Origin of the sequence: Croceitalea sp. MTPC5, assembly GCF_036985505.1 — a bacterium.
Lineage (GTDB): Bacteria > Bacteroidota > Bacteroidia > Flavobacteriales > Flavobacteriaceae > Croceitalea.
In genome coordinates this window covers 1-230,686 of the sequence record NZ_BTGQ01000004.1, presented here as the reverse complement: position 1 = coordinate 230,686, position 230,686 = coordinate 1, and the positions used below count along the sequence as shown (strand labels likewise).

Sequence of the window (230,686 nt, the reverse complement as noted above, 5' to 3'; positions counted from 1 at the left end):
TGATATTGAATTGTGATGACTTAAAATCACCGAGCCCCATAGGTTATTCCCAATAAGTCGTTCACCTGGATAACCGTACTCATTTAAAATTTGCTCCAGTTTCTCAAGTTGTTGTTCGCTATGAGGAGCAAACTTTTTTTGAGAATACCTCCTTTTGGCCTTTTGTCCAATTCTAAGTAATGCCCCAAATGCTTTTTTCTGGTCTTTTTTGAACATTTCATGGACTTGTTCTTTTACCTGAAAGTTTATTTTGGATAGGTAGGTTTTGTGAAGGGAATCATATGCTGACATAAGTTTAGCCCATTCCGGTTGTTCCCTTAAAGATTGCAAATTTTTATTCTTGTTGATGCTTTCCAATGACCAACCAGCCTTGATTCCCAGCCTTACAAAATTCAACCCTGATTTATAATCGTTATCATATGCGCTGAGTTCAGTAGCAACTTTGATATCTCTTAGAAATAAGAAATTAAATTGATTGAAAAGAGAATCAAATTTATTAATTGCAGAAGTGTATTTTCCTTCAACAATTAGCTCTTCACATTCAATTACTTTCGAATGGTAGTTCATGTAGTTTTCTTGGGCATTACTCTTAGTGGAAACTAAAAAATGGCCTATTAGAACAAGGGTTAGGGAAAATTTTTTCATCAAACAGGAGATTGTATTTTTTGGTTAAATGGTTGTCAACGGTTTCGGCTATGGGTGTTGCGTGGTTTAGTGGTTAACTCAGCAACTTCTTCACTTATTCCCCACCATATTTTACAGGTATTCCGGCACTTTTGGATTCTATGGTCCATAAGAGACTGACTATCCACCATCGATCGCCATAATATGTTAATTGATAGCTGTTTATTCCTTTTTCTTCAGCTCCCTCAGAGTCCTTGCCATAAAAAGTCTGGAATACTTGGGCAATTCCATTGTATTGATCAACAACTTTATGAATTTCTTTTTCAAGATATCCTTGTTCATAGTAAGGATCTTTCAAGAGGATGAGGAAATCATTAAGTGATACGGTTTCAGCATTTGTAACATCAGCAACTGTAAATATGGCCGATGGATGAAATAAGTTCCTAATTGCTATAGTATCCATTTTCTCGCCCTTTTCGATGGTTATTTGATCAAGTAGTTCATCGATAATTCCGTTAATGGATTTAACGGTAACATCAGTTTTTTCTTGAGCTATGGAACTAATTGAAGCGGTCAAGAAAATTATTGTGCAAAGAAAATGTTTCATATTGTGTTTATTTATTGTTGCTAACTTGATTATATGGGTATAAAATACATCTATATACACCAAAAAAAGGAATGTAATCAATCAATTTAATCTTGGTTTTATTATTTTCGGTTATAACAAGTAGGCAACCGACCTTATTACTTAAGTCTCTCTATTATCATTGATGTAAAGTAGTTGATTCCCGTTTTTATACAACTTTCATCAACAGCAAAATTTGGTGAATGAGGCATGGAAACTATTCCTTTTTCAAAATTTGATGCACCCAATAAAAAATAGACTCCCGGAATTTCACGTTGAAACAGTGCAAAATCATCCCCACGTCCGTCAGGTATAGCTCCATAAAGGGGGAGAACGTGTTCATTTCCGTAAATCTTACTTATTGTAGGTATGGTCAATGAAGTTAATCGTTCATCATTAAGCACTAGCGCTGTCTCATAATAAAATGAACTATTTAAAAATTGATCTGAATAGTCCGATCCTTTAAATTTCTTTTTTATTTGACTTAAAAGAAAGTCTAATTGAGTTTCCTTTTCAGCACTTAGATAGGCCCTAATTGTAATCTTCTTATCACTTTCTTTAACAGCAATATTTGAATCAACGGTAATATAATCCTTAAATATGGTATTTGGATTTCCCAATCCTATATTGGGGTCCAATAGATTTTTATTGTCCCAGAATTCACTTTCAGGTGAAACATTTTGAAGATGTAAAAAAAGCTCTTTCGTAAACTGAATAAGAGCCGTTTTCTCCTTTGTGTTTTTTAAGGTAATTTGAATTCCCTTATAGTCTGCATAAGGGTTTCTTGCTTTGGTAGTAACAATCCCCTCAGACATAGGTGCAATGTGTAATGCATAAATTTCTTCTGGGTCTATACTATTGAGCAGGCCATGATCAAGCATGGCTTTTGCCCCCGCCAAATTTTCTTCTGATGGTTGAAAGATGAAGTAAATAGTTCCTGTAAGGCTTTCTTTTAAACTTGTTAAAACATTAGCTATCCCAAGTGCAATAGTTGTATGTACATCGTGTCCACAAATATGTCTTACACCTTTAATTTTTGATGAAAAATCGACAACATCGGGATGGTCGGAAGCAAGGGCATCAATATCTGCTCTCCAAGCAATATGCTTTCCTTTCTTACCAGTTTTTAAGATTCCAAGGACTCCATGACCACCTATTCCAGTTTTAACTTCAAGGCCCAAGGATAAAAGGTATTCAGCAATCTTTTTGGAAGTTCTTTTCTCTTGCCCTGACACTTCGGGATTGGTATGAAAGTCCCTGCGAATTTTTACAAAGCTATCGAAAATTTTGTCGGTTCGCTCTTGGACTTTCAAATGTGTGGATGGTTCAACAGTTGTATTTTGGCCACTGGAAACAAGTCCAAAAAAGAGGAATTGAGTAATTAAGGCTGTTTTGGTTATTTTATTATTTGAAGTCATTTTTACAATATTATGGAACTAACTATTGCAAAAATGAAACATCATCGGCTTTTCTACCTGACACATTTGTGACAAAATCATTTTTTGGCGATCTTACTCCGTATTCTGCTCAATGATTGCCGTTCTATACCCAAGTACGTTGCTAAATGCGTTAAACTAATTCTGTTTACAAGGTCTGGGTTTCGGTCTATAAAATTCAAGTAACGCTCTTCAGCTGTCTCAAACAAAAGACTTTCTACCCTGTCGGTTTGCACGGTCAAAACATATTCGGCTATCAACCTACCATACCTTTCACTTGTTTTAAATTTACCGTACCCTTCTTGAATTTTATCATATGGCAATTTTATGATTACCGATGGCTCAAGACATTCGATAAAATACTTTGATGGTTTTTGCCTTATGAATGCGGGATAATCTGTGGCATAGTTATTTTCAATTATAAAACCCGTTGTTATTTTGTTTCCTTTTTCATTGACGTAGTATCTTCTCAAAAGTCCCTTGCAAACAAATCCCACTTCCTTTTGAACCTCCCCGCTTTTAAATAAAAATTCTTTTTTGCCATACTTTTCTATAATAAGATATGAGGAAATGAAAGTTAGTTCCTCCGAGCTCAAATCAGGAAATTGTTCTAGGTAAGATTTGATATAAACCTTAAACTCTTGCTCCATTCGGGATGTTTCTTTAGCTTATTACCAATGTATGGCTGAACAAAGTTACGTTCAGTCCGTAGCGTATTTATAATTTAATTATTTAAGACAATTATATACTCAAGAGTAACACACAAGATACTTCCATACAATTTACAATTAATACGTTCGATTAATGTAATTTAAAGAATTACACTTAATATATAAGCAAACAAATATAATATATCGCTCTGTATAAGAGAAAAGACAAACTGTTCCTGATGTTCTCAATTTTTGTACTTGTCTTTTTTTAATTGGCTACACCAATTTCCGTAATTTATCGTTCAGTATGGCTTCCATGGTCTTGGAGTATCTACTTGCCATTTAAGATAAAGATATCATTGAAGTTTTGTTCCTATTTTTCGATGTAATGGATATGAATCGTTCCATTGATTTTGTCATGGGATCGGCACCCTTACGGGTGCTTTTTGTGGAAAGGGGGAAAAGAGGGGATTTCCAAAGATACTTTTTCCCTTCAGGATACAGACAATCCCATTGGTTCGAGATGGGCAATGAATGAATACCTGCTAAGCCCGTCTTTTCCTTAAATGATATTTTGATCATGCCGGGCACATCTTAAGAAGCCTTTCGAATAATCTCCAAACTCATTTATCCATACAAATGATTAAATATGCAATTGTATGTATATACAATTGTACATGTGTACAATTATATAATTATACGAATGAAGAGTTGTTTTAATATTTGAACAAATCTGATGAGCACTTAATTAATGTAATGGTACGAAGGGGTATATTGAGCAATGTTGATTTTCACGTTCCCTTACCTGGATGCCATACTCCTTTTGTTTTTTTCTCCCTTTCCACTTTTCATTCCTACAAAGGTTAGAATAGATCAAGGAAAAACGTATCGGCGTAAACTTTCAAAAATGGGAACTGTCAACTATAAGATGGATTTTTTAAAGACCGATCCCTTTGTTTTTCCACCTCCTTTTTCTGGAAGGAGGAGTAAAACGCAAGCCTTTCGACTTTGCATATGCCTCGACGATCCCTGCCCATCTTAGGCCAAGTTCGGGCCAAGAACCCGGGATAATGGAATTTTCCGTTAAGATAAGACGGTTGCTTTCACTTTTTCGGTCCGTTGCCCTGTTGAAATTGCCCAGGGCGGACAGGTCACCGGCCAAACCGCTGGGAAGTCCCTCAACGTTGAAGATGGTGCCAAACTCTTTACCGATGAACATACTTTCCCTTTTCATAAGCTCGGTATGCAGTCTTTCAAGGGAATACAGTCCACAGAGCAACAAAAGGTCCCCAAAATCCTTTTGGGTCCCGCGATTTACGGCCGACACCAATTTCAATGCCCCGATGTCGAGTTCATTGATCAATCTAATGTTGTCAAATGTTTCTATGGGATGGAGCAATGGAATATTTTGGATGATGTCTATTTTGATCGGGACCCCGTTCCTTTGTACGTTCACCCTGAGAAAGGCCATTTGATTGTCCCCGAAGTTTTCCTCCAAGAGGCCTAAAAGCCCGTCTTTGAAGGTCGATCTGAAATAGGCACTTATTGCCCTCAATCTTTCGACCCCGACCACACCTTGGGAAAAGAGGTCGATGTCCGTGGAGACCCTATGATTGTGCCGGATAGCGAGGTTGGTGCCACCTCCAAGGTTAAAGTCCCTTAAATAATCTGCTTGCATCAATTGGACGATGACGCTTTTCAGCTCGTCCGAAACGGCTTGGTCGACGGCCATTATCCAAAGGAAGGATTGTAGTTCTTCATATGGTCCGGTCTGATGCCATAACGTTCGGCCACGGCCCTGATACTGCTGTTCCCCCGAATCTGTTCGCTCCTTTTCGCGCACCGGACAATGTCACTTATCGGATACAGTCTTTCGAGAAGCTCAAAATATTGTGGGTCCCCCATATTGCGGGACAGTACCCTTTCGATGATAAAGATCTTGTCCTTTTCCACATCAAGCACGCTGGGGTCGACATCCCAAAATACAGGTCCGGGAAAGTAACCCTTTAGGTTCTTTCCTTTGGACGGTGCTATGTTGTGCGACTTTTTCATGGCTCTTTCTATATCAAATATACGAAATATCCCGGTGTCCGGCCCATGGCCCCGTGTTCAATATGACTTGGGACGAAAATCGGACCATTGATCTAATATGGAAAATTCCGTCCAAAGGAACGTATTGACCGGTTTCCCTCTTTCCATGGAAATCCTTGGTTCAAGTTCAGTACATTTTTTTATTTCTCTTCTGAAAAGACCCTTCAACGATTTGCCGTACAAAAGTCCATGTACGGCAAAACCCCTGCAAACAATCCATAGATTATAGGTTTGCCATATAGTTGATCGGAGGTCACGAAGCAAGTTGTGTTTTTGCTAACAAAAACCCTACGCACTTCGTTTGCAGATTATCTGAAATACAAGCTAAATCCATTGAAATGGGAAGACCGAAAAAAGAATTTACGGCACGAAAGACAATACAGGTCAATGTAAGAATGACCGTTGATGATTATTCCAAAGTTTCCAATAATGCGGAAACTATCGGGTTATCCATTGCGGAATTTATCCGAAGAAGGATTACGAAAAAGTCGCTACCAAAGAAAAAGGTAAGTCCATCGGACCGGAAACTTTTCGTTGAACTTAGTCGAGTGGGAAACAATCTGAACCAAATCGCCAAGGTCGTGAACTCGGGCATTCGCGACCCGTTCAGTATTCATAGGCAATTGGAAGAAGTAAAAACACTATTGCAATACCTTAAATCAAATATCAAGAAAAATGATAGGTAAGATAGTGATAGGAAAGGATTTTTATGGAGTACTGGCCTACAATGAAAAAAAAGTACGTGAAGGGGTCGGGTATGTCATCGATTCCAATATCGAACATTCCACTTCCGTTGAAATGACGCAGGAATTCAATTTGATAAGGGAGCTACGCCCAAACCTCGGGAAAGCGGTACTTCATGTCTCCCTGAACCTGCCGCACTCGGATTATTTGGATGATAAAACGTTCGTATCGGTAGGGTGTGATTATTTGATGAAGATGGGTTTTGACAACAATCAATTTATCATGTACCGTCATACCGATACGGAACATGAGCATATCCATATCATAGCCAATCGGGTAAGGTATTCGGGGAGATTAACAAGTGACAGTAATATTAAAAGAAGAAACCGTAAAATACTCGATGATCTGGAAAAGAAATACGGACTGACCCAAATAGTAGGTAACACAAATACCCAAAAATCACTTACCCAAAAAGAAATAGAGAAGACCCTAAGAACTGGTAATGTACCGATAAAACTTGTTCTTCAGGACAAAATCGGTTCAGTAGTTTCAAGGGCAGCGGATACAGCGCAATTCATCACATTACTACAAAAACAAAATATATCGCCAAGATTTAACGTGAGCAAAACCACGGGAAGAGTTTCGGGCATATCTTTCAAATACCAAGGAGTTGTATATAAAGGCAGTACGCTCGGTAAAAAATTTTCATGGAACAGCATCGTAAAACATATCGCTTATGAGCAAACAAGAGACCGTTCGGTTATACTATCGGCTAATGAAAAAGAACGAGGAACTCATCTTACTGGCGAAGGAAACAATGGAACGACAATCAGGCATGAACAAAGAAATAATAGAACTGCGCAAGGCACTCAAGATTCTTCTGGGCAATCAAAAGGTCATCTGGGAAAAATTGAAGGAGATGGAGTAGTCCAACCTCTGGTAGATGAAACGGAATGGAATCCGTTTAAACTTGAACTTATGGATGACGGTATTAAGAAAAAGCGCAAAAGAAAGAAGAAAAAGAAAGGACTGAACCTATAGAAGATATTATGAAAGAGAACAATAAGTTACGATCTTCGGAATTAACTCCATCTGAAATTCAGGTGTTGGAGATGATACGGAACAAAAGGTTCCTATCCATTAAGTTGATAATCAAAAATGGGGAGGTCGATACAATCGAGGGTTTGGAGCGACTGCATACAGGAGAGCGTATTATCGATATGTTGAAACAACATGATTTTCAAAATCTGGAAATCAAGCAAAGTAATGGTAAGATCGTCTGTGTAAACAGAATTTACAGGAAAAAAGTCATCCCTCCCGTCAAATCTAAAAGTTGTTAACCAACTACTTATAATTAGGGGATAAAATAACCATTCCATAATGGATTTAATAAGTTAAAAAAGGTAAATTAAAGCCTGCTTTTACAAATACGGTAACGACCTTCACGACAAAGGAGCTGCCGATTTTCAGGAAAGATGTCAAACTCAATACTTGAGCCAAAGCAGAAAAACAAAAAATTCAACAGCGTATGGCTGAAAACTTATGAAGGTTTTGAGGATTACTCGGAAGAAGATGCGGAGCGAATCGTAGAACAACTTCTAGCACTTGCCAACATAGTCTGTGACCATGTCCAAAAGGTAAGTAAAGACGAAGATTAAATTTAAAAAACAGCAACTAAATAATAGTTGCATTTTAGTATCTTTGATAGAGGGTGGATTTAGGATCATGTTCGTGAACGAACTAAACAATAGGGAATAAAGCGGATTAGGAAAATAGAAGCAATGGCGGATAATTTGGAACATGAAGGGTATTTCGGTTCTGTGGAGTATAGTTCTCGGGACGGGCTGCTACACGGAAAAGTTATCGGAATAAACGACTTGGTCAGCTATGAGGGTACTTCGGTCAAAGAGCTGAAGGAGGCTTTTGAAGGGTCCGTCGACCATTATCTTGAAACCTGCAAGGAGCTTGGTAAAGAACCGAACAGGTTTTATAGGGGAGGGTTCAATATCCGTACATCCAGTGAAATCCACAGGGAGCTTTCGATAATGGCCGAAAGGAAAAAAATGAAACTGAACGAACTGGTCAACAAGGCCTTTGATTATCTGGTAAAGAACGAGGACAAGGTCCTGAACCAAAATAAGGTCGAACAATGAGAAGGGGAACCAAAAGAATGTTGACCGCAAGTGGGGAACGGGCCAAACATTTGAGGCCATTTCGAAAAAGAGTGTTCTGGAAAGCCGAAAGACAGGCCCAAAAGAAAATAGAAATCGATTCAAAATTCAAATAGCCCATGGGAGGAAAGGATCCGTTCGTCGCAACCAGAAAAAAATACGATTCCCTAAAGGAGAAATACGATAAATTGATCGTATCGGCCTTTGATGCCGATGATTTCAGGAGATACAATGAAATCCTGTTCTCCGCCCACAGTTGTGGTATAGAGGGCAATAGCTTCAGCGTGGACGACACGAGGGAGCTTAAGGAAAAGGGGTATGCCGTTAATCTTGTCAACAAGACCTTACTGGAAGCGTTCGAAATAATGGACCATTTCAATGCCTACGATTATATCCTGAAAAACAAGGGTTCCGATTTCAACGAATCCTTCGTAAGAACGGTACATAAAATATTGACCAAAAATACATTGCCCTATAAAGGCCACAAACCCGGGGAATATGCCAAGACCCAAATGGCGGCCGGTGATACGGTATTCCGTGACACCAAAAAGGCCATAGCGAACATGCCAAGGCTTCTGGCCAGTTTCGACGATGCCATCAAAAACAAAAAAACGCACCCTTTGGAGTTGAGTGCCATATTCCACAAGATGTTCATTTACAGCCATCCCTTTCCGGATGGTAACGGAAGGTTAGGCCGGTTGCTGTCCAATTTTATTCTGGAGAAGTTCAAACATCCACATATCATTATTTTAAAGGAGGATAGGCAGGAATATATCGATGCACTCAAAGCTTCCGAGAAGCACAACAATATGTTGGCGATAGTCAACTTTTTCTATGATACATCGATCAAGAGAATGCAAAAGGAAATTGGTCAAAAAAAAAACCTTTCGAAGAATTTCAACTTGGGTTTTGAGGACGGGAATAAAAGAAAAAAGGGTTTTACAGGACCAAAAAGATAGCATATGAACTTAGAGGTGTTCGAACAATTCGCGAAAAAGGAAAAAGGAAGGATTATCGGCAAAAGTGATACGGCCGTTATCTATACCCGTGTTTCCAGTAAGGAACAGTTCGACAACAATGCCAGTCTGACCACCCAGCTTAAGTATTGCCAAGAGTATGCCATCAGAAAAAAGCTCGAGGTAATCGAATATTTCGGGGGAACCTATGAATCGGCAAAGAGCGACGAACGTAGGGAATTCCAAAAGATGCTAAGCTATGTCAAGCGACGAAAGAACATCGGTTATATCATTGTCTATTCCTACGATAGGTTTTCAAGAACTGGCGCGAACGGTGCATATATCAGTGGGCAACTAAAGAAACAGGGAATAGCGGTCGTTTCGGCCACCCAGGAAATCGATGTTACAACAAGCGCAGGTACGTTCCAGGAAAATCTTTTCCACATGTTTTCCCACTTCGACAACCAAATCCGCAGGGACAAATCCATTACGGGCATGCAGGAAAAGTTACGAAAGGGATACTGGACGGGAGCTTATCCCTTTGGTTACACCAACACCAATCCTGGAAAAGGGAAGATTCCGAATTTTGTAATTTCTGAACAAGGAAGATTGCTTAAGCACGCTTTTTTATGGAAGGCGAACGCAAATATGTCCCATGTCGAGATTGCAAAACGCTTGGAAGAAAAGGGCCTGAGCATTAAAGCAAAAAAGCTGACGGACCTTTTTAGAAACCCTTTCTATTGTGGGCTTATTGTCAATAGTCTGATTCCGGGAGAGGTAATTCCGGGAAAACATGAAGCTTTAATACCAAAGAAAGTATTTCTTAAAATCCATGATTTGCTTCACGCAGGGGATTCACCGAAGAAATATTCGTTCGATGATGAAAACCTGCCATTGAAAAAGTTCGTCAGATCCTCGGTTTGTGGAACGCCTTATACGGGATTCATCGTAAAGAAAAAGGGCCTTTACTATTACAAGAACAGGCGTAAGGGCAGTAAGGAAAACAGAAGTGCCAAAAAGCTTCATGACGAATTTTTAAATGTGTTAGGGAGGTTTACAATAGCCGATAGAAAGTATATCGAACCCTTGACCGAGATAATTCACGACACCCTGATCGATAAGAACCAAGAGGCAGTTGACGACCAAAAGAGATTGACCAAAGAACTCGGCCAGCTCGAAGAAAGGATTGATACATTGGAAAGAAGGTTCGTTGTACTGAACGAGATTACGAAGTCGCAGTACGACCTTTTTATGCCGGAACTAAAAGCCAAACAAAGGGAACTGGAGGTAAAACTGGAAAATGGGGGAATCAATAGTTCAAACCTCAAAAAGTCGGTAAAGATGGCACTTAACTATGCCTGTAACCTGCCTAAATTGTGGGAGTTAGGCGATTTGGAAACTAAAAGAGCCGTACAATATATGGTGTTCCCTGACGGGATTAGGTATGACTTCAAAAACAAGCTAGTTCAAACTTTTCGAGTCAATGAAATTTTTGGTGCAATCTCCTCGTTTTCAGATAATTGTAAGGAAATAGAAAAGGGGACTTTCCACTCGATTTGCAGAAAATCCCCTTTAGTGACCTCGGCAGGATTCAAACCTGCAACCTTCTGAGCCGTAATCAGATGCGCTATTCAGTTGCGCCACGAGGCCTATTTGGAATTTTCACGCATTCCAGAGCGTTTTGTTTTTGTCCTCGGCAGCCACGAAACTTCGGGGAAACCTGCAACCTTCTGAGCCGTAATCAGATGCGCTATTCTCCCGATACTTCGGGAGCGCCACGAGGCCTATTTGGAATTTATACGCATTCCAGGGCGTTTTATTTTTTGTCCTCGGCAGCCCCGAAACTTCGAGGAAACCTGCAACCTTCTGAGCCGTAATCAGATGCGCTATTGTCCCAGTACTTCTGGAGCGCCACAAAGCCCTTTATTTTCCGTTTAAAGGGTTGCAAATATATTTCTTTTTACATTTAACCACAAACTTAAGTGCAATCTATAGCTATGGATTTTAATAACTATGTCAGGGATATTGCCAATTTTCCGACTGCTGGTGTCGGTTTTAAGGATATTACCCCACTTTTAAAAGATAAAACCGCCTTTAAAGCGGCCGCCAAAGCGTTGCTTCATATGGTCGATGGACAAAAAGTGGATAAGGTGGTGGGTATGGAAAGTCGTGGGTTCTTCTTTGGGCCGGTCTTGGCGGTTGAATTGGAAGCTGGGTTTATCCCCGTTCGCAAGGTAGGGAAACTCCCAGCTGATAAAATTTCACAAACATATGATTTAGAGTACGGTACCGATACCCTGGAAATACATAAGGATAGTATCCAAAAAGGGGATAAGGTCTTAATTCATGACGATGTGCTGGCTACAGGCGGAACAGCAGCTGCCGTTTGTACGTTGGTGGAGGCGTTGGGAGGCGAGATCGTACAATGCAATTTTTTGATTGAACTTGGTTTTTTAAATGGAAAGGAAAAATTGAAGGGCCACGAAGTACATTCTTTGTTACGATATTAGCCCAGTGCCTTTGTAGTTACGTAATAGCGCCAACCTACAATGGCCAACTGAAATTTTGTAGCCTTTGATAAGTCCAATTGTCTTTTAGTATAAGAGGGAAGTAGCAGTTTGTTGCATTTTGCAAGTACTTTAAAAAACGCGTGGCTCATCGATTGTTTTTGACCAAAATACAAAAATAAAAGCTCGGCACGGGGCCGAGCTTCTATTCCAATTTCGTTTTTTGATTGCTATTGGGTTGATGAGACCCTTTTTGATTGATTTCAGGGTTGATGAGGCCCTCTTTGTTTTTTGATTGTGATAACAAAAGATTAAATCGCGATAGCTATAAGACTTAATACTAAGGTTACAATAAACTTTACTAGTGCGATCATTTTTGATTTTTTTAGGTTATTAATAGTTGTTTTATGAATTGATTTTTTGAAGATATGTTGATAACTATCATGTTTCCAAATATCTAGCATCGATTTAATGCAATTGCATACATAATTGTAAGTAAATAAATGAATTCAAATTTAAAAATGATGTGACTTGCTTAATTAAAGTTTTATATTGAAATATAAAAATGTATTTTATATTATAAAATGAAATAACTATAGCGTCATTTTTTATCAATTTTTGACCAACAAGGGCCTTTTCGTTTCCGAAAGTTGGATTTTCATGGGTTTCATTTTTTTTGGGCAAATGAAAAAGCCGACCAAATCCAGGTCGGCTAAAGATTGCTAAATGCTATGTGGTCGAACCTACTTTTTATTTTTTGTCGTTATTTCCACAACCCCATTTTTTGCCTTTTTACCGTATTTGGCAATGGATTTTTTTCCTTTGTAGACATTTACGGTTTCAACGTCTTTTGGTAACAGTTTTTTTACTTGTTTTTCAGAAGCCTCTTTTCCATCAACTATGAACAGGGGTTTCTCTTTGCCATTGGTATCAATGAAAAAAAACCCTCCATCTTCACCGATAACTTCAATATCCTCATGGTCGTCTGAATCTTTCATTATGAAGACATGACCGTCCTTTTTATCACTTTTTGAATTTTTTAGTTTTATTTTTTTTCGCAATACCCTTTTTTTGTCACCATCACTATTGACGATTACGTGTACCCCTTCTTCGTCTGGGTCTTCATCAAAGTGAATATCAAGATCATGCTCGTGTATTTCGTCTTCGTCGATTTCAACACCGTTAAGATAGAATTTGTTAGACCCGTCTTCCTTTTTGATTATGACTTCAGTATGATCGTCATCCCCTGAGCTGATCCAAACATTTTTGCGAGCTGTATGTATCTTTGTGACACCCGAACCCGCAGAACCCTTACCGCCTATAGAGACTAAATTGTTTTTAGGATCTATTAAAATCACCAAGGGAGAAATACCACTGTCATTATCGGATGATTTAAAGGAATTCGAGAACTTACCCCCATTTTCCCCTATACCTGAAACGTTGAGGCTAATGTCGGTGATCTCATCATTCTCGTTATGAACAACGGTATATGAAAAATCGATATCGTCTTTTGCCAAATCGGCCTTGATCTCTTCCAACTCTTCATTAGTGGTGTTCTTACCAATTAAGATTTCTATGGACTTACCTTCACTAACAACAATACTACTATTCGATTTAAAGGTATAAACTTTAGTGGTGTTGAAAGCCATTAAGAAAAGTGTTAACAATGGCATGATGAGCAATAACTTTAAAGTGTTCATTTTTTGGGACTGATTTTGGTTTAACATGACTATTCGATTTTTGATTAATGAATTATAAAATGGATTTGCTATCGGAAGCTTGACTGTTCCAATCGCTTGTTTGAGCATTACATATTGATATGACTTTTTACATAGGGTATTTTGACAAGCCTCCGAATCGGCTAGATATTCAAGATTTTGCTTTAGAAGGTTTTTATAGACCCAGATAAAAGGATTGAACCATTGAAATATCAAAACGAGTTCCAAAAAAAGAATATCGATGGAATGTAATTGTTTTGCATGACCCTCTTCATGGGCAATAATCGCCTCGAGCTCATTTTTACCGAATTGACCGGGGTGGTAAAAAATATAATTAAAGAACGAAAAGGGTGAAAGTTCTTTGTCGGTTTCAACATGGATAAAAGCATCACGTTTCAAAATTTTCCCACCTTTAATGCGGGTTCGTATGGCATTGAATTGCAGCACCAACCGGGTCAGAAAAAAGAGAACGCCAAGCGTGTATATAAATAGTAACAAGCTATTCCAGTTTAAGAGGGAAAACAAATCGTTGGTCGTAATCACCTTGAAGGAATCGTCACCTGCCTGTAAACCGTTCAATGTGTCAAACGCTATGGTGACTTCTCTTTTAATGGTAACAAGGGGAAGTAGAATCGAGGCAATAAGTCCTGTCAACAAAAACCATCGATTTTTCACAAAATAAGTTTCCCGTTTAAGAAACAAAATATAGGTCAATCCAAAAAGAAATAGGACCCCTGAAGCCTTTAGTAGATAAATTAAGAATACTTCCATTACTTTTTGTTTTCAATGAGTTCAATGATTTCTTTCAATTCTTCGATGGAAATTTTTTCCTCTTTGGCAAAAAAAGAAACCAAGCTTTTGTATGAATTATCATAGTAATCTGCAATGGTGTTGTTGATGAATGTTTTGCGATAGGCCTCTTTGGTCACCATGGGGAAGTACCTATGGGTATTACCAAAGGCTTCATGGCCTACATAACCCTTTTCCTCTAAATTTCGCACAATCGTCGAAAGTGTGTTGTAATGCGGTTTGTCACCCGCTATTTCATGCAGTACTTCTTTGACGAAGGCTTTTTTAAGCTTCCAGAGTATTTTCATGACCTGTTCTTCTTTATTGGTAAGTCTTTGCATTTTTCTTTTTTCTGGATTCAAACATAATACGGGATTTTTAGTTAAACAACTATTTTTATAGTTATTTAACTATTTATTTAGTTTTCTCTTTTATTTTCTAAAGCACTTTTAGAACAAATCTTCATTTATCTTTATGCTTTTAAAATAGCTATGCTAGATTTTATATTGATAATCGTAGGATTGGTTTTATTGATCGTTGGTGGTAACTGGTTGTTAAAGGCTGCGGTGGCATTATCTTTAAAATTGGAAATACCCAAGATCATCATTGGTATGACCGTGGTCTCTTTTGCGACTTCAGCACCTGAACTTATCGTGAGTATAAAAGCCGCCCTCGATGGTTTTCCCGATTTGGCATTGGGTAATGTGGTAGGGTCTAATATTGCAAACCTAGGTTTGGTACTTGCCATTACCGTTCTAATGGGCAGTATGGATGTGCGTAAAAGCTTCTATACAACCGACTGGCCCGTTATGATGATTGCCTCACTGTTGTTTGTCGGGTTTGTTTATTTTGACGGCACCCTACAACAATACGAGGGAATCATAATGGTTTCTTTGTTATTTGCCTTTTTGGTTTACCTATTACGTTTTCAAAAAACTGCGGTCGTAGACGAGTTGCCAGATGATGATGAACCACTACCGCTTTATAAGACGGCACTTTTTCTCGGGCTAGGGGGTACCGCACTTTGGGGAGGCTCTGAATTACTGATCAATGGCGCGGTCGGGCTAGCTTCCTCTTTTGGCGTTAGCGACCGAATTATCGGTATTACCATAGTTTCGGTGGGCACCAGCATTCCTGAATTGGCAGCCTCCATTATTGCCGTTTTGAAAAAAGAGAAGGCCATTTCATTAGGCAACCTTATCGGCTCCAATATCTTTAACCTGCTTGCGGTATTGGGTATTACTGCAATCATTACCCCGATTAACGTAGTCGATCAAGGGCTATTGACCAATGATATTTTCTGGATGCTCGGTATATCTTTTCTGATCCTGCCCTTGGTCTTTATTCCGAAAGGGCTTCGTTTGGGATGGCGAGATGGGTTGGTTCTGATTGCGATATATTGCACTTTTATCTATCTTACCGTTAATTAGATAGCAAAATGAAACGGGTTTTAAGAAATTTTCTAGTTGTTGGGGTCCTTTTGTTTGGTTTAACACTTTTTGGACAAGATAATGACTTCTTTTTCGGAAAATTGATTGATGCCAATACAGGGGAACCTGTTGTTTTTGCGACAATTCGTTTAAAAGATAAGGCCCTTGGGGTCATTTCGAATAATGATGGGGGATTTAAAATACCATTGGATTTTCAATATAAAGCGGATACCTTATTGATATCCAGCATGGGCTACGAAACGAAACAGCTTGACTTTGGTGTATTGAGAAAAAGTGCAATCAACAAAATATTCATGAAACCATCTGTTTTTGAATTAACGGAAACGGTGGTGACTGCCAAAAAGAGAAAAACTTTGGCTGGAGTAAAGGGAAGCCTGACAGCGGAACAAATCATAAAATACGCTATTGAACGTATACCCGATAATTACGATAATGATCCATTTGAATTGGTAGGCTACTATAGGGATTATCAGTCGAAGGATAAAGAGTATACGAATCTAAATGAAGGCCTGATCAAGGTTATTGATAAGGGTTTCAATGTAAAAGACCATACAAGTTTGCAGTTCGGTCTTTATGGTTATGAGGCCAATTTAGATTTTGAGGTGGATTCTTTTGCGGCCAAACCCTATGATTACCAATCTAACGACAAATACATACCAGATGCGGTGTTTAGACAACGTAAAATTCCTAACGAATTAACCCTCTTGTTCAATCATGATGCCATAAGAAATAATAATGAACGCACGTATTCTTATATCAACACTTTTGTCAAAGACTTTATAAATGAACATGATTTCGTCACCTATTTCCTTACGAATTATGGCGATCAGAAAGTTTACAAAATTAAGTTCAAAAAGAACCACACCCCTTTTCAAGTTCGAGGTGACATTTATATTGATACTGATACTTATGCGATTCGAAAATTGGAGTATGCCGTATATCGGCAAGTCCTAGAAGAGGCTTCTTCTACAAACTATAGTGAATCTGATATGGATTTACTTTATGAGATTTTGGTTGAATATCAAGATTATGAAGACCATATGTACCTAAACTACATTTCTTTCCATAATCAATTCAAGTTAGTTCGCCCCCCAAAGTTCTTTATTGAAGATGTCATCATCGATAAAGATTCAAGAAACATGATATTGACTTTAAACAGACCTTCTGTAAATTGGTTAAAATTGAAGACTAGGGATTTTAGGGTCTACTATCAAGGAAGCCGATTAAAGGTAAAGAAAGTGGTACGGGTGGGAGACCTTGGTGATACCTATGAGATATCCTTTCTGAAAAAAAGTAAGCCTCAACGCAAGCGTCTTAGACTTCTTATTTCTGAGGAAAAGGATAGGCAAAAGACTACATTGGCGATTGCTGTGAAAAAAATGATGGATGCCGATGGCAACCTATTGGCAGAAAGAAAGTCAGAATTGCTTGATCAATTCCGTGAATTCTTTACCCAAAAGATAATTTCTGGACGGAACAAAGAAGTTGCCAATACTTCATATGTAGACAAAACGGTTTCATTGGGCCAACAAGAACAATCCAATATCAAAGTTGAAATGGATGAAGGATTCTGGATGAATACGCCCTTAAAAGATATGACAAAAGAAAACCAATAAGGTGTATTCACTCTACCCCATATGATAGTTATTTATAATCTTACTATGGTATGGATTTTAGTTTAAAAAAATACTTGTTCTTTCTTTTGTTCTTGTCGTTGAATATTGTTTTTTCACAATTTAAAGACGAATTTATCAATGGTGTTTTATTGGATTCAAAAACCAATGAACCGGTCGTCTTCGCTACGATTAGGGTAGAAGACAAAGCCCTGGGCGTCATTTCAAACCAAGATGGTGGTTTCAGGGTACCTACGACTTTTCAACTTGAAGGCACAATTTTGGAAATTTCCAGCATGGGGTACGAAACCAAGCGTATTCCGTTTTCCGTATTAACTACAGGTGGTATCAATACTATTTTAATGACCGCTGCGGTTTTCGAATTGAACGAAACTACGGTAACGGCAAAAGCCAAACGATTGACCGCTCGTAAAATTATCAAATATGCCTTAGAACGAATACCCGACAATTATCCGCAAGATCCATTTAGCATCATAGGGTACTATCGCGATTATCAACTAAAGCAACGTGAATATGTCAATTTGAATGAAGCCATTGTTCAGGTGTACGATGTGGGTTTTCAATCAGACGACTATCAGCAAATCTCCTATGGGCTGTTCTCCTATACCAAGAATAAAAAATTTGAGATAGATTCTTTTGCCGCGAAACCCTATGATTACATAAGCCAAGATAAGTTTATTCCCGATGCGGCATTAATAAGTGATTATGGTGGTAACGAACTCGTGATATTGCATATTCATGATGCCATAAGAAACCACAATGTGCCGGCGTATTCCTTTGTTGGTAAAATGACAGAGGACTTTATTGGCCAGCACCGTTTTTCAAAAGTGGAAACCACCGCTTATAATGGGGAAGAAGTGTACAAAATAGGAATACGGAAAAGTCCTTTTCCATTTCAGGTAAGGGGCTTTATTTACATCGATAAAAATGATTATGCCATTAGAAGGCTTGACTATGCGGTTTACAAGAAACACGTTGGTACCGAAGGGAATTTCAGTGAAAAAATTCGGGACCGGAAAGTATTGCTATATGAAATATCGGTCGAATATGCCGATATCGAACAAAAGATGTATCTCAACTACATCTCATTCCACAATAAGTTTGTCATTAGGCGCCCCGCAAAATTCAAGATCGAAAAGCTGATTTTAGATAAGGTGAATGGCCTACTTGAGGTGCAATTGAACAAACCCGCTAAAAATTATGATGAATTGAAACTGAAGGACATTGAGCTTAGGTTCAAGGGACAGCAGATACAATTTCGGCGTATCGTTTCTGCCGCTGGTAAGAGTTTGACCCTAAAGCTGAGTGACGGAGCCAGTCAAGTAGCGTTGAGGAATCAACTATTCTCAAACACTGAAAAAGGGGTAAGGGAAAAACCGTTTCTTCAAATAAGTACTTTAATCGATGAGGAAAACAATCTGTTGGATGAAAGGAAATTGGAACGTCTAGATCAATTTAGGGAATTTTTCACCCAGCAAGTGGCAAATGAGGGGATTGCGTTCAAAGACAGTCTAATGCTTAAAACACGACCGCTCTATGATACAAGGCAGCCGATGTATCCAAAAAAGAAAAGGTTCGATTTTTGGATGAATACGCCACTTAAAAATGTGGACCAATAAAAAACCGCCCTTCAATAATTGCATCGAGACGGGCGGTTTTTTTAGTAATCAACAACTAATTAGTATCTATACGTCAGCTGATTTGACGGTTTCTATAATTCTTCCTGCAATTTTATAAGGATCTCCGTTAGATGCCGGTCTTCGATCTTCCAACCATCCCTTCCAGCCACTTTCTACCGTGGCGATTGGAATACGGATTGATGCCCCCCTATCGGATATGCCGAAGCTGAATTCGTCAATGGATTGGGTTTCGTGATCACCGGTCAAACGCTGGTCATTGAATTCACCATATACGGCAATGTGTTCTTTCACCACAGGTCTGAAAGCCTCACATATTTTTTCATAGGTCGCCTGATCGCCACAGGTTCTTAATGTGGTATTAGAGAAATTGGCGTGCATACCTGAACCATTCCAATCCATGTCTTTACCTAGTGGTTTTGGGTGGTATTCGATATAATATCCGTATTGCTCCGTCAAACGATCCAATAAATAACGGGCGACCCAAATTTCATCCCCCGCCTTTTTGGCCCCTTTGGCAAATAATTGAAATTCCCACTGACCAGAAGCTACCTCTTGATTGATACCTTCAAAATTAAGTCCGGCTGCAATACAATAATCGGCATGTTCCTCTACCAAGTCCCTTCCGTGCGTGTTTTTGCCACCTACTGAGCAGTAATACATTCCCTGCGGGGCAGGATATCCACCGATAGGGAAACCTAGGGGAAGTTGGGTCTGGGTGTCCATAATAAAATACTCTTGTTCGAAACCGAACCAGAAATCATTATCATCATCATCAATAGTGGCCCTACCATTTGAGGTGTGTGGGGTACCATCGGCGTTTAAAACTTCCGTCATGACCAACCATCCGTTCTTTCTGGCGGGATCGGGGTAAATTGCTACAGGCTTCAACAAACAATCAGAAGAATCACCTGTCGCTTGGCGCGTTGAGCTTCCATCAAAAGACCACATTGGACAGTCTTCCAATTTACCGCTAAAATCAGTTACTACTTTAGTTTTGCTACGCATGTTCTGCGTTGGAAAATAACCATCTAACCAGATGTATTCTAATTTCGATTTGCTCATAGTGTGTTGTTTACGTGTAACGTTTCAAATTTAAGGCGTAAAAATAATTTTTTTTGGTACAATCTTAAATTTTTAGGGGGTGAATTCTTAAGAAGTTATTAATATTTTTTTACACCCTATTTTTCAGGGGGTAGATTAATAAAAAATCATTTTTTAGAGGGTCTTATTGCTAATTTGTTAATTTTGTATGTCGAAATTGAGGAAAACAGATTATGAAGAGATTTGAAGCATTATCGCAAAGCGATAATAGGGCAGTTATCAACATGGAAGAGTCTGAAAAACGCTCACATTTGTTTGCCAAAAACGTTTTTAATGATGAGAAAATGTTGCAGTTTCTTACGACTGAAGCCTATAAAAAAGTGCAGGCCGCTATTTTTTCAGGAAACAAGATCGACCGAAAAATCGCAGATCAGGTTGCCGAGGGAATGAAAGCATGGGCACTTGCTATGGGGGCTACCCACTACACCCATTGGTTTCAACCCTTGACAGGGGCAACGGCCGAGAAGCATGATGCTTTTTTTGACCTTATGGAAGATGGTAGGGCCCTTGAAAAATTCGGGGGACGACAATTGGTACAACAAGAACCTGATGCCTCGAGCTTCCCTAGTGGGGGAATACGAAATACTTTTGAAGCACGTGGCTATACGGCATGGGATCCGACTTCGCCTGCTTTTGTATATAAGACCACATTATGTATTCCAACTATTTTCGTGTCATATACGGGCGAGGCCCTAGATAATAAGGCACCGCTATTGCGGGCCTTGCATGCCGTCGATCAAGCGGCCACCGATGTGGCCCAATATTTTGATAAAACGGTCAGAAAGGTTCATGCGACCTTAGGTTGGGAACAGGAATATTTTTTGATTGACAAGGCACTGGCGGAATCACGACCTGATATTTTGATGACAGGGCGTACTTTGGTCGGTAATGCAGCGGCCAAGGGGCAGCAGTTGGACGATCACTATTTTGGAGTGATTCCCAGTCGGGTACTTAGTTTCATGAGCGCCTTAGAGAAGCAATGTATGGTACTGGGCATACCGGTCAAAACACGGCATAATGAGGTTGCCCCCAACCAATTTGAACTTGCTCCCGTATTTGAAGAAGCGAACCTTTCCGTAGACCATAACCTTTTGTTGATGGATGTAATGGACGAAATTGCCGATAAGCATGGGTTCAAAGTGTTGTTCCACGAAAAACCATTCGCTGGGATCAATGGATCGGGTAAGCACAATAATTGGTCTTTGGCTACGGATACCGGCGTGAATTTGCTGAGTCCGGGTTCAACCCCAATGAAAAACCTACAGTTTTTGACATTTTTCATTAATACCATAAAAGGGGTCGATACCTATGAGGAGTTATTGCGTTCATCAATTGCATCTGCCAGTAATGACCACCGCCTGGGGGCAAATGAAGCCCCACCGGCGATATTATCGATTTTTGTAGGGAAGCAATTGAGTGACGTCTTGGATGAATTGGAAGGGGTGTCTAAAGGAAAACTATCCCCAGAGGAAAAAACGGAATTGAAGTTGAACGTGGTCGGTAAGATACCTGAAATCCTTTTAGACAATACCGATAGAAACAGAACCTCCCCTTTTGCATTCACGGGAAATAAGTTCGAAATGCGTGGTGTCGGGTCTAAAATGAATTGTGCTAAACCCATGACGGTGCTCAATACCATCGTTGCCAAGCAATTGACCGATTTTAAAAAAGAGGTCGATGCCCTTATCGATAAAAAAAGCTTGAAGAAAGATGAGGCGGTTTTTAATGTGCTGAGGGAGTATATCAAAACCTCAAAACGAATTCGCTTTGATGGTGATGGTTACAGTAAAGATTGGGAGAATGAGGCGAAGAAACGAAAACTGAGTAATAATAAGAATACCCCTGACGCCCTCAAGGTATTGACTTCAAAAGACAGTCTGGCCCTGTTTGCCACAACCAATGTGATGAATGGGAAAGAATTGGTGGCCCACCAAGAGGTGGAACTCGATAATTATGTGTTCCATATTCAAATTGAAGGTAGAATTTTAAAAGAGTTGGTCTACAATTATATCATTCCGGCAGCGATAAAATATCAAAACCTATTACTTGAAAATGTGGCCGGACTTAAGGAGGTATACGGTGCGGCACATAAAAAGATTACCGAACCGCAGTTGAATATCCTTGAAAAGATAGGGGAGCACCTGGTGGCCATAAAAAAGTTGGCTGACCGCATGAACGAAGCAAGGGAGAAAGCCGATAGGTTGGTCGATATCGACAAAAAGGCCAAGGAGTATTGTGATACCATACAACCTTATTTTGAAGATATTCGAGGGAATGCCGATGTATTGGAGCAATTGGTCTCAGATGAACTGTGGCCCTTGGCAAAATATCGAGAACTGCTATTTGTAAAATAAGCCGGTCCCTTTATTCATGAAAGTGGAGGAATGGCTATTTTTAAACCATGGCACTGAAACTTGAGGACATTGAAAAGGCAAAAGAACGGATAACGCCTTATATTACGAAAACCCCGATATTGACGTCTTCGCTATTGAACGAATGGCTTGGACATGAAATTTATTTTAAGGCCGAAAATTTTCAAAAGATAGGTGCCTTTAAGGCTAGGGGCGGGGTCAACACGCTATCGTGGCTATTGGAACAAGGATTTCGCCCGAAACACATTGTAGCAAATAGTTCGGGCAACCATGCCCAGGCGGTAGCTTTTGCGGCAAAACAATTCGACATTCCTGCTACGATTTTTATGGCGGCCTATTCTTCAAAGGTCAAAATACAGGCTACCAAGGCCTATGGGGCCAGGGTGGTTTTAAGTGAAACCAGAAATATTACGGATACTTTGGTCGCCAAGGCTGCCCAAGAAGAAGACACGTTTTGGATTCCCCCCTTTAACCATGAACAGGTGATTTGTGGCCAGGGTACCGCAGCATATGAAGCGTTGCAAGAGCTTGGTCATATTGATGCTGTTTTCACGCCATGTGGGGGTGGCGGACTCACCTCAGGAACTTTGATAGCGGCTCGCGGACTTTCACCACAAACCAAAGTCTTTGGTGTAGAGCCCCTTAATGCCAATGATGCCGCAGAGTCGCTTCGAAAGGGTAGTATACAGCGTTTGCCCGCTGTACCAAACACCTTGGCAGACGGGGCGATGACCATGGCAATTGGCGATATTACATTTGAATACCTAAAGAGACTAGATGGTTTTTACGAGATAGAAGAGGAATATTTGGTGTATTGGACGCAATGGTTGACCCATTTATTAAAATGTCGAATAGAACCCACTTGCGCGATGCCCATGGAAGCGATTCGAAGGTGGTTAAAGACCCAAAAGACAAAGCAACGGGTGTTGTTGATTATCTCAGGTGGAAACATAGATCAACCTACTACCCAAAAAATCTGGGAAAAAGATTACTTGGGTCAACTTCCGCAACTTACCTGATAAAAAAATAGTGTGTACTTATCGGTTTTTATGAACATAGGAAAAGACGAGGAATTGAGAACTTTAAAATAAGATTAAGATCAATTCAATTATACGATACTCTAGTATTGACAAAACACACCAATAATAAGGGGATTTGGCATAAGTAAAGAAATTACAGCGGAAGTTGTTGTATTGACCTACTACTGCCTAGATGGCATTCGGGTCGGGGATTTACAGGTTGGCTCCCGGTAGTTAACAGTAATCACACCTTACTTCGAGGCCCTAGATGCTAATTTAATATTTACGAATTCAAACATCTCAATACGGTTTTCTTATTTTTGCGCAAATACCTAATCCATGTCTTCAGATACCAGTAAAAGATATGCACAACGTGGAGTTTCGGCTTCAAAAGAAGATGTGCACAATGCCATTAAAAATATTGACAAAGGTCTTTTTCCCAAGGCATTCTGCAAAATCGTGCCAGATTACTTAACCGGTAGTGATGAACACTGTTTGGTGATGCATGCCGATGGGGCAGGTACCAAATCGTCTTTGGCCTATACGTATTGGAAAGAAACCGGTGATATATCGGTATGGAAAGGTATCGCCCAAGACGCCCTGATTATGAATATCGATGATTTGATATGCGTGGGTGCAGTCGATAATATTATGCTTTCTTCCACGATTGGGCGCAATAAGAATTTGATTCCCGGTGAAGTTATTTCCGCAATTATCAACGGAACGGAAGAACTGATTTCCGATTTAAAAAGCCATGGAATGACCATTCATTCCACCGGGGGTGAGACCGCTGATGTGGGTGATCTTGTGCGCACGATAATAGTTGATTCCACGGTTACCGCTAGAATGAAACGGAGTTCGGTTATTGATAATGCCAATATCAAAGCTGGCGATGTTATCGTCGGCTTGGCTTCTTTTGGTCAGGCCAGCTATGAAAAAGCGTACAATGGGGGTATGGGTAGTAATGGGTTGACCTCGGCCCGGCACGATGTATTCTCAAAATACCTGGCCGAAAAATACCCAGAGAGTTTTGATGCCTCCGTGCCAGAAGAATTGGTGTATTCTGGCAGCACAAAATTAACCGATACCGTAGAAGGCGCTCCTTTAGATGCTGGAAAATTGGTCTTATCGCCCACTCGAACCTATGCTCCGATCGTGAAAAAAATCCTTGAAGAATATACCTCAAAAGAGATTCACGGTATGGTACACTGCAGCGGTGGGGCACAAACCAAAATATTACATTTCATTGATGGTCTTCATGTTGTAAAAGACAACCTTTTTGAAATTCCGCCCTTATTCAGATTGATTCAAGAACAGTCCGATACCGACTGGAAAGAGATGTACCAGGTTTTCAATTGCGGCCATCGCCTAGAATTATATGTAGATGAACGGATAGCTGCTGATTTAATGGCCCTCTCGAAGAGCTTTGATGTGGCTGCCCAAATTATCGGTAGGGTAGAAGCTTCTGAACAAAAAAGGCTTACGATCAAAAGCGAATTCGGAACATTCGAATATTAGCATACGATTTTTTTGAAAATAACGTTTTCTCTATAAACCCCAATACTGCTATGGAAAGAAAAAAATTTTTAAAAACGCTGGGTGCTGGTGCTGCCTTTGCGGTAGCCTTCCCTTGTTTACACGGTTGTTCTTCTGATTCTGATGAAGAGCTTGATACATTTCCTGTTCCAACGGGAGTGGACTTCACAGTGGATTTAACCTCTTCTGAGGCTGCTCCACTGGCAAATAATGGAGGTTTTATTCTAAAAAACTTTGTTGTGATTGCCCGTAATCTTGAAGGGGAATTGGTCGCTGCAAGCCAAGTTTGTAGCCATCAGCAGACCGAAGAGGTACGTTTTATTACCGAAGATGGTGGAATTTTTAGGTGTAGTACCCATGGTTCGCGGTTTTCACAAACAGGAACACCATTGAACACCATTACCAACAATCCGCTTAAAATATTCAATGTCGAACTTATGGGAGACACTTTAAGGATTTTTGAGTAGTAAACACGACGAATAAAATGAAAATGAAACTAGGCTTGGTTACCATGCTGTTTCCATTGGTGCTGATGGCGCAAAATTGGGAGCCCAATTATCAGAATGCCCTAACAAAGGCGAAAACTGAAAACAAACCACTTTTGGTTGTCTTTAGTGGTTCTGATTGGTGCGCCCCTTGCATAAAAATGGATAAAAAGATTTGGCAGTCGGCAGATTTTAAAAAACATGCCGAAATCAACTATGTGCTTTACAAAGCTGATTTTCCGAAAAGGAAATCAAATCAACTTTCGAATGATTTGATGGATGCCAATAAGACATTGGCGAAAAAATTCAATCCGAAAGGGCATTTTCCGCTTGTAGTGCTTTTAGACGGAAATGAGAACGTACTGGGCGAAACAGGGTACAAGAGGGTATCTGCCAGCAATTATATTGCCCATTTGAACGCTTTTGTCCCTCAATGAAGCCCTACGCTGTCATATTCTTACTATTGACATGCACCTTGCTGTCTGCCCAAGAGGATCTTGTCACGGTCAGCAAGGCCTTAAAACTCATGGGTACGCGGTTTGAGATTACGCTCGTGGCCCAAAACGAGGATATCGGTTATATCGCCATAAATGAGGCTATAAATGAAATTACCAGAATAGAGAAATTGATTTCTTCTTGGGATCCAGAATCGGAGACTTCTTTAATCAATAGAAATGCGGGCAGACAACCTGTAAAGGTTAGCAAAGAACTCTTTTCACTTATAGAAAGGGCCAAGAAAATTTCAGAAATTACCGATGGGGCCTTTGACATTTCTTATGCTTCCATGGATAATATTTGGAAGTTCAACGGTCAAATGAAAAAATTGCCCACAAAAAACGAGATTACCGCATCGGTAGCCAAGATAGGATACCAAAATATTATTTTAGATGCTGACAAGGGCACGGTTTTTTTAAAGGAACCGGGCATGCGATTGGCTTTCGGAGCGATAGGTAAAGGTTATGCCGCAGATAAAACAAAAGCTTTATTGATTTCAAAAGGGGTAATAGGCGGAATTATAAATGCTTCCGGCGATTTGACCACTTGGGGTACCAAGCATAGTGGGGAGAAATGGATGGTAGGTCTTACCAATCCTTTGGATAAGTCAAAGGTTTTTTCGTGGTTACCGATTATAGAATCATCGGTTGCCACTTCAGGTAATTATGAAAAATATATTGTTTTCAACGACGAAAAGTACTCGCATATTATCGACCCTAGAACAGGTTATCCCACTAAAGGAGTACAAAGTGTGTCGGTGTTCGCCAAAAACGCGGAACTCTGTGATGCCTTGGCCACGGCAGTATTCATTATGGGGCGTGACAGCGGTATTCATCTCATCAATCAATTGGAAGGCGTTGAGGTGGTCGTAGTTGATGATGCGAATGATATTCATAAAAGTTCGGGCATCTTATTGGATACCTCAAAATAATCTTGAAATGAAAAAATTGACTCTCTTAATTCTTATAGTAGTTGCAAACAGCTCATGTGTGGTCGTCAGGGAATATGAAAAAGTATACTTGAACGATGGCGAAATGCAATTGAGTTTAAAAGGTATGGAACGCTTTGAAACAAATTTCCAAATCTATCGTGAAGCCGCTTCCGGGGCCAATGGAGGAAAATCCGGTGGTGGATGTGGTTGTAATTAAGTGAAACCCAAAAGTTCGCTTGCGAACTTTGATGGTTGAACTTACCCTGAGCGAAGTCGAAGGGTCTTTTAAAATTAAGTTTGTTGATGGAAGTTGGAATGGTTTAAAAAATTTAAAGTTTATTTTGAGGCAGTCTTTTTCAATTTTAATTTGTTTTCTTGCACATCTCTGTTGCTCAGCCCAACAAACCACTACTTCTTATAAAAAGAGGGTGCTGGAAGCCGGTGAATTGGACATGCTTTTTAGTTACTACGGTCAAGATGGGCAAAATGCCGCAGTCAATGGAGGTGAAGGTACAGAAGAGTTGACCGATGCCACATCCACCCTGGTTTTGAGGATGCCCTTGAATAAAGACGATGTTTTGACCATTGATGTTGGTATTTCGGCCTATACCTCGGCGTCGTCGAGTAATGTAAACCCTTTTGATAGTCAAGGGCGAGCTTCGCCTTTTGATGCTTCCTCGGGCGAATCGCGCACTGATGAGTTGGTCTACTTCAATCCTTCGTATTCACATTCCTCAGATGACCGTAACAAGATATGGTCCGCAAAGGGGTATGTGTCCAATGAGTACGATTACTTTTCAGTTGGGTTTGGTGGTTCGTACGCGTATTTGTTCAATGAGAAGAATACCGAAATATCGATTTCGGGTCAAGTATTTTTAGATAGTTGGAATCCTCAGTATCCCGTGGAACTGCGTGGTGGTTTCGCTGAAAACATTGCGGGGTATGACCCCATATTTGAACGTTTTGAAAATGAGAATCGCAATTCGTATTCTTTATCGTTTGGTTTTTCCCAGATTCTTACCAAACGCATACAAGGTTCGCTTTCCGTTGATTTGGTTGCTCAGAACGGATTGCTGAGCACTCCTTTTCAGCGGGTTTATTTTGGCGATGTACAAGACTTTTTTATTGAGGATTTTCAATTGGCCGATGACGTGGAACGTCTGCCGGACACCCGCTTTAAAGTACCTATAGGGGGGCGATTGAACTATTATTTAAATGATATTATAGTATTGCGCAGTTATTACCGCTATTACTTCGATGATTGGGGCATTCAATCACATACGGCGAGCTTAGAGGTGCCTGTAAGGCTTAGCGATAAGTTCACTATCTATCCTACATACCGTTATTATCAACAGACCGCAGCTGATTATTTTTTTCAAAAAGAGATTGCACAGTCAACTTTTGATTTCTACACTTCTGATTTTGACCTTTCTGAATACACCGCCAATCAATACGGGTTTGGGGTACAGTACAAAGATATTCTTACCAAGACGCGACTTTTCCTTTTTGGTTTAAAAACTATTGACCTAAGGTTCAATTATTACGATAGAAGTGATGGGCTGACGGCATCCATCTTGACCCTAGGTACCACGTTTATTGTGGATTAACGGGTAGATACCCTTCCCTTATCAGACTTTCTTGATTTGTAACAAATTTTGAAGAACCGTCTTTTAAAAGATAGATACTGTCCCCCACGCTTAAGATATCTTGGTAGTAGTGATCGGTAATTATGATGGTTTTTTCTTTTTTCAATTCGAGCAACCGTTCTTTTAGTTGTTCGATATAAACTGGTGCAATGAAAGAGAAAGGCTCATCCAACAAGATAATGTCGCAATCTTTGCTTAGAATGAGATAGGTTTCTACAAGACGCATTTCCCCACTTGAAAGTTCGGCAATAGGTATGTTTTTATAAATGGAGAAATTTTGAAAACGCGAAATGAATTCCTGCCAGTCGACTTGAAACAAATTAAAGGCCGTTACCAATTTAATCGTTTTCGGGAGTAATGCGTGTTGGGGCAAATAGGCAACGTTCCTAGCAGCAAACAAGGGTTTGGTTCTGTTTTTTCCATCAATTCTTATCGAGGCATATTTTGGCTTTAAACTTCCAAAAATAATGTTCAGTAATGAGGTTTTACCAGATCCATTGCGTCCAAGTAATGCCGTGATTTTTCCTTGCTCAGCTTTGAGGTAGATACCATGTAAGATTTGTTTTGAACCGAAGCTCAGTTCTATGTTATCTATTTCAAGAACCAATACAAAATGAGGTTTAAGCCTATTGTTAAAAGTAAATCATAGAGAAAAGCGACGTAAAATAGAACTTTCTTGGATAGCCCTAAGTTGTAATAAAAAATCAATCGTTGCTTTAGCCGTTGCTCCGTCCAAACAAAATACAAAAAGACCCAAAAAAGCAATTTAATGGGCAATACCAGTGATAGTGGTAGTTTTATGATGAAAAGGAAAAGCCCGAAGATTGTTGAAACCAATAGTAAGGCCCTACAAAAAAGGAAAGCAGCAAAATAGGTAGCGCGATACAGAAGGGCGGTCATAGCGAATTAAATGTACAAATTAATCGTAAATTCGCTTAATTATACGACGAATGAACTATGCTTGAAAAATTGAACATTGTTAAGCAACGCTTTGACGAAGTTGCCGATCTTATCATTCAACCAGATATTATTGCCGACCAGAAGCGTTACGTAAAGCTCAACAAAGAATATAAGGATCTAAAAAACCTTTGTGATAAGCGGGAGACCTATATTACCCTAACCAATAATTTAGCTGAGGCAGAAGAGATTATTGCAGATGGTAGTGATCCAGAAATGGTTGAAATGGCCAAAATGCAATATGACGAGGCCAAAGAGGCACTGCCAAAGTTGGAAGAAGAGATAAAACTCATGCTTATTCCCAAAGACCCGGAAGATTCCAAAGACGTGGTCATGGAAGTTCGGGCAGGTACGGGTGGTGATGAGGCCAGTATCTTTGCAGGGGATCTCTACCGCATGTATACCAAATATTGTGAATCAAAGGGATGGAAAACCAATATTATTGATTTAAGCGAAGGTACCAGTGGGGGGTATAAAGAAATCCATTTTGAGGTAACCGGTGAAGATGTTTATGGTACGCTCAAGTTTGAGGCTGGGGTTCATCGGGTACAGCGCGTGCCCCAGACAGAAACCCAGGGAAGGGTGCATACAAGCGCGGCGACGGTAATGGTAATTCCTGAAGCCGAAGAATTTGACGTCCAAATAGATCCCAAAGATGTTCGAATTGATTTTTTCTGCTCTTCCGGCCCAGGGGGCCAATCGGTGAATACCACTTATTCAGCCGTGCGTTTAACACACGTTCCGACAGGTTTGGTGGCACAATGTCAAGATCAAAAATCACAACACAAAAACAAGGAAAAAGCGTTTAAAGTGCTACGTTCACGTCTGTATGATCTAGAATTGGCAAAAAAACAAGAGGCAGACGCAGCCAAACGTAACTCACAGGTCAGTAGTGGTGACCGTTCCGCAAAAATCAGGACTTATAATTATCCGCAGGGTAGGGTCACCGACCACAGAATTGGTTTGACCCTTTATGATTTGCAGAATATTATCAATGGTGATGTTCAAAAAATAATCGATGAATTGATGTTGGTAGAGAATACCGAAAAGTTAAAGGAAGCTTCAGAGATTTTTTAATTAAGGTTTTGGGTTATAGGTTTTGGCACTTTTTATTTTTAAATAATGAGGAATTTTAGAGATTTAGAAATATGGAAGAGTGGAATTCTTTTAGTCAAAAAAGTTTATTTACTTGTAAATACATTTCCAAGTGCGGAGAAGTATGGTCTTTCTTCTCAAATGTCTCGTTCTGCAATTTCAATTCCATCCAATATTGCTGAGGGTTGCTCAAGGGAATCCCAAAAAGATTTTAGTCGGTTTCTTCAAATTGCATTAGGATCTTCATTTGAGTTGGAGACACAACTGCTTATTTCATTGGAAGTCGGATTTATTTCTCAATCTAAGTATTCAGAGATTATAGAGAGCCTAAATCAACTTCAAAAGAGCATCAACTCATTGAAAAAATACGCGGAAAAGCAAACCCTAAACCGATAACCTAACACCTCATAATGAAGATACAAGAATTAGTAGCCCAAATAAGAAGAAAAAAATCTTTTTTATGTGTCGGCTTGGATACGGATCTGGATAAGATTCCGAAACATCTTTTACAAGAGGAAGATCCCATCTTTAGTTTTAACAAAGCTATCATTGATGCCACACAAGAATTCTGTGTGGCCTACAAACCCAATATTGCATTTTATGAAGCATATGGTCTGAAAGGGTGGAAGTCGTTGGAAAAGACCATCGACTATCTTAACGAAAACTACCCGGAACAGTTTACTATTGCCGATGCCAAGAGAGGTGATATTGGAAATACCTCGACCCGATATGCGAAGGCATTTTTTGAAGCGTTGAATTTTGATTCGTTGACCATAGCACCCTATATGGGTAAAGACTCTGTAGAGCCTTTTTTAGCTTTTGAAGATAAACATACCATTCTTCTGGCCTTGACCTCAAATCAAGGGGCTTTCGATTTTCAAACCCAAAAAGTGAATGAAAACGAGTTGTACAAAGAAGTGCTGAAGGTATCAAAGACCTATGATCATTCTGAAAGGTTAATGTATGTGGTGGGGGCTACTAAAGCTGAATACTTAAAGGAGGTTCGCGAAATAGTGCCTAATAGCTTTTTATTGGTTCCAGGTGTGGGCGCCCAAGGGGGCAATTTACAAGATGTCTGCAAATACGGTATGACCAACGAAGTCGGTTTATTGATAAACTCCAGCAGAGGTATTATCTATGCGTCGACCGCACCTGATTTTGCTATCGCGGCAGGGGAAAAAGCAATGGCAATTCAAAATGAAATGCAATTGGAACTTAATAAAATAGGTTTTATTTAAATCAGGTTTTCCAAGGTTCTTTTGATACTTTGGGCCTTTGATTCAAAAAAATCGGCAAGACGGGAATCAATGTTACCCATATTGGAAGCTTTTTCTAAAAAATGTTGGTAGCGGTACTCTAAAACGGCTATGGCCTGATTTCCACTTGTGATTGGTTTGACCGAACCAACCCTACAATATTGATTTTCCATAACGAATAAGATTTGTTATACCAAAGATACGTTCCAAATCCGTTTTTAGACTATAGGTTTCAAGTGTATACACCTATAAATCAGGTAGTTTGTCTAATTTTAACTTCAAATTGGCAATTGTCACCTTATGTCGCTGTGTTTGTTAGTTAAAATTTAACGTATTTTAGCCCAAATTTTATTTTTGCTGCATTACACCAAATATCAACACAAAACTTCTAAAGAATGGGTAACCTTTGTACATGGTGCCGGAGGAAGTTCTACAATATGGTACAAGCAGTTAAGGGATTTTAAACAACATTTCAACATACTGCTTTTAGATTTAAGGGGGCACGGAAACTCAAAACCAAATCTGAAAGATGCTTTTAGTGATAAGTATACCTTTGATAGTATTACTGAGGATATCGTTAAGGTAATCGATCACGAAAAAATCGAGAAATCGCATTTTGTTGGTATTTCACTAGGTACCATACTTATTCGAAACCTTGCAGAGAACTACCCAGACCGAGTGGCCAGTATGGTCATGGGTGGTGCAATTATGAAATTGAATTTTCGTTCGCAGGTCTTGATGCGATTAGGGGTGATCTTCAAATCAATCGTACCCTATTTATGGCTGTACAAGTTCTTTGCATTTGTAATCATGCCTAATAAAAACCATAGGGAATCTCGTCTTCTATTTGTTCGTGAGGCCAAAAAATTGTACCAAAAAGAATTTATAAGGTGGTTTAAACTCACCTCAGAGATTAACCCACTGTTACGGTTCTTTAGAACGGTCGATATCAAAATACCCACGCTTTATGTCATGGGCGCCGAAGATTATCTTTTTTTACCGACAATTCAAAAGATTGTTAAAAGTCACCGCGTATCTGAACTATTTGTAGTAGAAAACTGCGGCCATGTGGTCAATGTAGAACAGCCTTTGGTCTTTAATGACAAGGTGATCGGCTATTTGTCAAAGTTGACAACTTAGTGGTACTTGCATGAACCTTCTGTGCCGGTCAATCATAACTTCCTTGATCATATGTAAAGACAGCCCTGGCCTTTGTATAGCTAATTCAAATATGTAATCTAAAAATGAGATAAATTTTTTAGATGATACCAGAGCTGTCATACATAGTTAAGCCTAGGTAATTAACGCATTATCACATTGATTTTAGGTAAGTCTTATCAACTTTTACCTAAGCCGATAAATAATTACTTGATGCTTGGTCGAATTAATCTTAATTGCTTAAACTCAATTTGTATTAAAGTAATATTCTAATGTCTTTAGCACATCTTTTTCGATATTGGGATTAATGCCATTTTTTTTCACGAATGTTTTTATAGCGGCTTGTCGAGGAGCGAAAAATGCATAAAATGGCTTCTTTTTTCTCGGTATCTCAATGAGGTAATCCGTAGATTTTAGTGGATTATTCAAGTAATAGGCATCTTCAAGTCGCGTGAATTTTGCCTCGACCTTTTTTTCATAACTACTTTTTGCCGGCTTTTCCGGCTCATATTTAATACGGTATCTTTTGTAAAGAATGTATTTCTCCGTATCAAATCTTTTTTCAAAGAAGGTAGTCTCAATTTTCTTATTTGGTTTAAGAAACTTGTGGATTTCAAATATTCGCTTAAGAGTATCACCAATGAATTCAATGACATAGGGTTGATTCTTAGAAAGAAAAAGAATGCTTCCATCATTATTTTTGAATTCAATACTATTGTCAACAACATCAAAACGAACCTCATGGACTCCTTTAAATCCTTTTATTTTGGCAGGTTTGAAGTCATCGAAGATATATTTTGAACCCGTTACGTCTTCATAATTTCTAGTATTGGTGTTTACATAAAATGACAGTTCATTCAGGGAACCCGATTGATTGGGTTGAATTTGCCCAAAACTTGCGATGCCAAGGAACAGTAAAAAATAAAAACCGACTTTTTTCATAAAATGGATTTGAGAAGTCAAAAAACCACTATTCAAAATAGTTGAATAGTGGTTTTCATTTGATTGATGAAGTATTTTAAAAACTACTCGGATTTTGTGTGATGTTTGGGTTATTCGTGATTTCATCTTCTACAATGGGGAAAATTACCTTATTTGCCCCCGGGGCAGAGTCGGCACCGCCATCTGGTCTAAGGTTTTGATTGTTTCTCAAAAGATCCATTCTACGATGACCTTCAAAGCAAAGTTCTTTTCTGCGTTCTAAAAGAATAGCATCTAATTCCACACTTGCTAAATTGGCTAAACCTGCACGATTTCGAAGTCTATTGATATCGTTTAATGGGGAACCGGTACATACGGTTTTCGATGACCTTTATCGTCCTAAAAATAACTATATGGAGGCAGCTCTGAAGATGTTGATAGCTAATTCAAATAAAACAATCTAAAAATGAAACCGATGTGTCTTTTTAGAAGTATATCAGAGCCGCCTTATATAGTTAGGTTGGTGGTAAATTAACGGTATGCGTTTCATGTTTCCGGTAAACCCTAACAACTCTTACCTTGACCGAATAAAACTTATGGTTATTTTACTAATGCAATCTAATCTGGGGTTGGTTTCGGAATCCAGGATATTGTCCAAACAATTTTAGAGGTGGCATTTATGGGATAAGGTTTATTCTGTAGTAAGTTCTGGCAATGAGATCGATGAAGGTATCATGGTGTATGTCAAGATGCAGAATTTAGAACGTGAATATGGTGATTTACGGAGAAAATAATCTTTATTTAGTTGGTCTACAGTCGATATTAAGTCTTTCTCCTTTTAGGTGATAGTCGTTCAATCCATATTTAAGGTCTTGCAACGCTTTGAAATCCAGCGAGACCTTTGCATAGAGGCTTAAAAAGTGCTACGCTATCCAAATTATGTGGAATTTCTTCTTTTTCAAGAATTCTATCAGATGTCGAACTTTCTACATATTTTGAATTTTTCAAAAATCCCCTAGGATTGACTATCATTCTTTTTAGGAGACCAAAAAAACCCTTGCTTGTAAAATACAGCAAGGGTTCCAATAATTTAGTCTATAATACTATCCTATCTTAGGATAGTATAAAATGAGTTAATACCCTGGATTCTGCATAAAATTTGGGTTGTTGTTGATTTCTGCTATTGGGAACGGGATTTGGAACCTAAAATCGCCAGATGGTAAAGTAGACACACTGGCGGGTGTTCCGGTACCATCAGACAGATCGCCGAAATTGGATCGTTGTACGGATTCCCCTCTTCGCTTAATATCAAAAAATCTGTGCGATTCGAAAGCCAGTTCTACCCTTCTTTCAAATTGGATAGCTGTTTCCAATGCTGCCCCTACCTCGCCATCTGGTGCATTGGCACTATAACGCACCGCACGCAACTGGTTCAATGTAGCCAAAGCTGCGGCTTCGTTGTTCAGTTCAAATTGGGCCTCGGCCCTATTCAAGAATACCTCGGCTGTTCTAAAGAGTTTAACATCTACCACACCGTTCCTGTCAATCCCCACTTTGTTGATGGCATTGTGCATCTCGTCATTATTGGTACCAATAATCGATAAGACTCCCTTTCTAACATCATCATCTGAAATGGCACTGAAAAACTCAAAGTCCAGAGCATATTCCGAAATTACGTTCCCACTGGCCGTTTGGCTCCAAAGGACGCCAACAGTAACATTGTCCAGTGCTGGGTCTTGATCTGCCAGCATAATTACCCCATCGGTACTGTCGTCAGTGAACACAGCGGGGTAGCTATCAATGGAAGCCAGAGAACTTGTCACTAAGTTTCCTGCATCGATGGAATTCTGCCATTGACCCATATATAGATATACCCTTGATAAAAAAGCGTTTACAGCATTTCTATTGAACCTTCCCGAACCATTATCCTCCGCGATAAGATCGCGCGCTTCCAACAAGTCTGCTATGATATCGTCATAATTCTCACCAACGGTATCTCTGGCAGGTGTAGCGAAGGGGTCACCAGTATCTCCATCTTCGAATTTTATATAAGGCACCCCTAGAGTTCCGTTGGCTCCTGGGTCTTGGGTAGGTATTTGGGCATAGAGCCGGGCCATATCAAAATGTGCAAATGCACGCATGGCCAATGCTTGTCCTAAAATATCGTCCCTATCCGCCCCTGCTTGTAGATTATCTATCCTTTCTATAATAATATTGGCCAGGTTAATAATCTCATAAGCTTCATTAAATGGGCCTATATTGTTCAAAGCGGTATAGTTGAACTCAAAATTGTTCCTATTGGATTGCCGTCCGGACTGGACCAAGATTACATTATCTGATAGGATATCCGGTAGTCCTGACAAAGAAACGGAACCGTAATAGGTATCACCGATACCTGCAACATCGTCATCGGTCAAAAGCTGGGCGTACATTCCATCAAGACCGAGCCTGAAATCTGCAACTGTATTAAAAAAATTATCAGTGGTCAAGGAGTTTTCAGGGGATTGATCCAGTTCATCCTCACAAGATACCATAGCAGCCATGGCAAGGATCGTTATTAAAAATAAATTATTAAGCTTTTTCATTTTACTTTTAGATTTAGATATGATTAAAAGTTGACCTCAATTCCAAAACTATAGGTCTGTACGTTGGGGTAGTTGAACAGGTTCTGTGATCCAGAGGTTTGAAAACCACCCTGTTCTGTTGAACCACTTCCAATTTCAGGATCTCCATCAAAATTGGGCCTAAAAGTCCAAAGGTTCTGTCCTTGTAAGAATACCCTAAGCCCTTGAATTGGAAGTTTGTCCACAAATTTTCCTGGCAAGGAATATCCTAAGGTCAGGTTCCTAAGGCGTATAAAATCCCCCTTTTGAAGAAATCTATCCGAAATCTGATTTGCTTCGTTTCTAAAAAGTGGACTAGGCAAAACATTAGTATCCCCGGGATTTCTCCAAAAATTCAAGGCATCGGTCCGTTGTTGTTGGTTCACACCATTACCATCTTGAAGAAGGGCTTGTGCAGCACTGTTGTAGATATAGTTGCCAAATCTAAAACTAAAATTAGTGCCCAAGCTAAATCCCTTATAGCTAAAATTGGAAAAGAACCCTCCTTCTATATTGGCGTTTGGAGACTTTCCAGAAAGTACTACGGCATCACTTGCACGGAAGGTTTCTGTAATATTTCCATCTGCATCTAAATATTGAGGAGCTCCGGTTTGGCTATTGACTCCCGCGTACCTTACCAAGTTATAGGTATTTACTTCTTCCCCTTCTCTTAGGGCTAATCTGTTGGTTCCCCCAGTTCCCCTGAATTGATCGATACCGTTAACCAATTCGATTACTTCATTATCAATGAACAAAACATTTCCACCCAAAGTCCATCGCACGTTTTGGTTTTGTATAGCATCAACGCTCAATTCAAATTCAAGACCGTTATTTCGTATTTCCCCGATATTCGCTGTTACCTGATTGTTCTCGTCCCCAACGGTGCCGGAAAGGTTGAATGGGGATAACAGGTCGTTAGAAGTTCTTTGAAAGTAGTCAACTACCCCACGAACACGATTTTTCCAAAAAGCATATTCCAATCCGATGTCCAATACTTCTTGAGCCTCCCATTTGATTTCTGGATTCGCAGCTCCGGCTGGAGATACGTTTGACCTTCCATTTCCAGCCCCAAAATCCAATAACTCTAAAAAGGTAAAACTGTTGAAACTGTTAGCTACAATGCCCCCAAAATTTTGGTTTCCAGAAGTACCATAAGAAGCTCTGAGTTTTAAGGCATCAAAAAAACTATCTTTCAAGAATCCTTCGTTATGGATGTTCCATGCGACCGCACCACTACCAAAATATCCAAACCTATTGCTCGGTCCAAATCTTGAAGACCCGTCACGTCTTACGGAAGCCGAAAAGATATAGCGGTCGTCATAGTTGTAATCTGCAAAAAGCCCTTGTGAAAAGAGGGTGTTCCTCACCCTATCGGAACTAACGTCCGTGGGCAGGGAGGTAATCGATATGACATCTAGTTGATCTGTAGGGAACCCTTCTCCGGTCAGGGAAAACAAATCAAGTACGTTTTCATTGTACTCAAAAAGCAAACTCGCGTTGACCTTGCTCTTCCCAAAAGATTTATCAAAGGAAAAGACATTTGAGATGTTGTATTCAAAGTCATTACTGCCATTTCTAGTAGATTGTCCCGGAGCTCCTGGTGTTCTAATAAAAGCGTCCAATCTAGAAAAAGGACGGATTATTACCTGTCTGTTGAATCTATCGTTACTAATACCTATTTGAAATTTATTGGAAAAGTTTTCTGAAAACTTAATATCAGCATATCCTGTAGCAATAGACTGTAGATTTGTCCTTAAATCCAAGTTGTTGATAATGGCCTCAGCAACGTTGAATGCTAGAGGAAAACTTTGGCTAAATATCCGCTCTCCTTCTTCATCTAGAAGAAAGTCCCCGTTATCGTCCAAAACAAAGATCGTATTATAAGGATTGTATTGGAAAGGGGCAACAAATGGATTCTGTACGTTGTTCCTGCCCTCCCTTAAGCGTTGTTCTGAAGATCTTGCAAAATTGGCGTTAACCCCAATGGTTAACCAGTCCTTGGCTTGATATGTGGTGTTCAACCTTGCCGTATAACGTCTAAAAGGTTGCGCCCTTTGTACAATACCGGTATCCTCGCTATATCCGGCTGAGAAGAAATAGCTCAATTTCTCTGTTCCGCCTGATACGGAAAGATTTGTTGTTTGTATAAAACCTTTTCTTAGTAGTTCTTCTTCATGGTCTACTGCATTGTCAATTAGGAATTGCCGTTCTTCCGCAGTTGCTGTGGCTCCTGGTAAAGTTAATGCGGGAGCCACCCCCAACTCTGCCAGTTGTCTTTCATACTCCAATTTTCCTTCGATATCGAAAATATCGAAGTTGTCTTGGATGCGTTGCGTAAAACCTACGGTTTGTGTAAGCGTGACCTGTGCATCCCCTTTTCTACCTTGTTTGGTCGTAATCAACACTACACCGTTGGCCGCCCTTGAACCATACCTGGAAGCAGTGGCAGCGTCCTTGAGTATTGATACGTTTTGGATATCATTTGGATTGATTTGGTTTACGTTTGTAGGGTCTACTGGAACGCCATCAACAACATACAATGGGGTAGAATTTTGATTAAAAGTACCTACACCACGTACCCGTACAAAACCTGTATTCCCAGGTCTTCCATTAGTAGCGGTTACTTGTACACCGGCTGCCTGTCCTTGCAATATATTGTCGATACTAGTGGTAGCTACAAAGGATGCAATATCCTCCGCTTGCACAGTAGATACCGCAGATGTCAGTTCGTCCCTTGTTTTTGTGCCATAACCAATGACCACAACTTCTTCAAGGGCCTGCGCATCCTGTTCCATGGTAATGTTTAAAGTATTTGATGTACCAACAGCTATTTCAACTGTTTTTTGACCCAAATAAGAAAATACCAGGATATCACCAGAATTTGCTTCAATAACATAGTTGCCATCAAAATCTGATTGTGTTCCTGTAATTGTTCCCTTGACCAGAATATTAACCCCTGGTAATGGAACACCTTCAAAATCGGTTACAATACCCGATACCGTGTTCTGTTGTGCTGCTGCGGAAAAAAATCCAATCAAAAAAAGCATGCACAACCAATGTGTTCTGTTTTTCATACTTAACTATTGTTTTGAGAAAAATGTAGTGGCAGCCCTGAATTTTTGCTGACTAATTCAAATAATACGCTTGAGGAAAATGAGACCGAAAACCCAGTCTTTCATTTAAAGTGTATGTACAACAGGGCTGCTTACATTTTTAGTTATTAACTCAAATTAACAGTGTGCATGGGCCTTTTCAGGTAATTCCTATAAACGTTTACCTACCCGAAGAATCTTTACCAATAATTTACGCCCGAAGTGGTGGCATAAGTTTTAGAAACTGGCTTGGGGTCAATTGTGTGTCTTTCTTGAAGGCCTTATTGAAGGTAACTTTATTATTGTAACCAACTTCATAGGCAATATCGATGATGTTCAAATTTCTTTGTTGGTCATCGCATAATATTTCTTTTGCCTCTTGAATACGATATTTATTGACCAACTCGTGAAAACTTAAATTGAAATGTTCATTGATGATTTGCGAAGTATTATGCCTGGTGGTATTGAGCCTTTCGGCAACCATTTCAAGATTGATGGTGTTCTCTTTATATATCTTATCAACCTCGAATAAATGTTCAAGGTTGTTCTTGAGTTCTAGGGAGAGACTGAAGGTGAGTCCTGATTTTTCATATTTAGGAAACAATTGATTCGTATAGCGAAGAACGCCATTGAAAACAATAGGCTGAATATTGGCTGAATATCCTAAATACAGCACCATTAAGGCCATACTCAAAACCTGAAAATGATAGAGGACCCCTGAGGCTATGGTATTACTGATCAATATGCCGTAAGCACCATACGAACATACGTAAAGCATATGTATGGCATATAGGTTTCGCTGCCAAACATTATTGCCATTCTGCGCAGCGACTTTTTTTGAGTTTATGAAATACAATTTTCGTATAAAATAGCCATAGACTATCAACGAGGTGAGTTTCAATAATACAAGGAGTACCAGAAGTTCAGAATCGGAAGGATTGAGACCTTGTCTGACCCTTTGCAACATCAGACTTAGTTTTTCGGTATGTGATAGTGTATATATGGGAATGATGTAAACCAAGAAAACAAGGGTAGGGATCAAATGGAGCAAATCGGCGTACCCAAACTTCTTATTCAATACTACTTTTCGAAAATAGAGGTATAGTAGTGGCCCATACAAAAAAGAAAACCCGGTGGACATTAAATAAGAATGCGGATATTCATATTGATAATTGGAAACGGCAATACTGATGTGAAAAATAAAAACGGAATGGATGAAAATAAAAGCACTGATCAAGAGTCTTGCGGATACTTCGATTTTCTTGTTAAAGTTGATTAAAATGGCCGTGTAGAAACCGATTGCCGCAATAAATAGGTAAACAAAGGACCAAATATTATGCTTTGGGATATATTTTTCATCAAGGGACTTGAATTCTGAAGTTGACCTTATTTTATCAAAACCTTCATGATTGATAAAATCAACATCGAAATCAGTGATGAGAAGTTGTTCTAAATACGCTGTGGATTTTTTTGAATTTCCTAAGCCCGCTTCGCAAAGCGCCAATTTTTTTAGGTATTTCCCCTTGTTTTTTACATCGAAATCAACCCCTTTTTGATATAACGGAATTGCTTTTTGGTATTGTTGTAGGTTATAATGGTAATCGGCCAATTTTATGGAGTCCTTTAAAAAAACTTGATGATACCCAACATCTTTAACGACTGTAGGCAAAGGAATCCCCATACCAAATGTAACATTTGATACCCAGAGGAACAGCAGAAAAAAGGAGGTTTTCAGGGGCCCCATTTGATGATTGATGAATTAGCACTCCCTACAAGTTATAAAATTTTAACAAACAAAGCCCTCAAAAATCAACTGAAAATGTAAGTCCCGATAAGATTTTACCTTTATAAAATGCTAAATGGCACCAGTTATATGTTTCATTTTTAAATAAAAAAAAACCGATGCGAACATCGGTTTCCTAAACTAACTAACTCAAAAAAATGCTAACTCAAATAACTCGTACAAAATTCAATCAATACCTCAAAAGTGAGGTTAATTAAACTTTAGCAATTTGTTATAATTGCCTTATTCTGTTAAAGTTATAACGGGGGATAAAAACCTTTATTGTAATGTGGCCATATTAAATAAAAGTTAATCACGATCCTGTAGGGCAAACACGCGTTTGAGTAATGCTGTCGTTCTAGATGATGTTTTTGTTCGTATTTCCTTCTCTTCGATTGCAATCATGGTATATACACCCTTAAGGGATTCCGTAGTCACATAATCTGTTAAATCGGGATTTACGTTGGTCGTAAGTGGTAAGTTGTTGTATTTGGTGATAAGGTTTGACCAAATTTGATCAGCACCTACTTTTTTAAACGATTTATCGATTATGGGATTGAACTTTGTGTATAGTGCGTTTTCGGTCTGTTGTTTCAGAAAAGAAGTAGCTGCATCGTCATTGCCCAGTAAAATGTTTTTGGCATCATTGAAGGTAATGTTCTTTACGGCATCAACAAAAATTGGTGTGGCCTCACCTACGGCATCTTCAGCTGCACGATTTAAAACCTTTAGTCCTTCATCAGCGAGCTTTCCAAGCCCGATACTACGCAATGTCTTGTCTACCTTTTTCAGTTCATCGGGTAATAAGATCTTGACTAGTTCGTTTTTGAAAAAACCATTTTCACCACTTAGTTTGGTGACCTGTTTTTCAATGCCAAAATTTAAAGCCTGTTTTAGGCCATTTGCAATTTCATCGTTACCTAAGGTCCCACTTTGTGGTAGCTGATTGACCACTTGTTGTAATTCATTACAACTTGAAATGAGTTGAAGGGTGACCAGGCATATTATTATTTTTTTCATTTTTTTGATTTAGGGATTAGACTAGGGCGTTATGTGACGACCACTACTTGATTATGTAAAAATAACGGTCTTATTGTTATAAACCATGGTCTTTCACGCTACATGCAGTCGTACCGCATTTGAAAGTACTATTTTTTCTAGGTCGCGCCCTTTGGCAATAAAGTCTTTAATACTATGGGCATGGGAAACAGGTGTTACGTCTTGGGCTATTATCGGCCCGGCATCAAGCTCTTCGGTAACATAATGGCTTGTGGCACCAATAATCTTTACCCCTCGTTTAAAAGCGGCATGATAGGGTTTTGCGCCTGCAAATGCCGGTAGAAAAGAGTGGTGTATATTGATGATCTTGTTTGTATATGCCTTGATCAATGGGGTGTTGATAATTTGCATATACCTTGCAAGTACGATAAAATCGACATGATGTGCTTTTAATAACCTAATTTGGGTTTGTTCCGCTTCGGTTTTGATGGCTTTGGAAACAGGAACGTGATGGAACGGTATCTTGAATTGCTGGGCTACACGTGATAAATCATTATGATTACTTAAGATGAACGGAATCTCAACCTGTAATTCCCCTGAATTATAGCGTCCTAAAAGGTCATAAAGGCAATGATCGTATTTTGAAACAAAAATGGCCATTTTGGGTTTGTTGCCATGCTCATAAAAACGCCACTGCATTTGAAATGGCATGACCAGGTCAGACTCAAAATCAGTACGCAACTCCGATAGCTTAGGGGCGTTTTGAAACTCACTTTCGAGCCTCATAAAGAATATACCTGTTTCTTTATCGACGTGCTGATCTAAGTACACGATATTTCCACCTTTTACGTAGAGAAAGTTGGTGACTGCGTTAATGATACCCTTTTGATCGGGACAATAAATTAAGATAGTTAGTTTCACAAGAAGTCTTTAGAATAGTAAAATTATACTATTCTAAAAAAGCAAACCTTTAAGTGATATTTTTTTGTAAAATTATGATTAAAAGTTAGTTTTTTTTACATTTTTCGTAAATTGCAATACAATTTTTGACCTATTTTGAATGATGGAGCAAGTAAGGCCCTACGTACCTAAAAACAAGATTCGCATCGTAACCGCAGCATCGCTTTTTGATGGCCATGATGCAGCAATAAATATCATGCGAAGAATTATACAATCAACTGGGGTTGAAGTAATTCATTTAGGCCATGATAGAAGTGTTGCCGAGGTGGTGGATTGTGCCATACAAGAAGACGCCAATGCCATTGCCATGACCTCATATCAGGGAGGTCATAATGAATACTTCAAATATATGTTTGATTTGCTCCAAGAAAGGAATGCAGGGCATATTAAGATTTTCGGTGGTGGCGGCGGTGTAATCCTTCCGAAGGAAATCAAAGCATTGATGGATTACGGTATCACTCGAATCTATTCGCCGGATGATGGCAGGGAAATGGGATTACAGGGCATGATCAATGATTTGGTCAAAACCTGCGATAACCATGTTCCTAAACTTGAGATTGAACAAAATAGTACTATCGAAGGTTTACTGGCCACCAAAGATGTGAATACTATTGCGCGATTGATTTCATTAGCTGAAAATAGGCATGGGGAGTTCGAAAAGCACTTCTCGAAAATTACGGTAAATGAAAAAATTCCCGTTCTGGGTATTACCGGTACCGGTGGAGCCGGAAAGTCAAGTTTGGTCGATGAGTTGATCCGCAGGTTTTTACTGGATTTTGAGGATAAGGATATAGGTATCATTTCAGTTGACCCTTCAAAACGTAAAACTGGCGGAGCGCTTTTGGGGGATCGTATCAGAATGAATGCGATAAAGAACAACCGTGTTTATATGCGGTCTTTGGCCACCAGACAATCAAATTTAGCTTTGTCAAAATATGTTAGTGAGGCGGTGCAAATATTGAAAGCGGCGCAATTTGATTTGATAATACTGGAGACTTCTGGTATTGGGCAATCAGATACTGAAATTCTCGAACATAGCGATGTGTCCTTATATGTGATGACACCAGAGTTTGGGGCGGCAACGCAACTTGAGAAAATTGACATGCTTGATTTTGCCGATATCGTAGCCATTAATAAGTTTGACAAACGTGGTGCTTTAGATGCCCTTAGGGATGTTAAAAAGCAGTATGTGCGCAATCATAACCTGTGGGACGTCGCTCAAGAAAGCCTTCCCATTTTTGGTACCATCGCCTCTCAGTTCAATGATCCCGGTATGAACCGCTTGTATAAAAAAGTGATGGATACCTTGTGTGACAAAGCAGATGCAAGTTTGGTATCCCATCTTGCGATAGGCGATGAAAATTCTGAAAAGACTTTTGTGATACCTCCCGCACGTACAAGATACCTTTCTGAAATTTCGGAAACCAATAGGGCCTATGATGATAGTGTGGTCAAACAGACCCATATTGCCCAAAAACTTTACGGCATCTTTACTACAATTTGCTCGGTCATTAATAAAAACCATACAGCGAATGATTACGGATATCTAAAGAGGTCCGGTTTGGATGAAGAACGCATTTTTAAAGATGGCGAGGCCTTGAACAAAGACCTACTTTCTTTACTTATTAAGGAATTTGACAAGGTCAAAATGGATTTGAACCCGCATAACTGGGAGATGATCTTTAACTGGAATAGCCTTGTAAAACGTTATAACGAACCAATCTATTCCTTTAAGGTAAGGGAAAAGGAAATTCAGATTGAAACACATAGTAAATCGCTTTCCCATTCTGATATTCCCAAAGTGGCTTTGCCGAAATTCAAAGCTTGGGGGGATCTGTTGCAATGGATGCTGCAAGAGAATGTTCCAGGCGAATTTCCATACACCGCGGGTATCTATCCTTTTAAAAGAACGGGTGAGGATCCCACTAGGATGTTCGCGGGAGAAGGCGGGCCAGAACGTACCAATCGTAGATTCCATTATGTAAGTCTAGGGATGCCGGCCAAACGCTTGTCTACCGCTTTTGATTCTGTTACCTTATACGGTAACGACCCCGATTATCGCCCGGATATTTACGGTAAGATTGGAAATGCAGGGGTTTCCATTTGTTGTTTAGACGATGCCAAAAAACTATACTCCGGGTTTGATTTGAGTGATTCCATGACCTCGGTGAGTATGACCATAAATGGTCCTGCACCGATGTTGCTTGCTTTTTTTATGAATGCCGCGATTGATCAAAACTGCGAAAAATACATACTTGAAAATGGATTACAAAAAGAGATAACCCAAAAAATTACGGCGCTATACAAAGACAAGGGGGTCGACAGGCCTCAATATGCTGGGGAGTTGCCAGAAGGAAATAACGGTCTGGGGCTGCTATTATTGGGGGTAACGGGTGATGAGGTACTTCCATTAGAGGTCTATAATGATATTAAAAGAAGAACGCTACATCAAGTGAGGGGTACGGTACAGGCTGATATCCTAAAAGAAGACCAAGCCCAGAACACCTGCATTTTTTCTACGGAGTTTGCTTTACGCCTTATGGGTGATGTGCAGGCCTATTTTATCGATCATAACATTCGTAACTTTTATTCGGTATCCATTTCTGGGTACCATATCGCTGAAGCTGGGGCCAACCCAATATCCCAATTGGCCTTTACCCTATCCAATGGTTTTACGTATGTGGAGTATTACCTAAGCCGTGGGATGGATATTGACAAGTTCGGTCCTAATCTATCGTTCTTCTTTTCAAATGGCATAGACCCCGAGTATGCGGTTATTGGGCGAGTTGCCAGACGAATCTGGGCCAAGGCAATGCGTGAAAAGTACGGGGCTGGCCCACGTGCCCAGATGTTAAAGTACCATATTCAAACCTCAGGTCGTAGTCTACATGCCCAAGAAATAGATTTTAATGATATTCGTACGACGTTGCAGGCCCTTTACGCAATTTATGATAATTGCAATTCGCTGCATACGAATGCCTATGATGAAGCCATCACAACACCAACGGAAGAGTCAGTGCGCCGGGCAATGGCCATTCAATTGATTATCAACAAAGAACTCGGACTGGCCAAAAATGAGAACCCACTTCAAGGTTCGTTCATTATTGAAGAACTTACCAATCTAGTTGAAGAGGCCGTGCTTTTAGAGTTTGACAGAATTACGGAACGTGGGGGAGTACTCGGTGCTATGGAGACCATGTACCAACGTTCAAAAATACAAGAAGAAAGTTTGCATTATGAAACCTTAAAGCACACCGGCGAATTTCCTATTATCGGGGTGAACACTTTTTTAAGCTCAAAAGGGTCCCCCACCATTTTACCTGCTGAGGTTATAAGGGCAACTAAAACGGAGAAGGAAAATCAAATCACTACACTTAAAAATTTACAACAGGGCAATCAGGGCAAGTCCAAAAAACTTCTGGCCGAATTGCAAGAAACAGCAATCGCCAACCAAAATATCTTCGAAAAACTTATGGAAGTGGCCAAATATTGCTCGTTGGGCGAGATTACCAATGCCCTATTCGCAGTTGGTGGCCAGTATCGACGAAATATGTAATGATACTAATACTTTGATAAGGCTTAGGTTGATATAAAAGGTGGCCTAAAAAACATACTTGCGGACATCAATCATCACTGATAATAAGTGACTTTCTCCACTGTTTGAAAGATTTTCTGAACACCTTTATTTCCCTTCTGAGAAGGTTGATGTATTCTTTTTCCTTTACGCCATCTTTTTCTAAGCCATTGCAGTACGAAAGAATATTACGGGTCATAACATTGACAAAAGTAAGATTCTTGTTCCGTAAGGTTTTAGATGAGGATTTCGTTGCTTGTTCGACGGTAACCGCAATCAATGAGGCATCTATCAACAGCGCATATGCGATGTCATTTCGAAGCCCCAATTTCTGATCATAAGAAAAAAAATTGCCGTCATATGAAAAGTAATTCGCAATAGCGTTACTAAGGTCTTTAAGGGCTAAAGACTTTTGATAAACCAATTGTGCACTTGTATTACTACTCCTCATTTTTCTTTAAAATGTACCATAAAGATACATCGTATAAGGATTATTTAACTTATTGATAACAAGTTAAAATCCTATATGTATTTATATTTAAAATATTTTACGAAGTTTTACTATGGATATTAAAGTAGACGAGCTAAATAAGAAGATTTTAAAGTGTCTTCAAAAGAACGCAAGGGCTACTTTTGCCGAAATAGGGCGTGAAGTTGGCCTCACCTCACCCGCAGTAGCTGAACGGGTAAAAAAAATGGAAGACTTGGGGATAATCGATGGGTATAAGACCATCATCTCACATGTGCATTTGGGTCGTCAACTCAGGGCCGTAATTACTTTAAGGGCTTTTGCCGGTAAGCTAAAACCGTTTCTTGATGTGGTGAAGACCTTTGAAGAGGTGCTAAATTGTTATCGCATCACCGGAAATGAAAATATAATCATGGAAGTGGTTCTTAAAGACCAGTTTCACCTTGAAAAGTTTATTGACAAATTGATTACATACGGTGAAACAAGAACGCATATTGTGTTGTCTGATGTAATTTCAAATGCTTTCACCATCAAGTGACCAAAATATTTATTTTGTGAAAGGTTTGGCTAGATTTTTGATATCTTCAGGAATATGAAAAAGAAATACCTGGTATTGTTTTTACTCGCAATGAGCATGCAATTCAGCCATTCACAAGAATTGCGATTGCAAAAAGGACAGCTTATTGACTCCATCATTAGTAATGACTCCTTGAAGGAGAGTTTTGCACTTTATTTGCCAAAAAAGTTCGACCTCAAACGAAAATGGCCTTTGATAGTTGTTTTTGAAATGGGTGGTAGGGCAAAACAGGCCTTAAGCGTTTTTAAGGATGCAGCTGAAAAGAAGGGCTTTATTTTAGCCGCTCCAAATTCAATTCACGACTCTATTTCCCTAGCTAAAAATATGGCGATCTCGCAACGTGCCATCGAAAAACTCATTACTCTTTTGCCGATTCATAAGGGCAGGACCTATACTGCCGGTTTTGAAAACGGTGGCCGGTTCGCAAACTTGGTTCCCGTGTTTATCAAAGAGATTGAAGGAACTGTTTCTGTCGGGGCCGCGGTAGCAAATCTAGAACTCTTGGCGCCAAAAAACCAATTTTATTTTATAGGTATCGTTGGTGTGAACGATTTCAATTATACTACCCTTTTAGAGGATAAAAAAGCGCTGAACAAGTTAAAATTCAAGAATACCATTCTCGTATATGAGGGAGTTGGCAAATACCCTGCGAGTGGTTATTTGGAAGAAGCCCTAGACTTATTCAATTTAAGTGCAATGACCAAAGGGAATCTCGCCAAAGACTCAGTTTTGATCCAAAAGCTTTTTCAAGAAAAACTAAGTGATATAAGACTGCTGCAACAAGAGAAAAAACTTTTATTGGCGCACCACGCCATGACCGAAACCCTCTCTGCATTTAGGACCTATGTAGATGTTGACTCATTGAGAACAGCGCAGCGTAACCTTAAAAAGGATAAATTATACCGCAGTTTAAAACGAAATGAAAGTGCTGCTTTTTTCAAGGAAAGTTTAAAAAGGGAAGATTTCAATTACTTTCTTCAAGAAGATGTTTTAACCTACAACTACAAAAACCTTGGTTGGTGGAATTATCAAATGACACAACTCAATGGTTTCATTTTTGGGGATAGTAAGGTGGAACAAGAGATGGGAACGCGTCTAAAAGCCTATCTCAATGCATTAATAGAAGATAATATCGTCTTACTCAAACTTGAGGAGACCGTAGATGAGGCGGCATTGATTTTTTTATATATGTTGAAAACGATTACACAACCGGATATTTATGATAATTATCTGGAAGTTATCTCAATAAGTGCTAAAAACGATGATTACGGAACGGCGCTCTTTTATCTGGAAGAAGTATTGAAAAAGGGTTTTAAGGATACGGAAAAGCTATATTCGATAGAACATACCACACTTTTTAGAATAACACCCGAGTTCAATGAAATAGTAGAAAAATACCTTAAAGGTGCGCGCTACGAAATCAAGGACGAATAAAGTGCGGAATTGCTTCCAATTGCCAATCAATGACCAGTCCGCCAGCTAAGGATCGTGCAATTTGTTTGCCATACAAGTGTTCGCATAAATACAATGCCGCTTCAAAACTCTTTGCGCCTCCGGCAGAGGTAATGTACTTGCCATCATGCACAAAAAGCACGTCTTTTTTTACTTCCAAATCAGGGAACATATTCTCATAGGTTTTAATGTCGCTGGGAAATGTCGTAGAAGCAACACTATCTAACAGACCAGCCTTGGCAAGCACAAATGCCCCATCGCAATGTGAGGTCATGAATAGGGCCCGTTGGTCTACTTTTTTAACGAAATCAAGCATAACCGTATCTTTCAAATCGGTATCTAAATGATGTTCGGCACTCGGTATCACAAGAATATCTATTTTCGGAAGTTGGTCTTTCGTATAATCAAAATCAGGTAAAATTCGAACCCCCTCGAAAGAGGTAATGGGATCAAGGGTGTTCGCAACCGTAAAGGTATTCATCGCTTTAATCCCTTTTCTAAACTGGGTGTGCTGAAAAATATCAAATGGGGCCGTAAATTCAGTGTTGTATACACCGTTCATTATTAGAAAAGCGACATTATAGCGTCCAGGTTCGATTTTAGGCACTGTGCGTTGTTGCTTATCAATTTTATCCATGGGTTTTTTAGATGCCTCATGATTGCAAGAGGTCAATAAGATTACGGTAAATACAATAAGGTGAAATTGTTTCATGCAGACGGATAGGTTTGACGTGCAAAGTACGACACGTGTTCAAAGAATAAAACAGTTTCGTTGTATTTTTGGCCCATGCGACAGATTTTGTTTTTATTGGTTTTGGTATTGATTTCGTGTGAAGGTGGAAAAAAATACCATAAGAAATCGGTTTTGAAACCCGCTTCAGAGGCAGTGCGGTCCATTATAGCATTTCAAAATAAGTTAAACGAAGAATATAAAGACCCTGAGACCTCACCCTTGCCCGACAGGTATCGAAAGAATTTTGAGGGGTTGGATTTTTTTAAACCCAATGAGGCCTATATCGTCAAAGCACGATTTGAGCGCACTGCTGATGCAAAACCCTTTTTACTGCCAAATACTGGGGGTGACAATACTACGGAAGTCGTTTACGGTATTGCACATTTTGAATTGAACGGAAAACAGCATCGATTGGAAATCTACCAAAGTCCTGAATTGATCAAACAGGAAAAGTACCGTGATTATCTGTTTTTACCCTTTTTAGATGAAACCAATGGCGAAGAGACTTATGGCGGTGGTAGGTATATTGACTTGAGCATACCAAATTCAGATACCTTGATCATTGATTTCAACAAGGCCTATAATCCGTATTGTGTTTACAATAAAAAGTACTCCTGCCCCCTGGTTCCGAGGCAAAATTATTTGAATACCAAGGTTTTGGCAGGAGTACGGGATTTTATAAAAAAATAATCCCTTGGTACAATACCAAGGGATCAGTGCTATCGATTATCAGGTGCTATTAATTGAATGTGTAGATTGCCGCAACTAAGAAAGACGAAAGGTTGTTGGTAGCGAGACCATCGCTATCTAAAAAAGGTTCATTGTCATTTCCGAAGCTATCCAAACGGATTTCAGGTTTGATAATCAAATTATCTTTGGTGAAACTACCAGTAAGGGTTAACCCGAGTACTGGCACATCATCAAAATCATCTTGGGTAAAAGCAAAATACTCTCCTCTCAAGCCAATGGAAAAACTTTCAGATGTAGCGTATTGAGGGTAAAGGGCAGCCCCATAAAATCCTGTCGTTGTGGTTCCCCCACCTTCAATTTCTGTATTGGAATTAGTATTGTAGGCAGCATTGATACCGAGAAAAAAGTCTTCCGTGACATCAAATCCCCCAGTATAGTCGATTTCGAACCCTAAACCACCATTACTACCACTATCGTAGTAAAGGTTAAGGTATTGACCATATGCACCCAACTGACCGCCTAATGCATACTCACCAGTGCCACTTATATCGTTGGTATCCCAAGGATTGGTTACAGCTAACATCAAACTTACATCATCTGATAATTCAAAATCAGCTTTAACTCCTAAATGGGAAAAAGGTCCGTTAGAGAACAGGTAAGAAACACTGTAATTAAAATTTGCGGCTGGGGCAATTACCTCATAACCTACCCAAGTATTGAAACGACCAATAGTAAGCGTTGTCTTGTCAGTAACGTTCCAGTAAGCGTATGCCTGATTGATAATACCATTTAAAACATCATTTTCAAAAGTGGCTTCAGTTCCCCTGGGGCCAAAAACCAAGTCGACTACCAATCCGGTCGAACCAGTTTCGTAAGCACCTATTAAGTTTGCCATTCCCAAGGCAAAACCTGTTTGGTTCGCAAATGATGTTGGTGTCGCCGTCGTGGCTTCACCTGCATCATTAAAGGTGGTTCTGAAATAAGTATCAATGCTGCCGGATAAAGAAAATGGGCTTGTGGATTCTTCGGTTTCTTGCGCGACAATAGCCGTTGAAACCAATGCAAAACCTGCTAGGAAAATTTTTTTTGCGAACTTTGTATTTATAATCGTTTTCATAAGAATAATAGTTATTGTCCCATATATTATGGGGTTAATAATTGAATGATGAAATTCTGAATTGAAAGGGTTATTGTACGGAGCGTTCTGCAAAACGCTCCGTTTTTTTATGATATTTATTAATGTTGGTTCATTCTAAAATCTGCATAGGCGTCCATTCCATGCTCATGAATATCAAGGCCTTCGACTTCTTCCTTTTCAGAAACCCGGAGTCCTGAAGTTTTCTTGATCGCAATTAAAATGATGAATGCCGTTAGCGAACAGAATGTTGCCGCCGCACCTACGCCTGCCAATTGTATCAAGAATTGGTCAAAACTTGCCATGGCCCCGAAAATACCAACGGCAAGGGTACCCCAAATACCACAGATTAGGTGCACCGCTACCGCACCTACTGGATCGTCCAGCTTTAGTTTATCTATCAGTGCTACACCGAATACAATGATGATGCCTGCGAGTAGCCCAATAGTGACGGCTTCGTTGGGTGACATTTGATCTGCACCTGCAGTAATACCAACTAGACCGCCCAAAATACCATTTAAGAACATGGTCAAATCGTAATTCTTATACATTACGGTTGACGTAACGAATGCCGAAACACCACCGGCTGCTGCGGCAAGACATGTGGTTACCAAGACCAATGAAGTAAGTTCAGGATCGGCTGAGAGTACCGAACCCCCATTAAAGCCAAACCAACCCAACCATAATATCAACACTCCGGCAGCTGCCAAAGGAAGGTTGTGACCTGGTATCGCCTTCGGTTTTCCTTCCGCATCGAATTTGCCTTTTCTAGCACCTAAAAGGTAAATGGCAATCAATGCCGCCCAGCCACCAACGGAGTGGACTAAAGTCGATCCGGCAAAATCATAAAAGCCTAGGTTGTCCAACCATCCGCCGCCCCATTTCCAGGCACCTACGATAGGATATACCAAGCCTACATAAAGCACGGTGAATATCATGAAACCACCCAGTTTTACGCGTTCTGCTACCGCACCGGATACAATGGTCGCTGCTGTGGCGGCGAACATGCCCTGAAACAAAAAGTCCGTCCACCATGTATAACCTCCATCGGCATAATCAGGGGTCATGCCATTTTCAGGTGCCGCAATACCGAAACCCGCGAATTTGAAAATACCCAAGTCGCCATCTTCAAAACCTGGGTACATTAAATTGAATCCACCTATGTAATAGAGTAATAGCCCTACACATATGATGAACACGTTTTTAAATAAAATATTGACAGTGTTTTTCTGCCTTGTTAATCCTATTTCCAAAAAAGAAAATCCTAAATGCATAAAGAAGACCAGTGCGGTACACACCATCATCCAAACGTTGTTTGCTGTAAATAATCCTGCTTCCATAAAAAAAATATTAATAGTTGGTTGGTTTTAGTTGATACCAGCGCTTCCGCTTTCCCCGGTTCGTATTCTATAAGCTTCTGAAACTTCAGAAACAAAAATCTTTCCATCACCTACATTACCTGTAGAAGCGGTTTTGATCAAAGTATCTACCGTGGGTTGTAAGAATTCATCAGAAACTACAATCACTAAATACCTTCTTTGTATATCCGTGGTACTATACGTTATGCCGCGATATACATGTCCTTGTTTTTCATTGCCAACCCCAGTAACATCCCAGTAACTAAAGAAATTGACCTCAATCTCATGAAGTGCCTTTTTAACTTCATCAAATTTTGATTTTCGAATAATTGCCTCGATTTTTTTCATAATTGATTTTGTTAGTTCAGCGTCAAATATATATGAATATGTAACTAACCCATTCTAAAATAGGGGGCTGGCTATCATTTTTACGAAATTTGAAAATTGAACCCTTAAAAATTAAGGGTATGTTAATTTAATATTAATAAATTGAGAAAATGGATATTTTAAACAAATGCAGCGATAGGGTTCGCGTGTCATAGAATTAAATAAAAGGTGTAGTGAAAAGGGTGTCAGAGCAGTTTTGCGACCCAAATACCGGCCAGTACCGCCAGTATGCCCAATAAAATACTGGCAAGCGTGTAAAACGAAAAATTATACAGATCACCGGTCTTGATAAGGGTGTACTTTTCAAATGCAAATGCTGAAAACGTCGTAAAACCGCCGCAAAAGCCGGTCACCAATAATAAAAGCTGGTTTTCGCCCAACCATTTACTTTTTAAGGACATACCCATTAAAAAGCCGATTAGCAAACAACCAACAACATTCACCAAAAAAGTACCTAGAAAAAAACCCTGAAAGAGGGGATTTAAGTTTTTTGCGATAAGATAGCGTAAGGCACTACCCAAGCCACCGCCTAGAAATACAAGTAAGGCCTGTTTCATGCCTTAAATGTACAAACTAAACTGCTTTTTTGTATTCAGCCTCGTCGTACTCTGAGGGTAGCAACTTGGTAACACCAAGGGTGGAGATTTTTCGGACAGGCTTTTTAAATCTGTCCATCGCCCCATTAACGCTGAAAATCAGTAGCAATGCATTGACAATAAGTAACCCGAATAATATGCCAAAAAAAGTTATCATCGTATTGATTAAGGTTTGTTTAACAAAAGTACACCTTTTCTTATGTTGTACGAGGGAAATGCCCAGAATGTTGTAAATGATTTGATTTTTGTGGTGTAAGCAAGAATAGTGTTAATTTTTCAGGAAGTGTTTGATCAGAAAAAGAAAAACTATAAAAATGATAAAGGAAAAAAGCACCCATTTAACACCACTGTAATTTTTGGCGTGTAAATTTCTATCCTTTTTGTAAAGGATTACCATTGTTGCTACAAAGCCAACAATAAACAGTATGGCAAAAACAAGCTGTCCTGTCGTGAACGACATAGTTTCTTTATTTTTACGCAAAGCTAATGCAATAAATAACCAATGAAAAACAAAATAGAAGCAGTAGAGTTATTTCACCGTTCTTTTGGTTTGGGAGTATCCAATTCCCCAAAAGCCGATCTTGGGAAAGCGAAGAACGAACTGAGATTTAATTTAATGGACGAGGAAAATAAGGAATATCTCGAAGCGGCCAATGATAATGATATGTTGGAAGTCGCCGATGCGTTGGGTGATATGCTCTATATCTTGTGCGGTACTATTCTCGAACACGGAATGCAGTATAAAATAGACGAGGTCTTTGAAGAGATTCAACGAAGCAATATGAGCAAGCTTGATAGCGATGGAAAACCGATTTACCGAGAAGACGGTAAGGTCTTAAAAGGACCAAACTACTTTAAGCCTAACATAAAAAAGGTTTTAGACCAACAGTAAAAGCGCCCTCGGGTGTTTTTATTTAAACCTTATGGCGCCAACCAAATTTATCTTCCGATTTGTTGTATTGAATATCGGTAATGCTCTTTTTCAATTGAGATGCGTAACTATCCGGAAGTTCAGGTAAATCGTAATCCGTGCCTTGGTAACCAAAGGTGGCTATCGGCGAAATTACCGCAGCGGTTCCCGCCCCGAACATTTCCTTAAGGGTACCTGATTTGGCGGCCTCCACAACTTCCGAAACACTTATTTTACGTACCTCTGTTTTGATTCCCTGAACATTCGCCAGTTCTAAAATGCTTTTACGCGTAATTCCGTCAAGTATTCTATCACTGGTCGGGCCCGTTAGCAAAGTATCCCCAATGCGAATGAAGATGTTCATTGCGCCAGCTTCCTCAATATATTCATGGGTGTTATCATCGGTCCAAATAACTTGGTTATATCCTTTTTCAATGGCCAGCTGCGTTGGATAGAACTGTCCGGCATAATTACCGCCCGCTTTTGCATAACCTACACCACCATTGGCGGATCTCGAATACTTTTCTTCTATCAAAACACTTACTTTTCCTGAGAAATAAGGGCCTGACGGAGCAAAACAAATGATGAACTTGTACTCATCGGCCGGTGAGGCATGAAAACCCTCACCAGAGGCAAATATGAACGGGCGAATATATAAAGAGCTTCCGGGGGTGGTCGGAATCCAGTCTTTCTCTAAATTCAACAATGCGGTCAATCCTTCCATGAAGTGTTCTTGGGGAATTTCGGGTATTGCCAATCTGCGCGCCGAGATATTCAATCGTTTGTGGTTGTCCAAAGGCCTGAAAAGCCATGCTTCCCCATTAGCGTCTTTATACGCTTTCATTCCTTCAAAGATGGATTGCCCGTAATGGAAGATTTTTGAAGCGGGATTTAAACTTATTGGTTGATAGGGTGTAATTTTTGGGTTTTCCCATCTCCCATTTTTATAATCACAAACCAACATATGATCTGTATAAACGCTACCAAACTTTAAATTGTCAAAATCAACATCATTGATTTTGGTGGTTTTTGATTTTTCAACGTTTATTTTTCTTGACGCTACCTCCATGATCGTAAATTATGAACAATAAAATTAGCTATTTCTCGTAAGTTTTATTTGTTTTCTTAATTTTAAATCGAATTTAGAGTGGTAACAATTTCGATTTTTTTGCGATATGAAAATATTTAACAATTTACTTGTCATATTCTTATTGGTATTCGGGCACAATCTATCCGCACAGGCCGATTCGGGAGCGACGGTGCATGGTAATTCTTTTAGTGAGGTCACGGATGCCAGTCAGAATTGGAAGGTATATGAAGACTTGGCCGTTATGGATACGGTAGACATTCAACTGGCAGGTGAAATAAAAGAGGTGTGTCAAGCCAAGGGATGTTGGATGAAAGTGACATTGGACAATAAGCAAGAGGTTTTCGTGAAATTCAAGGATTACGGTTTCTTCGTGCCCACCAATGTTTCCACCAGAAAGGTTGCCATGAATGGTTTGGCCTTTGTAGAAGAGATGTCAGTTGAAGAGCAAAGGCATTATGCCGAAGATGAAGGGGCGAGTAAAGAGGCAATAATGAAAATTACAAAGCCAAAGAAAACCTTGCGTTTTGAAGCTGATGGGGTCATCATAAAAAAGTGATTTGAAAAGAAGGATCATCACTACTGCCGATGGTTCTAAGACCATACACCTCGAAGATTGGAATGAACAGTACCACTCAAAGCATGGTGCGGTGCAAGAAGCCTACCATGTATTCATAAAGCATGGACTCCAATCTTTCTCGAACCAAAGGATAGCCATTTTAGAAGTGGGTTTTGGTACAGGGTTGAACGCGCTGATCACCCTAAAAGAGGCACCAAGGCTAGGGCTTGATATTCTATATACGGGTGTTGAGGCTTTTCCCATTAACAATGCGGAATTGGAGGGATTGAATTATACCGAGGTGCTGGATGCCAAAGGGCTGGAGGAAAGTTTTCTTTCAATGCACTCCGCTCCATGGGAAGAACACGTTGCCTTGACACCAAACTTCAGTCTCATTAAAATGCAAAAACGTTTTCAAGAAATCAACGCGGTCGGTTTGTTCGATCTTATCTATTTTGATGCATTCGGTGCTAGGGTACAACCTGAGTTATGGACGGTAGCCATTTTTCAAAAAATGTATAATGCCCTGTCTGACGAGGGCGTTTTGGTTACCTATTCGGCCAAAGGTAGCGTGCGCAGAGCATTACAAGAGGTTGGTTTTAGGGTTGAACGACTTCCCGGTCCCCCCGGTAAACGCGAAATGCTCAGGGCGCTAAAAACAATTTCCGTTTCTTGATGAGATCTTAATGTCCCCTTATGCGATTTTTTAATTGCCATAAACTTTAGACAGAACTGTTAAACCTTATTTAATGCCTCGTTTACAGCACTTTGAATGCTTTACATTTGTAAAAAAGAAGGTAAATGAAGGTATTGATTACGGGTGCGACGGGTTTGGTCGGTAAGGCCATTGTAAAAGAGTTGCATTCTAAAGGAGTTCAAATCAACTATCTTACAACAAGTAGGGAAAAAATAGCGCATAGCGAAGATTACCAAGGGTTCTATTGGAATCCCGCTAAGCGTGAAATTGACGAAAATTGTTTTACGGATGTCTCTGTAATCATAAATCTAGCAGGGGCAAGTATATCCAAAAAATGGACGGAGTCGTATAAGAAGATTGTGCTCAATAGTCGTATAGACAGTCTTAAAACCTTGAAAATAGGCCTTGAAAAAGTGGGCTCTGAAGAAATCGATTCGTTTGTATCCGCATCGGCAATAGGGATTTATCCGAACTCGTTGAGTACCTATTACACCAATGACGTCAATGAAGTTGATGATAGTTTTTTAGGTGAGGTCGTCAAGGCATGGGAAGATGAGATCGCAACCTTTGAAGTATTTGACTTCAAGGTAGCCAAAATACGGATTGGATTAGTGCTTTCAACCGAAGGAGGGGCATTGCCCAAAATGGCCCAACCTATCAAATATTACGTGGGAGCCGCCTTTGGCTCCGGTGAGCAATGGCAGTCATGGATCCATATTGAGGATCTGGCCCGAATGTTCGTTTTCATCGCTTCCAACAACCTATCGGGAACTTATAATGGCGTGGCACCAAATCCTGTCACCAATAACAAGTTGACGATGGAATTGGCCAAAGTACTTGGTAAACCACTTATATTGCCTAATGTGCCCGAATTCATGATGAAGATGATTTTAGGTGAAATGGCTTATTTGTTGTTTGCTAGTCAGCGAGTAAGTAGTAAAGGTATAGAAGAACAGGGTTTCACCTTTAAGTACTTAAACATCTGTAAGTCGTTGGAGGCGCTTTATCAAAAAGGTTCTGATGAAGAAAACTCCATTTCGACCTACACCAAAGAATATGTCTGAATTATACATAACCCTATAAATTAAAAAAATCCGCAAACAGCGGATTTTTTAATGTTTCTTGATGACATTTTGACATTTTTAGACAAATGGCAGTACTTTTGCCATCTTAAAATCGATTACAAATCTTAAATATTCATGAGCAAAAAAAGTAAGGTTCAAGAAATTGATGAAGAGTTGGCACAACAAACCGCTGAAACTTCTGAGAAAGATACTGATACAGAGGCCGAGAAAGTAGAGGAAGTCGAGGTTTCCGCCGAAGATGTGCTTAGGGAAGAACTTGCCAAGGAGAAAGATAAGTTTTTAAGGCTTTTTGCTGAATTTGAAAACTTTAAAAAGCGTACTTCAAAAGAGCGTATGGATTTATTCAAGACGGCAGGCCAAGACGTTATCGTTTCCCTACTTCCCGTTATGGATGATTTTGATAGGGCATTGAGGGAAATCGCGAAATCGGAGGACAAAGAAATGTTCAAGGGGGTAGAGCTTATCAATAATAAGTTTCGCGAAACCTTGAAAAACAAAGGTTTGGAAGAGTTGGAAGTAGGTCAGGGTGATACTTTTGATGCAGAAATACATGACGCTGTAACACAAATACCGGCACCTGATAAAAAGTTGAAGGGGAAAATTATCGATGTCATTGAAAAGGGCTTTAAGCTCGGTGACAGGATCATTCGTCACCCGAAAGTCGTGGTAGGCAATTAATAGCATCTTATGAAACAAGATTTTTACGAAATACTTGGCGTTTCCAAAAGCGCATCCGCTGCCGAAATAAAGAAGGCGTATCGCAAAAAGGCCATTGAATACCATCCTGATAAGAATCCTGGGGATTCCAAGGCCGAAGAAATGTTCAAAAAAGCCGCAGAAGCCTATGAGGTACTCGGTGATGCTGACAAGCGGGCAAAATATGATCAATTCGGTCATGCTGCCTTTGAAGGTGGTGGTTTTGGTGGCGGTGGCATGAATATGGATGACATATTCAGTCAATTCGGTGACATCTTCGGAAGTGCATTCGGAGGTGGTGGTTTCGGAGGGTTTGGTGGTTTTGGTGGAGGTCAGCGCCGCGTGAAGGGGAGCAACCTGAGAATTAGGGTAAAGCTTAGCCTTGATGAAATTGCCAATGGTGTTGAGAAGAAAGTAAAAGTACGTCGAAAAGTACAAGCCGATGGGGTTACTTACAAAACCTGTCCTACCTGTAATGGTAGCGGTCAAGTAACGAAAATCACCAATACCATTTTGGGTCGTATGCAAACGGCAACTACCTGTAACACATGTGGTGGTGCTGGGCAATCCATCGATAAGCGCCCAAATGATGCCGATGCACAGGGTTTGAAGGTAGTCGAAGAGACCGTTTCGATTAAAATACCCGCTGGTGTTGAAGAAGGTATGCAGTTGAAGGTCAGTGGTAAAGGTAATGGCGCCCCGGGTAACGGTGTGCCTGGTGACCTCTTGGTGGCTATAGAGACTGAAGAACATTCCACATTGAAACGTGAGGGTGATAACCTGCACTATGATCTCTATATCAGTTTCTCTGAAGCGGTTTTAGGCAGCTCAAAAGAAATTGATTCCATTGGGGGCAAAGTGCGTATAAAGTTAGAACCGGGCATACAGTCTGGTAAGATTTTGAGGTTGCGGGGCAAGGGTATTTCAAGTTTGAATGGTTACGGTAGCGGTGATTTATTGGTACATGTGAACGTCTGGACACCTAAAGAACTGAATCGAGAACAACGTGAGTTCTTTGAAAGAATGCAAAACGACGATAATTTCGTACCCAAACCAGAGAAGTCTGACAAATCATTCTTTGAAAAAGTAAAAGATATGTTCTCTTAAAAGTTTTACTGTTACCAATTAAATAAAAAACGTATATTTGACATTGATACTGTTCAACAGTATCTAATTTTCTTTTTCATAGCAATTTTTTTCCCATCCTTAATCCTTTTAAGGGTGGGTTTTGTTTTTAAGCCTGTTTCAGATATCGTTATCTTTGATAAAAACAAGTGCATGAACCATATTCTTGTTGCCGAAAACGTCTCTAAAAATTTTGGGGGACATACCGCTTTGAGCAACATTTCACTTAAAATACCGGAAAACTGTATCTACGGTCTTTTAGGCCCCAACGGGGCCGGTAAAACCACACTTATCCGTATCATAAACCAGATTACCCATCCCGATTCCGGACGGGTTTTTTTAAATGGGGAACCCTTGGCCCCCCATCATATCGCGACTATAGGATATTTGCCGGAAGAACGAGGTCTTTACAAAAGCATGAAAGTTGGGGAACAGGCACTTTACCTGGCACAATTAAAGGGACTTTCTAAAACCGAGGCCAAGAAGCGCTTATATTATTGGTTCGATCGTTTGGAGATAGGCAATTGGTGGAATAAAAAAATTCAAGAACTCTCAAAGGGTATGGCCCAGAAAATACAATTTATCGTGACGGTACTCCATGAGCCCAAGTTGTTGATTTTTGATGAGCCTTTTAGTGGGTTCGATCCCATAAATGCGAATAAGATAAAAGATGAAATTCTTGAATTAAAGAAAAAGGGAACCTCCATCATATTTTCAACACACCGAATGGAGTCGGTTGAAGAACTTTGTGAATACATTGCATTGTTGCACAAATCTGAAAAGATCTTGGACGGAAAACTTTCTGAAATTAAAAACGCATATAAGAACCACACCTATGCGGTGGGCCTACAACTGAATGAAAACGGAGCGTCTTTATTGGAGGATTTAAAAGCGAAGTTTGCCATTAATGAGAGTACTTTCAATGATGATGAAAAACAACTTGACCTTACTTTAAGGTTACCGAACGAAGATACTTCGGCAGTTTTAAATTACCTATCTTCTAAAGCGAATGTCAATCATTTTCAAGAAATGATACCGTCAGCGAACGATATCTTTATTCAAACCGTCAATTCCAAAAATCAATGAGCAAGCTTAAATTGATTATCATAAGGGAGTATCTGGCAAAAGTCCGTAATAAATCTTTTGTGGTAATGACTTTTTTAAGTCCGATTTTAATGGTGGGCATGATTGTATTGATAGCCTATCTTACAAAACTCAATGATAATGAAAAACGCATCATCACGGTATTGAATGAAAGTGATTACTTTTCGAATTCGTTCTATGCTTCAGAAAGTCTTTCTTATATCGAATTCAAAAATTTAAGCTTTGAAGAAGCTAAAGACTCCACCTTGACAATGGGTACTTATGGTTTGTTGTATATACCGAAAAGGGATGATTTGGAAGCTACGGCAAATTCAACATTTTTATATACTAAAGAGAGTCCCGTAAGTTTGGTACTGCAGCGACTTGACAATATCTTTCAAAATCGATTGCGTCAAAGTAGGTTGCAACAATTAGGGGTGACGGCCAAAGACTTCGCTGATATAGAACAAGACTTTGAATTAAGCACGGCGACATTTGAAGGCCAAAAGAATATTAAAGGTATCAATGAAATCAAGGCCGGTATCGGTGGTGCTTTCGGATATTTGATCATGATGTTCATAATTATCTATGGCGGTTTTGTCATGCGCAGTGTTATTGAAGAAAAGACAAGTCGTATTATTGAGGTGATCATTTCATCAGTGAAACCCTTTCAATTGATGCTCGGTAAAATTATAGGTACTTCTTTGGCGGGCATCACCCAATTTGCCATTTGGATACTTTCGGCGTCTATTTTACTTTTTGTATCGTTATGGATTTTAGATATGGAAATCGACACGATACCTACCAATTCGATGTTGACCACAACTACGTTTACGAATATGGCCACTGCGCAGCCCGAAGTAAGCGATTTAGAATTGTATACCGCAGAGTTTCTTAAGATTCCGTGGGTCTTACTAGTTTGTTCGTTTCTGGTATATTTTGTTTTAGGATACCTTATTTACAGTTCCATTTATGCCGCAATAGGTGCCGCAGTGGATAATGAAACAGATACGCAACAATTTATTTTTCCGATAATCTTACCACTGATGCTTGCTATTTATGTCGGGTTCTTTTCGGTTTTCAGCAATCCCCACGGGCCAATAGCAGTTGGTTTTTCGCTCTTTCCATTGACCTCACCTATAGTGATGTTAATGCGTCTACCGGGTGGCTTGGGTGAAGGTGGTGTACCCATTTGGCAGTTATTGGTCAGTATCACGTTGCTTATCATTACTTTTTTAGGTATTGTGTGGTTTGCGGCGAAGATCTATCGAGTGGGTATTTTGATGTACGGTAAAAAACCGACGTATAGGGAATTATATAAATGGCTTAATTATTAAAATGCAAGATCAAAACCAAGATAACGGACTCGAAGAAATTCTAAAAGAAGATATTTGGGGGTCTGTAAAAGAGTTTCTGGATGCCGGTTTTCATTATGGGGAAGGAGAGCATTCCATTCACATTACAGTAGGCCTACTTTTACTGCTTACATTGGCTTTGGTATTAACGAGTTTCTTTCTGAAATGGTCAAGAAAGTTGTTCACCAGAAAAATGGAGCAAGAAGATAAGTTGAAGTTCATCAGTATCTTCAAGTTTATCAAATATGTGGTCTATGTGGTGGTGATCTTACTGACCATGAGCGCCGCCGGTATTAATGTTACCGTAATACTTACGGCCTCAGCCGCGCTTTTCGTAGGCTTAGGGCTAGCGCTTCAAGAACTTTTTCAAGATATTATCGGGGGTGTTTTCATTATCGTAGACAAATCACTTCGTGTGGGTGATATCGTTGAGGTCAATGGAAAAGTAGGTAAGGTATTTGAAATTAAATTGAGAACGACCCGGGCCCTGACTAGGGACGATAAGGTGATCATAATACCCAATCACAAGTTTATAAGTGATATCATCTACAATTATACCCAGAACCACAAGACCACCCGTGAAAAAGTGAACGTTGGCGTGGCCTATGGTAGTGACATCACTTTGGTCACACAATTACTTGAAGGAATCGTCAATGAACAAAAGGGAATACTGAAAAATCCCAAACCTTTTGTCCTTTTTGAAGACTTTGGGGATTCGGCACTTCTTTTTTCCATAAATTTCTATATCAATGACAGTTTTGGTGACCCTAGGATAAAAAGTGCGATCCGTTATGCTATAGATGCCAAGTTTAGGTCAAATCAAATAACGATTCCATTTCCCCAACGTGATGTCCATTTATTTCAGCACAAACCCACATCAAAAGAATAGGTCAAGGCTTTAAACGAAAGACGTACACTAGGTAAACAATACGATACTTGGTTTTTCCATTTTAAAGATTCTAGGGGATATGGCATTATTATTGAAAGTCACATAACAAAGTTCCGTTGTTCCATGAAAAGGCAAATGGTTACTTTAGAACAAAATTTGAAATAACAATTTTTTAATGAAATGAATATGTCAAAGATATTGGTCATCGAAGACGAGGCGGCAATTAGAAGGGTTTTGGTCAAAATACTAAGTGAAGAGAACGATGCCTATGAGGTTTTCGAGGCTGAAGATGGATTAAAAGGTATTGAGGTTATTAAGAAAGACGACTTCGATTTAGTGCTTTGCGATATTAAAATGCCAAAAATGGATGGGGTCGAGGTATTGGAAGCCGCAAAAAAGCTGAAACCAGAAACCCCATTTATCATGATATCAGGGCATGGTGATCTAGATACGGCGGTCAACACCATGCGTCTAGGTGCCTTTGATTATATTTCAAAACCACCGGATTTAAACAGGTTACTGACAACGGTGCGAAACGCCTTGGATAAAAAGGAATTGGTCGTTGAAAACAAAATTCTTAAGAAGAAGGTCAGTAAGAATTATGAAATGATCGGCGAAAGTCAAGAAATAGGTGCAATCAAGGATATGATTGAAAAAGTGGCACCCACCGATGCACGGGTTTTGATTACCGGTTCGAATGGTACGGGTAAAGAATTGGTAGCGCACTGGGTACATGAAAAAAGTCCCCGCTCCACTGCCCCTTTTATCGAGGTGAATTGTGCGGCAATACCTTCTGAACTTATAGAGAGCGAGCTTTTTGGGCATGTAAAAGGTGCTTTTACGTCAGCCGTAAAAGATAGGGCGGGTAAGTTTGAAGCAGCCAATAAAGGAACCATTTTTCTTGATGAAATAGGTGATATGAGCCTTTCGGCGCAAGCAAAGGTCTTAAGGGCCTTGCAAGAAAACAAGATTTCAAGGGTAGGTAGTGATAAAGATATCAAAGTTGACGTGCGTGTACTCGCTGCGACGAATAAAGATTTGAAGAAGGAAATCGAAGACGGTAAGTTTCGTGAGGACCTTTATCATAGGTTAGCGGTCATTTTAATAAAGGTACCTGCTTTAAATGATAGACGGGACGATATACCATTGTTAATCAACCATTTCTCAAAAAAAATCGCTGATGAACAGGGAGCGGTCACTAAAGATTTTTCCAAAAAGGCCATTGAGCTTTTAAAAAGTTATGATTGGACGGGTAATGTTCGGGAACTTCGTAATGTGGTGGAAAGGCTGATAATCCTTGGTGGAAAGGAGGTAAATGAGGATGATGTCAAATTGTTCGCTGCCAAATGATTATTTGCCAGTACAATCCCCTAAACTTGTCAGGGCATCGAAGGTGATTTGTTTGACCTGGGTATGATAGTATCGCTTGGCTTCAGTAAGTGCCTTATCCTTTAATTTGATGCTGGTCTTTGCATGAATGTCAGAAATAAAGTTGAAGGCGTCCCCGCATTCCACATGATGTACGATTTGATCAAGGGACCCTTTAAATTTAGAAAGGCTATGATCGATAGTTTCTTGAAGTTGTTCCCTTTTTGATAAAAGCACGCCCCCTTGTTCATGAAGCACTTGCTTGGTGTTCATTACGAGCAAGTCATCACTATAATCACTCGCTTCCCCGCTATCAAAGTTTTCCAAAGCAGCAATGCTCAAGAGCGTGCTTTTTAGCGCTATTTTCAAAAAGTCGTTTAAATCTTCAAATGAAGATGCTTTAGTAGCATTTTTTAGACTCTTTTCCGCTTGATTGATGTTGTGTAGGGCATGCTCACAACCACATTCCTTAAAATTACCTTTTGTTTTGTGAATGCCATTTAGGGCCTTGTAAGCATGGTACTTTCCCTTTTCAAGGTTTTTGGATCCCAAGGCCAATCGGGTTTGTTTTTTGATGAATTCCGTATGTTGATTTGCAAAATCGCAGGCACTGTATGTAGTGAACGAAACCAAAAGGCATACTGCCATTATTCCAAAAATAAGGGGAACAAGAAAAGTGGCCTTTAGGTTGATTTTCATTGAAGGTACGATTTGGTCCTATAAAATTAATGACGCGAGGTACCCCATAAAAATTACATCGTTCAAAACCCGATTTTTACCTACAAAATGAAGAAAATCCTTGGATATTCGATGAACGGCCTGAATCGGTCTTTGCAAGTTCTGAATCATCAAAATTGCGTATATTTCAAATTATGGATAAAATAAACATTGGAAAGTATCGGGTTGATGAACCTATTAACATAACTGAACGAGCTACCTATGACGATTTGGGTGTTGATAAAAAAGCCTTGCGCAAGGCGCTGAAAACCGTTAGTAGTGAATTGGCCGAATTTCAAGATACGCTCTACGCCCACGGAAAATATGGTGTTTTGATATGCTTGCAAGGTATGGATACCGCTGGTAAAGACAGTTTGATTCGAGAGGTCTTTAAAGAACTTAATGCCCGGGGTATTGTCGTACATAGTTTTAAAGTACCCACTAAGGTAGAATTGAGGCACGACTATTTATGGCGGCATTACATTGCTTTACCCGAACGCGGAAAATTCAGTGTTTTCAACCGCACGCATTACGAGAATGTTTTGGTCACTAAGGTCCATCCCCACTATATTTTAGGGGAACGTATACCTGGTATTGAAAGTGTTGCCGATATAAATAATGGGTTTTGGGAAAAAAGATATCGCCAAATCAATGATTTTGAACGACACATAGCTGAAAATGGAACTTTGATATTCAAGTTCTTTTTACATCTTTCGAAAGAAGAACAGCGGCAACGTCTTTTACGCAGGCTACGTCTAAAACAAAAAAATTGGAAATTTTCCCCGGGCGATTTAAAAGAGCGCAAACTATGGGATGACTATCAAACCTGTTATCAAGAAGCCATCAATAAAACATCAAAACCACATGCACCATGGCATATTGTTCCGGCTGATGATAAGAATGCGGCAAGGGTTATCGTTGCCACGATTTTATTGGAATCGTTAAAAAAATATAAAGATGTTAAGGTACCCGAGCTAGATGAAGAAATAAAAACTAATTTAGAAACCTTCAAACAAGAATTGGAAAAAGAAAAAGAATGAAAATCCCACTGTTGATGGTCTTCTTCACCGTAAGCACCGTCATTTCCCAAACTACAGACGAAAAGCAGTTGAAAGCCATATATGATATGGCCTTAACCGATGGAAAAGCCTATGATTGGTTGAATCATCTTTCAAATCAAATCGGAGGACGACTTTCGGGATCGGTACAGGCCCAGCAGGCTGTGGAATATACTAAAGAACAACTCGATTCCTTAGGTTTGGATCGTGTATGGTTGCAACCCGTAATGGTTCCTAAATGGGTGCGGGGAACCCCAGAATTCGCCTATATCGAGACAAAACCAGGAATTACCACAAACGTTGCGATTTGCGCATTAGGTGGTTCGGTGGCAACACCAGATGGCGGAATCAAAGCAAAAGTGATTGAAGTAAATGGAATTGAGGATTTGGAAAAATTGGGTAACGAAAAAATCAAGGATAAAATAGTATTCTTCAATCGGCCTATGGATCCTACCCAAATCAGCACCTTTAGTGCCTATTCAGGTTGCGTTGACCAACGCTATTCAGGAGCTGCGGAAGCGGGAAAATATGGGGCACTTGGCGTAATCGTACGTTCTATGAACCTTAGGATCGACGATTATCCGCATACGGGTTCAATGAGTTACGGTGATACTCCCGTTCAAAATAGGATACCGGCTGCTGCCATCAGTACAAAAGCAGCAGAACTTTTGAGTACTACCTTGAAGTTAAACCCGGCGATCAATTTTTATTTTAAGCAAAATTGCAAACAGTTCGATGATGTACAATCCTATAATGTTATCGGTGAATTGAAAGGAACGACGTATCCAGATGAGATTATGGTAGTCGGTGGACATTTGGATTCTTGGGATTTGGGTGATGGTTCACATGATGATGGTGCCGGTGTAGTACAGAGCATGGAAGTACTGCGCTTGATGAAGGCCAATGGCTATAAACCACAACGCACCATTCGGGTCGTTTTGTTCATGAATGAGGAAAATGGACTAAGGGGCGGAAACAAATATGCCGAGGTGGCCAAGGCCAAAAATGAAACCCACATTTTCGCATTGGAAAGTGATGCAGGGGGCTTTACCCCTCGCGGATTTTCATTTGACTGTTCGGATGCGGATTTTGAACAGGTTCAAGGTTGGAAAAAATTGTTTGAGCCTTATCTGATACATATGTTCTTAAGAGGAGGTAGTGGCGCTGACATAGGGCCCTTAAAAGATGAAGGTCTGGTACTTGCAGGCTTAAGGCCAGATTCACAACGCTACTTCGACCATCACCATGCTGAAAACGATACGTTCGAACATGTCAATAAGCGTGAACTTGAATTGGGTAGTGCTACCATGGCAAGTCTGATTTATTTGGTAGATAAATACGGGTTCGGAATACAAAAAAAGGTAAAGGGTTGATCAGCGGCGTTTGAATTTTATCTGAACAGTGGTTTCGCATGATTACTTTGATACTTAGAAAGAAGAAACCCCTACCTTTGCACGCTGCAGAAAAGAACATCAAGTAATTAAAAAATCAAATTATAATAGTATGCAAGACGGTATTTACGCAAAATTCAATACCTCAAAGGGTGAAATCCTAGTAAAATTGACCCACGATAAAACCCCGGGAACGGTTGGTAACTTTGTTGCATTGGCAGAAGGGGAAATGGAAAACGGGGCGAAACCCAAAGGAGAACCCTATTATGACGGATTAAAATTCCATAGGGTAATTCCTGATTTCATGATTCAAGGTGGGTGTCCACAGGGTACCGGTACAGGTAGTCCAGGATACCAGTTTGATGATGAGTTCCATCCAGATTTAACGCATGATGGCCCGGGAGTACTCTCGATGGCGAATGCTGGCCCAGGTAGCAATGGGAGCCAGTTTTTTATTACCCATGTCGCGACCCCTTGGTTAGATAATAAGCATACAGTGTTCGGTCATGTTGAACATGGACAGGAGGTAGTTGATGCCATCACCCAAGGTGATAGTATTGAGAATATGGAAATCATAAGGGTAGGGGCAGAAGCAGAACAGTGGAATGCCATCGAAGCTTTCAAGACATTTGAGGGCGCACGCGAAAAACGAATAGCGGAACAAAAAGCACAAGCTGAAGCTGCCATGGAAAAATTGGCGGCTGGTTTTGAAAAAACCGATTCTGGCCTGCGTTATAAAATGATCCAACAAGGTAATGGAACAAAAGCCGAGAAAGGGAAAACGGTTTCCGTGCACTATGAGGGTAGTTTACCAAACGGCCAGGTTTTTGATTCTTCGTTCAAGAGAAACCAACCTATTGATTTTCAATTAGGTGTTGGTCAGGTTATCGCCGGTTGGGATGAAGGTATTTCTTTATTGCAAGTCGGTGATAAGGCACGATTCGTAATACCTTCCCATTTGGGCTATGGAAGTGCCGGAGCTGGTGGGGTAATTCCACCAGATGCTACTTTGGTCTTTGATGTTGAGTTGATGGGCGTAAAATAGACGGGATAGGTTTATATCCCTAATCCCTTTTTCAAATACTTATTAAAAATAAAAGGCTTCCTTTTTCTCAAAAGGGGGCTTTTTTATTTGGCCCTATTCACACTTAAAAACAAGAGAAATAAGTTGATTGCCACCAAAAATAGTAAAATTGCGAAAAAAGTATTCATTGACCGTGCTAATTATTTTGGGGAACACTTAACAAACAATTGAACGGGGATAAACCCTACTTTATTGTTGTTAAATCTTTTTCGGTGAATTCTTACTCCTTAATTCCATTGACGCTCCAAAACAACAATAATTCGTTGATGAGTAATAAGGCAAAAAGTATCCCAAAGAATGTGGTCATGGTTGTTTTATTTATGGGAGAACTTAAGATTGTTTACTATTAGAGGGCCTTTTTTTGATTTAGTTGCGTAAATCGTTAAACAAAAATCAAAAAAAAGCCCCTGCAATAAAGCGGGGGCTATCTTATAAAAAAGTGTGCTGCTTACCTTAATCTATAACTTGTACATTTACGGCGTTCAATCCTTTTTTACCTTGTTGTAGTTCGAATTCTACAACATCACCTTCGCGAATTTCATCAACTAAGCCTGAAATATGTACAAAGTGATCTGTGTTTGAACCTTCTTCAGTAATAAAGCCGTAGCCCTTTGAATCGTTGAAGAATTTTACTGTTCCTTTACTCATAATAAAAATTAAATAATTAAATAAAGCACAAATGTAAGGCTAAAATATTCATAATGAGGTTTTTTGTTAAAAAATTAGTGTGAACTTAATTTGTGGGATCCGGTGTCATTCGTAGGTAGGGCCTTATTTCTTCAACGCCTTTAGGAAATAGTTCTTTTGCTTCGCCTGTTTCAATGGCGGGGCTTACAACCACCTTTTCACCATTTTGCCAGTTGGCAGGGGTCGCAACCTTATGATATGCGGTTAACTGCAAAGAGTCGATTACCCTTAATAATTCATAAAAATTACGTCCGGTTGAGGCCGGATAGGTTAAAATAAGTTTGATGCTTTTGTCGGGCGCAATAATGAATACCGATCGTACTGTTAAATTATTGTCCGCTTTGGGGTGAATCATGTCGTATAAATCAGCCACTTTTTTATCTTCATCCGCCACGATGGGAAAATTGACCAACGTGTTTTGGGTCTCGTTGATGTCTTTGATCCACTCGCTATGAGACTCCACACCGTCAACACTTAAGGCCATCATTTTTACATTGCGTTTATCAAACTCATCTTTAAATTTGGCTGCAGTGCCAAGTTCCGTAGTACATACTGGTGTAAAATCAGCCGGATGTGAAAATAAAATACCCCACGAATCCCCAAGGTAGTCATACAAATTAAGGGTTCCTTGCGAGGTTTCTGCGGTAAAATCGGGGGCGGTATCGCCTAATCGTAATGTTGCCATTTTTAGTTGTTTTAAATCGTTACATTCTAGTATCCTACAAAATTAGTAGATTAATAATCTTACTTCTGTTAAAGAGTACAAAAAATAGTAAAGTTTTTATGAGGTTCCCATGATGGGAATCATTGTATTAAGAAAGTTTTCTACTTTTAAGGCATGGAAGAAACTACATTGGAAAGATTACGTTATCCGATTGGGAAGTACGAGATTCCCAATCCCATTACTGAAGAACATCTTCAAGAATGGATAGCAATATTAGAACATTTGCCAGAACGGTTGGGGGCGCTGGTAAACCCACTTTCAGAAGTACAATTGGAAACGGCATACCGCCCAGGGGGTTGGACCGTTCGACAGTTGGTCCATCATATTTCTGATAGCCACCACCATAGCTATATTCGATTTAAGTGGGCATTGACGGAGGCCAACCCTACGATCAAACCATATTTTGAGAAAGAATGGGCAAATTTATTCGATGCGAAAACCGCGCCAATACAACTTTCCTTAAATCATTTGACTGCAGTTCATGCCAAATTAGTCTACTTGCTGAAGGGATTGTCTCCTGACGACTTGCAACGGAAATTTACACATCCAGAGGGTAATGAAGAAACGACACTGGCTGAAAATATAGGAAGATATGCATGGCATGGAGGTCACCATTTGGCCCATATTGAACAGTTGATCAAACGGAGTAAGTGGTAATTTAAATTTCGCGGGCCATAAGCCACATGGCTTTTTCACGCTCTAGTGCGTGCGGAAGTTCAATTTGGGCTTCTTTAATAATGCGATAGCCGTACTTTTTATAAAACTCTAAAGGCTTTCCTTTGTGCATAGTGTATAGCCAAACAATATCTTTTGCATGTTTCTTGGCAATGGCATCAACGAATTTCAGTGTTTGTCCCCCAATGCCCAAATTCGAGAATTTTTTCAGAAGGTATAGCTTATTGAGCAGCAGGTTGTTTTGTGATAAAAACAATCCTTTTTTGGCATCAAACGTAAGGTTCAAGATTCCTGTCGGTTCTTTGTCACGCATAATAAGAAATAGTAGTTGCCTTGGATCTTGTATGGCATTTTTCACAACATCTTTTGTTAAATGGGCTTGTATGAAAGGGTAGGGGTCTTGTTTTTCCCAAAGATGCAAATAATGTTCCCTATACGACTGGATGCCGATAGTTATGTATTGGGCCATATTTACAAAGGTGACTGGCTCAAAAGTAATCTGCATTGTTAATCTTCTGATTGTTCACCGCCTTCAGGACCGTAAAAAATAACCCATGTGGAAAAATCCTCACTGAAGTTCTCAAAGCGATGTTTCGTTCTGGCAGGTACGAAAAGAAAATCCCCAGCAGAAAACGTTGTTTTCACTTTTCCATTTATGAACTCACCATATCCAGAGATAATGACATAAATTTCATCCCTTGAATGGGGCTGTTGTTTATCCATCCCTTCAGGTTTGTAAATTTCTACTGATAATGTGCCATGTTCAAACAGATGAAGAAATGGTGCCTCATGTTGATTTAATTTGGCAAGGGCATCCTTCGGGCTAAGTTTCATATAAATTGGGTTTTATCCGTGGGGTTAAGAAATTGCTTTCAACCGGCAATCCATTTAATATTACAACCGATACTGGGCTTTTGATTCGAATTTATTTCCCTTTCCTCTAGTAAGGCATCCATGGCATTACGTAAATCACGACCTGAAAGCGGAATACCGTTGCCAGGTCTCGAATCATCCAATTGTCCACGATACACCAATGCCAAATCAGTATCGAACAGATAAAAATCAGGGGTGCAGGCGGCGTCATAAGCTTTGGCCACTTCTTGTGTCTCATCGTAGAGATACGGAAACGGATAGTTTTCAATTTTTGCAACCTTCTTCATGAGATGTGGTGCATCTTGCGGATAGTTGTTTACATCGTTGCTTGAAATGGCTATAAACGCGATACCCTTTTTTTGGTACTTTTTTGCAAGCTTGCTGATTTCTGGGTTTACATGAATGACAAAAGGACAATGATTACAGATAAACATAACCACGGTACCTTTAATACCCTTTAATTCAGCTAAGCCCATAATTTGTTCGCTTACCGTATCAAAAAGTTTAAAATCAGGTGCTTCCGTACCCAACGGTAACATATTGCTTGGTGTTCTGGCCATCTTGTTTTTAGTGCTAAAGTATGAAATTGAACCTTCAAGTTGACTACTTTTAGCTTAGGGGTCTCTTAAAACACTGATGGGTTATTCCTTATATTTTTCAAACCAAGTCAAAATACTGGCCATTTTGGCAATCAGGTTACTTGGTCTGTTCGCAATGCCATGTGATGCCCCAGGTATGCGTACCATTGCGGTTTCAACACCTTCCAATTTCAGTGCGGTATAAAACTGTTCTGATTCGGCAATCGGTGTTCTATAATCTTGCTCACCCGTCAAAAGCATGGTCGGCGTTGTAACATTGGCAACGTACGAAAGGGGAGACCGTTTAAAGTAATTTTCTGGATCTTCCCATGGTTTTTTTCCGAACCAGTATTTAGCGAAAAATGCGGGATTATCCGCGTAAAGTACAAAGCTGGTCCAATTAATGACCGGCTTTGCGACTACGGCTGCCTTAAAGCGGTCGGTTTTACCCACTATCCAAGCGGTAAGAACCCCACCACCGCTACCACCGGTAACAAAAAGATTGTCTTTATCAACAAAACCTTTGTCGATTACCGCATCCACTCCAGACATTAGATCTTCATAATCGTGATTGGGATAATCATGATGGATAAGATTACCAAATTCTTCCCCATAGCTATCACTACCCCTAGGGTTGGTATATAAGACCACGTACCCTGCCGCTGCGAAGGCCTGTATTTCTGAAGAGTATACATCACCATAACTTAAAAAGGGCCCCCCATGGATCTCAAGGATCAATGGGTATTTTTTCGAAGCATCAAAATTTGGTGGCGTAACCACCCACCCCTGGATCTTTCGTTGATCATAAGAGGACTCCCACCAAATTTCTTCTACGTTACCCAAATTTCGGAATGAAAAAACATCGTCATTAACAAAAGTAAGCCTGCGATTTCCTTTTTTATCGAGAACCCCCAAATCTGAAGGGTGTCGGGTATCTCCCTTTGTGTAGGAGAGTCTTCCGGTCTTTGAAACCGAAAAAGCCCCCGAACTGTAAGGTCTTCCCAATGAAAGTCCCCCTAAGCCACTAACTTTTTCTTTAACGGTACCGGACAATGTGATATGACCCACTTTTGTTTTGCCCTTGTCATTGAATTGAAAGTAAAGTCCATTGCCGTCATCTGCCCACTGCACATTTTGGATGTTTCTATCAAAAGACGACGATAATACTTTTGTTGTTCCACTCTTGATGTCCATTACGTACACATCATTAAGTTGGTATCCTAAAAGTTTATCATCAAGACCAGTATAGGCCAGTTGTGTGCCGTCGGGTGAGACTACTGGGTCGTTGTCTGGCCCATATCGGTCAGTAAGGGCCTTAACACGGTAATTCAATAGGTTCAATTCATAAATTTCACTATTGTTCGGTTCAAAATCTTCATCAGGATTGAAATTAGCGGAGAAATAGAGCGTGTTTCCATCTTTTGACCAAACCGGTGCCCCATGATCGAAGTCAGAATCGGTCAGCTGTTTGGGGGTACCCCCATCAATTGATAGCGTAAAAAGTTCCATGTTGCCTGATTTCAAGTAACCCTGGCCATCACCGCGATAATTCAATTCGTCTATATACGTTGGGGGACTGTTCCAATTGGCCCCTTCCGGTTTCGTGGGCATTTTGATTTTGGTGCCACCTTGCTTAGGTACAAACATGTTAAAGGCCAGTTGCGTATCGTCGTTAGACCAAGAAACTTGGTTCGGTGCCTTTGGCGTATTTGTTAAGACTACGATTTCCTTAGAATCCATCCACATGAGATATAGCTTCATTCTATTATCGGTCATGTTCGATTTAAAGATGATCTTCTTGCCATCATGTGACCAACGGGGGTAGAAATCATTGTGATTGCCTATGGTTATAGGTCTGTTATTGGAGCCATCAAAATTGACCAACCAAATGTTGGACAAATTTTTATCGGTCATGACATCCTTGAAATTGCGAACATAGACCACTTGTGTGCCATCAGGGGAAATTTGGGGGTCTGAGATATATTCCATGTCGAATATATCAATGAGTTCTAGATTTGACTTTTCTTGTGCACCAACAAGATGGACAACGAGCATCATGACAAGGATAACGGGGGTGGTCAGCGTTTTCAAGAGCATTGATTTTAGTTTACTACCCCAAAAGATATGAAATTAATTACATCTTGAGGTTTGTAAAAATATGACTTGGTTCTGTCTAGCCGTCTTCGTCAAGCGCTTACGTATTATTTTAGGCCGTAGAAACCAAGCGTAACCTAAAACAGCATACCAATACAAAAATGGGTATGCTGTTCTATGTGAATCGATCCAGCTTAAAAATAGTGCGGTATTACATCATATCGCCAAAGAAAATAGCGTTCATCAACAGTTTATTGGTGCCATACCAGAAAGCCCTAAAATTCGTGTTGTCGGTGAATAAAATTACCCGACCGTTACCATACCTGGTCGTCTTAAAGGGGACACTGTTTTTTATCAAGGCCGTATTCTCTTCTGAAATATAGCCACTCAATAGCGGATTGTCGGTGTATTGAATAGGATTGTTATAACTCTGTTTGTCAGGCTTAAGATAAATGTTGGTATTTCTGAATAACGCTATTTTGTCATTTTTATAGCCAAAGTTCACGGGGTGCGATCTATCGATATTGGCTTCGAAAATCGCTCCGCCCGTAACCTGGGCGCCCCTAAAATCACCCCTTTGGTCAAACGCAATGTTCTTGGCCACCAAAGTATCTTTCTTGAGTTCAAGTTTCAGAAATTCGTTCTTATGAAACCAATTCGCCGCATTTCTGAAACCTATGACCGTTCCACCTTGCTTCACCCACTCCTTGACTTTTTTCGTCTTGGAATCATTTAGAATGTTACTGCCCCATCCACTCGGAACAATTAAATCAGTATACCTGCTTAAATCAATCCGGCTTAGATTTTTAGTATCGATTTTGGTGATTTTTATATCATAGCGGGTGTCAAAGAGGTGCCATATTTCACCAGCGTCGTAAGAGCGTATGCCATCACCGACCAAAATGGCTACATTTTGTTTTTTGATGGGGTCAAAATCGTTACTACCCAAATCAATACCTTTTGTCAAGCCCGTGGCCACGGCTGTAATCTGGATTTTACTTTCTTTGGCCACTTTCAATAAGAAATCATAAAGCCCGGTGGCATCCAACTTTTGATTTTGTACCGGTATCATAATGGTACCATAATCGTATTGTTTTCCTTCTAAACGGAATGGTGACTTGGCAGTCTTGGCACGTAGTCCTTTTTCTAAAATTGAATTAAGGGCTTTTGGGGTGTAATACTCGTGCCACTCAAACAAATAGGCGTAATTGCTTTTTCCGGTCACGTTACCTTGAATAGGCTCTAGATTCGTAATTTCAGAACCGGCATTGCTTAATGTGGGCAGTTCGGCATAATCGACATTGAATGCCAAAGGAAAGGTCCAGGCCGAAACATCATAAAAAAGACTGTCGGTAAAGGAGGTACGCTTTTCAAACATAGCCCTTATTAATCTCGGATTCTTTTGATTAAGGGGTACCATATAGGCTTTCCCTTTTTTATAGGATTTTCCGTTGACAGTGGCATCGCTTTTCAGTTCATGAAACTTGATTTGATGACGATCTAATATTTCTGCCAGATGCCATGTTTTTGCGGCATCTTTGTGGTCACCGAATAGATATGCCTTTGTTTTGCTTTTAGCGCCTTCGAGGGCAATGTCGTTATAGAATTTTTTCTGGTAGTCCAATATTTTTGTTCGCATGTTATTCGCGGCCTCTATGGTCGATAAGGCAGTGGTGAACTGATTGCGCACCGTAAAGGGAAAGGTCAAGATCCCGTTTTCGCTTTCTTGTATGTGTCCGCGGGAACTCCCTTGCTCAAAAAGAATTCCTATACTTCCATTTACGTCAGGAAAAGTCGAACCCTTACCATAATAGTAATCATCATAATTTTCTTCAGAATAATATAAAGAACCAATTTTATCTAGGGCCTTGGCATGATACGTTCCGATTTCCGCAGTCAACTCTTGATTAATTTTCGGTGTCAGCGGGTGGACCCGTGTAGGTTCACCGGGTTGAAAGAAGAATGTCGAGTTTGTACCCATTTCATGGTGGTCTGTCAAGATATTGGGCAACCATTTATGAAAGGTCTTGATTCTTGCCCGGCTTTCAGGTAATTGAACCGGCAACCAATCACGGTTCATGTCGAACCAATAATGGTTGGTACGGCCACCCGGCCAGACTTCCGCATATTCCCTATCATTTGGATCGGGATTAAGATTGATACTGCGATTTGTGTTTGCCCAGTAGGCAAAACGTTGTAGCCCATCTGGGTTGAAACTGGGATCTAATAAAACCACCATATTATCAAGCATGGTCTCAATTTCAGGCCCTTGGGCTGCGGCTAAATAATAAGCGTAGGCCAATGCGGCATTCGAGCCGCTAGGTTCATTGCCATGAATCGAAAACCCTTGATAGACCACAATGGGCATTTCTGAAGTGTTGAGGCCAGTACCACCATTTTCGGTCAGTGCCACATGGTCTTTACGGATTTGATCTAGGTTTTGATGGTTTTTTGGCGTGGTAATGGTTAATAAGGCAAGAGGCCTTCCCTCAAAGGTTTCCCCCCTAGTTTCAATGGTGATCCGATCGCTCGCTTTGGCGAGGGTCTGCATGTAGAATAGCAACTTATCATGTGTGATGTGCCATTCTCCCACTTCATGACCAATAACGTCTGCAGGTTTTGGAATGGAAGCATCATAACTTATATTTTGGGGCAGGTAATAGTCAAGCGTTACTTCATTCTGCGTAAAGCCAAAACCGGCTAAAAGCAAAAATATTGGAAGTAGTATTTTTTTCATGTTATATGTTTTGAAATTAGTCATGATTAAAAATAAAAAACGACCTGTTCATACAGGCCGTTTCTATTGATTATTTTAGTTTTTTGCTAGATATCGTCAAAATCGACGTCGGTAAAACTACCGGAACCATTATCCGTATCAGTGGTTTTGTTACCAAAACCTTCCTCTTCTTTTTTGAAATCTTTTTGATGACGTTCTGAAATGACCTCGGTACCTTTTTCATCGATGATATAATCCATCATTTCTTCCATGATGTCCTTGAAGGCATGAAAATCTTCTTTATAGAGGTAAATTTTATGTTTTTTGTAATGGAAGGAACCATCATCATGGGTGAATTTTTTACTTTCTGTAATGGTTAAATAGTAGTCACCTGCCTTTGTGCTTCTCACATCAAAAAAATAGGTTCTTCTCCCCGCCCTTAGAACTTTTGAAAAAATTTCTTCTTGATCCATTAAATCTTTATCGCCCATGTGGTATAGTGTCTGTTAGTGTCAATGTTATCTAATTCTTTCAAAAATGTGAAAAAAAACCTAATCCAGCAACTTTTTTGTTTATTCTTTCTCAGTCAATTGGTCTAAGTAAAGTTGCTTATAGTAGCCCTCTATACCGTTCAATTCCTCATGTGTTCCTTCTTGTATGATCTTGCCCTGATCGAGCACGATGATCTTGTCCGTATTCTTTGCCGATGATACCCTATGGCTTACGATCAATGTGGTTTTGTGCTCTGAGGCTTGTTTGAGGTTTTTTAAGATCTCCTCTTCGGTTTCGGTGTCTACAGCAGAAAGGCAATCATCAAAAAGATAGATATTCGGGTCTTTTAATAGGGCCCTTGCGATGGAAATCCTCTGCTTTTGTCCCCCACTTAAGGTAATGCCACGTTCCCCCAAAATAGTCTCATATTGTTTTGAAAAGTCGCTAATATTATCATGCACTACCGCATTTTTGGCAACGGTGATTATCTCGTCTTTTGAGGCATCTTCCTTTCCGAATCGGATATTGTTCTCTATGGTGTCGGAAAATAAAAAAGCATCTTGGGGCACGGCCCCGATAGCACTTCTTAAGCTATCAAGATTCAAGTCTTTTATAGGAACACCATCAATTAAAATTTCGCCCTCATGAACGTCATATAGCCTAGCCACTAAATCAAGTATGGTCGATTTTCCAGCTCCGGTCTTTCCTAAGATCGCGATGGTCTGACCGGCCTCAATAGTGAAAGAGACCTCTTTCAATGCTTCAATATTCGTATCCTCATAAGTGAAGGAAACGTTTTTGAACTCGATTTTCCCCTTGATCGGTGTTGCCGAAGTCACTTCATTTTTAATGGAAGGTTGTTCTTTTAAAAATTCATTGATGCGTTTTTGTGATGCCTCGGCACGTTGCACAATAGAGGTCAGCCAACCTACTATGGCGACAGGCCAGGTCAACATGTTGACATACAATATAAATTCGGCGATAATGCCTAAGCTTACCTCGCCATTAATGTATTGTTTGCCTCCGATATAAATTACAAATATGTTGCTGATGCCTATCAATAAAATCATTAACGGAAAAAACCATGCATTGACCTTGGCAAGATCCATACTGGTATTTTTTCCTTCTATGGCCAAATCGGTGAGCGAAGTATTTACATTTTCTTCAAGATTATATGCTTTTATGACCGATATACCTGCAAAAGATTCTTGGGTAAATGTTGAAAGTGTTGAAAGGTACTCTTGAACCTTGGTGCTTCGTTTATGGATGATTTTACTGATTTGATAGATTAAAACGGATAAAACAGGCAGGGGAACCAAAGTGTAGAAAGCGATGGTAGGTGCTTTGATGAACATTAACGGAATCAAACAAACGAAAAGGGTAAGTGTTTGAATGCCATACATAATGGCGGGCCCGCCGTACATACGAACTTGGGTGACATCTTCACTGATACGGTTCATTAAATCGCCAATGCGGTTGCGTTTGTAAAAGTTCAGGTTGAGATACTGATAGTGGTCGAAAACCTCATTTTTCAGGTCGTACTCAATATAGCGTGATACGTTTATAATGGTCTGTCGCATTAAAAAAGTAAATAGACCCGATAGCAATGCCGCCCCTATGATGATCAAGATGTATTCAAAAAGCATCCCCTTTGCCACGGATTCGCTTAGATTTCCGCTTGCAAACTTTTCTACCGTGTCAACCGATTTACTTACGTACGAGGGCATGACCAATGAAAAGACACGCGCAATAATCGTAATCAGTATTCCTAAAAGTAATTTCCATCTGTACTTTTTGAAATACTTGTTGATATGTTTCAATTCTTTCATAAAGAGCGCCTCGTTTTCCAATTTTTGAAAAAAGTCAAAGATATAGGTTTAGCCATAAAGCCAATGTTATAAAACTGATAAGATAAACCAGTGCGGTAGGTCAGAATGAAATATAAGCTTACTTTTGCGCTTTTAAATTTATCAATCTTTAAAGTTCTTTTCATAATGCTTACCAGAAGGCATATTAGGGTAAAAGTAATGCAGTGTATTTATGCATTGATACAGTCAAAAGACGATTCACTCGAAAAACAGGAAAAATTCTTAAAGGTAAGCATCGATAACATGTATACGCTATACCTGTTGATGCTTAGTTTGCTTATCGAACTCCATCAAATGGCAAGCAATCACGTCAAGCTTTCCTCGAAAAAATATCTTGCCGATACCAATATATATCCAGACAAGGAAAAATTCATAAAGAATAGACTTTTAGTTCAATTGTCAAGAAATCAGCGGATAAAAACCCTTTTAGCGAATAAAAAAATACAGAATTGGTATTTGAACGAAGAATACGTTAAAATCATTTACAAAGAGATCACCTCAAGTGGTTTTTATGATACTCATATGTCATCAAAAACCGATAGCTATGACGATGACCTTGAGTTTATAGTGACCTTATACAAGAATATCATAGCACCCAATGAAAAGATCTATGAGTATTTCGAAGATGATAAATTGACGTGGATCGATGATTTTCCAATAGTCAACACGTACCTGGTGAAACGATTGAAAAAGGCAAAACCACATAGTGGTGAAGACTACTTTTTGCCTGCCTTGTTAAAGGATCAACAAGATATGGTCTATGCCAAAGATCTATTGGTAAAGACCCTATTGAACAATGACAAATGGGAAAAGGAAATCGATGGTAAAACACCAAACTGGGATAAGGATAGAATTGCCGAAATCGATAACATCTTATTGAAAATGGCCATTTGTGAATTATTGAATTTTCCCTCGATTCCTGAAAAAGTCACGCTGAACGAATATTTAGAGATAGCAAAAGAGTACTCCACCCCAAAAAGTAGCATTTTCATAAACGGTATTTTAGACAAGTTGGTGAAAGAGTATAAGACCGACGGTAAGTTAAATAAAATGGGCCGTGGACTTCTATAGACCATCACATGTCCAAATAACCAATAAATCGTTATTTTTGCCTAAATAAAAAATCTAAAAATGAAAAAAGCAGTAGCATTTTTAAGTGTTTTTACACTTTTGTTTATTTCAGTTTCATGTAAGGACAAGGCCGCTTCAAAGGTTGTGGCCGATAATGTTGAAAACGCCTCTAACCGCGATGAGGTTGCCAAGAAGATTCCCGTGATGAGCTTTGATAAGGCAGAACATGACTTTGGTCAAATCGTTCAAGGTACTCCGCAAGAAACCATTTTCACCTTTACCAACACCGGTGATGCCCCATTGATCATTACAGATGCAAAAAGCAGTTGTGGTTGTACGGTGCCACAATACCCAAAGAACACACCGATTGCACCAGGCGAATCTGGTGAAATGGTGGTGAAGTTCAATGGTTCAGGACAAAATCAAGTGACCAAGACCATTACGGTTACGGCAAATACGGCAAAAGGTTCAGAATTACTTCGTATCAAAGCCTTTGTTAACCCTAAAGGTGCGGCACCAGCAGGTCCCGTTAAAAGTTAAAAATCGTACATGGAAGGATTAGGACAGTTTTTTCCGCTAATACTCATTTTCGTAGTGGCTTATTTTTTTATGATTCGCCCTCAAATGAAACGGCAAAAAGATGAGAAGAAGTTCGCCCAGGCTTTAAAAAAAGGGGATAAAATTATTACCAAAAGCGGATTGCACGGCAAAGTAGTCGATTTAAATGATAAGGATGGTTCTTGTGTTATCGAGACCATGGCAGGTCGTTTGAAGTTTGATAAAAGTGCCATTTCAATGGAAATGAGTAGAAAATTGAATCCTGCTCCGATTAAAAAATAATATCAAATCCGATATTTTTAAAAAGCATCTGTGTTAACAGATGCTTTTTTTGTGGGCAATAATTCGCTATCTTTTTAGGAATTCTAGGCACTATGGAAAATCGAAGGAATTTTATCAAGCGCAGCACATTATATACGGCGGGAATAGGCACGGCATTCCTATTTCCTACCGAATTATTGGCCACAATACGTAAAAGGGTAAGCGCGAATGACACCATTCAGGTAGGTCTAATTGGCTGCAAGGGAATGGGGTTTACAGATTTGGTGTCAATGCTTAAAATAAGTGAAATACAATTGGTTGCCCTATGTGATATCGATGAAAATGTTTTAAGGTCAAGAAGTGAAGATCTAAAGAAAGCTGGAATTAAAAAACCAAAGTGGTATCGTGATTATCGTAGCCTTTTAGCGGATAAGGATGTTGATGTGGTAATTATTGGTACACCTGACCATTGGCATTGTTTGCAATTAACGGATGCTATTTCTGCTGGTAAAGATGTCTATTGCGAAAAGCCCATTGCCAATTCCATTACAGAAAGCAAGGTAATGTTGGATGTTGTCAATGGTAGTGAAAAAATTGTTCAAATAGGGCAATGGCAGCGTAGCCAACCCCATTTCGTAGATGCGATTACATATGTCCATTCTGGTAAGCTAGGGCAGATTCGTTTGGCCAAAGCCTGGGCCTATCAGGGTTGGATGTCTTCAATTCCGGTTTTACCCGATGCCAACGTTCCTGAGGGTGTGGATTATGGGATGTGGTTAGGGCCAGCACCAAAGCGACCTTTTAACCCCAACAGATTTCATTTTAACTTTAGATGGTTCTGGGATTATGCCGGGGGATTGATGACCGATTGGGGTGTACACTTGATGGATTATGCCCTCTATGGAATGCGGGCTACGACCCCTAAATCGGTAATGGCATTAGGAGGTAAATTCGCTTACCCAAATGATGCCCAAGAAGCCCCCGATACCTTACAAACGGTTTATGAATACGATGGCTTCTCCATTTTATGGGAACATGCCACGGGTATTGACGGGGGCAATTATGGTCGTGACCATGGTATTGCCTTTATAGGAAACAACGGAACATTGGTATTAGATCGCAATGGTTGGGAGGTTATTCCCGAAGACGAACGTCAAGGTTGGGACAAAAATCTTGGTCCCAAAATAGAAGCAGTGCCGTTACAAACCAATCAAGGTAATGGTCTTGATCTACATACCGCAAATTTTATTCAGGCTGTGAAGACCCGTGATGGATCTGTATTAAAAGCACCGATAAAAGTTGGGTACGATGCCGCATTGGTCTGCCATATGGGCAATATTGCCTATAAGACCGGTAATCGAATTTATTGGAGTGACGCCAAAGCGCAATTTGATAACGAAAAAGCGAATGAACTACTTACACCGGCGTATCATAACGGTTGGCGTATTCCAAAGGTTCAAAACTAAAACTAACAATTGCGGTATTGGTCATGAAGCCCTTTGCCTTGGGCGATAAGAAGTTTTGATTTTTCGAGGCGTTTGATTTTGGTTTTCTCTTGCTTGGCGGTTTGAATATATTCGCAATAATCATTTTGCTTGTACGTAGACATGCCTTTGAAGGCATCTTTTAGGGCCTTATCGCTTTCAAGTGCTTCTGCCAGCAATGTCGGAATTTCAACTTTTCTTGGGGTTTTCTTGGTTGAGACCAAAACCTTCCCCTGTTTTTGATTTTCGATGGCTTCCTTCAAGTACCCTAGAACCATTTTCTGGTCGATATCTTCTTTGGCATGGAATTTCCAGTGGCGCATGGCCATGGTTTTTCCTTCTTGGGCATTTTCTAAAACCGCCTTTGTGTCTTTCAAAAATGCGCCGTTGAAAAACCAAATTCCGAAGTGGTTGTTGAATTTGCATATGGCAAAAACATTTTTACCGGCTACGGTATACGTCGGAAACTGCCATTTATAGGTTTCTTCAACCTCGGTTTGCAACGCTAGTTCGCGAAGCAAACAAATTGCTTCTTTATAGTGGTGTTCTTCATTGAAATAGAACGCAACCTTTTCAGACCTATCCATAACTTTAGGGTTCTTGTTGATTACTCTGGTTGGCTATAAATTGATTTTTTACGACTTACGCCTCAAAACTTCTCCCCCGTAAGTTCGCAAATTTTCACAATAGTTTCAACTGCCTTCTGCATGCTTTCTAGGGGCACATATTCATATTTACCATGAAAATTATGGCCACCGGCAAAAATATTGGGGCACGGCAGGCCCATGAAACTTAATTGTGAGCCATCCGTTCCGCCGCGAATGGGCTTTATAATGGGTTCGATACCGATTTGTATCATGGCTTCTTCGGCGATTTCAACAATATGAAAGGCGGGTTCGATTTTCTCTTTCATATTGAAGTATTGGTCGTTGACCTCAAAAGAGACACAGTTCTCGTACTTTTTGTTCAATTTTTCAGTGATATTGGCTATGAGGTCTTTTCGTGCCTGAAAATGTTCCCTGTCATGATCTCGTATGATCAATTCAATTTCTGCATGCTCGATATCACCTTTGATCTGGTGAACATGGAAAAAGCCTTCAATACCTTCGGTTGTTTCGGGCTTTTCGCGCTGCGGAAGAAGACTTAAAAAATCGTTTGCCAGTCCGATGGCGTTGATCATTTTGTTTTTTGCATATCCTGGGTGCACGCTCTTACCCTTAAATATGACTTTAGCTCCTGCGGCATTGAAATTCTCATATTCCAATTCACCGACTTGACTTCCATCGATGGTATAGGCCCATTCGGCATCAAATTTTTCAACATCGAATTTATGTGCCCCCCTTCCTATTTCTTCATCTGGTGTGAATCCAATCCTGATTTTTCCGTGTTTAATTTCGGGGTGTTGAATCAAATACTCCATGGCAGTAATGATTTCAGCAATACCGGCTTTGTCGTCGGCACCAAGTAAGGTAGTGCCATCAGTGGTTATCAAGGTTTGTCCTTGATATTGTAGTAAATCCTCAAAATAATCGGGTGATAGCACGATATTCTTGGTAGTATTCAAGACGATGTCGCCACCGTCATAATTCTCGATAATTTTCGGTTTTACCTTGAACCCAGTAAAGTCAGGTGTTGTATCAAAATGCGATATGAAACCGATAGTGGGTACTTCCTTTCCAATATTACTTGGTAAAGTGGCCATAATATAGGCATGCTCATCAATGGATACTTCCTGCATCCCTATTTGGTGCAACTCCAAAACGAGTTTTTTCGCCAAGGTCCATTGTTTTTTTGTGCTTGGGGTCGTTTTCGAATTCGGGTCACTTTGGGTATCTATGGAAACATATTCTAAAAATCGTGGTAGTAGTTTTTTCATCAAAAAGCGCTTTTCATCAAAAATAATGTTTATTCAATCGTAAATATTCCAAATCATTTGTTTGCTGGTGTATATTTCACCTTCAACTGTTTTTATGAGAAACGTCACCCTATTGTTATTCTTTATGACCGCTACGTTTAGTATCGCACAAGAGGAATGTTACCTAGGTATCGGTGGCAAAGATGATGAGGTGATAACCAAAGTATTTCAATTGACCGATGCACAGGTTAAAAACCTTACAAATTGGGGAGCTGAATTGAAGTTTAGAAATGAGATCTATGAGTTGAAATTAGAGCATCTGTTGAAAAAACATGCGCAAAGTTCCCCCGAGGATTTAATGAAGATGTCGATTACCTATAAGGCATATTTAGATTCCATATCTGGGAATATGATGCTATTGGATAAACGCATGCTAAGCACATTTAACGATGAACAGTACAATCTGTATATCATGTTATGCAATCAACTGCTAAGAAGCCCCATTGCTACCAGTAGGTCACTTAACGAAAAATAACCCTTTTTGTTAAAGACTCGTTTTTAAGTTTCTATTTTTGTGCAAAATCCATATTGATGTATAAATACGTTATCCGCCCTCTGGTATTTCTTTTAGATGCGGAAACTGCCCACTATTTTTCTTTCGGTATGATTCGGTTCTTGTCAAGAATTGGATTGACCAGATTATACAAGAGGTTTTGTGTGATTTCAGACGAGCGACTTGAAAGGGAGGTATTCGGTCTGAAATTTGCAAACCCGGTAGGTCTTGCGGCCGGCTTCGATAAAGATGCCAAATTATACAACGAGTTTTCTGATTTTGGATTCGGATTTATTGAAATAGGGACGCTAACACCAAAACCCCAAGCGGGAAACCCTAAAAAACGCTTATTTAGACTTGTTGACGATAATGCGATCATCAACAGAATGGGATTCAATAATAGCGGGGTATTCGATGCGGTCGAGCGACTTAAGAAAAAGCATCGCGTCTTGGTCGGGGGCAACATTGGAAAAAATAAAGTTACCACAAACAAAGATGCCGTAAAAGACTACCTTATTTGTTTTGATGCCCTTTTTCAACATGTTGATTATTTTGTGGTCAATGTCAGTTCCCCCAATACACCGGGTTTAAGGGAACTTCAAGATAAAAAACCGCTCACCGATATTCTAAAAAAACTAAAGCGGGCCAACGAAAAAAATGCCAAAAAGTTTAATACGACTACCAAACCCATTCTTTTAAAGATTGCCCCAGACCTGACCAATGATCAACTGTTTGACATCATCGCAATTATCGATGATACCAAAATTGACGGGGTCATTGCGACCAATACCACCATTGATAGAAAAGGCCTGAAATCACATTTGACCTTGGCAGAGGAAAAGGGTGGGCTTAGCGGCAGACCCTTGACCGATAGAAGTACCGAGGTCATCCGGTTTTTATCAGAAAACAGTGGCAAGGCCTTTCCAATTATTGGGGTAGGGGGTATTCATTCGGCCCAAGATGCACTTGATAAATTGGATGCTGGTGCGGATTTGGTACAATTATATACCGGTTTTGTGTATGAGGGCCCGACGTTGATAAAAAACATCAACAAAGCCCTACTCGAAAAAAACACTAAAAAGTCATTCTAGGCTGATCGTATCAATTTCAAGTTGAAAGGATTCGGCTTTTTTGTTTCCAATCAAAAATCCGAACGAAGCTATTTCCTGTTTATCGAAATTTGGAACGCTGAGACGGCGCCCCCTAAAATTGGGATAAAGCGATTCAAGCGGAATTTCAATAGTCTCCCAAGTCTTTGAGGTCTTAAAGTAATTTACGTACGACCAGTCATTGCCACTCGTATCCTTTATCCTAAACTGATACCGCTTACCATCACCTTTCAGTATTATTTTTATGATAGTATGGTTTTGGGTAGCGAAGGGTTTATGTTGAAAACGAACCGATGCAAAGCCGCCGTTGTTTTCTAAAGAGACCGTACCTCTAAAAATCCCGTGCCCCATGTCATTGATACTTATGGTACTTGATGATTTTCCACCCATCACGATATCATTAGCAATTTTCCAATTGCTTAAATCCGAATTTCGGGTAAAGTTGAAAAGTACGATTGGTTTGAAAATGTTGTGATTCATGGTATGTACACAATGAACTGGTCGAACCGTAAAATTAAAGTAATTTAGAAAAGCAAATACAAACCTTTACACATGAAAACTTATTTTAAAAAAAAGGAACTATTGGTGTTGGTATGTAGTATTACTTTTTACCTTCTCCCTGCCCAAGGGGAAGTAGCGCCAAAAACTGCATTTACGAAGATGTATCTACCGGTATGGCAAGAAGCCCAAAAACACTGTTTAGAGGTCGCTGAAACCATGCCTGAAGCCTTATATGGCTATAAACCCACTGAAGAGAGTAAATCTTTTGCAGAACAGATGGTACATATTGGGTATACCATTGAATTATTGACCAAACGTTATGTTGAAGGTAAGACGGTTAAACCCAACACCCCCGATGCTTCCCAAATGACCAAAGATGAGATCGTGACTTTGTTGAAAAAGGGGTTTGCCTATACTACGAATGTTATCAATACCATTGAACAGGCCCAATTAGATGAAACTTGTGTGATGTACCACAGTGGGAATACTGTGAGTAGGGCCTTTGCCTTGTTTTACGTACAAGATCATTTGACCAATCACCGGGCCAAAGCAAACCTCTATTTACGAATGAATAACATTGAACCACCAGAATACACCTGGTGAAATAGACAAAAGGGTTCTGTGCATTATTTTGTCCAGTAATCCACCACCAATACATCTTCAATGTGAGGTGAGGCCAATTCCACAAAAGCCTTATGGTCAGGGTGTGGTAGATAGACCGAACGGGCTTCCTCAGTTTTAAAAGTGACAAAAAAACAATGTGTGAATCCCTTTTCCAAACCTTCCGGACTGTTGTTCAGTCCCCATTCGTAATCTTGAATTTCTTTGATTTTATCGGGTAGTTGGCTAAAGGCAGTTTCAATTTCCGTTAACTTGCTTGCCGAGGTGTTTTCAGTAAATTTAAAAAGTACGACATGACGTAAAACACTATCCTTGGGTGTCATTTCACTAGTATTGGTTTTGGAGGTATCGGTACGTTTTTCCATTGTAGCAACAGAAAAGGAAATTCCCAATGCTAAAATAAAAAACAGTACATAAGGTAAATGTTTGGTTTTCATTTTTTTATTTTGGAAGATACGAACTAAAACCGCAATAGCGATATTTTTGTATTTTGACTCGATAATCTAACTTTAAAAGCTTTTGGCTTGCGTCGAAATCGTATTTTAGTTTTCTTTTGATACCTCACGGCCTTGCCTCGAGGTAGTTCATTTTTTAATCTTTCGTTCTTGAGCTACGAAATACTTGGTGCTTTTATGTTGGCGACTGCCGTTTTGGCAATATCACCTGGTCCTGACAATATTTTTGTAATGGTTCAGGGTATGGCCAACGGCAGAAAGTATGGTCTGGCAACTGTTGCAGGGCTCATGTCGGGTTGTCTCATCCATACCACACTATTGGCTTTCGGGGTTTCGGCCTTGATCAAACAAAACGATTCCCTTTTCTTTATCATCAAGTTGTTCGGGGCCTTGTATTTACTATTTTTAAGCTACAAAGTCTACAAAAGTGATTCGAAAATTGATCTTTCGAACCAGAAAACGGCACCACAGGGCTTGTGGAAACTATTTCAAACCGGTTTTTTGATGAACGTACTCAACCCGAAAGTGACCATTTTTTTCTTGGCCTTTTTTCCTGGTTTTTTATTCAGCAAGACCATCGATACGGTCATACAGTTCTATGTACTCGGATTCCTTTTTATTACGGTCTCGTCCCTGATTTTTGGAGCTATTGCCCTACTGGCCGCGACCATTTCCGATTATATTGCCACCCATCATAACGCCGGCCGGTATTTAAAATGGACACAGATTTTGGTTTTTGTGGGTATTGCGGGCTATTTATTGCTATCTGATAAATAACCTTAATTTTATACCATGTCAACAGCTCAGGTGAAAATGGTGGAGTGCCCCAGGGATGCCATGCAGGGTATCAAGGAATTTATCCCTACCGAAAAAAAGGTAAAATACATTCAATCTTTGTTGGGCTGTGGCTTTGATACCGTGGATTTTGGAAGTTTCGTATCGCCAAAGGCAATTCCGCAAATGGTAGATACCGCTGAGGTACTTCAAGGTTTGGATCTTTCAAAGACTACCAGCAAATTATTGGCGATTGTTGCCAATGTTCGTGGGGCCCGCGATGCAAGTATGCATGAGCAGATTGACTTTTTGGGTTTTCCATTTTCAATTTCTGAAAACTTTCAGATGCGGAATACGCATAAGACCATTGCCCAATCCGTGGAGACTTTACAAGAAATCTTGAATATTGCCGATGCTGCCAACAAAAAGGTAGTTACCTATATTTCGATGGGCTTTGGAAACCCCTATGGCGACCCTTGGGATGTGGATATTGTGGGGGAGTGGACCGAAAAATTAGCCAAAATGGGCGTGGGCATATTATCACTTTCTGATACCGTGGGCAGTTCAACGCCCGAAGTAATTGATTACTTATTTTCTAACCTAATACCGAAATACCCAGAAATTGAGTTTGGTGCCCATTTGCATACGGTACCGGCCAAATGGCATGAAAAAGTGGATGCGGCCTATAAGGCAGGTTGTCGACGTTTTGACGGGGCCGTACAAGGCTTTGGGGGTTGCCCCATGGCCAAAGACGAACTTACGGGCAATATGCCTACTGAAAAAATGCTTTCTTACTTTACGGAACAAAAAGCCGATACCGGAGTAAATTGGATGGTCTTTGAAGCGGCCTATAATAAGGCTACGGAACTTTTTTCGGTATATCATTAAGGTTTTTGATTTTGCATGGTTCCTCCCTTTTGCGAAGGGAGGTGGCGGCGAACGAAGTAAAGCTGACGGAGGGATTGATTTTTTTTGGTTCCCTTTTTTTCTTGCTTCGTTTTGCTCGAAATTCAATCTCCCCTTTCTTCCTTCGCTGCGCTCGGAATTCATTCCCCTCTTTAGAAAAGAGGGGAGCTTTTTGTGCAGGAACTAAGATTAAAAATTATTGTTCACCTTTTTATAGCTCCTCCCTTTTTTAAAGGGAGGTGGCAGCGAACGGAGTGAAGCTGACGGAGGGATTACTTTCCAAACCTTCTTTTTTTGAAATAAACGAGCTTTAGTTATTTTTAATCCATGAGACGTATCCATAACAAGAAAGAACTTATTTCAAGGAGAAAAGGACTTCGAAAGAATTTGACCCCAGCGGAAGCCTTTTTATGGACCTACCTCAAAGCCAAAAAACTAGGTGGTAAGCGCTTTCAGAAACAGCATAGCATCGATTATTATATCGTTGATTTTTATTGTGCTTCTGAAAAGTTGATTATTGAATTGGATGGTGAAGTACATATAAATGCCGCTGCAGCGGAAAAAGATTTCAAACGAGACAATGATCTTGAGGCATTAGGGTTCACCGTGTTGCGGTTTGAGAATAAAATGGTTTTTGAAAACCTATCCTCAGTACTTCGAGAGATTAAGGATAATTTTAAGAGTACCTAAAATTACTCCTCGCTGTTCAAGGGAGAGTTGGTCAAAGTTGGTTGTGGGCGAAGGTATTGGTTCGCAATCTCCCCTTTCTTCCTTTGCTGCGCTTGGAATTCATTCCCCTCTTTTCTAAAGAGGGGAGTTCTTTGTATGGGAACTAAAAGGATGCATTTGTTCATTCTACCTGTAACGACTCCCTTCACAAATGGGAGGTGGCAGCAAACGAAGTAAAGCTGACGGAGGGATTGCCTTTCCCCAATCCTCTTTTTTTCGTGCTTCGTTTTGCTCGAAATTCAATCTCCCCTTTCTTTCTTCACCGCGCTCGGAATTCATTCCCCTCTTTTCTAAAGAGGGGAGTTCTTTGTATGGGAACTAAAAGGATGCATTTGTTCATTCTACCTGTAACGACTCCCTTCACAAATGGGAGGTGGCAGCAAACAAAGTAAAGCGGACGGAAGGATTGGATTTTTTTGGTTCCCTTTTTTTTGCTTCGCTCCGCTCGGAATTCATTCCCCTCTTTTCCAAAGTGGGGAGTTCTTTGTAAGGGAACTAAAAAGATGCATTTGTTCATCCTATCTGTAACTCCTCCCTTTTTTAAAGGGAGGTGGCAGCGAACGGAGTGAAGTTGACGGAGGGATTGCCTTTTCCTAATTCCCCTTTCTTCTTTCATAATTTGGTCCGAAACCCATTTCGCTATTTTCTAAAATGAAGGGTCTTCTTAAATCAGTGCTTATCCTTTATAGGAACCCAAATCTCTTCTTCTGAATCGGGATGGTTGTTTTTGTAGTTGGGACCAAGGACTTCAAAATGGGGACGGTCATCCACCACGTAATTGGAGTTAGGCAACCACTCCGAAAAAATATACTGAAAGATGGCAGGGTCGGCACTGGACCCTTTATAGTCAAAAACGGCATAGCGTCCGCCCTGCAGTTCAAAGGATTGCAACCCCTCTGGGATATCATCAAAAGAGCTGACCTCCACAGTGGCCCACTTTTTAAATTCGGTAACGGGGCTAAATTGGGCATAATAGCTTGGGGGATAGATTTGCATCGAAATCTTGTTTTCTGAAACGCGGTGTGGTATCTCTTTTATTCGAGGGCCAAATTGCCCCCATAACTGTGCGGTTTTATTGTTGGCCAAACTCATCTTTAAAGAAAGGCCAACTAGTTTTTTGGGTTGGAGGGTTTTGATTTTGGGTTGCATGATTCCGTATCGTAAGTTTTAGGGAATATAGTAAAAATGGGTAAGGGTTAATGATCATCTGTTTTCGGCCTGCTAAATTGATGTAACTAAAGAACGGTTTTTTAGTTAACCTATTCGAATAGAGTATAAGTAAGCCTATTGCTATTTTACTTTCTGGAATACGTTTATATTGCCGAGTGACATAAACATGACTTCCCCTTTGTTATCTTTTTTAAAAGTCATTGTACGTTGACCATCCGTGCTCTTGAACACTAAGGGGGTTATCTGATGGAAAGTACGATTGAAGCCTGAAAGTGTGTAATCGTTATTGGCTTTTAGTTCCCAAGATTGCTGGTCATCGTTATCAATGCATGTTTGACAATTGGATAGCCAAATATACTTTCCGGTAAAGGGGGTTAAATCGCTTTTAATTCTTTCTGCATAAACAGGCTTTGGTTTATTTTCAACAAGTTCATTAAGAATGGTTTCGATAGCGAGATACCTTAAATTTGTGCCCTCATGATGGTGAACGACAAAGATTCCAATGTTTTCTTCTGGCAGTAAAGTCATAAATGAGCTGTACCCCAACATTTCCCCTCCATGGCTAATTGATAAAATATCATTCCACTTTCTTTCGTACAATCCAAAGGTGAAACCATCAGCATCAGGATGTATGGATAATTGTTTCGTGAGCATTTTTTTCGTCAACTCAGTACTGAGGATCCTTTGTCCGTCAATTTCCCCTAGATTTAGAAGCATTCGCATATACCTTCCCATATCACTTACTGTGCTATTGATGGAAGATGCCGGAAAAGTGTGATACCATTCCCATGGCTGTGGAATATTGATATTATTGTACATCTCATAGCCTAGAGAAGTGAGTACACCATGTTCTTCGGGTAAATCAATACTCGTCATATTCATCCCTAGGGGCTTCCATATGTTTGCCCTCATATACGCTTCCAAGGGTGCATTGGTAATATCTTGTACAAGTAGACCAGAAAGTGCAATACCATATGTGGAATAAGCTGTAACCTTACCGGGTTTACGAATTCTTTTCAGATTGGTCTTTAAAAAATTGGACAGGGGAATTTGTTCATTCTCATTAAAAACCCGTCTTCCTCCTAACTCGTCAAACCCTGCACTATGGGTCAACAAGTGAAAAGGGGTAATAGGTATTTGAAATGTTTCAGCTAGCTGCAATGAGGTTAGATGACGGTTCACATCGGTGTTTAATGAAATCGTGTTGCTATCAATTTGTTGAAGTAGCGCCAAAGCGGTGAATGACTTTGTAATGGACCCAATTCGAAAAATGGTCGAATCTGGGTTTACATAATTAACTTCTTCTCCCAATCGGTGAAAACCATACCCTTTTTTTAGAAGGGTTTTTCCATTTTTTATGACTATAATGGCTGCTCCTGGTATTCGCTGTTCATACATGGTGGCTTGAAAAAGTGAATCTAGTTTGGTTTCTAGCGAAGTAATGTTAATACTCTTTTCCTCAATTTGTGCCTGTATACCCAGGCAAAAAAAGCACTGGGGTACAATAAAAAATAATTTGGAAAACCTCATATTCTCAACTAAATAAGATGTAATGCAAATTTGCGCAGGGAAAAATTAAATCTATTGTAAAAAATTGCACGACTCTTTTTAATCTGTAAAAGCCGATTGAAATTCCAATGGATTAACCCCGGTATATTGTTTGAAGTATTTATAAAAATGTGGAGAATCATAAAATCCGCATCTAATCGCGACATCCATGATGGGATACCCCTGCTGTAACATTTTTTTGCTTTTTTCTATTCTCGTATATAGAAAAAACTGTTTTGGCGTCAACCCTATTTCTTCTTTGAACAAGCGTATAAACTTGTATTTATTGATGCCATATTTGGTGTTGATCCATTCAAGTGAAAAAGAATCTGTTTCGGCAATGATTTCTTTGATGAACAATTTAATACTGCTATTGTCATATCTTCTTAACGTACTTACTTGACAACGGTTCAAAAGCAATTTTAGCGTTTTCAGAAAACGTTCTTCAAAATTAGGTTTATGGCCATTGTCTATTTTAGCGAGCCATAAAAATTCGTTGAATAGTGACTGATTACAAATCACCCTATCTTCTATGAAAAAATTGTGGTTATCTGAAAGATGGGCAATAATACTTTCGGGTATGTAAAATGTAAAAAATGAATTGCCACCGGTCGTGTCACATGGTGTGGCATGAAATTCATTCGGGTTGGTTATGGCAATTGACGCTGTGGGTGCAAGAAAAGAGTTGGTCATTAAATCCGTTCTGAAAACATTTTTAAGAATCAACGAAATATTATAGGTTTCATGCTTGTGAAGAGGAAAATTGACAGTACAATTTTGGGCATGTAGCGTTTCTATGCCATCAAGAATATTTAGTTTTCTGTATTTGTTGCTGTTTTGTTCTTCTTTCAAAAACCTATTTTTTTGCGTTATAGTTACAAGTAATGCTGGGCAAGTGCAACAGCTGTACTAAAAGTCTGCGAGTTGGTGGGCTGGTCGTGAATTTTACGGAAATATAAGAAAACAGGAACGATATCCGGGGTATTGCACTATCATATTGGGTTTCACCGGATATTTAATTAAATAAGTTACCCATCTTGGTCAAGCTCTTCTTCAAAATACTTAAAAAAGTAAAGAACCCTTGCTTGTATTTTTTTGGAAGGATGAAAGGGTTTCAACGATAAATTTTTAGGGTAAAGGGGGTATACTTATGATATTGAACCATTTTAGTTGGCTTCTTTGCTTAAAGGAATTTTTTTGGTTCTAATCATTGTGACTATAGGGCATAAAAAAACCGGAGCAAAAGCCCCGGTCTTGAACTAAACTAACTTAAATCAACACATAATATTTTTAGTTGCCGACCAGTGAAGTTTCCCCTTCATTAGGGTTATACACATAGGTAAACGTGTAGTATCGCGAGGCATCGGTAAAACCGTCAGGGTTGGCCGGGGCGTTTTCGTAATAGCTCAAAATCTCGACCTTGGCAAACTTACCATCATAGGTTCGAAAGACCAAGACCTTGCCAGGAATGGAGGTTACCAAATTGGTCATGGGATTATAATTGTACCAACCATTGTCACTTCCGGTAGGTATGGCAAAAGCGGCATTGGCATCCCCTGCAAAAGTAAGTCCGTCAGTGGAGTTGATTTCGTCAAAGATACCGTTAACGATAGCTGCGCCAGCATTTCCATTACGTTCGGGTTCGTCATTGGTTCCTGTAACCGTGCCGCCATTAACGGCAATGGTCGTTCCACGAAAGGCAATATCCCAGTCGGTATCACTATCGGTTACGGCCCCCGTGGCAAAGCTGAACTTGGTGAAGGATCCCCCAATAGGTTCTCCGCGACCACCGGTTTGCGGAGCGAAGATGTTCTGCGCGGTAGCTTCGACCAAATCAGAAAGTACGGTAAAACTGGCCGGTGTCGACTTGGTCAGTCCGTTGACCGCAACATTCACTTCCCCTGAACTTGCCCCAGAGGGCACGGTCGTGATGATTTCGGTACTGTTTACTGAAGTGATGGTGGCGACAACACCCCCAAACGTAAGGTTGATGGCCGAAGCATCGGTAGGGAAATTCGTTCCCGTGATGGTGATCTCGGTACCTACGGGCCCAGATTCCGGACTGATGGCCGTAACGGCAAATTCGGCTATTTCGTTACCGTCACCATCATCATCGCTACAGGCGACAAAGGCGGTCAAAGCGAATAGTAAACTGAATAATTTGATTGTTGTTCTCATATCTGTTTTTAGATTTAAAATTGGATGTTCAATCGGGCGAACACCTGTCGCCCAGGGTTGATCAATTGTTCATTGTCTTGAGCCGCCAGGGGGTTAGACCCTGTAAAGTCTAATAGGTTATTGGCCCCGACCTGAAATTGATAGTGTTTGTAAAAGGTCTTTCCGAAAGAAAGGTTGACGAGGGAATAGCCCGCTACAAAAGCATTGTCCAACTCGTCTAAAAGATCGTTGCCGTTGCGGTCGGTCAAGCCGAACCGACTGCGATAGACCACCCGAAGATTGACATTGGCATCCCATTCGGGTATTTCGTAGAATACCTTAACATTCAGCGTATGCCGTGAGCGGTTTTCCAATCCGAAGTAATCATCACGGGTCAAGCGAACGGTCTCCAAGGTCCCTGGATCACGGGCAAAGACCTCCCCATTGTCAATGGCATCCTCTTTATCCTCATCAAAAGCAAATAGTAATTGATACCCAGCAGAGAGGTTTAGGTTTTCGAAAAGTCTGTATTGCAAGTCGACTTCCATCCCTTGCGTATATACCCTTTCACGATTGATATAGCCAAAGACATTTTGGCCATTAGTCTTTGAAGCGAGTATGCGCGTATCGATCAGGTTTTGAAAATCATTCCGAAAGAAATTGACATCGCTACGCAGTTTCCCCTTTTTGTAACCAAAGCCAAGGTTGTAGCCCATAGAGCTTTCCGCATCCAATGGGTCTCCCAGGTCAGCGGGATCAACGACAAGGTTCGCGATTTCATCATTGTCTTGTAAGCGTTGTATCCCTGCCGCTTCCACTTCCTTACCAAAAACGGAGTATCCACCACCGGCCGCATTGGTAAAGTCGAGGTACAATTGTCGAAAATCTGGGGCCTTGAACCCACTCCCCACCGAGCCTTTGATATGAAAGGCATCGGTGAAATTATAACGTGCCGAAAGTTTGGGGCTCAGTTGTGAGTTGTACTCGCTGTGATTGTCGAACCGTGCCCCTGCAATAACGTTTAATTTTTCCCAGGGGTTAAAATCGTATTGGGCAAAGATGTATTGCGAATCAAAAGCGACCTGTTCGGCAAAAAGGGAACGGTTCAGGGTCTCAAAATTGTAACCGGCCCCTGCGGTCATCGTATTGGTCTCGCTAAAGGAATGGTTGAAGCGCACTTCGGGGCGAAATAGTTTTTGGTCAAAATCATTATCCAATAACAGTTCATCGTTGATGGGGTCGATGGTCTGTTCGTTGGTCACATAATTGGTATAATAGAGCTCGTACTCAAATCGTGATTTTTCGGTGAGTTTGTGGTCTATCCTCAGATGGGCATTCCCATCACGTTCTTCACTCGTGCCAGAGGGAACATCGAAATCTTGTAGAAAATAACGCCCAGAGGCAAAAAAACGGAGCTTATCCGACAGGTCGTAAAACACCCTTCCATTAAAGGTATAGTTAAAGAAGGGATTAATGGTCTGCCCTTCGGTGTTCGGTGCGAGGTCAAAACCTTCGGTGCTCAAACGGTCTACGAATAGGGAGTACCCCAAGTCGCCGTTGCGTTGGTTGAGGCTAATAGTGCTGTTTTGACTGTTAAAGGTGGCCGTGCGGTGTGAAACCTGACCAGAAATGGCCCCGGTCTTCGGGCGTTCGGTAATGATATTGATGACCCCGCCCAAGGCTTCAGAGCCGAAAAGGCTCGAAGAAGGTCCTTTGACCACTTCAATCTGTTTGATATTACCGATGGCGAAACGGCTCAAATCAAGATTACCACCACTGCGGCCCACTACTGGTACGCCATCAATCAATATCAAAACATAGTCAGAGGCAATCCCCTGTATTTGAACACCCTCACCACCGCCTATAGTGGCATCGGGTGTCATAACGATACCGGTTTGTTCATTGAGTATTTCATTTAAACGGGTTACTCCCGTACGGGCAATCTGTTTTTGGGGAATAAGGGTAACCGGCAGGGGTAATGACGATAATTGTCTAACCGTGCGCGTTGCAGTAACGACGACTTCCTCTAAATCTTGGGTAAGAACGGTGTCTTTCTGAGATGGAATGGGTTCTTGGGCACGGGCCATTGCCAAGAAAAAAAATAAAAAATAAAAGGATGATTTATTTTTATTTAGACTCATTCTTATTTAAATTTGACACAAATATAGATGTTATTTTAAATCAGTCTAAATAAAAAGAATTTATTTTTAGAAAAATCCTTAACAACAAAACAACACCATTGACATGAAGAACAAATTTTTTTTAGTCGTAGTCAGCCTATCCGTATTCGGTATGGCACAAGCACAAGGGAAGAAAGCCTTGGACAAACAGGCCATCAAGAGCATGTGCGGTTGCTTTGAAGTGACCTTCAATTTTGCAGAGACCTTTAATTACAGCCAAGATTCGTTATACAAACCTTCGAAAAATAAGATTTCCAAGGGCTTGGAATGGGCAGAATTGGTAACCGATAATGACGATAAAGTGGTCATTCAACATATTCTTCAAGTGGGGAATCCCGCAGAACCCATGATTGTGAAACATTGGAGGCAAGACTGGTTGTTCGAGAACACCGACCTATATGTCTATAATGGCGATAACAATTGGACCTTTAACCAGAGACAGTCTGAAGAGGTAACGGGGCAGTGGACCCAAAAAGTATATCAGGTTGATGACAGTCCGCGTTATGAGGGGAGTGCCACTTGGGTTCATGTAGACGGAAAAAGTTATTGGGAGAACACCACACCGGCACCCCTACCAAGAAGGGAATATACCACAAGGGGCGATTACAACATCACGATGCGTGGCAACCGTCATGAAATTACCCCAAATGGTTGGGTACACGACCAAGACAACGCCAAGGTACTTCGTAAAGATGGGGCCGATGATTTTGTACTGGCCAAAGAAAAAGGGTACAATACCTACGTTAAGGTATCCAATGCGCGTTGCCAAGCGGCCGCTGATTGGTGGACGGAAAATGATGATAAATGGGCCACCGTTCGTTCAAAATGGGATGAGGTGTTTGCCCGTGACACCGATTTGACCTTAAAGCAAAAAGTAGACAATAAGGTATTGTACAAACATTTGTTCAATGAAGAAATCACGGCTAAAAAAGATATTGCCGATGTTATAGAATCTTTTGTGGTTACAGAAGACAAAGAAAAAGCTTCGAAAACGAAATAGCAATATGAAAGTACACATAACACTGTTTATTGGGCTCTTTTTTGCGGTCTTCACTTTTGCACAAGACAACGTTTTTTTGCAACGGGAGTATTGGAAGGGAAATCCCTCCGTTGCTGATGTGGAAAAGGCCATTGCTGAGGGAAACGATATTACAGAATTGAACCGGAACCTATTCGATGGGGTCTGTTATGCCTTTCTGGAACAGGTTGATAATAAGACGATAAAACACCTTCTGACCAAGAAAGGAAATGAAGTCGACAAAATTACCCACGATGGACGCACCTATATGTTTTGGGCCGCTTACAAAGGCAATCTCAAAATGATGCAATACCTGTCTGATAAAGGTGCCAAATCAGACATTGAAGACGCCCACGGCTACACTGTATTGAACTTTGCGGCCAATGCAGGGCAATCCGACCCCGAACTGTATGATTTCTTAGTGTCCCATGATGCCAATATCAAGGCGACCACCCATAGTGGGGCCAATGCCCTGCTATTGGTTTCGTCGGCAGCTCAGAATGTGGACATTATTGAATATTTTATGGATAAAGGACTGGCCTTCGATAGCGTCGATGACAATGATAATGGCATTTTTCAATATGCTTCAAAAGGTGGCAATCTAAAGCTACTAAAAACCCTAGTAAACAAAGGTGCAGATGTAAAGCGAATTAATAATAACGGGGAGAACGCCACTTTTATGGCTGCCCAGGGCACGCGAGGCAAGCAACATGGCAAAGCGGTCTTTGAATATCTCGAAGGGTTGGGCCTTGCTATGGATTTGGTCAATAAAGACGGAAAAAACCTATTGCACCTCGTATCTTCTCGAAATAATAATGAGGAAGTCTTTCAATATTTAATGGACAAGGGCTTGGATGTCAATTTACAGGATGTTAAGGGAAGCACACCCTTAATCAACGCTTCACGGGGAAATAGCCTGGAGGTCGTTCAATTATTGGCAGGTAGCGCAAAGGACATTAACGTTCAAGATGCCCAAGGGCGTTCGGCCCTGGCCCTGGCGGTATCAAGAAATAAACCCGAGGTGGTAGCGTATCTTTTGGATAATGGTGCTGCCGTGGCCATTGCTGATAAAAAGGGAAATACGTTGGCGTATTACTTGATGGAAAGCTATAACGCGAAACAACCAGACGATTTTGAGGCAAAATTACAACTGCTGCAAGATGCCGGTTTGGCTATGACCGTTCCCCAGCACGATGGCAACACGCTTTTGCATTTGGCCGCCGAGGAAAACAATCTTCCCTTGTTGAAACGGTTAGCGCCATTTGGCATTGCCATTAATCAGAAGAACGATGAGGGCAATACGGCCTTACACCTAGCGGCCATGTCCACCAAAAATGCCGAAATACTAAAATACCTTATCGGCCAGGGCGCCGATGTGGCCTTAAAGACCGATTTTGAGGAAACGGTATATGATCTGGCCAAAGAAAATGAGTTGCTACAGCAACAGGTAAGCCGGCTCGATTTCTTAAAATTGTAACGAAAAAGAATAGTTGTTATGAAAACTTTTTTTAAAGGCTTGTTAGTACTAATGTTTTTGGGTCTGTTGGCCTTCTCGCAAGCACCAGTTGAAACCGCCAATTACAAATGCTTGATTCAACTGACCAATTATGAAGGTGAGGGGGCGTATGTGGTCGTTTCCATTTTGGATGTCGAGGGCAAATACATAGAAACCCTATATGTACAAGGTGATGATAGCGAATGGTATCGTGATATTGAAGAATGGTGGAAAAACCTCTATGGCATCAAAAGGCCGGATATCGATGCCATTGTTGGTGAAACTGTTACCGGGGGACAACGCAAGATGGCAGTACTACGGATTCCCGTTGATAAGATTGATGCCGGATACAAAATTCGATTTGAGTCCGCTGTTGAAGATCAAGAGTATTATGCCGATGATGTGGAGTTTGATTTGACTGCGGAGAACTTAAAGACCAAAACCGAAGGCAAGGGGTTCATTCGGTATGTTCGAATGCTGCCACAGCGGTAAAATATGACCCTATCGATTTGGAGATATAGCCATTTAACATTGGCCCTGGTTTCAGGGCTTTTTTTGGTTTTGGCCTCTTTAACGGGAATCATCTTGGCTTTTGAGCCCATGCAAAGTGCCCTAAATCCCTATCGACCTGAACAACTTTCCAAAATTTCCCTTGCGGAAACCATAGGTGCCTTGCAGAAGGAGTATGATGAGGTCTTAACGCTTAAAGTAGATGCCAATGACTTTGTGGTTGCCAATGTCGTCAACAAAACAGGGCAGGGCGAATATATCTATGTGCACCCCAGAACGGGCAAACGTTTGGGAGCACCAAAATCGCAGCATCCTATTTTTCAATTTACGACCAACCTGCACCGGTCTTTGTTTTTAAAGGGTATTGGGCGCTTTTTTGTAGGGTTGGTTTCCTTTTTATTGTGTCTCATCGCGATTACGGGCCTGATTTTGATTATCAAACGTCAAGGGGGTCTCACAAAACTCTTTTCAAAAGTGCAGAAAGACTATTTTGAGCTGCGCTATCATGTGATTTTTGGGCGGTGGTTTTTGGTACCCATTAGTATCGTTGCTGCGACAGGGGTTTACTTATCTGCCGAAAAGTTTTCATTACTGCCTAGCTCCAAGATCGTACATGGGCCGGTGGAGCCCAATGCAGAGGTGGACATGTCGGTGCCACCACAAGATTTGGATCTTTTCAAAAGCATTACCCTAGACAAGGTACGTTCGGTGACCTTTCCGTTCTCTGAGTTTCCCGAAGATTATTTCGAATTGGCCTTACGCGAAAAAGAAGTTTTTGTGCATCAGTACAGCGGCGAAGTCTTAAGTGAGCAATACTATCCCTTTACCTTTTTGGCAAGCCAGCTAAGTTTAAAGTTGCATACAGGGCAGGGTACCATGTTATGGTCCATCGTACTCTTATTGGCCAGTGTTGCGCTATTGTTCTTTATCTATTCGGGTTTTGTCATGTGGCGCAAGCGCTTAAGAAATTCCAAAATGGTTGTTGCCCAAACCGATAAGGATGAATGTACCCACATTATTTTGGTGGGTTCCGAAACCGGAAGCACCTATGCTTTTGCCCATGCTTTGAAAAAGGGACTGACCCAAGCGGGCATAGCCGCTTTTGTCAGCCAAATCAATGACTACACCACCTATGCAAAGGCAGAACAGCTCATTTTTTTAACGGCAACATATGGTGAGGGTGAAGCTCCATCCAATGCAAGGCATATTAAGACCTTGTTGCAATCACATACCCAAAAAGTACCAGTGCAGTATAGTGTGGTCGGTTTTGGCTCCTTGACCTACCCAAGTTATTGCCAGTTTGCCATTGATTTAGAAAGGCTTTTGGCGGGCACACCGAATATGGAGGGCAGCTTACCGCTATACAAAATCAATAACCAATCTTTCGGGGCTTTTATGGATTGGGCCAAACTATGGGCGCGGGCCACCAATACTCCAATGCAAATTCCAACCTTGGAGAAAAAGGTCAAAAAGGCCAAGAAGCAGCCTTTTAAAGTGCTTGAAAAAACCGGACTTAATGTGGATGATACCTATATGTTACATTTAAAGCCTAAAAAGAAGGTGAAATTCCAGTCGGGTGATTTATGGGAGTTTGTTCCAGAGGAAGACGACAGACCAAGATGGTATTCCGTTGCCAAATACCAAGACAAGCTTGTCTTGAGCATAAAAAAGCATGAGTTGGGTGCTGTTTCCCAATTTTTGAATCGTGTTGATGCTGGCGAATACGTAAAGGGCGGTATCAAACGCAATGTTGATTTCCATTTTCCAAAGAGCGCACCCGCACTGGTCTGCATCGCCAATGGTACCGGTATAGCGCCTTTTCTGGGAATAATCGACGAAAACACCAAAAAAATCCCCATCGACCTCTATTGGGGCGGGCGTACTATGGAATCCTTTTCCATTTATAAAGCTTATATCGACAATGCCATTGAGACCAAGAAAATGAGCACCATGAATATTGCTTTATCCCAAGAAAACAATACCAAGGAATATGTGCAACAGTTATTGCAAAGGGATAGGGAGCAATTGGCCCAAAAATTGGAAAATGCATCGGTATTTATGATATGTGGCTCCATTGCAATGCAACAAGGGGTGTTGGAAGCTTTGGAGGAAATTACCACCGACCTCCTCGAAAAACCCCTTAGTGAATTTGAACATCGGGAACAGCTAAAAATGGACTGTTATTAGCAGTAGGATACAAACCATGTCATGTTCTTCTGCCATTAAAGGAACCTTAGAGTAGCCAAAAATGTTAAATCTTAAATTTTATTTAAAATAAGTCTAAATTAATTTTGGTCATCAGAGCAGTGGGGATATATTTGTCAAATAAAATTATTTATATCTAATCTAAATAAACTTAATATCCAGAATGAAGAAATTAGTATTTGCCCTATTGGCGGTTTCAGGTGTAATGTTCACCTCGTGTGATTCAGATGATGACGATATGCCCAATCAGGTAGCCACCTGTAACGATAATATTCAAAATGGTGATGAGACTGGGGTTGATTGTGGCGGTAGTGCCTGTTCTCCCTGTGTTACGGCGCTTGAAATACCAGCTACCTACATGTTCACAAGGGAAGGGGAGTCAACCGTAAGTTTTAGCGGCCAAACCACGCGTTTATTGATGGCCAACGAAATCCTTTCAAAATTCAAGGATGAGACCTCAACTGAAGCACAAATAGCCGCTATGTACGACCATCAAGAGGGCGCAGCTGATTTTGAGGATGCCGATTTGAATGCGTCTGATAAGCAAGTTAGAAATAAAACGGCAGGCTCGTATTTTTTCAGTCAAGTTGCACCCTCAATTGCATCAATAAGTATAAAAGCCGACTTTGATGGTTATATTGCCGAGCAGGTAGCCGATGTTTTCCCCAGTTGGAACCAGGTGGCTGCAGAAGGTATGGCAGGGCAATTGACCGATGGTTCCTCAACACGTTATGTGAATGGTAAGGGGCTTGAATTGGACCAAGCCTTCAATAAGGGACTTATCGGCGCTTTTGTTACCGATCAAATCTTGAACAACTACACCAATCCGAATCTTTTGGCACAATTTGAAGAAGCCAACGATGCCGGAACCCTAGTAGAAGGTAAGACCTACACCGACATGGAGCATGATTGGGACGAGGCCTATGGCTACGCCTTTGGGGTCGTTGCCGATACTGAGGATCCCATTGCCGATATTGATGCCTTGGATGCTACGGATAAGTTTTTGGCCAAGTACATCAAAAGGGTTGAAAACGATCCTACATTCGCCGGTACTGCAGAGAAAATCTTTGATGCCTTTAAGGCAGGTAGGACAGCTATCGTTAACAAAGACTATGAAGAACGTGATGCACAAGCAGATATACTCCGTGCAGAAATCGCCAAAGTGATTGCGGTGAGGGCCGTATTTTATTTGCAGGCAGGTAAATCAAAACTTGCCGGCGCTGAGCCTGGGGACACTTTTCACGATCTGTCTGAAGGATATGGCTTTATTTACAGCCTGCAATTTTTGAGAAGGCCAGGTACGGGTGCGGAATTTTATTTTTCAAGCAACGATGTTATCGGTTTTTTGGATACCATTTACACCAACCTTGCTAATGGCTTCTGGGATGTTACCGCAACCGAGCTCGACACGGTTTCTGAGGCCATTGCCGCCGAATTTGATTTTACGGTCGCTGACGCTGCAGATAGTAGCAACTAATTTTCATGGCATGAAGGGGCTAAAAAATTAAACCAAAATTTATAAAAAAGGGGTGGATTTCTAATTGGTAAATCCATCCCTTATTTTATCTTTGAAAAAATTTATTTAGAATAAATAAAAATTGTAGAAAATGAAAAAGATATGGTATGTACTGCCAATTGCAATTACCTTATTCATTTGGGCCTGTTCCTCTGATAGTGATAGCCCAGAACCTATGACCGACGATGACGTAAGCATTACTGATGATGATGTGGTGCCGGTCACTTTCGACCGTTCTGCGATGTTGACCAATTGGGCAGATAATATCATTCTTCCTGCTTACAACGATTTTTTCGTCGTCTTTGCAGATTTTCAAAGCGCTTATGACACCTTTAGAACGGCTAGGACCGAAGAAAATCTTGTTGTGCTTAGGGCAGAATGGCTAGAGGCCTATAAAAGTTGGCAGCGTATTTCAATGTTTGAGGTCGGACCCGCCGAGGAAAATGGACTGCGATTGAATATAAACACCTACCCCACGGATGTGGATTTGTTAGAGCAGTATGTGGTCAATGACGACCAAGACTTTTCTTTGCCATCAAACAGGGATGTCAAGGGTTTTCCGGCACTGGATTATTTGCTGAACGGATTGGCTGAAACGGATGCGGAAATCATTGCCATTTACAACACCGATACCACAGGCGACGCCTACGTTGACTATTTCAAAGATGTTATCAGTGATATCGAAAGTAGGGTATTGACCGTACTTGATGGATGGAATGGAGGTTATAGGGATACCTTTGTGGCCAATGATGGCGCCTCTGCAACGGCCTCGGTCGATGTTTTTGTGAATGACTTTATCTTTTATTATGAAAAGTTTTTAAGGGCTGGCAAATTAGGTAATCCATTAGGGGTGTTTACGGGATCAACTGCCCCGAATACCATTGAGGCTTTTTACAGTGCAGGTGTTGCCAATGAGCTGTTTTTAGAAGGTTTAAACGCAACCCAAGATTTTTTTAACGGTAGGCATTTTGCGACAACGGGCTCTGGCGAAAGTTTGGCGAGCTATCTTCAAGCACTCAATAGCCTTAAGAATGGTGAGGAACTAGATGTTTTGATAAACGATCAATTGGACGTGGCGCGAACAATGGTTTCCAATTTAGATTCTTTTCGAAGCGAGATTGAGAATAACGACCCTCCTGCCGACATGTTACTTGCCTATGATGAGGTGCAACGCGCAGTACCCTTGTTAAAAGTCGATATGGTATCTGCAATGAGTATCAGTATTGATTTTGTTGATGCCGACGGCGATTAAATGTCACAATTACGAACTTATTTAAATCAACGTGTTGAGGCCGCTCCTTTAGCGGTCTTTCGCATTTTGTTCGGTCTATTGATGTTTATAAGCATCATACGCTTTTGGGCTTACGGTTGGATCGAAAAATTGTACCTGATACCAAAATTTCATTTTTCGTATTACGGTTTTGAATGGATAAAACCGATAGGGCAGTGGACGTATCTCATTTTCGCAGTATGTGGTTTGGCTTCCTTGGCCGTGGCAGTTGGCTTTAAATACCGATTGGCAATCGTCACTTTTTTCATGTCGTTCACCTATATCGAATTGATGGACAAGACCACGTATTTGAACCACTACTATTTTGTCAGTATACTTTCCTTCCTCTTGATTTTTTTGCCCGCGAATGTCTACTACTCCATTGATGCTAAATTAAATGTCCAAAAAAGGTTTCAGTTTATTCCTAAATGGAATATTGATGCCTTAAAACTGCTGGTAACCCTGGTGTATATCTATGCGGGTCTGGCCAAATTAAATTCAGACTGGTTGTTAAAGGCCATGCCGCTCAAGATTTGGTTGCCTTCTAAATTTGATTTGCCCTTGATCGGTGATTTAATGGGAAAGGAATGGGTGCACTATGCTTTTAGTTGGATTGGTGCCGGCTACGATCTATTTATTCCCTTTTTATTGTTGTATCGCCCGACAAGGGTCGTGGCTTTTAGTCTTGTGGTGGTCTTTCACATATTGACACGGATGCTGTTCCCTATTGGCATGTTTCCGTATATCATGATTGTTTCCGCATTGCTTTTCTTTGATTCAAAGCTGCATCATAAAATACTGGGCCTCTTGTCGAAATGGTTGCCTATCGACAAACGTATTTTTGACAATAACGCCATCCTCCAGCCAAAGAAGGGGGTGATCCATACCATAAAGTACGGTTTGGTAAGCCTGTTTTTTATAGTACAATTGGTATTGCCATGGCGTTACTTAGTCTACCCTGATGAGTTGTTTTGGACGGAAGAAGGGTATCGTTTTTCATGGCGTGTCATGCTGATGGAAAAATCTGGCTATGCCCAGTTCAAAATCGTCGATAAGGATACACAACGCTGGTTTTATGTGGATAATACCAAGTATTTGACTCCATTTCAAGAAAAGCAGATGGGTTTTCAGCCTGATTTTATTCTAGAATATGCACATTTTTTGGCAGATGTACACCGGGCAAAAGGCATTAAGGATGTTGCGGTTTATGTAGATTGCCAAGTAGCGTTGAACGGACGCCTGAGCCAGACTTTTATCGACCCCAATATTGATTTAACACAAATAAAGGATTCTTTTGAACACAAGTATTGGATATTACCCTTTGAAGAAGAAATCAAAGGCATTTAGTTTTGTGGTACTCTTTTTTTTAACGCTGCCGTTTTACGGTCAGTTGACCATATCGGGTACCGTCTCTGATGAGACTGGTGCACCTATAACCGGTGCCGAGGTTTACCTCAAAAATATCAAGGCTTTGCAGACCACGGCTAGTGATGGCAGCTTTACCTTTTCCAATATGAAGGGCGGAAAGTATACACTTATCGTCTTTGCCTATGAATATGAGGTGTTTGAACAAGAACTGACCTTTGATAAAACATTTGACCTGAAGATTCAGTTGAACGCACTGAAACAGCAGCAATTGTCAGAAGTGGTTTTGACACAGCGGCGTGAACAGGTATTTGCATTACAGCAGTTGAAAAAAGTAGAGGGAACCGCTATTTATGCAGGCAAAAAAAGTGAGGTCGTTTTAGTGGATAATATTGTTGGTAATACTGCTGCGAATAACCCAAGGCAAATATACAGTCAAGTAGTCGGGCTTAACATTTATGAAAATGGTGATGCCGGCCTACAATTGAATATCGGGGGCAGGGGATTGGACCCAAATCGAACGGCAAATTTCAATACCCGTCAAAATGGTTACGATATCAGTGCAGACGCCCTAGGTTACCCAGAAAGTTATTATACCCCTCCTGCAGAGGCGTTGAGTCAAATTCAGGTGGTGCGCGGTGCGGCATCGTTGCAGTACGGACCTCAGTTCGGTGGGCTGATCAATTTTAAGATGAAGCAACCTAACCCCACAAAAAAGATAGAATGGATCTCAAGACAGACCTTGGGTTCTTTTGATTTAAGAACAAGTTTCAACAGCCTTTCTGGGTCCGTGGGTAAGTTTAGTTATTATACCTATTTCAATTATAAAGAGGGGAGCGGGTTTCGACCAAATTCCAATTTCAACAGCAGAAACTATTACGGTCATTTTTCATACCAGCTAAGTGATAAGACCAAGTTGGGTTTTGAAACGACTATACTGAATTACTTGGCACAACAACCGGGCGGGCTTACCGATGCACAGTTTTTAGAAGACCCTACATTCAGTAATAGAACCAGAAACTGGTTCAATGTAGATTGGAAACTTTTCTCCCTTCGGTTAGACCACAGGTTTTCAGTGGCCACGGATTTTAGTTTGAACCTTTTTGCACTGGATGCCTCGCGTAAAGCACTTGGGTTTCGAACCAATCGGGTATCACAACCCGACGATTTGACCCAACCCAGGGAACTACTGGTCGATAATTTTCAGAACTGGGGTGGTGAGGCCAGATTGCTACACCGTTACAAATTAAAAGATACCGATGCCGTTCTTTTATTGGGTTCTAAGTTCTATAATACGAACAATGACCAGCGTCAAGGTCCGGGTACCAATGGTTTGAATGCTGATTTTAGCTTTGCGGATGAGGAATTCCCCAATTTTGAGCGGCAATCACAGTTTGATTTTCCGAATTTGAACGTGGCGGTTTTTGGAGAGAATATTTTCAATATAACCGATAGGTTTTCGGTGACCCCGGGTTTCCGTTTTGAATATATCAAAACGGAGAGTGAGGGATCCTTTCGCAATATTGTCCTAGATCTTGCGGGTAATCCTTTATTAAATGAAGAGCTTCCCGATAATCGAACATTTGAGCGGAACTTTGTGCTTTTGGGTGTTGGAGCTGCTTATAAATTGAACACCTCAGGGGAATTTTATGCCAATTTCTCAGAGAATTATCGTTCTGTAACCTTCAGCGACATTCGGGTGGTCAATCCATCTTTTCAAATCGATCCGAACATTACGGATGAAGATGGTTTTACGGCAGATTTGGGTTTTCGCGGGCGATTCAAGAATATCCTTTCTTACGATGGTAGTGTTTTTGGGTTACTTTACAATAATCGTTTAGGGGAAGCCTTGTTTGAGAATAGTACCGGAAGTATTATACGGGGAAGGGGCAATATCGGCGATGCTTTTATCTATGGATTGGAAACCTTTGTGGATTGGAATATTGTTGGAACCTTTTGGGAAGGAAATAAGGATTTTAAATGGAACTTTTTTTCAAACCTGGCCTTTACGCAATCGGAATATACCGAGGTAAACTTGTTAAGCTTTGGTGGAGACACCCAGGTTACGACATTGGAAGAGGGAAATAAGGTGGAATTTATTCCAGAAGTAAACTTAAAGACCGGATTCAGTTTCGGTTATAAGAACTTTTTAGGCAGTTTACAGTATACCTATTTGAGCGAGCAATTTACCGATGCTACCAACGCCCCACAAAACGTAAATGACAATCAACGGGGTATAGAAGGTACCATACCCGCTTATGATATCTTAGATCTTTCATTGTCGTATACTTATAAAAGGTTTCGATTGGAAGCTGGGGTGAACAACCTTTTAGATAATAGCTATTTCACACGAAGGGCAACCGGTTATCCTGGTCCCGGAATTATTCCAGCAGAACCAAGAACGTTTTACACGACCTTGCAGGTCAAGTTTTAAAAGAAAGCTAAAGCACCCAGTAGCCTTTTTCCAAACTTTACCAAGAACCTGAAAATGCTACGAAGATCAGTTCTCTATTGAGCGATAGTCGATATCACGATAAGCTATCAAGTCAACTTCTTCAGCTTTAAGGGTCAATAAGGCCTTGAACTCTTTTAACTCCATCTTGCTCAATAGTATAATGAAATGCTTGGTGCCGACCGAAAGTGGAATTTTACGGTGTGTTGCGGTGCATTTTAACTGGTTTTCCCAATAATCGGTGTCCAAATTGAATAGATATTCCTTCAAAGCCTCTAATTCCCATTCAAATAATTCAAAACAAAGATTGTTATATAACACTTGAAAAATGTTACTCTTATCGCAATAGGTAATGATACCGTTCTTTGATTGATGGATTATTTTTCGTGTAAGACACATAATCGGGATTTGTAATTCATTCAAATATAATATTATTATTATTAAGTCTAAATAAAAATAATTAATATTTCCCCTGTTTTTAGTCATGTGAAATTCTTGATTTAAAAACAGTATCTTTGCACGCAATTAATCCGTAATTGCGATGAAAGCCCACCTAAATAAAATTCTTGGCGAAGGCCTTACCTATGATGATGTCCTTTTAGTGCCTGCATTTTCCGAGGTACTGCCGAGAGAGGTCAATATCCAAGCAAAGTTTACCAAAAACATAACGATAAATGTGCCAATCGTGTCCGCTGCCATGGATACGGTAACCGAATCAAAAATGGCCATTGCCATTGCACGTGAAGGAGGCATCGGGGTATTGCACAAAAACATGACCATCGAGCAGCAGGCCATGAAGGTCCGCAAGGTAAAACGTGCAGAGAGTGGAATGATATTAGACCCTGTGACGCTTCCTTTGAATGCCATCGTAAAAGATGCCAAGGCTAGTATGAAAGAACATAGTATCGGTGGAATTCCGATTGTGGATGATGCCGGTAAGTTAATAGGTATCGTGACCAATCGCGATCTACGTTTTGAAAAAAACAATGAGCGCCCTATTCAAGAAGTGATGACTTCCGAAAACTTGGTGACAGCCAAAGAAGGGACCACCCTGGGTGAAGCAGAAGATATCCTTCAAGAGAATAAAATTGAAAAACTACCGGTTGTAGACAATGATTATACTTTGGTGGGCCTTATTACATTCCGTGATATTACCAAATTGACCCAAAAACCGATAGCGAACAAAGACAAGTATGGAAGGCTTCGCGTAGCTGCAGCCTTAGGGGTCACAGCTGATGCGGCAGATAGGGCAGGGGCCTTGGTGCATGCCGGTGTGGATGCTGTTGTTATCGATACCGCACATGGTCATACCAAAGGGGTGGTTACGGTTTTAAAAGAGGTAAAGAAAGCGTTCCCTGATTTAGATGTTATCGTGGGTAATATCGCTACCGGGGAGGCTGCGAAATATTTGGTAGATGCGGGAGCTGATGCCGTCAAAGTGGGTATTGGTCCGGGTTCAATCTGTACCACCCGCGTGGTTGCTGGTGTTGGTTTTCCTCAATTTTCAGCAGTACTTGAGGTCTCAGCAGCTATTAAAGGTTCTGGCGTTCCCGTAATTGCTGACGGTGGTATTCGTTATACAGGTGATATACCAAAAGCCATTGCTGCCGGTGCCGATACCGTAATGTTGGGTTCACTATTGGCCGGCACCAAAGAGTCGCCTGGGGAGACCATCATCTACGAAGGTAGAAAATTCAAAAGTTACCGCGGTATGGGTTCGGTCGAAGCCATGAAGCAAGGTTCAAAAGACCGTTATTTTCAAGATGTTGAAGACGATATCAAAAAATTAGTACCCGAAGGTATTGTTGGTCGCGTTCCCTACAAAGGGGAACTTTTTGAGAGTATCCATCAATTTGTAGGTGGATTGCGGGCCGGAATGGGTTATTGTGGTGCCAAGGATATCGAAACATTGAAAGAGACCGGGCGTTTTGTGAAAATTACTGCTAGCGGAATCAACGAGAGTCACCCGCATGATGTAACGATTACTAAAGAGAGTCCGAATTATAGTAGGTAATCTATCACACTTTCCATAAGTTAAGCATTCAATTTCTTATGTTTGCTACCATGCAAAGTATAAGATGACCTTTATTCATAATCCTATTTATGTACTGACCGTTTTGGCCTTAATGGTCCTGCTGTCTTTGTATGCAGGTAAGACCAAATGGGGCAAACCTTTTGGGGCCGCCCTTTTGGTAATTGTATTTACAGCCGTAATGGCCAATCTAAAATTGATTCCTTCGGCATCAAATTCAATTCCGCTATACGATGCCATTTTTACCTATTTGGCACCTATCTCCATTTTCTTTTTGCTTTTGGGTGCAAATCTAAAGTCCATCAAAAAAGCGGGTGCCCCTATGATTGCCCTATTCTTAATTGGTTCAATGGCAACCGTTTTGGGTATTCTGGTTTCGTGGTACGTGGTCAATCCCCAAAATGTACTTGGTGATGACGGTAAGATATTGGCGGGTATGCTTACTGGTACCTATACTGGTGGTAGTGTTAATTTCAATGCGGTGGCTTTGGCCTATGATTTTCAAGAAAAAGGGGTGCTTTATGCAGGGGCTATTGCCGTAGATAACGTAGTTACCGCATTATGGGTCGTGATTACCATAGCTTTCCCCGTATTGTTAAGACGCTATTTTAAAGACAGGAAACTTAGCAGTCAAAGTAGCGGGATAAAGGACGATGGATTAAGGGCCATGGATTTAAAATCGCTGGGTTGGTTGGTCTTTATTGGATTGGTGTCTTTTCTGATTTCAGACTTAATCTCCGAATTGGTTCCAAATATTCCGTCGATAATAACCCTTTCAACTATTGGGATCATATTGGCCCAAACCTCATTTATTTCAAAGTTAAGAGGTGCACATGAACTCGGTTTGTATGTGGTATATCTTTTTTTGGCCGTAATAGGGGCGTACTGCGAGATTGGTGCTGTGTTGGCACTAAAAGAAGTGGGTTTGCTATTGTTGTTGTTTACCTCATTTGCAGTAATGGTTCATGGCCTACTTACTATTTTATTGGGAGGGTTGTTCTTTAAAGATTGGGATATGATTTCCATAGCTAGTCAGGCCAACATAGGAGGCGGTACTTCTGCTATTGCACTTGCGGAAACCTTTAATCGTAAAGAGTTGATATTACCTGCTATTTTAGTAGGTACTTTGGGTAATGCGCTTGGCACCTATCTTGGGTTTTTAGTAGTTTCAATACTTTAGAAAAGACGGTGATACCCTACTGCCGTTTGAGTAATCGCAACACTTCATTTTTATAACTTGCCCCAATGGGTATCTCTACCTTACCCAATTCAACATCCATTTTTGTAAAGGCCGTCACTCTTTGGGTGTTTACAATATAAGAACGATGGACCCTAAGGAATGTCGTTGGAAGCTTTTGCTCAAAATTACTGATAGTATCCTTGGTAATGATATTTTCGGTGCCGGTGTGTATTCTGATATAGTCTTTGATACTTTCTATGTGACTGATGTTATCAAAATTTACCTTGATGAATTTTTTATTGGAGTTCACATAGATATGGTCATTTCTCACTTCCTCCTCAGCAGGTTTCTCCAGTAAAGGAGTTAGGTTTGTAAGGCCCTTAAATTTATTTATTGCTTTGAACAAGCGTGAAAATGATATGGGTTTTAGCAAGTAATCAACAACCTCTAATTCATAACTTTCTGGGGCGTAGTTGCGATGTGCGGTCGTTAGAATGATTTTAGCCGAAGTTTGGGAGGTTTTGATAAAATCGAGACCGGTTAAAAGTGGCATTTCAATGTCAAGAAAAATCAAATCAACACGCAATTCTTTAACGGCTTCAAAAGCTTCCAATGAATTTTCAAAAGTGCCGACAAGTTCTACGTCTACCAATGACTTCAAATGCGTTTTAATTACACTTATGGCCAAAGGTTCATCATCGATAATAATACATTTAATTGCCATTTCTAATTCAAATCTATAATTAATGCTACAGTGAAGACTGTTGCGGTTTCGTCAATATGTAATTGGTGCCGCTCGGGATAGTTTAGAGCTAGCTGTCGTTTTAAGTTAGCCGTACCGATACCACTACTTGAAGCGGCAATAGTTTGGCTTTTACTATTTTCCGTTTTTTTATTTGAAACTTCAAAGGATAACTTTCTTTCTGTTGCGGCGAGGTCAATTTGTATGTGGGTGCTTTTACTGCCTTTTGTTCCATGTTTGAAGGCATTTTCGACCAAGGGTAAAAGCAATAGTGGCGCAATCTGGGTTTGGGTATTGGTAACATCATGCTTGAAAGAGCAGTTCAATCGATCGCCATAACGCAGGGCCTCCAACTCTATAAAAGCCTGAATTAACTCTATTTCTTTTTCAACAGCTATAGTCGGTTCGTCACTTTGATATAAAATAAAGTCCAATATCTCAGAAAGCTTTAGTACAACTTCGGGGGCAACATCTGACTTTGCCAAGGTAAGTGCATATAAATTGTTAAGCGTATTAAATAAAAAGTGAGGTTGAATCTGGGCCCTCAAAAACTTAAGTTCGTTGGTTGCCTTTTCTTTTTGAAGCACTTCAATGCGATGTTTCTCTTCAAACCTCTTTTTAAAGGCCTTAATGAAAAACATGATCAATGCATAGACATAGACTGCCGGAAAATATGCCGAAAATAAATAGGCTAAATCTTGTAGAATCTCTAGTATGGACTCTTGGGTAAAATCTTCCCTGACCAAAGGTTCAATGAGATAGACAATACTAATTCTACCCAGCGCCGAGAATGTATAAATAGAGGCTACCAATGAAAGCCCAAATGCCCAATACTTCTTGTGTAACAATAGCTTTGGTATTTGGTAGTAGTTTAAAAGATAGGCTGCCAATATCTGAATCGGCAAAAGACCTAAGTAGTTCGTGACACTGGTTAAAAATGCTCCAGAATTTATAGTGGCCAATACGACAAAAACGCTGAATAGAACCACCCAAAACAAACAATGGGCGATGCCTCTTTTTTGAGAAATATAATCAATGAAAGCGCTTTTTTCTGACATACTGGTTTAAAAATAATGGAATTCAAGTTGCGACTAAAAATTAATCTTCAAATGAGATTTATCACATGACGTATATCCGTTTCCTTTGGATGAACAATTCATAATCGTAAAAAACAATTCTATGGGTAGCAACTGGCAATTGGTCTATTACTTAGAAAGTGAAACCAACATACTACTAGTTTTACCCTATCAATTAAAAACGAACATTAAAATAAAATCATTATGAAGACCGTAATTATTCATTTTATTCTTTTGGCAGGCTTTAGCTTCAATTTACAGGCACAAACATGCAAAGAATTGCTATTGGCCGTAAAGCATGAAAATACAAGCGAGGTTCAAGAATTACTTAAATCCATAAACCCTAATTGCAGTTATAATGATAGTATTCAACCAAGAACACCCTTAGGTATGGCAGCTGCTAATGGTAGTTTAAAAATGGTGAAGCTTTTGGTGAACGCCGGCGCTAAACCGAACTATCGATTTAAAAGAGACGCAAGCGCTCTAATGATTGCGGCCGGTCATAGCTACTTAGAAGTGGTGAAGTACCTAATTGCCAAAGGGGCTAAGGTCGACGTTTCCATTCGTGGTGATGGTACACCATTAATGTCAGCTGTTAAAGGAGGTAATCCTGAAATTGTAAAATTATTGCTGCAGAAAGGAGCAAACCCCAATAGGGAAGTGATTGGTGATGGCAACGCTATGGTGTATGCCGGTAGGTCTGGTAGTAAGAAAATATTACAATTATTGATTGAATACGGTACTGATATCGATGGTGCTGTTATTGGCGATGGTACCGCTCTAATACGGGCATCATCGTCTGGCGATATCGAAATGGTAAAGGCATTGGTAAATTTGGGCGCAAATGTTAATAAAGAAAGTAAGGGTGATGGAAATCCATTGATCATGTCCGCAAAGAATGGGCATTTAGAAGTTGTAACGTTTTTAGTGGAATCGGGCGCTGACGTCAATGCGCATGTCAGGGGAGACGAGACACCATTGATACGAGCTGCCTGGAACGGACACTTGGCCGTGGTGAAATACCTAGTTTCAAAAGGGGCAGATGTAAACGTTTCGGTTCGTGATAGTTACTCCCTGAATTCTGAAGTAAGAAGTGCCTTGAGAATGGCAAAAAAGGAAGGACATGCCCAGGTGGTAGCCTACTTGTTGAGTAAAGGAGCAACCCGCTAAACCATAAACTTTAAATAAGTTGACCATGGCACAACGCATTTTTTTAATTATAGGATTGTTTTTTATACAATGTGCCCTAGCACAAGATTATGAACGTATTGAAAAATTGGCAGGTTTATTTCTCGAACAAACAAATGTGCCAGGATTCTCCATGGCAATTTCGAAAGAAGGGGATGTTGTGTATTCGAAGGGTTTCGGACTTGCCAATGTAAAGGCCTCCATACCAATGGATCCTACTATACAATTGCGTACGGCATCTGTTGCGAAGGTGCTTACCGCTACGGCCATTGGGCGTTTGGCCACCGAGCAAAAATTAAATTTTGATGATCCTATTGGTATCCATGTACCATATATAGATGTACAATACAGAAACCTTACGATTAGACAGCTGTCGGGGCATACGTCAGGGCTAAAACACCGCCCTAACGTTACTGGCTATAGAAACAAGCAATTTGCTTGGATGAAGGAAACTTTGCCTTTTATTACCGACCCGTTATTGTTTGAACCGGGAACGGACTATCAATACTCAACGAATGCCTTTAATTTATTGGGCGTCATCATTGAAGAAGTATCGGGCATGCCGTATGAGATGTATATGAAGAAGCACATTTTTGAACCTTTGGAGATGAGGCAAACCTTTGCTGAGAATATTAAGAAGACAAACCCGAAGAATGCGGAATTGTACTTTCTAAAAAAAGGAAAGCTCTTGAAAGAAAAATTAACCAGTGCGAGCTATAAACTACCTGGGGCTGGTTTCAGAAGTACGCCTACTGATTTGGTCAAACTTACCAACGCATACAGCAACGGAATGATTTCAGAAGAGGTGGTGACCCAAATGTTTCAAAACAATATGTTGAGGAATGGAAAGAAAACCAATGTTGGTATTACATGGCGTATTTCTACAGATGTTTATGGAAACCAAGCAATAGAGCATGCCGGAAGCTGGCGTGGTACACGAACCGTGTTGGTGTATTACCCAAAAGAACAACTTTCCATTGCGCTAATGATAAATACAGATTGCAACATACTAATAGAAGAGACAGCACATATTTTTGCACAACTTTTTCGTGCTGAGAAAAAATCATTCACCCCTGATGTATTAGAAGAAAAGATAACTATTGTATTCAATTCCCAGAAAGGGGAAGAAAGGTTTGGGGGCAGTATTCAAATACTAGGGGAAGAAGGTATCTTTAAAGGGGAAGCGGATAATTTTTTGGCGGAGAACAGCCTTCTAAAAATCAGTAATACAGCTTATGCAATGGCTACTGAGTTTGGTCTATTGTATCTTGTGATGGATAAACATAAAGGTTTTGGGGGTAAAGCATATGCCTATACTAACAGAACTGAAGTAAACCCCAAAGAGAAAGCGCCGCTGGTTGCCTTTAAAATTGTTGAGTAAACTACTTGCTGGTCTTTGAGTATGCCTTCCAATCTTTTTCTTTGTAGATATCATCACCAAAATAACGGGCAATCTGTAGAAAAGGTTTTACTTTTTGATATCCTGGTACAGGGGAGAGCATTTTTAATTCCTCATCCAAAAAGACCACGGTGGGATAGCTCATTTTTCCCTGTAATAATGCGGCTGCCAGTTCATGATATCCTCGTTTCCCCTGAGGGATAAAATTAAAGGTTTTGCCATCATGTTCAATAGGTTCTTTCCCTTCCGCATCCATTTTCACCATATAAAAGTTTTCAGCCATGTAGGCCGCAACTTTCGGATTTTGAAAGGTATCCTTATCCATTTTTTTGCACCAACCACACCAATCTGTGTATACGTCAACAAAGATTTTTTTCGGGTTTGCTTCTGATTTGGAAAGTGCAACTGCCTCATCCCAAGAGATCCATTGCACTTCTTGGGAAGTCAATGTCAACGAAAATAATAAGGTCAGGGTTATTAAAAGGCTACGCATATCTTTTGATTTTTGATAATAGTCTTACGACTGTACCAAAACTAACGAAAATTATGCCAAATTATTTCGCGGTAAGGGCCTCCGATTCACCAATGAAGACGTCGGCAATATCTACCTGGTTATGAAGTATATCATCAAAAGTCTCACGCTCCCGAATTAAATGGGCCTTACCTTTATACCACAATACCTCGGCCGGTCTATAACGTGAATTGTAATTGCTGGCCATGGTGAAGCAATAGGCACCGGCATTTTTGAATGCCAAAATATCCCCTTCTTTTATTTCATTGATCCTGCGATTGCTGCCAAAAGTATCGGTTTCACAAATGTAACCTACTACTGAATAATAGCGTTCACGACCTTCAAGATTCGAAATGTTCAAAATTTCATGTGAGGCACCATATAACATAGGCCTTATCAAATGGTTAAAGCCCGAATCTATGCTGGCAAACACTGTAGATGTAGTCTGTTTTACCACATTCACCTTGGCGAGAAAATAACCGGCTTCACTTACCAAGAATTTACCGGGTTCAAAAGCCAATGTAAGTTGCTTTCCATAGGTGTCACAGAATTCATTGAAGCGTGCGGTAAGTTTCATACCCAGCTCTTCGACATTGGTTTCAATATCACCGCTCTTATATGGTACTTTGAAGCCACTGCCAAAATCAATAAAATCGAGGTTTTTAAAATTCTTGGCCGTCTCAAAAAGAATTTCCGACGCATAAAGAAAGACATCGATATCCAAAATATCACTGCCAGTATGCATATGAATTCCGTTGATGTTCATATCAGTGAGTTCCACGATACGCAATAAATGTGGGATCTGATGAATGCTTATTCCAAATTTTGAATCAATATGGCCTACGGAAATGTTCGAGTTTCCACCGGCCATCACATGCGGATTAATTCGGATACAGACGGGTATATCTGGGTGTTTATTCCCAAATTGTTCCAGTATGGAAAGATTGTCAATATTTATTTGAACCCCCAATGCGGCAGCTTCTTCAATTTCTTCCAACGAAACCCCATTTGGGGTGTATATTATGGATTCTGGTTTAAAACCGGCCAATAACCCGAGCTTAACCTCTTGAATCGAGACCGTATCCAATCCGCTTCCCAAACTATTCATAAGGCGCAATATCGAAATATTGGAGAGTGCCTTACACGCATAATTCAACTTTAGGTTTTCCACTTTACTAAAGGCCTTGGTCAGTCTCTGGTATTGAGACGTTATTTTTTCAGCATCATAAACGTATAATGGTGCGCCGTATTTTTCTGCAATGCGCAATAACCGTGAAGATTCCATGAATTGTATTTTGGATAAAACTAATTTACGATTTGTTTCAAAACAAAAATAGCTGCTAAAAATAAATAAATACAACAAATTGTTATAAAAATAACATTACGGTTAAGTTGTGCCATTGTTCCGATGTGTTTATTTTAGAAGAAAATTTTACTATGAGGCTACCCATGTTTCCATTGCAATCCGTATTCTTTCCTGGTGAGACCGTTCCATTGCATATTTTTGAGGAACGTTACAAACAATTGATACACGATTGCAGGGAAGAGGCCATTACCTTTGGGATTCCGGTCTACATTGATAAGAAGATTGAGTATGGTACGGAAGTACAACTGGTAGAGGTCGTTAATTCTTATGAAGGTGGTGAGATGGATGTTGTTTGTGTGGCCAGACAGGTGTTTAAGGTATTGACTTTCGATAATGAACTGGAAGGGAAACCCTATGCCGGGGGTGTTGTCGAGTTTCTTGAGGCCGATAACAATGCAGACGAGGCATTGCGTGAAGAGGTATTGGAAAAAATCAAAGAACTATACCAATTGATGGGGGTCGAACTCCCCCAAATACCGTTATCCAAATTCAATAGTTACGCCTTCGCGCATAAAATGGGGCTCTCATTCGATCAGGAGTATGAACTTTTGCGATTGACCAATGAAACCGAAAGACTTCAGTATATACGGCTTCACTTAGATTCGACCATTACCGTGCTGAATCAGATCAATACAACAAAAGCCGTTATTGAAATGAACGGCCATTTCAAAAATTTCGATCCATTGGATTTTGAGGACTTTAAACTAGAGTAAACCACATCGATGTAAATCAAGGGTTATTTCAATATGGAATTGGGTTTTTCAATTCTTCCATATTAATTATTAATTGTAGTCGTGGTTTGCTATTTTTGTGACCTAATAAAATTTTACGATCATATGAACCTTCACGAATATCAGGGGAAAGAGATTTTGGCAAGTTTTGGAGTACGGATACAACGAGGTATCGTTGCCCATAATGCAAAAGAAGCCGTTGATGCAGCAAAACAACTTACTCAAGAAACAGGCACGGGATGGCACGTTATCAAAGCCCAGGTACATGCTGGTGGTCGTGGTAAGGGTGGAGGTGTGAAACTGGCCAAGAACCTGAAAGAAGTAGAAGAATTGGCGGGTTCTATCATCGGCATGAACCTGATTACCCCACAAACTTCTGCAGAGGGTAAAAAAGTGCATCAGGTTTTGATTGCGGAAGATGTGTACTATCCCGGTGATAGTGAAACCAATGAGTTTTATATGTCGGTCTTGTTGAATCGTGGGACAGGCCGTAACATGATAATGTATTCCACCGAAGGTGGAATGGACATTGAAGAAGTCGCCGAAAACACACCTGACTTGATTTTTACCGAAGAAATAGACCCAGCCGTTGGTATAATGCCATTTCAAGCCAGAAAAATCGCCTTTAACCTAGGGCTTTCAGGAACCGCTTTTAAAGAAATGACCAAGTTCGTGACCGCTTTGTACAAGGCATATGTTGAAAGTGACTCGAGTATGTTTGAGATCAATCCTGTCTTAAAAACATCCGATGATAAAATTATGGCGGTTGATGCCAAAGTCTCTATCGATGATAATGCATTATACCGAAGAAAACAATATGCTGAAATGCGTGACCTGCGTGAAGAGAATGCCATTGAGGTAGAGGCAAGGGCAGTTGGGCTGAACTATGTCGATTTAGATGGTAATGTGGGCTGTATGGTCAATGGGGCCGGTCTAGCAATGGCAACGATGGATTTGATAAAAATGGCAGGTGGCGAGCCAGCAAACTTTTTGGACGTTGGCGGTACGGCCGATGCAAAAAGGGTGGAAGAGGCTTTCCGAATCATCTTAAAAGACCCGAACGTAAAGGCAATACTTATCAATATTTTTGGGGGAATCGTTCGTTGTGACCGCGTTGCCCAAGGGGTGGTTGATGCCTATAAGAATATGGGTGATGCCATTAAAGTACCGATTATCGTCAGACTACAGGGAACAAATGCCGAGCTTGCCAAAGAAATCATAGATAATTCTGGTTTAGCGGTACATTCCGCGGTTCAGTTTCAAGAGGCCGCAGATAAGGTAAAAGAAGTGCTGGCTTAGGTTTTTAGTGTATATACAAGTTAAAAAGAGGCTATTCAGCCTCTTTTTTTATGCAAACACAGAAAACCAAATCAGATAACGAAACTGTCTATCCTGATAGGCTGTTTTCGAAAAAGGATACCCGTTTTATTTGTACTAGGTGCATGATACCTAGGCCACAAAATGAGTGTTGGGATTGTTCAGAATACCCATGAATTGTTGAAAAGAGGTGTTATTCAATTGACGGTACCTTTCCTGATTTTAAGCACGGACCGAAGGACTTTACTTCGAAACCTGAGGTAACAACCTCACTTTTGGCGTCGAGGGTCTTTTCCTCAACCAAATTATGGATAATCAGTTTGGTTCGGGTTCGACTTAAGATTTGTCTTCGATGGATATCGCCGAGGGTACTTCAACTTCACCCGGTATAACTGTAGTCGAGATCCCCATAGAATCGGGAGCATTCAAGGTACCAACTATACCTGTCTGCAAACAAGGCTGTGCAATCAAATAGTAAAACATAAACCATAGAAAGCTTGTATCCTATCCACGTTAGTTTATTGTTATGAAGTTTATTAAAGGATTAAATGACTTACTTGAATTGGATTTTACCATGATTACGGTCTAATTTTGAATTGAAAAAGTTTAAAGGAGTTCATTGTGAAGAAATAACCACAAATCATTAAAAACTGTTAAAAAACAACTTTGATCGTAACATTATTGATTTTTGGGCGTCTTTATAGCATATTCATCAATTTTTATCAATCTTAAAAACGAAATCATCATGAGAAAAATTAGTTTAGTAGTGGCAGCCGTTACACTTTTGGCTGTTAACAGTGTATCAGCAAACAAAAATTTAGAACCTGTAAACCCCAACAAAGACTTATCCGTCCAAATTCACAGTATGTTGGAAAGCAACTCATTCGACGTGAGTGAAGACCTTACTGCCAATGTGCAGTTCACTATCAATAAAGACGGTGAAATTGTCGTGCTTTCCGTTGATACGAATAATGCCTCATTGGAAGGTTTTGTAAAAGGTCGTTTAAACTATAAAAAAGTTGAGGTAAGCGACATGAAAGAGGGTAGAACTTACACAGTTCCTGTGAGAATAGCTGTATAACGTATAGTTATTTGAATTAGCTGAAAAATCCTGGAGTAATCTCCAGGATTTTTTTGTATACGAAAACTGAATTCTTTTAGTTATAATAGGGTAACCTCTTAACCATGAACACCTACGAAGAAAGGCTAGGCATTTTGAGCGAGCTTATCCATTTTGCCCGTGTAGACTATAAAATAAAAGAATCGGAATATGATTTTTTGCTAAGTGTTGCCAATTTACTGAATGTCAAAAAATCTTCTTTAGATGGACTTTTAAAAAAACAATCTTCAGTAAAAGTACCAACGACGCAGTTAGAGAAAATAATGCAGTTCCACCGTCTTTTATTATTAATGAATGTGGATCAAGAGCAGCATAAAAAAGAAATCGAAAGACTTCATAATATAGGTTTATGGATGGGGCTGCCCCCTTCGGCAATTTCCCAAGTACTTGAGGTCATGCACAAATACCCAGAAAAGGTCGTTCCGGCCGATATACTTCTTAATATATTCAAAGCATATCATAATTAAAGTGTCATTATGACACTATTTTATTTCGAATTAATGACAAAAAGTCATTAATTGTCAAATGGAATGCAATTTGACTATATCATGGTGAGTTTAATTTTAAAAATCAAGAACCATGAGTTTAGTAAAAAGAAATAATCTAGTGTTACCAAGTTTAATGAATGAAATTTTTAACCCTGACTGGTTTGGGGGAATGGAAAATGTAAGTCGTAATGTCCCAGCCGTGAATATTGTGGAAAGGGACGAAGACTTTACATTGGAATTCGCCGTGCCGGGTTATAAAAAAGAAGATTTTAACATTGAGTTAGACAACGATATTCTTACGGTATCATCTGAGATAAGTACCGAAGACAAGAGTACCAATGATAATTTTACCAGGAGGGAGTTTTCATATAGCACCTTTAAAAGATCTTTTACGCTACCTGAAACAATTGATTCGGGAAAGGTAAATGCAAAATATGAAGACGGGTTGTTAAAATTGACCTTACCCAAGCGGGAAGAAGCATTGCCAAAGCCAAAACGATTGATCGAGATTGGCTAAGAAGAAATTATGTTGCCTTTACGGCATTTCATAATGGTTGTTTAGTTGGTTAGTTGGAAAAGGCGTCATATTTAAAATGTGGCGCTTTTTCTTTTTAATCCTGTTCCTGAAGCATTTTTATTTCATCCCTTAACTTGGCTGCCTCCATAAAATTCAATTCTTTCGCGGCCTTCTCCATTGCTTTTCGTTTTTGTTGGATGATTTTGGCCCTTTGTTCGGGTGTCAAATATTCTAAATCCGGTTCGGCCGCACGCAATTCCTCTTTTTGAAAGTGGTACGTGGAGACTGAATTTTTTGCTAATGCACTGTCCAAACTTTTGTTCAAGGCTTTTGGCGTTACATTATGCTCGGTGTTATAGGCAATTTGTTTTTCCCTTCTGTAGTTGGTTTCATCGATTGTTTTTTGCATACTGTCCGTAATGGTATCGGCATACATGATCGCCTTGCCATTTAAATGCCTCGCGGCCCGACCCACAGTTTGGGTCAATGACCTATTACTTCTCAAAAAGCCTTCTTTATCGGCATCTAGGATCGCTACTAACGATACTTCCGGTAAGTCCAATCCTTCCCGTAACAAATTGACACCTATCAGCACATCGAAAATTCCCTTTCTCAGGTCTTGCATGATCTCTACACGTTCTAAGGTGTCCACATCACTATGTATGTACCTGCAACGTACATCAATTCTTGTGAGGTACTTCGTCAACTCCTCGGCCATCCGCTTGGTCAGGGTGGTCACTAAAGTACGTTCATCAAGCTCCACCCTTTTTTGGATTTCTTCAATGAGATCGTCAATTTGATTCATACTTGGCCGTACTTCTATGATGGGGTCTAAAAGTCCGGTAGGTCGAATGACCTGTTCCACATAAATACCTTCTGAGAGTTGTAACTCATAGTCTGCCGGGGTGGCACTAACATAAATGACCTGATTTTGCAGCACCTCAAATTCCTCAAATTTCAAAGGTCTATTGTCCATTGCAGCGGGCAACCTAAAGCCATACTCGACTAAATTTTCCTTTCTTGAGCGATCTCCACCGTACATCGCATGAACTTGTGGTATGGTAACATGGCTCTCGTCGATAATGGTCAAGTAGTCATCCGGAAAATAATCGAGCAAACAGAAAGGTCTTGTGCCTGGCTCCCTTCCATCCAAATACCTCGAGTAGTTTTCGATACCCGAACAGTAGCCCAGTTCACGAATCATCTCCAAATCAAAATTGGTGCGTTCTTCCAGACGCTTTGCTTCTAAGGGCCGCCCGATTTCCTTGAAATAATCCACCTGTTTTACCAAATCATCCTGAATGGAACGAATGGCATTTTGAAGCACATCGGGTGAAGTGACGAACATATTGGCCGGGTAGATATTTAGATTATCATAGATTTCGATCACTTTATTATTAAAAGGATCTAGGGCCTCAATTTCTTCTATCTCATCACCGAAAAAGTGAATTCGGAAAGCATGGTCGGCATACCCCGGAAATACATCCACAACATCACCCTTTACCCTAAAGTTACCATTTCTAAAATCAGCAGTGGTACGTGAATACAGGCTTTGAACCAACTGACGCAAAAATTTGGTTCTTGAAATCACCTGGTCCCGATGTATGGATATTACGTTTTTTTGAAATTCTATGGGATTTCCGATACCGTAGAGGCAAGATACGGAAGCGACCACCAAAACATCACGTCGGCCTGATAATAGCGAAGAGGTTGTGCTCAACCGCAGTTTTTCAATATCCTCATTTATGGATAGGTCTTTTCCAATGTAGGTTCCACTGGTTGGTATATAGGCCTCTGGCTGATAATAATCATAATAGGAAACGAAATATTCTATCGCATTATTAGGAAAGAACTGTTTGAACTCTGAATATAACTGAGCTGCCAAGGTCTTATTATGGGCCAGAACCAGTGTTGGACGTTGTACTTCGGCAACTACATTGGCCACGGTAAAGGTCTTTCCTGAACCGGTTACCCCTAAAAGGGTCTGGTGCTGTTCCCCTGATTGTATTCCGGTAGCCAATTTAGCGATGGCTTGAGGTTGATCACCGGTGGGTTTAAATTCTGAGACGACCTTGAATTTCATACCGCAAAAATACTAAAGTGGATAGCTAAATGGACGTATGCGGAAAAATTATCTCTTCAAAGTAAAAAATCCCTGAACTTCCCTTGCCATATCATCAACGGCCCTGAACCAATAGCCACCGGCCGGTAACGGTCTGCCATTGAAGGTACCATCCCAACCATTCGAGTTTTGATCTATCTGGGCCAAAAATGTACCGTAACGGTCATAGATACGGATACTTTCAAATATGATGGGATCTCCCTCAGGCTGAATAAATTGCCAAAATTCATTTCTATCATCCCCATTGGGAGTGAAAAATTTAGGGAAACCTTCAACCGTTAGGTCTTGTATGAAACCCTCCTCAACGATACCACAACCATTTTTATCACGAACATAAAGTACATGACCGCCAGGAGCAACCCCTGAAAAAACGTTACTATCTTGATATGGCCCATTGATGTCGTCAATGGCATATTCATAATCGCCAAGACCAGTAGCTTGAACTTCTATACGCAGGCCAAGGCCTTCTTCTATGACGTTCAAATTGTTTATAGTGGCAATCGAGGACGATACGACCTCAAAATTCAATATCGTTGGGCATTCGATAACGTCACCAGGTTGTGAGACAATATTAAAGGCTTCCAAAAAGTATTGACCACTCTGTGTGATAGTAATTTGGGTATCTTCAGAGAGTAGGCTCTCATTCCCAAATTGATCTACGTTGAACCATCGATAACCGTCAGCACCTTCAGGAGCATCAATGGACAACAGGGTATCCCCACTTTCGCAAAATGAAAAAACACTTGGCAACGTGACTTGGGGGCTGAAGTCGGTGAATTCCCCCGTACTGGGGTCTAAGAAAGGTCCACAACCTAATAAGGTAGAAAAAGACTCTTGCCCACAGCCCTGGGCCTCACCTGAATCGTTAAATGGGATAATCGTTATGAAAAAAGTCCTGTTGGGCTCAAAATCGATGACAAAAGTACTATTGGTGAAAAATGTGGCATTGTCAAGTACATCATTTGAAGTTGGGGTTGAGCCTATCGTTACGCGATAGCCGGTGGCACCTGGTACTGCATTCCATTCAATAAGCGGGGTGAGTGGTACGTTGAATGCCCCGTTTAAGGGTGTGATTAAATTTGTACAGCTCGGTATGGGTGCCAAAGCACCGGTTCTAAAAGTAAAGTCTGAGCAACTTATGGGGGCTGAACCATTCTCGTTTTTCGGTACGATCCGTACGAATATTTGGGTGTCTGCCGGCAATTCCCCAGGGGGGTTAAAACTTAGGTTTTGAACATCAAGGGCCGTTGCGATATCGCCAAGACCGGGTGCTGTTCCAATGAAGATGTCATAGGCCGTTGCGGTCGGGGCGTATTCCCAGATAATGTTCGTGAATACGCTGACCCCGGTAGAGCCATCTACGGGTGTTCGCATTTGCGTGCAACCCGGGGGAGTGGTCACATCTTCCGTAAAAAATGATTGGCTATCACAGACGATGTCCTCACCGCCTTGAAAAAGGAAGTCAAGGATAATGGTTACAAAAATCTCGGTGTTATCCGGTAAGCCTTGCGGTGGTGTATATGAAGTGGCACTACCTACGGATGCCTGACCCAAATCCGCTGCCCCTGGTGCCGTACCCAATAAAATCTGATACCCGGGAATACCGTCGACAGGCTCCCAAGTTATGGTCGTATTGACAGGAACGTTTACAGCACCGTCGACCGGACTTAATAAATCAGGACACTCTTGGGCTACACCAATAGCAGTAGCCAGGGTTGTAAGTAAGAGGAGCAATTTTCTTTTCATACAGCATCGTTCGTACAACACTGTAATATACTACAAATCCCGCTTTTTTAATAACGCATAAGACAAATAGACGAAAATCGCAGTCCAAATGAGTACTATCAAGACTTCGTACCAATGTACATGGTAGTTCAATGTGATATTTTCACCTACTTGGTCAGCTACGGTCTGAACCGCTTCCAAGCGGGTAATCGGTTCTTTGATCAGGTTGAACATGGACTGTAATGGAAAAAAGCCCATTACGGTTTCCGTAGTTTCGCCATCAAAGAGTTTCCATCGTATCAAGCCCCTTATGATCCCTTCCAAGACCTGCCAAATAAAGAGAAAACCGAGCGCAAAGGCAGACCTTTTAACCAGTATTCCCAAGAAAAGGCAAAACGAAAAGAATCCCATTAACTTGACAAAAAATGCCAAAACAAATTCCAGATCGGAAAATATTATTGAGAGTTCGTTGTAATCTGAGTAAAAGAGTCCCAATATTAAGGAGACCACAAAAACAAAAACCGTTGAGATCAATGAGAATGAGATTACGGTCAAGAACTTTGATAAGATAAATTCTTTTTTGGATAGACCGTCAATTAAGTTCTGTTTGATGGTCTTATTACTGTATTCATTCGCCATCATCGATACGATGACAATGGCTAAGAAGAGTTTGAAGAATGCCGTGATAAAAGTATTGAAATGCCAGATGTAAGGAAAATTAAATATGCCTATCTCGGCGAGATGGAACTTTACCGGCCCGATGTCGAATTTGATTGCCGCAATCAGGGCAATTGAGGTCAACAGCACAAAATAAGAAGTAATCAATATCTTACTTGCCCTATTGTTCCAAAGTTTTATGAACTCTATTTGTAGTAGACGTACCATGCGTTTTTTGATTAGTTGTTTTTGGTCAATGCTAAAAATTGCTCTTCTAAACTCTCTTTTCGTTTGACCAGATGGGATAAGACAAATCCTTTCTCAAATAAGATCTTGTTCAGCTCTTCGGCATTCAGCTCTTCTTTAAGATAGGCGACCAAATTTCCGTTGAGGTGTTCTATTTTCCCGAAGCTCGCATTCTTATCAAGTAGTTCTTTAAGTCCGTTCATATCTTTTGAGCGCAATTCGAAAAAGCCATGGCTGGCAAGCATGCTATCCACTGGCCCCGAATAGAGCTTTTCACCTTTTCTAAGAATGACCACATGTGAACAGACCTTTTCGACCTCGTCCAAGAGATGCGAGGCTAAAAGTATCGTGGTGCCCAATGCGGCGATTTTTTTTATGATTTCCCGAATTTGGTGTATGCCCTGAGGGTCCAATCCATTGGTGGGTTCGTCCAAGATCAGTATCTCGGGATCGTTCAGCAATGCAGAGGCAATGGCCAAACGTTGCTTCATACCTAAGGAATAGGTTTTGAACTTACTATCCTTTCGGTCCCAAAGCCCCACCAGCTGTAACTTTTCTTGAATCTTGTCTTCGGAAACCTCTTTGATTTTACATACCAGTTTGAGGTTTTGAACAGCGGTCATGTAAGGGTAAAAGTTGGGGCGCTCAATAATTGCACCTACTTTTTTAAGGGCGTCGTGGGTAGAAGTATTACCTTCAAACCAACTGAAATCACCCGAAGTCCTATTCACGACATTGAGAATGATACCTAGGGTAGTGGATTTTCCACTACCGTTCGGGCCTAAAATGCCATAGACATTTCCCTTTTCTATGGTAAATGTCAGATTTTTGACGGCAGTTAGATGTCCAAACTTTTTGGTAAGATTGGTTACGGTCAGTATGGTATCCAAAATGGAATCGTTTTTTGATTGTTATAACCATCTGACGACAAACGCACCAAATTGTTACACCGTTCCCAAAATTTGGATACCTGTGGTGGTTTTTAATTTCGATTTACCCGGTACGTAATCCTTCGGTTGGTAATTACCGTAGTCGGGGTAATCATATTTACAGTGACGTTTACACTTGGATTATCCATTGTAATGTTCAAATCAGTTTGATCTTGTGCATTGGTCACGGTATTGGTATACGTTTGCGAACTTAAATAGGTATTTGTAATGACCGCTTTTGCTGTCAGGTTGAGGGTTTCAAGCTGCCCTGGGTTTAAGGTTCCCAAACTCCAATCGGGATACGTAAAACTTCCTGAGGACACGGTTGCGGAAACGAGCTCTAGACCATTCGGCAAGATATCGGTCAAGGTCAAATTGGTGACGGGCTCATCCCAAAAATTTTCTACGGTAATGGTAAAATTGACGTTCGTACCATCTGCCACGGTGTTTTGATCTACCGTTTTATTTAGAACGACATCGGGATCACAATTATAGACCGATATCGAGTTGGAGTCATAGGTACATGGCCCACGGGTAACCCTTAAAAAATAATCCCCTGCAACGGTGGCCGTGTAACTGGCATTTGTGGCACCTGGTATTAAGGCACCATCATTGAACCATTGATAATTGTCAAAGGTCTCTCCGCTTGAAATTTCCAAAACGGCGCCCGGCAAACAGTTATTTCCCGTAATTTCCAAATCTATGCTTGGTACGGTATCAAAACCGGAATAATAGCCGGCAACCCCCCTTGCGCCGTTAAATCCGAAGAACCCTACCGCAATCGGCCCCGTAGATTGAACACTAACATTGCCGGTCAGACTAGGTAGGTAAAATGTTTTCCAATCTGTTGTTCCTGCCACTGTTGAAGAGGGTGGTAAAGTTACCGTACCACTGCCATCAGTGACCGTAATATTACTGTCTGGTGTAGTCGTGGCCGCAATGATGGTAACCCCACCTGTTATGGTTATCCCAGCAGCATCGGTGATATTGGGAATATTGTCCATAGTATCGGGCAATAGGCAATTTACAGGTGCCACAAAATTCAATCCCTGTGTATAGGCTTGCGTTGACCCCCCCACACATTGATAGGCGTAAACATCTTTTGAAGTTTCTATATACATATTGGCCCCCACCGAATTCGATGAATAATTACTACTTGGAATTTCAAAGAAGTCGCCTTCGTTAAGGGTGGCTATTGCGGTTGCAGAGCCGTTTACAAAAATTTGGGTATTGTTTTCCGTGGCTATAATCAAGGGAAATTCCGTCCATCCATTGGCATTTCCATTCCCCCTAATAAACACATATTCTTTCCCTAGCCTATTTTCAGGAACCGGTTGGTCGATACCTGCATCTCGATTGGATTGTCCTGCCTGGCGGCCGTAGTTCATTGATCCATTACTGATGGCGATGTCTTTATCCGCGACAATAGAGGCACCGATCCAGCCCCTTTCATGGGCCAAAGTCGGTGAAGTGCCTATATAGGTCTCAAAGACGAAGGATTCGTTTTCATCTAAGGTCACGGTATAACTATCATCTGTTATTCCCGCCCGATTATTGCCTACACGAAACTCACAATCAGGGTCATAACCTGAGAGTGTTATCGTCGTATTATCCTCCGTGGCCATTATACCCAGGGTGTTTGATTTGGAATTCTCTGATCCCAAGTTGGGTACGCCGCCCCATTTGAACTCCGTACCTAGCGCAATTCTTCCCTTTGAGGTCAAAGATGCTCCCTGTGAATTGGAATTACCACGGTAGTTGACGTAAAAATTCTCACCGCCGGGAGATTCAAAACGAAGTCCACTATTGGTCAAGACTACTCCCGTGTTATTGTTGTCGACTAGGGTGATGTTGTTGTTTCCGTCCGCTAAAGTATATACTACTGGAGCAGTATTCGATATTGAAAAAGTCGCCAATGGTGTCGTACTGGTACCGCGATATGCATTTACGGTGAATGCGGTGGTTTCAGGTGTTGACAGGTAAATAGCTTGATCTCGAATCGCCGCATTATTGGCCCCTTGTCGTAATGGGGGCAGGTAATGGAGGTCACTTAATTGCGCATGGGCAAATCCGACGGATAAAAGTGCTAATAGAAAAAATAACTGCTTCATGAATAGTGGAATCAAAAACCGGCTAATATCAAAATAACAGCCGTTCCAATTGATGGACAACTGTTTGTTGTGAATCACGACAATACTGTTGTATTTCATCGATAATCGTAGTATGACCAATATACCCAAAAGCAAAAGCCACTTGCAATGAACTGCAAGTGGCTTTTGCTTTTGGTTTCTTTTAGTTTATCGATATAGGGTAAAATGCCCAATGAATTCCCTTTGGTCATTTTCACCGTTCAATTTGATGATATACCAGTAATCCCCTGTAGGCAGGTTTGTATCATTGTATAAACCATCCCAACCTTCTTCATTATCCTGTAATTGATATACTTGGCGTCCGTAGCGATCAAATATTTTAATGAATATATTTGGATATTGGTCAATATTCCTAGGCAGCCAGTAATCGTTCAATGAATCCCCGTCAGGTGTGAAGAACGTCGGGATTTCGATATCAATGAACTCCATAAAGATACTGGCAGTAGCTTCACATCCATTCTCATCCACCACCCTTACCAAATAGGTATCGGTTTGGGTAATATAGAACTTATTGTCATCACCATTGTCAACATCGTTGAAATAGTAGGTGTATCCTTCCCTTCCGCCTGTAACCAAGGCGGTTATCTCATTGAGGTTTTGTTGCTCCAATAGCAGCTGAAGTGGCATGAAATCCTCTATTTCGAAGTCCAACGTATTGATACAGCCATTGGCATGGGCAATGGTGATATAGTGTTGCCCTGGACTTAGATTCCCAAAATCAGGTTCCAATACCATATTTGCCGGGTCATCAGTATCGATACCATAAAGCACGTCATTGGCTACTGTTGGGTCTTCAAGGGTAATCAACAGCCTATTGTCAGGCACGTCGCCTGAACATTCATAGATTACCTCAATACCCGCATTTAGATTGGCACCCGCATCGATTTCAATAACTTGATTCGTCGTACAGTCGTTGGCATCTTTGACAAAAACCACATAGGTTTCGCTTGCCAATCCGTTAAATGTCATTTGACCTTCTACAAAGTCATCGTCATTATTACTGTTCAAACTGGTACGATAGGGTGCCGTACCACCGGTAATTGTCAACGAAATGGTTCCGTCTTCATCACCAGCACAAATCTCTGGAGTTGATGTATAATCTATTTCAAGTGCTTCAGGTTCCGTAATCTCAAACTCAATGAGTTCAAAACAACCATTACTATCTTGTACGATAACCTCATAGCTATCAGGACCAAGTTCGGTAAATATATTGCTGCTATCGAACTGGTTTAGGTTAGGGGAGATGGCATATTGATACACTCCTGTTCCTCCTGAAACATTTAGGACGATGCTACCATCTTCACCACCGTTGCAAGTGATATCGGTTATATTCGGTGTGACCACCAATGGGGTCGGTTCTTCAATTAGAATTTCCGTAGAGATCGTTTCACAATCCTCACTTCGCACATTAACATAGTAACTACCCATGGGCAAATCAGCGAATGTGCCCGTAGCTTGATAGGGTCGGACTTCGTTTGCCAGTCCGGAATCGGAGAACAGGGCGTATTCGTAATTACCGAGCCCACCATCAGCGGTAGCCATAATGACCGCTGTGCTATCGCCATTACAATTAATTGAAGCACCACTGCTATCGATATCCAATGTCAGCGGCTCAATTGGACTCAGGGTAATTTCATTGGAAACCGTTGAAATACAGTTGAAACTATCCCTTATAAAGTATTGGTAAGTGCCTGGGGCCACATTCTGGAAAAGATGGGCATTTGCATTATTGGTCTCGTTCATTGCATTGAAAGTCGTGCCGTCTATACTCCATTCATAGGGTCCGGTTCCACCAGTGGCACTAAGTTCCAATTCCGCTCCAGAAAGGCATGTTAGGTTTGCTGATGTGGTCAGCATTCCCCTTGGTTCAATGGGATCTACAATTTCAATGATGTTTGATTCGAAAGTACAGTCCATATCATCCAAGACCGTGATACTGTAAAAACCTGCTCCCAAGTTATCAAATACTGTAGTGGTCTGCGTTGTTGAGCTTTGCAAGAGGTTACTGCCCGATGCATCCTCATAATTATTCAAAATGTATCTATAGGAAGCTGCAACATTCCTAGCATCCAGACTTATGGATACTGAGGCATCGGTATCCCCTTGACATACCAAAGTCGTAGCGGCGATATTTCCTGAAATTGGATCTGGAAGTAGCAATTCAAATACATTGGAAAATGTAGCGGGACAGCCTAGGGCATCCGTGATTACAACATCATACCTACCTGCGCCAAGACCTTGAAAGAGGTTTGAATTTACCTCGGTTACACTGAAAACTGTGGACGTGGTAGTATTGGTCAAAACAATATCGTATGGCGCTTGGCCTCCGGTCGGTGTAATTCCCGCGCTACCTTGGTCATTGCTACACCCAACCTGTGTCAAATCAATTGGTGCCAAACCAATCGGGGCACTGGGAGTGGTGATACTAAACGCTCTGATTTGGGCACATTCAGGGAAACCATCTTGTGTTACCTCAACAATATAATTACCTGCGGGTACGGCTATTGGCGTAGTCGGTCCGAAATCGGGGGAAGTGCCCGTCAATATCGCGGCCCCATCATCTGAACGGTCGCCTGGTGTGCCGTTAGTGTTAAATATATTCCATGTAAAGCTACCGGAATAGGTGACGTCATTCATAGTCAAACGAATACTGCCATCGTCTCCAAAGCAAGTAACATCAGCTAATTTTTCTACATTGACATCAAAGGTGTTGGGTTCTTCCACTACATGGGTTATGGTTACTTCACAGCCCGTTGTTATATTACGCACCCCAAAAGTATAAGTGCCTGGGGTCAGATTATTAAAGGTGTTGTCCCCTGCAGGCTCATACGTCACCGATGGCAACTGCCTGAACTCATAGTTGGTCGGGTTTGTTCCAAAACTTGTAAGACTACTGGTAATGTGAATACTAATGTCCTCACCTGAAGTTGTACAACTTATAGGGTCATCTATATGGATCGTAGGCGTACCAAGAATATCGAAAGGCGCTATTGTTGCCGTTGTTGTACCAAAACAACCGTTTTCATCATATACATTAATCGTGTAGACGCCACCGGCTGGGTCCGTTTCGATGTACGTAGTAGCCGTACCCGATTGAACTACGTTTGAAGGTTCTACAGTGCCTGTATTCGGATCATCTTCCTCGATGAACTCATATCTGATGAAGGTACCGCTTCCACCTTGAACAAATGGGGTAACATCATTTACGGTAATGGAGGCATTGTTGGAGGTATTGCCAGAGCTACAACCGAATTCCACTATTGTGGGTGTCGGTACCGTAATTGCCGTCGGTTCCGAAATTGGAATTGGTACGCTGACCACGCTACAATTATTGGTGGTCACATCGCCGGTCACGGTTATGATATAACCATTGGTCACTGCAGGACCTAGGCCCGTAAATGTTGCTGAGTTCCCTGTAGTGCTTGTTGGGGCAATACTGGTCGCCACACCATCCCTTGACGTAATTTCAAAGGTATAGGGAGCTGCTGCACCATTAGTCGTTGCTATTGTAATGCTACCATCATTGGCACCCAAACAAGAAACGTCTGAAGTCACAATAGTGGGGTCAATTACGGGAACCACCCTGTCCGGTACATTAATTACAAATTGTCTATCACAGCTTGCATTGCTGGGCGTAGTGGTATCATAAATAGTAATGGTGTAATCGCCTGATAACGGTGCATGATAGTCAAAATTAGTACTTGGAACTACCATTTGGGTAACTGCGGGAGCACCAGCCGTATTGGTAATGCTATATTCATAACTACCCGAACCATCTAATATTTCAATAGTAATGATTGCATCCGGTGAAGCGGTACAATCGAGCAACTTTGTTAGGGTTGCATTTGCCGTCAACACGGGGTTGACCACAAAATTGGCTTCTACTGCAATACACCCATTTCCGTCCATGACATATACATCATAAGTACCCGGAGTAACATTGGAGAATACTCCTCCATTGTCCTCATAGGTCGATGGGGCAGGATCGCCAGCGTTTACTATGGCATAACGCAAATTGCCCGCAGCTGAGGTACCAACCGCGGTTACGGTTATTGGCGCGACACAATTGTCTTGGCTTACGCTCAGTGTCGGATTTGGTGCCAATGCCATCGTTACGGTATTCAATGTAAATGAACAGTGATATTGGTCATATAAGGTAACCGTATAATCACCGGCAGGGGAGTTTACGGGAATTTCCACAGGATTATCCGTTGTTCCACTTAAAGCCGTGAAGCCAACGGGGCCTGTCACATCATACGTGTATGGGGCACCACCGCCTCCTGAAATACCGTTAATTGCGATAAGCCCGGGTAGGTTACATGAAATATCCCTTGACACGGATGCCGTAGCAGCTAAAGGTGCCAATTCCGATACATAAGCATTTTCACTGGCCCCGACACAAGCGTCCACATTTGAACCATCGACTTGGGTTACTTCTATATAATAGTCGCCCTCTGCTAAAGGATTCGTCGTGGTTATCGTATTGGTATAAGCCACATTAGTAGCTATTGGGGCCCCACCACTGACCTCAATAGGTGTTGGATTGCCTAATTCATAAATTTCCCAGCGCATCGAGGGGTAAGCCGTAGATGGATTTAGGGTAAAAGTGATTTCGCCATTTGCGGCACCATCACAGGTCGGTGTAATGGTAGCACTGATCTCTACAGGTGCTGGTGTGATCAAATCATTTACATTGACCAAGCTTTGACGCACACAATCGGTGTCATCGCGCACATAGAAAACATATGTCCTACCCGGTGTCAAACCTGTCCAGGTATACCTTCCATGTCCTGCAGGTACCGGATCTCCCATAGAGTCCACGTTACCTCCAGGTTGCCAAGTTGCGGTGAAAGGATCAAAATTCGAGGGGTCTTCAGAAAGAGCATACTCGTAAGGAGCCACACCGGCCGTACCCTGTACCCTGACCTGTAGTTCATTACAATTTACGACTATGGCACTGATGCTGATGTCCAAATTATCAAGGGGGAAGGGGATGATATACCGATCAAAATCTTTTTGACAGAATACCCCAGGTGCCACCTCTACCCGTATGGATGGGAATACTTCGGTACCTGAAAAAGTAGGATTGGCGACGGTACCCCTTAGCTCCGTTGAGGCTTGCCAGGTGGTTCCCCCATCATTACTATATTGAATGGTACCCGACGGGGCACCGACATTTATAAACTCAAAACCAAAATCACTTTCTACCGTGCTTGCACAAGCTGCAGGTAAAATGGGTATGATATCCGCCGTTATTTCGGTGGCGTTGTTTATGGTCACTGTCGATGAAGTTGTATTACATCCGTTGACATCGGTAATGGTGACTTCATAATCGCCTACACCTATACCGGCATATTCCAAAGTATTCGTTGAAATATTCGTGTTATTTCGTCCGTAGTCAATACCGTCGCCGGGTGAGAGGTCGGTCAAAGTATAGGTATATGGTGCCGTACCCCCTGAAACGGATATGTCAATAGCACCAAGCCCATTAAAACATAAGGGATCTGTGGGGGTCGCAGTAACCGACAATGTTGGTACGGGAGTTAAAATGATGTCTTCTTCCACATAGGCACATAGGGCCGGACTGCCGTTGTTATCTTGTACGTACACGTCATAACCGCCTGGATTGGCAGCGGCCATTGTTTCGTCGATAGTCAAGGTATTGGTGGTGCTGAATAAACCAGTCGGACTGGTATTCGCAGGCACAATCGCGTATAATAGGGTGCCATTGCCTCCCGTGGCGTTAACCGTAATAGAACCATCATTACAAGCACTTAATTCGGTTACGTCAACATCTACGACCAATTGTGGATTAATAATGACCGTTTGCGTATTCGGGGCCGTTGGGCATCCCAATTGGTCCCTGACCTCAATAGCATAGCTACCGGCCGAAAGCCCCGTAAAGGTGTGGCTTGTCGAGGTAGATGGCGTAGGGGTGATCCATGGGCCCGAGTCTATCCTAAATTCATAATTGCCATTCCCAGAGGTCACATCGACTAAGATAGATCCGTCATTGGTGCCTGAATAACAAGCTGTAGGTGTTACGCTAAATGTCAAATTGGCCGGCGGTGCAATGGTTACCGCGTCGGTCAATGAAAGTGCTACTTCACAACCATTTTGGTCTCTGACACGAACAATATAATCACCATCCGTTACATTCGTAAATTGGGTAGTGGTTTGGTAAGCAGTTACAATAGCACCTCCCGTAGTTTCCAGTTGATATTCGTAAGATGGGTTTCCACCGGAAGCAGAGGCTTCTAGGGTTCCACCAGTATTGAAACAGGTATACGCGGCGGTCTGGGTCAATGCGGGAACAATGGCCGAAGGCTCTGTTAGTACTGCGGTAATATCAGTGGTACAAGAAGTATCGTCTACTTTTCGTATTTGTAGGGTGTAGTTACCATCTGCCAACGTACTTGTCGTAGTTACGGGTGAGGTCAAAGAAGTGGTCCAAGTTACACCGTCAGTCGAGTATTCAAAACCAGAGGCGGCATCAAAGTTGGAAACCTCAAATCGAATGGCCCCATCAGAACTTCCGTTGCAACTGGGATCTGTTATACCCAATAGGCTGGCCGTAAACTCTTGGTTATCTTCGACTACTACGGTGATATCGGTCGTTTTTTCACAGATTTCAGGTAGTTGAAAGGCCTGAATATCATCAAGGATCAATTCGTTGCCATCGTCGCTTGGTTGACTACTTATCAATACGATATCAACTTGTGTATTCGCACCGGGATTGAAGGTAACCGTTCGCTCATACCAATCATCGGCATTATTATTTTTGGGTATTTCTGCAGTACCGGCACTATTGATGAGTGTGCCCCCTGCATCCAATAATCGAACCTCAATTTCGGGATTATTGCCTGCTGAACCTGTCTGACGTAGGTTGTAGGCAAAGAATGTAATGGTGATATCCCGGTTCGGTAGTACCTCTAGACCCCTTCTTGCCCATATGACACTATTACTGCCTACCAAGTTGTTACTGGGGTTTATCGCTAAAAATCGCCCATCCGTCAACCCTGAATGGTCGTTGGGGTTACGATAGGCCGGTATCGGATTCGTTACAAAATTGGTCACGGCATATTCGCCATCAACTAATATTCCCGCAGGCCCCAAGTTACATGCGGTTGCCGAACCATCTTGTGGTTCATAGCAGTAACCCGCTCCTATTTCCCCGATTTGGGTCGTTGGTCCTGCTCCAAAATTCTCATTGAACAGGGTGCTTTGTTCGGGTGTAATGCTGCTAGAGTAGCCTACGGTTACCGTCTGTGTACCATCGGTGACATCTGCGAATATATTATTATCAGAAGGCGTGTTTAAGGTTCCATTTAAGGTATACGAGTATGTAAAATCAGTAGTATTTGAAGGGTTGATGGTAATCGTACCTAGACCATCACAATCATAGGCCACAGCTTGTGTAAAGCTAGGGTCAGTGGCCGTGGTCGGAACAGTTAAGTCCATGTCAAAGGTACAACCCAAGGCATCTTGAAGTACCAATTGATATGTGCCGGGCAATAGGTTTTGGGTGTCTACGGTATTAAAGGAGCTACCACCATCAAAACTGAATTCGTAAGGGGCTTGACCACCGTTGGGATTTAAAATTTTGACCAACGCACCAGCTGGGTTGCATGAGGCATCTTCAATAATGGTTGCTGAGGCTGTTAACCTAAACGGTTGTACGATTTCATAGTCAATGCTTTCTACACAATTGGTCGTGCTTGTACCACTGGAGTCCATGACCGTAATGGTATAAATGCCTGCGGAAAGGTTGAAAAAGGTATTGCTATTTTGATAGGTTGCCCCACCATCAAGGCTATATTGATAAGGTGCCGTACCGCCCGTAACGCCTACCGTCAGTGTCGCCGTTGACGAATCTGAACAGGTAATGTCAGAGTTGGATGCCGTGATTACTGGGCTACCATAAAATTCAACCGTCACTGTATTTGAAATCGCATAACATCCACTGCTATCGAAAACAATGAATTGATAATCGCCTGCGTCTGTGCCGTCCCTAAATAGGAAATTATTCGTTGTTTGGATATTGGCCGCTGGAATGTCCGAAAGGTCAGGAGGACTTGGATATAAATCCACACCATCCCTGCTCCAAATAGCCATATTATAATCAGGGTCTGGAAGTCCATTGCTTGGTGTCACGGTTACAATCCCTGAGTTACAAGTGATATGTTCAGAAACAACGGCACTTAGCTCTGGGTCATCTATTTCTGTCACCGTGATCTCTTGCGAATCAAAACACCCGTCTTGGGTACGTGTGATGACAAGGTAATTTTCTGGGTTCACATTGATAAACGTGTAGGTGTCCGCATTTAGAGCTGGTTGATTACTGACAAGTGACCCTTGTCCACCATTACTGCCATCGTCTAATCGAAGTTCATAACTATAATTTGGTAGCGCGTTCAATGCTTGAACCGTAATCGTACCTAAATCATTACAATCTGCTGGTGTTGTGCTGATGTCAACACTAAAGTTTCGTTCTTGTATGCCAATTTCGGGCGTTTCGAAAATACAGCCTCCTGTTATAGGATCACCGGTTATTGGATCCAACTGTGTGATTTGAACCTTATAGGTGCCACTTGTCGTAATATCGAAATTAGGGCCGTTGTTCGCGTTATAGGGTACAATCGGATTATCGTTGTCCATGGCATCGACCAATTGAAAACCATATCCAGAACCTACATTGGTAATCCTGATATTACCAGGGGTATTACATAAGATATCCGATGAGGTGAAGTCAATATCCAATTCATTTTTAAATACATTAAAATAGAAGCGACTGAAACACCCATTTTGGTAATTAATGACCACCCTGAATTCCCCACTTTCGGTTAGTGTGAAGTTATCTGATGTTGCGACGGCATTCCAAGTACAGGTACCATTCTTATTGGCGCAATCATCACCGGTATCAGAGCAACTTGTCTCATCCAACTTTTCCCAGGTAATACTTTGGGCATCGGTGATACCTAATTGTATGGTGGCTTCGTCGGTAGCACCGCACAAGAATATTTTTGGTAAAAGATCACCATCAATGGAGCAGGTCACGATTTCTCCCTGCATATCATTGTCAGGATTGGCGTCACTATTCACTTGATTAAAATAATCGACTATCGGATTGGTTTGTGTGGTTCCAAAGCGTTCTACTGTAATTCTTTCCACTAAATCAGGACAAGCACCGCCTGCAGACTTTTCTACAACGTAATCCCCTATTTGGGTCGCCAGAAAAGTGCTGGGATCCCCATCTGGATCGCCATCATTTAAAACGGTGTCAGTGCCATCTACTAGACCATTTCCATTGGTATCCAACACCCAATTGTAACTGGTAAAGCCACTACCTGCGGCCAAGAGTACATCATCTCCACAAAGTTGAACGGTTCTTGCCTGATCACAATTGGTCAAGTCGTTTAAAATGGAATTGCTTGCAACTTCAGGTGTTCTGGCACAAGCAGTTATCGAGGTTGAACCATTCTCATCGGTAAATGTTGCGGAATTGGTTTCACCTTGATAGGTGGAATACGCCAAATTTTCTAGGGTAGAGGAGCAGGCCGCAACGAAATCAGAGCAATTTAAAGCTATGGTGACCTCAATGCGTATGCTATATTCGGGATCACCGACTTCCACCAGTCCATCAGGAACTTGAAATATGATTTCATTGGTTACGGGGTCGTGGGTGGCGATAACACCAGGTGCGTTGGAGACATCGACGGTATTGAAAGTTACATTGGCAGGTAGTATGTCCCGTATCGTATAATTCACGGCATCATCATCACCTGTATTTTGAAAGCGCAACACATATTCAAAGGTTTGTCCGAGGCTTACATCCTGACCATTGATATCATTACCCGACAAATCTTCGGCGGTATTTCCTAAGAGGATTTCAGGTGCCAGCACTTGAACGTAAGAGGCATCATTAACGGTACCATCGTTGGGGTCGACATTGGGTGTTCCACTACCATATTCACCACCGTCACCACCATCTGCATTGTCATCTTTGTAAAATTCATTGGCATCACTACAACCATCACCATCACTGTCTAAATCTAAATTGTCAGGTAGCCCATCATTATCAGTGTCCGCACAAACGGGAACGTTGGCGATGGTAATTTTAATATCATCAATGAAGTTACCTACTGAAAGGCTGCCCCCGGCCGTTGAAACCGCCTCAAAAATAAATACGGTATTGGTTTGACCCATGGGAACCGTATACGTTCCTGTATAAAGGCCCCACGCAGCATCGTCATCACTCATGACGGCTTGTTCGGTGGCAGAAGCCAAATCGGCCCCGATTCTAACGCGCATCACATCAGTACCCTCTCGGCCACGATGTCTCAACGACCAGTTCATTACGGTACCGGGTGTCAAACAGAGATTTTGGTACAGTGCCGAACTTTGGTTCGCATTGAGCTCAGCAAACTGATTGCCATTAAAAGCGGGTACCCCTTGGAAATTGTCGGACCAAAGTTCTATTTGACCGTCAGTGGCGGTCGTAAACCAGCCGGGTACGTCATTTTCGCTCAATACCCTAAAAGTAGCCCCTGGAATTACGGGGTTCTCAAAACTTTCATTGACAATGGTCTCAAAACAAATAGTACCACCGCATTCGTCAGCATCGTAGATACCGTCGTTATCATCATCCAAATCCGTAATATCCCGCACGCCATCGTTATCAAAATCATTGTGGACGATAACACTTGCTGACGGAATATCTTCAGAAATATTGGTGTCCGTTTGGTCTTGGGTGTGCGTTGCCGTATTCGTTATATTGAGAAGGGGTAGGGTATCGATTTCATCACCCTGTACCGTGATTTCCAATTCAGCCGTCTCACCACCATCCAAAGTTCCTATGGTCCATGTATTACCGCTCCAACTACCATCAATGGTGAAGGCACTAACGAAACTTAAACCGGCTGGAATGTTATCGGTTACCTGCAAGTTGGTCAAAGGGCCAATACCCAGATTTCGAACTTGAATCGTAAATGTGGCCGTTTCACCTTCCATAATTTCGGGTCGGTCGACCGACTTATTAATGACGATATCGGGATCACAATAGAGTGCACGAATCGAATTACTGTCGTAAGTACATGGGCCCTTGGTACCGCGAACAAAAAAATCACCAGCTCCCGAGGGTGCATAGCTGGGGCCATTCGCACCTGGAATGGCGACGCCGTCTTCAAACCACTGGTAGGCATCGAAATTACCAGTTGCCTCAAAAATTTCTGAACCCACGAAACATCCGCTACCGCCACGAATTTCTAAAATCACTTCGGGTACGGTATCAAATCCTGAAAAGTATCCTGCTACTCCACGAGCGCCGTTGTAGCCAAAAAAACCAACGGCCATGGGCCCTGTTGATTGTACGCTTACGTTCCCATTCAGGTTGGGTACGAAAAAAGTCTTCCAGTCTGCTGAACCAGCTACTGGAACGTGTGCTGGTAAGGTTACCGGGCCGTTACCATCGGTAACGATAATATTTGCATCCGGTGTATTTACGGCAGCAATGATAGTCATTCCACCCGTCACGTTTTGCCCTGCCATATTACGAATATCAGGTATGTTATCCATGACGTCCGGTAGTAGGCAATTCACCGGAGCGACAAAATTCAGGCCTTGGGTATATACTTGGCTGGCACCGGCCATACATTGATAGGCATATACGTCTTTAGAGGTCTGAACGAACATATTCGCACCCACGGTATTCGAAGAAAAGTAACTACTTGGAACTTCGTAATAATCACCTTCGTCTATAGTCGCGATAGGTGTCGCGTTACCATTTACAAAAATTTGTGTGTTGTCCGCTATGGCTATAAGTAAAGGAAATTCCGTCCATCCATTGGTGTTACCATTACCCCGAACAAAAACATAATCCTTACCCAATTTATTCTCGGGTACAGGTTGATCAATACCTGCATCCCTATTACCGGCATTTACTTGTCGACCAAAGTTTATGGATCCATTACTGATCACAATGTCCTTATCCGATTCAACGGTCGCACCAATCCAACCATCTTCATGCGCTTGTGTCGGTGCAGTACCGATATAGGTTTCAAAAACAAATGATTCATTGGCATCTAAGTTTACGGTATACGTATCGGCTGTAATGCCCGCCCGATTATTGCCTACCCTGAATTCGCAACCAGGGTCATATCCATAAAGTCTGATGGTCGTGTTATCTTCGGTTGCCATGATGCCCAAGGTGTTCGACTTTGAAGAATGTGAACCTAAATTGGGCACACCACCCCATTTAAAACGTTGCCCTAGCGCTTGTCTTCCTTTTGAAGTTAAAGAAGCTGCTTGTGCACTTGAGTTACCCCTATAATTGACGTAAAACTGATTGCCGCTTGGGGATTCAAACCGCAACCCGCTATTATTCAAGACAACACCAGTATTGGCATTATTGACCAGAATTATATTGTTGTCCCCATTACTCATGCTATAAACCGCAGGGCTCACATTTGAAATATTAAATGTGGCCACTGGTGTGGTATTGGTGCCGCGATATACGTTTACGGTGAAGGTAGTAGGCTCTGGTGTAGAAAGGTATACTGCTTGCTCCCTAATACCGGCATTATTTTGACCTTGTTTTAAAGGTGGCAAATAATGAAGGTCGCTCAACTGTGCATTTATTGAAAAACTAAATCCTATTACAAAAAAGAAAAACAGAATTTTACGGCTCATTAATTGATTTTTTGGGATAACTCCACATTTCACAGAACTTCAAAAAAAATATAACCCTGTACGATGGGCAATAATATGTTGTAAAATGGTTGAAGAATGTTGGTAACCCTTAGAATTATGTAAATTGTAAAAGGGAATTGAACTTAATAATCTAGGTTCATTGGGATATACCGCGCCTATTTTGTGCGAAAACACTGTAAGTGTGCAAGGTAGGATATGCTTTGTTGGAACATTCCTGATTACCAAGAATCAATAGCGAATTATGTCTGAAGAAAGATTAATGTCAAAGAAGAAACCGGCCTTTCCGGTAAGCGAAAAGTTGGATGGATATTTAAGCCGATATAGCAGAAAAATCGAGATTCCTATATTTTATGAAGACCTGCTCCGATTTTCGGGTTCGGTTACCGTTTATAATGCTAATGACGAAGATACCTTATGGATTAGGGTCTACTATTCAGAATATGACCGTAAGGAAATTGACGAGAGTCTTAAAAAAGTATATTCCATACTTCATTCTGATGGAAGCAATAACATTCATCAATATTTGAACGTTGATGCCGTCGACTTTTGCACTTTTGGAAATTCGAAACCGTTCCGGATCAAGATTCGAAATATCCTTAATGATAACTTTACCTATTTCTACGTAAAAAGAACGGATGCCTCACGTATTTATGGATTGGAGCTTGAGCATATGTTATCTCCATACAACCTGAATTTTTTGGTCTACAAAGATACCTTGATAGAAGAACATATTGCAGGTATACCGGGTGATGAGTTTATCAAGAATATGCTTCCGAAATGCTCAGAACCTGAAAAGGCACAATTGGCCAAAGAATTTGTAAAGTTCAATGAAAGATGTATGATTCGACTGTTGGGTGACATGCGTTCTTATAACTATGTTATCGTTCCGGTACATGATTTTGATCATGTCGTTTATCGAATTAGGGCCATAGATTTCGATCAACAGTGTTTTGAAGGAAAATTAAAGGTGTATCGACCACAATTTTTCAAGGAAAATTATCAAATGGTCGAATTGGTAAGAAATAAACTATTGGGTGATTCAGTCGATCAATATAAATTAGAAGAACGCTCCATAGTCGCCAAGAGAATTCTAAGCTCAGGTAACCGTATAAAAAGGTTAAGGAGTATTTGCAAAACGGATATCATTTCAAATAAAGAAAACATTCAAATACTGGCAGGTCAGATTTATGAATTGACCTTGGATGCTAATTTCAAAAAGTGCCGCACCATGGGTGAAATATTGGATTTGGCACTCAACTTTGTCAAACGAAACTACGAGGATGTCAGCATGAAACAGATTATTGAAAACAATATCAAATTGTAGTTTCGTTATGTGCCTTATTTCTGGTAAAAAAGAGCAATCAAAACCATAAAAATTTCTAATTGCAACAAAGAATATCGGCCATCAACTCTTCTGTTCTTTGTTAAAATATACGAGGTAATAATACATTTGACGCTCTTCGTCCCAACCTTTTTCCACAAATTTCTCAGCGGATTCCGGATTGATGAAATCCATTTTAATTTGGATATTGGTATCAAGATTGATGACATTTTTTATCTTTTTTCGGGCCTCTGAAACCGCTTTGTTCGCGATATCAAAATTGGAAACATCCTCGATACTATATTTTGGACCTTTCTCGACTTTGTAATGCTTAAATTCGGGAATCAGCTCCGGATTTTCCATGACCTCGTTCAAAAAGCCACTTTCTTCAAAAGCGTCATTTTTAGCAAAATGATTTACCGCCCTGTTCATAAACAATACTTCTTGTTGTTTGTCTTCTGCGGGTAGAACAACGTCTTTAGCAAAGTTCTGGCAAAATTTCAAATAGTTTTTGGTGTAAAAATTTTCATCGGTCAGTGGTTCCAATCCCAAGAAATTTTCCAACCAATATTTGGCATCATATCGATTGCTATCAACCGAAAGTACTTTATAACCTTCTTCTTCGTCTACGTTGAAAACAACACAGCCCTTATCCAGTTTATTGACATTGATGCCTTGTTGTATAACAATATCAAGATTTTGATGTTTCTCTTCAAACTGCAAAAAGTCGTGTTTCAATTCACTTTTAAAGATTCCGATTGCATCTGTCTTTTTGTTATCTATGACCATGTCTGAAAAATGGACCACATAGACTTCCCCACTTTTGATATGGGGGTGATTTGATTGGTCATAGAGGTGGGTCGCGATTGTTTTTGAAGCAGTATGGGCTTTCGAAGCATCACTAAAAATTTCCGTTACGGACTTATATACTTCATTAAACGCTACATCTACCTCATTAGAAAACTTAAAGTAGTTCTCTTCTTTTTCGCGAAAGGGCTTGAAAAAATATTCTTTCAACAACCCGGCCATTTCATCATTTAAACTAAAGGGCTCAGCAGATAGAAAAACAGCCTCATTTTTATTTTTATTGCCGACGCGATGTAATGAGATACTTTCTATTTGGGCAGAATATAAGTTTAACATTTTCTGTTTAAGGGTTAAAGGTTTAAGGTTAAGTGAGGTTTCTCATTTTTGCACTACGCACTATTTTTTTTGAATAATCAATTCCAATTTTCATCAAAATCAAGATCATCATAGCTGCCGAAGGAATCATCAAAGTCTATTGATGGCTTGGATTCGAACTTTTTTTCTGGCGGTGAATCGGGTAATTCCCCAAAACTGAAGAGTACATTTGGGTACGTTCTGCCATCCTCTTTTTCAACAATATCCGCAAGTTCGACAAAGAATGTCCACATATTGAAAAAGTCATAAACGTAAATCATTTTCGGGGATTTTTCAGATAGCACATCCTCAAGTACGGTTTCATTCATCAATCTTACGTCTGAACCGTTTTCGCCCATATCAAAAAGCGCAATTTCCTCATCTTGGTTCCATTCTTGGTCACAAGTGTAAAATGAGGCCATTTCATTTCCCATAAAGCCAAAAGCTTGTGTTAAGGCATTGTGGAATTCTTCAAGTGAATCGGAATTTTCAATTTCCAAATCCCTAAAAATATCTTCTTCGGCATCAAGAATTATTCTGATTTTATATATCATCTCCAAAAAAATTGAATGGGGGTAAAGTTACAAAGAATTAAGCCGTTTGTTCTGTAGGGATACTTCTAAAAGCAGATAAAATTGAATTCCAAAAAGAATACTGGCCAAAACAAGGTGCAAAGGTTGGCTTGCAAACGGAAAATCGAAATAATACATAGCTATACCTGTAAAAATCTCTAAACCCAGCATCAACATTACCCAATTCATCTTGGTCAATTCGTATTTCGACTTTCTCAAGGTTAGAAATAGATAGCCATTTAATATAAGAACCACAATGGACATCGATCGATGAATATAAAATTTTACCGTTGGGTTCAATAACCAAAGTTCTTTTGATGTTTCACCATAAACCTTTATTTGTTCGTCAACGAATTGCCGCACTTGGGTGCCCAATATAATTTGAATCAATGTCAACACTATGGTCGCCATAAAAAGGCCCACTATTGTCTTTGAAGGCTTTCTTGTGCTTGCTGGCACTGTTTGAAAAATAATGTAAAGCAATAGGGCAACGATCACTAGCGCCATAAGCATATGCAGTGTAATACGCACTGGAGCTAAAACAGAGTAGACCACTGTGGCCCCTAGCCAAGCTTGAAAGGCCATTCCTACTACCACAAGCCAAGAAAAAATGGTCACCAGTCTGTTCTGTTGCCAAAGTCTTAGGGAAAAAAATGCTAAAACCAATGTGGCAAGGCCTGCAAGGGCCCCTAAAAGGCGGTTGATATATTCGATCCAAGTATGCCAGACGTTAAACTTGGCATAATCATGTTTCGTGTATGCCACCCATGCGGTTGGTTCAAAAGCGTCGTTTGTGGTGAAATCAGATTTTGCGACCAGTAAACCTTCATTCATCATAATGACCTGCCCCTTTTCAAATGCTCTGTTCGGTTGCCACTGTAGCGTCTCGACATTTGTAGGCGGTATGTAATAACCAAAACACTTCGGCCAATCTGGGCATCCCATGCCACTGCCGGTCATACGAACTACGGCACCTGCCACGATTACCAAATAGACCAATACCAATGTCGTTTTCGCAAGGGCGATAAATTTTTTATTCATTTCACAGTGGGCGTTAATCCAATTTTCTTTCCTTTTTCCAACATTAATTTGTAAGCCGCTTCATGGTCATTGGGGATATCGCCTGCAAGAATAGCTTCTTTAATGGTTTCCTTGATTATACCTATTTCCTTTGAGGGCCTTAAGTCAAATGCCTTCATGATTTCTTCCCCTGAGACCGGTGGTTGAAAATTGCGAATACGATCTCGTTCTTCTACCTCGATGATTTTTTGTCTAACTATTTGAAAATTTTTGAGATAACGCTTTTGCTTTTTCGGATTTTTCGTGGTGATGTCAGCCTCGCAAAGGGTCATTAAATCTTCAACATATTCCCCAGCATCAAAAATCAACCTTCTTACGGCTGAATCCGTCACATGGTCTTCTGAAAGTATGATAGGGCGTGAGCTCATCAGCACCAGCTTTTGAACAAACTTCATTTTGTCATTCAATGGCATGCGTAGGCGTTTAAATAGTTTGTAAACCATTTTTGATCCGACAAACTCATGGGCATGAAAGGTCCAACCAATTTTTTTGTCGAACCGCTTCGTCGGTGCTTTACCTATATCATGCAATAAGGCCGCCCACCGCAACCAAAGCTTATCGGTTTTTTTGGAAATATTGTCGACGACCTCAAGGGTGTGCCAAAAGTTATCTTTATGCCGTTGGCCTTCGACTTCATCAATGCCTTGTAAAGCAGTAAGTTCAGGAAGAATCATTGGTAACAACTCGATTTTGTGCAACAAAGCAAACCCAATCGATGGTTTTTCAGATAACATGATTTTATTTAGTTCATCAACAATCCGTTCTTTTGATATGATGTTGATCCGCTCTTTATTGGTGCGGATCGCATTTAGGGAATCTGATTCAATTTCAAAGTTCAGCTGGGTGGCAAAACGTACGGCACGCATCATTCTCAAAGGATCATCAGAATAGGTGACTTCAGGTTCAAGAGGTGTTCTGATAGTTTTATTTTGAAGGTCTTTCAAACCATTAAAAGGATCTATTAAGGTGCCATAACCATCTTCGTTAAGCCTAAAGGCCATGGCATTAATGGTAAAATCCCTTCTGTTCTGATCATCTTCAAGGGTGCCATTTTCGACAATCGGTTTTCGACTATCCCTCTGATAGCTTTCTTTTCTGGCACCAACAAATTCCAATTCAAGCCCTTCATGTTTAAGCATAGCGGTACCGAAGTTTTTAAACACGGTAACTTTTGGATTTCCTTTTAGCCGATTTGCAACTTTTTTTGCAAGTTCGATACCACTGCCGATGGTTACGATGTCGATATCGGTAGGTGCTTCACGGTTCAGTAAAAAGTCCCTAACAAACCCACCGATAACATAAGTATTTAAACCCAGGTTATCTGCACATGAGCCAATCATCTTGAAAATCGGGTTTTCCAATGCTTTTTGGTTATCCATTCAAAAAGAACATTTTGTTTGTTATTCACGAATTACTTTAACCGTTCCGTCATTTCCTAATTTGATAATTGACGAAAGTGAAGTGTTTTCTTTTTCAGGTTGCAAATTTACCACATAGTCAACGCTTTGTGAAATTTGGGATGGAATTGCTTGGAATTTTTTGTGTGTAGTTGGCGTGCCAATGGATATACTTTTGGCAACCAACGGTTTTTTATATTTATTGATAAGGTATTGACAGAATTTGGTTCTGGCCACACTGAACTGGGCAGTATTATTATTGATGAGATTTGCAGCGATTCCTTTCGGATTGTCGAGTATGAGGGTTACCGGTTTTTCAGAAAAATCCAAGATATCATAAGCCACTTCGGGCAGTGATGTTACATATCGCTCTAACATCGCCTGACTTGCAACCAACGAAGTCAAGGGTTCGTTGTCAAGCGCTGTATTTAGATCGAGTACTTTAGAAATGGCCTGTTCATCGGTGGCGTCGCAACCGATTGCCCAAGTCGCATATGTGGGGTAAAGTACCAATCCACCTTTCTCAAAAATATTGATACAGCGGTCGATTTCTTCATTAAAAATACCCATTAATGGCTTTTTTGATTGTGAAGGCGTTTGAGTTCTCGATAACGTTCCAATACCCCTAAGGCATTTAGATAGCAAATGGTAATACCCTTTTTACCATCTAAAAAGCCCAATCTCATTACATAGTGATTTAAGAATTTATAGGTCGGTCGAAAAATAAAATGATACCATCTTGCTTTTTTACCCTTAAGAAATTCTTCCTGTGCCTTCATCCTTCCATATTTAAACATTTTGCCTTTGTAATCGTGGTGATTTTTGAAGGAGTAATGGAGTAGTTTGTTTTTTAAGGTCAGTGATTGTCCATCAACCACCAAGGTTTCATGTACGATCCGATCTTCGGTAAAATGAACCTTGCTTTTTTTGAAAAGCCGGTAATTTTTATCGCTTTGCCATCCACTAAAACGCAGTATTTCTTTTTTGAACATAAAGGTTCTTAGAAAATAATAAGCGGATGCCGAGGCATCGTTCTGGGTAACTTCCAATATCTCCTCTTTCAATCCCGGTGTAATCCGTTCATCGGCATCCAAAAATAAGATCCAATCATGTGTGGCCTGTTCCATGGTAAATTTCTTTTGATCGGTATAATTGGTGAACTCCCTTTGGATCAATTTTACATGCGGATGTTTTTTGATAAGGGTGACCGTATTATCGGTGCTAAAAGAATCTACCACAATAATTTCATCAGCGAAGTTGATGTTATCCAATACAGCTTCGATATTATCCTCTTCATTAAAGGTTATCAATAAAGCCGATATTTTTGTCTTTGCTTTATCCATATACCAAATAGTCTTCTATTTTTTTTAGCTGTACATCTTTGTCGAAATTAGTTTTGATATGGACGTGGCCTTTCTCACCCATCCTTTTTCGTAATTCGTGATCTTGGTATAAACCGATGATCTTGTCGGCAAAGGCGTTGAGATCATTCACCTCAACCAAATACCCCGTAGTATCATCTAAAATCAATTCAGGATTACTGCTTACATCAAAAGCAACGATTGGCTTATGACATAGCGCAGCTTCGGCCAAAACGTACCCAAAACCTTCCCAAAATGAGGGCAGTACAAATACGTCGGCACGGTTGATGAACTCTAAAGGTCTCTCAATAAACCCTTCAAGGGATACATGGCCCTGAACATTTAGCTCCACAATCAGTTTTTCCAATTCTTTTCGCAAACTACCTTCACCACCAATAATAAGTTTGAAGGGAATTTTTCTTTCTTTGAGAAGGGCAGCCAAATGAATCAAGAATTTTTGATTTTTTTGATATTCCAATCGTCCGAGGTTAATAATGGTAAAATCCTTGTTTTCTTTCCGCACATCGATATCAGTAATAGACTGGGTATGTATACCATTATAAATTACCGTTATTTTTTCCTTTGGAAATAGGGTGTCATTATTTTGCGTAACGGTATTTTTGGTAGCAAACGAATTGGCCAATATTTCGGTAACGATATGTTTGAAATAGTACCTGTTCAATAGCGTGTTTTTGATGGGAATGGCACTCCCCCTTCGATAAATAATTCTCTTTACCCCAGATTTTTGGGCCGAAGGCCCTGCAATTTTAACATCGCGGGAAAGGTTCATTACTATGGTATCAATATTGGATTTTCTGAAAAAGGAAATCAGATTGAAATACTTGAAAGGATTCAAAAAACTAAGGTTGCTTATAGCGATACCTTTACATGGTATTTTCGCTTTCATAAGACGTTTTAAAAGCTCACTTTCCTTATGTGCGATTACAAAAACATCATGTCCCTTTTCATAGAGATAGTTGCTTATTTCAAAGTGCCATTTTTCTCCACCGCCCCAAGCTTTGGCAGTGTTAAAGAAACAAATCTGCCCCATTTAAGCTATGGATTTATAAAGTTGAAGTAAGTTGTTCGCCACATTTTCATCAGAAAATCTTTGAACATAACGGTATCCTTTCTCAGCCATTTCGTCACGCATCCCTTGATTTTCAAAAAGTTTGGTGATTTCCACCCTAATCTGATCGATATCGTTTGGGTCAATATAGATGGCGTCTGGTCCGGCAGCTTCAGGAAAACATCCGTTCTGTGTCGTGATTACGGGTAGCTTACTGTACAAAGCTTCAATAATTGGGATTCCGAAACCCTCACAAAAAGAAGGATAGCAGAAAACCGTGGCATTTTGGTAAAGTATAGCTAGCTCTGTTGAACTGATGTTTTTAATAAAGCTTACTTGATGTTTCAGGTTATTTTCAGCGATATAGTCGTGTATTTTTCTCGCATAGCTTTTTTCTTGACCAACCAGAACCAGATGAAAAGTTGTTCTGTGTATTGCTTTCACCAATGACAAGGCATTTTTGCGTTCTTGTATCGTTCCAACATTGAGCACATAGTGTTCTGGCAGTTGAAATTTTTTTTGAATCGCTCTTTTTTCGACCTCGTTGTATTCTAGCTTAAAAGCCTTGTTACAACCTTGATGTATCACGGTGATTTTTTTGGCATCAACATTCAAGAATTTGATGATGTCCGCTTTGGTCTGTTCGCTTATCGCGATAATATGATCTGCGACACTTACCGCATATTGAAATTTTAGTTTGTATATAATACGATCGAAAAAATTGTAATATTTAGGATGACTTAAAAAAATTAAATCATGGATGGTGACAATTTTCGGCACGTAGTTTTTTTTGAGTTGTATGGGTATTTCACCAGAAAGCCCGTGGTACCAATCTACGTTTGAAGAGTTTATCTGTTTCCATTGCCCGATTAAGCGCCACAGCGAAGGAAACGTTTTCCAGAACAAGCCCTTAGGATATACTATGGTGGCTTTTTCTAGAGGTATTTGTTCTTCGTAATGTGATTTTTTGGTGTTGAACAAAAAAAAGTGTTCTACTAAAGACTGCGTGTTTAAGATTCTAACAATGTCACGTCCGTAATTTCCAAGTCCCGTGTTGTTGTGAAAAATCCGTTTTGCGTCGTAGCCGATTCTCATGGTGATAAAACTACATATTATTTCTTATAGTTTGATATTGCTTTTATCAACTCTTTGCCTAATTATTGGTTACAAAATTTACGTACTTGTTCTTTTGATAGGTATATGCCCATTTTGTGCTGGTATATGTATTTTTATTGCTAAGAACGTTCCGGTGAATATTTGATATCAATGTTGGCAATCGGTTAGCATCGAAAAAATAACCGTTTTCTTGAAGATCTGGCAAGGTTTTGAAATAACCGTTACAGATCAATGGTTTTTTATAGGCATAAGCAAGGTTGAAACTTCCTGAGATTTTGTAGCTTAGATAATCTTCATTTTCTGAAAGAAGGGGCATGATGTAATCGCAACATTTTAAATAGGCGTGAAAATCCTCATTGGCGATAAACCCGTCAAAAACGATAAAATGATCTTCAAGATTATTTATTTGTATGAGGTGCCACAATTTTTGACCTTCAGAAGATTTGTCATCCAATCTTCCCAGTAGTAAAAATTTAATGTTGGTTAAATCTGGTATCGCCTTCATGGCATCTATCAACAGGGTATAATCCCTTCTTTTCCAATCAATTCTGCCTGGAATCCCAATCCATATCCCTGATTTCTTTTGTAGATCAACTTTTGCGAAGTCAGGAAAAAAAATGGGATAAAAACTATCGACTTGAAACCCTCTTTTTTGTTTGATCTCTTCAGCGATTTGATCACTGAGCACAAGGTATTTTTTGATTTTTAAGGAAATTATACGTTGGGTGAAACTGGAATTTAGTTTTCTGCCATTGTGAAGTATACCAATACAAGTAACCTTAAAGGGTTTTAAGAGCAATGCCAAATTGCGTACTGTTTTACTAGAACTTGCCGTATTGAAAACAACGACTTCATAAGCTCTTAGAATATGCGCTAATTTCCACTGCTGTTTTAATTTTTTGAAAGCCCCCACTTTGATAGGGTCAATAAAATGAATATGCTCACATAGGTTGGAATAGGTCTTTATTTGATTTTCAAGTGCCTTATTTAAGACAAGGGATACCGAATGGCCAGAGTCGGTCAAAAATTTGACTTGACTATAAATACATTCTTCATGACTGGTGCTGATCTCGAACAACGCGATTTTCATTGTTCAATATTACAGCTTTATGTTTAAATGTTGAATGGGGTATGCGAAGTTGTGGTATTCTTCAAAAATAGGCGGTCAAGTTTAAGAAGCCAATCTTTTCTCGTCAAGTTGCAGTTCTCGGTGGGTCGTTAATTTGGTGTACACCGCAGGCTGTTTCGAGCGTTCTAAATTACTTAATTCAGCGTATCTGGTATAGACACTTAATGCGTTTAGGTAACACACGTTAAACCCTTTTCTCAAATCTAAAAAGCCCAATCTAACAACAAAGTTGTAAAAGAATTTCCAGGCGGGTTTAATAATTAGTTTTAAATAATTGAATTTTTTACCTTTTAGAAGTTCTTCTTGTGCCCTCAACTTGCCGTAGTGAATCATTTTTGCCTTGTAATCCTGATAATTTTTAAAGCAATAATGAGTCAATTTGTTTGAAAAACATTGAGAGTTACCATTAATACGAAGCGTTTCATGAACAATCTTTTCATTGGTGAAACTTGCCTTACTTTTTCTGAAAAGACGATGGTTCTTATCTGTTTGCCAACCACTAAAACCTAAGGGTTTATTTTGATACATAAACTTGCGATAGAACCAATAGGCTGCGGCAGTATCTTCAGATTGAATGGTTTTTAAAATTTCTTCCTGTAAACTTTTACTTACGATTTCATCTGCATCGATAAACAAAATCCAATCGTGTGATGCTTGCTTTAAGGCAAATGATTTTTGTGCAGTGAAGTTCTCAAAAGGGTGTTGAATGGCCTTTACTTTTGAATGATTCCTCAAAAATTGAAAAGTTCCATCGGTGCTGAAAGAGTCTACCACAATGATTTCATCTGCAAATGAAACGGAGTCTATACATCTTTCGATGTATCCTATCTCATTGTAGGTAATAATCAATGCTGATATTTTTTGCCTTGGGGTGGTCAATACAGCTTGTTTTTTAGTTTATTTTTTTGGTCAGTACAAAGGTATAACAAGAAATTAAGGATTAAATTGTTTTATCACATAAATTTCTTACAAATACAAAATCCAAAAGAATACTCAAAAATAACTGTGAAAGGATGTTTGTTTTAGCTATTTTCATCTAGCGTATTAAACCGCAACGTCATATTCCCGCAAGGCATCATTCAATGATGTTTTCTTGTTGGTGCTCTCCTTTCTTTTTCCGATGATTAGTGCACAAGGCACTTGATAATCGCCAGCCTTGAAATTTTTGGTGTAGCTTCCTGGTATGACAACCGAACCAGATGGTACGATACCTTTTCGTTCAATAGGCTCGTCACCTGTAACATCAATGATTTTGGTTGATGCGGTTAGTACCACATTCGCACCTAAAACCGCTTCTTTTTCGACACGTACCCCTTCAACTACAATACATCTTGAGCCGATAAATGCATTGTCTTCAATGATGACTGGTGCGGCTTGTAAGGGTTCTAAGACCCCCCCGATACCAACGCCACCGCTTAGGTGGACATTTTTGCCTATTTGAGCGCAACTTCCGACAGTAGCCCAAGTATCTACCATGGTTCCCTCATCGACATAAGCACCAATATTGACATAACTGGGCATTAGTATGGTGCCTGAAGAGATGTATGCCCCGTGCCGGGCCACAGCGTGGGGAACGACTCGAATACCTTTTGCCTGGTAGCCCGTCTTTAATGGAATCTTATCATGGTATTCAAAAATTCCGGCTTCTAGGGTCTCCATTTTTTGGATCGGAAAATAAAGTACGACCCCTTTTTTCACCCACTCATTGATTTGCCAGCCATTTGAACTGGGCTCGGCACATCGTAACGCACCACTGTCAAGTAAATTGATAACTTCACGAATCGCGTTTTGTGTTTCCGGTTCTTTAAGAAGTTCACGATTATCCCAGGCATTTTCAATTAGTGTTTTAAGCGCTGTCATTTTTCTGATTTTGCGCAAATATACCGCTACAAAGGTAATTTCGATGACAAATTTAAATGCATAACATTTTTAGGTTTATTTTTGCCAAAACTTCTGTATTGGCAAGAATTTTGGCATTGGATTTTGGAAAAGTTAGAACAGGGGTAGCTGTAACCGACGAACTTCAACTTATAGCATCAGGATTGAAAACCGTACAAACCAGCAATTTGATTGCTTTCTTAAAAGATTACATTACAACAGAAAATGTTGAATGTATCGTTATCGGTGAACCTAGGCAAATGGACGGTACGCCATCAGAATCGGAAGCCTTGATCGAACCATTTTTAAAAAAGTTAAAGCAACTTTTTCCTCAACTCGTTTTAGAACGTCAAGATGAACGTTTTACCTCAAAAATGGCCGTTCAAAGCATGATAAGTGGCGGACTCAACAAAAAGAAACGTCAAAATAAAGCCCTCGTCGATGAGATCAGCGCTACATTGATCTTACAGTCATTTCTTAACAAAAAACATTGATCGCATCAGAACGATAGAAGTTTATATCAGAAAAAAGGTTCGACAATTGATTGCTTCTTGGCTTAAGAAAAAAGAGTTACGACGATTACTCCATAACGAATTTGTGATAATCAGTAATAATTGCTGGGGGGGTCAAGTATATCAATGGTTTCAGAAACCTTATCAAACCCCTTTTGTTGGGTTGTTTTTATATGGGCCCTGTTATATGAAGTTTCTACGCGATATCGATTACTATCTTGCTAGCGAGTTGGTTTTTATACAAGCCTCTAAGTACAAAAAGCGGCCTAAAACGTATCCCATCGGCGTATTGGATGACATTGAAATTCATTTTACCCATTATAAAAGCGAAGAAGAAGCGCTCGAAAAGTGGAGGCGTAGAAAAGCACGAATGCTTGACATATCAAAAGAGAAATGGCTACATATGATTTGTGATCGGGAATCTGTTACAAAAGAAATGATCCTGGATTTTCATAGTCTGTCTTTAAAATCAAAGATTTCTTTCGGATATTTTGCCTTGCAGAATCAAGGTCATATCCAAATATTCGAGACCCCAAAAGGAAACCCAGCGTTCGTTCCGAACGGAAAACAATTATTCAAATTGAGTTTTTTATATTTTGATATTGTGCATTGGCTTAATTTTGGCATTGTAAAAAGAACAAGATTTAAAGATTGACGACATGATTTTACCTATTGTAGCTTATGGAGACCCGGTTTTAAGAAAAAAGGCAGGGGATGTTGCCAAAGATTATCCAAAGTTGAGTGAGTTAATTGAAAATATGTGGGCCACGATGTACAACGCTAGTGGAGTTGGTCTGGCCGCACCACAAATAGGATTGCCCATAAGACTCTTTGTAATAGACGCTACCCCATTTGCCGATGACGAAGAGTTGTCACCAGAAGAGCAAAATAAATTAAAAGGATTCAAAAAAGTGTTCATCAACGCAAAGATCGAAGATGAGACCGGTGAAGATTGGGCATTCAATGAAGGATGTTTGAGTATTCCCGACATTCGTGAAGATATTAATAGAAAGGATACCATCAAAATAACCTACACTGACGATAAGTTCAAAACGCATACCGAAGTCTATGACGGACTTTTGGCCCGTGTTATTCAGCATGAGTATGATCATATAGAGGGTGTACTGTTTACCGATAAGCTTTCCTCGCTCAAAAAGAGGCTTTTGAAAAATAGATTGGACAAGATTTCAAAAGGGAAAATCAATGTAGATTATAAAATGCGTTTTCCCAATCTTAAAAAAGGACGTTAATCCATTGATTCTTGGCTTAAAAACATAAATTTGCACGCACAAAATTCAGTTGAAAATGGCATTGGACAAAATTTTATCAATAGGGGGTAAACCAGGATTGTATAAACTATTGACCCAAACCCGTTCGGGGTTCGTGGGTGAATCGCTAATTGATGGTAAAAGGGTTACGGTCAGTTTGCGAAACAATGTAAGTGTTCTATCAGAGATTGCCATTTATACACTAGAAGAAGAAGTGCCCCTTGGTGAGGTTTTTCAAAAAATAAAAGAGAAGGAAAAAGGGGCAAAGACATCCATTGGTCATAAAGAAGATAAGTTAAAGTTGGAAGAATACTTTTTTGAGGTACTTCCAAATTATGACGAGGATAGGGTCTACCCCAGCGATATCAAAAAAATCATTCAATGGTATAACATTCTCCATGAGAATGGCATAACTGATTTTTCAGAGGACAAGAAATCTGAAAAGGCCAAGGTCAGTGATGAAGAAGAGTAGTTGGTGTGGTCTACCTAACCATCATTTCTCCCAATTTACCAATGTGGTTCTATAAAAATTGACATCCATATAATTCATGTAGGCAACTTGGCCTACCAAACGCTTTTTATAGTCATTCCAGTCACGTAATTCGGCTGGGGTCCAGGCTAATTCGGCATATCCGATTGCCCTCGGAAAAGCTAAATACTCCAGTTCAAAACTATTGCTTATGGTTTCTGACCATAATGGGGCTTCGAGCCCCAGAATAGATGCTTTCGATAGACCTTCGACATAAGATTCTGGATCCCAATTGTAGGCGTCGTCTACAGGAATGTACGCTGCCCAATGTAAACCGTGTTTTGAAAGGGAATCGTACTGCATATCCAAATACGCTTTTTTTGCAGGTGACATGATGATTTTATTGCCATTTTCCGCTGCTTTAATGGCATTGTGCGGTTCATTCCAGTATTGATTGACACTCGAAGGGCTTATTTTGGCTTGTGCAATCTCGTTCCAACCCACCATAATTTTTCCATGTTTTTGAACGAGTTTTTCAACCTTTTCCACAAAATGGATGTAGTCACTTTTTTTAGTGGCATGACTTTCATCACCTCCGATATGAAAATAGGGGCTTGGTGATATCGCCGCAATTTCACGAATAACATCATCCAAAAACGAATACACCGTATCTTTTCGACTATCAAATGTGCTAAAACCTACATGAGTGCCCGTATATGCTTCAAGGGTCTTGCCATTACCATTTAAGATTGGGTAGCTAAATGAGGCCGCATTGGTATGGCCTGGCATGTCTACTTCAGGAATGATCTGAATATGCCTTTGTGCGGCGTAAGCCACCAAGTCTTTGAATTCTTCTTGGGTGTAAAAGCCACCAGCACCGCCCCCAACTTCGGTTTGACCTCCGATTTCGGTCAATTTTGGCCAAGATTTGATTTCAATGCGCCAGCCTTGATCGTCGGTCAAGTGCATATGAAAGGCATTGTATTTGTAATAGGCCAAAATATCTATATATTTTTTAACCTCTTCCACGGTAAAGAAATGACGGGCTACATCGAGCATTGCCCCGCGATATTCAAAGTTGGGGGCATCATCTATCTTTCCTGTCGGAATTAGCCACATTGGTTGTTCTGAAAGTGTATCGTTGGATTGTTCTGGAATTAACTGACGCAAGGTCTGAATGCCCCTAAAGGCACCAGCAGCAGTATTTGCATTCAATAGGATGGAGTCGTTTTTGATGTACAGTTGATAGGCCTCTGGTGCATCGGATTCCAAGGTGTCGGTTTGATGGATATAGATGATACGTTCAACGCTTACATCTACCGTATTGTTTACGGGGATTTCAAGGTTCAAACGGGTTTTTATTTTGTTGGCTAAAAAGTCTCCGACCTCTTGAAAACCGTTATTTTTCTGGTCCGTATAAATCACGGTCTTACTATCCAATCCAAAAGCCGAATTAGTGGCAATCATTTTTAAGGGTTTAGGAATCAGTGCGCTTGTAGTTAGATCTGTTTTGGGATAGTCTATTTTTTTCTTGTCGGTACCACATGACAAAAAGAATACTAAACCTACTAATAACATTGCACTTTTCAATACGATGGATTTTCTCATAACGTTGGTATTTATTTTATCAAAACCCTAGAGCTTTTCAAAGATACAAGGGATTGCTATAAAATTATCCGTACTATTTTTTCAAAATTAGATAGTATTGATAATGGGTTTATGGTAAAAATGGTTTTATACGCTCGTACCACAAATCGTAGCCCAAGCTATTCATATGTAGCCCATCTTCAATAAAGATATCCTTTCTGACCTTTCTTCCCTTGAGCATGATATCCCATACGTTGACATAATCAATACGTTCACTTTGTAACGCTATGGTTGCGAAACTTTTATTTAAACGTCTGTATTTACCCCTTAACCTCCATCTCGAAAGGCTTGGTTTTGCAGAAATAAGTACAATTTGCGTTTCAGGGAACCTACCCTTAATTTGCTGTACTACCTCGTTCATGTCCGCAATGATTTTTTTTCTTCTTTTTCGGGCATGAACATCATTGTCCCCTTCATAGATGAATATTTTTTTCGGATTATACCGCAGCACCAGTTTATCTAGAAAATACAATAAATCACTGGTTTGTGACCCCCCAAAGCCAGAATTCAATATCTGATAGTCTGGAAATCGTTCTTGTATGTCTGTCCAAAATCGAATACTTGAACTCCCTGTGAAAACAATGGTCTCTTTGGTACTGTCCCAAATGGAATCATTACGTTTGACAATGGCATCCACTTCTTTTTGAAACCCCTGTTGGGCTATCAACTGGGTACAAAGAAGAAGATAAAAGAAGATAAATGGCTTTTTCATTTCGTCTTTTTTTGTGTTAACCCCTCAGCTAATGCCCAATCATAAAAACGGGAAATCCATGAATCGGATGGTAACCCATTCTTACGCATTCCAAAGCCATGACCTCCTTTTGAATACATGTGAAGGCCAATGGATTTGTTGGCCCCTAGCATTGAAGTGTATAACTCGACACTTCCTTTGGCAAGCCCTAACGGATCATCACTGGCGCATACAATGAGCATTGGGGGCGAATCAATTTTAGGTTTTTGAATGGGCATGACATCCGTCCAAGGATAAACAGGTACCAGAAAATCTGGGCGAGAGGTTTTTTTATAATTGTAGGCTATCCCCATAGTGACGGCACCACCTGCTGAGAAACCCATAAAACCAATTTTATTTGGATCTATGGCGTACATCTGTGCATTTTCACGAACATGAAGTATGGCGTTCAACCCGTCTTGAATGGAGTGGGGCAATACCGTGGCAACTCGCTCACCTATTTTTTGCGGATTGGTCTCTGCGAGTTGCGAAATATCGGCTACCCCATCTTCACCCGTCGGAACCAATCTGTATTTTAATACGAAAGCCGTGATGCCTTTTTCAATCAGCCATTTGGCCACATCATTTCCCTCACTGTTGATACTATGTGCGAAAAGCCCGCCGCCAGGGGCAACAATTACCGCTGTGCCCGTATTATTTTCCGCCGATGGTCGAAATACTTGCATCGTTGGTTCAGAAACGTTGGTGACCACCTGGGTTTTCCAAATATCAGAATAATATTCTTTTTCTGGATTCTTCCAAGAGACACCGTCTATACTTTCGTTCGGTAGTGTCACGATTTCTTGGGATGCCACCACAGTGGCCAAAAAAAGAAAAAAGGGAATATATAAATTTTTCATAGTTCAAGGTATAAAGAAAAAGTAATCAATGTGCGGTGGGCGTTCTGCGAATACACCACAATCCAAAAAATGTCAACAGCCCGTTTAAGGGTAATAATTCGTACCCGAGTTCATAGCCAAACAGGTATTCAGGTTTTAAACTCCCTAAAATAGCGATTAGAGCCACGGCCAATACCGCAACCAACCATACCCATTTGTCGTTAATTTCATGTTTAGTGAATATTCCGAAAGCGAACAGCCCTAATAAAGGCCCATAAGTATACCCCGCAACGGTTAGTAAACTATCGATGATATTGCTGCTCAAGATATACTTGAAAATTATGATGACCAAAATAAGCACAAGGCTCATGACGATATGGGTTCGTTTTCTAGTTCTTTTTTGTGCGGCAGGGGGTTGCTTTTCTAAATTTAAGAAATCGACACAAAAAGAGGTGGTCAATGAGGTCAGCGCACTATCGGCACTGCTGTAGGCAGCTGCTATCAAACCAAGCATAAAAGTAATGGAAAGTGTAAGGCCCAATCCACTGTTCAACGCAATCTCAGGAAACAACAGATCCGTTTTGGGCTTACCGTCCATCAAAGGTATCGCGATATCATTTTGGTTTGAATAAATGAAGAGTAATGCGCCCAATAACATAAAAAGAAAGGTTACCCCAACAAGAACGAAACTAAATGACACCATGTTTTTTTGCGCATCCTTCAGTGTTTTACATGTTAGGTTTTTTTGCATCATATCCTGATCTAGTCCGGTCATGCATATCGTTACGAACATACCGCCCAAGAAAGATTTGATAAAATGATTTCGGGCCAAGATATCATCGGTAAAAAGAATGCGATTGTAGTTTTTCAATTCATCTGAGGCTAAAAACCCACCAAAACTCCAATCAAGTTCTTTAGTTATGAAAATAATTGACAAGACTACTGCTGCTATCATAAAGGTAGTTTGTAGCGTATCTGTCCATACGATGGTTTTGATTCCGCCGCGATTGGTGTATATCCAAATCAATAAAATGGATATGACGACCGTAATTTCAAAAGGGATTCCGAAATCGTCAAACACAAATTGTTGTAGCACGATGGCCACGAGATAGAGCCTAAAGGCAGCACCCAAAACCCGTGATACAAAAAAGAAAAATGCCCCTGTTTTGTGGCTTACAGCACCAAAACGATTCAAAAGGTATTCGTATATGGAAGTAAGATTTAGCTTGTAATAAATAGGAAGCAGTAAAAAAGCAACGACGAAATAGCCCACCAAATAACCTAAGACCACCTGAAAATAACCGAACTTGGAAGCTTCCACCCAACCAGGAACCGAAATGAAAGTCACACCAGATAGAGAGGCCCCGACCATGCCAAAGGCCACCAAGTACCATGGTGACTGTTTTCCGGCTTTGAAAAAATCCGTATTGGAGTCATTTTTTCCGGTAAAATATGAAATAAGTAGCAACAGTAAGAAATAGGCCCCTATCAGGATTAGAATTTGTGTCGAGGACATACGGCGATTTTATGCCGCAAAATACGAAAAGATTGTTTCTACCGCGATGGATGCCGGCTTATTGACCTCATCCATTGTCTAGGGATTATTATTTAGTATGGTTTTTATAAATTGTAATTTTACAAAATGGAGTATTCATCAAAACTTTTGGGCAACGCAGTGAATGAAATCTCGCAACTGCCAGGTATAGGGCAGCGTACGGCTTTGCGTCTAGCCCTTCACCTTTTGAAGCAGTCAGAATCACAGACCATACATTTATCAGAGGCTTTGTTGCGTTTACGTACCGAAGTAAATTTTTGTAAATCGTGCCAAAATATCTCGGATACTGAAATCTGTGAAATCTGTGCCAATCCCAAAAGGGATAGGAGTCTGGTTTGTGTGGTGGAAGATATTAGGGATGTAATGGCTATCGAAAACACCTCGCAGTACCAAGGCCTTTACCATGTTTTAGGTGGAAAGATCTCGCCAATGGAAGGTGTTGGTCCGCAAGACCTGAATATTGTGCAATTACTTAATAAAGTGAAGCAGGGAGAGGTAAAAGAGTTGATTTTTGCGTTGAGTTCCACCATGGAGGGCGATACCACCAATTTTTATATTTACAAACAATTGGAAGGTTACGAAGTGGCTACTTCAACGATAGCCAGGGGAATCTCGGTAGGGGATGAGTTAGAGTATGCCGATGAAGTGACCTTGGGTCGAAGCATTTTAAATCGAGTACCTTTTGAAAATTCAATGAAAGCCAATTGAAGCGATTAAAATGCGTTAAAACTAAGAATAAGGTCTTTTTTGTATTATTTTTGCAAAATATAAGCCGTAATCGATACATTAATTAAGAATATGTCAAAATTCGAATTGAAATTACCGCAAATGGGAGAGAGTGTGGCCGAGGCAACACTGACCACTTGGCTAAAAGAAGTAGGTGACACCATTGAAATGGACGAAGCTGTTTTTGAAATAGCGACCGATAAGGTAGATTCTGAAGTGCCTAGTGAAGTTGAAGGTAAACTTATCGAGAAAAGGTTTGATGTTGATGATATCATAAAAGTAGGTGAAGTGGTTGCGGTCATTGAAACTGCGGCAGGGATAGAAAAAGATGGTTCCGTATCAGCCGTAAATCCACTTAAGACCGAAAAACAAGTTGAGCAATCGATAGTACAATTGGAAGAACAACTTGTCAAAGCTGAGGAAGCTGTTGCCGTGCCTGTTCAAAATGTTTCAGGTTCAGAACGGTTTTATTCCCCATTGGTCAAGAATATTGCAAAACAAGAAGGTATTTCAGTTGCCGAACTTGATACCATAGCGGGAACGGGAAAAGAGGGGCGCGTAACGAAGAATGATATTTTAGCTTTTGTAGCGTATAGAAAGAGAGGGGTAAATGATGCCCCTGAGCCTGTAAAACCAGGAATTGCCGAACCGATAAAAGAAGTTTCGGAAAAAGAAGAACCCAATATCGAGGCCGAAAAAGCCATTTCGAAACCGAGTAATGCCAATGTTGCGGATGGCGATGAGATTATTCCACTATCAAGAATGGGTAAATTAATCGCCCATCATATGGCGGAGAGTATTTCTACCTCTGCCCATGTTCAAAGTTTTATCGAAGTCGATGTCACCAATGTGGTCAACTGGAGGAATAAAACCAAAAAAGTATTTGAAGAAAGGGAGGGTGAAAAGTTGACTTTCACACCAATCTTTATGGAAGCGGTCGCAGTTGCCCTTAAAAAGCATCCAATGGTAAACATTTCGTTAGATGGTGACCAGGTGATCAAAAAGAAGAATATCAATATCGGAATGGCAGCCGCCCTACCAGATGGAAACCTGATCGTTCCCGTTATTAAGAATGCTGACCAACTTAATTTGGTCGGAATGGCCAAAACCGTAAATGATTTAGCAAGTCGTGCACGTAACAATGCACTAAAACCTGACGAGATTAAAGGTGGCACCTACACGGTAACCAACGTTGGTACTTTTGGCAGTGTGTTCGGTACACCGATTATCAATCAGCCCCAGGTAGGAATTTTGGCTTTGGGGGCCATTCGTAAAATGCCATCGGTAATCGAAACATCAGAAGGTGATTTTATTGGTATCCGCAGTAAAATGTTCTTATCACATAGCTATGACCATAGGGTGGTCAATGGAGCTTTAGGCGGTATGTTCGTGAAAACAGTCGCTGATTATCTTGAAGGATGGGATGTAAATAGGGAAATATAGGTTTTTACACTGCACAATAGCCCAGACTTTTCTAATTTAGGGGACGTTTTAATTCGTCAATCAATGAAACCAATCACCTTTGTCGTTATAACGTCGTGGCTGCTGTTTGCACCACTAAATGCACAAGAAACCCCTTTGTTCAAAAAGGAAGTGTTTGAGATGAACAGTGCGACCATGCCTTATCGAATATTGTTCCCTGAAGATTATGACACCCATAAAAAGTACCCCCTGATACTTGTATTGCATGGTTCTGGGGAAAGGGGTAATGATAATGAGATTCAACTTGTACACGGATCCGACCTGTTTTTGAAAAATAGGGAGACGTATGGGGCCATAGTCGTTTTTCCGCAATGCTCAGCAAACAGTAGTTGGGCCTCAATCAGTGTCAATAACCAAGGGGATGGGCGTGAATTTGTTTTTTATGAAAAAGCTGAACCTACCGAAGATATGTTGTTGTTGGAAGGACTTTTGAAATACTTAAAAAAGACCTATGCCATCAATAAGCGGAAAATGTATGTAGGCGGCCTTTCCATGGGGGGCTTTGGTACTTTTGAAATTGTCAGAAGAAATCCTAAATTATTTGCAGCGGCATTTCCCATCTGTGGTGGTGCGAATACGGCAATCGCCAATAGAATTAAAAATGTAAAGTGGTGGGTGTTCCACGGTGCCGATGATAAAGTGGTACCCCCAAAATATTCTACAGCTATGGTCAATGCTCTCAAGGCGGTCAATGCTGATATACATTATTCACTTTATCCTGGAGTAGGGCATAACAGTTGGGAGAACGCATTTTCTGAACCAGAGCTCTTACCTTGGTTGTTCTCGATTAAAAAATAAGATATCTATGCAGCTTAAACTTACAAAACCGATTTGCTTCTTCGATTTGGAAACAACAGGTACCAATGTTGCCAAAGACCGCATCGTCGAAATATCCATCTTGAAGATCCATCCCAACGGAAATAAAGAGAGTAAGACATGGTTGGTAAACCCAGAAATGGAAATACCAGCACAGGTTATCGCCGTACACGGTATCTCTAACGAAAAGGTAGCAAATGAGCCTACTTTTAAACAGCTCTCAAAAGAGGTCTATAAAATGATCAAAGACAGCGATTTGGGTGGTTTCAACTCTGATAGGTTCGATATTCCCCTTTTGGCAGAAGAAATGTTGAGGGCTGGGATTGATTTTGATATGAAGCATATGGTCTCTATTGATGTACAGACCATATTCCATAAAATGGAAAAGCGTACCCTAGGGGCGGCCTATCAATTTTATTGTGATAAAAACCTGGATGATGCCCATAGTGCCGAAGCGGATACCTTGGCAACTTACGAAGTACTCTTGGCTCAATTGGATCGATACCCAGAGCTTGAAAATAACGTAAAGAAGCTATCAGAGTTCACGACTAGAAAGCAATCCCTCGATTTTGCGGGCTTTATCGGGGTGAATGAAAATGAGGAACCCATTTTTGCCTTTGGCAAGCATAAAGGTAAAACGGTCGATGAAGTGATGGAGAAGGAGCCCGGTTATTTTGGTTGGATCCTGAATGCAGACTTTCCATTATATACCAAAAAGGTGTTGACACAATTGAAACTTAGCAAATTGAACAATAAACTTTTATAACCCATAACACCCTTTTCATGAAGTTGATCTGTATCGGTAGAAATTATGCAGCTCATATTGATGAGCTTGAGAATGAACGCCCAACAGAACCTGTTGTATTCATCAAACCCGATTCTGCCGTGCTTCCCAAAGAGCAGGATTTTTACATTCCGGGGTTTTCGAAAGAGATACATTACGAAGTTGAGGTGCTCGTAAAGATCAGGAAAGTAGGTAAGCACATCTCGAAGGAGTTTGCACACAAGTACTATGATGAAATTGGCTTGGGAATCGATTTTACGGCGCGTGATGTTCAATCGCAATTAAAAGCAAAAGGATTGCCTTGGGAGAAGGCCAAAGGATTTGACGGAGCTGCAGTGATAGGTAAGTGGATATCCAAAAATAAGTACGAAAATTTAGACAAACTGGGGTTTTCATTGTTAAAAAATGGGGAAATTGTACAAAAAGGCGATACGGGCCTGATGCTGTGGAAGATAGATGAGTTGATTTCATACGTTTCCACCTATTTTATGCTTAAAAAGGGTGATATTCTGTTTACGGGTACACCTGCAGGTGTTGGAAAAGTAGCGACAAATGACTACCTTCAAGGAAGAATTGAAGGAGAAGAATTCTTTGCAATCCATATACGATAATGATTTACAGTTTAGATAAAATAAATGAAATGGCAGAAGGTGATGAAGATTTTATCGTTTCCGTCGTTTCCGTTTTTTTAGAGGAAGTTCCCGCCGATTTACTGTCTTTAGAAGAGGCCATTGCGAATAAGGATTACGAACAAACGTATAAGTTGGCCCATAAAATCAAGCCCAATGTAGATTTATTGGGTATGGAGCAAACAAGGGCAAACGCCTTGGCCATTGAAACCTTAGGTAAGGCCGAGGGAGGTTTTGATGAGATAGAAACCAAGTTTCCACTTTTGAAAAAAGATATCGAACAAGTCGTGGCCGAACTTCATAAAGACTTCCAGTTATAACACGCGGCATTCGCCATTAAGATTCCGTATTTTTGAAAAAACGCAGTAATCCGTTTACGTGCGACCCTAAATTGTATTCCATATTATATGCAAGCAGAAATCATTACCATCGGCGATGAGATACTCATCGGTCAAATCGTCGACTCCAATTCCGCATTTATAGCCAAGGAGTTGAACAAAATCGGAGTTTCGGTATATCAGATAACCTCTGTTCAAGATAGCCGAGGACATATTCTCGATGCTTTGCATGAGGCCAGTAAAAGATCACAAGTGGTCATATTAACAGGTGGGTTGGGCCCTACTAACGACGATATAACCAAGCATACCCTATGTGAATTTTTTGAAGACGAAATGGAGCAGGATGAAGTAGTGCTGCAACACATAGAGATGCTTTTTGAGAAATACATTTCAACACCAATATCCGATTTGAATCGTCTTCAGGCCCTCGTACCCAAGAAAGCGGAGGTATTGAAAAATAATTTCGGTACGGCCCCAGGTTTATGGATGGAAAGGAACGGGACTTCGTTCATCGCTTTGCCAGGTGTGCCTTTTGAGATGAAAAACTTGATTCGCGACGCCGTAGTACCCAAGATCATAAGTTCTTATAAACGACCGTATATCATTCATAAGACCTTATTGACCTATGGCTTGGGCGAAAGTGCGATTGCAAATAACATCGAAGATTGGGAAAACAACCTTCCCCCTGAAATAAAATTAGCCTATCTGCCCAGTCTAGGAAGGGTGCGATTACGTCTATCAGCTAAGGGACAAGATAAGGAACGGCTTCAACGTTTAGTTGAAACGGAAGCTGAAAAGTTGTATCCGCTCATTGGGGATATCATATATGGGGAAGAAGAAGATGGTAGCCTAGGAGAGGTGATTGGAAGGGTATTGACTGAAAGGGGGCTAACCTTATCAACTGCCGAAAGCTTCACAGGGGGTAAAATTTCGCAGTACCTAACGGCAATACCCGGTGCATCGAACTATTTTAAAGGTAGTGTCGTCAGTTATGCCACCGAGACCAAAATAGAGGTGCTTGGGGTGCCGAAAAAACTCGTTGAGGAGCATTCCGTGGTTAGCGAACAAGTTGCCATGGCCATGGCAACAAATGTGAGGCAAATGTTGCAAAGCGATTTTGCCATTGCCACGACAGGTAATGCAGGCCCTACCAAAGGGGATTCAGAGGAGCCCGTTGGAACGGTATTTATAGCTATTAGCACCCCGAAACACACTTTTGCCAAAAAATTCACCATGGGAAATCATAGGGAACGTATTGTACAAAAGTCGGTGAATAAGGCTTTTGAGTTACTTCAAAAAGAAATAGTAAATTTTTAGTTCTGAATTTTGTGTGTCTGAGAGAAATACCTAAATTTGCAGCCTCAATAAAATCACGCTAAAGTAAGGGAGATGTCCAAAGTTTGTGAAGTTACAGGAAAAAAGGTGATGTTTGGTAACAACGTTTCTTTCTCTATTAATAAAACAAAGAGAAGGTTTGACGTTAATATTTCAAAAAAGAAATTCTACATCCCAGAAGAAGACAAGTGGGTTACCCTTAATGTTTCTTCTAAAGGAATTAAAATTATCAACAAAAAAGGTATCTCTGCTGTGTTGAAAGAAGCAAGGGCCAAAGGTTTGGTGAAGTAAAAGCATTAGAAAATGGCAAAAAAAGGCAACAGAATACAAGTAATATTAGAATGTACCGAGCATAAAGAATCAGGTCAGCCAGGTACTTCTCGTTACATCACTACAAAGAACAAAAAGAACACGCCAGATAGATTGGAAATCAAGAAATTCAATCCTATTTTAAAGCGTATGACCGTTCATAAAGAAATCAAATAAGATTTAGTCATGGCAAAGAAAACCGTAGCAACTTTACAAGGAAGTTCGAAAAGATTGACAAAAGCGATCAAAATGGTAAAATCACCTAAAACAGGTGCTTATACGTTTGTGGAATCCGTCATGTCTCCAGAATTGGTAAATGATTGGTTGTCGAAGCGATAACCTTTTACGAGAACACCATTTAAAAAGCCGCTTTTAAGCGGCTTTTTTTTGTTTCTACCTGTTTTCTAATCTGCCAGGTTTTCCAATTTGTCAGGCTGAGCGCAGTCGAAGCCCTTACTAGAAACTGTTGACCTTTCAATCTCATTAAGACTGTAAATGCGAAACGAACTTTAACAAAACTCCCCTTACTTTCCTATCTTTGATTTACAACTAAGAATGCGTATGGGGCTCTTCAAAAATATATTCTCAAAAGAGAAGAAAGAAACGTTGGATAAAGGCTTGGAAAAGTCTAAAAACAGTTTTTTTGGTAAACTTGGCAAAGCCGTTGCCGGTAAATCAAAAGTCGATGATGAAGTACTTGATAACTTAGAAGAGGTTTTGGTCACTTCTGATGTGGGAGTGGATACCACCCTGAAAATTATCGACCGAATTGAGGCTAGGGTATCAAAAGATAAGTATTTAGGTACCGATGAGTTGAACCAAATCCTTCGTGAGGAAATTGCAGGGTTGCTCTCTGAGACCCATGTGGGTGAAGAAAAAGAGTTTTCCATTCCTTCTGACAAGAAGCCCTACGTCATTATGGTCGTAGGCGTTAATGGCGTAGGCAAGACGACGACCATTGGTAAATTGGCCAAGCAATTCAAAAATCAAGGTCTGAAAGTGGTATTGGGCGCTGGTGATACGTTTAGGGCCGCCGCCATTGACCAATTACAGGTATGGGCAGCGCGTGTTGACGTCCCCATCATTAAACAGAAAATGGGTAGTGACCCCGCTTCGGTTGCTTTTGATACATTGAATTCAGCTGTCGCCGAAAATGCAGATGTGGTCTTGATCGATACTGCGGGCCGATTGCATAATAAAGTAAATCTAATGAACGAACTTTCAAAGGTGAAACGGGTGATGCAAAAAGTGGTGCCAGACGCACCACATGATGTTTTATTGGTTTTGGATGGTTCTACAGGCCAAAATGCCTTTGAACAGGCCAAACAGTTCACAAAAGCTACGGAAGTAACTTCATTGGCCGTCACAAAATTGGATGGAACCGCAAAAGGCGGTGTCGTCATTGGCATTTCAGACCAATTTCAAATTCCGGTGAAATATATTGGTGTTGGGGAAGGTATTGATGACCTACAGGTCTTTAATAAGTATGAGTTTGTGGATTCGTTTTTTAAGCTATAAGATGTTCCCAATAGCAAAACAAGCGCTGTTCTTTTTAATTCTTCTCGATGCTCTAATAGTATGCTCACAAATTACCCACCCTAAAGCGAGTCCGTTTTCGCGCGTAGAACAAGAAATTGGTTTGTCCAAAATCAGTGTGGCGTACTCAAGACCAGCGGCAAGAGGGCGTACGATTTTTGGCGGATTGGTGCCCTATGGGCGCATATGGCGGGTTGGTGCAAATGAAAGTACTAAAATCACCGTGGATACTGACATGACCGTTCTAGGGAATAATTTACCAAAAGGTACGTATGCGCTATACGCATTTCCTGAAAAAGAAGAGTGGCAGATTGCTTTTCATACCAACACGCAACATTGGGGTGATGGTCGTAAAAATTACAATCCGAATGAAGATTTGTTTCGAATTAAGGTAGCACCCAAAAGCATACCATATCACCAAGAAAATTTTTTAGTAAACTTCGATTCCATCACCCACAATGCGGCCAATCTGAACTTGATTTGGGCAGATACGATGGTTTCCATCCCCATTCTAGTAGATACCCATGGCCAAATGCAATTGGAAATTGCAAAGCAGCTCAACGAAAACCCAACTGCACAAACCTATTATGAAGCTGCCCGTTACCTTCAAGAACAGGGTGCTGATTTTAAAACGGCTTTGGGGTACTTGAACAAAGCGCTTGAATTAGGCGGGGATACCTATTACTTTCATCGCGTAAAAAGTTTGGTTGAAGCAGAGTTGGGCGATTATAAGGCTGCCATTACCTCCGCCAAGGAGTCGCTTCGGATTGCCACTAAGCTTGAAAAGGACGAATTTGTGCGAATGAATACAATTAATATTAAGAAGTGGGGCGCGTTGGTAACGGGTAAGGGGAACTAATGTCGAGTGGCTTTAGCAAGATGAAAAGTCTAGCCTAAGTTCCTATAGACAGCGGTTATTCCAAATAACAGTGCCAAATCAATTGATAAATTCGTTGATTTTTCCCCACAATTCATTGTCAAAACTTGAAGGCCCAAGTAGGTCTTCGCCTGAGTCTTCCCCCATCCTGATGACCACCAATCCTTTGCTAGGCACAACATAAAGCTTTTGGTCATTTTTTCCCAGACCACCATACATATCCGAAGGTGCGTTTTCGACTAATGGCCCGCTAAATTCCAACTGTGAAGCGGGTGCACGGTAACTTGACTTTCCGTTCAACCACCATAAATATCCATAGGCCCGGTTTAGATTTTGCGAAGTACTTTTCATGGAGTTTAAATATTCGGTATCGGCCAAAATAGTTTCTCCGTCCCAGACACCATTATTTAGATTTAAAAGTCCGAAACGCGCCATACTTCTTGCGGAACTGAAGTAAACATTATTTAGGTCATCTGTTGAGAACCAAAAACCATCCATTCCAATTTTATCCCGAAGACTTTGATTGAAATAGTCTGACCATTCCGTTTCAGTGGCATTGGCGACTACCTTTTGTAACAAGGTATAGGGCCCATTGTGATAGGCCCATCTGCTGCCCGCATCGGCTACGTATGTTAGGCATTCAGGTGTAATACAATCAAATTGTTGATCGTTTAACCCCGTGGTCATCGTCAATTGATGTTTGACCGTTATTAGGGCCTCCTTATCCGCTTCCAGTGCCGTCCATCCTGTTTCGAGATAATCTGAGGTTTTGTCATCGCTATTCAAAAAACCATTTTCTTGTGCCAGGCCGACCGTAAATGCCGTCAAGGTTTTTCCGGCAGAGGCCCAATACCAACTCGTATTTTGGGTGTGTTCATTCAAGTACCATTCTACGGCAATTCTTCCGTCTTTTAAGATAATGAACGCTTTTGTGCCGTTGTTTTCCAAAAAGGTGCGCAATTCTTGTTCATTTTCAGTGTTCCAACCAAGTTCTGAAGTAGTTATGGTCGCCCATTCCGCCGATTGGCTTGGTGGAAAATAGAGATTTGCGACTATTGGTGTTTCTTCTTGTTGAATTACAGGGGCTTCATCAGCGGTAGTTGAGCACCCAACGAAAATCAAACTCCAAATTATTAAAATGAACAGCGGTTTCATGAACTTACTTTTTCTTGTAGGACGATGTGGTCCTTTATTGGTTTAACGCGGTCTTTAAAGAATTATGCATTAAAATCGACCAATTGCAAAAGGGTGTTGTATTTTTGCCATCCATTCAAAAAAATATGCGTACAAAATCCCTTAAAAAGAATAAAATCAATGTAGTAACCTTAGGTTGTAGCAAGAACATCTATGATTCTGAGGTTTTAATGGGGCAACTTCGGGCAAATAATAAGGAAGTGGTTCATGAGGAAGAAGGTAATGTAGTTGTGATCAATACTTGCGGATTTATTGCCAATGCGAAAGAAGAGAGCGTCAATACGATTTTGGAGTACGTTGAAAAGAAAGAAGCAGGTGATGTTGATAAGGTTTTTGTTACCGGATGTTTAAGTGAACGCTATAAGCCAGATTTAGAGAAAGAGATTCCGAATGTAGATGAATATTTTGGTACCAGTGATCTACCCAATTTGTTGAAAGCCCTAGGTGCTGATTATAAACACGAACTTATTGGTGAGCGGTTGACGACGACCCCAAAAAACTATGCCTATTTAAAAATTGCGGAAGGTTGTGACCGACCTTGTTCGTTCTGCGCCATTCCATTGATGCGGGGCAAACATAAAAGTAAGCCCATGGAAGCGTTGGTCGAAGAAGCTGAAAAATTAGCAGCCAATGGGGTCAAAGAATTGATTTTGATTGCCCAAGACTTGACTTATTACGGTTTGGACCTATACAAAAAACGAAATCTTGCCGAACTATTGGAAAAATTGGCGCAGGTGGTGGGAATTGAGTGGATCCGCCTCCATTATGCCTTTCCCACAGGTTTTCCAATGGACGTCTTGGAGGTAATGAAAAAAGAACCTAAAATCTGTAATTATATCGATATTCCCTTACAGCATATTGCCGACCCGATTTTAAAGAGTATGCGTCGGGGAACCACAAAGGCAAAGACTACAAAATTGTTGGAGGGCTTTAGGGCCGCGGTCCCAGGGATGGCGATTCGAACTACGTTGATTGTCGGTTACCCCGGTGAGACCGAAGAAGATTTTCAAACCCTAAAAGACTGGGTGGTCGCTATGCGTTTTGAACGTTTGGGATGCTTTACGTACAGTCATGAAGAAAACACCCATGCGTTTCATTTGGTCGATGATGTTCCCGAAGAAGTCAAACAGCAACGCGCCAATGGGATTATGGAGGTTCAGGCCCAGATTTCATGGGAATTGAATCAAGAACGGATAGGGAAAACGTACCGATGTATCATTGATCGAAAAGAAGGCACCCATTTTATTGGCCGAACGGAATTCGATTCACCGGATGTCGATAATGAAGTACTTATCGATGCCACAAAGCACTATGTGAAAATTGGGGACTTTATCGACATTAAAATAATCGAGGCTTCCGACTTTGATCTGTATGGAGAGCCGGCTATAGCGTAACGTAGGCAATTAACTTCTCAACGGTTGGGTGGTCATTACCACCTGCAGGTTCTATGGTAATATTCAAAGACTCGGCCTTGTCAATGTATTTTAGGGTAATCAACTCTTCATCGGTTGGCAACAATCCCATATCGATCATTTCGCCATCTACATCACTCCACATTTGATAGGTACTGTTATCTGGAAGTTCTGGCAAACCCTGCGCATTGACCATAACGATCCTTCTGTCATGGTTCACGTAGGCCACGGCCCTAGAATTGGGCGCCAAGTTGTTGCCATCAAGAATCAACGGAATGGTTTTTGGGCCATTTATGGTTTTTAAACGCCGATTGGTGAGCAAATAGTCTTCTTCTAAAGCATTTAAACGTTCTTGCAATGAAATGGTTTGTTCTTGTAGGATTTCAAAATCATTTTTTGCGTTTTGCCAACGATTGAACATCCAGAAAGCAGAAAGTACAAATAAGATCGTCAAACTTGCAGCCGCGTAGCGCCAACTTTTTGGCATGGGTATCACCTTTGATTCCCCCAATCTTTTTTGTAGTCTCATTTTAATATGTCCAGGCGGTGCAATTGCATTCTCAAAAGCCATTCTTTCAAAATCTTCTTGTAAGGCTTCGAATTGTTTTTTTAAACCTTCATCATTTGCAATAATTGAACTTAATTGCTGACTTTCTGCCGCTGAAAGTTCATCCAATATGTATTTCTCCAATAATCCCTCTTCCAATATTTTCTTTCTATCCATCATCAAAAAGTTTCTAATAGTAACCAAATGATCAGCAGTTCATGCTTATAGCTCTCACGCAACAATTGTAGCGCTTGGCGTATGTAAGATTTGAAAGTGCCCAAGGGCACGCCCATTTCCTCATAGGCCTCGCGATGGGTGTATCCCCTAAAATAAACCAATGAAATCGCTTCTTGATGATGCGGCTCCAACCTACTTATGGCGCCATTGAGCTCGGTAAAGTCAGGTTTTGGTTCCAATATTGTTTTAGTAGTATCTACACGTAATTCTTCGTTTTGGATGAGTAAATCGGGTTTTCGTAAAGCATTTAAGGTAACATTCTTTGCAATTCGGTAGGCCCAAGTGTAGAATTTACCTTTTGAGGCATCATAAGTGTCGATTTTTTGCCAAATCTTAACAAAGGTTTCCTGCAGTAAATCTTCGGCCAGAACTTGATTTCGACACATTCTTAAGATCACGCCATATAAGGCGCCCGAGTACTTATCATATAATAGGTACAGGGCTTTTTTATCCTTTTGGGACAGGCGGTCGATTATTTCAATGTCATCTTGATGATGTGACATAAGCTATGTTAAAGATATGATAAAATCGGCAGGAACTCATCCAACACATTTTTTAGGGTGTACATAGTAACAAATAACATTGAAAAATTAATCATTCTATTAAACAATTAAAACACAAAAAATGAAAAAAGTAATTTTTATCCTTTCAACGATCGCATTGACCCTTTTCACACAAACGACTACTGCTCAAAAATCCCAAGATATTGTGGATATCGCCGTTTCGGTTGATGATTTCTCAACACTGGTCACCGCTTTGAAAGCAGCGGATTTGGTCGGAGCATTGAAAGGTGACGGGCCATTTACGGTATTCGCACCGGTAAATTCAGGATTTGCCAAAATTGATGCCAATACCCTAAATTCTTTGTTGAAACCAGAAAACAAAGAAAAGCTATCCGCAATTTTAACGTATCATGTAGTCGCAGGTAAGCTGGCGGCATCCGATGTTGCGGCAGCTTTGGAAAAAGGTAACGGTAAAGCTGAATTGACTACGTTGAATGGTGGTAAGATAACTGCCGTTAGTAAAGATGGTGGCATCTTTTTGATGGACGCCAATGGCAATTACAGCAAAATCGCAAAGACCGACGTTATGGCTTCCAATGGTGTGATTCATATTATTGAAGACGTGGTAATGCCATAATAGGCTTACCCATTCTGTTAATAATGGATAAAGGCATCACTTTGATAGTGATGCCTTTATTTATTTGATTCCAATTCATAATGATACAGTTCCCTACCCAATTGCGCCAAAAAGGGAATGCCGATTTCGTCATACTCGTAATTATCATTATTGAATATACCGTCTTTATTGACCAATATAGTTGCAGTGACCATAAAGTCGATTTTGTTTTTCTCATCTATGATATAGGCACAATCGGTCAACGTACCATAGGCATAACCGACTTTATTGAAGATTTTGATATGATCGGGAATAACATCCTCTGAATCACCATACATGAAAAACTTTCCATAACTATCATAATATTCCTTCGCATCATAACCTGCATTCTTTGGCAAGGTATGCATGGCTTTCAACAAAAAAGTACGTTGCTCCTTACTTAGATTGAAACGTTTTTCTTTTGGGAATTGATTCGGGAAAATCACTCGTTTCAAAAGTTCATGCTGTGCATGGATGGGATAGTAGTTTTTTAGCCCAAAATCGAAGGGCTCCGAATATAATGAATCGCCCGAAAGAAAGCCCTTCCCTTTTTTTATGTGCTTCAATTGCAATGGGGTCGCACTTGCACTTATGATACTGGCCGTGGTGGCCGTAGTACTGTCATTTAGGTAGATTATTAAAGGTTTCGTAACGATGTCATCAGCATTTGGCGTCGACAGGCGATGTGAAATACGAATCGGTCGAACACCGCGGTCCCTTATCATTTTGTTCAGATTATCTTGACCGATAAATTCAATAAGCCTATTGTTCGCTGCATTGTCACTGACTGCAAAAATTTCTTCTATTGCCCTTGCGAATGTTGTCTTGATGGAGTCCCCCTCAACATAAAACAAGGTATTTCTACTTAGGGTATCGACCTCATTTAATTTTTCAAGGGCCGCAACAGCAGCAGGAAACTTTACGGTACTTGCGGGGTAAAAATATATGGATTCATCTACTTGAAAATCGAAATCGTTAAAAATGATACTGTCGTTTCTTCGATCTATCTTGGTATAGCGTATTTGAACCTCGTATTGGTCAATACTATCCATAACCCTTTTGATGCGATCATCTTTCGATGAGAGTACTGCCTCTAAAGGATTAGCGGGCCCCTGTTCTGAACATGAGATTTGAAGCCCAATAAGCACTACTAAAAAATAATTCTGATAACGCATAGGTTCGAGTTATTGGTCTTCCGTTTTGTATATTTCGCCTCTATGGGGTCTCAGGTCATCTCGAGCTTGGATCATTTCAAACTCTGCGACCACTAGAAAAGCGATACTATGCATATCACTTAAATGTTTATGGCCCGTTGTATCGAATTTCAATTCTTCATTAAAAATATATTCCTGCAAGTGTTTCTCATAGTGTTCCGCCGTTTTAGCCGCGGCGGGTCCTTTAAAATCCCAAATAAGTTTGATTTTTCGATCCAGTATTTTTTCCATGCTATGCTACTTCTAATAAAAACTACTTCTTTATCTTTCAACCCGTTCGAGGTGCAACGAAAATAGTAAAATAATCAACTCAGTAAGGCTGCTAAAAATGTGTTAATCCATTTTATAACAGCTTGTATGCCTAGAAGTAATTGTTATTTTTGCGCAATGCCCTTGCAAAAAAACCTTATTGAAAAGTGTGTATTGCTCGTAGTGCTGCTGGTCGCTACTGCATGCGGGTCTTTTATAAAAGATGACGATGAAGTCAAGCCAATAGCGCGGGTCGGTGAATCCTATTTATATCCTAATGATATCCAATCTTACATAACGAATGAGATGTCTGCTCAAGACAGCGCTGCTTTTGTGGTAAACTATATCAACAAATGGGCGTCAAAACAATTGTTGTTGTCAAAATCCAAGATCAACCTCTCTGAAGAACAATTGCAGGAATTCGATCGTTTGGTAAGTGATTACCGTACTGATTTATACACTAGGGCCTATATAGAAGCTTTGGTGGGTTCGGCAAATGATACTGTTGTCAACCAACAGCAATTGACCGATTTTTATGGAAAACAGAAAGAAAACTTCAAGTTGAATGAAAAATTGGTGCAGTTGCGCTTTGTGGTATTGCCAAACCAATTTTTGGACCAAGAGGAAGTGGTGGCAAAACTCAAGTCATTTAAAGAACAGGATAAAGCCTATCTGGACTCCATAGCCGTCCAATTTAAAAAAATACATTTCAATGATTCCATTTGGGTAAGCGCCTCACGGGTGATGACCGAAATCACCCCATTGAACTATGGTAATCAAGAAAAGTACCTAAAGAAATCACAATTTTTTGAGTTGCAAGATTCATTGGGGGTATATTTGGGTAAAGTAACTGATGTTCTTGAGGTTAACGATATAGCTCCACTAAACTATATTATACCAGATATCAAGAGGATAATTTTGAACCGTAGGCGATTGAAATACGTTCAAAAATTGGAGACCGAAATTATTGATGAAGCAATTAAGGAAAATGAGTTTGAAATTTATGAAAATCAAGATTAGTATATTTTTTTTAGGATTGGTTTGTTCCCTTTCCGCACAAAACAATGATGATACAAGCAGGGTATCTACAGAAACTGCTGAGGTGCAAAAAGATACCGTTAACAACGCGAATAAGATAAAGTTAGATGGTATCGCAGCGGTCATAGGCGACTATGTTATTCTTGACTCTGATGTCGAGAAAACACTGATCGATTTAAAGAACCAAGGTGCTTCCACCGAGGATATTACCAAGTGCCAGCTTTTGGGTAAGTTAATGGAAGATAGGTTATATGCCCATCAAGCCGTTCAAGATAGTTTATTGGTGTCTGACGATCAGGTAAATGCACAGAGTGATAGGCAAATCCAGCAATTGTCGACCCAAATCGGGAGTATCGAAAAAATGTTGAAGTACTACAAAAAGCCTGATTTAGAAAGTTTTAGGGCCGAGTTGTTTGAAATCAATAAGTTGCGTATGCTTTCAGAGAAGATGCAAGGAAAAATCGTTCAAGAAATTGAGGTTACCCCAGAAGAGGTCAGGCAGTTTTTCTATAATATTCCAGAAGAAGAACGCCCTGTTTTCGGTGCCGAACTTGAAATCTCACAAATCGTGAAGCAACCCGAGCCATCTGATGTAGAAAAGCAAAAAGTCATCGATAGGCTTAATGGCATCAAACAAGATGTCGAAGAGAACGATGCCAGTTTCAACGTAAAGGCCATTTTGTATTCACAAGATCCCGGTTCAAAACCTAGGGGTGGACTTTACACTGGGGTGACGAAAAATAGTGGCTATGTGAAAGAATTCAAAGATGTCGCTTTTAGCTTGAGGGAAGGCGAAATTTCAGAACCATTTGAAACGATGTTCGGTTACCACCTTATGAAAATAGAAAAGGTAAGGGGACAAGAAGTGGATTTGAGGCATATTTTGATGATACCCGAAGTATCGGAAGAAGCTTTGAAGAAAGCGGCAACGGAATTGGATACCATACGTCAACAAATTCTTGATGGAAAATACTCTTTTGCAGAAGCCGCTTTGAACTTTTCTGACGAAAAAGAAACCAAGTTCGACGGGGGGCTGTTGCGAAACCCGATAAATTTCGATTCTAAGTTCGAGCTTACCAAAATGGACCCATCGCTTTACAATCAAGTCAGGAATATCAAAGATAACGAGATTTCAAGGCCTATACGTGAAGATGACCCTAGAGGGGGAGCCCCCAAGTTCAAAATCATGCAGATTACGAATCGATATGATGAGCATAAGGCCGATTTTGCCCGTGATTATATCAAAATACAAGAGCTTGCCTTGCGCGAAAAACAGTTCAAAGCAGTACAAAAATGGATGAAGGAGAAAATCGAGGATGTTTATATTCAGGTAGGTTATGAGAACAAAGACTGTGATTTTGCTAATAATTGGGTAAAAAACTAATATGTCAGACGTAACTGCGATTGAAAACCTTGTTGAAAAGCACAAAGCCCTAAAAAACGAGATTTCTAAAGTAATTATCGGTCAAGAAGAGGTAATAGACCAGATTTTACTATCCATTTATACTGGGGGTCACTCATTACTCATAGGGGTTCCTGGTTTGGCAAAAACATTAATGGTCAATACCATTGCCCAAACTTTAGGATTGGATTTCAAGCGTATTCAATTTACCCCTGATTTGATGCCGAGCGATATTTTAGGTTCAGAGGTCTTAGATCAGAATCGGAATTTTAAATTTATCAAGGGCCCTATTTTTGCCAACATAATCTTGGCTGACGAAATCAACCGTACCCCACCAAAAACCCAAGCTGCCCTGCTTGAGGCAATGCAAGAGCGTTCGGTAACCATAGCCGGGCAACAACATAAGTTGGAGCGGCCCTATTTTGTTTTGGCCACACAAAACCCCATAGAACAAGAAGGTACTTATCCTTTGCCTGAGGCGCAATTAGACCGATTCATGTTCGCGATTCGATTGACCTATCCATCAATAGCTGAAGAAATCGATATTGTCAAGGCAACTACGGCCGATAAATCGGTTATCCTGAATACCCTTTTTAGTGCTGACGCAATCAACGAAGTGCAAAGTTTGGTTCGAAGGATCCCGGTACCTGACAATGTAGTGGATTATACTGTTAGGCTGGTGAACAAAACAAGACCTAATCTTGAGGGAGCGAGCGAATATGTTAAAAATTATGTCGATTGGGGCGCAGGTCCGAGGGCCTCACAGAACTTGATCTTAGCGGCCAAGGCCCATGCAGCGGTAAATGGCAAATATGCCCCCGATATTGAAGATGTTCAGGCAATCGCAAAGGGAATTTTGAGACATCGTATTTTAAAAAATTACAAGGCTGAAGCCGAAGGCATATCCGAAGACCTGATCATACAAGAATTGTTCTAAGCCCACACTCGGAAAAATAAGGCTATCGTACCGCATGTCGTTGCATAATTCGTTCTAACTTTTTGTTAAAGAAAAGTCTTAGGATTAGTTAAGGTATTGTTTTATTCCCGACTACATTTTTGTAATTTTAACGAATTCAATCCTAAAAACAACTTTGCACAATGGCGTTTGATATTGACATGATTAAAAAAGTCTATGCTACTATGGGAGAAAGAGTAGCCGTAGCAAGAGAACTAGTTGGTAAACCATTGACATTATCTGAAAAAATACTGTATTCACATCTATGGGACGGTAATCCTACCAGGGTCTTTAAGAGAGCGAAGGATTATGTCGATTTTGCACCTGACCGTATCGCATGCCAAGATGCGACCGCCCAAATGGCCTTACTGCAATTTATGCAAGCTGGTAAGCCAAAGGTTGCCGTACCAACTACCGTTCATTGTGATCATTTAATTCAAGCCAAAAGTGGCGCAGCTGCCGATTTAAAGTCAGCGAACACGACCAGTGCCGAGGTTTTTGATTTTTTGGAATCCGTTTCCAATAAATATGGAATCGGTTTTTGGAAACCTGGTGCGGGTATTATCCATCAGGTAGTATTGGAAAATTATGCATTTCCTGGTGGGATGATGATAGGAACGGACTCCCATACGGTAAATGCAGGTGGATTGGGAATGGTGGCAATCGGGGTCGGTGGAGCTGATGCCGTTGATGTGATGGCAGGTATGCCATGGGAATTGAAATTTCCAAAATTGATAGGGGTAAAGTTGACCGGTACCATTTCAGGATGGACGGCTCCAAAAGATGTTATTTTAAAAGTTGCTGAAATACTTACCGTAAAGGGTGGAACCGGGGCAATCGTAGAATATTTTGGTCCTGGTGCCAAAGCATTGTCATGTACCGGTAAAGGAACTATATGTAATATGGGTGCTGAAATAGGGGCAACTACCTCGACATTTGGTTATGATGAGTCCATGGAACGTTATTTGCGTGCCACTGAGAGGGCTGATGTAGCCGATGCTGCCAATGAAGTTAAAGAGCACTTGACCGCTGATGATGAGGTTTACGCAAATCCTGAGCAATATTTCGATCAGGTAATTGAAATTAACTTATCAGAATTAGGGCCACTCTTGAATGGTCCTTTTACACCGGATCTATCAACTCAGGTTGGAAGCGAAATGACCGAAAAGGCCACAGAGAACGAGTGGCCAATTCAAGTGGAATGGGGATTGATAGGTTCTTGTACGAATTCATCCTATGAAGATTTATCCAGGGCGTCATCCATTGCACAACAGGCATTGGATAAGGGTTTGAAGATGAAAGCTGAATTAGGGATCAATCCAGGTTCCGAACAAGTGCGGTACACCGCTGAACGAGATGGCATCCTTGGTATTTTCGAAAAATTGGATGCGAAGATATTCACAAATGCCTGTGGACCGTGCATTGGACAATGGGCTAGATACAGCGACCCCAAGAACGCACCAAAAAACAGTATAGTACACTCTTTCAATAGAAACTTTGCGAAACGGGCCGATGGTAATCCGAATACGCACGCTTTTGTCGCCTCACCTGAAATAACGGCTGCAATAGCCGTTGCTGGAAGGTTGGATTTCAATCCTTTGACCGATACATTGATCAATGAGAATGGGGAAGAGGTGAAATTCGAAGAACCTACCGGTTGGGAACTACCACCGAAAGGTTTTGAGGTAGAAGATGCCGGTTTTATACCCCCCATGGAAAACGGTAGTGGGGTTCAAGTCGTGGTATCGCCAACATCTGAACGATTACAATTGTTAGACCCATTTGTGCCGATACAACCCGAAGAGTTAAAAGGCGTGAAATTGCTGATAAAGGCTTTTGGAAAATGTACCACGGACCATATTTCGATGGCTGGCCCTTGGTTACGCTACCGTGGTCATCTTGACAATATTGCCAATAATACCTTAATCGGTGCGGTAAATGCCTATAACAAGAAAACGAATTTTGTCAAGAATCAGTTGACCGGCGAATATGGAGGGGTGCCTGATACGCAAAGGGCCTATAAAGCTGCAGGAATTCGATCTATTGTCGTTGGTGACCATAATTATGGAGAAGGTTCTTCTAGGGAGCATGCAGCAATGCAGCCACGTCATTTGGGTGTAGCTGCGGTTTTGGTAAAATCATTTGCACGAATACATGAGACCAACCTTAAAAAACAAGGTATGTTGGGACTTACCTTTGCCAATGAGAATGACTATGATTTGATTCAAGAAGACGATACCTTTAATTTTGTGGATATTGAGGGCTTTGCACCTGACACACCTCTAACTATTGAAGTCGTTCATGCTGATGGAAGTACCGATACCATAGTGGCCAATCATACTTACAATGAGGCTCAGATCAATTGGTTTAAAGAAGGCTCTGCCTTGAATGTAATCAAAAAAGAAAATGCTTAATCAGCAATTCAAGAACATAAGGGCCCTTGATTATCAAGGGCCTTTTCGTTTTAATCCAAACTATCTATGGCGGTAAAGAAAAAGACTGTTCTTAACATTGTTGTCATTCTTTTTATACTCTCCTTTTTTGTGACCCCTTTAGGGCATTATGGTAAACTTTTTTTGAATAGGATATTTTCATTCTCACCTTACGTGGTGGCTGAGGCCAATAGAAAGAAGATCACGGACTATGATTGGCGTCTAAAAGATGCCGATTGGAATTTCTTTAATTTTCAAAAATCACAGGGGAGGGTTATTCTGGTGAATTTTTGGGCCTCATGGCGATTACCCAGTGAGGCTGAATTAAGCAGTATCCAGAAATTGTATGACACTTATAAGGACAAAATGGACTTCTATATCATTACCAATGAAGATCGCCCCCCCGTCGAAGAGTTCATTGCTAAACAAGGATACACTTTTCCTGTTACCTATTTGATTATCGGAGATAAATCAGCAGTTAAGATACCTGAGAAACCGCCATATTCTTACCTTATAGACAAAGACGGCTATATTGTTGTTGAACAAGATGGAATAGCCAACTGGAATACTGCAACGGTAAAGAAAATTGTGGATGACCTGCTAGCAGAATAGGATGTCCCAAATAACTACGATATCATTTTTCAGGTTTACTTCATTTCATACAAAATTATGGGCGTTCTCTATGATGCAATTTGCCCAAGCCGCTTTTTCAAACGCGAAGGGACAAGAGTTCTATAAACTTCTTGGAACGGGGCGGGATGGTTTTGACCCAAAACCTGACTTTGGGGTTTATGCCGTTTTACAGGTTTGGAAAAGTGAGGAAGCAGCCAATGATTTTTTCAATAATGCCCGAATCATAAAGAAATACCGAAAGAAAGCTGCGGAATGCTATCAAATCTTTATGCGAAATATCGCAGCGAGGGGTAAATGGGATGGGCAAAATCCTTTTAGAAAAAGTGATGACCTAGATGATACACTTACTTATGCGGTTATCACCAGAGCGACAATAAAAATAAGGTTTTTATTGAGGTTTTGGGGTTTCGTACCTAAATCACAACAAGATTTGAAAACAAATACAGGCTTATTATTTACTAAGGGAATTGGCGAAATACCATTTAAGAATATGGCGACTTTTAGTCTATGGAAGGATTTGGACTCTTTAAACAAATTTGCCTATCAAACTGAAGGGCATGTGAAGGCCATTGGCAAGACACGTGAATTAGGATGGTATTCTGAGGAGCTATTTTCGCGCTTTCAACCCTATCGTTCCTCTGGATCCTGGTTTGGTGGTAATCCGTTGGAGAAGGTCTAGTGCAATGGGAAGAGATAGAAAAAAGCAAAAAATAGCAATTGGGCGAAGTATAAATGTATAGCAATAGCTTTGTTCCCCTTTGTCCTGGCCTTATGCAGAATGGTTTGCAAGAGCAGGCCTATACCAAACCACGCGAGGTAATTGTCTATGGGTACTGCCCCCTTGAATTCCCAAAAGTCAAAAACCGGGGCATTCTTTTCCATTAAAAAATCGAGACCTACCATCAGCGCGGCAGCCACAACAATTTTCAACCTTTTTGAAAAACCTATTTTTTTCGAAACTTCAGCAGTGATAAAGGTCAATAAGGCCCAATACGTTCCTATTAAGAAAGGTACGCCATCAAATTTAGGCCCTAAATTACGACCATAGTTATAATCGCCGAACAAGATACCATAATTAACACCCAACCACTCTGAAAACATTCCAATGAAAAAAAAGATGGCAAATAGTGACCATTGTTTTTTTGTCTTTAATGGAAATAGCCATATGAAGATCAATAGACTTACCGTAAGGTTCAAAGGCGATTTAGTGATGAACCAGTCTTGATTGCCAAAATAGATTCCGATTACACCTGATATATGGAATAGCCAGATCATGAATATTCCAAGCTTGGTGTTCGCGGTTCTTTTGAGGTCTATGCTAAGCATTCGGTACGAGGTCGTTCACAATTTTAGAAGATAAAAGGCAAAGTGGTATGCCACCCCCAGGATGTACTGAACCTCCGCAAAAATAGAGGTTCTTGGTTTTAGAACTGAAATTGGGGTGCCTTAAGAAAGCAGCTAATTTTGAGTTGCTCGCCGCACCATACAAGGCCCCACGATAGGAGCTGGTATTTTGCTCGATCTCAATGGGGTCCAATACAAACTCGGTCTCAATATATTCCTCAATATCCGTGTTCAGGATGGTATTTATTTTTCTTATGACGGATTTTCTTGCCATAGCTGCCAATTTTCCCCAATCTTGCCCATGGTTTGCCGGAGCATTGATCATCACAAACCAATTTTCACAGCCTTCTGGGGCATCTTCCCGATTTTCTTTACTTGTCACGTTGATGTAGACCGTAGTATCTTCAAAGAGGCTTTTCTTGTTGAAAATATGGTCGAACTCCTTTTTATAATCTTCACTGAACATGATATTGTGCAAATCGAGCTCAGGAAATGTTTTTGCTATTCCCCAATAAAAAATCAAAGCCGAACTAGAACGTTCTTGGTTTAGTATCTTTCTGGGGTGTTTTATTTCAGGCAATAGTTTTTTATAGGTCGGATAGACATCCATATTACTGATAACCATATCACCAAATACGGTTTCGGTCCGTAACCGTAGCCCTATTGCTTTGTCATTTTCAATTAGTATTTCATCAACGTTGCTATTAAAATGGAACACTATTCCTACATCTAGGGCCAATTGATAAAGTGATTTTGTGATGTTATGCATACCCCCCTTTGGAAAATAGGTGCCCAAATCCATTTCAAGATGCGGAATCATTGACATAATACCCGGCGTTCGATATGGTGAAGAGCCGTTATACGTGGCGTATCTGTTAAAGAGTTGAATCAACTTTGGATTTTGAAAATACTGCATGTTGGTGTTATTCATTGTGTTTTGAATACCCATGCCACCTATTCTTAGCAATGCTTTTACGGTTTTTTTCGAGAGATAGGTCTGAACTTTGTGCAATGATTTTTCAAGAAAAATGGAGCTTGTCAATTCATATTTTTTCTTGTTATCATCAAGATACCTTTTTATTTGCTTGGCATCTTCGCCGAATAAGATAGCCGCCTTCTCGATAAAATCCTCCTTATCCGATTTTACGGTAAATCGAGTACGGTCTTCCCAAAAGTAATTGCAGATTGTTTCTTTTTTAATGTATTCAAAATAGGTATCCGGTCTTTTTCCATGCAATTCGAACAATTCGGTTACAAGCCATGGCATGGTGAATAGGGATGGGCCTAAATCAAATCTATACCCGTTAACTTTTTTTGAGTGTAGCTTTCCACCGGGATAGGAATTTTTTTCGAAAACAATAACATGATACCCCTTGGCTTTTAATCGTAGGGCCGTAGCCAGGCCGGCTATTCCAGAACCAATGACCAATGCTGTTTTGGGCATTATTTTTTGAAGTACTTGAATGGAACGAACAACATGCCAAAACACTCACCGTCTGTTTTACCGAGATGTTTATGATGCATTTTGTGCGCACGCCTTACCCCTTTGGCATACCAATTATTGGCGTTTCTCAAAAACTTAAACCGTTGGTGTATAAAAATATCATGAACGAAAAAATATGCAATTCCGTAAGCCAAAATACCAAAGCCTAGTGGCCAACCGTACCAAAAATCAGTAGTATTGCCAATCATGATCAATGACATACTGACCACTGCATAAAATAGAAAGAAGGCATCGTTGCGTTCAAACCAAGAGTCATGGTCCTTTTTATGGTGGTCTTTATGCAGGCTCCATAAAAAACCATGCATGATATATTTATGTGTAAACCATGCCATAAACTCCATAATACAAAACGTAGCCAAGAATATGACTATCCAAAGAAAAATCTTCATTCCTTTATACCAATTGTAGTTTATAGTTTACATATGATTTGGCCAAGAGCCCGAACTTTTGGTAATTGGGCACCCGAATTCTTGTATTCTTGATTTCCAATGGTGGCGTTTTTTGGAGTTTTTGCAAGAGCTTATTGTAATATTTATACGCCGTATAGACACCAAATTTTGCTTCACTTGGCAGTTTTTCGATTCCTTCCAAACCAGAGGCAAAATCGGCCTTTATTTCATCGACTATCCTTTTCTTTGAAGCTTCATCCAATTCCAATAAATTAGTGTTCGGGAAGTAAGAGCGTTCCAATAGTTCAAAATCAGCTTTTAAATCGCGAAGAAAATTTACTTTTTGAAAGGCTGAGCCCAAGGCCATGGCCGATTCCTTAAGGGACTCATATTTTTCTTTATCTCCCTTTACAAATACACATAAGCACATAAGCCCTACCACATCTGCAGAACCGTAGATATATTCCTTATACTCAGCAGTGGTGTTGTATTGTTTTTTTATCAAATCCATACGCATGCTTTTCATAAAGGCGGCTACGAGTTCGAAGGGTATATCATATTGATGGAAAGTCTGTTGAAACGAATTCAAGATCGGATTCAAACTGATTTTGTACTCAATGGAATTGTGTAGATCTTGCTCGAAGTCGTTGAAAAGTTTCTCTTTGTCATAATCATGAAAAGTATCTACGATTTCATCGGCAAATCTTACAAAGCCATAAATGTTATAGATATCCCTTCTAATTGAGGAGCCCAACATTTTAGTCGCCAGGGCGAAAGAAGTACTGTACGACTCCGTAACTATTTTACTACAATTATAAGATACCGTATCAAAAATAGATTTCATTTTAAGCGTATTTTTTAATAATCAAATCAGAGACCAACTTACCCGAGATCAATGACGGGGGAACACCTGGTCCCGGCACGGTCAGTTGTCCGGTGAAATAAAGATCGTTTACTTTCTTGCTTTTCAGGCCAGGCCTTAAAAAAGCGGTTTGTGTTAGTGTATTGGCCATGCCATAGGCATTACCCTTGTACGAATTGTATTGTTCCACAAAATCGTTGACACAAAAGCTTTCCTTAAATATAATATTATTTCTGACCTCTTGCCCGGTTCTTTTCTCAAATCGGTTCATAATAATATCAAAATATTGATTTCTCAATGCCTCGGTGTCTTCTAAATCTGGGGCTATGGGGATTAGAAAAAAGCCCGTTTCAAAACCGGGGGGCGCCATACTTTCATCCGTTATTGATGGAAAGTTAGCATAGAATAAGGGTTCTGTCGGCCACTGGGGCTCATCATATATTTCTTCGGCATGCTTTTCAAAATCCGTGTCAAAAAAAAGATTATGATGTTGAATGTTTTTTAATTTCTTGTCAAAGCCAACATAAAATAATAGTGAAGACGGGGCGTAGGTCTTTTTATCCCAGTATTTTTCAGAGTACTGGCGGTATTTTTGATCGAGTAATGTTTCTGAATGGTGATAATCGGCCCCACTGATCACAATATCGGCTGCAATACTCTTTCCATTACATTCAATTCCCGTTGTTTTTCCATTCACAACCTCGATTTTCTCCACAGGGGAATCCACGTTTATTTGAACACCCAACTCCCCTGCAAGTTTGGCCATGGCTTTGATGATTTCATACATGCCACCTTTGGGGTGCCATGTACCGAGACCAAAATCGGCAAAATTCATGAAGCTATAAAAAGATGGGGTTTTACTTGGTTTCGCCCCCAAAAACAACACAGGGAATTCAAGTGTCGAAATCAGCTTAGGGTTATCAAATCGTTTTCGTACCTCTTGACTTATACTTTTAAAAAATTGGTCAACTCGCATAACGGTTTCCTTTGTTACCAATTCAAGTGGCGAAAGGCCAGGTCGCAAAACGATTTTGTTGATGGCAATGTCGTAGTTTTGCTGTGCCTTATCGATAAAATCCCTCAAATGGGCACCGCTCCCAGATTCTATGCGTTCAAACTCATTGCATATTTTTGACATGGAGTCACCAATAGTGATTACATCGTCTGAGAAGAATATTTTATAAGCAGGGTCGAGTTTGTCGAGTTTGTAAAAATCTGATGTCTTTTTATTGAAATCATTGAAAAATTTTTCAAAGATGTCGGGCATCCAATACCAGCTCGGGCCAATATCAAAAGTAAACCCTTCTTTTTTAAGCTGTCTAGCCCTGCCACCAACAGTGGGGTTTTTTTCGTAAATGGCTACATCATAACCCGCATTGGCAAGATAGCATGCCACTGACAATGATGAAAAGCCTGAACCGATTACGACTATTTTTTTCATACCAGTATAGCCTATCAGCCTAGAATATTTGTAAGTTTTTCGATAGAACTGAATGTTCTGACTTGTTCTGGGAGGCTTTCTTGGCCAAGATGTTGTACTTGATGACCCAAAATCCACAGATGTGAATTGCCAGCTTCATTTAAAGTCTTGGTAAATGTTTTGATATACTTCCCAATTTCGTCTTTCGTCGGAGAGACCGTGAAATAGGAAATAAAGTGTAAATTATCGTAATATTTCAGTAAGTCGACAAGGTTTTCTATAGGCATTGTCTGGCCCAAATAAATGGATTTATACCCTTTCAGGATAATCTCGTAATTTAAATACAGCAGCCCCAGTTCGTGGATTTCATTTTCGGGTAAGAACAAGACGAATACCTTATCTTTTCTCGTGGGCTCGATGATCTGTAACTTTTCAGTATTAATATAGATTTTTTGTTTGATCAAATTGGTTATGAAGTGCTCGTGCGATGGGCTGATCGTGTCTGTTTGCCATAACAGGCCTAGCTCATTTAAAAGCGGTATAAACACTTCGTTGAAAATATCGCGAAACGACCTTTCCGCTAGAAGACTGTTGTACGTATTAAAGAACAATGTTTGATCGAAGTTGATCATTGAAAGTTTGAATGCATTGATAGCATGACTTTTTTCACTGTTTTTCGCCACAATTTCCCTTACGATAACCGGTATTTCGCTTTCTGGAAGTTTTGCGATTTTTGAGATCTTGTAACCATTGTGATACAACAAGGTGATGTTCAATAGCTTTTGAAGACTCTTTAAACTATAGGTCCTGATGTTGGTCGATGTTCTTTCTGGTGAGAACAAGCTGTATCTTTTCTCCCAAATACGTATGGTGTGTGCTTTGATTCCGGATAGATTTTCCATATCCCGAATACTGAATAATTTTTTTACATTGTTCATTTTTTCAGTAAAATCATTAAACAAATTTACAATTAATATCGTAGCATAGGTATAAGCAACAGTTAAAATTTATAGAATGGACCTTAATTCTGTTTGGCGCATAAAAAAACCCCTTACAATACATGTAAGGGGCTTTGTGCCCACGACTGGAGTCGAACCAGCACGTTCTTGCGAACACTACCCCCTCAAGGTAGCGTGTCTACCAATTCCACCACGTGGGCAAGAAGCGGCTGCAAAAATAATCAAAAATACGGTTATGTTTAAAGTTTTCTTGAGTGTCGCATCGTGATTTCATAACAAAAAGCCGGTGAAATAGTACTCGTACTATTCACCGGCCAACTAACCAACCAATCAAATTTTCAGTCTAGGCGATAGGTTACGTAAATGGTAGCATACTCTTCATAATTGTAATTGTGCGAATTCCAAATACTTTGATTTACCGTATTATCCACTATCGAAACAATGGCCCCAAGTTTTTTATTGGAGACCTTACCTATTTTTGAAGCATTGGTATGGGCATTATCAAATGCTTCTTTTAGAAGTTTTTCATAATCGGCTTCGGTAATCTCAGCCTTAAATTGGTAAGTAGTACTGATACCTGGCATTTTAATCTGGGATAAGGTCTTGATCTTATCCAAAGATGTTGTTTCCAGTTCCAACACTGTTCCATCCCGTTGATATCCGTATGCCAAGAATTCCATTTTATTCTCTTTAAACTCCAGACTATCAATACCTTTCTCGTCCAACTTGGCGAAATACTTCGCTTTGAAGGTTTCCAGACTAGTACATTGCGGATCTGAATAATAGACCTGTTCCATGTTCAGTGATACCTTGGCCTTGTAGCGTGTTATCGTTCTTTTTACTATTGCACGCCCAGTTACGGAGACCGTATTTGGCGCAATTTCCTTAGTTTGTCCTTGTCCAATACATGAAACAAGTAGTAATATGACGAAACATATCTTTTTCATAATGTCGGTTTTTGATTAACTGATAGTGAATAGAAAAGAGGCTACGATCATCCAAATGCCGACCGCGATTCCTAAAATGCCAAGTTTACCTTGTTTGGGTGCGATGCGGTTGCGTAATTCAGCGGCTTTTTCTTTTGCCCTTTCATTATTTCCAATAACAAGTTTGTTGATCAAGCCAAAACCAAGCATAAAGCCCAAGGTGGCTTCAACTATGCTTCCAGCCAACAGACTGGTCCACCAAATTGGCGAGCTGGTCAACCATCCAATGTTCAGAACACTGGTGATGATGCCCCAAACCCCAAAAATGCAGAATACAAGACCTATCCAACCTTGATAGGGCTCGATTTTCTCTAATAATTCTTTGGCATTCGGTTTTTTTGACAATACTAATGAGGGTACTGCAATAATACTTAATAAGACTAAAGTGATTCCGTAAATCATAATGAAGGTTTTAAATTGTCTGATGACAAATTTCAGTCGTTCAAACCTTTATAACAGCCCAATTTTCAGTGGAAATACATACCCTGAAAACAGGGGTGCTTGAATTGGGATTCATTGGAATCGTAGTGGATAATGTATCGTTATTCGTCTACTAAACCCAATTTTAGCGCATGTTTGGTAAGGCCTGCCAAATTTCTTACCTCAAGTTTTGAGATAAGGTTTTTGCGATAACTTTCAATAGTGTGTTTACTCAAGAAAAGTTTGTCGGCTATTTCTTGGGTTGTGTATTCTTGGGCAATTAACTTCAAAACCTCTTTCTCCCTTTTTGAAAGGGATTCGTGCAGTGATTTTTCATTGGAAAACATTCCCTTTAAATAAACATCCTTTATGCTTTGTGAAAAATACTTTTCTCCATCAAGAATGGTGGTTATGGCATGTATCAATTCGGCCTTTTCGGCATTTTTTGGCACATAACCGTCTACATTGTCTTGGGTCAAGGTTTGCACGGTCTGTGCATCATGAAGCATGCTAACGACCAAGGTCTTTACTTTAGGGTGTTTATTTTTTATGTGTCGATTGAGTTCAATGCCATTCAAATCGGGCATGTTCACATCAGTAATCACAAGGTCAATCGATTCGTTATCATTATTGATGTCAAGGTATTTTGCCACATTTTTTCCACTATTTGCGGTAAGGATGATTTCGTATTCTTTTTTTGAGGCAAGAATGCTTAATAGACCATCTAAGAACATTTTATGGTCATCTGCTATAATCAACTTGTAGTTTTTCACGGGTTATTTTTTAATGGAATTTCAATGGTTATGGCGGTACCTCTTTGCAAGGCACTATCCAATACAATGTTTGCGGCCAATTGCCTTAACCTACTTTCAATATTTTGTAATCCAATGCCTTTTTTAAGTTTGGTGGTCTCGAAACCGATACCGTCATCTTCATATAGTAATTGTAATACCCCCTCTAACAGACTTAAATGTATTTCAATAGTAGTTGCATTGGCATGCTTAATGGTATTGGTAAAGAGCTCTTGTATGATTTGATAAAGCGCTATTTTCAAAGGTTCTGGTAAATCGTTGATTTTATCTTCAGGATACGCGGAAAATGAAACGTTTAACGCCGAGTTACTTTTAATCTTTTCAATGTATTCTTCAAGCAAGAGCACAAAGGCATTTTGAACGAATTTCTTAGGCACCAAGTTGTGCGAGATATCACGCACGAGTTCGTAGGTTTCGTTTACTTGCTCAATAATGGTGGTATTGAAATGCGCAGTTGGTTCGCTATTGGCCAATTGAAGCTTGATGCCTGCCAGGTTACCCCCAATACTGTCGTGTAATTGTTCGGCGATTCGCCGCCGTTCATTTTGTTGTGCTTTTAACGAAGCCTTTGTCAAGTTTAATTCTTGTTCGTTCAAAAGGGAGGCTATTTTTTGTGAGTTTAATTCTTTTTCTTGGGTATTCAATTTACTTTGGGCCTGTAACTTTTGATAATAAACGAATAATAGCGCAACTATAGGAATCAATACTACCAAAAAACCATATAAAAATGCCCTTTTAATGGTTTTCTGGCGTTCAATTTCGCTTTGCTTTGCCAGTTGCTGCTCTTTTAATTCGAAGATTTGATTTTCTTTCTTGAGGGTTTGGTATTTTACCTCGAGCTCTCGTATCGCTTCACTGTTCTGTTGTTTTGTAATTTCATCGGAAACCGAAACGTAGTGGGTCATGAGATTGTAAGCGTTCTCGTAGTCCCCTTTCGCCTGGTAGGTCAGTCGCAGGCTGTTGATGATTTCTTTTTGAATTTCAAGTCGGTTCCATTGTATGGCATTTGTGTAGGCCATCGCCAGGGTCATTTCAGCGACCTCATATCGTTCGAGTTTTGTGCATAGTCTTCCATAATCAAGTACTGCTTCGGTATACGTGTCATAATACTTGTTGTGAAGGGTTTTTTCTATAACGTTAGCATAAATCGATAGGGCTTTATCATTGTCATTTTCTTTTTCCAACAAACGGCCTAGGCTTAGGTCGATTTCGAGTGCGGGTTTTTGATCGTTCGTGTTGTCGAGAATTGATTTCGCATCATTGAAATAAACTTTTGCCCGTTGAAGGTCATTTTGCTGAAAAGCGATTTGCCCTAGATAAAAATTGGCTTTCGCCATGGTTTCTTCGGTGACTTTGGTAACCAAAATTTGAGAGAGCAACAATCGTGCTTCATGATATTCGCTTCGTTGTAGATATACCTTAGCCAACCCCAAATTCAAAAGTGGTACTTCGTTTGAATCAGTATTGTTCTTGGCAATTGAAAGACCGTCAATGTATAATTTCAAAGCTTCGTCTTGCAACCCTTTCATAAACTTGGCATCACCTGCCAAGCGGCAGGTCTTCAAGCGATATGACAAAGAATCCCCATTGTTTGATCTTACGATCAATTCTGATATATTTTGAACGTAATGAAGTACGGAATCAGCATTGCCATGTCGAAGATAGGCATCTGCAATATGCGATAGTGCGCTTAGTTTTGCATTGATGTCTTTGGCCTTGTTTAAGTCATGATATAGGGAATCATCAATACTTTCAGGCATATGGCCAAAAGCCTTGAATTCAATTTTTTCTTGTGCAATTAACAGGTTTGGACACAGTACGAGTATGACAAGAAATATGATGAAGAAATATTGTACTTGTGATCTATAGTGATTCATGGCAATCAGGAAATATCTCAATGGATAAAAATACTATTTTTCACCAGGTGTACGCCCCCTGTTTACAGTGAGTTTTAAGCTATCGGGGTTTGCTACGATCCCTTAATGATTTAAATAGGGCCAATTAGGTGTCAATGGGAACATTGGCACTCTTGATGATTGATTAAAAGTTATTTTTACCAAAAGTATCTTGTTCCATGTCTTCTTTAAGTTTTCTCGATTTGATATTGTTCTTGGGTATTAGCCAGGGAATATTCCTTTCCATTTCCCTGCAGCTGATACATGATCGAAACAAAGCTGCCAATAAAATACTTTCTTTATTACTTCTTATCGCTGCGGTAATGCTTTTTGGTCGTGTCGCGGCTTTTCGTATTCCAGAAGCTTGGGTATGGCGATTTGGGATTTTCATAGATACCACGATTTTTTTGTTTGGCCCCTTGCTATATCTTTACGTGAGAAGGTTGTTGTTTAGCGAAAGACCTCCATTTTTGCTGAAATGGTTTCATTATGTACCTGCAGCACTTCACTTTTGCTACTATATTGCCACATTGACCATACCTGTCAAAGGGTTCAATGAGCTTTATTTTTCGGGTAAGTTGAACCTCATGTTCTTCATAGTTGAGGCGCTAGGATTACTTTCCTTTATTGGCTATTGGTTCAAACTGTTCTCTTTGGTCAATGCTTATAGCGCCAAAGAAGAATCCGAATTTTCTTTCAAACAATCCGTTCAAACCTTTGTGAAGTTCTTAATAGGGGTCTTGGCATTGTTTATCGTATTATGGTCGATCAGCTTTACAAGCGCCCATTTTTTTTACACTCCTTTTGGCTATTTCAGTTATGAGATTATGTGGATTTCAATACCTGTTTTCGTCTACGTAATCGGTTATTTCAGCCTTCGACAACCCGCTATTTTCAGGATTCCTGATAAGCCAAAATCAAAAAGCGATAAGCAGCGTTTAAAACCCGATGAGATTCAAACATTACAAAAACGTTTGAAGTATTATATCGTTGAGGAAAAAGTGTATTTACAATCTGATATTACCTTAAAAGTACTTGCAGATAAGCTGGAAACCTCTTCGAATAACCTATCTTGGTTATTGAACCAAGTATATCAAACGTCTTTTTATGATTATATCAATGAACATAGAATACAAGAATTTCTTAAGAAGATCGATCATGAAGAGCACTCCAACCATACCTTTTTAGCCTTGGCTATGGATGTAGGGTTCAATTCAAAGTCTACATTCAATCGCGTATTTAAATCGGTCATGGGCACAACGCCAAGAAACTACCTGAAAGATAAAAATGTTGCCTAGAAAAGTATCAATGTGTACAAAACGTCGATACCATGAAACCCCTAGCATAGTTTTGAGTAATTATTAATCAAAACTTATATCAAATGAAAAATCAAAAATTGCCATCAAAATTGATGGCGACCTTATTGTTTTGTGGGTTGTTATCATTGAGTTCTTGTGTTGACGATTTCGTAGGTGGAAAATCAAAAGCAAAAAAAGTCAGAACGGTTATTGGAGAAGACTTTCCTGCGAATGATGGTCTTTACGTTGCTCCAAACGGTTCTTTATTTGCCTCCAATTTTGGGGTGTTCGACCCAGAGTTGAACAAATACAACGGAACACAGGTGTTCAAAATATCGCGAAACGGAAAAATCAGCGTAAAGGCAGATGGTTTTGAGGCCCCAATGGGTGGGGTTATGGATAGCAAGGGTAATTTTTACTTTACAAACGAGAACAATAATGACTTGGTATCGGGTGTACTTGTCAAAGTTGCTCCGGATGGGACTACTTCTGAAGTTGGGGAAATTGCCGGTTGGCCCTCTGGTTTGACCATTGACGCCGATGATAATATTTACGCTGCCAATTTTGTTTTGCCAGTAATCAACAAGATAACGCCTGATGGCACCATCTCGGAATTTGCAAACGATAGCCGATTGGCAGGTTGTGTTGGTATAGCTATGGATGCCGAAGGAAATGTGGTTACGGCGAATTTTGCCACTGCGGATATTTTAAGTGTAAGTCCAGATGCCAATGTGTCTTTGATTACAACCATACCCGATGTGACTTTTGGTTTTGCCATCGGTTATATGACCATTTTCAAAGGGGCTATTTATGCTACCGGAATCAATGAAAATGTAATTTACAAAGTGGGTTTTGACGGTACCACCGAAATTTTTGCGGGTACCGGTGAAAATGGTAGCACTGATGGTAAACTCAATGAGGCAACATTTTCCAATCCAAATGGTATCGCAGGTGATGAACGTAGGGGAATATTGTACATATCGCAGTTTGGTACCCCTGGTCTACGGGCCATAAAGTTTTAGTCCATTCAATGAAGGCAAATATCATTCTATTGTAAGAAGATTTTCTAGGTTTTCTTTACTCCAATGAGCGATAAATTGATGAAGCTTATATTTTTTGGTTCGAACCGAGAAAATTTCAATTCGATATTTTCAATTTCCGAAGGTTTGACAAATGGTAAATCCAGTATTTAATTCAGGTGGTCGAATTCCAATACGACCGCCTGAATTAATATGGAAAATCAAATAGCCTTAACCATGTTTCAATATATTACTATTTTGCATTTTTAATTATGTCATTTTAGTGGCATATATTACTTTCAATTTATCTTGAATGATTAACCAAAATATAGCAATGAAAAAGAACTTGATTTATTTGTTTGTTAGCTTTATCATTTTGTCTTGTGCACAAAAGAAAACCTCAAAAGAAAATACCTCTTTTGCGCAGTTTGAAAGCCTTAATGACTCTTTAACCGTTGATTTGAAAACGTTATACGAACAAGGCGGTATCAAAGGATTTTCCGTGGCCATAGTAAATCAAGATACGATACTTTATGAAAAAGGTTTTGGGTTTTCCGATGTTGGAAAAAAAATAGCCCATACCGAGCATACGGTTCAAAATATAGCATCCGTTTCGAAAACCTTGATCGGAGTGGCTTTGTTGAAAGCACAAGAAATGGGAAAATTGAAACTTGAAGATCCAGTGAATAAGTACCTGCCTTTTGAGGTTTATAATCCCTATTATCCTGAAGATAGCATTACCATAAAGCATTTGGCGACCCATACCTCGGCAATACAAGACAGTGACCTTTATAGTGAAAAGTCATACATTGTTAAAAATGCCGATGAACTTGAGTTGGCTAAATCGATACCGAGTTCTGAAGAATTCAATGCTCCTGATTCGGCAATGCCTCTTGAAGACTTTTTGAAGAACTTTTTGTCAGAAGGTGAAGCTTGGTACCAAAAAGGGAATTATTTGAATAAAAGGCCAGGGGCCTTATATGAGTATACCAATGTGGGAGCCACATTGGCAGCCTATATTATTGAGGTCTCCACCGGAAAAACATATGCCGAATTCACCAAGGAGCATATTTTAAGTCCTTTGAAGATGACTTCTTCAGGTTGGACCTATGATGACATCGATATGTCAAAATACACCAAACTTTATACCGTTGATGGAAAAGAAATTCCATACTACACTTTAGTCACTTATCCAGATGGGGGGTTAATGACCTCTATGGCCGACATGGGCAAATACCTATCAGAGTTGATTCGCGGATATTCTGGAGAAGGAAAATTGTTGTCTAAGGAAAGTTATGCCCAGATTTTTTCAGAACTGCTTTCTGAAGATAATTTTGAAGAAGAACGGGATACGGACAGGAACTTTGATGATGAATATAATTCTGGGCTTTTTATAGGCTATACCCCAATTGGGTACATAGGCCATATGGGTGGTGACCCCGGGGTCTCGACCTTTATGTTTTTTAATCCAAAGACCAAAATTGGCAAACTACTCTTTGTAAATACAGACCTTGACCAAAAAGGGGCAGACCAGTTTTATGAGGTCTGGGATAAACTTGGGGAGTATGAGGTCAGGTTGGATCAAAGTTTCCCAGAATAAGTATGTTGAACAAAGCATGCTACATCGTTTTTATTTTTATAGTTGCTTGTGGTACCCTATTTGCACAAGATTACGGGCGTTTGGAGGGAATTGGAACAGAATTGAATAGCATTCTTAGAGTGACTAAAGCCCCTGGCTTTGCCGTTGCCGTTGTTAAAGGGGAGAAGGTTATCTATGCGAAAGGCTTTGGATATCGACATTGGGAAGATAAAATGCCAATGGACGTAAATACCTTATTTCCGGTGGGTTCTACCACTAAGGCATTCACCAGTGCCTTGTTGGGTCAGTTAAGGGACGAAGGCAAACTTTCTTTTGCCGACAGCCCGATTAAACATATTCAGGAACTCGAATTCTATACAGAAGCACTAAATGGAATGATCAATATAAAAGATTTGATGACCCATCAGACCGGTATTCCAAGACATGATGAGTCTTGGTATTTATTTCCTACATCGAACAAAGACAGTTTAATACATCGTATCAAATACCATGAACCCTTCACAGGAATTCGTCAACAATGGCATTACAATAATTTCATGTTCCTGATCCAAGGTGTTCTAGGGGAACGTTTGACCGGAAAAAGTTGGGAGCAAAATATAAGGGAGCGCTTTTTTGTGCCTTTGGATATGCAAAGATCCAATACCTCACTTTCTGAGCTCAAGAAAAGCACCAACGTGGCCATGGGATACGAACTGAGACATGATACGCTTATCAAAAAGATGGATTATTTCGACTTGGCCGGTATGGCACCTGCGGGTAGTATCAACAGTAGTGCAAACGAGATGGCCAAATGGTTGATCGTTTGGTTGAATAAGGGAAGATACCAACGAAAACAAATCCTACCGGAAGTTTATGTAGAAGAAGCCATGAGTTCCCAAGCGGTGACCAGTGCATCCTTACCTGACGAAGACTTTCCAGATATGCATCTGTCCACTTACGGTTACGGTTGGTTTATTTCTTCCTATCGTGGGCATTATAGAGTGCAACATGAAGGAAATATCGATGGCTTTTCAGCTAATGTTTCCTTTTTTCCTAGTGATGGCCTTGGTATCGTTGTGCTAACCAATCAAAATGGTTCATCCATAACATCAATGGTACGGAATACCATAGCCGATAGAATGTTGCATACCGAAAGAACCGATTGGGTAAAAGATTTTGTCATAACACAAGAAAAAGCCAAAAAAGAAAGAAAAGGGAATGAAGAAATAGCAAGGCCCAATATAAAAACTGCAGACAACCCTTTACATGCGCTTAATAGTTATACAGGTTATTACGGCAATAAGGGTTACGGACAGTTCAAGATAGTGAAGGAAAAAGATTCGCTTTTTGCGCAATTCAAATTGCAAAAATATTATCTAAAACACCTGCATCATCATGTATTTGCTCCCTTTGAAGCTACTGATACAGGTGTTGATCTAAGTAAGGTTTGGCCGATACAATTTAATTTTAGAACCGATGATGATGGTGAAATTATTTGTGTCGGAGTGAATTTAGAGGGTATGCTTAAAGACCCTATACTATTCGCTCGAAAAGTCAATTGAGGCGTTTTGCAAATGGTAATTAGTAGTTGTTCAAGATGATTATTGCACAACTCAGATATTGCTTATATCCCCCTCAACGAAATTTTATTACTGCGATACTTCGGTACCTGTAATCAGAAATTGGGGGAGTTTATCAATGGTCAACCAACCTCCGGTAATGTTGTTCGTGAAAAATACAAAGCCCATATCCAATTCTGGGTAGTACCTGAAATTACTCACGAAATCCCTTGTGACACCACTATGGCCATAAAAATATCCGGTTTTATCTTTTCTTAATGCTAAACCCAGCCCCCAAGATATTCCGTCTTCAACCAAAACTTGCTCTTTGAACCACGCTTCGTAAGTCGCTGATTTTAGTCCTATCCGATTCCTTAAAGCAAAAACAAATGTTGAAAAATCTTTGGCATTGGTCATAAGGCTATAAGCTGCCATTGGTTTTTCAATAGTACGTGTTTTGGCCGGTTTACCATGATAAAAACCATCAGAAGCTTGAATTTTCACTTCATCTGTGGTCTGAAAATAGAAGTTTTTTAATTCCAATGGAGCGATAAGTTCTTCTTGTAGTATGGTTTCAATATCCTTGTTGGTGATATGCTCTAATACCCGCTTAAGATATTCAAAGCCCTCACCAGAATAGCCATATTTTGTTCCTGGTGTAAATAGCAGCTCAAAGTGCCCTTTTTTATCTTTCTTTGCCCAGTTCGGAAAACCGGTTTGATGACTTAGAACATGTCTCGCAGTGATTAATTTATGCCTTTTGTCATGGGCAATTGCCTCAAAAATTAAATCCTTGTAAAGTGGTCTGTCCAAATCTAAAATCCCTTTTTCTACCAATCGCATTACGGCAAAGGAAAATACAAGCTTTGTAATTGAGCCTGCCTCAAACAATGTTTTCTCATTTATTGCTTCTTTGGTGATGGGGTTTTTGAACCCATACGATTTTTGATAAATCATCTCACCGCCCTTAAATAAGGCCAACGAAGCCCCAGGTACTTGAAAATAATCTAGATTATAGTGGATAAAATCATCTAAAAATTGGGTTTTTTCACTGTCAAGATCATGCAAGATTCCCTGTTCAGGTATTTGATCGGCAATTCCTATGGTGTCTAGAATCAAAGGTTGCACTATCGCTTCGCCTACAGAATCGATGGTGATTTGAATTTTAGAGCTTTCTTCATTGATCCGTATAAATCTTTGACCCCAATCGCGTTGCCAATGGTATTTTATAGCCGGTTCTACAACATACTGACCGGGAGCGATAACTGTATTGAAATGACCTAAGGAATCTACGTCTATAAAAGAGATTTGAAACGGATCATATTTGGAAGTGATCTTCACTTTTGAGGGGTACCTGTTTATAGCGGTATCTTTCCATTGTAATTGGCCATTTAGCCGTACTTCGGTAACCTTATCTTGTGCTTGTACGGTCGCTACGCCACAATAAAACGCGCACAGTAACCATACGATTATACGTAAAAGTTGCATTTCAAATTTATTTATGTATGGTAATCGACTATTGAATCGTAGTAGTTATTTCTACGGTCCCTTTTTTTGCTTTAGGGCCATATTTTAGAACCCCGTCATCGGGGCTGAGCTTAAGCACCGTACACTTCATTCCGGCAATGTTTATGGCCTGGTCTTTTGGCGCTTCTTTACCGTTAAAAATAAAGTAATGTACCTCCCCTAGATAAGAAGCCCTACCCCGTAAGTTGAAATTGTTGTCCCCGTGCTGTATTCGCACTTTTTCACCTCGTATATATACTTTGCCATCTTCACTTGACCAAATCAAATTATTTCCATAAATGACTCCCGGATTTTCAAGGAGTTCATCGTGTTGGGACTGTGCTAAAGGGTTAGAAGGTAAAAGGCTTGTTTCGTCAAAAGCAGTACTGATGAATAGCAAAGTAAGCACAGGTATAAGTAGTAGCAAACGATATGACCTTGGTTGTTTTTCTTGAAATTTTGATAGCATAATAAGTCTATTTTTAATGGTTGAATGATTGTTGAATGCGCTGGCAAAACCAGCTATTTTGTGCGGAAAGGAGTAGTTCAGTAATTGGTTGGCATAGTCTTTTGAATTCGCGCCACATCGCAACACAAAATCATCTGATAAGTACTCATGATTGACTTTTACCCTTCGTTTGAATAAATAGACGAATGGATTGAACCAGAATAAGATTTGTAAAAGTTCAATAAGTACAATATCTATGGAATGCCATTGGTATTTATGGGCAATTTCATGAATCAAGAGTTCTTTCTCGAGTTTATCGTTTTCGAATTCCGTTTTGTTCACGAATATGGTTTGAAAAAAAGTGAAAGGAGGAATATCTTCGGTAATAAGTGATAATGGGTGCCCTTTATGATTTACCTTTTCCGCAGTACGCCATTTGAGCAAAAGTGTTCGTAAATGCAAAACGAACCGCAACAAAAATACGATTGCAACAACGGCATATATAAAAGTAACTATAGCAAAAATATCTAAATATCCATTTTCATTAGAGGGATTTATAAGGCCGTCAGTTGTGGGCAGGTAATTGGAAATAGGTAAAATTTGAAAGACGGGGGTACCGGTACCATACGATTGTACAGGTAAAGAATCAGTAGAAATACTAACCAAAGGTACCAAGAACGAAAATAAAAGGGAGAATAGTAGTATAAACCTATTCAGACTATAATTGGTAGTGTTTTTGAAAAAAAACTCAAATACCAAAAATAGAATAGCGAAGCAGAGGGTGGATTCAATCAAATACTCAATCATTTGGTCTTGATTTTATTTTTTCATCTACGATTTTCCTCAACTTCTTTAAATCCTTATCAGAGATGTCCATTTCTTTGGTGAAAAAAGAGCCGAACTGTTCAACCGAATTATTAAAGAAGTTTTTGAGCAAGCCTTTCATGTGTTTGGAAAAATAGTGCTCTTTGCTTACTAACGGGTAATATTTTCTGCTGTTACCGTGCAACTCATAATCCACAAAACCTTTTTCAATCAACTTTTTCAAAAATGTATTTATCGTGGTGGTGGCAGGTTTGGGGTCTGGGTATGCTTCCTTTAATTCTTTAAAAAAAGCTTTTCCCATCTTCCAGAGATAGGTCATTAACTGTTCTTCTGATTTTGTCAATTGCATCAACTCTATTTTATTAGTTTTAACTCTAAAAATATAGAGCAAATATAAATAAAAAAATCAAATATCCTAAAAATTGAAAGTTGGTAATGGTTTAAACTAGGTGCCTAAACTCTTTATCTAGGCACTTATTCTAAGAGTAAATGATGTATAATAATGTAAGTAATCGGCAGGAATAAGGCTTTAAAATTGTAGCCAAATAAAAACCCCTTAAGAAAGGGGTTTTTTAAGTGACCTGACTGGGGCTCGAACTTAAGCTCTAATCATTTGATATTCAAAAAGTTAAAATTACTGTTTGTGATATGTACACCGATTTGCGCACCTATCCAAAACTATATATCAAATGAACTTATTTGCTTGATTTTGCTATCAAATTTAATTGATTAAGGTAAATATAGGTTTTTACTTAGCTACTTTTCCAATATTTCCATCAATTGAAAATTCAAGTATAATTTCTCTTTTCCAACTTTGACCGATTTTAGAAAACCAGCTTGTTCCAAATCCCTTAAATAGTTGCCCACGGTTTTCGGAGTTCCTAGTTTCTCATCAATCAAATGTTTCCTTTTGGTATAAGGTAATCTAAATAGAATCTCAACTAATTCTCTAGAATATGCTTTGGGCAGTTGGTTCTTAATTTCTTCGGATAGTTGCTCCATAAGATTGGTAATAGCTTCTAAGCGTACCAATCCTTTTTGGGCAGTTATTTCTATCATATCTAACATATACAATATCCAACCTTCCCAATCTTCCTTTTCTGTCACTAGCCTTAATTTATTATAATAAGCTGCTTTATTGTTAATGATGTACTCGCTTAGATAAATTGCTGGAAAATCTAAGAGCTTTTCCAATTTTAGATAGAGTAGGAGTAGAATACGCCCAGTTCTTCCATTACCATCGGCAAAAGGGTGAATAGCTTCAAATTGATAATGCATTAGAGCCATTTTTATTAGCGGATCTAGTTTACTTGGCTCATTTATGAACTTTTCTAAGTTAGAGAGCTTATCTCGTATGATGTCTTCCCCCGTTGGAGGTGTATAAATAACTTCTCCCTTGGCATTGGACAAGGTAGTGCCAGGGGTCGTTCTAATACCAGAATCATTTTGTTTGATTCGTTGTACAATCTCAACACAAAGATTAGTGGTGATAAAGGGTTTCTTTTCTAAATGTTCTAGGGCATGCCATAAAGCTTCTTTATAACTGATTACCTCTTTTGCTGCAGGGTTATCAAACTTTTTATCGGCTATAGCAGCTTGGTACAAATCATCATTGGTGGTTATTATATTCTCAATCTCTGAACTTGCTTTTGCTTCTTGTAAATGGATGGTATCTAAAAATAATCTAGGGTTAGGTAGATTGGTAATGGCACCGTTTAACTTCGATAAAGCCCTGCTTGCGGATATTGTTTTTCTTAAAACTGCAGTAGTCTCTAACTCTTTTTTAGGAGGAAGAAAGGGTAAATCGTTATATGGAATTTCTTTATTAAAACCAGTCATTGGTTAAGAGTAGTATTTACACTTGTTTATTAAACAAGGGTAAATATAAAAAAAAATTACCTCTGTTTTAAAAATGAGGGTAAAAATTACTTTCGTAGGGTTACCATGAAATCGTTTATTTGAACTTTGGCTATACATTTATAGGTAACTGACTGTTAACTAATCCCACCATAGAAATAATTGGTTTGATTGTGATAATTCCTCTTCAAGTGTTTCTATATCTCCAGTTCCTTGATCAACAATATCAGGACAAAACTCGTACATCTTGTCTGCCAAGGCAGTAAAATTTTTCGGTGGATTTAAAAACTGGCCTTCTACCCAGTCAAAATCAGCACCTAAAATTTCAAGATTATATTTTTCATCCCATCTTTTTAGTTCATTTATTATACTGTCCGTATCAATATCATAATTACCCCCGTTTGTGGCTTGATATCTTAAAATATCAAATTGATCTTCAGTTTTTATCACTGCGATTTTGTCCTTAGAGTATCCAAAATTTTGCTCTGATCTAAAAACATAATAGCCCATTGGCTTTAGCTTATCTTTTAGTCTTAAAACCAAATCCAAGGAATTATCTCCATTAATTTCAAATTCTATAGCATTTGGTTCAATGATTTGTTTTTCTTCTCGATCGGGATAAACACTAATTATTTCGGTTTTTAGTCTAGTAAATTCTGATTTTGTTTCTTTTCTCAGTAATTCAATAACACCATCGTCAAAACTAACCTCTTTGGCAAGTATTTGATCGTTTTTGTTTTTCAAATTACAACCTGAAACTGATGCAACTAGTATTAAAATTATAGTCAAGTTTTTCATATTTTTCCTCCCCTAGCACCTATGTATTAAAGTAATCAATTATCGTTTTATTGAACTTTGGTTTTAAATTTCAGATTTTAACGTTTCTCCTAAACGAACCGATTTTTCCTTTCCCCATCCTCTTGAAAGGTGATTCATGGCTAGTATTTTCACATCTATACCCAAAATTTTGAATGGCTGAATTTTGTCTTTGGTAAGTGTGATATTGTATAGTTTTTCAAAATATTCCTTCACTTCATTTCCGTGGATGAAAATTATTTTAGGTTTTATGGTCTCTAACAAATATTCAAAAACTTCACTCTTTCTGTCTCCAGATTTCAATTCATCGGCTGTTGGTGTTGCTTTTACAAATAAGTTCGTCTCCAATGTTTTAATTGGTTTTATTGACTCCGTTATCCATTCAATCCGCTGTCTCGTATTACTAAGCTTGTTTCGACGTGTTTTATTAGGTTTTAGAGGTTTTTCTTTACGTTCCAAAATGTAGCTTTCTATCCATTTCCCCTTGTTAAAACCAAAGCCCTGAGTCCAAAAACTCCAAAAATCATTCTGCATTTCGGTAGCTGCATTTATTCCAACTATAAATATTTTACATTCTAGTGGGTCACCGCTACAAATAAAAGGTCTTGGCTTGTCATACTTTTCCAATTTCTCCTGAAGATTAATTTCAAATTCCAGTAAAGTCATTCAATCAAGATTTGGATTAGAAAACAACGCCAACATCATAAGATTCTATTGTCAGACTTTTTATTATTCTCCCTTTTCGCTTCAATATCCTCAAGCAGACCTTTTGCGGTTTTTGCACCCACCCCTGTTTCAGGAAATGATGTGTCTAAATACCAGTTTGAATCACTTGTTGTCCGGTAGAACCTCCTATAAAAGAAATCCCTATGTGCCATTTCTTCATCACTATTTTGCACAGAATTATTCACATAATCATGAGCTTCCCGCTGGGTGGGTTTAGTAGCTATATGTTCTTCCTTAGATTCTATTAATTGATAAATTCTATATTGAAATATTTTTTCTTCCATCGTTTCTTTGAACTTTATTCTTTCTTTACAATTAGCTTTAACCTTCGTAATGCGTCTACTGCATTCTCAATTTGGGTCAATTGTTTATCCCCAATTATTTCTAGATTCAGAGGCAGGTAAGTCAATTTAATTTGCGAAAATTGCCTTGGGTCAAGTATCTCTAAATCAGAATCAAGGATATATTCTGTTTTGATATTGGATTCTCCAAAGTACTTCATCAATCTATTGTATTCCTCTTCAATCTCCATTAACGATAATCGTTTTATTGAACTTTTGGAGTATTAATATTCTGGAGGGTATTTACATCCACTATTTCAGACCATCCAGTTGTATTATTAAAAAATTTAAAGCTATCATATGACACTTCCTCTTCGAAATTACCATCGATATTTTCACCTTTCTCATTGACCACATAGTTGTAATCACCTATGGCAATATTCAATGCTTTATATTTTTCAATCATCCTTTAATTGAACTTTTTAGTATATAGTTCTTGTGTTACCGCTTTTCAAAACCCATTGTTCGACAATCCCATAGGCTTCAAATAAAACTTTGGTAAGATTGGAATCTCTACTTGTTCTTTTCCATTTTTTATTCTTTTTCCCACTCTTATTATTGGAAGCCCTAACTTTCAAACGTCTCCATTTGAGAGTTTCAATCCAAATTTGATAATCGTTTCCTGCGTCATCCACTACCTTCATGGAACGAACCTTATCATCTTTATATTCATATTGCGGATGAAGCCCAACCTTTTTTGACCAATCCTCCACAACTCGATCTATTCTGGAATGTCTTCTTTTCTTAGAATTGGACCCAAGCAGGAACAAATCCAAAACAGAAATTAGAATTTCAGCAATACCTTCGAGCATATACTATATCGTTTTTTTAAACTTTTCAATCACTCTTCCTTTTTGACTCTTTTAATTCCCGTTCCAAAATGAATAGGGCATAATAACCCCGCCGTCAATGCCTCAACCAATGCTCTTAGTCTGGGATTATCGATTTCAATATACCTGTACTTTCCCCTTCCCCTTAAACAAATATCATTTGGTTTTAAATATTCTCGGTAGAATACCCCTGTTTTAGAAATATGATTATATAATCTTTGATTAAGACCCTTTTTCCCAGATGGTGTCATTCCAACGTGTAGGACTTGGTCAGTTTGGCTATATATTACATACACTCCATGCTTTGAACTAACATTCACTTTTCCTTTTTTAGGAAAAGTGTACAGTTCAGAACAAATTAAACTACGGTGCAACTCCTTTATTTTGTCTATTTCATTCAAAAAATTCATATATAATCTATAGCTTCACAATCCTTTATTTGAACTTTATCTGTTTCTTAATATCCTTTCTAAGATAAAACAGATTATTGTTATTGGGAGAAAAATTAAGACCGATCTGTTAATATTCTCAATCGTTGTCGTTTCTCCATAATCCTTTAAAAAGTGGTTAATCAATATCAGTATATCTACCATTATTAAAACCACCAAAAAGAAAACCACAACTTTATATATCCATGATTTGATATTCAAAACAAATCATTAAATTGGTATGGTTCTTCCATTACATAAGTGAGTCTTTCAAATTGTATTCTAGCCATATTTTATTGATTAAAATTTTATCACTATAGTTTCTCTCACCCATTATCATTGGTTGTTGATCATTTAATGATCTCTAGAATGGAATCAACTAAAAATGAACTAATCTGATGAAAGTTCATTTATTGTTATTTTAAACTTTTCCATACTAGTCTACCATTAATGTCTCTCTTTCCAACAATCGAATACATACAAAGGCATCTCAATTTTTGACAACTTTTACATGCAAGTTCTGCTGGATTGAAATCTCCTTCCAATGGAAATTGCCTACCGTCCATTTCTATACCATATGTGCATTTGGGGTCCCCTATTACTTCTGCAACCCATTCTATTCTATCATTTTCTAGCTTAAGCTTGTCTTGCTTAAGTCTAGCCTCAATAGCCAGCCTATCGTACAACAATCCAGATTTACCCTCAAACCTTGATATAAATTGTGACATCATCCAGTACACTTCTGGGGCCCCTTTTGTGTCAAGAACCATCTTTTGCAATTTGCCCCAAAACCAGTCATTAAGGGTTATCCAAGGCTTATCCTTAGTAAAATTTTCATACTCTATCCTAATTGTATCTCTTCCTTTCTTGTCATATATCCCAAGCAGTTTACTGGCCTTGCTAAAAGTAATTTTCTCAATTTTCATTAGTACTTCTTACATAAATTGCCCTAATCATTTGTAAAATAATAAAGTTGAAACCAACCGTTAAGTCTTGTAAGTTTGATTGTCATGCTATCAAATGTCCATATTCTTCCTGGCCATTCTTTTTCTTTTATTTCGTCAAATTGATAATATGAGTTTCCACTATCGTCCGCCCCAAGTCGGTCAACCAGGATTTTAATCATTCCCTCAAGTTCGTTTTGCACTGTGTAGTACAATTTAGAAGGATTGTCCTTGGTCAGTATAAAAAGAGTATCGGAATCATTTTCCCCCTTGGGAAGCATTATCCGATTAAAAAAATTAAAAATGAATTTTTGTGAATAGTGGACTAAAATATAATCATCACTTTCTTCATAATTCAACCTTTGAAAAACTTCACCTTTTTTAATTATTTCTATGACATTTTCCATGTGTTGGTCAAAACTAGAATAGTCTAGATTTTTTTTATAGAAATCCACAAATTCAGCTGGTTTTAACACATAAGTAGTTATTTCTAGCTCTTTGAAAACTGCTTTGGTTTTTTTGAAATTTCTTTCATCCTGGGTGATGTAAAATTCACATCTTGAAGCAAAGGCTGAATGCTGTGCATCTTCAACCGTGTTTTTAAAAGTACTTTTCTTTTTTTCAGTAACTTTAATTTTGTCGGATTTATATCCGTACATATCCAGTTTTAGGTAAGCATTGGTTATTTCGTTAAACCATTCCGGGACATTCTTGTTTTTACTGAAATATTGATTTGCATCAAAATTAGACAGCCCAAATTTTTCATTTGTTTTATTAATTAGTTCAAAAGGATTTTTACCTTCATTAAAATGGCTGCTATTAATTCCTACTTTTTGTACATCTTCCCGCAGATGCTTATAGTCTTCTTTTTCATTTAGGTCTTTATACATTTTTCCGAATGCCTTAAAATACCCATCCATTGTCATTTCATTCTTCAGTCCAGGAAACATTCTGTTCATCATTTCAGCACTTTCGGGTTGATTAAAGGCTTCCTTAAATGAATCTTCCAAAGGGAAAGATTTAAGAAGTTCAATATATGGAGCAAATATTCCCTTAAGATTTTCATCTTCTTCAATACTCTTGAATAAGTTATCAATACTAAAATCATCAAACAAAGAAGCACTTTCTATTCTTTCTTTTAGCAGTTCCTTGGGGGAAGTGTAATCAATGAACATCTTATCCCTATAAGTGAAGGCACAAAGGTCATTCGTAAGATTTGTTATAAATTCCAAATCCTCTTCTATAATTTTTTTCTGATCTTCATCTTCCGAATAACTAGCCAAAATGTCACCGATATGGGAGGTAGAATAGAGTAACAATAGATTGTTACTTCTTTCAATAATCTGGCACAATTCTGGGAAATGGCCATGCTTCATTCCAGACATGACGTTCCAATCAATATAAACCTTTACCATTGACTACATCGGTTTACTACTTGATTTAAGATGTTTTTCGCAATATGCCTTATCCATTACTTGTTCTTTGTCCCAAAACAAAGTACCACACTCCTTACATTTACGCCTTCCTTGATAAGCCAAATACTTGTATAGAGTGCGCTTCGAGCCAATATCGATGAGCTTCATAATCTCGTCAATGCTCAGTTTATTATCCCGATAATATTTCTCGGCAAGAATAGCCTTGTGCTGTGCTTTTTTACTTAATCCTGGTTGTCTACCCAATCGAACACCCCTTCTTCTTGAACTTTCAAGTCCAGCGCGGGTTCTTTCTATAATAATGTCACGTTCCAATTGGGCAATTGAGGCAAAAAGATTGAAAATGAACCTGCCATGAGGTGAAGATGTATCAATAAAGTTCTCTTGTATGCTTTTAAAGTGTATACCCTTTTTCTCAAAGTCTTCGATAAGCTTTACCAAATGTGAGAGGCTTCGAGCAATCCGATCCATCTTCCAGACAACAATTGTGTCACCCTCCCTTAATTTGGAAAGCAATTCGTCTAGACCCTTACGTTCACTTTTGGCTCCAGACGAAATATCAGCATAAATATTCTTCGGTTTGATACCTTCCTTCAAAAAAGCATCAACTTGTAAATCATGTTTTTGGGCTTTTGTGCTCACCCTTGCATAACCAAATGTCATTCTGTATCATTTAAACGTATACAAGGTAAACTTTAAAAGTGTACGGTTAAAGTAAACTTACTAGGAGTAATGAACACGTCTGGAAACAAAAGTTCAATAAAACGGTCATTTGTTTATACCTCTTTAATATTTTGAAAGTTTGTGACATCATCGAAATAGAATAACTCTGCCGAGTTATTTCCAGTTCGACAATGCATCATATTAAAAATCTTTTCTGTATTCTAATCCTTAAATATATATCCGAAGGATATTTAAGGATTTGCCCTTTTCGGTTAATTTTTAATAAAACGACTTCAAAACCTATCTTAAATAAAAGTATAGATTCTACCATTTTAAGATGCTGATTCTACCTTAAAGAAAAAGTAATTTGAATTCGCCTCTGGCGAAAATTCGGATTAGCAAGAGGATAACACGCTAAAGCGGTGTTATGCTGATTGATTTAATTGCAACCTGTTGAAAATAAGGTGATTAGTTAAATTTTTTAAGAAGGCTAAAAAATCAAATTGGGTCAAATCCTTTGAAACCTCCTGAAAACAGTGAAAAAGATTGACCCAATTAGAGGAAAAACAGTAGAAAATGGAGAAATTTTTCACAATTCGGTTTCATAGAAATACAGCGCAGCGGTTTAAACATTTTTCTAAAAGAATATCTAAATCTTACACGGAAACTTTAGATGTTATGATTGACTTTTTTGAATGGCACGGCTATTCACCGCATCAACGTTTTGGTAAGGAGATAATTGAAGATCAGAAAAAGACCAGAAAACGAATTGATGCCGTTATTGCAATTATAAAGAGCGTTGAGAAATCTCAAAACATTCCCTTGATAAATATAGAGACCATGTTACTATCCCTATTCGAGGGTACTTACAAAAAAAGAAAACCTAGACTAGTTGAAAAGACTATCAAAAAAGAATCCCCTGTTAAAGATGATAGGGTTCCTCAATATAAACACAATCGCTTAAAAAGAAAGTACATTGAAACTAGTGAACGGTTATTATATGTCTTAGACCAAGTAGAACTTGTGAAAAATCGATTTGGTAAAGACTACCTACGAATTGACTTAACCCATGAAGAGCTAGCAAGATATAAACAGTCCACTAACGATGCTATGAACCGAGAGACTTGAATTTATTCTGGACTACTTTCATATCTTCCATCAACTTTTTATCAATAACCTTAGCATAGATTTGTGTTGTTTTCAAAGATTGATGCCCCAACATTTTACTAACAGATTCTATCGGTACTCCATTAGCTAAGGTCACGGTTGTGGCAAAGGTATGTCTGGCCAAATGAAAGGTTAGGTTTTTTTGAATTTTACAAATAGTGGCTATCTCCTTCAAAAATGCATTGGTTTTTTGATTGCTGATTACGGGAAGTAAAAAACCATGTTGCTTTGTCAAAGGATGGTCTTTGTATTTATTTAAAATTGCTTCCGAAGTGGGTAGTAGGGGTACAACACTTCTTGAATCTGTTTTTGAGCGTTTTATTTTAATCCAGCGTTTTCCGTCCATTCCGATAACGATATGATTAGAAGATAATTTTTGTACGTCTACATAAGCTAATCCAGTAAAGCAGGAAAAAACAAAAATGTCTCTAATTTGTTCTAAGCGGGGTACATTAAACTCTTGTTCGATTAATGAACGCAGTTCCAATTCTGTTAGAATATCTCGTTCCACCTTTTTCCATTTTGCTTTCCAGTGATAAAAGGGGTCTTTGTTCACCCAATTATTTGCAGCAGCTATCCGCATTATCTTTTTAAAGTTGACCACATATTTAGTAATCGTATTTTGATTACCAATTTTTTGAACTTTTAAATAGTGGTGAAAGCGATTGATAAACTTTAAATCCACTTCTTTGATAAATAGGTCTTTAACTTTATATTCCTTTTGTATGAAGTCAGTTAAATGATTTCTCGTTCGTATATGTCTCCTGTAAGCTCCATAGGAATACTCTAAACCAAGTAACTGTTCAATTTGATTGTTATGTTCATCATAAACTTCCAGTAACGTTTTATTGACAGTTTCAGTATTAAGAATTTTATGCTTAATGGTTTCAGCGCTAAAAGGCTTTTTCTTAATTACCAATTTAGAGTGGATAGTATATGCCTTGGATTCCAGTTCATCGATATAGTGATTTAGAGCTTTACTTTTTGCATTAGAACCTTTGACCCTACCTTTTTTTGAACACCATTTATTTGGTTTAACTTTTCGCTGAATACTGAACTCTACCCTCTTGGAATTCACTGTGATTCTTAGAAAAAGATCTGCTTTACCTTGTTTGTTTAATCTGCTTTTACGGGTGTAGCATAAAACTGCGAAAGAATTTGTTTCCATAACTGTGATTTTACTGATTTTAAAATGTTAAATTTTCTTTGTAATAACTTGATAATCAGAAATTTTAACAGCCTCGCGGTGCGCACTTTATTGAATTCAAAAAGTGCGCACCGAATTGCGCACCGCGGAAAACGGTATTATTTGATATCAAATGAAATCAGAAAAAACAAAAAAGTCTGTAAATCAACGATTTACAGACTTTTTGAATAATTATGGACTCTTAAAAGTGACCTGACTGGGGCTCGAACCCAGGACCCTCTCCTTAAAAGGGAGATGCTCTACCAACTGAGCTATCAGGTCATACTTTCGACAAGAAAAAATCTTATCGTAAGCGGCTGCAAATATAATATCAAATATTAATTTATCAAGGCGATTTAATAATAAATTTGTTATTTTAAAATTACAAAATGGCTAAAAACTTGAAAGTAGTGCTGTTAGGTTATATGGCGAGTGGAAAATCAACCGTTGGAAGGGTGCTGGCCGAACGGTTGGGCATCGATTTTATTGATTTGGATGATGAGATTCAAAAGAACGTGAACAAATCGATACCTCAAATATTTACGGAAAAAGGAGAGCTTTTTTTCAGAAAAAAGGAATCAGAGGTCTTGAATACCATTTTAGACCGTAAAGTTGGCTTCGTGTTGTCTTTAGGGGGTGGCACACCTTGTTATGGCAACAACATGGATGTCATCTCTTCAAAGACCCAAAATTCAATTTATTTGAAGCTCAATGTAGGAAGTTTGGTAAATCGCATCGCTGCTCATAGGGAACAGCGTCCTCTGGTGGCCAAGATTTCACCTGATGACCTACCTGAATTTGTGGGGAAGCATTTATTTGAAAGGGCCCCTTTTTACCTTCGGGCCAACCACACCATAACATGCGATACCAAAACTATTGATGAAGTGGTCAATGAAGTAGCTGCAATATTACTCTAAAAATACGGCGTCACTCTTCGATTTGAATTCCACACGAATATGCTCGTGCAAAGAAGTGGAAAGCGAGATACCCTTATAATCGGCTTTTATGGGGTACTTTTTGTGGTTTCTATTGACCAAAACGGCAGTCTTCAACTGTTTTAAAGGTGTCTTTAAAAAATGATGTACCCCATAGATCAAAGTAGTACCTGAATTCAAGACATCATCCACCAAAACAATTGATTTGTCTTGATAATTTTCTTGCTTTAGCGATGTGCTAACGCCACTGTTCAAAGGATTTTTTTTATCCATTAGCACCTTGCAAAGTGTGATCTTTGAATCCGTTATTTTTTCAAGTACAGTACTGATTTTTTTTGCGAATTTTAGTCCTCCACCTTCAATACCCGCGATAATAATCTCGGTTTCTTGAACATTGGCCTCATATATTTGATAGGCAATACGTTTTATTTTGTGTTCTATTTCCTTATGGGTAAGAATTTGATTGACCATATCAAATGATTTTCACAAAGATAAAATAGATTATTCTGATTCATCGATATAATCATCAATATCACGTCGGTCTTTTTTTGTAGGCCGACCCATGCCTTTTTTACGATAATGATCCTTCGCATATTTTAAGAGCTCGTTGTTTTCAAAAGCTTCTTTCGGTGTGGTATCTTTTCGATAAACGTTGACCAATTTTGCCCCGACACGACTCGTAGGCAGGTCTAAGACAGTAAGCTGATAATTGATTTGATTTTTTCGAACCACGAGTTTGTCCATTGGGTAAACCTCCCGAGAAGGCTTCACCACGGTATCATTTACCTTGACCTGACCTTTTTTACAGGCGGTTGTGGCAATATTTCTCGTTTTAAAGTAACGGGTACACCATAAGAATTTATCGATGCGCATGAAGGGTACAAATCTTTGTTAAGGCAAGGAACAAAAATAGTGGAAAATTGTATCTTGCGCGCCTTAAAGGTAATTTGGTTATTCTATGAAAAATTTTCTCGTACTTATTGGTATTGGGTTAGTATTGGTCAGCTGTGGTGATGATGATGTTGGTGGAATTCCTGGTGAATCCCTGCCACCAAGGCCTCTTGCTGAGGTAGCTGCTGAGAACGATGCCGAAATACAAGAGTATTTAAGTACCCATTTCTACAATTATGACGAATTTCAAAATCCGCCAGCGGATTTTGATTTTAGGATAGTTATAGACACCATTGCTGGCGAGAATAGTGATAGAACTCCACTGCTGGAACAAGTTTCCTCCGCAACGGTAAATGTCTCTTCTTTTGAATTCAGGCTTAGCGATGAACAATTGGATGTGCCACATACATTTTATTATTTAGAGGCCGAAGAAGGCATCGGGGTTTCGCCGACTATTGCAGATTCAACCTTTGTGCAGTTTGAAGGTTCTTTATTGAACGGAACGGTTTTCTCAGGAATCAATAATAATGGTGAGTGGTTTGATCTGGCCCGTATTCAAGCACCACTTCAAGGTTTAAGGGGGTTTGCAGAAGGTATGGTGAAATTACAATCGGGAGGGGCTATCGTAACAAATCCTGATGGAACTTTCAATGTAGACCAGCCTGGGATTGGATTGGTTATTTTCCCTTCAGGATTAGGGGCATTTAACTCTAATGTGGCTGCAATTCCCAACAGTCAGTTCAATCCGGTAATTTTTAGACTTAAATTACTTTTGGTCAATCCAACAGATCACGATAACGACGGCATACCTTCAATTGACGAAGATTTAAATGGAAATGGTTATTTGTTTGACGATAACTCAGATGAGGAAAGCGAAATCGAATTAGGTGGTAACAATGCACCTTTGGTTTCTGACTTTCAAGATTTTGATGATGATAACGACGGAGTATCAACAAGGGATGAAATATCAGATGAAGATGGAAATATCATATTTCCTTATCCAGACTCGAATAATGATGGAATACCCGATTATTTAGATCCAGATACAAATTAAAAAAAGCCCCAGTTCATGGGGCTTTTTTATTTTATAGTTTCAATGAAAAACTTAAGATCAATTGATCTGGTCTGGTATCCACCCGATCACCATCTAGGGTGGTAATGTTCGAATTGATAAAACTGACCTCATTCTCACTGAACCCACGTTCATAACGTAGGTCAATACCAAACTTACCGAGGTTTACCCCGACACCAAGATTAAGGCCTACCGAAAAATCGTTTTCAACATCATCAAAGGTGATACCGTCAAATTCAGTATCCAATAAGTATTGAAATGCTGGTCCGATGAAAGCGTGCAATGGTCCTATGACCTTCGTGCCGACAAGAATGGGAACATCCAATTTCTGGATTTTTAGATCACCTTCATCATACCCCGAACTCGTATTGGTATAAACCAATTCAGGACGAACGTAGATACGATTGCCCAACTTACCATAAACACCAATGTGAAAACCGGCATTTCTATCAGGGTTTTCAAAGGCGTTTTGCGCATCATCGAAATAATCACCATTACCGTTGTAATTCAACCCTGCTTTAATACCAAAACCTGATCCTGACTGAGAAAAAGCTGTAACACTACAAAGCGCTAGTGTCAAAACTAAAAGCGTTTTTTTCATTTTTTCATTTTTTAGCCTATGAAATTTGATAAGGCCTTATCAAACCCATAAGGTGTTCGTTTATCTAGTTACGAAGAAAACATAGGTCGAGGATGACCTATGGATTTATTTTCTCTTCATTACTTTTAAAACGGCAGCTTCTATGGCTTTATTGTTAAGGCCATACTTATCCATCAATTGTTCTGGTGTTCCGCTTTCCCCAAAAGTATCTTGGGTGGCAACGAATTCTTGTGGTGCAGGGTGATGGGTAGCGAGGGTCCTTGATACGCTTTCGCCAAGTCCACCTAAATAATTATGTTCTTCCGCGGTGACTACACAGCCTGTTTTTTTAACAGAATCCAAAATGGCTTTTTCATCTAGTGGTTTTATCGTGTGTATATTGATTACTTCACATGAAACCCCCTGATTTTCCAAAGTTTCGGCAGCTATAAGTGCTTGCCATACCAAGTGGCCCGTGGCAATAATGGTCACATCGCTCCCTTCACTTAATAATAATGCCTTTCCGATTTCAAATTTTTGATCTACGGCAGTAAAGTTAGCCACTTTTGGTCTTCCGAATCGAAGGTACACAGGGCCATGATGCTCGGCTATCGCAAGGGTAGCAGCTTTTGTCTGATTGAAATCACAGGGATTGATAACGGTCATGCCAGGTAACATTTTCATTAAACCGATATCTTCAAGGATCTGATGCGTAGCCCCATCTTCACCTAGTGTAATTCCGGCATGCGAGGCACAGATTTTTACATTCTTATCAGAATAAGCAATAGACTGTCGAATTTGATCGTAAACACGGCCGGTAGCAAAATTGGCAAATGTACTTGCAAATGGAATTTTTCCACCTATCGTAAGCCCTGCGGCAATTCCCATCATATTGGCCTCGGCAATTCCAATTTGGAAAAATCGCTCAGGACTTTCTTTGATGAAAGTTTCAATTTTAAGAGATCCAACTAAGTCGGCACAAAGTGCTACCACATTAGGGTTAGTCCTTCCCAACTCGGTCATTCCAGCCCCGTAACCACTTCGTGTATCTTGTTTTCCTTGATCTGTATATGTTGTCATTTGAGTAATATTTGTTATCGTTTGTAATAGGAAATCAACTTGGGTTTAATAATCACCGAGCGTTTCTGGATTTTGGGCCAATGCATTTTCCAATTGCTCGTCGTTGGGCGCTTTGCCATGCCATGCATGTGTATGCATCATAAAATCAACTCCGTTACCCATTACGGTATTCAGTATGATACAAACTGGTTTTCCTTTACCAGTTCTACGCTTCGCTTCATTGAGTCCGTCAATGACTTGTTGAAGATCGTTTCCATCCTCAACTTCCAAAACGTCCCAACCGAAGACCCTGAATTTTTCGGCAACGTCACCTAAAGGAAGAACATCTTCGGTGCCACCATCTATCTGTTGCCTATTACGGTCGACCGTGGAAATTAAATTGTCTACCTTATTACCTGCGGCGTACATGATCGCCTCCCAATTCTGACCCTCTTGTAATTCGCCATCCCCATGTAGGCTGAAAACCAAATGATCATCCCCGTTGAGTTTTTTTGCCAACGCGGCACCAATGGCAACGGACATACCTTGTCCTAAAGAACCGGATGCTACTCGAATTCCAGGTAAACCTTCATGGGTGGTCGGGTGACCTTGAAGTCGGGAGTCAATCAATCTGAACGTGTTCAATTCGTCAACCGGAAAATAGCCTTTTCGCGCCAGAACGCTATAAAAAACGGGAGAAATGTGGCCGTTTGATAAAAAGAAAATATCCTCGTTTGAACCATCCATATCAAACCCTTCCTTTAAGTCCATTATCTCATTGTACAGAGCCACAAAAAATTCCGTACAGCCCAACGATGCACCAGGGTGTCCAGAACTGACCTTATGAACCATTCGAACAATATCACGTCTAACTTGAGAGACTAAATCATTTAATTCTTTGTTATTTGCCATAGTTTTGTTTTTTCACTATCAAATTTAGTCGCATTCCTGAGCTAAAACAAACTTTAAGTTGAGATAATTCTTGAAGGTTTTCAACAGGGGTAGGTTTTCAACAGGTAGTAACTTTATTTTTTTCTTAAGGAGTTGATGCTATTGAGATTCCTATATTTGCCATCCAAAAGTACTACTTGAAATATACCCTTGAACATAAGGATGTCGCTACCAAGGCCAGGGCCGCAACATTAAGTACGGACCATGGTACCATCAAGACCCCGATTTTCATGCCAGTGGGTACGGTAGCCTCGGTCAAAGGGGTGCACCAACGTGAACTAAAAGAAGATATTGACCCCGATATCATACTTGGTAATACCTATCATTTATATCTCAGGCCGGGTATCGATATATTGGAAAAGGCCGGTGGCTTACACCGATTTATGGGATGGGACCGAAATATCTTGACAGATAGCGGGGGGTATCAGGTGTATTCCCTTTCGGGTACTAGAAAAATAAAGGAAGAAGGGGTGAATTTCAAGTCACACATCGACGGTTCAAATCATTTTTTCTCACCTGAAAGTGTGATGGAAGTGCAACGTTCAATTGGTGCGGACATTATCATGGCCTTTGATGAGTGCACGCCTTACCCCTGTGATTATGCCTATGCAAAAAAATCAATGCATATGACCCATCGCTGGTTGGACAGGTGCATTGCCCATCTAGAAAAATCACCTGTAAAGTATGGGTATGACCAAGCATTTTTTCCCATAGTCCAAGGTTCTACCTATAAAGACCTAAGAAAGCAGTCTGCAGAATATATCGCTGAGGCTGGGGCAGTCGGTAACGCTATCGGGGGGCTTTCAGTTGGCGAGCCTGCCGAGGAATTGTATGCGATGAGCGAAATAGTATGTGGTATCTTGCCAGAGGATAAACCACGATATCTAATGGGGGTAGGTACGCCCATTAACATTCTTGAGAATATAGCACTTGGTGTTGACATGTTCGATTGCGTGATGCCTACTCGAAATGCAAGAAATGGCATGTTATTTACCGCCCATGGAACTATAAACATTAAGAATAAGAAATGGGAAGATGATTTTTCCCCCATCGATGAAATGGGAATTACATTTGTAGATACGGAATATTCAAAGGCATACTTACGTCATCTTTTTGCAGCGAATGAATATTTGGGCAAACAAATCGCTACGATTCATAACTTGGGGTTTTACCTTTGGTTGACAAGACAGGCACGGCAACACATTATCGCAGGGGATTTTGCCGCCTGGAAAGATAAAATGGTAAAACAAATGGATAAAAGGTTGTAATGCTGACCATTCTTGATAAGTACATACTAAAACGCTACTTGGTAACCTTTTTAGGGATGTTGCTACTGTTCGTACCCATTGGGATCATGGCCAACCTAGCTGAGAAAATTGGCAAGATCATCGACAATGAGGCACCGCTATCGGAAGTCATTGTCTTTTACGGTAATTTTACTTTGGTAATTGGCAATCTGCTCTTACCCATATTCTTATTCCTTTCCATTATTTTCTTTACCTCGAAACTTGCCAGTAATACGGAGATTGTCGCCATTTTAAGTTCTGGGGTGTCATATTGGCGCTTTTTAAGACCTTATATGATAGGCGCGGCATTAGTGGCAATCCTTATCTTTTTTATGGGGATGTTCATTGTTCCCAATGCCAGTATCGGGTTTAATGAATTTGAATACAAGTACTTTAAGAAAGGGAAGCAAAATCGGCAAACCACAAATATATTCACTCAGCTCAATGAGTATGACTTCATTTATGTGAGCAGTTTCGATCCAGATAGACAAATAGGGTACAATTTTACCTATGAGCATTTTGGGGAAGGGGAGCAGCTCAAATGGAAGATCGCGGCACAAAATATCAGATGGGTTGAAAAGGATAGTTTGTATCGATTGACCTCCTATACAAAACGTAAGGTAAAAGATGGCTATGAACTGTTGGAAACGAAACGAAAATTGGATACCGTATTTTCCTTTCAAATTAACGATTTGACACCCGTTTCCTATGTGGCAGATACCAAGAATCTTTTTGAGCTCAATGAATTTATCGAAGATCAGAAGCGAAAAGGCGCCTCAAATATCAATACCTATGTTCTGGTAAAATATAAAAGATGGGCTTTGCCCATAGCAGCTTTTGTTTTGACCATTATTGCCGTTGCGGTCTCTTCCGTAAAGCGAAGGGGTGGAATGGGCGTAAACTTGGCATTTGGTATCGGGGTGGCCTTTATCTACATCTTTTTTGATAAAGTATTCGGTACTATGGCCGAACAATCAGGATTTTCGCCCTTACTGGCGGTCATTCTACCAAATGTGATCTTCGGGGTGTTGGGTATCTACCTGTTACAGAAAGCAAAACGTTAATAAGAAGCCTGGCATATTGATCTATGGTGTTGAAGTATTTCAGACATTATATATATTTGCGTACCGAACAGAACAAATTCATTTAACCAACTCGACTTACAACAAACACTTATATGGAATATTTGGAATTTGAACTTCCCATTAAAGAACTTGAAGATCAGCTTCAAAAATGTATGATAATAGGGGAAGAAAGCGATGTTGACGTTACTGAAACGTGCCAACAAATCGAAAAGAAGCTAGCCGACACGAAAAAAGGTATTTATAAAAACTTAACGGCATGGCAACGGGTACAACTGTCAAGACACCCAAATAGGCCTTACACCATGGATTACATCAATGCCATTTGCGGTGATACTTTTTTAGAATTGCATGGTGATAGAACCGTTGGTGATGATAAGGCGATGATAGGTGGCCTGGGTAAGATAGGGGACCAAAGTTATATGTTCATAGGGCAACAGAAAGGGTACAACACAAAAACAAGGCAATATCGAAATTTTGGAATGGCAAACCCAGAAGGGTATCGAAAAGCATTGCGATTGATGAGGTCTGCTGAAAAATTCAACATTCCGGTGGTATGTTTTATAGACACCCCTGGCGCTTATCCTGGAATTGAAGCAGAAGAACGGGGCCAAGGTGAGGCGATTGCAAGAAACATACTTGAAATGACCCGTTTAAAAGTACCCATCATTGTGGTTATTATCGGTGAAGGTGCATCTGGAGGAGCTTTGGGTATTGGTGTAGGGGATAAGGTATTGATGTTGGAAAACACATGGTATTCCGTAATTTCCCCAGAGTCATGTTCTTCGATCCTATGGCGAAGTTGGGAGTATAAAGAGCAAGCTGCAGAAGCCTTGAAATTGACCGCGCCTGACATGAAAAAGTTGAAGTTGATCGATGAAATCGTTCGAGAACCTTTGGGCGGTGCACACACCAATCGAGACAAGACTTTTGAAACCGTAAAAAATAAGATTTCAGTTCATTTTGAAGAATTAAAAAAGTTATCACCAAAAGAATTGGTCAATACCAGAATGGATAAATATGCCAATATGGGCGTTTTTAACGGCTGACCCTGATTTTTTCGTTTTTGACAAAGACCTACCTGTAATTCTTTTCTTATTTATTCGTGTTGTTAACAGATTTTACAAGTTATCAACAGTACTTTTGTTGAGTAACTGTGAATATCGAGGCGGTTTAAATTAATATTAACTAAAGGTTAATTCCATACTTTCGCACCCATGGACAAACCCAACCCAATAATAGGTCGCAAGATCGACAAATCTACCATTATCAATTTAGAGCGTGGAAAAATACCCCCACAAGCAGTTGATTTAGAGGAGGTTGTGCTTGGTGCAATGATGATTGATAAAAAAGGGGTCGATGAAGTTATTGATATTCTGCATCCTGAGGTTTTTTATAAGGATGCGCACCGATTTGTTTATGAATCCATCTTCAAATTGTTCGAATCCTCAGAACCTGTCGACTTATTAACCGTTTCATCACAATTAAAGAAAGACGGTCATTTAGAGGCGGTTGGGGGTGATTTTTACCTTATTAAATTAACCCAAAAAGTAGCCTCTTCGGCACATATAGAGTTCCATGCCCGTATAATTCTTCAAAAATACATCCAACGTAGTTTGATTAAAATCTCAAACGAGATTATTGAAGATGCCTACAATGAGGGAACGGATGTTTTTGACCTATTGGACAATGCCGAGGCCAAATTATATGAGGTCACCCAAGGTAACTTGAAACGTTCCGCGGAAACTGCCCAAAACTTGGTGATACAAGCTAAAAAGCGTATCGAGGAGATTGCGAACAAAGAAGGGCTTAGTGGTATACCTTCGGGGTTCGATAAACTAGATAAATTAACATCGGGCTGGCAACCCAGTGATTTGGTAATCGTTGCTGCAAGACCTGGTATGGGTAAAACGGCGCTGACCTTATCCATGGCTCGAAATATTGCTGTCAATGCAGAAATACCCGTCGCGTTCTTTTCATTGGAGATGTCTTCGGTGCAGCTGATAACACGACTGATTTCTTCAGAAACTGGGTTGTCCTCTGAAAAACTAAGAACAGGTCGTCTAGAAAAGCATGAATGGGAACAACTTAACGTTAAAGTCAAAACCTTAGAGAAAGCACCTTTGTTCATTGATGACACCCCTTCGTTATCAATTTTTGATCTTAGGGCAAAGGCAAGGCGATTGGCCTCACAGCACGGTATTAAAATGATCATTATAGATTATTTGCAATTAATGACCGCCGGCGGAAGCCAAAAAGGGGGTAATCGTGAACAAGAGATTTCTACCATTTCTAGAAACTTAAAAGCACTTGCAAAAGAGTTGAATGTCCCCGTAATTGCGTTGTCCCAGCTTTCTCGGGCAGTTGAGACACGTGGTGGTAGCAAGCGTCCAATTTTATCCGATTTGAGGGAATCTGGGGCTATTGAACAAGATGCCGATATCGTATCGTTTATTTATAGACCTGAATATTATAAAATTGATGAATGGGATGATGAAGAAAGAACACCAACCCAAGGTCAGGCAGAATTCATAGTGGCCAAACATCGAAATGGCGGGTTGGATAATATTAGGTTAAAGTTCATCGGGGCATTGGGTAAATTTGATAACTTAGATGACTTTGACTCACCATTTGAGTTTCAATCTAAGATGAATGATAATGACGAAAATCCGTTTGCAACTCCTAATTTGCCAAGTACAGACCAAGCTTTCGGTAGCACTTTCAATGATGAGGGCAATCAAGATGACGATGTGCCCTTCTAAAACGGGTTTCGCATTGAAACACTTCAAAAGCTATGCAGTACTTTTTTTATTAGTTTCCTTTAGCTCTTATGGTTCGGTAGTTTTGATTCCTATGGACGCGGAGTCTCAAGAAAATCATTTGAAGGCTTACGGTATTACCTACTGGGTACTTAATAAACAACAAAAAGTGCAATGGCTGCTAAACTATAGGGGTGGTTCATTTTTATTGCCTGATGGGGATCTTATTCGTAAAGAATGCCAAATCAGGGGAGTGTCTTTTGAAATATTATCCGATAGCGAGGCAAAAACCATATTGGATGACATCGGCAGCCCTTCACAAAACCAAGATGCCGTAATATTGGAAAAAGCACCTAAAATAGCAGTTTATTCCCCTAAAGATAACCAACCTTGGGACGATGCAGTAACCATGGTATTGACCTATGCTGAGATACCCTATGTTACCATTTATGATGAAGAGGTGTTAGATGATAAATTGGCCTTATATGATTGGTTGCATCTGCACCATGAAGACTTCACGGGGCAATATGGCAAGTTTTATGGAGCCTATCGCGCAGCACCTTGGTACATTGAAGGAAAGCGTTTGGCGGAAGAACGTGCAGAAAAATTGGGTTTTGCCAAAGTATCTGATCAAAAAGGGGCAGTGGCTGAAAAAATCAGACGTTACGTTATTGGGGGTGGCTTTATGTTCGCCATGTGTTCGGCTACCGATAGCTTTGATATCGCTTTAGCTGCGAACAGTGTCGATATATGCGAACCCATGTTTGATGGAGACCCATCAGATGCCAACTATCAAGGTCAGCTCGACTTCACCAGAACTTTCGCTTTTCAAGATTTTGTGCTCGAACGAAACCCCTTGCGCTATGAATTTTCATCCATCGATATGACGGCAAAACGTCAGGTGCCCAAAGAATCGGATTATTTTTCTTTGATGGAGTTTTCCGCAAAATGGGATCCCGTGCCGACAATGTTGACCCAAAACCATACTACTCTGGTAAAGGGGTTTATGGGACAAACGACTTCATTCACCCCAGATGAAGTGAAACCAACTGTTATGGTATTGGGTGAGTGTAAACTGAACGGTGAGGCCAGATACATTCATGGAGTGAAGGGAAAAGGCTTTTTTACCTTCTACGGCGGCCATGATCCTGAAGATTACCAACATAGGGTCGGGGACCCAAAAACCGAATTGGAATTACACCCTACCTCCCCTGGGTATCGCCTGATATTAAATAATGTTTTGTTTCCTGCGGCTAGAAAGAAGAAGCAAAAAACATGACAGCTTCTTAATGCAGAAGTTTTTCTAAAACTGCCTCAACCCCAAATTCATCATTACTTCGAGTTTCAAATTTGGCGACTTTTTTAACGTCCGGATGGGCATTGGCCATGGCGAAACTATAATTTGATAGTTCTAGCATTTCGAGATCGTTGTTGTAATCACCAAAAACAAGTATTTCATCAGACGTAATAGCATACTCGCGCATGACCATCTCAAGGGCATAACCCTTATGTGCGTTTACGTGTGAAACATCTACCCAATTTGAACCGGATACTTTGACCTTTAAGGAATTTTCCAAATGTCGTACTGCCGGATAAATAAACCTTTCTGAGCTTTCAAAATGGTAAATAGCAATTTTCAGTACGTCGTCATTGACTTGGTGTTGGTCGTCAACTTCTTGAAATTCCGTATAATACTCCTTAAGTAATGTCAAAAAGTTTTGTGAGGTTCCATTGACATAGGCCTTTTCTGAACTACATAAAACAGGGTGTGCATCTTTGATGGGTTTTACGGCATCAAGAATGGTGCTAATGTGCTTTTTGGCTAAGGGTGTGGTTAATAATACCTGGTCTTGTTTTTTGATTAGCGCCCCATTTTCGGCAATAAAAAGCATATCATTTTTTACACGCCCCAGTTTGTCAACCATACTTTCATACTGACGTCCGCTTGCGGCAACAAAGTGAATTCCCCTTTGTTTCATTTTTTCGAATAATTCAAAAAACCTACTACTAACTTCATGGTTGGAATTCAGTAGGGTTCCATCCATATCGGTGACGACCATTTTGATGCCTGACAAATCCATTTGTAAAAATTAAGTTGCAAAGGTAATGGTATGCTATAGTATAGGGGTTAAGTTTATATTATTTTAGTTGGATGAGAACCTATCAAAAACAAATTACTTTAAAACCCTTCAGAAGGGGGTTTCATCTAATAACGGATATGGTTAACGATGCCTTTTCAGAAATCGGACATATCAAAGTTGGGATGCTACATGTTTTCATAAAGCATACTTCGGCTAGTCTAACAATTAATGAGGCTGCGGACCCAACGGTTCGAATAGATTTTGAAAGCCATATAAATACTATGGTACCTGAGAATATGCCGTATTATCAACATGACTATGAGGGTTCGGATGATATGCCTGCACATATAAAAGCGTCTTTGTTCGGAGCTTCGGTGCAAGTTCCTATAACAAATGGACAACTAAATTTGGGCACATGGCAGGGTATTTACCTGTGCGAACATAGAAACCGTGCATCTGGCAGGCATTTGGTATTGACTGCATTTGGGAGTTAAGTAGATTTCTGGTTGTCTGTAAGGGGTAAGACAGGTAATAGCTTTATGGCCAACCAACAAAAAAACCCTGCTACAGTGCAGCAGGGTTTTAATAAGCGGGGTAAGTTTACTAAAATTTTTATTTGACTTTCTCAACAATGGCTTTGAACGCTTCCGGATGGTTCATGGCCAAATCTGCAAGAACCTTTCGGTTCAATTCGATTCCGTTTGCTTTTACTTTGCCCATAAATTGAGAATAAGACATTCCATACTGTCTTGCACCTGCATTGATACGGGTAATCCAAAGTGCTCTAAAAGTCCTCTTTTTATTTCTTCTATCACGGTAAGCATATAACATTGCTTTTTCAACCGCATTTTTCGCTACCGTCCAAACGTTTTTACGTCTTCCAAAGTAGCCTTTGGCTTGCTTCATTACCTTTTTTCTTCTGGCTCTAGAAGCTACTGCATTTACTGATCTTGGCATTTTTCTTTAATTTTTTTTGTAGTAGGCGGGCGATAATCGCCACTTTTTTATTTCACTCGAACTCTGTAAAAAAGAATTCCAATAACTTGCCCAACTCCAGGGTTAATAATTTACCGAACGAACAATTATTTTAATCGTAACTGTTCTTTAATACTGTTGACATCCGCCTCATGAACTAATGTTGAGTGGGTCAATTTAAGCTTCCGCTTTTTAGACTTTTTGGTCAAAATATGACTCTTAAAAGCGTGCTTTCTTTTGATTTTACCAGAGCCTGTAAGCTTAAATCGCTTTTTAGCACTGGATTTGGTTTTCATTTTAGGCATTTTTCCTTTTTATGATTTATCTCCGCTTATTTTTTACTCGTTTTAGGTGCAATGAACATTGTCATTCGCTTTCCTTCTAATTTTGGCATCTGTTCGACCTTTCCATAATCTTCTAGTTCAGATGCAAGTCGTAATAAAAGTATTTCCCCTTGATCTTTATAAACTATCGAACGACCTTTGAAAAACACATATGCTTTGAGTTTGGCACCTTCCTTTAAAAACTTTTCAGCATGACGTTTTTTAAATTCATAATCATGATCATCCGTCTGGGGGCCAAACCGTATTTCTTTTACGATTACCTTGGTCGCTTTGGCCTTCATGGCCTTTTCACGTTTCTTTTGTTCGTAAAGAAACTTTTTATAATCGATAATTTTACAAACCGGTGGTTGTGCTTTTGGTGAAATTTCAACCAAATCCAACTCCAATTCTTCAGCTTTGTCTAAAGCTTTGCGTATTGGATATACTCCAACTTCGACATTGTCTCCCACCAATCTCACCTCTGGTGCAAGAATTTTTTCATTGATATTATGAGGGTTTTTGTTTTCCCTTCTTGGTTGGGGTCTAAATCTTCTTCGTATTGCTATGACTTACTATTTTTTAATTAAACTTTTATTTATAGGCATACTTCCATAATTTACCTCTCTTTTGGAGAGGTCGAATTTGCTTATTAAGCAAATTTGGGTGAGGCCTTTTAGAACGACTTTAAGGTACTATTTATTTCTTTTGAAACCAAGTCTGAAAACTGATCAACATTTAGACTACCTAAATCATCACCCCCATGTTTTCTTACTGAAATGGTTTCGGCTGCTTCTTCATTCTCTCCAACGATTAGCATGAAAGGTATTTTTTTTAATTCAGCCTCCCGTATTTTCTTCCCTACAGTCTCATTCCTACTATCAATGAGCGCGCGAATTTCGTGATTTTCCAGCGAATTCAAAACTTTTTCTGCATATTTTTCATGTTTCTCGCTGACAGGCAGCACAATAGCCTGTTGGGGTATTAGCCAAAGGGGGAAATTTCCCCCGGTATGCTCTAACAATAAAGCAACAAATCGCTCTAGACTGCCAAACGGGGCCCGGTGGATCATGACAGGTCTATGCAGTTCGTTATCACTTCCTTTATAAGTTAGGTCAAATCGTTCAGGTAGGTTGTAGTCTACTTGAATGGTGCCTAATTGCCAATTGCGCCCAAGGGCATCCTTGACCATAAAATCCAGTTTTGGACCATAAAAAGCGGCTTCACCACTTTCAACCACATAATTTAACCCCTTTTCCTCTGCAGCATCGATAATGGCTTGCTCGGCTTTCTCCCAATTCTCAACAGAACCAATATACTTTTCAGGTTTTTCTAAATCGCGTACCGATACCTGTGCCGTAAAATTGTCAAAACCTAGTGAACCCAACACATAGAGTGATAGATCAATGACGTTCTTAAACTCACTGTTCAATTGATCTGGAGTGCAGAAAATATGGGCGTCATCTTGTGTGAAACCACGAACCCTGGTCAGGCCATGTAATTCGCCACTTTGCTCATAACGGTAAACAGTCCCAAATTCGGCATAACGCTTAGGTAGATCTTTGTAACTAAACGGACTTGTATTGTATATTTCGCAATGGTGTGGGCAGTTCATCGGTTTCAACAAAAACTCTTCATCTTGTTTGGGGGTGTGTATAGGTTGAAAACTGTCTTCACCATATTTTGCATAATGGCCTGATGTCACATAAAGCTCTTTCTGGCCGATATGTGGTGTGACCACCATTTCGTATCCTGCCTTCTTTTGGGCTTTTTTCAAAAAATCCTCCAAACGTTCCCTTAAGGCGGCTCCTTTAGGAAGCCAAAGAGGAAGCCCTTGACCCACCTTTTGCGAAAAGGTGAAAAGCTCTAATTCTTTGCCTAGTTTTCTATGATCTCTTTTTTTAGCCTCTTCCAAAAGCTCTAAATAGGCCGTAAGTTCTTTTTGTTTAGGAAAAGAAATGCCATAGACCCTAGTCAGTTGTTTGTTGTTTTCATCACCCCTCCAATAAGCTCCGGCAACACTTAATATTTTGATTGCCTTTATTATTCCAGTATTGGGAATATGGCCCCCGCGACAGAGATCGGTGAATGAGCTATGGTCGCAAAAAGTAATCTCACCATCGGTAAGGTTGTCGATAAGTTCTACCTTATAGGTGTTATTTTGTTTTTTGTAATAGGCAAGTGCATCTACTTTTGATACCTCGCGCATTTTGAAATCATGTTTTCCTCGAGCAATTTCGAGAGCTTTCTTTTCTATGGTGGGAAAATCCTTTTCTGAAATGGTGTGTTCCCCAAAATCAACATCATAATAAAAACCGTTTTCAATGGCCGGACCGATAGTGAGCTTTATTCCAGGATAAAGCTCCTCTAAAGCTTGTGCAATAACATGGGAGCTGGAGTGCCAAAAAGCTTTTTTACCTTCATCATTATTCCATGTATATAAGGTAAGGGCCCCGTCGGTCTCTAAGGGTGTCGAACTCTCTACGATACTATCATTGAATTTTGCAGAGATAACATTGCGTGCAAGACCTTCACTAATGCTTTTTGCAACATCAAGCGGAGTGCTGCCCGGTTCCACTTGTTTGACCGCCCCATCGGGTAAAGTAATGTTGATCATTATTTTCTCTTAATTTGAATAGGGGCAAAGATAACACCTTGTACGAATGCCACAATGTTAAGGTCGTTTTCATTTTTGTTTCGAATCGTTGGAAAGCTTCTTTTTGAAGGTATTTGGTTGATTGATAAAAAGATAGTATCTTGAAAGTCCGGCTTTAAAAAATAAATAAGGGTTAATAGTTCTGAAAATCAGTGACTTGTATTTTTTTTTAATTTTTATTTGAAAAGTCTTGTGCGAATGTAAAAAAGAGTTTTATATTTGCACCCGCTTTGGGAGATAAGCGAAGGATAAAAGAGGGGAACGAGGGCCCGTAGGGGGTTC

219 protein-coding genes and 3 tRNA genes (1 of these 222 cut by a window edge) are annotated in these 230,686 nt (G+C 40.0%); 107 read left to right on the top strand and 115 right to left on the bottom strand.

All coding sequences use genetic code 11. The annotated features are described in order from the left end of the window. The 6 genes from AACM45_RS13790 to AACM45_RS13765 all read right to left on the bottom strand — a co-directional run. Nucleotides 1–645, bottom strand: the 5' portion of a protein-coding gene (locus AACM45_RS13790; RefSeq protein WP_163636107.1) for a hypothetical protein. It extends 336 nt beyond the left edge of the window; the window shows 645 of its 981 coding nt (coding positions 1–645); the start codon lies at nucleotides 643–645; its stop codon lies off the left edge, out of view. Between the two features lie 94 nt (nucleotides 646–739). Beyond that, nucleotides 740–1,231, bottom strand: coding sequence for a hypothetical protein (locus tag AACM45_RS13785; RefSeq protein WP_163636108.1), 492 nt, complete (start codon nucleotides 1,229–1,231; stop codon nucleotides 740–742). Between the two features lie 137 nt (nucleotides 1,232–1,368). Further along, nucleotides 1,369–2,667 carry a M20 metallopeptidase family protein gene (locus AACM45_RS13780; protein ID WP_163636109.1) on the bottom strand — a complete coding sequence of 433 codons (1,299 nt, stop codon included), beginning with the start codon at nucleotides 2,665–2,667 and terminating at the stop codon, nucleotides 1,369–1,371. Nucleotides 2,668–2,744: 77 nt separating this feature from the next. Beyond that, complete coding sequence (locus AACM45_RS13775) at nucleotides 2,745–3,335, bottom strand: Crp/Fnr family transcriptional regulator (RefSeq protein WP_163636110.1); 591 nt, start codon at nucleotides 3,333–3,335, stop codon at nucleotides 2,745–2,747. A gap of 937 nt (nucleotides 3,336–4,272) precedes the next feature. Beyond that, nucleotides 4,273–5,067, bottom strand: a complete 795-nt coding sequence (locus AACM45_RS13770; RefSeq protein ID WP_163636112.1) for a nucleotidyl transferase AbiEii/AbiGii toxin family protein — start codon at nucleotides 5,065–5,067, stop codon at nucleotides 4,273–4,275. Beyond that, nucleotides 5,067–5,387 carry a DUF6922 domain-containing protein gene (locus tag AACM45_RS13765; RefSeq protein ID WP_163636113.1) on the bottom strand — a complete coding sequence of 107 codons (321 nt, stop codon included), beginning with the start codon at nucleotides 5,385–5,387 and terminating at the stop codon, nucleotides 5,067–5,069. The genes AACM45_RS13770 and AACM45_RS13765 overlap by 1 nt, the downstream gene beginning before the upstream one ends. 377 nt (nucleotides 5,388–5,764) lie before the next feature. On the opposite strand from AACM45_RS13765, the gene AACM45_RS13760 reads away from it, so the two are divergent. The 8 genes from AACM45_RS13760 (at nucleotide 5,765) to AACM45_RS13725 (ending at nucleotide 10,848) form a co-directional block, all read left to right on the top strand. Next, the gene (locus AACM45_RS13760; RefSeq protein ID WP_318344157.1) at nucleotides 5,765–6,112 is read left to right on the top strand and encodes a plasmid mobilization protein; all 348 of its coding nucleotides are present in this window, start codon (nucleotides 5,765–5,767) and stop codon (nucleotides 6,110–6,112) included. Further along, nucleotides 6,102–7,151 (top strand): relaxase/mobilization nuclease domain-containing protein, encoded by a 1,050-nt coding sequence (locus AACM45_RS13755; protein WP_318344156.1) that lies wholly within the window; start codon nucleotides 6,102–6,104, stop codon nucleotides 7,149–7,151. Before AACM45_RS13760 ends, AACM45_RS13755 begins: the two co-directional genes overlap by 11 nt. Before the next feature lie 8 nt (nucleotides 7,152–7,159). Continuing rightward, the gene (locus AACM45_RS13750) at nucleotides 7,160–7,450 is read left to right on the top strand and encodes a hypothetical protein (protein WP_339143403.1); all 291 of its coding nucleotides are present in this window, start codon (nucleotides 7,160–7,162) and stop codon (nucleotides 7,448–7,450) included. Between the two features lie 135 nt (nucleotides 7,451–7,585). Further along, nucleotides 7,586–7,768: a hypothetical protein gene (locus AACM45_RS13745; RefSeq protein ID WP_318344155.1), complete on the top strand. Its 183-nt coding sequence runs from the start codon at nucleotides 7,586–7,588 to the stop codon at nucleotides 7,766–7,768. A 123-nt stretch (nucleotides 7,769–7,891) separates the two neighbouring features. Further along, entirely contained in the window at nucleotides 7,892–8,263 is a 372-nt protein-coding gene (locus AACM45_RS13740; RefSeq protein ID WP_094997766.1) for a type II toxin-antitoxin system HicB family antitoxin, read from the top strand. Then, complete coding sequence (locus tag AACM45_RS13735; RefSeq protein ID WP_318344154.1) at nucleotides 8,260–8,397, top strand: hypothetical protein; 138 nt, start codon at nucleotides 8,260–8,262, stop codon at nucleotides 8,395–8,397. Before AACM45_RS13740 ends, AACM45_RS13735 begins: the two co-directional genes overlap by 4 nt. Before the next feature lie 3 nt (nucleotides 8,398–8,400). After that, nucleotides 8,401–9,240, top strand: a complete 840-nt coding sequence (locus tag AACM45_RS13730) for a Fic family protein (RefSeq protein WP_318344153.1) — start codon at nucleotides 8,401–8,403, stop codon at nucleotides 9,238–9,240. Between the two features lie 3 nt (nucleotides 9,241–9,243). After that, the gene (locus tag AACM45_RS13725; protein WP_339143395.1) at nucleotides 9,244–10,848 is read left to right on the top strand and encodes a recombinase family protein; all 1,605 of its coding nucleotides are present in this window, start codon (nucleotides 9,244–9,246) and stop codon (nucleotides 10,846–10,848) included. Here AACM45_RS13725 and AACM45_RS13720 read toward each other — a convergent pair. Further along, nucleotides 10,814–10,887, bottom strand: a tRNA-Arg gene (locus AACM45_RS13720). The genes AACM45_RS13725 and AACM45_RS13720 overlap by 35 nt on opposite strands. 347 nt (nucleotides 10,888–11,234) lie before the next feature. On the opposite strand from AACM45_RS13720, the gene AACM45_RS13715 reads away from it, so the two are divergent. Continuing rightward, the gene (locus AACM45_RS13715) at nucleotides 11,235–11,747 is read left to right on the top strand and encodes an adenine phosphoribosyltransferase (protein ID WP_339143393.1); all 513 of its coding nucleotides are present in this window, start codon (nucleotides 11,235–11,237) and stop codon (nucleotides 11,745–11,747) included. Here the strand turns inward: AACM45_RS13715 and AACM45_RS13710 are convergent. The 3 genes from AACM45_RS13710 to AACM45_RS13700 form a co-directional block, all read right to left on the bottom strand. Beyond that, entirely contained in the window at nucleotides 11,744–11,896 is a 153-nt protein-coding gene (locus tag AACM45_RS13710) for an SsrA-binding protein (RefSeq protein WP_339143391.1), read from the bottom strand. The genes AACM45_RS13715 and AACM45_RS13710 overlap by 4 nt on opposite strands. A 591-nt stretch (nucleotides 11,897–12,487) precedes the next feature. Continuing rightward, nucleotides 12,488–14,233 (bottom strand): M56 family metallopeptidase, encoded by a 1,746-nt coding sequence (locus tag AACM45_RS13705; protein ID WP_339143390.1) that lies wholly within the window; start codon nucleotides 14,231–14,233, stop codon nucleotides 12,488–12,490. Beyond that, complete coding sequence (locus AACM45_RS13700) at nucleotides 14,233–14,592, bottom strand: BlaI/MecI/CopY family transcriptional regulator (protein WP_339143389.1); 360 nt, start codon at nucleotides 14,590–14,592, stop codon at nucleotides 14,233–14,235. Before AACM45_RS13700 ends, AACM45_RS13705 begins: the two co-directional genes overlap by 1 nt. Before the next feature lie 150 nt (nucleotides 14,593–14,742). On the opposite strand from AACM45_RS13700, the gene AACM45_RS13695 reads away from it, so the two are divergent. Genes AACM45_RS13695 through AACM45_RS13685 form a run of 3 tightly spaced genes read left to right on the top strand, consistent with a single transcriptional unit; the run spans nucleotide 14,743 to nucleotide 18,955 of the window. Then, nucleotides 14,743–15,681, top strand: a complete 939-nt coding sequence (locus tag AACM45_RS13695) for a calcium/sodium antiporter (RefSeq protein ID WP_339143388.1) — start codon at nucleotides 14,743–14,745, stop codon at nucleotides 15,679–15,681. An 8-nt stretch (nucleotides 15,682–15,689) separates the two neighbouring features. Further along, nucleotides 15,690–17,318 carry a carboxypeptidase-like regulatory domain-containing protein gene (locus tag AACM45_RS13690; RefSeq protein ID WP_339143387.1) on the top strand — a complete coding sequence of 543 codons (1,629 nt, stop codon included), beginning with the start codon at nucleotides 15,690–15,692 and terminating at the stop codon, nucleotides 17,316–17,318. A 50-nt stretch (nucleotides 17,319–17,368) separates the two neighbouring features. Continuing rightward, nucleotides 17,369–18,955: a carboxypeptidase-like regulatory domain-containing protein gene (locus AACM45_RS13685; RefSeq protein WP_339143386.1), complete on the top strand. Its 1,587-nt coding sequence runs from the start codon at nucleotides 17,369–17,371 to the stop codon at nucleotides 18,953–18,955. Between the two features lie 66 nt (nucleotides 18,956–19,021). Here the strand turns inward: AACM45_RS13685 and AACM45_RS13680 are convergent, their stop codons facing one another. Then, entirely contained in the window at nucleotides 19,022–20,038 is a 1,017-nt protein-coding gene (locus AACM45_RS13680) for a glutamine synthetase beta-grasp domain-containing protein (protein ID WP_339143384.1), read from the bottom strand. Between the two features lie 212 nt (nucleotides 20,039–20,250). Between AACM45_RS13680 and AACM45_RS13675 the strand changes: the two genes are divergently transcribed. The 8 genes from AACM45_RS13675 (at nucleotide 20,251) to AACM45_RS13640 (ending at nucleotide 28,522) form a co-directional block, all read left to right on the top strand. Further along, complete coding sequence (locus AACM45_RS13675) at nucleotides 20,251–22,431, top strand: glutamine synthetase III family protein (protein WP_339143383.1); 2,181 nt, start codon at nucleotides 20,251–20,253, stop codon at nucleotides 22,429–22,431. A 47-nt stretch (nucleotides 22,432–22,478) separates the two neighbouring features. Further along, a complete protein-coding gene (locus tag AACM45_RS13670) occupies nucleotides 22,479–23,468 on the top strand; it encodes a serine/threonine dehydratase (protein ID WP_339143381.1) in 990 nt (329 codons plus the stop codon). Nucleotides 23,469–23,807: 339 nt separating this feature from the next. Beyond that, complete coding sequence (locus AACM45_RS13665) at nucleotides 23,808–24,986, top strand: AIR synthase related protein (protein WP_339143380.1); 1,179 nt, start codon at nucleotides 23,808–23,810, stop codon at nucleotides 24,984–24,986. Between the two features lie 50 nt (nucleotides 24,987–25,036). Further along, nucleotides 25,037–25,471 carry a QcrA and Rieske domain-containing protein gene (locus AACM45_RS13660; RefSeq protein WP_339143379.1) on the top strand — a complete coding sequence of 145 codons (435 nt, stop codon included), beginning with the start codon at nucleotides 25,037–25,039 and terminating at the stop codon, nucleotides 25,469–25,471. 17 nt (nucleotides 25,472–25,488) lie between these two features. Beyond that, nucleotides 25,489–25,926 carry a thioredoxin family protein gene (locus tag AACM45_RS13655; RefSeq protein WP_339143378.1) on the top strand — a complete coding sequence of 146 codons (438 nt, stop codon included), beginning with the start codon at nucleotides 25,489–25,491 and terminating at the stop codon, nucleotides 25,924–25,926. Continuing rightward, complete coding sequence (locus AACM45_RS13650; RefSeq protein ID WP_339143377.1) at nucleotides 25,923–26,915, top strand: FAD:protein FMN transferase; 993 nt, start codon at nucleotides 25,923–25,925, stop codon at nucleotides 26,913–26,915. The genes AACM45_RS13655 and AACM45_RS13650 overlap by 4 nt, the downstream gene beginning before the upstream one ends. Nucleotides 26,916–26,922: 7 nt before the next feature. Next, complete coding sequence (locus AACM45_RS13645) at nucleotides 26,923–27,132, top strand: DUF4266 domain-containing protein (protein ID WP_339143376.1); 210 nt, start codon at nucleotides 26,923–26,925, stop codon at nucleotides 27,130–27,132. A gap of 28 nt (nucleotides 27,133–27,160) precedes the next feature. Next, the gene (locus tag AACM45_RS13640; RefSeq protein ID WP_339143375.1) at nucleotides 27,161–28,522 is read left to right on the top strand and encodes a DUF3570 domain-containing protein; all 1,362 of its coding nucleotides are present in this window, start codon (nucleotides 27,161–27,163) and stop codon (nucleotides 28,520–28,522) included. Here AACM45_RS13640 and AACM45_RS13635 read toward each other — a convergent pair. Next, nucleotides 28,509–29,168, bottom strand: coding sequence for an ATP-binding cassette domain-containing protein (locus tag AACM45_RS13635; protein WP_339143374.1), 660 nt, complete (start codon nucleotides 29,166–29,168; stop codon nucleotides 28,509–28,511). The two genes, AACM45_RS13640 and AACM45_RS13635, sit on opposite strands and share 14 nt — an antisense overlap. A 350-nt stretch (nucleotides 29,169–29,518) precedes the next feature. Here AACM45_RS13635 and prfA point away from each other — a divergent pair, with 350 nt between their 5' ends. From prfA to pyrF, 3 genes are read left to right on the top strand one after another with little or no spacing between them, the layout of a single operon-like run. Next, on the top strand, nucleotides 29,519–30,595 hold the full coding sequence (gene prfA / locus AACM45_RS13630) for a peptide chain release factor 1 (RefSeq protein ID WP_339143373.1): 1,077 nt from the start codon (nucleotides 29,519–29,521) through the stop codon (nucleotides 30,593–30,595). Between the two features lie 45 nt (nucleotides 30,596–30,640). Continuing rightward, nucleotides 30,641–31,009 carry a four helix bundle protein gene (locus AACM45_RS13625; RefSeq protein ID WP_339143371.1) on the top strand — a complete coding sequence of 123 codons (369 nt, stop codon included), beginning with the start codon at nucleotides 30,641–30,643 and terminating at the stop codon, nucleotides 31,007–31,009. A gap of 14 nt (nucleotides 31,010–31,023) precedes the next feature. Then, nucleotides 31,024–31,851 carry an orotidine-5'-phosphate decarboxylase gene (gene pyrF, locus AACM45_RS13620; RefSeq protein WP_339143370.1) on the top strand — a complete coding sequence of 276 codons (828 nt, stop codon included), beginning with the start codon at nucleotides 31,024–31,026 and terminating at the stop codon, nucleotides 31,849–31,851. On the opposite strand, the gene AACM45_RS13615 is transcribed toward pyrF, so the two are convergent. Continuing rightward, nucleotides 31,848–32,042 (bottom strand): hypothetical protein, encoded by a 195-nt coding sequence (locus AACM45_RS13615; protein WP_339143369.1) that lies wholly within the window; start codon nucleotides 32,040–32,042, stop codon nucleotides 31,848–31,850. The two genes, pyrF and AACM45_RS13615, sit on opposite strands and share 4 nt — an antisense overlap. A gap of 181 nt (nucleotides 32,043–32,223) precedes the next feature. Here AACM45_RS13615 and AACM45_RS13610 point away from each other — a divergent pair, with 181 nt between their 5' ends. Next, on the top strand, nucleotides 32,224–33,009 hold the full coding sequence (locus AACM45_RS13610; protein ID WP_339143368.1) for an alpha/beta fold hydrolase: 786 nt from the start codon (nucleotides 32,224–32,226) through the stop codon (nucleotides 33,007–33,009). 264 nt (nucleotides 33,010–33,273) lie between these two features. Here AACM45_RS13610 and AACM45_RS13605 read toward each other — a convergent pair whose 3' ends face one another. From AACM45_RS13605 to purU, 7 genes are all read right to left on the bottom strand, one after another. Further along, nucleotides 33,274–33,969, bottom strand: coding sequence for a hypothetical protein (locus AACM45_RS13605; RefSeq protein ID WP_339143366.1), 696 nt, complete (start codon nucleotides 33,967–33,969; stop codon nucleotides 33,274–33,276). Between the two features lie 76 nt (nucleotides 33,970–34,045). Beyond that, on the bottom strand, nucleotides 34,046–34,297 hold the full coding sequence (locus AACM45_RS13600) for a RagB/SusD family nutrient uptake outer membrane protein (protein WP_339143774.1): 252 nt from the start codon (nucleotides 34,295–34,297) through the stop codon (nucleotides 34,046–34,048). Between the two features lie 784 nt (nucleotides 34,298–35,081). Beyond that, a complete protein-coding gene (locus AACM45_RS13595) occupies nucleotides 35,082–36,533 on the bottom strand; it encodes a RagB/SusD family nutrient uptake outer membrane protein (protein WP_339143365.1) in 1,452 nt (483 codons plus the stop codon). 23 nt (nucleotides 36,534–36,556) lie between these two features. Further along, the gene (locus tag AACM45_RS13590) at nucleotides 36,557–39,625 is read right to left on the bottom strand and encodes a SusC/RagA family TonB-linked outer membrane protein (protein ID WP_339143364.1); all 3,069 of its coding nucleotides are present in this window, start codon (nucleotides 39,623–39,625) and stop codon (nucleotides 36,557–36,559) included. Nucleotides 39,626–39,854: 229 nt separating this feature from the next. Continuing rightward, nucleotides 39,855–41,324 carry a helix-turn-helix transcriptional regulator gene (locus AACM45_RS13585; RefSeq protein ID WP_339143363.1) on the bottom strand — a complete coding sequence of 490 codons (1,470 nt, stop codon included), beginning with the start codon at nucleotides 41,322–41,324 and terminating at the stop codon, nucleotides 39,855–39,857. Between the two features lie 411 nt (nucleotides 41,325–41,735). Beyond that, nucleotides 41,736–42,446, bottom strand: coding sequence for a DUF4197 domain-containing protein (locus AACM45_RS13580; protein ID WP_339143361.1), 711 nt, complete (start codon nucleotides 42,444–42,446; stop codon nucleotides 41,736–41,738). 93 nt (nucleotides 42,447–42,539) lie between these two features. Beyond that, the gene (gene purU, locus AACM45_RS13575) at nucleotides 42,540–43,346 is read right to left on the bottom strand and encodes a formyltetrahydrofolate deformylase (RefSeq protein WP_339143359.1); all 807 of its coding nucleotides are present in this window, start codon (nucleotides 43,344–43,346) and stop codon (nucleotides 42,540–42,542) included. 142 nt (nucleotides 43,347–43,488) lie between these two features. On the opposite strand from purU, the gene AACM45_RS13570 reads away from it, so the two are divergent. Then, nucleotides 43,489–46,941, top strand: coding sequence for a methylmalonyl-CoA mutase family protein (locus AACM45_RS13570; RefSeq protein WP_339143772.1), 3,453 nt, complete (start codon nucleotides 43,489–43,491; stop codon nucleotides 46,939–46,941). Between the two features lie 67 nt (nucleotides 46,942–47,008). Here AACM45_RS13570 and AACM45_RS13565 read toward each other — a convergent pair whose 3' ends face one another. Continuing rightward, nucleotides 47,009–47,410 carry a hypothetical protein gene (locus tag AACM45_RS13565; RefSeq protein WP_339143358.1) on the bottom strand — a complete coding sequence of 134 codons (402 nt, stop codon included), beginning with the start codon at nucleotides 47,408–47,410 and terminating at the stop codon, nucleotides 47,009–47,011. A 112-nt stretch (nucleotides 47,411–47,522) separates the two neighbouring features. On the opposite strand from AACM45_RS13565, the gene AACM45_RS13560 reads away from it, so the two are divergent. Both AACM45_RS13560 and AACM45_RS13555 read left to right on the top strand, forming a co-directional pair. After that, complete coding sequence (locus AACM45_RS13560) at nucleotides 47,523–47,966, top strand: Lrp/AsnC family transcriptional regulator (RefSeq protein ID WP_339143356.1); 444 nt, start codon at nucleotides 47,523–47,525, stop codon at nucleotides 47,964–47,966. A gap of 54 nt (nucleotides 47,967–48,020) precedes the next feature. After that, a complete protein-coding gene (locus tag AACM45_RS13555; protein ID WP_339143355.1) occupies nucleotides 48,021–49,439 on the top strand; it encodes an alpha/beta hydrolase in 1,419 nt (472 codons plus the stop codon). Here AACM45_RS13555 and AACM45_RS13550 read toward each other — a convergent pair. Continuing rightward, nucleotides 49,426–50,094, bottom strand: coding sequence for a DJ-1/PfpI family protein (locus tag AACM45_RS13550; protein ID WP_445227733.1), 669 nt, complete (start codon nucleotides 50,092–50,094; stop codon nucleotides 49,426–49,428). The two genes, AACM45_RS13555 and AACM45_RS13550, sit on opposite strands and share 14 nt — an antisense overlap. 150 nt (nucleotides 50,095–50,244) lie before the next feature. On the opposite strand from AACM45_RS13550, the gene AACM45_RS13545 reads away from it, so the two are divergent. Further along, complete coding sequence (locus AACM45_RS13545; protein WP_339143352.1) at nucleotides 50,245–50,880, top strand: DUF1684 domain-containing protein; 636 nt, start codon at nucleotides 50,245–50,247, stop codon at nucleotides 50,878–50,880. A 49-nt stretch (nucleotides 50,881–50,929) separates the two neighbouring features. On the opposite strand, the gene AACM45_RS13540 is transcribed toward AACM45_RS13545, so the two are convergent. From AACM45_RS13540 to AACM45_RS13520, 5 genes are all read right to left on the bottom strand, one after another. Next, complete coding sequence (locus AACM45_RS13540) at nucleotides 50,930–51,997, bottom strand: outer membrane beta-barrel protein (RefSeq protein WP_339143351.1); 1,068 nt, start codon at nucleotides 51,995–51,997, stop codon at nucleotides 50,930–50,932. A 119-nt stretch (nucleotides 51,998–52,116) separates the two neighbouring features. Then, a complete protein-coding gene (locus tag AACM45_RS13535) occupies nucleotides 52,117–53,355 on the bottom strand; it encodes an ammonium transporter (protein WP_339143350.1) in 1,239 nt (412 codons plus the stop codon). Between the two features lie 27 nt (nucleotides 53,356–53,382). Continuing rightward, the gene (locus tag AACM45_RS13530; protein WP_339143349.1) at nucleotides 53,383–53,721 is read right to left on the bottom strand and encodes a P-II family nitrogen regulator; all 339 of its coding nucleotides are present in this window, start codon (nucleotides 53,719–53,721) and stop codon (nucleotides 53,383–53,385) included. Between the two features lie 224 nt (nucleotides 53,722–53,945). Further along, on the bottom strand, nucleotides 53,946–54,317 hold the full coding sequence (gene crcB / locus AACM45_RS13525; RefSeq protein ID WP_339143348.1) for a fluoride efflux transporter CrcB: 372 nt from the start codon (nucleotides 54,315–54,317) through the stop codon (nucleotides 53,946–53,948). A gap of 16 nt (nucleotides 54,318–54,333) precedes the next feature. Then, the gene (locus AACM45_RS13520; protein ID WP_339143347.1) at nucleotides 54,334–54,513 is read right to left on the bottom strand and encodes a hypothetical protein; all 180 of its coding nucleotides are present in this window, start codon (nucleotides 54,511–54,513) and stop codon (nucleotides 54,334–54,336) included. A gap of 345 nt (nucleotides 54,514–54,858) precedes the next feature. Here AACM45_RS13520 and AACM45_RS13515 point away from each other — a divergent pair, with 345 nt between their 5' ends. Further along, entirely contained in the window at nucleotides 54,859–55,248 is a 390-nt protein-coding gene (locus AACM45_RS13515) for a nucleoside triphosphate pyrophosphohydrolase family protein (RefSeq protein WP_339143345.1), read from the top strand. Nucleotides 55,249–55,270: 22 nt separating this feature from the next. Here AACM45_RS13515 and AACM45_RS13510 read toward each other — a convergent pair whose 3' ends face one another. Further along, on the bottom strand, nucleotides 55,271–56,335 hold the full coding sequence (locus AACM45_RS13510) for a branched-chain amino acid aminotransferase (protein ID WP_339143344.1): 1,065 nt from the start codon (nucleotides 56,333–56,335) through the stop codon (nucleotides 55,271–55,273). Nucleotides 56,336–56,441: 106 nt separating this feature from the next. On the opposite strand from AACM45_RS13510, the gene AACM45_RS13505 reads away from it, so the two are divergent. The 9 genes from AACM45_RS13505 (at nucleotide 56,442) to AACM45_RS13465 (ending at nucleotide 65,192) form a co-directional block, all read left to right on the top strand. After that, nucleotides 56,442–56,912: a DUF4920 domain-containing protein gene (locus tag AACM45_RS13505; protein ID WP_339143343.1), complete on the top strand. Its 471-nt coding sequence runs from the start codon at nucleotides 56,442–56,444 to the stop codon at nucleotides 56,910–56,912. Between the two features lies 1 nt (nucleotide 56,913). After that, nucleotides 56,914–57,588, top strand: a complete 675-nt coding sequence (gene mnmD, locus AACM45_RS13500; protein WP_339143342.1) for a tRNA (5-methylaminomethyl-2-thiouridine)(34)-methyltransferase MnmD — start codon at nucleotides 56,914–56,916, stop codon at nucleotides 57,586–57,588. Between the two features lie 125 nt (nucleotides 57,589–57,713). Then, nucleotides 57,714–58,673: a TIGR01777 family oxidoreductase gene (locus AACM45_RS13495; RefSeq protein ID WP_339143341.1), complete on the top strand. Its 960-nt coding sequence runs from the start codon at nucleotides 57,714–57,716 to the stop codon at nucleotides 58,671–58,673. Nucleotides 58,674–58,808: 135 nt separating this feature from the next. Continuing rightward, nucleotides 58,809–59,372 carry a nucleotide exchange factor GrpE gene (locus AACM45_RS13490; RefSeq protein ID WP_339143340.1) on the top strand — a complete coding sequence of 188 codons (564 nt, stop codon included), beginning with the start codon at nucleotides 58,809–58,811 and terminating at the stop codon, nucleotides 59,370–59,372. 9 nt (nucleotides 59,373–59,381) lie between these two features. Next, entirely contained in the window at nucleotides 59,382–60,497 is a 1,116-nt protein-coding gene (dnaJ, locus tag AACM45_RS13485; RefSeq protein ID WP_339143338.1) for a molecular chaperone DnaJ, read from the top strand. 171 nt (nucleotides 60,498–60,668) lie between these two features. After that, nucleotides 60,669–61,601, top strand: a complete 933-nt coding sequence (locus AACM45_RS13480) for an ABC transporter ATP-binding protein (protein WP_339143337.1) — start codon at nucleotides 60,669–60,671, stop codon at nucleotides 61,599–61,601. Continuing rightward, nucleotides 61,598–62,935, top strand: coding sequence for an ABC transporter permease (locus tag AACM45_RS13475; RefSeq protein ID WP_339143336.1), 1,338 nt, complete (start codon nucleotides 61,598–61,600; stop codon nucleotides 62,933–62,935). Before AACM45_RS13480 ends, AACM45_RS13475 begins: the two co-directional genes overlap by 4 nt. Before the next feature lies 1 nt (nucleotide 62,936). Further along, nucleotides 62,937–63,842, top strand: a complete 906-nt coding sequence (locus AACM45_RS13470) for a mechanosensitive ion channel family protein (protein WP_339143335.1) — start codon at nucleotides 62,937–62,939, stop codon at nucleotides 63,840–63,842. A 186-nt stretch (nucleotides 63,843–64,028) separates the two neighbouring features. Next, nucleotides 64,029–65,192, top strand: coding sequence for a sigma-54-dependent transcriptional regulator (locus AACM45_RS13465; RefSeq protein WP_339143333.1), 1,164 nt, complete (start codon nucleotides 64,029–64,031; stop codon nucleotides 65,190–65,192). Here AACM45_RS13465 and AACM45_RS13460 read toward each other — a convergent pair whose 3' ends face one another. Continuing rightward, nucleotides 65,193–65,909 (bottom strand): hypothetical protein, encoded by a 717-nt coding sequence (locus AACM45_RS13460; protein WP_339143332.1) that lies wholly within the window; start codon nucleotides 65,907–65,909, stop codon nucleotides 65,193–65,195. 173 nt (nucleotides 65,910–66,082) lie between these two features. On the opposite strand from AACM45_RS13460, the gene AACM45_RS13455 reads away from it, so the two are divergent. The 3 genes from AACM45_RS13455 to AACM45_RS13445 all read left to right on the top strand — a co-directional run bounded on the left by AACM45_RS13455 (nucleotide 66,083) and on the right by AACM45_RS13445 (nucleotide 69,421). Further along, nucleotides 66,083–66,967, top strand: coding sequence for a PPK2 family polyphosphate kinase (locus AACM45_RS13455; RefSeq protein WP_339143331.1), 885 nt, complete (start codon nucleotides 66,083–66,085; stop codon nucleotides 66,965–66,967). Beyond that, nucleotides 66,964–68,358 carry a M20/M25/M40 family metallo-hydrolase gene (locus AACM45_RS13450; protein ID WP_339143330.1) on the top strand — a complete coding sequence of 465 codons (1,395 nt, stop codon included), beginning with the start codon at nucleotides 66,964–66,966 and terminating at the stop codon, nucleotides 68,356–68,358. Before AACM45_RS13455 ends, AACM45_RS13450 begins: the two co-directional genes overlap by 4 nt. Before the next feature lie 130 nt (nucleotides 68,359–68,488). After that, entirely contained in the window at nucleotides 68,489–69,421 is a 933-nt protein-coding gene (locus AACM45_RS13445) for a peptidylprolyl isomerase (protein WP_339143329.1), read from the top strand. A 492-nt stretch (nucleotides 69,422–69,913) separates the two neighbouring features. Here the strand turns inward: AACM45_RS13445 and AACM45_RS13440 are convergent, their stop codons facing one another. Beyond that, nucleotides 69,914–70,108 carry a cold-shock protein gene (locus AACM45_RS13440; protein ID WP_130611308.1) on the bottom strand — a complete coding sequence of 65 codons (195 nt, stop codon included), beginning with the start codon at nucleotides 70,106–70,108 and terminating at the stop codon, nucleotides 69,914–69,916. Nucleotides 70,109–70,193: 85 nt separating this feature from the next. Next, nucleotides 70,194–70,832: a peroxiredoxin gene (locus tag AACM45_RS13435; RefSeq protein ID WP_339143326.1), complete on the bottom strand. Its 639-nt coding sequence runs from the start codon at nucleotides 70,830–70,832 to the stop codon at nucleotides 70,194–70,196. 153 nt (nucleotides 70,833–70,985) lie between these two features. Here AACM45_RS13435 and AACM45_RS13430 point away from each other — a divergent pair, with 153 nt between their 5' ends. Then, on the top strand, nucleotides 70,986–71,528 hold the full coding sequence (locus tag AACM45_RS13430; protein ID WP_339143325.1) for a YfiT family bacillithiol transferase: 543 nt from the start codon (nucleotides 70,986–70,988) through the stop codon (nucleotides 71,526–71,528). A 1-nt stretch (nucleotide 71,529) separates the two neighbouring features. On the opposite strand, the gene AACM45_RS13425 is transcribed toward AACM45_RS13430, so the two are convergent. The 7 genes from AACM45_RS13425 to AACM45_RS13395 all read right to left on the bottom strand — a co-directional run bounded on the left by AACM45_RS13425 (nucleotide 71,530) and on the right by AACM45_RS13395 (nucleotide 80,128). Beyond that, nucleotides 71,530–72,051 carry a GNAT family N-acetyltransferase gene (locus AACM45_RS13425; RefSeq protein ID WP_339143324.1) on the bottom strand — a complete coding sequence of 174 codons (522 nt, stop codon included), beginning with the start codon at nucleotides 72,049–72,051 and terminating at the stop codon, nucleotides 71,530–71,532. Nucleotides 72,052–72,053: 2 nt separating this feature from the next. Next, a complete protein-coding gene (locus tag AACM45_RS13420; RefSeq protein ID WP_339143323.1) occupies nucleotides 72,054–72,380 on the bottom strand; it encodes a cupin domain-containing protein in 327 nt (108 codons plus the stop codon). A gap of 38 nt (nucleotides 72,381–72,418) precedes the next feature. Beyond that, on the bottom strand, nucleotides 72,419–72,979 hold the full coding sequence (locus AACM45_RS13415; protein WP_339143322.1) for a thioredoxin family protein: 561 nt from the start codon (nucleotides 72,977–72,979) through the stop codon (nucleotides 72,419–72,421). Between the two features lie 81 nt (nucleotides 72,980–73,060). Further along, nucleotides 73,061–75,094 carry a S9 family peptidase gene (locus tag AACM45_RS13410; protein WP_339143321.1) on the bottom strand — a complete coding sequence of 678 codons (2,034 nt, stop codon included), beginning with the start codon at nucleotides 75,092–75,094 and terminating at the stop codon, nucleotides 73,061–73,063. Between the two features lie 208 nt (nucleotides 75,095–75,302). Continuing rightward, on the bottom strand, nucleotides 75,303–77,828 hold the full coding sequence (locus tag AACM45_RS13405) for a M14 family zinc carboxypeptidase (RefSeq protein WP_339143320.1): 2,526 nt from the start codon (nucleotides 77,826–77,828) through the stop codon (nucleotides 75,303–75,305). An 86-nt stretch (nucleotides 77,829–77,914) separates the two neighbouring features. Continuing rightward, entirely contained in the window at nucleotides 77,915–78,298 is a 384-nt protein-coding gene (locus AACM45_RS13400) for a PUR family DNA/RNA-binding protein (protein ID WP_339143318.1), read from the bottom strand. An 81-nt stretch (nucleotides 78,299–78,379) separates the two neighbouring features. Continuing rightward, complete coding sequence (locus tag AACM45_RS13395) at nucleotides 78,380–80,128, bottom strand: ABC transporter ATP-binding protein (RefSeq protein ID WP_339143316.1); 1,749 nt, start codon at nucleotides 80,126–80,128, stop codon at nucleotides 78,380–78,382. Between the two features lie 165 nt (nucleotides 80,129–80,293). Here AACM45_RS13395 and nusB point away from each other — a divergent pair, with 165 nt between their 5' ends. From nusB to AACM45_RS13375, 4 genes are all read left to right on the top strand, one after another. After that, nucleotides 80,294–81,238: a transcription antitermination factor NusB gene (nusB, locus tag AACM45_RS13390; protein WP_339143314.1), complete on the top strand. Its 945-nt coding sequence runs from the start codon at nucleotides 80,294–80,296 to the stop codon at nucleotides 81,236–81,238. Between the two features lie 60 nt (nucleotides 81,239–81,298). Continuing rightward, on the top strand, nucleotides 81,299–81,778 hold the full coding sequence (locus AACM45_RS13385) for a DUF1573 domain-containing protein (protein WP_339143313.1): 480 nt from the start codon (nucleotides 81,299–81,301) through the stop codon (nucleotides 81,776–81,778). A 9-nt stretch (nucleotides 81,779–81,787) separates the two neighbouring features. Then, nucleotides 81,788–82,078: a preprotein translocase subunit YajC gene (gene yajC, locus AACM45_RS13380; protein ID WP_339143312.1), complete on the top strand. Its 291-nt coding sequence runs from the start codon at nucleotides 81,788–81,790 to the stop codon at nucleotides 82,076–82,078. Nucleotides 82,079–82,170: 92 nt separating this feature from the next. Further along, nucleotides 82,171–83,523, top strand: coding sequence for a Gfo/Idh/MocA family protein (locus tag AACM45_RS13375; protein ID WP_339143311.1), 1,353 nt, complete (start codon nucleotides 82,171–82,173; stop codon nucleotides 83,521–83,523). A 2-nt stretch (nucleotides 83,524–83,525) separates the two neighbouring features. Here AACM45_RS13375 and AACM45_RS13370 read toward each other — a convergent pair whose 3' ends face one another. Beyond that, complete coding sequence (locus tag AACM45_RS13370) at nucleotides 83,526–84,128, bottom strand: YdeI/OmpD-associated family protein (protein ID WP_339143310.1); 603 nt, start codon at nucleotides 84,126–84,128, stop codon at nucleotides 83,526–83,528. 62 nt (nucleotides 84,129–84,190) lie between these two features. Further along, the gene (gene pepT, locus AACM45_RS13365; RefSeq protein WP_339143309.1) at nucleotides 84,191–85,417 is read right to left on the bottom strand and encodes a peptidase T; all 1,227 of its coding nucleotides are present in this window, start codon (nucleotides 85,415–85,417) and stop codon (nucleotides 84,191–84,193) included. Nucleotides 85,418–85,511: 94 nt separating this feature from the next. On the opposite strand from pepT, the gene AACM45_RS13360 reads away from it, so the two are divergent. Together AACM45_RS13360 and AACM45_RS13355 are read left to right on the top strand one after the other, a co-directional pair. Beyond that, entirely contained in the window at nucleotides 85,512–85,931 is a 420-nt protein-coding gene (locus AACM45_RS13360; RefSeq protein ID WP_339143308.1) for a hypothetical protein, read from the top strand. A 56-nt stretch (nucleotides 85,932–85,987) separates the two neighbouring features. Further along, nucleotides 85,988–87,040, top strand: coding sequence for a quinone-dependent dihydroorotate dehydrogenase (locus tag AACM45_RS13355; protein WP_339143307.1), 1,053 nt, complete (start codon nucleotides 85,988–85,990; stop codon nucleotides 87,038–87,040). Here the strand turns inward: AACM45_RS13355 and AACM45_RS13350 are convergent. Continuing rightward, the gene (locus AACM45_RS13350; RefSeq protein WP_339143306.1) at nucleotides 87,032–87,538 is read right to left on the bottom strand and encodes a CIA30 family protein; all 507 of its coding nucleotides are present in this window, start codon (nucleotides 87,536–87,538) and stop codon (nucleotides 87,032–87,034) included. The genes AACM45_RS13355 and AACM45_RS13350 overlap by 9 nt on opposite strands. 72 nt (nucleotides 87,539–87,610) lie before the next feature. Between AACM45_RS13350 and AACM45_RS13345 the strand changes: the two genes are divergently transcribed. Continuing rightward, nucleotides 87,611–88,162, top strand: a complete 552-nt coding sequence (locus AACM45_RS13345) for a DinB family protein (protein WP_339143305.1) — start codon at nucleotides 87,611–87,613, stop codon at nucleotides 88,160–88,162. A 23-nt stretch (nucleotides 88,163–88,185) separates the two neighbouring features. Here the strand turns inward: AACM45_RS13345 and AACM45_RS13340 are convergent, their stop codons facing one another. Continuing rightward, a complete protein-coding gene (locus AACM45_RS13340; RefSeq protein ID WP_339143304.1) occupies nucleotides 88,186–88,617 on the bottom strand; it encodes a Dabb family protein in 432 nt (143 codons plus the stop codon). Between the two features lie 168 nt (nucleotides 88,618–88,785). On the opposite strand from AACM45_RS13340, the gene AACM45_RS13335 reads away from it, so the two are divergent. From AACM45_RS13335 to AACM45_RS13325, 3 genes are all read left to right on the top strand, one after another. Then, nucleotides 88,786–89,412, top strand: coding sequence for a LysE family translocator (locus AACM45_RS13335; RefSeq protein ID WP_339143302.1), 627 nt, complete (start codon nucleotides 88,786–88,788; stop codon nucleotides 89,410–89,412). 15 nt (nucleotides 89,413–89,427) lie between these two features. Next, nucleotides 89,428–90,297 carry a hydroxymethylglutaryl-CoA lyase gene (locus AACM45_RS13330; protein WP_339143301.1) on the top strand — a complete coding sequence of 290 codons (870 nt, stop codon included), beginning with the start codon at nucleotides 89,428–89,430 and terminating at the stop codon, nucleotides 90,295–90,297. Nucleotides 90,298–90,642: 345 nt separating this feature from the next. Continuing rightward, entirely contained in the window at nucleotides 90,643–91,005 is a 363-nt protein-coding gene (locus AACM45_RS13325; RefSeq protein WP_339143300.1) for an endonuclease domain-containing protein, read from the top strand. Between the two features lie 708 nt (nucleotides 91,006–91,713). On the opposite strand, the gene AACM45_RS13320 is transcribed toward AACM45_RS13325, so the two are convergent. From AACM45_RS13320 to AACM45_RS13300, 5 genes are all read right to left on the bottom strand, one after another. Further along, nucleotides 91,714–92,193 carry a GyrI-like domain-containing protein gene (locus AACM45_RS13320; protein ID WP_339143299.1) on the bottom strand — a complete coding sequence of 160 codons (480 nt, stop codon included), beginning with the start codon at nucleotides 92,191–92,193 and terminating at the stop codon, nucleotides 91,714–91,716. A 141-nt stretch (nucleotides 92,194–92,334) separates the two neighbouring features. Beyond that, nucleotides 92,335–93,744, bottom strand: a complete 1,410-nt coding sequence (locus tag AACM45_RS13315; protein WP_339143298.1) for a serine hydrolase domain-containing protein — start codon at nucleotides 93,742–93,744, stop codon at nucleotides 92,335–92,337. 78 nt (nucleotides 93,745–93,822) lie between these two features. Further along, on the bottom strand, nucleotides 93,823–94,614 hold the full coding sequence (locus tag AACM45_RS13310; RefSeq protein ID WP_339143297.1) for a helix-turn-helix domain-containing protein: 792 nt from the start codon (nucleotides 94,612–94,614) through the stop codon (nucleotides 93,823–93,825). Between the two features lie 438 nt (nucleotides 94,615–95,052). Continuing rightward, nucleotides 95,053–95,940, bottom strand: a complete 888-nt coding sequence (locus AACM45_RS13305) for an IPT/TIG domain-containing protein (protein ID WP_339143296.1) — start codon at nucleotides 95,938–95,940, stop codon at nucleotides 95,053–95,055. Nucleotides 95,941–95,954: 14 nt separating this feature from the next. Further along, nucleotides 95,955–98,060, bottom strand: coding sequence for a TonB-dependent receptor plug domain-containing protein (locus tag AACM45_RS13300; RefSeq protein ID WP_339143295.1), 2,106 nt, complete (start codon nucleotides 98,058–98,060; stop codon nucleotides 95,955–95,957). 103 nt (nucleotides 98,061–98,163) lie between these two features. Between AACM45_RS13300 and AACM45_RS13295 the strand changes: the two genes are divergently transcribed. The 8 genes from AACM45_RS13295 (at nucleotide 98,164) to AACM45_RS13260 (ending at nucleotide 109,912) form a co-directional block, all read left to right on the top strand. Then, the gene (locus AACM45_RS13295) at nucleotides 98,164–99,099 is read left to right on the top strand and encodes a DUF6607 family protein (protein WP_339143294.1); all 936 of its coding nucleotides are present in this window, start codon (nucleotides 98,164–98,166) and stop codon (nucleotides 99,097–99,099) included. Between the two features lie 4 nt (nucleotides 99,100–99,103). Beyond that, a complete protein-coding gene (locus AACM45_RS13290) occupies nucleotides 99,104–100,594 on the top strand; it encodes an ankyrin repeat domain-containing protein (protein ID WP_339143293.1) in 1,491 nt (496 codons plus the stop codon). 18 nt (nucleotides 100,595–100,612) lie between these two features. Beyond that, a complete protein-coding gene (locus tag AACM45_RS13285; protein WP_339143291.1) occupies nucleotides 100,613–101,104 on the top strand; it encodes a DUF2271 domain-containing protein in 492 nt (163 codons plus the stop codon). 3 nt (nucleotides 101,105–101,107) lie between these two features. Continuing rightward, a complete protein-coding gene (locus tag AACM45_RS13280; protein ID WP_339143289.1) occupies nucleotides 101,108–103,309 on the top strand; it encodes a PepSY domain-containing protein in 2,202 nt (733 codons plus the stop codon). A gap of 181 nt (nucleotides 103,310–103,490) precedes the next feature. Then, entirely contained in the window at nucleotides 103,491–104,804 is a 1,314-nt protein-coding gene (locus tag AACM45_RS13275) for a DUF4856 domain-containing protein (RefSeq protein ID WP_339143288.1), read from the top strand. A 130-nt stretch (nucleotides 104,805–104,934) separates the two neighbouring features. Then, a complete protein-coding gene (locus AACM45_RS13270) occupies nucleotides 104,935–106,095 on the top strand; it encodes an imelysin family protein (protein ID WP_339143287.1) in 1,161 nt (386 codons plus the stop codon). Then, nucleotides 106,096–107,460, top strand: a complete 1,365-nt coding sequence (locus AACM45_RS13265; protein WP_339143286.1) for an HTTM domain-containing protein — start codon at nucleotides 106,096–106,098, stop codon at nucleotides 107,458–107,460. Next, nucleotides 107,408–109,912 (top strand): TonB-dependent receptor, encoded by a 2,505-nt coding sequence (locus AACM45_RS13260; RefSeq protein WP_339143284.1) that lies wholly within the window; start codon nucleotides 107,408–107,410, stop codon nucleotides 109,910–109,912. The genes AACM45_RS13265 and AACM45_RS13260 overlap by 53 nt, the downstream gene beginning before the upstream one ends. 66 nt (nucleotides 109,913–109,978) lie before the next feature. On the opposite strand, the gene AACM45_RS13255 is transcribed toward AACM45_RS13260, so the two are convergent. Next, nucleotides 109,979–110,329 carry a DUF6686 family protein gene (locus AACM45_RS13255; protein ID WP_339143282.1) on the bottom strand — a complete coding sequence of 117 codons (351 nt, stop codon included), beginning with the start codon at nucleotides 110,327–110,329 and terminating at the stop codon, nucleotides 109,979–109,981. Between the two features lie 142 nt (nucleotides 110,330–110,471). On the opposite strand from AACM45_RS13255, the gene guaB reads away from it, so the two are divergent. Continuing rightward, nucleotides 110,472–111,944: an IMP dehydrogenase gene (gene guaB, locus AACM45_RS13250; protein ID WP_339143281.1), complete on the top strand. Its 1,473-nt coding sequence runs from the start codon at nucleotides 110,472–110,474 to the stop codon at nucleotides 111,942–111,944. Between the two features lie 64 nt (nucleotides 111,945–112,008). Then, nucleotides 112,009–113,142, top strand: a complete 1,134-nt coding sequence (locus tag AACM45_RS13245) for a DUF819 family protein (RefSeq protein WP_339143280.1) — start codon at nucleotides 112,009–112,011, stop codon at nucleotides 113,140–113,142. A 16-nt stretch (nucleotides 113,143–113,158) separates the two neighbouring features. Here AACM45_RS13245 and AACM45_RS13240 read toward each other — a convergent pair whose 3' ends face one another. After that, nucleotides 113,159–113,866 carry a LytR/AlgR family response regulator transcription factor gene (locus AACM45_RS13240; protein WP_339143278.1) on the bottom strand — a complete coding sequence of 236 codons (708 nt, stop codon included), beginning with the start codon at nucleotides 113,864–113,866 and terminating at the stop codon, nucleotides 113,159–113,161. Nucleotides 113,867–113,868: 2 nt separating this feature from the next. Continuing rightward, the gene (locus AACM45_RS13235) at nucleotides 113,869–114,942 is read right to left on the bottom strand and encodes a sensor histidine kinase (protein ID WP_339143276.1); all 1,074 of its coding nucleotides are present in this window, start codon (nucleotides 114,940–114,942) and stop codon (nucleotides 113,869–113,871) included. Between the two features lie 222 nt (nucleotides 114,943–115,164). Here AACM45_RS13235 and AACM45_RS13230 point away from each other — a divergent pair, with 222 nt between their 5' ends. Together AACM45_RS13230 and AACM45_RS13225 are read left to right on the top strand one after the other, a co-directional pair. Further along, nucleotides 115,165–116,130, top strand: a complete 966-nt coding sequence (locus AACM45_RS13230; protein ID WP_339143274.1) for an ankyrin repeat domain-containing protein — start codon at nucleotides 115,165–115,167, stop codon at nucleotides 116,128–116,130. Nucleotides 116,131–116,155: 25 nt separating this feature from the next. Next, a complete protein-coding gene (locus AACM45_RS13225) occupies nucleotides 116,156–117,529 on the top strand; it encodes a serine hydrolase domain-containing protein (RefSeq protein WP_339143273.1) in 1,374 nt (457 codons plus the stop codon). A gap of 1 nt (nucleotide 117,530) precedes the next feature. On the opposite strand, the gene AACM45_RS13220 is transcribed toward AACM45_RS13225, so the two are convergent. Next, nucleotides 117,531–118,040: a thioredoxin family protein gene (locus AACM45_RS13220; protein ID WP_339143271.1), complete on the bottom strand. Its 510-nt coding sequence runs from the start codon at nucleotides 118,038–118,040 to the stop codon at nucleotides 117,531–117,533. 61 nt (nucleotides 118,041–118,101) lie between these two features. After that, nucleotides 118,102–119,343: a diaminopimelate decarboxylase gene (gene lysA / locus AACM45_RS13215; RefSeq protein WP_339143269.1), complete on the bottom strand. Its 1,242-nt coding sequence runs from the start codon at nucleotides 119,341–119,343 to the stop codon at nucleotides 118,102–118,104. Nucleotides 119,344–119,495: 152 nt separating this feature from the next. Here lysA and AACM45_RS13210 point away from each other — a divergent pair, with 152 nt between their 5' ends. From AACM45_RS13210 to AACM45_RS13190, 5 genes are all read left to right on the top strand, one after another. Next, complete coding sequence (locus AACM45_RS13210; protein ID WP_339143268.1) at nucleotides 119,496–120,137, top strand: LON peptidase substrate-binding domain-containing protein; 642 nt, start codon at nucleotides 119,496–119,498, stop codon at nucleotides 120,135–120,137. A gap of 123 nt (nucleotides 120,138–120,260) precedes the next feature. After that, nucleotides 120,261–121,454 carry an ADP-forming succinate--CoA ligase subunit beta gene (gene sucC / locus AACM45_RS13205; protein WP_339143267.1) on the top strand — a complete coding sequence of 398 codons (1,194 nt, stop codon included), beginning with the start codon at nucleotides 120,261–120,263 and terminating at the stop codon, nucleotides 121,452–121,454. A gap of 763 nt (nucleotides 121,455–122,217) precedes the next feature. After that, nucleotides 122,218–122,553, top strand: a complete 336-nt coding sequence (locus AACM45_RS13200) for a hypothetical protein (RefSeq protein WP_339143265.1) — start codon at nucleotides 122,218–122,220, stop codon at nucleotides 122,551–122,553. Between the two features lie 104 nt (nucleotides 122,554–122,657). Then, nucleotides 122,658–123,059 carry a TerB family tellurite resistance protein gene (locus AACM45_RS13195; protein ID WP_339143264.1) on the top strand — a complete coding sequence of 134 codons (402 nt, stop codon included), beginning with the start codon at nucleotides 122,658–122,660 and terminating at the stop codon, nucleotides 123,057–123,059. Between the two features lie 112 nt (nucleotides 123,060–123,171). After that, the gene (locus tag AACM45_RS13190; RefSeq protein ID WP_339143263.1) at nucleotides 123,172–123,597 is read left to right on the top strand and encodes an Hsp20/alpha crystallin family protein; all 426 of its coding nucleotides are present in this window, start codon (nucleotides 123,172–123,174) and stop codon (nucleotides 123,595–123,597) included. A 94-nt stretch (nucleotides 123,598–123,691) separates the two neighbouring features. Here the strand turns inward: AACM45_RS13190 and uvrB are convergent, their stop codons facing one another. The 6 genes from uvrB to AACM45_RS13160 all read right to left on the bottom strand — a co-directional run bounded on the left by uvrB (nucleotide 123,692) and on the right by AACM45_RS13160 (nucleotide 144,113). Next, a complete protein-coding gene (gene uvrB / locus AACM45_RS13185; protein ID WP_339143262.1) occupies nucleotides 123,692–125,680 on the bottom strand; it encodes an excinuclease ABC subunit UvrB in 1,989 nt (662 codons plus the stop codon). Between the two features lie 48 nt (nucleotides 125,681–125,728). After that, nucleotides 125,729–127,465, bottom strand: coding sequence for a T9SS type B sorting domain-containing protein (locus AACM45_RS13180; RefSeq protein ID WP_339143261.1), 1,737 nt, complete (start codon nucleotides 127,463–127,465; stop codon nucleotides 125,729–125,731). Nucleotides 127,466–127,495: 30 nt separating this feature from the next. After that, on the bottom strand, nucleotides 127,496–128,329 hold the full coding sequence (locus tag AACM45_RS13175; protein WP_339143260.1) for an ABC transporter permease: 834 nt from the start codon (nucleotides 128,327–128,329) through the stop codon (nucleotides 127,496–127,498). Nucleotides 128,330–128,340: 11 nt separating this feature from the next. Then, complete coding sequence (locus tag AACM45_RS13170) at nucleotides 128,341–129,237, bottom strand: ABC transporter ATP-binding protein (RefSeq protein WP_339143259.1); 897 nt, start codon at nucleotides 129,235–129,237, stop codon at nucleotides 128,341–128,343. Between the two features lie 92 nt (nucleotides 129,238–129,329). Continuing rightward, the gene (locus tag AACM45_RS13165) at nucleotides 129,330–131,486 is read right to left on the bottom strand and encodes a DUF11 domain-containing protein (RefSeq protein ID WP_339143258.1); all 2,157 of its coding nucleotides are present in this window, start codon (nucleotides 131,484–131,486) and stop codon (nucleotides 129,330–129,332) included. Between the two features lie 87 nt (nucleotides 131,487–131,573). Continuing rightward, entirely contained in the window at nucleotides 131,574–144,113 is a 12,540-nt protein-coding gene (locus tag AACM45_RS13160) for a T9SS type B sorting domain-containing protein (protein WP_339143257.1), read from the bottom strand. 262 nt (nucleotides 144,114–144,375) lie between these two features. Between AACM45_RS13160 and AACM45_RS13155 the strand changes: the two genes are divergently transcribed. Next, nucleotides 144,376–145,458 carry a hypothetical protein gene (locus tag AACM45_RS13155; protein ID WP_339143255.1) on the top strand — a complete coding sequence of 361 codons (1,083 nt, stop codon included), beginning with the start codon at nucleotides 144,376–144,378 and terminating at the stop codon, nucleotides 145,456–145,458. An 81-nt stretch (nucleotides 145,459–145,539) separates the two neighbouring features. On the opposite strand, the gene AACM45_RS13150 is transcribed toward AACM45_RS13155, so the two are convergent. The 11 genes from AACM45_RS13150 to AACM45_RS13100 all read right to left on the bottom strand — a co-directional run bounded on the left by AACM45_RS13150 (nucleotide 145,540) and on the right by AACM45_RS13100 (nucleotide 156,200). Beyond that, entirely contained in the window at nucleotides 145,540–146,598 is a 1,059-nt protein-coding gene (locus AACM45_RS13150; protein ID WP_339143254.1) for a nucleoid-associated protein, read from the bottom strand. 77 nt (nucleotides 146,599–146,675) lie between these two features. Further along, nucleotides 146,676–147,170, bottom strand: a complete 495-nt coding sequence (locus AACM45_RS13145; RefSeq protein ID WP_339143253.1) for an IS1096 element passenger TnpR family protein — start codon at nucleotides 147,168–147,170, stop codon at nucleotides 146,676–146,678. Between the two features lie 27 nt (nucleotides 147,171–147,197). Then, the gene (locus tag AACM45_RS13140; protein WP_339143252.1) at nucleotides 147,198–148,229 is read right to left on the bottom strand and encodes a COX15/CtaA family protein; all 1,032 of its coding nucleotides are present in this window, start codon (nucleotides 148,227–148,229) and stop codon (nucleotides 147,198–147,200) included. Further along, nucleotides 148,226–149,647, bottom strand: a complete 1,422-nt coding sequence (locus tag AACM45_RS13135; protein ID WP_339143251.1) for a CCA tRNA nucleotidyltransferase — start codon at nucleotides 149,645–149,647, stop codon at nucleotides 148,226–148,228. The genes AACM45_RS13140 and AACM45_RS13135 overlap by 4 nt, the downstream gene beginning before the upstream one ends. Before the next feature lie 21 nt (nucleotides 149,648–149,668). After that, the gene (locus AACM45_RS13130; protein WP_339143250.1) at nucleotides 149,669–150,235 is read right to left on the bottom strand and encodes an L-threonylcarbamoyladenylate synthase; all 567 of its coding nucleotides are present in this window, start codon (nucleotides 150,233–150,235) and stop codon (nucleotides 149,669–149,671) included. Further along, nucleotides 150,235–151,008, bottom strand: a complete 774-nt coding sequence (locus AACM45_RS13125; RefSeq protein ID WP_339143249.1) for a glycosyltransferase family 2 protein — start codon at nucleotides 151,006–151,008, stop codon at nucleotides 150,235–150,237. Before AACM45_RS13125 ends, AACM45_RS13130 begins: the two co-directional genes overlap by 1 nt. Further along, nucleotides 151,001–152,077 carry a glycosyltransferase gene (locus tag AACM45_RS13120; protein WP_339143248.1) on the bottom strand — a complete coding sequence of 359 codons (1,077 nt, stop codon included), beginning with the start codon at nucleotides 152,075–152,077 and terminating at the stop codon, nucleotides 151,001–151,003. The genes AACM45_RS13125 and AACM45_RS13120 overlap by 8 nt, the downstream gene beginning before the upstream one ends. After that, complete coding sequence (locus AACM45_RS13115) at nucleotides 152,078–153,190, bottom strand: glycosyltransferase family 4 protein (RefSeq protein WP_339143246.1); 1,113 nt, start codon at nucleotides 153,188–153,190, stop codon at nucleotides 152,078–152,080. It abuts the gene before it with no gap. A gap of 58 nt (nucleotides 153,191–153,248) precedes the next feature. Beyond that, nucleotides 153,249–154,301 carry a glycosyltransferase gene (locus AACM45_RS13110; protein WP_339143244.1) on the bottom strand — a complete coding sequence of 351 codons (1,053 nt, stop codon included), beginning with the start codon at nucleotides 154,299–154,301 and terminating at the stop codon, nucleotides 153,249–153,251. Nucleotides 154,302–154,382: 81 nt separating this feature from the next. Then, nucleotides 154,383–155,189 carry a glycosyltransferase family 2 protein gene (locus tag AACM45_RS13105; protein ID WP_445227729.1) on the bottom strand — a complete coding sequence of 269 codons (807 nt, stop codon included), beginning with the start codon at nucleotides 155,187–155,189 and terminating at the stop codon, nucleotides 154,383–154,385. Between the two features lie 195 nt (nucleotides 155,190–155,384). Further along, nucleotides 155,385–156,200, bottom strand: coding sequence for a 2,3,4,5-tetrahydropyridine-2,6-dicarboxylate N-succinyltransferase (locus tag AACM45_RS13100; RefSeq protein WP_339143242.1), 816 nt, complete (start codon nucleotides 156,198–156,200; stop codon nucleotides 155,385–155,387). Nucleotides 156,201–156,298: 98 nt separating this feature from the next. On the opposite strand from AACM45_RS13100, the gene ruvX reads away from it, so the two are divergent. From ruvX to AACM45_RS13080, 4 genes are read left to right on the top strand one after another with little or no spacing between them, the layout of a single operon-like run. After that, nucleotides 156,299–156,712, top strand: a complete 414-nt coding sequence (gene ruvX, locus AACM45_RS13095) for a Holliday junction resolvase RuvX (RefSeq protein ID WP_339143241.1) — start codon at nucleotides 156,299–156,301, stop codon at nucleotides 156,710–156,712. Between the two features lie 46 nt (nucleotides 156,713–156,758). Beyond that, a complete protein-coding gene (locus tag AACM45_RS13090) occupies nucleotides 156,759–157,385 on the top strand; it encodes a DUF1919 domain-containing protein (protein ID WP_339143240.1) in 627 nt (208 codons plus the stop codon). Nucleotides 157,386–157,389: 4 nt separating this feature from the next. Further along, a complete protein-coding gene (def, locus tag AACM45_RS13085; protein WP_339143238.1) occupies nucleotides 157,390–157,980 on the top strand; it encodes a peptide deformylase in 591 nt (196 codons plus the stop codon). A gap of 55 nt (nucleotides 157,981–158,035) precedes the next feature. Further along, on the top strand, nucleotides 158,036–158,470 hold the full coding sequence (locus tag AACM45_RS13080) for a DUF5606 family protein (RefSeq protein WP_339143237.1): 435 nt from the start codon (nucleotides 158,036–158,038) through the stop codon (nucleotides 158,468–158,470). A 21-nt stretch (nucleotides 158,471–158,491) separates the two neighbouring features. Here the strand turns inward: AACM45_RS13080 and AACM45_RS13075 are convergent, their stop codons facing one another. The 4 genes from AACM45_RS13075 to AACM45_RS13060 all read right to left on the bottom strand — a co-directional run bounded on the left by AACM45_RS13075 (nucleotide 158,492) and on the right by AACM45_RS13060 (nucleotide 163,199). Then, a complete protein-coding gene (locus tag AACM45_RS13075; RefSeq protein ID WP_339143236.1) occupies nucleotides 158,492–160,075 on the bottom strand; it encodes a family 20 glycosylhydrolase in 1,584 nt (527 codons plus the stop codon). 109 nt (nucleotides 160,076–160,184) lie between these two features. Further along, the gene (locus AACM45_RS13070; RefSeq protein WP_339143235.1) at nucleotides 160,185–160,826 is read right to left on the bottom strand and encodes a GDSL-type esterase/lipase family protein; all 642 of its coding nucleotides are present in this window, start codon (nucleotides 160,824–160,826) and stop codon (nucleotides 160,185–160,187) included. After that, complete coding sequence (locus AACM45_RS13065; protein WP_339143233.1) at nucleotides 160,823–161,704, bottom strand: alpha/beta hydrolase; 882 nt, start codon at nucleotides 161,702–161,704, stop codon at nucleotides 160,823–160,825. Before AACM45_RS13065 ends, AACM45_RS13070 begins: the two co-directional genes overlap by 4 nt. Before the next feature lie 25 nt (nucleotides 161,705–161,729). After that, a complete protein-coding gene (locus AACM45_RS13060) occupies nucleotides 161,730–163,199 on the bottom strand; it encodes a sodium:solute symporter (protein ID WP_339143232.1) in 1,470 nt (489 codons plus the stop codon). A 126-nt stretch (nucleotides 163,200–163,325) separates the two neighbouring features. Here AACM45_RS13060 and recR point away from each other — a divergent pair, with 126 nt between their 5' ends. From recR to AACM45_RS13000, 12 genes are all read left to right on the top strand, one after another. Continuing rightward, nucleotides 163,326–163,946, top strand: a complete 621-nt coding sequence (recR, locus tag AACM45_RS13055; protein ID WP_339143230.1) for a recombination mediator RecR — start codon at nucleotides 163,326–163,328, stop codon at nucleotides 163,944–163,946. A 90-nt stretch (nucleotides 163,947–164,036) separates the two neighbouring features. Then, nucleotides 164,037–165,407 (top strand): dihydrolipoamide acetyltransferase family protein, encoded by a 1,371-nt coding sequence (locus AACM45_RS13050; protein ID WP_339143229.1) that lies wholly within the window; start codon nucleotides 164,037–164,039, stop codon nucleotides 165,405–165,407. A gap of 63 nt (nucleotides 165,408–165,470) precedes the next feature. Further along, a complete protein-coding gene (locus AACM45_RS13045; protein WP_339143228.1) occupies nucleotides 165,471–166,244 on the top strand; it encodes a carboxylesterase family protein in 774 nt (257 codons plus the stop codon). Nucleotides 166,245–166,251: 7 nt separating this feature from the next. Continuing rightward, on the top strand, nucleotides 166,252–167,028 hold the full coding sequence (locus AACM45_RS13040) for a 3'-5' exonuclease (protein WP_339143227.1): 777 nt from the start codon (nucleotides 166,252–166,254) through the stop codon (nucleotides 167,026–167,028). A gap of 17 nt (nucleotides 167,029–167,045) precedes the next feature. Next, a complete protein-coding gene (locus tag AACM45_RS13035) occupies nucleotides 167,046–167,657 on the top strand; it encodes a fumarylacetoacetate hydrolase family protein (RefSeq protein WP_339143226.1) in 612 nt (203 codons plus the stop codon). Beyond that, nucleotides 167,657–167,995, top strand: coding sequence for an Hpt domain-containing protein (locus AACM45_RS13030; RefSeq protein WP_339143225.1), 339 nt, complete (start codon nucleotides 167,657–167,659; stop codon nucleotides 167,993–167,995). Before AACM45_RS13035 ends, AACM45_RS13030 begins: the two co-directional genes overlap by 1 nt. Nucleotides 167,996–168,082: 87 nt before the next feature. Then, nucleotides 168,083–169,330 carry a competence/damage-inducible protein A gene (locus AACM45_RS13025; RefSeq protein WP_339143224.1) on the top strand — a complete coding sequence of 416 codons (1,248 nt, stop codon included), beginning with the start codon at nucleotides 168,083–168,085 and terminating at the stop codon, nucleotides 169,328–169,330. Between the two features lie 72 nt (nucleotides 169,331–169,402). Then, on the top strand, nucleotides 169,403–169,639 hold the full coding sequence (gene rpmB / locus AACM45_RS13020; RefSeq protein WP_339143223.1) for a 50S ribosomal protein L28: 237 nt from the start codon (nucleotides 169,403–169,405) through the stop codon (nucleotides 169,637–169,639). Between the two features lie 12 nt (nucleotides 169,640–169,651). Beyond that, nucleotides 169,652–169,834 (top strand): 50S ribosomal protein L33, encoded by a 183-nt coding sequence (gene rpmG / locus AACM45_RS13015; protein WP_339143222.1) that lies wholly within the window; start codon nucleotides 169,652–169,654, stop codon nucleotides 169,832–169,834. Between the two features lie 9 nt (nucleotides 169,835–169,843). Next, entirely contained in the window at nucleotides 169,844–169,996 is a 153-nt protein-coding gene (locus tag AACM45_RS13010) for a DUF4295 domain-containing protein (RefSeq protein ID WP_339143220.1), read from the top strand. 222 nt (nucleotides 169,997–170,218) lie between these two features. Beyond that, nucleotides 170,219–171,175 (top strand): signal recognition particle-docking protein FtsY, encoded by a 957-nt coding sequence (gene ftsY / locus AACM45_RS13005; protein ID WP_339143219.1) that lies wholly within the window; start codon nucleotides 170,219–170,221, stop codon nucleotides 171,173–171,175. Between the two features lies 1 nt (nucleotide 171,176). After that, entirely contained in the window at nucleotides 171,177–172,052 is an 876-nt protein-coding gene (locus tag AACM45_RS13000; protein WP_339143218.1) for a DUF2911 domain-containing protein, read from the top strand. Nucleotides 172,053–172,130: 78 nt separating this feature from the next. Here the strand turns inward: AACM45_RS13000 and AACM45_RS12995 are convergent, their stop codons facing one another. Beyond that, a complete protein-coding gene (locus tag AACM45_RS12995; protein WP_339143216.1) occupies nucleotides 172,131–173,225 on the bottom strand; it encodes a serine hydrolase domain-containing protein in 1,095 nt (364 codons plus the stop codon). Between the two features lie 125 nt (nucleotides 173,226–173,350). On the opposite strand from AACM45_RS12995, the gene rimO reads away from it, so the two are divergent. Beyond that, nucleotides 173,351–174,658, top strand: a complete 1,308-nt coding sequence (gene rimO / locus AACM45_RS12990; RefSeq protein WP_339143215.1) for a 30S ribosomal protein S12 methylthiotransferase RimO — start codon at nucleotides 173,351–173,353, stop codon at nucleotides 174,656–174,658. Here rimO and AACM45_RS12985 read toward each other — a convergent pair. Continuing rightward, on the bottom strand, nucleotides 174,648–175,403 hold the full coding sequence (locus tag AACM45_RS12985) for an anti-sigma factor (RefSeq protein ID WP_339143214.1): 756 nt from the start codon (nucleotides 175,401–175,403) through the stop codon (nucleotides 174,648–174,650). The two genes, rimO and AACM45_RS12985, sit on opposite strands and share 11 nt — an antisense overlap. Beyond that, nucleotides 175,403–175,963, bottom strand: a complete 561-nt coding sequence (locus AACM45_RS12980; RefSeq protein ID WP_339143213.1) for an RNA polymerase sigma factor — start codon at nucleotides 175,961–175,963, stop codon at nucleotides 175,403–175,405. The genes AACM45_RS12985 and AACM45_RS12980 overlap by 1 nt, the downstream gene beginning before the upstream one ends. 121 nt (nucleotides 175,964–176,084) lie before the next feature. Here AACM45_RS12980 and AACM45_RS12975 point away from each other — a divergent pair, with 121 nt between their 5' ends. Next, the gene (locus AACM45_RS12975) at nucleotides 176,085–176,600 is read left to right on the top strand and encodes a fasciclin domain-containing protein (protein ID WP_339143212.1); all 516 of its coding nucleotides are present in this window, start codon (nucleotides 176,085–176,087) and stop codon (nucleotides 176,598–176,600) included. Nucleotides 176,601–176,656: 56 nt separating this feature from the next. On the opposite strand, the gene AACM45_RS12970 is transcribed toward AACM45_RS12975, so the two are convergent. Together AACM45_RS12970 and AACM45_RS12965 are read right to left on the bottom strand one after the other, a co-directional pair. Continuing rightward, entirely contained in the window at nucleotides 176,657–177,793 is a 1,137-nt protein-coding gene (locus AACM45_RS12970) for a serine hydrolase (RefSeq protein ID WP_339143211.1), read from the bottom strand. A gap of 9 nt (nucleotides 177,794–177,802) precedes the next feature. Then, a complete protein-coding gene (locus AACM45_RS12965) occupies nucleotides 177,803–178,063 on the bottom strand; it encodes a hypothetical protein (protein ID WP_339143210.1) in 261 nt (86 codons plus the stop codon). 126 nt (nucleotides 178,064–178,189) lie between these two features. Between AACM45_RS12965 and AACM45_RS12960 the strand changes: the two genes are divergently transcribed. The 6 genes from AACM45_RS12960 to AACM45_RS12935 all read left to right on the top strand — a co-directional run bounded on the left by AACM45_RS12960 (nucleotide 178,190) and on the right by AACM45_RS12935 (nucleotide 185,220). Further along, nucleotides 178,190–179,101: a peptidyl-prolyl cis-trans isomerase gene (locus tag AACM45_RS12960; protein WP_339143209.1), complete on the top strand. Its 912-nt coding sequence runs from the start codon at nucleotides 178,190–178,192 to the stop codon at nucleotides 179,099–179,101. Continuing rightward, the gene (locus AACM45_RS12955; RefSeq protein ID WP_339143208.1) at nucleotides 179,085–180,503 is read left to right on the top strand and encodes a peptidylprolyl isomerase; all 1,419 of its coding nucleotides are present in this window, start codon (nucleotides 179,085–179,087) and stop codon (nucleotides 180,501–180,503) included. The genes AACM45_RS12960 and AACM45_RS12955 overlap by 17 nt, the downstream gene beginning before the upstream one ends. A gap of 1 nt (nucleotide 180,504) precedes the next feature. Further along, on the top strand, nucleotides 180,505–181,458 hold the full coding sequence (locus tag AACM45_RS12950) for an AAA family ATPase (RefSeq protein ID WP_339143207.1): 954 nt from the start codon (nucleotides 180,505–180,507) through the stop codon (nucleotides 181,456–181,458). A 161-nt stretch (nucleotides 181,459–181,619) separates the two neighbouring features. After that, complete coding sequence (locus AACM45_RS12945; protein ID WP_339143206.1) at nucleotides 181,620–183,890, top strand: aconitate hydratase; 2,271 nt, start codon at nucleotides 181,620–181,622, stop codon at nucleotides 183,888–183,890. A gap of 66 nt (nucleotides 183,891–183,956) precedes the next feature. Further along, the gene (locus tag AACM45_RS12940) at nucleotides 183,957–184,520 is read left to right on the top strand and encodes a TlpA family protein disulfide reductase (protein WP_339143204.1); all 564 of its coding nucleotides are present in this window, start codon (nucleotides 183,957–183,959) and stop codon (nucleotides 184,518–184,520) included. A gap of 70 nt (nucleotides 184,521–184,590) precedes the next feature. After that, nucleotides 184,591–185,220: a DUF3291 domain-containing protein gene (locus AACM45_RS12935; protein ID WP_339143202.1), complete on the top strand. Its 630-nt coding sequence runs from the start codon at nucleotides 184,591–184,593 to the stop codon at nucleotides 185,218–185,220. Here the strand turns inward: AACM45_RS12935 and AACM45_RS12930 are convergent. From AACM45_RS12930 to AACM45_RS12880, 11 genes are all read right to left on the bottom strand, one after another. After that, nucleotides 185,217–185,816, bottom strand: coding sequence for a carotenoid biosynthesis protein (locus AACM45_RS12930; protein WP_339143201.1), 600 nt, complete (start codon nucleotides 185,814–185,816; stop codon nucleotides 185,217–185,219). The two genes, AACM45_RS12935 and AACM45_RS12930, sit on opposite strands and share 4 nt — an antisense overlap. A gap of 43 nt (nucleotides 185,817–185,859) precedes the next feature. Next, nucleotides 185,860–187,329, bottom strand: coding sequence for a 1-hydroxycarotenoid 3,4-desaturase CrtD (gene crtD / locus AACM45_RS12925; RefSeq protein WP_339143200.1), 1,470 nt, complete (start codon nucleotides 187,327–187,329; stop codon nucleotides 185,860–185,862). Further along, nucleotides 187,329–187,778 carry a beta-carotene hydroxylase gene (locus tag AACM45_RS12920; protein WP_339143199.1) on the bottom strand — a complete coding sequence of 150 codons (450 nt, stop codon included), beginning with the start codon at nucleotides 187,776–187,778 and terminating at the stop codon, nucleotides 187,329–187,331. The genes crtD and AACM45_RS12920 overlap by 1 nt, the downstream gene beginning before the upstream one ends. Nucleotides 187,779–187,782: 4 nt before the next feature. Then, entirely contained in the window at nucleotides 187,783–188,622 is an 840-nt protein-coding gene (locus tag AACM45_RS12915; protein WP_339143197.1) for a phytoene/squalene synthase family protein, read from the bottom strand. 1 nt (nucleotide 188,623) lies between these two features. Continuing rightward, entirely contained in the window at nucleotides 188,624–190,081 is a 1,458-nt protein-coding gene (locus tag AACM45_RS12910; protein WP_339143195.1) for a phytoene desaturase family protein, read from the bottom strand. A gap of 14 nt (nucleotides 190,082–190,095) precedes the next feature. Next, on the bottom strand, nucleotides 190,096–190,998 hold the full coding sequence (locus AACM45_RS12905; RefSeq protein ID WP_339143194.1) for a MerR family transcriptional regulator: 903 nt from the start codon (nucleotides 190,996–190,998) through the stop codon (nucleotides 190,096–190,098). Nucleotides 190,999–191,135: 137 nt separating this feature from the next. Further along, nucleotides 191,136–191,219 (bottom strand) — tRNA-Leu (locus AACM45_RS12900). A 138-nt stretch (nucleotides 191,220–191,357) separates the two neighbouring features. Further along, on the bottom strand, nucleotides 191,358–191,966 hold the full coding sequence (locus AACM45_RS12895; protein WP_339143192.1) for a hypothetical protein: 609 nt from the start codon (nucleotides 191,964–191,966) through the stop codon (nucleotides 191,358–191,360). A gap of 15 nt (nucleotides 191,967–191,981) precedes the next feature. Next, nucleotides 191,982–192,407: a hypothetical protein gene (locus AACM45_RS12890; protein ID WP_339143191.1), complete on the bottom strand. Its 426-nt coding sequence runs from the start codon at nucleotides 192,405–192,407 to the stop codon at nucleotides 191,982–191,984. A gap of 140 nt (nucleotides 192,408–192,547) precedes the next feature. Then, nucleotides 192,548–193,198 (bottom strand): response regulator transcription factor, encoded by a 651-nt coding sequence (locus AACM45_RS12885; RefSeq protein ID WP_339143190.1) that lies wholly within the window; start codon nucleotides 193,196–193,198, stop codon nucleotides 192,548–192,550. Beyond that, nucleotides 193,195–195,135 (bottom strand): tetratricopeptide repeat-containing sensor histidine kinase, encoded by a 1,941-nt coding sequence (locus AACM45_RS12880; protein ID WP_339143188.1) that lies wholly within the window; start codon nucleotides 195,133–195,135, stop codon nucleotides 193,195–193,197. Before AACM45_RS12880 ends, AACM45_RS12885 begins: the two co-directional genes overlap by 4 nt. 176 nt (nucleotides 195,136–195,311) lie before the next feature. Between AACM45_RS12880 and AACM45_RS12875 the strand changes: the two genes are divergently transcribed. The 4 genes from AACM45_RS12875 (at nucleotide 195,312) to AACM45_RS12860 (ending at nucleotide 200,590) form a co-directional block, all read left to right on the top strand. Beyond that, a complete protein-coding gene (locus AACM45_RS12875; protein ID WP_339143186.1) occupies nucleotides 195,312–196,430 on the top strand; it encodes a helix-turn-helix domain-containing protein in 1,119 nt (372 codons plus the stop codon). 83 nt (nucleotides 196,431–196,513) lie between these two features. Then, the gene (locus AACM45_RS12870; protein WP_339143185.1) at nucleotides 196,514–197,452 is read left to right on the top strand and encodes a hypothetical protein; all 939 of its coding nucleotides are present in this window, start codon (nucleotides 196,514–196,516) and stop codon (nucleotides 197,450–197,452) included. A 331-nt stretch (nucleotides 197,453–197,783) separates the two neighbouring features. Next, entirely contained in the window at nucleotides 197,784–199,049 is a 1,266-nt protein-coding gene (locus AACM45_RS12865; RefSeq protein ID WP_339143184.1) for a serine hydrolase domain-containing protein, read from the top strand. A gap of 2 nt (nucleotides 199,050–199,051) precedes the next feature. Continuing rightward, nucleotides 199,052–200,590 (top strand): serine hydrolase, encoded by a 1,539-nt coding sequence (locus AACM45_RS12860; protein WP_339143183.1) that lies wholly within the window; start codon nucleotides 199,052–199,054, stop codon nucleotides 200,588–200,590. A gap of 87 nt (nucleotides 200,591–200,677) precedes the next feature. Here the strand turns inward: AACM45_RS12860 and AACM45_RS12855 are convergent, their stop codons facing one another. From AACM45_RS12855 to AACM45_RS12790, 14 genes are all read right to left on the bottom strand, one after another. Continuing rightward, nucleotides 200,678–202,075 carry a serine hydrolase domain-containing protein gene (locus AACM45_RS12855; protein ID WP_339143181.1) on the bottom strand — a complete coding sequence of 466 codons (1,398 nt, stop codon included), beginning with the start codon at nucleotides 202,073–202,075 and terminating at the stop codon, nucleotides 200,678–200,680. A gap of 28 nt (nucleotides 202,076–202,103) precedes the next feature. Continuing rightward, a complete protein-coding gene (locus AACM45_RS12850; RefSeq protein WP_339143180.1) occupies nucleotides 202,104–203,348 on the bottom strand; it encodes a M56 family metallopeptidase in 1,245 nt (414 codons plus the stop codon). Further along, nucleotides 203,341–203,715, bottom strand: a complete 375-nt coding sequence (locus AACM45_RS12845; RefSeq protein ID WP_339143178.1) for a BlaI/MecI/CopY family transcriptional regulator — start codon at nucleotides 203,713–203,715, stop codon at nucleotides 203,341–203,343. The genes AACM45_RS12850 and AACM45_RS12845 overlap by 8 nt, the downstream gene beginning before the upstream one ends. A gap of 407 nt (nucleotides 203,716–204,122) precedes the next feature. Beyond that, nucleotides 204,123–205,205, bottom strand: a complete 1,083-nt coding sequence (locus tag AACM45_RS12840; protein WP_339143176.1) for a Fic family protein — start codon at nucleotides 205,203–205,205, stop codon at nucleotides 204,123–204,125. Between the two features lie 159 nt (nucleotides 205,206–205,364). Next, the gene (locus AACM45_RS12835; RefSeq protein WP_339143175.1) at nucleotides 205,365–206,021 is read right to left on the bottom strand and encodes a DUF4253 domain-containing protein; all 657 of its coding nucleotides are present in this window, start codon (nucleotides 206,019–206,021) and stop codon (nucleotides 205,365–205,367) included. Between the two features lie 63 nt (nucleotides 206,022–206,084). Further along, nucleotides 206,085–206,705 (bottom strand): hypothetical protein, encoded by a 621-nt coding sequence (locus AACM45_RS12830; RefSeq protein ID WP_339143174.1) that lies wholly within the window; start codon nucleotides 206,703–206,705, stop codon nucleotides 206,085–206,087. A 35-nt stretch (nucleotides 206,706–206,740) separates the two neighbouring features. Continuing rightward, nucleotides 206,741–207,049, bottom strand: coding sequence for a hypothetical protein (locus tag AACM45_RS12825; RefSeq protein ID WP_339143172.1), 309 nt, complete (start codon nucleotides 207,047–207,049; stop codon nucleotides 206,741–206,743). Between the two features lie 14 nt (nucleotides 207,050–207,063). After that, nucleotides 207,064–207,297: a hypothetical protein gene (locus AACM45_RS12820; protein ID WP_339143170.1), complete on the bottom strand. Its 234-nt coding sequence runs from the start codon at nucleotides 207,295–207,297 to the stop codon at nucleotides 207,064–207,066. 14 nt (nucleotides 207,298–207,311) lie between these two features. Continuing rightward, entirely contained in the window at nucleotides 207,312–207,512 is a 201-nt protein-coding gene (locus AACM45_RS12815; protein WP_339143169.1) for a hypothetical protein, read from the bottom strand. 16 nt (nucleotides 207,513–207,528) lie between these two features. Next, a complete protein-coding gene (locus tag AACM45_RS12810; protein WP_339143168.1) occupies nucleotides 207,529–207,918 on the bottom strand; it encodes a hypothetical protein in 390 nt (129 codons plus the stop codon). Nucleotides 207,919–207,947: 29 nt separating this feature from the next. Further along, entirely contained in the window at nucleotides 207,948–208,337 is a 390-nt protein-coding gene (locus tag AACM45_RS12805; RefSeq protein WP_339143167.1) for a hypothetical protein, read from the bottom strand. Between the two features lie 443 nt (nucleotides 208,338–208,780). Further along, nucleotides 208,781–209,290 (bottom strand): hypothetical protein, encoded by a 510-nt coding sequence (locus AACM45_RS12800; RefSeq protein ID WP_339143166.1) that lies wholly within the window; start codon nucleotides 209,288–209,290, stop codon nucleotides 208,781–208,783. A gap of 23 nt (nucleotides 209,291–209,313) precedes the next feature. Continuing rightward, nucleotides 209,314–210,723, bottom strand: coding sequence for a hypothetical protein (locus AACM45_RS12795; protein WP_339143164.1), 1,410 nt, complete (start codon nucleotides 210,721–210,723; stop codon nucleotides 209,314–209,316). 3 nt (nucleotides 210,724–210,726) lie between these two features. Beyond that, entirely contained in the window at nucleotides 210,727–211,404 is a 678-nt protein-coding gene (locus AACM45_RS12790; protein ID WP_339143163.1) for a recombinase family protein, read from the bottom strand. Nucleotides 211,405–211,980: 576 nt separating this feature from the next. On the opposite strand from AACM45_RS12790, the gene AACM45_RS12785 reads away from it, so the two are divergent. Beyond that, nucleotides 211,981–212,532: a BfmA/BtgA family mobilization protein gene (locus tag AACM45_RS12785; protein WP_339143162.1), complete on the top strand. Its 552-nt coding sequence runs from the start codon at nucleotides 211,981–211,983 to the stop codon at nucleotides 212,530–212,532. Here the strand turns inward: AACM45_RS12785 and AACM45_RS12780 are convergent. Further along, entirely contained in the window at nucleotides 212,513–213,739 is a 1,227-nt protein-coding gene (locus tag AACM45_RS12780; protein WP_339143160.1) for a site-specific integrase, read from the bottom strand. The genes AACM45_RS12785 and AACM45_RS12780 overlap by 20 nt on opposite strands. A gap of 227 nt (nucleotides 213,740–213,966) precedes the next feature. Next, nucleotides 213,967–214,039: transfer RNA gene (locus tag AACM45_RS12775), tRNA-Lys, on the bottom strand. Nucleotides 214,040–214,146: 107 nt separating this feature from the next. Between AACM45_RS12775 and AACM45_RS12770 the strand changes: the two genes are divergently transcribed. Next, nucleotides 214,147–214,674: a shikimate kinase gene (locus AACM45_RS12770; RefSeq protein WP_339143158.1), complete on the top strand. Its 528-nt coding sequence runs from the start codon at nucleotides 214,147–214,149 to the stop codon at nucleotides 214,672–214,674. On the opposite strand, the gene AACM45_RS12765 is transcribed toward AACM45_RS12770, so the two are convergent. Together AACM45_RS12765 and AACM45_RS12760 are read right to left on the bottom strand one after the other, a co-directional pair. Beyond that, nucleotides 214,666–215,163 carry a phosphoribosyltransferase family protein gene (locus AACM45_RS12765; RefSeq protein ID WP_339143157.1) on the bottom strand — a complete coding sequence of 166 codons (498 nt, stop codon included), beginning with the start codon at nucleotides 215,161–215,163 and terminating at the stop codon, nucleotides 214,666–214,668. The two genes, AACM45_RS12770 and AACM45_RS12765, sit on opposite strands and share 9 nt — an antisense overlap. Nucleotides 215,164–215,193: 30 nt before the next feature. After that, the gene (locus tag AACM45_RS12760; RefSeq protein WP_339143155.1) at nucleotides 215,194–215,565 is read right to left on the bottom strand and encodes an RNA-binding S4 domain-containing protein; all 372 of its coding nucleotides are present in this window, start codon (nucleotides 215,563–215,565) and stop codon (nucleotides 215,194–215,196) included. 85 nt (nucleotides 215,566–215,650) lie between these two features. Between AACM45_RS12760 and AACM45_RS12755 the strand changes: the two genes are divergently transcribed. Then, complete coding sequence (locus AACM45_RS12755) at nucleotides 215,651–216,637, top strand: FKBP-type peptidyl-prolyl cis-trans isomerase (protein WP_339143153.1); 987 nt, start codon at nucleotides 215,651–215,653, stop codon at nucleotides 216,635–216,637. Between the two features lie 31 nt (nucleotides 216,638–216,668). On the opposite strand, the gene AACM45_RS12750 is transcribed toward AACM45_RS12755, so the two are convergent. From AACM45_RS12750 to AACM45_RS12740, 3 genes are all read right to left on the bottom strand, one after another. After that, entirely contained in the window at nucleotides 216,669–217,256 is a 588-nt protein-coding gene (locus AACM45_RS12750; RefSeq protein ID WP_339143152.1) for an outer membrane beta-barrel protein, read from the bottom strand. 105 nt (nucleotides 217,257–217,361) lie between these two features. Continuing rightward, the gene (locus tag AACM45_RS12745; RefSeq protein WP_339143150.1) at nucleotides 217,362–218,315 is read right to left on the bottom strand and encodes a transketolase family protein; all 954 of its coding nucleotides are present in this window, start codon (nucleotides 218,313–218,315) and stop codon (nucleotides 217,362–217,364) included. A 45-nt stretch (nucleotides 218,316–218,360) separates the two neighbouring features. After that, nucleotides 218,361–219,206 (bottom strand): transketolase, encoded by an 846-nt coding sequence (locus tag AACM45_RS12740; RefSeq protein ID WP_339143149.1) that lies wholly within the window; start codon nucleotides 219,204–219,206, stop codon nucleotides 218,361–218,363. Nucleotides 219,207–219,382: 176 nt separating this feature from the next. On the opposite strand from AACM45_RS12740, the gene tgt reads away from it, so the two are divergent. From tgt to AACM45_RS12715, 5 genes are all read left to right on the top strand, one after another. Beyond that, entirely contained in the window at nucleotides 219,383–220,513 is a 1,131-nt protein-coding gene (gene tgt / locus AACM45_RS12735; RefSeq protein ID WP_339143148.1) for a tRNA guanosine(34) transglycosylase Tgt, read from the top strand. After that, nucleotides 220,513–221,595: an LptF/LptG family permease gene (locus AACM45_RS12730; protein WP_339143146.1), complete on the top strand. Its 1,083-nt coding sequence runs from the start codon at nucleotides 220,513–220,515 to the stop codon at nucleotides 221,593–221,595. The genes tgt and AACM45_RS12730 overlap by 1 nt, the downstream gene beginning before the upstream one ends. Nucleotides 221,596–221,708: 113 nt before the next feature. Further along, nucleotides 221,709–222,662 carry an acetyl-CoA carboxylase carboxyltransferase subunit alpha gene (locus AACM45_RS12725; RefSeq protein WP_339143144.1) on the top strand — a complete coding sequence of 318 codons (954 nt, stop codon included), beginning with the start codon at nucleotides 221,709–221,711 and terminating at the stop codon, nucleotides 222,660–222,662. A gap of 168 nt (nucleotides 222,663–222,830) precedes the next feature. Next, nucleotides 222,831–224,375 (top strand): replicative DNA helicase, encoded by a 1,545-nt coding sequence (dnaB, locus tag AACM45_RS12720; protein ID WP_339143143.1) that lies wholly within the window; start codon nucleotides 222,831–222,833, stop codon nucleotides 224,373–224,375. Further along, the gene (locus AACM45_RS12715; protein ID WP_339143142.1) at nucleotides 224,362–225,651 is read left to right on the top strand and encodes an asparagine synthetase B; all 1,290 of its coding nucleotides are present in this window, start codon (nucleotides 224,362–224,364) and stop codon (nucleotides 225,649–225,651) included. Before dnaB ends, AACM45_RS12715 begins: the two co-directional genes overlap by 14 nt. A gap of 7 nt (nucleotides 225,652–225,658) precedes the next feature. Here AACM45_RS12715 and AACM45_RS12710 read toward each other — a convergent pair whose 3' ends face one another. Next, the gene (locus AACM45_RS12710; RefSeq protein ID WP_339143141.1) at nucleotides 225,659–226,453 is read right to left on the bottom strand and encodes an HAD family hydrolase; all 795 of its coding nucleotides are present in this window, start codon (nucleotides 226,451–226,453) and stop codon (nucleotides 225,659–225,661) included. A gap of 71 nt (nucleotides 226,454–226,524) precedes the next feature. Between AACM45_RS12710 and AACM45_RS12705 the strand changes: the two genes are divergently transcribed. Further along, entirely contained in the window at nucleotides 226,525–226,947 is a 423-nt protein-coding gene (locus AACM45_RS12705; protein ID WP_339143139.1) for a secondary thiamine-phosphate synthase enzyme YjbQ, read from the top strand. Nucleotides 226,948–227,065: 118 nt separating this feature from the next. On the opposite strand, the gene rplT is transcribed toward AACM45_RS12705, so the two are convergent. From rplT to thrS, 4 genes are all read right to left on the bottom strand, one after another. Beyond that, nucleotides 227,066–227,410 (bottom strand): 50S ribosomal protein L20, encoded by a 345-nt coding sequence (rplT, locus tag AACM45_RS12700; RefSeq protein ID WP_339143137.1) that lies wholly within the window; start codon nucleotides 227,408–227,410, stop codon nucleotides 227,066–227,068. Nucleotides 227,411–227,535: 125 nt separating this feature from the next. Continuing rightward, nucleotides 227,536–227,733 carry a 50S ribosomal protein L35 gene (gene rpmI / locus AACM45_RS12695; protein ID WP_083467556.1) on the bottom strand — a complete coding sequence of 66 codons (198 nt, stop codon included), beginning with the start codon at nucleotides 227,731–227,733 and terminating at the stop codon, nucleotides 227,536–227,538. A gap of 26 nt (nucleotides 227,734–227,759) precedes the next feature. Continuing rightward, nucleotides 227,760–228,317 carry a translation initiation factor IF-3 gene (infC, locus tag AACM45_RS12690; RefSeq protein WP_445227732.1) on the bottom strand — a complete coding sequence of 186 codons (558 nt, stop codon included), beginning with the start codon at nucleotides 228,315–228,317 and terminating at the stop codon, nucleotides 227,760–227,762. Between the two features lie 107 nt (nucleotides 228,318–228,424). After that, a complete protein-coding gene (gene thrS, locus AACM45_RS12685; RefSeq protein WP_339143134.1) occupies nucleotides 228,425–230,365 on the bottom strand; it encodes a threonine--tRNA ligase in 1,941 nt (646 codons plus the stop codon). Nucleotides 230,366–230,686 lie beyond the last annotated feature (321 nt).

Coding starts and splice junctions, on each gene's coding strand:
- AACM45_RS13070 (WP_339143235.1), bottom strand. CDS start 160,826: ATGAAAAAGCCATTTATCTTCTTTTATCTTCTTCTTTGTACCCAGTTG.
- AACM45_RS12765 (WP_339143157.1), bottom strand. CDS start 215,163: ATGGTCAATCAAATTCTTACCCATAAGGAAATAGAACACAAAATAAAA.
- AACM45_RS13190 (WP_339143263.1), top strand. CDS start 123,172: ATGAGTTTAGTAAAAAGAAATAATCTAGTGTTACCAAGTTTAATGAAT.
- AACM45_RS13035 (WP_339143226.1), top strand. CDS start 167,046: ATGAAGTTGATCTGTATCGGTAGAAATTATGCAGCTCATATTGATGAG.
- AACM45_RS13510 (WP_339143344.1), bottom strand. CDS start 56,335: ATGGAGGTAGCGTCAAGAAAAATAAACGTTGAAAAATCAAAAACCACC.
- AACM45_RS13030 (WP_339143225.1), top strand. CDS start 167,657: ATGATTTACAGTTTAGATAAAATAAATGAAATGGCAGAAGGTGATGAA.
- AACM45_RS13225 (WP_339143273.1), top strand. CDS start 116,156: ATGGCACAACGCATTTTTTTAATTATAGGATTGTTTTTTATACAATGT.
- AACM45_RS12770 (WP_339143158.1), top strand. CDS start 214,147: ATGGCTAAAAACTTGAAAGTAGTGCTGTTAGGTTATATGGCGAGTGGA.
- AACM45_RS13265 (WP_339143286.1), top strand. CDS start 106,096: ATGTCACAATTACGAACTTATTTAAATCAACGTGTTGAGGCCGCTCCT.
- AACM45_RS13745 (WP_318344155.1), top strand. CDS start 7,586: ATGTCAAACTCAATACTTGAGCCAAAGCAGAAAAACAAAAAATTCAAC.
- prfA (WP_339143373.1), top strand. CDS start 29,519: ATGCTTGAAAAATTGAACATTGTTAAGCAACGCTTTGACGAAGTTGCC.
- AACM45_RS12745 (WP_339143150.1), bottom strand. CDS start 218,315: ATGACAACATATACAGATCAAGGAAAACAAGATACACGAAGTGGTTAC.
- AACM45_RS13150 (WP_339143254.1), bottom strand. CDS start 146,598: ATGTTAAACTTATATTCTGCCCAAATAGAAAGTATCTCATTACATCGC.
- rimO (WP_339143215.1), top strand. CDS start 173,351: ATGCGTACAAAATCCCTTAAAAAGAATAAAATCAATGTAGTAACCTTA.
- AACM45_RS13345 (WP_339143305.1), top strand. CDS start 87,611: ATGAAAACTTATTTTAAAAAAAAGGAACTATTGGTGTTGGTATGTAGT.
- AACM45_RS13685 (WP_339143386.1), top strand. CDS start 17,369: ATGGATTTTAGTTTAAAAAAATACTTGTTCTTTCTTTTGTTCTTGTCG.
- nusB (WP_339143314.1), top strand. CDS start 80,294: ATGCTTACCAGAAGGCATATTAGGGTAAAAGTAATGCAGTGTATTTAT.
- AACM45_RS12865 (WP_339143184.1), top strand. CDS start 197,784: ATGAAAAAGAACTTGATTTATTTGTTTGTTAGCTTTATCATTTTGTCT.
- AACM45_RS12840 (WP_339143176.1), bottom strand. CDS start 205,205: ATGACTGGTTTTAATAAAGAAATTCCATATAACGATTTACCCTTTCTT.
- AACM45_RS12985 (WP_339143214.1), bottom strand. CDS start 175,403: ATGATGGATAGAAAGAAAATATTGGAAGAGGGATTATTGGAGAAATAC.
- AACM45_RS13660 (WP_339143379.1), top strand. CDS start 25,037: ATGGAAAGAAAAAAATTTTTAAAAACGCTGGGTGCTGGTGCTGCCTTT.
- AACM45_RS13285 (WP_339143291.1), top strand. CDS start 100,613: ATGAAAACTTTTTTTAAAGGCTTGTTAGTACTAATGTTTTTGGGTCTG.
- AACM45_RS13550 (WP_445227733.1), bottom strand. CDS start 50,094: ATGGATAAAATTGATAAGCAACAACGCACAGTGCCTAAAATCGAACCT.
- AACM45_RS13065 (WP_339143233.1), bottom strand. CDS start 161,704: ATGAAAAATTTATATATTCCCTTTTTTCTTTTTTTGGCCACTGTGGTG.
- AACM45_RS12850 (WP_339143180.1), bottom strand. CDS start 203,348: ATGATTGAGTATTTGATTGAATCCACCCTCTGCTTCGCTATTCTATTT.
- AACM45_RS13700 (WP_339143389.1), bottom strand. CDS start 14,592: ATGCAAAGACTTACCAATAAAGAAGAACAGGTCATGAAAATACTCTGG.
- AACM45_RS13775 (WP_163636110.1), bottom strand. CDS start 3,335: ATGGAGCAAGAGTTTAAGGTTTATATCAAATCTTACCTAGAACAATTT.
- crcB (WP_339143348.1), bottom strand. CDS start 54,317: ATGAAACAGGCCTTACTTGTATTTCTAGGCGGTGGCTTGGGTAGTGCC.
- AACM45_RS13360 (WP_339143308.1), top strand. CDS start 85,512: ATGAGAAACGTCACCCTATTGTTATTCTTTATGACCGCTACGTTTAGT.
- AACM45_RS13515 (WP_339143345.1), top strand. CDS start 54,859: ATGAAAAACAAAATAGAAGCAGTAGAGTTATTTCACCGTTCTTTTGGT.
- AACM45_RS13450 (WP_339143330.1), top strand. CDS start 66,964: ATGAAAATCCCACTGTTGATGGTCTTCTTCACCGTAAGCACCGTCATT.
- AACM45_RS13770 (WP_163636112.1), bottom strand. CDS start 5,067: ATGGCCGTCGACCAAGCCGTTTCGGACGAGCTGAAAAGCGTCATCGTC.
- AACM45_RS12845 (WP_339143178.1), bottom strand. CDS start 203,715: ATGCAATTGACAAAATCAGAAGAACAGTTAATGACCTATCTCTGGAAG.
- recR (WP_339143230.1), top strand. CDS start 163,326: ATGGAGTATTCATCAAAACTTTTGGGCAACGCAGTGAATGAAATCTCG.
- AACM45_RS13370 (WP_339143310.1), bottom strand. CDS start 84,128: ATGGATAGGTCTGAAAAGGTTGCGTTCTATTTCAATGAAGAACACCAC.
- guaB (WP_339143281.1), top strand. CDS start 110,472: ATGAAAGCCCACCTAAATAAAATTCTTGGCGAAGGCCTTACCTATGAT.
- AACM45_RS13760 (WP_318344157.1), top strand. CDS start 5,765: ATGGGAAGACCGAAAAAAGAATTTACGGCACGAAAGACAATACAGGTC.
- AACM45_RS12725 (WP_339143144.1), top strand. CDS start 221,709: ATGGAATATTTGGAATTTGAACTTCCCATTAAAGAACTTGAAGATCAG.
- AACM45_RS13100 (WP_339143242.1), bottom strand. CDS start 156,200: ATGACAGCGCTTAAAACACTAATTGAAAATGCCTGGGATAATCGTGAA.
- AACM45_RS13305 (WP_339143296.1), bottom strand. CDS start 95,940: ATGAGAACAACAATCAAATTATTCAGTTTACTATTCGCTTTGACCGCC.
- AACM45_RS12800 (WP_339143166.1), bottom strand. CDS start 209,290: ATGAAAATTGAGAAAATTACTTTTAGCAAGGCCAGTAAACTGCTTGGG.
- AACM45_RS13785 (WP_163636108.1), bottom strand. CDS start 1,231: ATGAAACATTTTCTTTGCACAATAATTTTCTTGACCGCTTCAATTAGT.
- AACM45_RS13750 (WP_339143403.1), top strand. CDS start 7,160: ATGAAAGAGAACAATAAGTTACGATCTTCGGAATTAACTCCATCTGAA.
- lysA (WP_339143269.1), bottom strand. CDS start 119,343: ATGGAATCTTCACGGTTATTGCGCATTGCAGAAAAATACGGCGCACCA.
- AACM45_RS12870 (WP_339143185.1), top strand. CDS start 196,514: ATGAAAAATCAAAAATTGCCATCAAAATTGATGGCGACCTTATTGTTT.
- AACM45_RS13050 (WP_339143229.1), top strand. CDS start 164,037: ATGTCAAAATTCGAATTGAAATTACCGCAAATGGGAGAGAGTGTGGCC.
- AACM45_RS13415 (WP_339143322.1), bottom strand. CDS start 72,979: ATGGCCAGAACACCAAGCAATATGTTACCGTTGGGTACGGAAGCACCT.
- AACM45_RS12810 (WP_339143168.1), bottom strand. CDS start 207,918: ATGCTCGAAGGTATTGCTGAAATTCTAATTTCTGTTTTGGATTTGTTC.
- AACM45_RS13165 (WP_339143258.1), bottom strand. CDS start 131,486: ATGAAATACAACAGTATTGTCGTGATTCACAACAAACAGTTGTCCATC.
- AACM45_RS13075 (WP_339143236.1), bottom strand. CDS start 160,075: ATGAGAAAATCCATCGTATTGAAAAGTGCAATGTTATTAGTAGGTTTA.
- pepT (WP_339143309.1), bottom strand. CDS start 85,417: ATGAAAAAACTACTACCACGATTTTTAGAATATGTTTCCATAGATACC.
- AACM45_RS12750 (WP_339143152.1), bottom strand. CDS start 217,256: ATGAAAAAAACGCTTTTAGTTTTGACACTAGCGCTTTGTAGTGTTACA.
- rpmI (WP_083467556.1), bottom strand. CDS start 227,733: ATGCCTAAAATGAAAACCAAATCCAGTGCTAAAAAGCGATTTAAGCTT.
- AACM45_RS13585 (WP_339143363.1), bottom strand. CDS start 41,324: ATGGGGATTCCTTTGCCTACAGTCGTTAAAGATGTTGGGTATCATCAA.
- rplT (WP_339143137.1), bottom strand. CDS start 227,410: ATGCCAAGATCAGTAAATGCAGTAGCTTCTAGAGCCAGAAGAAAAAAG.
- crtD (WP_339143200.1), bottom strand. CDS start 187,329: ATGCCCAAAACAGCATTGGTCATTGGTTCTGGAATAGCCGGCCTGGCT.
- AACM45_RS13420 (WP_339143323.1), bottom strand. CDS start 72,380: ATGAAACTTAGCCCGAAGGATGCCCTTGCCAAATTAAATCAACATGAG.
- AACM45_RS13120 (WP_339143248.1), bottom strand. CDS start 152,077: ATGGGGCAGATTTGTTTCTTTAACACTGCCAAAGCTTGGGGCGGTGGA.
- AACM45_RS13160 (WP_339143257.1), bottom strand. CDS start 144,113: ATGAGCCGTAAAATTCTGTTTTTCTTTTTTGTAATAGGATTTAGTTTT.
- AACM45_RS13315 (WP_339143298.1), bottom strand. CDS start 93,744: ATGAGGTTTTCCAAATTATTTTTTATTGTACCCCAGTGCTTTTTTTGC.
- AACM45_RS13505 (WP_339143343.1), top strand. CDS start 56,442: ATGAAAATATTTAACAATTTACTTGTCATATTCTTATTGGTATTCGGG.
- AACM45_RS13135 (WP_339143251.1), bottom strand. CDS start 149,647: ATGGATAACCAAAAAGCATTGGAAAACCCGATTTTCAAGATGATTGGC.
- AACM45_RS13245 (WP_339143280.1), top strand. CDS start 112,009: ATGACCTTTATTCATAATCCTATTTATGTACTGACCGTTTTGGCCTTA.
- AACM45_RS12815 (WP_339143169.1), bottom strand. CDS start 207,512: ATGATTGAAAAATATAAAGCATTGAATATTGCCATAGGTGATTACAAC.
- AACM45_RS13490 (WP_339143340.1), top strand. CDS start 58,809: ATGAGCAAAAAAAGTAAGGTTCAAGAAATTGATGAAGAGTTGGCACAA.
- AACM45_RS13730 (WP_318344153.1), top strand. CDS start 8,401: ATGGGAGGAAAGGATCCGTTCGTCGCAACCAGAAAAAAATACGATTCC.
- AACM45_RS13625 (WP_339143371.1), top strand. CDS start 30,641: ATGAGGAATTTTAGAGATTTAGAAATATGGAAGAGTGGAATTCTTTTA.
- AACM45_RS12785 (WP_339143162.1), top strand. CDS start 211,981: ATGGAGAAATTTTTCACAATTCGGTTTCATAGAAATACAGCGCAGCGG.
- AACM45_RS13495 (WP_339143341.1), top strand. CDS start 57,714: ATGAAGGTATTGATTACGGGTGCGACGGGTTTGGTCGGTAAGGCCATT.
- AACM45_RS13670 (WP_339143381.1), top strand. CDS start 22,479: ATGGCACTGAAACTTGAGGACATTGAAAAGGCAAAAGAACGGATAACG.
- AACM45_RS12825 (WP_339143172.1), bottom strand. CDS start 207,049: ATGGAAGAAAAAATATTTCAATATAGAATTTATCAATTAATAGAATCT.
- AACM45_RS13350 (WP_339143306.1), bottom strand. CDS start 87,538: ATGAATCACAACATTTTCAAACCAATCGTACTTTTCAACTTTACCCGA.
- AACM45_RS13410 (WP_339143321.1), bottom strand. CDS start 75,094: ATGCTCTTGAAAACGCTGACCACCCCCGTTATCCTTGTCATGATGCTC.
- AACM45_RS13145 (WP_339143253.1), bottom strand. CDS start 147,170: ATGATATATAAAATCAGAATAATTCTTGATGCCGAAGAAGATATTTTT.
- AACM45_RS13010 (WP_339143220.1), top strand. CDS start 169,844: ATGGCAAAGAAAACCGTAGCAACTTTACAAGGAAGTTCGAAAAGATTG.
- dnaB (WP_339143143.1), top strand. CDS start 222,831: ATGGACAAACCCAACCCAATAATAGGTCGCAAGATCGACAAATCTACC.
- AACM45_RS12910 (WP_339143195.1), bottom strand. CDS start 190,081: ATGAAAAAAATAGTCGTAATCGGTTCAGGCTTTTCATCATTGTCAGTG.
- AACM45_RS12795 (WP_339143164.1), bottom strand. CDS start 210,723: ATGGTAAAGGTTTATATTGATTGGAACGTCATGTCTGGAATGAAGCAT.
- AACM45_RS13695 (WP_339143388.1), top strand. CDS start 14,743: ATGCTAGATTTTATATTGATAATCGTAGGATTGGTTTTATTGATCGTT.
- AACM45_RS13765 (WP_163636113.1), bottom strand. CDS start 5,387: ATGAAAAAGTCGCACAACATAGCACCGTCCAAAGGAAAGAACCTAAAG.
- ftsY (WP_339143219.1), top strand. CDS start 170,219: ATGGGGCTCTTCAAAAATATATTCTCAAAAGAGAAGAAAGAAACGTTG.
- AACM45_RS13355 (WP_339143307.1), top strand. CDS start 85,988: ATGTATAAATACGTTATCCGCCCTCTGGTATTTCTTTTAGATGCGGAA.
- AACM45_RS13240 (WP_339143278.1), bottom strand. CDS start 113,866: ATGGCAATTAAATGTATTATTATCGATGATGAACCTTTGGCCATAAGT.
- AACM45_RS13605 (WP_339143366.1), bottom strand. CDS start 33,969: ATGAAAAAAGTCGGTTTTTATTTTTTACTGTTCCTTGGCATCGCAAGT.
- AACM45_RS13040 (WP_339143227.1), top strand. CDS start 166,252: ATGCAGCTTAAACTTACAAAACCGATTTGCTTCTTCGATTTGGAAACA.
- AACM45_RS13680 (WP_339143384.1), bottom strand. CDS start 20,038: ATGAGCAAATCGAAATTAGAATACATCTGGTTAGATGGTTATTTTCCA.
- AACM45_RS12755 (WP_339143153.1), top strand. CDS start 215,651: ATGAAAAATTTTCTCGTACTTATTGGTATTGGGTTAGTATTGGTCAGC.
- AACM45_RS13545 (WP_339143352.1), top strand. CDS start 50,245: ATGCGACAGATTTTGTTTTTATTGGTTTTGGTATTGATTTCGTGTGAA.
- AACM45_RS13560 (WP_339143356.1), top strand. CDS start 47,523: ATGGATATTAAAGTAGACGAGCTAAATAAGAAGATTTTAAAGTGTCTT.
- AACM45_RS13675 (WP_339143383.1), top strand. CDS start 20,251: ATGAAGAGATTTGAAGCATTATCGCAAAGCGATAATAGGGCAGTTATC.
- AACM45_RS13060 (WP_339143232.1), bottom strand. CDS start 163,199: ATGTCCTCGACACAAATTCTAATCCTGATAGGGGCCTATTTCTTACTG.
- AACM45_RS12930 (WP_339143201.1), bottom strand. CDS start 185,816: ATGATCTGGCTATTCCATATATCAGGTGTAATCGGAATCTATTTTGGC.
- AACM45_RS13595 (WP_339143365.1), bottom strand. CDS start 36,533: ATGAAAAAGCTTAATAATTTATTTTTAATAACGATCCTTGCCATGGCT.
- AACM45_RS12965 (WP_339143210.1), bottom strand. CDS start 178,063: ATGGAAAAAATACTGGATCGAAAAATCAAACTTATTTGGGATTTTAAA.
- AACM45_RS12780 (WP_339143160.1), bottom strand. CDS start 213,739: ATGGAAACAAATTCTTTCGCAGTTTTATGCTACACCCGTAAAAGCAGA.
- AACM45_RS13665 (WP_339143380.1), top strand. CDS start 23,808: ATGTCTTCAGATACCAGTAAAAGATATGCACAACGTGGAGTTTCGGCT.
- AACM45_RS13460 (WP_339143332.1), bottom strand. CDS start 65,909: ATGAAAATCAACCTAAAGGCCACTTTTCTTGTTCCCCTTATTTTTGGA.
- AACM45_RS13115 (WP_339143246.1), bottom strand. CDS start 153,190: ATGAGAATCGGCTACGACGCAAAACGGATTTTTCACAACAACACGGGA.
- AACM45_RS13330 (WP_339143301.1), top strand. CDS start 89,428: ATGTCAACAGCTCAGGTGAAAATGGTGGAGTGCCCCAGGGATGCCATG.
- AACM45_RS12970 (WP_339143211.1), bottom strand. CDS start 177,793: ATGCGTTATCAGAATTATTTTTTAGTAGTGCTTATTGGGCTTCAAATC.
- AACM45_RS13430 (WP_339143325.1), top strand. CDS start 70,986: ATGGAAGAAACTACATTGGAAAGATTACGTTATCCGATTGGGAAGTAC.
- AACM45_RS13375 (WP_339143311.1), top strand. CDS start 82,171: ATGGAAAATCGAAGGAATTTTATCAAGCGCAGCACATTATATACGGCG.
- AACM45_RS13455 (WP_339143331.1), top strand. CDS start 66,083: ATGGATAAAATAAACATTGGAAAGTATCGGGTTGATGAACCTATTAAC.
- AACM45_RS13530 (WP_339143349.1), bottom strand. CDS start 53,721: ATGAAAAAAATCGAGGCAATTATTCGAAAATCAAAATTTGATGAAGTT.
- AACM45_RS13705 (WP_339143390.1), bottom strand. CDS start 14,233: ATGGAAGTATTCTTAATTTATCTACTAAAGGCTTCAGGGGTCCTATTT.
- AACM45_RS13325 (WP_339143300.1), top strand. CDS start 90,643: ATGAGACGTATCCATAACAAGAAAGAACTTATTTCAAGGAGAAAAGGA.
- AACM45_RS13140 (WP_339143252.1), bottom strand. CDS start 148,229: ATGAATAAAAAATTTATCGCCCTTGCGAAAACGACATTGGTATTGGTC.
- AACM45_RS12830 (WP_339143174.1), bottom strand. CDS start 206,705: ATGACTTTACTGGAATTTGAAATTAATCTTCAGGAGAAATTGGAAAAG.
- AACM45_RS13080 (WP_339143237.1), top strand. CDS start 158,036: ATGGCATTGGACAAAATTTTATCAATAGGGGGTAAACCAGGATTGTAT.
- AACM45_RS13710 (WP_339143391.1), bottom strand. CDS start 11,896: ATGAGCCACGCGTTTTTTAAAGTACTTGCAAAATGCAACAAACTGCTA.
- AACM45_RS13000 (WP_339143218.1), top strand. CDS start 171,177: ATGTTCCCAATAGCAAAACAAGCGCTGTTCTTTTTAATTCTTCTCGAT.
- AACM45_RS13435 (WP_339143326.1), bottom strand. CDS start 70,832: ATGGCAACATTACGATTAGGCGATACCGCCCCCGATTTTACCGCAGAA.
- AACM45_RS13045 (WP_339143228.1), top strand. CDS start 165,471: ATGAAACCAATCACCTTTGTCGTTATAACGTCGTGGCTGCTGTTTGCA.
- AACM45_RS13255 (WP_339143282.1), bottom strand. CDS start 110,329: ATGTGTCTTACACGAAAAATAATCCATCAATCAAAGAACGGTATCATT.
- def (WP_339143238.1), top strand. CDS start 157,390: ATGATTTTACCTATTGTAGCTTATGGAGACCCGGTTTTAAGAAAAAAG.
- AACM45_RS13735 (WP_318344154.1), top strand. CDS start 8,260: ATGAGAAGGGGAACCAAAAGAATGTTGACCGCAAGTGGGGAACGGGCC.
- AACM45_RS13175 (WP_339143260.1), bottom strand. CDS start 128,329: ATGGTACGTCTACTACAAATAGAGTTCATAAAACTTTGGAACAATAGG.
- AACM45_RS13535 (WP_339143350.1), bottom strand. CDS start 53,355: ATGGAAGCAGGATTATTTACAGCAAACAACGTTTGGATGATGGTGTGT.
- AACM45_RS13440 (WP_130611308.1), bottom strand. CDS start 70,108: ATGAGTAAAGGAACAGTAAAATTCTTCAACGATTCAAAGGGCTACGGC.
- AACM45_RS13280 (WP_339143289.1), top strand. CDS start 101,108: ATGACCCTATCGATTTGGAGATATAGCCATTTAACATTGGCCCTGGTT.
- AACM45_RS13715 (WP_339143393.1), top strand. CDS start 11,235: ATGGATTTTAATAACTATGTCAGGGATATTGCCAATTTTCCGACTGCT.
- AACM45_RS13130 (WP_339143250.1), bottom strand. CDS start 150,235: ATGGGTATTTTTAATGAAGAAATCGACCGCTGTATCAATATTTTTGAG.
- AACM45_RS13740 (WP_094997766.1), top strand. CDS start 7,892: ATGGCGGATAATTTGGAACATGAAGGGTATTTCGGTTCTGTGGAGTAT.
- AACM45_RS13655 (WP_339143378.1), top strand. CDS start 25,489: ATGAAAATGAAACTAGGCTTGGTTACCATGCTGTTTCCATTGGTGCTG.
- AACM45_RS12905 (WP_339143194.1), bottom strand. CDS start 190,998: ATGAACAATGTAAAAAAATTATTCAGTATTCGGGATATGGAAAATCTA.
- AACM45_RS13300 (WP_339143295.1), bottom strand. CDS start 98,060: ATGAGTCTAAATAAAAATAAATCATCCTTTTATTTTTTATTTTTTTTC.
- AACM45_RS13465 (WP_339143333.1), top strand. CDS start 64,029: ATGTCAAAGATATTGGTCATCGAAGACGAGGCGGCAATTAGAAGGGTT.
- AACM45_RS13480 (WP_339143337.1), top strand. CDS start 60,669: ATGAACCATATTCTTGTTGCCGAAAACGTCTCTAAAAATTTTGGGGGA.
- sucC (WP_339143267.1), top strand. CDS start 120,261: ATGAACCTTCACGAATATCAGGGGAAAGAGATTTTGGCAAGTTTTGGA.
- AACM45_RS13645 (WP_339143376.1), top strand. CDS start 26,923: ATGAAAAAATTGACTCTCTTAATTCTTATAGTAGTTGCAAACAGCTCA.
- AACM45_RS13555 (WP_339143355.1), top strand. CDS start 48,021: ATGAAAAAGAAATACCTGGTATTGTTTTTACTCGCAATGAGCATGCAA.
- AACM45_RS13690 (WP_339143387.1), top strand. CDS start 15,690: ATGAAACGGGTTTTAAGAAATTTTCTAGTTGTTGGGGTCCTTTTGTTT.
- AACM45_RS13425 (WP_339143324.1), bottom strand. CDS start 72,051: ATGCAGATTACTTTTGAGCCAGTCACCTTTGTAAATATGGCCCAATAC.
- yajC (WP_339143312.1), top strand. CDS start 81,788: ATGGAAGGATTAGGACAGTTTTTTCCGCTAATACTCATTTTCGTAGTG.
- dnaJ (WP_339143338.1), top strand. CDS start 59,382: ATGAAACAAGATTTTTACGAAATACTTGGCGTTTCCAAAAGCGCATCC.
- AACM45_RS12995 (WP_339143216.1), bottom strand. CDS start 173,225: ATGAAACCGCTGTTCATTTTAATAATTTGGAGTTTGATTTTCGTTGGG.
- rpmB (WP_339143223.1), top strand. CDS start 169,403: ATGTCCAAAGTTTGTGAAGTTACAGGAAAAAAGGTGATGTTTGGTAAC.
- uvrB (WP_339143262.1), bottom strand. CDS start 125,680: ATGAAATTCAAGGTCGTCTCAGAATTTAAACCCACCGGTGATCAACCT.
- AACM45_RS12705 (WP_339143139.1), top strand. CDS start 226,525: ATGAGAACCTATCAAAAACAAATTACTTTAAAACCCTTCAGAAGGGGG.
- AACM45_RS12935 (WP_339143202.1), top strand. CDS start 184,591: ATGATGCAATTTGCCCAAGCCGCTTTTTCAAACGCGAAGGGACAAGAG.
- AACM45_RS13780 (WP_163636109.1), bottom strand. CDS start 2,667: ATGACTTCAAATAATAAAATAACCAAAACAGCCTTAATTACTCAATTC.
- AACM45_RS13320 (WP_339143299.1), bottom strand. CDS start 92,193: ATGCAACCCAAAATCAAAACCCTCCAACCCAAAAAACTAGTTGGCCTT.
- AACM45_RS13400 (WP_339143318.1), bottom strand. CDS start 78,298: ATGGGCGATAAAGATTTAATGGATCAAGAAGAAATTTTTTCAAAAGTT.
- AACM45_RS12890 (WP_339143191.1), bottom strand. CDS start 192,407: ATGATTTACGGAATCACTTTAGTCTTATTAAGTATTATTGCAGTACCC.
- AACM45_RS12875 (WP_339143186.1), top strand. CDS start 195,312: ATGTCTTCTTTAAGTTTTCTCGATTTGATATTGTTCTTGGGTATTAGC.
- AACM45_RS12940 (WP_339143204.1), top strand. CDS start 183,957: ATGGCGGTAAAGAAAAAGACTGTTCTTAACATTGTTGTCATTCTTTTT.
- AACM45_RS13200 (WP_339143265.1), top strand. CDS start 122,218: ATGAGAAAAATTAGTTTAGTAGTGGCAGCCGTTACACTTTTGGCTGTT.
- AACM45_RS13725 (WP_339143395.1), top strand. CDS start 9,244: ATGAACTTAGAGGTGTTCGAACAATTCGCGAAAAAGGAAAAAGGAAGG.
- AACM45_RS12820 (WP_339143170.1), bottom strand. CDS start 207,297: ATGGAGATTGAAGAGGAATACAATAGATTGATGAAGTACTTTGGAGAA.
- AACM45_RS12950 (WP_339143207.1), top strand. CDS start 180,505: ATGTCAGACGTAACTGCGATTGAAAACCTTGTTGAAAAGCACAAAGCC.
- AACM45_RS13275 (WP_339143288.1), top strand. CDS start 103,491: ATGAAGAAATTAGTATTTGCCCTATTGGCGGTTTCAGGTGTAATGTTC.
- AACM45_RS13230 (WP_339143274.1), top strand. CDS start 115,165: ATGAAGACCGTAATTATTCATTTTATTCTTTTGGCAGGCTTTAGCTTC.
- AACM45_RS13405 (WP_339143320.1), bottom strand. CDS start 77,828: ATGAAAAAAATACTACTTCCAATATTTTTGCTTTTAGCCGGTTTTGGC.
- AACM45_RS13290 (WP_339143293.1), top strand. CDS start 99,104: ATGAAAGTACACATAACACTGTTTATTGGGCTCTTTTTTGCGGTCTTC.
- AACM45_RS13475 (WP_339143336.1), top strand. CDS start 61,598: ATGAGCAAGCTTAAATTGATTATCATAAGGGAGTATCTGGCAAAAGTC.
- AACM45_RS12955 (WP_339143208.1), top strand. CDS start 179,085: ATGAAAATCAAGATTAGTATATTTTTTTTAGGATTGGTTTGTTCCCTT.
- AACM45_RS13295 (WP_339143294.1), top strand. CDS start 98,164: ATGAAGAACAAATTTTTTTTAGTCGTAGTCAGCCTATCCGTATTCGGT.
- AACM45_RS13220 (WP_339143271.1), bottom strand. CDS start 118,040: ATGCGTAGCCTTTTAATAACCCTGACCTTATTATTTTCGTTGACATTG.
- AACM45_RS13570 (WP_339143772.1), top strand. CDS start 43,489: ATGGAGCAAGTAAGGCCCTACGTACCTAAAAACAAGATTCGCATCGTA.
- AACM45_RS12790 (WP_339143163.1), bottom strand. CDS start 211,404: ATGACATTTGGTTATGCAAGGGTGAGCACAAAAGCCCAAAAACATGAT.
- AACM45_RS13580 (WP_339143361.1), bottom strand. CDS start 42,446: ATGAAAAAAATAATAATATGCCTGGTCACCCTTCAACTCATTTCAAGT.
- AACM45_RS13110 (WP_339143244.1), bottom strand. CDS start 154,301: ATGAAAATCGCGTTGTTCGAGATCAGCACCAGTCATGAAGAATGTATT.
- AACM45_RS12980 (WP_339143213.1), bottom strand. CDS start 175,963: ATGTCACATCATCAAGATGACATTGAAATAATCGACCGCCTGTCCCAA.
- rpmG (WP_339143222.1), top strand. CDS start 169,652: ATGGCAAAAAAAGGCAACAGAATACAAGTAATATTAGAATGTACCGAG.
- AACM45_RS13210 (WP_339143268.1), top strand. CDS start 119,496: ATGAGGCTACCCATGTTTCCATTGCAATCCGTATTCTTTCCTGGTGAG.
- AACM45_RS13445 (WP_339143329.1), top strand. CDS start 68,489: ATGCAAGACGGTATTTACGCAAAATTCAATACCTCAAAGGGTGAAATC.
- AACM45_RS13395 (WP_339143316.1), bottom strand. CDS start 80,128: ATGAAAGAATTGAAACATATCAACAAGTATTTCAAAAAGTACAGATGG.
- AACM45_RS13590 (WP_339143364.1), bottom strand. CDS start 39,625: ATGAAAAACAGAACACATTGGTTGTGCATGCTTTTTTTGATTGGATTT.
- AACM45_RS12760 (WP_339143155.1), bottom strand. CDS start 215,565: ATGCGCATCGATAAATTCTTATGGTGTACCCGTTACTTTAAAACGAGA.
- AACM45_RS12710 (WP_339143141.1), bottom strand. CDS start 226,453: ATGGATTTGTCAGGCATCAAAATGGTCGTCACCGATATGGATGGAACC.
- AACM45_RS13155 (WP_339143255.1), top strand. CDS start 144,376: ATGTCTGAAGAAAGATTAATGTCAAAGAAGAAACCGGCCTTTCCGGTA.
- AACM45_RS13180 (WP_339143261.1), bottom strand. CDS start 127,465: ATGAAAAGAAAATTGCTCCTCTTACTTACAACCCTGGCTACTGCTATT.
- AACM45_RS13195 (WP_339143264.1), top strand. CDS start 122,658: ATGAACACCTACGAAGAAAGGCTAGGCATTTTGAGCGAGCTTATCCAT.
- AACM45_RS12730 (WP_339143146.1), top strand. CDS start 220,513: ATGCTGACCATTCTTGATAAGTACATACTAAAACGCTACTTGGTAACC.
- AACM45_RS12740 (WP_339143149.1), bottom strand. CDS start 219,206: ATGGCAAATAACAAAGAATTAAATGATTTAGTCTCTCAAGTTAGACGT.
- AACM45_RS12975 (WP_339143212.1), top strand. CDS start 176,085: ATGAAAAAAGTAATTTTTATCCTTTCAACGATCGCATTGACCCTTTTC.
- AACM45_RS13235 (WP_339143276.1), bottom strand. CDS start 114,942: ATGTCAGAAAAAAGCGCTTTCATTGATTATATTTCTCAAAAAAGAGGC.
- AACM45_RS12960 (WP_339143209.1), top strand. CDS start 178,190: ATGCCTAGAAGTAATTGTTATTTTTGCGCAATGCCCTTGCAAAAAAAC.
- AACM45_RS13470 (WP_339143335.1), top strand. CDS start 62,937: ATGCAAGATCAAAACCAAGATAACGGACTCGAAGAAATTCTAAAAGAA.
- AACM45_RS13270 (WP_339143287.1), top strand. CDS start 104,935: ATGAAAAAGATATGGTATGTACTGCCAATTGCAATTACCTTATTCATT.
- thrS (WP_339143134.1), bottom strand. CDS start 230,365: ATGATCAACATTACTTTACCCGATGGGGCGGTCAAACAAGTGGAACCG.
- AACM45_RS13385 (WP_339143313.1), top strand. CDS start 81,299: ATGAAAAAAGCAGTAGCATTTTTAAGTGTTTTTACACTTTTGTTTATT.
- AACM45_RS13755 (WP_318344156.1), top strand. CDS start 6,102: ATGATAGGTAAGATAGTGATAGGAAAGGATTTTTATGGAGTACTGGCC.
- AACM45_RS13650 (WP_339143377.1), top strand. CDS start 25,923: ATGAAGCCCTACGCTGTCATATTCTTACTATTGACATGCACCTTGCTG.
- AACM45_RS12855 (WP_339143181.1), bottom strand. CDS start 202,075: ATGCAACTTTTACGTATAATCGTATGGTTACTGTGCGCGTTTTATTGT.
- AACM45_RS13565 (WP_339143358.1), bottom strand. CDS start 47,410: ATGAGGAGTAGTAATACAAGTGCACAATTGGTTTATCAAAAGTCTTTA.
- AACM45_RS13025 (WP_339143224.1), top strand. CDS start 168,083: ATGCAAGCAGAAATCATTACCATCGGCGATGAGATACTCATCGGTCAA.
- AACM45_RS12860 (WP_339143183.1), top strand. CDS start 199,052: ATGTTGAACAAAGCATGCTACATCGTTTTTATTTTTATAGTTGCTTGT.
- AACM45_RS12835 (WP_339143175.1), bottom strand. CDS start 206,021: ATGAAAAACTTGACTATAATTTTAATACTAGTTGCATCAGTTTCAGGT.
- AACM45_RS12945 (WP_339143206.1), top strand. CDS start 181,620: ATGGCGTTTGATATTGACATGATTAAAAAAGTCTATGCTACTATGGGA.
- AACM45_RS13340 (WP_339143304.1), bottom strand. CDS start 88,617: ATGAAAACCAAACATTTACCTTATGTACTGTTTTTTATTTTAGCATTG.
- pyrF (WP_339143370.1), top strand. CDS start 31,024: ATGAAGATACAAGAATTAGTAGCCCAAATAAGAAGAAAAAAATCTTTT.
- AACM45_RS13125 (WP_339143249.1), bottom strand. CDS start 151,008: ATGGATAAAGCAAAGACAAAAATATCGGCTTTATTGATAACCTTTAAT.
- AACM45_RS13520 (WP_339143347.1), bottom strand. CDS start 54,513: ATGATAACTTTTTTTGGCATATTATTCGGGTTACTTATTGTCAATGCA.
- AACM45_RS13540 (WP_339143351.1), bottom strand. CDS start 51,997: ATGAAAACGATTATAAATACAAAGTTCGCAAAAAAAATTTTCCTAGCA.
- AACM45_RS12915 (WP_339143197.1), bottom strand. CDS start 188,622: ATGAAATCTATTTTTGATACGGTATCTTATAATTGTAGTAAAATAGTT.
- AACM45_RS12715 (WP_339143142.1), top strand. CDS start 224,362: ATGTGCCCTTCTAAAACGGGTTTCGCATTGAAACACTTCAAAAGCTAT.
- AACM45_RS12895 (WP_339143192.1), bottom strand. CDS start 191,966: ATGAAAAAGATATGTTTCGTCATATTACTACTTGTTTCATGTATTGGA.
- AACM45_RS13615 (WP_339143369.1), bottom strand. CDS start 32,042: ATGGAAAATCAATATTGTAGGGTTGGTTCGGTCAAACCAATCACAAGT.
- AACM45_RS12920 (WP_339143199.1), bottom strand. CDS start 187,778: ATGAAGATTTTTCTTTGGATAGTCATATTCTTGGCTACGTTTTGTATT.